Below are 230,686 nucleotides of genomic sequence, written 5' to 3' on the forward strand. Positions count from 1 at the left end.
GTCATGATCATTGCCGTGGTTATCTTTGTGATATGGATATTGTGGAACATTGTGGTTTCAATGATCCCGACCTTAGGCGGCAGTTTTGGCGCGGGTTTCCCCAGCGGTTCCGGTGGCCGGGCTATCCGGGATGTTGAAATCGATGTAGAACCACAGGTTGTCTATCGCATTGACGATCATCGTTTTTTCACACTAGAGCAATACCTGGACTGTAACAACGGCGGATTTGTTTATTACAACGACACGAATAAAAAAATTAAGGTTTTGGCTGGTTATGAGGGAGCAGATAAAAGGCCTCAAAACGAAGTTACTATAAATGAAGAGAATAACGTGATGGCTTTCAAGGGGAAGTTTATTTATGCAGCCAGCGATAACATCATTGCCTACCCTTATCGTGACGTTGATTATAAATATGGAAACCCTACTTACTTCGCAATTTACGATAATATCAAAGCACCATCAAAAAGGACCGGAAGTGGAAGTATACGTTCAGATGCAAAAATCATTATTACCGATGAAGCTATGTATATAAAGGATAGCACAATCGATAAATACAATAAAAAAATTGAAATACCAAAAATAAACTCAGATGGTTATGAATGGATTGAATCTTCAAAGGTTAACTTCAAAAGAGTGTCCAAGGATGACCATTTTCATTGTGACAACACGATTAAACCACGACGTGTGAAATATATTTCAAACTAACAGGGAGTTAGCGAAAATGATAATAGTCAACAGTAAAATGGAACTCGATTATGAGTGAAAAAAAGAAAAGTGAAGGCACTGAACTTGGGTTGAAAATTGTCATAACCATTGCCGTGGTTATCTTTGTGATATGGATATTGTGGAACATTGTGGTTTCAATGATCCCGACCGTAGGCGGCAGTTTTGGCGCTGGAATGCCAGGGCCTTCAAAAGGAAGTCATGATGACCGAATTGTAATCACAAATGCAAAACCGCAAATAATATATCGGCTAGACGAACACCGTTTTCTTACATTAGAAAATTATATCGCGTGTGATAAAAGCGGGCAAGTTTATTATAATGACACGTCACTAGGTATAAAAAGCAAACTGGATGTTTTTGCCGCTAAATTAGGGGAAGATTGGGGGGGGGAAGAGCAGATTCAACTGAAAGACTCTGAAAACATGATACTCTCCTATAAAGGATTTTTACTGAATAAATCCACAAATGGGAATTTAGCATTCCCTTATATAGATAACACCTGGTCATTTTGTAATAACAACTATGGCTGTTATAGAGGCGCTCTTGTATCAACAGATCAAGGAAAAACATTCGAAGCAATTGACTACGAGAGAAGATTCAGCGGGCCTACAGAGGAAAAAGTCGTCCTTGTAGGAAATGATTTTTATTATGTTGGTGATGTAAATGATTCTTCCCAGACTATAAAAAAAATATCATTGAACCACCACGAACCGGTCAGAGAAGATGTCAGTAGTGCGGTCATGAATTCCGCTGATTTTAAAAATGAAAAATTTGATGTGAAATTCACATGCAATCCAAAAATCAAGCCCAGCAGCGTGAAATTTACCCACAGAAAAAATACCTCGAAATAATAGGGATGTTAATGAATATGCCTGTATCCAATGAACCCACTCGCTTGGCACTTTGTGTCTTTGATGACAACGGAAAACCCCAATTCCGAAGCAGTATGTCGCCTCAAAATGTTAAAGTACGTGCTGAATGCAAACACCCACCTCACTACCCCGGCATTATTATCTTTGTGCATGGTGTGAATTCAACTGGCGAATGGTTCTCAACTGCCGAGGAATCTATTTGCAAGGGACTAAACACTCGACTAGGTTTGAATGACACCCCTTATGCTTTAATTCCTAATAAATATAATTGTGATGATACTTTTGATACTAGCAATTATAAAAAAGATCGCAAACTTGTTAATATCGGAAAATCTCCGATTGTCCGTTTTTATTGGGGATATCGCTCAACTGATGGTGATGAAGGTAAATACCTAATTCCATTGGTAAATCGTCAAAATGACGATTATCACAAACTAAAAGAGCAAGGGTTAACGTCTGAAGCCCTACGTTCGAAAGGCCCCTGGTTCTGGGGCGGCGGCCCGTTCCAAAACGGTACCAATAATTTAGTTTCTCTCTGGGGGGATGAAGGTTTTAACGAAAAAATCCGTCATGTTGGACTAAAAGTACAGACTTTTGCCCCTGATTTCGACCGTTTACTCACTACGGCTCCCCCGCGAAAATATTACGCACATACAGCAAAGCGGTTGGCAGATTTACTGGATACTCTTCGTGAAAAATACCCGCGTGATACAGTCAGTATTATTTCCCACAGCCAGGGCACCATGATCGCCCTTGCTGCAACAGCTCTTGCTCAAAAGGCACCGGACAGTCTGTTTATTCTCAACTCACCTTATGCGATGGAAGCAAAATTCTCAGATTATCTGTCGATGCCAGATAAAGAAATTTTAACGGATAAAGCACGGGGACAAACGTTAGAAGCCATTATTAATAAAATTGCAGATCGAGCAACTGTTCTGACACCTGATAAATACAATGATTTAATTGTTGGGAAATCTGAGGAAAATAGTCCCTGGACTCCGTTGATAAAACATAAATCTAATATCCCTCAGGTCACTATTACTGAAACGTCTGAGTATGATTATGTTTCTTCAGGAAGGACGTACCCGGCAGTTGAAAAACAGCAGCGAAAAGAAACTAAGACTTCAGACCGATGGATATCTGAGAGGGATAATCATGGGCGATTTTATATCTACTGCAACCCTCATGATCGTGTGATGGGGTCATCTCCCCTTTCAAGCCTCGGCTGGCAAGGATTGCCTAATTCAAGATTCGGTGATCATCCACACAAACTTATTACTGCGCATGAAGGACATCTGTTTCAGCGAATGATGGCGCGTGCGACCCCTGTTGGAAGTGAACCTAACGCAAAAACACCGTTTTCACACTTACCTGACGGTAAACCATTCTGGGATGACCGGGGTGATCTTTTGACCTACAACACACCTGAGTATCAAACTATCGATATTAATGCCGAAGAGGTCCCATATCCAATTCAGGCACTCAACATGTTAAGTTTTGATGAAAAACGTCCAAGTAATGATGACAAATTGGACATAAACCCTCAGTCTCGAACTGGAAATGGCTGGGGACAATATAAAACAAGCGGTGTCCCTAACGACGATACATTTGAAAACTATGTGTTGTTATACCCTAAAATCCAAGTGCCGACCGGCAGCTATCGTCAGACAGGTAGGGATTACCCTAAAGTCGAACCAGTTATGCGCATTGAAACCGACGAAGAACGCCGTATACGCGTTGGCGACTATATTTCTCAACCAACAGATCACAGTACCCTGCCAAATAGTCCTGAATTTATGGAAAGAGTCGTGGCCTACGACTTACCTATCGGCTTCTGTGACGCGACCTGGGACAAGGCATTTATGGCAGAACTGCGTGACAGAGCAGACTGGACGAAAGGCTATGACAACTATTTTAATAAAGGGGAATTATCTATCCCGCCAATCCCGTCCATTATTTCTACAGAAACCATACCGGAAGATAAAAGAAAGGCATTAGAAGCTGCTGAAAAACCGCATGCGCTAAAATATTAAGGATGATTAATATGGGTAAATTTATAACTAATTCTGTAGAACCATCCTTACTGGATACGAATTTCATAAGGATTTCATATGACAGGGTTGATCATTTTTGCATTGGGGATTTATGCCCTGATAATAGGAAGCGCCCTTACTCTGGCGCTTTGGCTTTGTATAAAAAAAATAAACTCAGGTGGAAATATTTCAATAGTTTTGCTTTTTACCATACTTGCAACCTTTGTAATTTTGTTCATTGCTCAGACTTGCGGCATCCCTGTAATCAGTTAAGGCAGCTCGATAAAAATAATCGGTTAAAGGAGCCAACATGAGCAAATTCGCAGTAGTACTCGGAGATCCCACTTCACACGGTGGCAAAGTCTCCTCGGCCTCATCCAGTTTTGAATTAGCAGGCAAGAAAGCCGCGTTACTGAACGACACGGTAACCTGTCCGGAGCATGGGACTAACCGCATCACTGAGTGCGATGCCTCTGCTTATGAAGAAAATGGACGTGGGATCGTCTTGCACGGTTTCAAAACAGAATGTGGTTCCGTGGTGATTGCCACCCTGCAGGATATGGAGATCGGCTGATGGGATGGTCAGTACCGAAAGCGCCAGTGCCTGAAAAAGCGGCCGCATGGTCACCGTGGATTTGCGTTTTTATCCTCGGTGCCGGGTTTCTGGCATCGCTGACATGGGTCGTGCTCAATTCCCCTGCTGAGGGCCTGCCAACGTTAGCGTCTGGCTACTATCTCCCGCTAACCGGTTATGCGCTGGCGGGAACGTTGTTTTTCCTGACACTCTATTTACTGGGGTGGGAAATTCAGGCGCTGTGCTGCTTTAACGCATTATGGTGGCAGCATAATACGTCTGCCGCCTGGCAACGGTGGGCGCAGGACTCTCTTTGCGTGGCAAAGGCGATAATGCTGACATCTGATCGTCAGCTTATTTCCCGCAAGGCGGGTATTGAAAAGGAGGGAGCATCAGATGATGCAGCCGATATGCCAAAGGTTCTCTTTCCTGAAGACCCCCTGATACCGGGAATAAATCGCTTTGAACGCTTATGTCATGCCCTGCTTGATGAAATCGCCCCAGCGCTGAATACCATGCTTAAAAATGCAGACGTGTCGGTTTATCTGCAAACGTCTGGCGAGGTTGATGAGGCCGAGCAACATAAGCTGTACTCAGTTTTGGCTGAACGCTTCCCCACCATAAAATTCACTGTAGACCTGCTGCCTGACTCTTCGCTTTTTCCCATCTGGAATGCGTCAGTCATTGTCTCCCGCCAGCCTGTTTTACTGCTCGCGATGCATTACCGAAAACCGGATGAATCGCTGTCGGAAATTGCCACAGCGCTGCTACTGGTCCCGCCATCACGGCTCAATGCCGTTGAGAGCAAAACGGCGACGCGTTTGTTCCGGGCAATGCCGGTCAAAACTGACCAGTTAGCTTCCGAACTGACAGAACAGCGGGATATGCAACAACAACCGGCAGGATCGATACGCCTTCTCTGGTTCAGCGGACTGACAGACAACGTGCGCCAAAAGCTCAGCACTCTGGTTTATGAACTCAAACTGCCACTGCGCGCCTCTGCACCCATGGGCGGTCTGCTGGACTTTGATAAAGACAATGACCAGTACGGCGCGCTTACGGGTGGATTATTGATGGGAGCAGCCGCACAGATGGTCGAACAGGGTCAGGGAGGTCAGTGGATTATCCACCATGACGGAAAAAATGCCTGGGCGATGGTCGTGGGTGCTCAGGAACCGGTCATCCGCCATCCAGCAGAGAATTTGCCTCAAACTCCCTATCCTGCGGGATCTGTTGCATTGAGTTTATTGTTTAATTTGGTGCTGTTTTGGTGTGTTGGGGATGCATGGCCGCAGTGGTTATTTTCCGGGTGGGGATTCGCCACCCTTGTTTTTTCATTGTTTATCACGTTGCCCGGCAGCGTCATTGTTCTGCGGACATTGGTCAGCAACATCCAGAAGCCTCAATTTATACAGGACGCCAATGCGTCACTCAGGGATTAGCAAATAATGTTCAAAGGGATTTTGCGCACCGTCGGCGTTGTGCTTCTGTTGCTGATATTCGGGGTGATCCTGTTCGTGATCATCGGGCAAGGTCATGCCCTGTCACCTAAAACAGAAACGCCGCTTTTTTTGATGATCGCATTTAGTCTTCTCGCGGTAACGGCAATACTACTTTCAGTAATATTCTTATTAGGTTCATCTGACGAATTCATTGCGCCGTTAAAACCAAACTCTGTTGAGCAGAATGAAGCGCCTCAGCAGCAGCCGGTCATTGACTTCCCGCAGCTCAGAGCAAGTCTGAGAAATCGCTACGGCCTGCGCTGGAAGCGCAAACTCCCCTGGTTACTGGTCATGGGCGAAGACGCCGATGTTGAAGCGGTCGCGCCGGGGCTGACTGAGTCTGGCTGGATGACAGTCGGCAATACCTTGCTGTTGTGGGGCGGTTCACTGGCTGCCGGCGGCAATACAGCAGACCTTCAGGCGCTACGCCGTCTGCGTCGCAATACGCCCGCCGATGCGCTGATCTGGGTCAGCCATGAAACCGGCTATACGCAGGTGACGCAGGCAGATTCCGTGCTTCGCGGTTATGAAATCGTCCGCCATCTTCTGCGCTGGGAACTGCCGGTGTATCTGCTGGACCGGCGCGAAGAGAAATGGCCGCAACCGGAACGTCCGGTGCAGCTGGTCGGCGTCTTCGAAGATAAAAGACTGACCTCAGGATCTTTATCGCCCGCCGTTGAATCCCTGCTTCCCGAGCTGCGCGCGCAGGGCATGGCACAAATCAGTGAGAATTTACGTCATACGTTTTTGCTGCAACTGGCCAGCGATTTAAAGGCCCGTCTGGCTGACTGGGCGGCGGCTTTCAAACCGCTGCTGAACAGCTATCGTCCGCTGCCGCTGTACGGCGTGGCGTTCTCCCCGGCGCTGGCGTTACGGGCGTATGACCCGCATGAGCGCGCCAGTTCACCCGTCTGGCAGGCACTGGCCGCGAACATCAACCGGCGCGCCGGACATCCCGTGGGCGTGAATACGCGGGCGATAGTGCAGTGGACCGCCGCCGCCGCGATGCTGGTTTTAGCCATGGGTACAATCGTGTCCGGCATCAGTAATTACCGGCTGGTGACGCGCAGTCATGAACAGGTTCAGCTGACGAAAACCTCGCCCTCGCCTGCCGCACTGTCCGCGTTGCAACACACGCTGCAAACCTTGCTGCGCCAGCAACTACAGGGTACGCCAATTTACCGACGCTTTGGTCTGGACGTGACGGATTCTCTGCTTCCTGCGCTCTGGCCGGAGTATTCCGCACTGAGCCAGCGGCTTATCGTGCAACCGGCACAGCAGCAACTTCTCGCGACGCTGACCGCCGGAAGACCGTCTTATGACGCCCTGAAAACCTACCTGATGCTGGCTCAGCCCGACAAAACCCCCGGTGCTGAAGCACAGCAGTACGTTGTGCAACAGCTGACGCCGTTACTGAAGGACATCGCGCCGCAGGATATTGCGTTCTTCACCGCACAGTTTGCCGCTCATCCTGACGGGAAAATCACGCCGGACAGCGCGGCGGTCGCTCAGGCGCGGGCGTCATTGCTGAACGCCATGAGCGGCGCGGATGCCGAACAAAAACTTTATGCTTCCCTGATTTACCGCACCTCGCGCAACTTCGGCAATCTGTCGCTGACGCAGTTGCTAAACGGTCAGGACGCTCAGGGCATGTTTACCCTCGACGCAGAAGTGCCGGGCAGTTTCACCCGTCAGGCGTATGAAGGCGCGATAGCGCCGGAGATTGCGGCGCTGATAAAACTGCGTCAGGAACAGGTTGGCTGGGTGCTGGCAGAGCCGGGGCAGCCGGTGGAAACGTCACTCTCGCCCGCCGCACTAGGCGAACGCTTAACGGCGCGCTATTTTGCTGAATACGGCACCGCGTGGCAGGAAACGCTGAACCAGCTGAAAGCCCGCGCGGCGGCCAATCCGGCGGAGCAACTGGCGCTGGCCTCTGATGTCAGCCGTTCGCCGCAGATAGCGCTGATAAAACAGTTGGCCTGGCAAGGGCTGGCGGGCAGCCCGAACGCACGGCGCATTGAGCTGAACCCCGCGCTGCAACCGGTGTTCGGCGGTATCGTCTCCATGGCGACCGGTGCCGGTAAAAATAACGGTATTACGCTGTCTGCCTGGCGGTCGCAAACCGCAGCCCTGCGCGACAAGATGCGCAATCTGTCGGCGGCCAGCGGCGGCACGGCGGCGTTGTCGCAATCGGTGTTTCGCGGGACGCAAATCGATAACACGGTCTCTGAATTGCCTGCCCGCCTGCGCGTTCAGCTGGGCAGCGGCTGGCAACCGATGGCGCAGGCGCTGTTTTTAGCGCCGCTTAGCCAGACCTGGAAAGGCGTGATGACCACCGGCGTGAAAGACATGGAGGCGCAGTGGCAGCAGGAGATTGTCGCGAACTGGCATGAAGAATTCGATAACACCTTCCCGTTCACCGGCAGCCCGAAAGACGCGTCGCTGGCGGCGCTCAATGATTTTATCAATCCGCAAACGGGCCAGATTGTCAGTTTTATCCGCAGGCACCTGAACGGCGTGCTGGAGTACAAAGACCACCGCTGGCAGAAGGCCGATAAACTGCCGCCGGGGCTGACGGTCAGCCCGGCCTTTCTCAGTAAGCTGAATCAGCTCGACCGTTTGGGTCATGCGCTGAACGATAACGGCTGGGGTTTTCGTTTCAAACTTCAGGCCGGTACGGCCAGAGACGTGGTGCAGACCGAGCTGAGCATCGACGGTCAGACGCTGGTGTATTTTAATCAGATGCCGTTCTGGGCTGACATTCAGTGGCCGGGCGATACCTATTATCCCAATGCCGAACTGGTGTGGACCAGCACACGCGCCGGTGCGCGGCTCTATTTTGATACGCCGGGCACCTGGGCATTTTACCGGTTACTGAAAAAAGCCAACATTACGCCGGTGGACGACACCCATTATCAAGTGGTCTGGACCGCCGAAGACGGTCTGCCGCTCAATTACCGCTTGGCATTTACCGTCGGAAACGACCCCGTCTGTGTGCTGAGCCTTGATGGCTTCCGGCTCCCTGAAACAATATTCCGCTAAAACGGGGGCGGTTGCCGATATAAAGCGCGAAAACCTAAGCGGACTGAACCTGCAAAGCCCTCGCCATCAGCGCATTTCCACCAGACTGCGCTATTCTGTTCAAACATTGAAAACGATCCTGCCTGCGGGCGGGATTTTCGTCTGAATAACAATCGGGTGAAAAATGAACGACATTTCTAACGAAGATAAAAAACCCAGCTGCGATTCAGTGATCAACAGCGTTGCCTACCGTGACGGCAAGCGGTTGCAGGATGTCACCGTCGAAGATATCAGCGAAGTGCTGAAAGAGCCGGACACATTCGTGTGGCTCGGTTTGTGGCAGCCGGAAGATGCGTATATGCGCAGCATTCAGGAAGAATTCGGGCTGCATGACCTGGCAATTGAAGATGCGCTCACCGCCCACCAGCGGCCGAAAATCGAGCAGTACGGCGAGTCGCTGTTCATCGTCACGCACACCGCGCAAAAGGTGAACGAAACCATCGAGTACGGTGAAACGCATCTGTTTCTCGGCAAGAACTTCCTGATCACCATCCGCCACGGCGCGTCGTCGAGCTACAAAGAAATCCGCAAACATGCTGAAGAACGCCCGGAGATGATGAACAAAGGACCGGCTTACGCACTGTATTGCGTGCTTGATTCCATCGTCGATAACTATCTGGAAATCCTGCACCGCTACACCGAAGAATTCGATGCCATCGAAAAGCTGATGTTCCAGAACACCTTTAACCAGCAAGCCGTGCAGCAGGTGTATAAACTGCGCCGCGATCTGCTTTCGCTGCGCAACGCCGCCGTGCCGATGGAAGATATCTGTAACCAGCTCAGCCACCATTATGAAGAGCTGATGCCGAAAAGCCTGCGCGCCTACATTCGTGATGTGCAGGATCACGCGAATCAGGTAGTCCGCACCACAGACGATATGCGTGAAATGCTCTCGAATGCCATGCATGTGAATCTGGCGCTGGTATCGGTGCATCAGAATGAAGTGGTGCAGCGCCTCGCGGGCTGGGGGGCGATTCTGGCGATCCCGACGGTGATATTCAGCCTGTACGGCATGAACTTTAAAAACATGCCGGAGCTGGACGACTGGTGGGGATATCCGGTCACGCTGGGTGTCACGGTCGCCGGTTGCGCATGGTTGTACTGGAAACTCAAAAAATCGGGCTGGCTCTGATATTATTACCTGAACCGGCACGTTAATTAACATGCGAATAACAGAAGTCACTGTTATTCGCCTTCTTTAATTATCCTGACAAATTTACCCCCAGCTTATTCTATTTCTCCTTCCCTCCTCGCGTTATTTCCTTATATACTTGTTCGCATCTTTCCTTCCGGAAATAATCTTCATATGTCAGTGCGTTCCGCGATTTCACAGTTTATGCATTCACTGCGCTTGCCCGGCAAGCGGATCAGTGCGTTGCTGTTCGCGTTGTGCTGGCTGCTGTTGAATTCTCAGCTGGCTCTCGCCAGCCATCAGTGCGACATGCGCCCGCCGGTGGAAAACACCACGATGTCGCACAATGAATACATGCAAATGCCTGATTCGCCAGAGCATATGCAAAGTCAGTCAGTGCTGTGTGAAAAGCACTGCGTGCCGGAAAGAACCCAGTCAGACAGTGGAAATGTGCCCATTGTGGCGCTTCCGGTTGTCCCGGCACTCGCTGTCATGACCCTTAATGCCAGCGTGGTGCTCACCACCGCCGACTGGGTGGCTCCACAAGTCACAGCCCCGCCTGCTGAAGTTCAGTTCTGCCGATACCGTGAATAGCCCCTGCTGTCTGCGGATGCATCTCATTGCATCTGAATAATCTTATTTATCTGCCGTAATAACGGCGTTTATCTGATATGACAGTATTGGAGTTATTCCCATGCGACCAATTTTAATTAGTTTTTTCTTTAGTCTTTTCTTTATTTCCGCTTATTCCTTTGCAGAAACGATGCAAATGGACGGCCACACCATGGCGATGGAAAACGTTCAGACCTATGAATCTGAAGGTGTGATCACGCAATGGCAATCCGACCGCGTGGGGATTTCTCATCACGCCATTCCTGCCCTTAAATGGCCTGCCATGACCATGAATTTCCGGTTGCCGCCGGACATCGCCGCGAACTCCCTGCCCGCCGGTACGCCGGTGGCGTTCAGCTTTGTCAAAACGGACACGGCTTATCAGTTGCAGACACTGACTCCGCTGAAACGCTAACCGGGAGAACACCATGTTGAATTTACCGCGTCACCGCCGGGTGACGTGGCACTGGCTGCTGGCTTTTATGCCGGTCAGCGCCTTTGCCACACCCGTTTCTCTTCCGCAGGCGCTGGTGGCCGCGCAGGAATATTCGGCGGAGCTTTCTGCCAGCCGCCATCAGATTAACGCTCTGGAAAACCGGGCGGATTCCGCCATGCAGTTGCCGGATCCGAAGCTCAAATTCGGGATTGAAAACCTGCCCGTCGGCGGGAGTAACGACCAGCGTTTAACCCGCGAAGGCATGACGATGGAGCGGATTGGCATCATGCAGGATTACGTGAGCAGCACTAAGCGCGAGCGTAAAGCCGACACATTGCGTGCCGAATCCCGTCAGGCGGCGGCGAACGGCCAGAGCATCCGTGCCCAGTTGCAGCGCGACGCGGCGCAGGCCTGGATGGAACTGGCTATCGGCAATGAAACCGTGAAGCAGCTGAAGGTGCTGGTGGATGAAAGTCAGCGGCAGATTGGCGTTCAGCGCGGCGGCGTCAGCAGTGGCAGCGCCCTGCCTGCGTCGGTGCTCGACGCACGTCTTACGCTCATCAGCATGCAGGACAAACTCACTGAAGCCGAACGCGACGTGCAACTGGCACGCACCCGGCTGAGCCAGCTGACCGGCATCGATCAGCCCGAAATTCTCGGTGCCATTCCGCCGGTCAGCGAACTGCCCGCCGAAGCGACGCAGGCCGACAGCATCAGCCAGCATCCTGAAGTTCTTCAGGCGCGGCGTGAGGCGGAAGTGGCGCAGGCAAAATCATCCGAATCAGCGATTGCCGCACTGCCGGATATCGGCGTCGAAGTCTACTACGGCCGTCGCGCCGACAATTATGACGACCTCGCGGGCGTGATGGTCACCGTGGATTTGCCGCTTTTTACCGCATCACGTCAGGATAAAGATCACGCCGCAGATCGGTCGATGGCGATGGAAAGCAATGACCGGCTGGCACAGCTCATCCGCACGCATCAGGCGCAACTGACCACGCTGCTGGCCCAATACCAGGCGGCCAGTATCCTGTGGCAGCGGCAGAAAAAAGATGTTGTTCCGCTGCAACAACAGCGCGTCAGCGTGACTCAGGCGCAATACCGCGCCGGAAAAAGCAGCCTGAATGACGTGCTGGAAGCCCGTCGCAGCCTGCTCGACAGCCAGATTGCTCAGCGAAATGCCGAACTTGACGTCGCCCGCTATTGGGTCGCCCTGCGCTACCTGGTTCCTCAGGAGAATCATTGATGACTACCGTTAAAACGTATGGCCTGCTGGCGCTTTCCGTCGCGGCCGCGCTGGCCGTCGGTTACCAGGCCGGACGCCATAATGCGCCTGCTGAATCAAAAACGGCTTCTGCGCCTGCCGGACGAAAAGTGTTGTACTGGTATGACCCGATGACGCCGGATCAGCGTTTTGATAAGCCGGGCAAATCGCCGTTTATGGATATGGATCTGATGCCACGTTACGCCGACGAAGTGGCCGATGACGGCGGCGTCACGGTCAGTGCCCGTCAGCAGCAAAATCTCGGCATGCGCAGCGCGAAAGCGGAGCGTCGCGTCATTTCCTCCCCGCTGAATGTATACGGCACGGTCACCGCCGACGAGCGCAGCCTGCGCACGGTGGCTGCCCGCGCAGGTGGTCTGGTGGAAAAACTCTACGTTGCCGCCAGCCAGCAACAGGTGAAAAAAGGTCAGAAACTGGCGACGTTGTGGATCCCCGACTGGACCGCCGCGCAGCAGGAATATCTGGCGGTACGTCAGCTCGGTGACCGCAGCCTGAGCGCCGCCGCCCGCCAGCGTCTGGCACTGCAATTTATGCCGGAGGATATTCTCAGACGTATCGATAAAACCGGCCAGCCGCAGACGCGCATTGATGTCGTGGCACCCGAAGACGGTTATCTCAGCCAGCTGAGTGTGCGGGAAGGCGCGCAGGTGGCGGCCACGCAGCCGTTGTTTGAGCTGACCAGCCTGAAACAGGTGTGGATTGTGATGGATTATCCGCCGTCCGCCGCCGGGCAGGTTCAGGTCGGCAGTAAAATCAGCGGCAACAGCGACAGCCAGCCGGGTGACGTATTTCGCGGCGTGGTCAGTGAATTACTGCCCGACGCCGACGCCGTCAACCGCACGCTGAAAGCCCGCGTGGTGATTGATAATCCGCAGCAAAAGCTGCGCCCCGGCATGTATCTCACCCTGACGCTGGACGCACCGGCACAAACGCCGGTGCTGGCAATCCCGCAGGAAGCGCTGATTCAGACCGGCACCCGCAATACCGTGCTGCTCGACGACGGTAACGGGCATTTCACGCCGCAGACAGTCACCGCAGGGGCAACGCGCGACGGCTGGACGCAAATCCTTTCCGGCCTCAGCGAAGGTCAGTCTGTCGTGACCTCCGGCCAGTTCCTGATTGATTCAGAAGCCAGCCTGCGCAGCGCGCTGCCCGCCGCTGTCAGTGCTGAAACCACGCCAGACGCCCATCAGCACGGGAGCCATTTATGATTGCAACCGTGATCCGCTGGTCGCTGCGCAACCGGCTTCTGGTGCTTCTCGCCGCCCTGATGATGGCGGGCTGGGGCATCTGGTCTTTGCAAAAAGCCCCGCTCGACGCCCTGCCGGACCTCTCCGACGTTCAGGTGATCGTGCGCGTCAGTTATCCGGGCAAAGCGCCGCAAATCATCGAAGATCAGGTCACGTATCCGCTGACCACCACGTTGCTGTCGGTGCCAGGTGCGAAAACCGTGCGCGGCTTTTCGATGTTCGGCGATGCCTACGTTTATGTGCTGTTTGATGACGGCACAGATCCGTACTGGGCACGTTCCCGCGTGCTGGAATATCTCAGCCAGGTGCAGTCCTCGCTGCCGCCGGGTGCAAAAGCGTCGCTGGGGCCGGATGCCACCGGCGTCGGCTGGATTTATGAATACGCACTGGTCGATAAAACCGGTCAGCACAGCCTCGAACAGCTGCGTGCATTGCAGGACTGGACGTTGCGCTATGATCTGAAAACGGTGCCCGACGTTTCTGAAGTTGCCAGCATCGGCGGGATGGTGCAGCAGTATCAGGTGGTCGCCGACCCGCAGCGGATGCGCGCACGCGGCGTGACGCATCAGCAGCTGGTCAGCGCCCTGCAAAGCGCTAATCAGGAAAGCAGCGGATCGCTTCTGGAAATGGGAGAAGCCGAATACATGGTGCGTACCTCCGGTTACCTGAAAAGTCTGGAGGATTTCAATAACGTTGTCGTGACGGCCAACAGCGGTATTCCGGTGCTGCTTTCTGACGTCGCGACCGTGCGCACCGGCCCGGAACTGCGGCGCGGCGTGGCGGAACTCAACGGTGAAGGCGAAGTGGCGGGCGGCGTTATCGTCATGCGATCGGGCAAAAATGCGCTGGACACCCTCAAAGCGGTAAAAGTACGCCTGAACGCCCTCGCCCGCACGCTGCCCGGCGGTGTGGAAATCGTGCCGGTGTATGACCGCCAGCCGCTGATCGAACAGGCCGTCGAAACGCTGTCGCACAAACTGGTGGAAGAATTCATCGTCGTGGCGGTTGTCTGCGCGCTGTTTCTGTTCCACTTCCGTTCGGCGCTGGTGGCGATCATTACGCTGCCCCTCGGCATTCTCGGCGCGTTTATCGTCATGCATTATCAGGGGGTCAGCGCCAATATTATGTCACTCGGCGGCATTGCGATTGCCATCGGGGCGATGGTGGACGCCGCGATCGTAATGATTGAAAACATGCACAAAGTGCTCGAACAATGGCGGCACGATCACCCTGGTCAGAAGCCGACGTCGGCAGATTACTGGCAGGTTTCCGAACGGGCGGCCATCGACGTCGGGCCTGCGCTGTTTTGCAGTTTGCTGATCATCACGCTGTCATTTATTCCGGTGTTTTCGCTCGACGCGCAGGAGGGCCGGATGTTCTCGCCGCTGGCGTTTACCAAAACCTATGCCATGGCCGTTTCCGCCGGACTGGGGATCACGCTGGTGCCGGTGCTGATGGGCTATTTTATTCGCGGCAAAATCCCGGATGAAAACGCCAGCCCGATCAACCGCTGGCTGATTTCCGCTTACCAGCCGGTGCTTTCAGCGGTGCTGAAACGCCCGAAAACCACGCTGGTGTGCAGCGGCATTTTTTTGCTGGTGTCGCTTTATCCGTTGTCAAAACTGGGTAGCGAATTTATGCCGCCGCTCGACGAAGGCGATTTGCTGTATATGCCGTCCACGCTGCCGGGGATTTCCGCCCGCGAAGCGTCCAGATTGTTACAGCAAACCGACCGTCTTATTAAAACCGTGCCGGAAGTCGCCAGCGTGTTTGGCAAGGCCGGACGCGCCGACAGCGCCACCGACCCCGCGCCCCTGACCATGATTGAAACCACGATCCGCTTCAAGCCACGCGACCAGTGGCGGCCCGGCATGACGCCGGACAAACTGATAACGGAGCTGGATAACGCGGTGAAATTACCGGGCATCGCCAACGTCTGGGTTCCGCCGATCCGCAACCGGCTGGACATGCTGGCGACCGGCATTAAAAGTCCGGTGGGGATTAAGGTGAACGGGAATAACATCGCGCAGATTGAGCAGGTGGCGCAGCAAATCGAGCATATCGTGAAGCTGGTTCCCGGCGTGACGTCGGCGCTGGCCGAGCGTCTCGAGGGCGGCCGCTACGTGGATATTGACATCAACCGGCGTGAAGCTGCACGTTACGGTGTCACGGTTGCCGAATTGCAGTCACTGGTTTCGACACTCGTCGGGGGTGAAAATATCGGTGAAACGCTGGAAGGCCGCGAACGCTATCCGATCAACCTGCGTTATCCGCGTGAACTGCGCGACAACGTGCAGGCGCTGCGTGATCTGCCTGTACTGACTGCATCCGGCGCACAGGTGCCGCTGTCGGCGCTGGCTTCGGTCAACGTCACCGACGGTCCGCCGATGCTGAAAAGTGAAAACGCGCGGTTGTCAGACTGGATTTATGTCGATTTGCGCGGACGTGATCTGAAATCTGCGGTGGAAGATATGCAGCAGACAGTGAATCAGCAGGTGAAATTGCCGGAAGGCGTCACCGTCAGCTGGTCGGGGCAATTTGAGTATCTGGAACGTGCGACGGCAAAGCTGAAAATCGTCCTGCCGGTCACGCTTATCATCATTTTTGTCCTGCTGTACGTCACTTTCAGCAGCGTTCGCGATGCGGCACTGATCATGGCGACCCTGCCTTTTGCGCTGACCGGCGGCATCTGGCTGCTGTATCTGCTTAATTACAATCTCTCCGTCGCCGCCGCCGTCGGCTTTATCGCGCTGGCCGGCGTCGCCGCCGAGTTCGGGGTGATTATGGTGCTGTATCTGAATCAGGCCGTTCAGCGCCAGCAAAAATCCGGCGAATCGCTGACCGAGGAGGAACTCTGTGACGCTATCCACCACGGCGCGGTGCTGCGCGTCCGGCCAAAAGCCATGACGGTCGCGACGATTATGGCGGGATTACTGCCCATTATGTGGGGCGGCGGCACCGGTTCAGAAGTGATGCAACGTATCGCTGCGCCGATGATTGGGGGAATGCTGAGTGCACCGTTGTTATCGATGCTGGTCATCCCGGCGGTGTATTTGCTGCTACACAGGCGCAGAAGTGGGAAAACTTCGGTTTTACACTTGCAGTGAAAGCCCTGATAGCGGACCGAGAAAGTTTCGGTTTTACACTTGCAGTGAAGCGCTGTTAGCAGATCGAGAAAGTTTCGGTTTTTCAATAATTGTGATCACTTGACGCACTGCGCCGAAACCGACCAAAGAGGCCCAGGACGGGGCCTCTTTGGAATCTCCGCGTCTTTTTTACTCCGCGCTGCCGCTGGGCCGATGGACATGTTCTGTAACTTTCGCGTGTGGCGCAAATCCAGGCACTTCGTGCTGCCTTCACTCGGTCTTCGAGCCATAGGTCTCGAAGCCGCTCAGTTCAGCTGGATTTTGAGCGCGCCATCTCACCATTGAAAATAATCGATTTTTGAGACTTCTTCGTTTTTCTAAATAATGAATGGCATGGCAAGGTTGCGAACTATCAGCCTCTGGCCGCTTTCAAAAATCGCGCCGCAGGAAGAGGTGGAAAACCGCGTATCTTTTCGCGCGGTTTGTAACCCGACTAAAGGGAACCGCGAAGCGGCGGGATTTTGCGGCACTCGCCGGAGTTGCTGAAACAGTGCCAGCGAGCGGTAGCGCGCAGTGAAAGAGCCTGGGGGGTCTTGGGGGATGGCGGCGATATGCCGCCCCCCAAGTCGGTGTGGGCCGACGCCCACGACCTTGAACTTGAACTTGAACTTGAAATTGAACTTAAACTTGAAAGCCAGTTTGGGCGGCGAGCCCAATAAACAGAGTTTACGACTCCTCTGTTTGGGCGTTCCTCCCACTCCCGGGTCTCTCAATGACCATTGTCTGCGTCTGACTCAGACTGATCCCCGCATCGCGTAACATCTTCAGGATCTCATACAACAAGTCACTCCGCGTCCCGCTCACAATGCGCGGGCTGTTCACGTAGCCGGTCACGCTCAGGATGATGCCGGTCGGGCCCAGTTCTTTAAAGCTGACGGAGGCCGCAGGCGTATCGAGGATTTGTTCGTGCGCGTTGTAGGCGTCGAGCAGCAAACTGCGTACCTGTTCCGGGTCAATGTCGAGCGGGAATGTTAGTGCGATGGTCGCCACGCCCTGCGCGTTACCCATGGTAGCGTTACGCACGTTCTGAGAAATCAGCTGGGAGTTCGGCACAATCACGGTGGATTTATCGCTGAGCTGGATTTCAGTCGCACGGACGTTGATCCGGCGGATATCCCCTTCAACGCCGCTGATGCTGATTAAGTCACCCACTTTCACCGGACGTTCGGTCAGCAGGATCAGGCCGGAGATAAAGTTCTTCACAATCTCCTGCAAGCCAAAACCGATACCGACCGACAAGGCACTCACTATCCACGCCAGTTTGTTCCATTCGATGCCCAGTGATGACAGCGTCAGCAGGATGATCAGCACATAACCGACGTTGGTAAACAGCGTCACCAGAGAAGCGCGCATCCCGCGATCCATCATGGTTTTTGGCAGGAAATCATTATCCAGCCAGCGACGGGCAGAACGCAGAATGTACCAGCCGACTACCAGGCACAGCACCGCATTGACCGCGTGCGCCGGTATAATGTTTACCCCTTCAAGACCTTTACCGCCCCAGATATCGACAATTTTCGCCAGCAATTCCAGCGGCGTCGTGGAGTTAAACGTCCCATTGAGCAGCGCAACCGCGGCAAACAGCAGCAACGCAGTTTTACCGATGGCCGAGAACAGTGTGGCCGCCAGCGACAAATGACGGTCATTGACGCTCAGGGTGCTTTTGATGATTTTGCCGCTGTGCGTTACCGGCGCGAACAGGCTTTCGAAGAAATCCACTACGAAGTGGATCAGCAGATACAGGCAGCTCAGTACCAGCCCGATCCACAGCAGTTCGAAGGTGACGAAACGCGCCAACGGGATATAACCAATCACCAGCGCCAGCATGATCACGACAGCGGTAATACTGATGACCAGATGGATCAGCCCGGCCAGCGTCGAGCGGGCCTCGGTCTGCTCACCATCGGCTTTCATTTTGCGGCGCATTCTGTTGACGCGAACCGGCGCAATCAGACAGTTCAGCGCAACCAGTAAAGCCGCCAGACCGTTACCGAATAACGTTGCGGAGACGCTGGCACCGACCAGGTTATTCAGTTGCTCGATAATGCCGAACAGGAAAATAAAGGTCGCCAGCAGTACCGGGAACGAGGCCAGCGTTTTGGCCAGCGGATCGGCAATGCCCGGCAAACGCCATGACGGATGGTTATTCGACAGCAGCGCAATACCCAGCCCGGCAATCAGGGCGGAGAAATACGTCAGTTCCCCGAGTTGTTGAGCAAATTCATTCACCCACGCGGACGTATCCGGCAGACGTGTAAAGATGTAGCCGAGCATCTGGACGCTGAAACCCAGCGTCAGCGTGGTGCTCAGCGTGGTGAAACAGGCGAGGAAACTGCGGCGGAATCGGCCCTGCGGCAACCAGCGCGGCAGGATCCAGTTCATCGGTTTATCCAGCACGCGGCGGCCAAAAATGCCCAGCACCAGTGCCAGCAGGAGATAAATGCCCGAGCCTGCGCGCCATTCCGGGCTCCACGCCTGCGTCCAGGCATCGCTCACCTGCGAACCAAAATCGCTGAAGCGTGCAGAATCATCATCGTTAGGATTAAACAACGGCGCCCAGAAATTCCTGCCCAGAATGCTGCCGGTGTTCAGGGCAATCTGGGTTTTCAGCGCATCACGGCGCAGCCCGGAAATCTGTGAAGACAGGTTCCGCGCACCCACGCCGATGGCTTTGGTCTGATCAATCTGCGTGGTGAGAAGGGTTTTGCTGTTGTTAAGTTTATTACGCTGACTGATCACCTGAGGCGTTTCGGTCAGCGTACCCGGCGCAGGCGCGGGGCCAAGAACGTCGAGCTGCGCCTGAACCTGCGTCAGATCGGGTGCCAACGCCGCCGCCAGTTTATCGGCATCTTCAGCCAGTGCCTGCGCGGCATCGGTCAGGCCGGTGAATTTTTTATCGGTTTTCGCCGAAGAGACTTGCTGTTTCAGCTGGTCCAGACGTTTTTGCAACGCGGGCAGCGCGGTGCTGGCGTTAACTTTGACCGGCTGTTCGGTGGCAGATTGACCGGTGCTGTCATCGGCCTGACTCAGCGCAGGCGTTAACAGCAGACATGACAACAATGCCAGCAACAAAAACGGCACTCTAAACATTTTTTGCATAGAAGGATGGTTCCGGGAGCTCGTTATTTTTTACGAAACAAAAGTGTTTTAGATGAACGGCGTAAGAATACCCTTTCCTGTTAAGAAGAATAGTAGGGATTGTCTGTTTATGTTGCCGTCAGGCTCCACCGGGCTGCACCTTCAGGCGCGCAGCCCGGCGGGAAGTTCAGGGTTTCGCGCCCAGCATCTGGCGCAAGATTGCCGCCGAGTCTGCCGGTTGTAGCGCAAGAATACCGGAATACAGGCTGATGGAAATCTCGCAGACTTTCTCACGATCGACGTCCGGCTTGGTCAGGTCGCTGAACATCTGCAACTGCTCGCCGTACATGTTGCCCAGCGCCTCACGCACCGGTGCCATCATGGCGATCACGCGTTCGGTGCTGACCGCCGCAGGTTGTTCAGCCTGCCCGCTGCCGGTCGCCAGAAGGAGGTCATTCATGGTGTTGAGATCTTTTTGGAACAACTCCGGCGGCAGAACCTGCGCGGTATTAATCCCGCCACTGACCTGCGGATAGAGGAACTTAAAGCAGCTGCCGTCCTTGCGCGCCTGCAAGGTTTGCATCTCTTCCAGATTCACCTGCATCGCCTCGTTCACGTTGGCATCCGGCGCGTGGCTGATACGCTGCGTGAGCAATACGGAGACCATCGGTTTCACCGTATTAATGGCGTCCTGCTGCGATTTGCCTTCTTTACGTAATTTCAGAATATTGCTGCGGATTTGCGCATAGAGCGCCGGTTCCTGCGCTTTTATCGTCGTGTAAAGCGGCAGTTCAGCCAGCGCCTGATCGACTTTTTGCTCTTCACTGTGACTGGCAAGATGCGGCTTTATCACCGTACTCCACAGCAGATTGCCACCGATAAACAACAACAGAAACAGGATCACCGCAGGCACACGGTTTAACATGCCCTTTTTGTACAGCAGCCCGATCAGTAAGCCCGTTACGACGGCACTGACGCCCCACACCACCCCTTCAGTCCAGTTCATTCCTGTTCCTTTTTATAAACGATTAAAGACCGATTTGTGCGACCGCATCACGGCTGGCGTCGGTGCGCTCCTGCCCGTGCAGTTCTTTCAGTTTGCCCTGACGCATTTCCAGCAAACGATCGGCGTGTTCAAAATAGTGATCATCGTGACTGATTGCCAGCACGGTTTTGCCCATATCGCGCAATTGCGGCAACAGCTCGCGGTAGAACGTACGGCGGAATTGCGGATCCTGATCCGCCGCCCATTCGTCAAGCAGCAGGAAGTCGCGCCCTTCAGCCGCCGCCAGCAGTAAGGCTACGCGTTTGCGCTGCCCGGCGGAAAGCTGAAGATTGGTCACTTCGTTGCCGGTGAACTGAAGTTTTTCTTTCATGTTCAGGCGTTGCAGCCAGTCTTCCACCAGCAGCGGATCCGGTTTTTTGCCCTGCGGGCCGATAAGCTGGCCGAACAGGTGAAAATCGGTAAAGACCGCCGAGAAAAGCTGGCGATACTGTTCGGCGTTTTCCGCCGTGACCGGCACACCATCCAGCAGGATTTGTCCGGAACGCGGCTGATACAGGCCGGTCAGCAGCATAGCCATCGTGGATTTTCCGCTGCCGTTACCGCCAATCAGGAAGACCAGTTCGCCGCGGGTAATGGTGAGGTTCAGCGGCCCGATACCAAAATCCGCCCCCTCTTCTTTTCCGGCATAGCTGAACGTCAGGTCGCGCAGCTCCAGCGTCTGCCAGTTTTTCGCCGCAACCGCAGGTGTGAATGCGTCATTGTGTTCGGCCAGTTTCAGCGCTTTCAGTTTGCCAAAAGCCACCTGCGCGCTGAGCAGCGTCGGCAACGCGCCCACGGCCTGCAACATCGGCGTACGCAGGAAAAGCAGCGTCAGCGAATAGGTCGCGGCGACGTCCGTATTTGACCAGCCCAGTGTGTTCGCCATGAAAAACACCAGACCAATCGCACCCAGCATCATAATATTCGACCAGTTCACGGCGCTGAGATGGAAGGTATCGGCGCGGATAATATGATGGCGGTATTCTTCGGCGTCCTTGCGGTACACGTCGTCAAACAGATGGCGCGCCCGTTCGCGGTTCAGCGCCAGCTCTTTGCGCCCTTCAATCACTTTCTGGTAATCCGTTTGCAACTTGTCTTCGGCATCACGCACTTTCGCCAGATGGCGGTAAACGTGTGAAACCAGTTTGAACCCACCAAAAATGGTGATCAGCAACCAGACAACGGTGACCAGCAGCATTTCCGGTGAAAGCCACGCCAGATAGCCCGCACACCCGATAGTCAGAATAATGCCCTGCACCAGCTCCGGTAAACGCACGAAGGCCAGCGTGATATTGCGGATGTCGCTGCCGAGGCTGGCGAGCAGTTGCGCGTTACCGATTTGCTCAATGCGCTCGATGTCCGTATCCAGAATACGTTTGATGAACTGCCCGCGCAGGCGGTAGATAAAGTGGTGGCCTAGCACGGTGAGCGCCAGCTGAGAGCCGAGCGTGACAGCCATCAGCAGCAGCAATAATCCAAGAAACTGTGGCAAAACCATCAGGGAACCCTGCGTGGTTTCAATCAGTTTAAGATTGATGAACGCGATCAGGCCGATGCCCAGTACGGCACTGAGCAGGCTCAGCGCCATGACGCCTAAAAACGGCCAGCGATATTGTTTAAATACAACGCGTAACAACTCCATGAATTGGTCTCATTCTGAATGCAGGGGAATAATGCTGCACGCAGTGTAATGACACACCTTGTCATATCAAGAACAATTCTCATTCCAGGCGAGTTTCCGGCTTCATTCCGAAAAAAAGCCGCAGACAAGAAAAAAGCTGACAGGCCGCCTGACGCTTTCTAAACTGATGTAATGGATAAAGAACAAGAACTTCGCAAAAGTAAACGTAACGCGCTCGGGCTGCTGCTGATTGCCGCAGCCCTGTTTGTCATCACCCTTTTTCTGCCGCCCAACTTTTGGGTTTCCGGCCTGAAAGCCATATCCGAAGCTGCGATGGTCGGCGCAATGGCGGACTGGTTCGCCGTGGTGGCGCTGTTTCGCCGCGTGCCGGTGCCGTTTGTGGCGTCCCACACGGCCATTATTCCCAGGAACAAAGACAAAATTGCCGACAATCTGGCTGTGTTTGTGCAGGAAAAATTCCTCGCGCCCGTCACGCTCATCAATCTTATCCGCCAGCACGATCCGGCGCGGATGCTCACTGACTGGCTGAACGCACCGGATAACGCGCAGCGTTTCGCGAAATACGCGGTGAAGATGATCCGTGGCTTTCTGGATGTCACGGACGATCAACGCATCGCGCAACTTATCCGCCGCGCGCTTTACCGCGTCATTGATAAAATTGACCTGTCCGCGTCGGTGGCCACACTGCTGGAAAGCCTGACCAAAGGCGGTCGTCATCAACAACTGCTGGATCAGGCGATGGATCAGCTGGAAATTCTGCTGGCCAAAGACAGCACGCGGCAGTTCATCTCGGCGCAAATTGTCGGCTGGATGAAACGCGAACACCCGCTGACCGCCAAACTTTTACCGACCGGCTGGCTGGGGCGCAATGGTGCCGATCTGGTGTCGAACGCCGTGAATTCGGTGCTCGATGATATGGGCAACGACAAAACCCATGCTTTCCGCAAAGGCTTCGACCGTTCGGTGCAGAACTTTATCTGGAAGCTGCAAAACGATCCCGAAACCGCGCAAAAAGCGGAAGAGATTAAGCAGTATCTGAAAGATGACGAGAAGCTGAATGTCTACGTGTTACAGCTGTGGGGCGACATGCGCAACTGGCTGAAAGAAGATCTGGAAAGTGAAGATTCGCGGGTGTTTGCCAAAGTCACGGAATCCGGCCAGTGGCTGGGAAATGCGCTGGCGCAGGACGAGAATCTGCGCAGTTCGCTGAATCTTCAAATGGAAACCATCGCCGGAAAAATGGCACCGGACTTCGCGCAATTCCTGACGCGTCACATCAGCGATACAGTAAAAGGCTGGGATCCGCGGGATATGTCACGGCAAATCGAGCTGAATATCGGGAAGGATTTACAGTTTATCCGCATCAACGGCACGCTGGTCGGTGCGTTTATCGGACTGGTGTTGTATCTGCTGTCGCAACTGCCGGTAGCGATCCCGTGGGTGATGGCGCGGGTTTAGCGGACCAGACAACTCGGGTAACGGCCTGAGGAGTGAAACCGTACAATAAAATAGCGAAGGTATGCCTCGATAAAGTGCGAATGCTTAAAACCCCCTCCCAACCTCCCCCTTCGCAGGGGGAGGAGCAAAGGCCAGATCAAATTATGTTGTGGTTTACTCCCTCCCCTGCGAAGAAGAGGAGTGAAAACAAAACCCTAAACAACTCGGACGGCTCCCTCCCCTGCGAAGGGGAGGGTTGTGGTGGGGTATTAAATAAAAATCAAGAAGTTGAAGCTCACTTAGCCAAGTGTTAGCGATTAAATCCCCGCCATCTTCACAGGTAACCTTACTTCACGGTTTGACTGAACGCGTCCACAGCCAGAATCGCGTTCGCGACATCTTCGGCGGACAGGTTGTGGTTCAGGTTGCCGAGCGTATCGCCCTCACCGCCTGCCAGCGCACCGATTTTGACCAGACTGGCGAAAGATTCGTTTTCAAGATGCATCTCTTTAAGCGTGGTCGGCATTTTGATGGATCGGTAGAAACGCACATAACGCGCGATTTCTTCGTCCGGACGCTGCTCAAGCACCATCTGCGTCAACGTGCCGTACGCCACCTTTTCACCGTGCGTCAGGTGGTGAATGTCACCGGAAATCGCCGTGAAGCCGTTATGGATGGCATGCGCTCCCGCCAGACCGGCATTTTCAAAACCGAGACCGGAAAGCAGCGTGTTGGCTTCGACGACAGCTTCCACCGCCGGTGTCACCAGTTTCTGCTCAACCGCCGTGTACGCGCTGTAGCCGTACGTCAGCAGCGTTTTCTCACAGGCCTCGGCAATCGCCATACCGGCAATTGTCGGGTCGCCGCCGACCATGGATTGCGAATGAGAACGCAGCACCGCCTGCGCTTCCACAAAGGTCGCCAGACCGTCGGCAATGCCGGATGCAAACAGACGAACCGGTGCCTGCGCGCAAACGTGGGTATCGACCAGCACCAGATCCGGGTTTTTGTGGTAGAAACGGTAGGATTCAAAAACACCGTTGTCAGAATAAATCACCGACAGTGCGCTGCACGGCGCATCCGTGGACGCCACGGTCGGCACAATCACTACATTCTGTTTCAGTTCATCGGCAATGGCTTTGACGGTATCAAGCGTTTTACCGCCGCCCAGACCGACCACGACGTGTGTTCCGGCCTCACGGGCAATTGCGGCCAGACGGGTAATTTCGCTGGCAGAGGCTTCACCGTAAAAACGTTCGAAATGGAATTCAACCTGGGCTTTTTTCAGCGACGCTTTCACGCGATCGCCGATAATTCCCCAAACGACATCATCAGCTATCAGAAATGATTTCCCGCCTAACGCAGGCAGGTAATCACCCAACTCATCCAGAACACCGCTGCCCTGAACGTATTTTCCTGGCGAAGAGAAGATAAATTTACTCATGATAAAAACCTCTTTTCGTTGATAATGATCCGTGGATAACTTCCCTGAGGGTACCCCAGCAGGTTGTAAAGCCCAACCCTTTTAATTCACATTAACAGCATGACTCGCAAAGAAATTTTATCTTTCATGAAGTTGAATTTTTCGCCACACCAGATAGCCACCTGATGAATTAATCACCAAAAATGACTATTCAGATTTGCAATCAAAAACCCCTTCTAAGTTAGGTTTTAACTATTGAATGCATAAACAACACCAACTTTCACTTATCAATCTTTTCCGTAGAATGCATTGCATTGGCAGCACGTCGTAAGCAGTGGTTATAAGCCAGCTCGCTGTTCGCCATCCCGTTAATATTTTTCGATTAATAAGGAACTGACAGCATGTATAACTTCCAACGTTACAACGCCAAAGAACTGGCCCTGGCCTACATGAGCGGCAAATCACACGATTTCTCGCCACAAGAATTCTTACAACAGTTGAAAGAGATCGAGAGATCCTTCGACGCAGCGCTGAGAAATCCTCAGCAACAACCGCAGAACGGAATGCTGGTGAAGGCGTTTTGATTGCCATCTTGGCCTTCAGCAGTTGAGTACCGTGCGTTACCCTTGCTTTACCCTTTGAAGTATTTTTGCAAGAACCTGTGTCTGGTTCACCTGCAAATGACAGATAAACAGAAAAGTAAGAAAGCAAAAGCCCCGACGAATCGGGGCTTTTTGTTTTTCTGATCTTTCGATCCTCGAATCATTCAGATGGCAGTCAGGCAGGCCTGCGACCTGAATGATGAAGAGGATTATTTGGTCATCTGACGGTCATCGATGTATTTGCGTTTATCTGGCGCTGGCGGGAAATACTGATACAGCCAGGTTTCCGACAACGCTTTCTGGCCGGAGCGCAGGAACATACGCAGTTCGACCGGCGCGACGGAATCGCTGTCCGGGTACCAGTCGAACAGGATCCGGTAACCGTCGAACGGTTGCACATACAGAATTTCGATGTTCTTAATTTTACCCGCAGAGACGTTAATCACCGGCTCGATGCCTTTATCGGCAAAGGCTTTCAGCTCGCCGCCGGTGAAATCAATGGCGAAACGACGCGCCCAGACTTGCGGATAATTCTCGCCCGGTGCCCAGCCTTCCGGGAAACCGCCCATACCGGTGCGGGTCGCCAGTACGTTAGCCATCGGGCTGCGGTGCGGTGGCTCGCCACTCCAGTAAAGTTTGTAGCTGAAATTGAATTCAGAACCGGCCTTCACCGGGGTTTCCGGCTGCCAGAAGCACACGACGTTATCGAGCGTCTCGCCAGTGGTAGGGATTTCCATCAGATTGACGGCCCCTTTCCCCCAGTCTCCGACCGGTTCCACCCACAGGCTCGGGCGTTTGTTATACCAGCCAATCACGTCCTGATAATTATTGAACTCGTGATCGAGCTGCAACAGGCCAAACCCTTTCGGATTGTTATCGCTGTAGGCGTTAAATTGCAGACGCTGCGGGTTGTTCAGCGGACGGCAAATCCATTCACCGGTGCCGGTCCACATTTGCAGGCGGTCAGAGTCGTGGATCTGCGGATGAATCGTGTCGCAGCGGCCGCGTTCGTTGGTGCCGCAGCTGAACATACTGGTCATCGGAGAAATGCCCAGCTGTTTGATGTCTTCGCGGGCGTGAAGATGATTTTCAATCTCCATCACAACGCGGGTCGGTTCGCAGTGGATCAGGAATTTATAGGCACCGGTAATGCTCGGGCCATCAAGCAACGCGTAAACCGTAAAGGTGGTATCGCCCGGTTTTGGTGTATCAAACCAGAAAGCGGTGAAATCCGGAAACTCTTCAGGCTGGTCGGTGAAGGTATCCACCGCCACGCCACGCGCGGAAAGGCCGTACTGATACGTGTCGTCCACCGCACGGAAATAGCTGGCACCGAGGAATGACACCACGTCGCGGCGCGTCAGTTCCGGGGCTTTATTGACTTTGAAACCGGCGAAACCGAGATTCGAGAAGCCTTCCAGCTGTTTGGTATCAACACCGGCATCATGATAATTGAACAACTCCGGGCGGAAATGAATTTCGCGCGCGAGATGTTTCACCGGATCGACGGAGTACATGCGCACGCGGCGGCGGAAACCCATGCCGACGTGGAATAATTCGACGTCAAGCTGGCGGTCCGGCAGGCCATTCCACAGGGAATGCGCGTGATCGTACTGAATGGCGTTGTAAGCCTGCGGCGTTAATTCTGCCAGCGTCTTAGGCAAAGGAAGGGGCGCGCCGCCGTATGGCTTATCCGCTAACTCTTTCGCCATCTTTTGCAGTGCGTTGAAATCAAATGGCAATTCGCCGCCGTCTGCCACATTCGCCTCTGCCGCCTCAGCGGAACGGGTGAACAGTGTGGACATTGCCGGCACACCACACCAGGCGGCGAATGCCATTGATGCTTTAATAAATGCTCTTCGTTCCATGCCAGAATCGTTTCCTGTACTGGGCAAAAATCTGGAAGCACCGCCTCACGACGAGGCCCCCGCGTATTCAAAAAATTTCGACCCTAAGGCTAACGTAAAATTCACAAGCCGAGTACAAGAAATTGAATGCATTCAGCTAATATTTTACTTGAAAAAGTAAGCACATCTGACAGCAACATTCCCCGCCAGACAAGGGCTGCGCGTGATTTGGGCAACCGGTGTTCAAAGGGCGAGCACTGCCCCGTTTTAGGGCAGAAATTGTGCCTGATTTTAGGAGCATTCTGTTACAGAAAGGTTATTTACCGGACAATCCCTTTCTTACCAAAGTGACAACGTCACTCAACGAGCAGGATAAGCGAGGTGAAAATATGTCAATTTGCCGCAGCCGGGTAATCGGGTAAGTTAAAGAATGGTATTAATCATCTGAACCTTAATGGAATTCTATGCACCCACTGCTTCAGCACGATCTGGACACCCTGCCTGAAATCCTGCGGCAGGCCTGCGACACGGCGGTTTCTTTCCTCGAAACACTTCCGGAGCGTTCCACCTGCCCGCCCGCCAGCGCGCAAAATCTTCAAGACGGAGACGACCGGTTGCCAGAAAGCGGCATCGGCGCGCAGGCCGCGCTTGCGCATTTCTGGAACCGGTACGCCAGCGGAATGTCCGCCAGCGCCGGTCCGCGCTATTTCGGTTTCGTGACCGGCGGCGGCACCCCCGCGTCCCTGGCCGCCGACTGGCTAGTCAGCACCGTGGATCAGAACACTCAGCTGAATTTTGATTCGGTTTCCGCCGCCATCGAGCTGGCCACTATTGATCAGCTCAAACAGTTATTCGGCCTGCCAGATGCGCTGTGCGGCACGTTTGTCAGCGGCGCGACCATGGCGAATTTTGTCAGTATGGCCATTGCCCGCCAGTGGCTGGGGCAGCAGTGCGGCGTGGATATCGCGCAGCAAGGGCTGGCGGCGCTGGGCCCTATCCGCGTGCTTTCCGCCGCCGCGCATTCGAGCAGCGTAAAAGCACTGAGCATGCTAGGCATCGGGCGCGACGCGCTGGTGACGGTGGCAACGCTACCCGGCAGCGAAGCGATTGATCCGGCGGCGCTGGAAGACATTCTGGCCGCCGACCCTGATCGCCCGACAATGGTGCTCGCCAGCGCCGGAACGGTGAATACGGTCGCGTTTGATGATTTGCCCGCCCTGCTCCGGCTGCGCGAGAAATATGGTTTCTGGCTGCACGTTGACGCCGCGTTTGGCGGAGTGGCGGCGGCCTCGGCGCGTTATGCCCCGCTTCTGGCCGGTTGGGAAGACGCGGATTCAATTACGGTCGATGCCCATAAATGGCTGAACGTGCCGTATGACAGCGCGATTCAGTTTACTCAGGAACGTCATCTGGCCTTGCAGGTTCAGGTTTTTCAGAACCATTCGGCCTACCTCGTTCTGCCCAGCGTGCGTCCGGACAATTACCTGCATCTGACGCCGGAAAACTCACGGCGTTTTCGTGCGTTGCCGGTGTGGATGGCGCTGAAAGCCTACGGCCGCGACGGGCTGGCGGAAGTGGTGGAGCGCAACGTCGGGCTGGCGCATTTGCTGGGCGAGAAACTTGCCGCGACGCCGGGCTTTACGCTGCTCGCACCGGTTAATCTCAACGTGGTGTGTTTTGCGCTGGAAGGTGCCGACGGCACGCCGGAAGCGCTGGCGAAGCGCAACCGATTCCAGCAACGGCTGGATAACGCGGGTGTGGTGCGCTGTACGTCAACCTCGCTGAACGGCAAGCCGGGCATACGCGCCGCGCTGGTAAACTGGATGACTGAAGAAGCGGATGTTGAGCTGGCCGTGAATTCCATGAAAGCCTGCTACGCGGAGATCTGATCCGCAGTACTTTTCAGGTTATCCCGGTCAGGTCAGTAACGAAAACGCCGCCTTGCGATATTGCAGCGGCGTTTTTCCTATCATCTTTTTAAACCGCGTAATGAAATACGGCGCGTCGGAAAACCCGCATTGCAGGCCAATGGCCTCGATGGAACGGTCAGTTGAACGCAGCAGTTCGCAGGCGCGTTTCACCCGCCGCGTCGCCAGATAATCCTGAATGGATCCCCCGGTTTCCTCGCCAAACACACGCGAAATATAACTTTCCGATAAACCAATCGCCGCAGACAGTTCCGCCAGCGAGAATTTCTGCACGTAGTTTTCCTCAATCCACTGCATCACTTTTGACGCCGTGGTGCGGCTGACCGTTTTCGGTAACGCATCTTCCGCAGGCATAAACGCCATCAGCTGCAAAACCAGCATGGCGATCTCTTCCCACTGATGCTGTCGGCTTTCCGGCAGACAATGGAACTGCTCGAGGATCACTTCAATATGGCTGGCGTGTTCGGTGAGATCGTAAATGTGCGCGGCGCGGTCGGCGTCCCACAAACTGGCAAACCGTGCCCGCCGTTGCGGAAAAGATTGCAGGCAGCCGTCAAGCAGAACGTGGTCGAGATGCATGGTGGTGCGCAGATAGGCATTTTTCGTATCCGCTTCGACAAACACTTTATGCAGTTTAAAAGGCGGGAAAACAAATAACCGCCCCGGTCGCAACGTGTATTGCTGGTTATCGACAATGACGATGCCGTAACCCTGGCTGACAAAGAGTAATTCCAGACACTGGTGCCAGTGAAAATAATTGGCGCTGCCGCGGTTCATCCGGTTAAAAGAAACCTGACGATCGGTAAGGGCAATACGTTCAAGATAATCGGATGCCGCCATTGCGGGGTTCCTTGCGTTATTTAACACCGGATTTATGCCGGGACAACAAAACACAATTTTTCGTCTGCTTTTTATAATTTAAGCCGTTTTACCGTCAATTTAATAATCACAATTTCAAAAATCACCGCATTCTGTGAAGCACGTAACAATCAGAGATCGCGAGTTCTCTATATTTCACTCGCGACACAGAGAACTGAAATAATATTTCAAATTAATAAACCCTTATTTTCTGGTATCCATCATGTCACCGGGAGTCCGTTTATGACGCTTAGAAAAATAAATACCGGCAATCCGCTGCGTACCCGCGACGATGTACAACATCTGCTAAACGATCTGCTGGCCGCCGTTTCGCCCTACACCGAAGAAGGCAAAAGTGGAATCGACCTCGGCAATACCACCACACATTACGGTAAAGAGATTGCCAAAATGGAAGCGCTGTCACGCATGCTGTGGGGGATTTTTCCGCTGCTGGCCGGTGGCGGTGAATGCCCGGATTTGCCGTTTTACATTAATGCGATCCGGTTCGGTACTGACCCGCAGCATCCACAATACTGGGGAAACATTCGCGATTTCGATCAGCGTTGCGTAGAAATGGCAGCGTTTGGCGTCGGGCTGGCCCTGCTGGATAAACGCTTGCTGAACCATTTTTCAACGCAGGAGCAGCAAAATCTGGCCGACTGGCTGAATCTGGGACGCGACGCCGTAATCCCCAATAACAACTGGAATTTCTTCCCGGTTATGGTGCAGATGGGCTTCAAACAAGCCGGAATCCCGTGGGACAAATCCGCAGTTGCCGCACGCTTTGCGCTGATGGAAACCTATTACCTCGGCGACGGCTGGTATTCCGACGGACCGGGGCGCCCGCGCGATTACTATATTTCGATGGCGTTTCATTATTACGGCCTGATTTACGCACAGAATATGGCCGACGTGGACGCCCCGCGCGCCGCCGTGCTCAGGGAACGCGCACAGCAGTTTGCGCAGGATTTCATCACGATGTTCTCCGCCAGCGGTGCCGCCGTGCCGTTTGGCCGCAGCCTGACGTACCGGTTTGCCGAAGCCGCGTTCTGGAGCGCCGCCGCCTACAGCAAGCTGGCCGTATTCACACCGGGCATCATCAAAGGGCTGATTTTGCGTCATTTGCGGCACTGGTTGAAAGAGCCGATTTTCGACCGCGACGGCGTGCTCAGTATTGGCTATCACGCACCCAATCTGGCGATGGCGGAAGACTACAACGCGCCGGGTTCGCCGTACTGGGCGTGCAAGCTGTTTCTGGTGCTGGCGCTGCCGCAGGACGACGCATTCTGGCAGGCGCAGGAAGCACCACTGCCTGAAATCCCCGCCACACACGCTATTCCTCACGCCAGCCAGATCCTGACGCGCGACACAAAGGGCCAGCATGTGGTGATGCTGACTTCCGGGCAAATCGAACTGAACAACTTCGTCAATACCGAAGCCAAATACACCAAATTCGCCTACTCAAGCCAGTTCGGTTTTACGATCGACCGTGGCCGCTACGGGCTCAATCACGCCGGTTGCGATTCCCTGCTGATGTTTTCGGAAGATGACGGGTATTTCCGTGGCCGCCGCGAATGCGCCGAAGCACGCATCACGGAATCGATGATTTATTCCCGCTGGCTGCCGTGGCACGACGTGACAGTGCAAACCTGGCTTATCCCGTGCGGCGACTGGCATCTGCGCGTTCACCATGTCGAAAACCTGCGACCTCTGACATCAGCGGAAGGCGGTTTTGCGGTGATTCAGGAACCGGAGACGGGCACGGAGATTACCGCGGACAAACGCGCCGTCACCGTCACCGCCCGCAACGGCATCAGCCGGATTGTCTGTCTCGACGACGGCATATCACGTTCCGCCGCCGCCGTCATTACCCCGCCAAACAGCAGCATTATGTTTGCCGAAACCGCCTCAATTCCGCTGCTTACCGGCGCGCTTACCGCCGGTTCACACTGGCTGATCACCGCCGTTTGTGCCTCTGCCACGCAGGATATCTGCGCGCAAGGTGTGCCGGAAGTGATACGCGAAGGACAAGAATTGCGCTGGCACTCTCCGGGCCACAGCGGGGAAATCACGCTGCGTTAAGACCTGCGATCGGTACCGTCAGAACTGTCTTCAGGAGTCATTATGAAAGCGATAAAAACCGCCAGTAAGTCGGCGTATTACAAAATGAGTGGCTTTATATTTCTCTACTTTTTCACCTGGTCTTCCAGCTTCGGGCTTTACGCCTTATGGCTCGGCCAGAAAGCCGGGCTGGACAGCGTCGCCATCGGCACGGTCTTCGCGGTCAACGGCGTATTCGCGGTGATCATGAAACCGGTCTACGGCTACATCATGGATAAGATCGGCATGAGCAAATCCCTGCTCTATTTTGTTGTGTTGGTGTCGGCTCTGATGGCGCCCTTCTTTATCTTCGTATATCAGCCGCTGCTCGAAAGCCACCTGATGGCCGGGATTATTGTCGGCGCGCTGTATCTGAGCCTCGGCTGGTATGCCGGTGTGGCAGCATCGGAATCCTACGCCGACCGCTTCAGCCGACTGTATCACATGGAGTTCGGCCAGGTGCGGATGTGGGGATCACTCGGCTGGGCGCTCGCCGCCTCATTTTCCGGCGTGCTGTTTAACCTGTCTCCGGCCTGGAATTTTGGCCTGAGCAGCGCGACGTCGCTGGTGATGCTGGTGGTGCTGTTATCGCTGAAAATTGGTGATGAAGAACTTAAAGACAACGATGTGATTTCCCAGCAAAAAATCATGTTCAGTGATGTGATTTTATTGCTGAAAAATCGTAAGTTCTGGATGTTTTCGCTGTATGTCGCTGGGGTTGCGTGGATGATGTTTGTTGCCGAACAACAGTTCTCGCGCTACTTCGTCACCTTCTTCGATACCAAAGAGCAAGGCAACGCGTGGTACGGCTATCTGAGCACCGTGCAATCCGGGCTTGAGTTTCTGATGATGATGGTGATCCCGTTCCTGGTGAACTATTTCGGTGCCAAAAAGAGCCTGCTGCTGGTTGGCGTGCTGGTCGGGCTGCGCCTGATCGCCTCCGGACTGACCAGCGATCCGCTGCTGATTTCCATTATCAAACCCTTTTACGGGCTGGAAATCGCGCTGCTGCTGGTGTCGGTTTTCAAATACATCGCCGAGCATTTCAGCAAGCGCGTGAACGCCACCATGTACCTGCTCGGCTATCAGGCGATGATTTACGTCGGTTCCATCGTCGTCGCCCCGCCTGCCGGCTATTTCTATGACCGCATCGGATTCGAACACACCTATCTGTTTATGGGCGGCATCGCACTGTGCTTTACGCTGATCTCCGCCTTTACGTTATCCGCCTGCCAGAGCCTGCGTAACGGCTCAACGGCCCCTGTTGAAACACTTGAAAACAGTCCTGAACTGGCACCGTTAAAACGCTGAACACGTTAAAAAGGAAGCACTGATGACACTGAACATCGCTAATGAAAAGTTACGCCCTGTAGAACTTAACCAGCTGGACCGGATTGCCTTCGCGCAAAAAATGCAGCGCGCACGCGAGTTGGTGCTCAGCAAAATCTCGCGCAATCTGGAAAAATTTGGCGACAAGTTCCCGGCGGAAAACTGCGAGAAAGGCCATTATCCGCTGACCGACAATGTGGAATGGACCACCAGTTTCTGGACCGGACAACTGTGGCTGGCGTGGGAAATGACCGGCGATGACCGTTATCGTGCGGCGGCCGAAAAACAGGTGACGTCTTTCGGCAACCGTATCGCCAACCGGATTGATACCGCAACGCACGATCTCGGATTTCTTTACAGCCTTTCGTGTGTGAGCGCTTTTAAGCTGACCGGTAACCGTCAGGCGCGCGGTTTTGCGCTGCTGGCTGCTGAAGCGCTGATGGAGCGTTTCAACACACGAGCCAAAATTATTCAGGCCTGGGGAGATCTGAACGATCCGGAACAGGCCGGGCGCATGATTATTGACTGCAATATGAATCTGCCGCTGCTGTACTGGGCCAGTGAACAAACCGGTCAACCGCGCTTTGCCGACGCGGCGCGGGTGCATGCGGAACAGGCGGCGAAGTATATCGTTCGCCCGGATGCCTCAACCTATCACACGTTTTATATGGACACGACGACCGGCGAGCCGCGTTTCGGCAATACACATCAGGGTTATTCCGACGATTCCTGCTGGTCACGCGGGCAAGCGTGGGGGATTTACGGATTCCTGCTCAGTTACCGCTACACCGGCGATGCGGAGCAGGTCGAGCTGTCACGACGTCTGGCGCATTATTTCCTCAATCGTCTCCCGGAAGACGATGTGTGTCACTGGGATCTGGCGCTGCTGGGCACCGATGCCGTACGCGACAGTTCAGCGGCGGCAATTGCGGTTTGCGGATTGCTTGAACTGGCGGTCACCCTGCCCGCTACCGACGATAAGCGCGCCTGCTATGAGGAGATGGCGCTGCGCATTATGGATTCCCTGACGGAGCGTTATCTGGCGGGTGTTCAGGAAGATTGTGACGGGTTGCTTAAGCATTCTGTCTATCACATGGGCAGCGGAAAAGGCGTGGATGAATGTTGCAGCTGGGGGGATTATTTTTACGTTGAAGCACTGACGCGCCTGACGCAGTGCTGGCAATCTTACTGGTAAGGGTTCAGGCGCAGTGTTTACACGCTGCGTCTGGTTTTATTGCCATTTTTCATTCGTGAATTATTTTAAAGGGTAATGCAGATCATCATTTTCATGCGAACAGTTCAATGCTGTTACAGTAACACCACCGATAAACAGGCATTCCTTGTATGTCATTACATCCATTAGGAATAGTCTTAATTAGCCAGATTCATTTGATCAGTATCAAAGTTAAATGTGACATAAACCAAATTAATCTAAGCACCTGCGCCCGTTAGTCCTCAGAAAATAAGGCTTCCACACTGACGTTTTTCATGCAAAAAGTAGATTCAGCACGCTGTATTTAAAGTTTGTGCTTACACTACCGCATCCAATCATTATGCAGAACAAGGACGTCCTATGAGGACTCACCATGCAAACGATAATCTTGGATCCCTGCAGGTATACACGTCTTGGCCTGCAACAATTTCTCACCAGCGAACGACAGATCACTGACGTCGATAACTTTGATCAACTTCAGGCAGAATGTGCAAAACTCAATCCCTCAGTGGTATTCATTAATGAGGATTGCATGTCTTCGCACCCGGACAGTAAAGAACGTCTGGGCGCACTGATTACCGGGTATCCGGACACGCTGTTTTTTATTTTTATGTCCCGCACGCGTATTCATTTTGAAGAATATATTTTTGTTCGTAAAAACGTCATTATCACCTCGAAATCCATTAAGGCAGAAACCCTCAAACAGCTGTTAAATCATCCTTCACTCCCGCAGGCGCAAAACCCGGCCAGCTGCGCTGTACTGGATATCCGGCCTGTTATTCTCAGCCGCTCTGAATCTGCCATGCTAAGAATGTGGATGTCAGGCAACGGGACGATGGAAATATCCGATAAATTACAAATCAAAACCAAAACGGTGTCTTCATATAAAGGAAATATTAAACGGAAGATTAAATCACCGAACAAACATATTATTTATCACGTTGTCCGTTTGTGCGACCAGCTCAATAAAGGACTCTACGCGAATTAACATTTCCCACCTCTGGTTCTGGCTACAGGCTGAGCGTGCGCTTCGCCTGTAGTAGCCTGTAAAACTCCGAAATGAGATCCAGCTCTCATATATAAATTGAATCCTTGCCACGAAATGCCGATGTCCTTTACATGGCGTTTTCATTTCGTCACGGCCGGACTTGCCCCGCGGCAATGCCTTTATCGCTGTTAATCACCGCCGGGAACAGGCGGTATGCAGGATCAATTGAGCGGAACAAAATAAAATGGATACTCCTACATTCTCTACAACGCGCACCTCCTTTATCAGCAACATTCGACTTATCACCCTAATCAGCCTGATCCTCACCGGGATCCTCTTTCTGTTTGCCCTGTCCATCGGTTCATCCAGTTTTTTCTTAAAGCAGAGTAATGCGGCGCTGGCGAATGCCACGCAGGAATTACAGATCCGCCTGGCGCTGTCGAACAGCTCCAACCATTTGCGCACCGCACGACTGTTACTGATTCAGGCCGCGGCCGCAGCCCGTATCGGCGATCAGGACGTCTTCAAACAGAATCTGACGGATGCGGCCAGCCGGATTAAGCAATCGCAGTCGAGTTTTGACAGCTATATCAACCGCCCAAATAAAACAGACAAAGATATGGCGCTGGATGAACCGCTGAAAAAAGCCTACAACGCCTATCTGACACAGGGCATGACACCCATGCTGGAATCCGCCCGGCAGGCACATTTTGAAGAAGTGATTTCGCAGGAAGCGGAAACCGTGCGCGGGCTGGATCTGGCCAACAATGTTCCGCTACTGGCGGCGATTGCGTACCGCACGGAAACGGCTAATGCGATTAACGATAAGGCACAGCGCAATGCTGTGCTCGGTTATATGCTGATGGGCGGCGGGTTTATTATTGCGCTGGTGCTGACGTTCATCACGTATCTGGTGATGCGCAAAGTCATCATCAATCCGCTGAACCGTCTGGTTTTGCGCATTCAGAAAATTTCTGAAGGTGACCTGACCCAGCCAGCAGACAGCCACGGTCGCAATGAAATCGGCGTGCTGAGCAGTAATGTCGAACAGATGCAAAGTTCCCTGTCCTCAACGGTCAGGACGGTGCGCGAAGGGGCGGTGTCAATTTATCAGGGCTCCACAGAAATTGCATCGGGCAACACGGATCTTTCTTCACGCACCGAACAGCAGGCCGCTGCGCTGGAAGAAACAGCAGCCAGCATGGAACAACTGACCGCAACGGTGAAACAGAACTCTGAAAACGCCCACCATGCCAGCAAACTGGCGGCAGATGCCTCGAATAAAGCGCAGAAAGGCGGCAATATCGTGGCGGACGTCGTAACGACCATGGATAAAATTTCGCGCAGCTCGTCTAAAATCGCCGAAATCACCACGGTGATTAACAGTATTGCGTTCCAGACTAATATTCTGGCGCTTAACGCTGCCGTCGAAGCTGCGCGCGCAGGCGAACAAGGTCGCGGTTTTGCCGTAGTCGCCAGCGAAGTGCGTAACCTCGCACAGCGCAGCGCACAGGCAGCAAAAGAAATCGAAGTACTGATTGAAGAGTCGGTGGATTACGTCGGCGAAGGCTGCATTCTGGTCGGTGATGCCGGGGATACAATGTCCGAAATCGTGACCGCCGTCAGCCATGTGACCGACATTATGGGCGAAATCGCATCGGCGTCTGATGAGCAAAGCCGCGGGATTAGTCAGGTGAGCCAGGCAGTTTCAGAAATGGACGGCGTGACCCAGCAGAACGCCTCGCTCGTGCAGGAAGCGTCGGCTGCGGCCGCCTCACTGGAAGAACAGGCCGCGCGCCTGACGCAGGCCGTGGCCGTGTTCCGCCTCGATGGGCATACGCAGAGTTCATCTGCAAAGCGCCAGCCACCAACGCGCGCGCTCACATCCCCTTCTGCCGGCGCGTCGAAAAACGTGAACAAAGAGCCTAACTGGAAAACATTCTGATGCGTCATCACGCCGGTTAGCACGGTTTTAAGACAAAAAAAAACCGGTACATTTGCTACCGGTATTTTTTTGTTCAGAATTCGTGCAGATACGCGATTTACTCCGTGCCTTCGCGCGGTTCGACGAACGTGCCGTCTTTTGTATCGCCTTCATTGAAGAACCATATTCCTGCCGGATAATCTTCCAGCGACACCAGATACATGACGCCTTCGTAAAATTCCTCTACGGCTAGCACTTTACCTTCGCGACGCGGGCCGCCGTCGGTTTTCACTGTCACAAGATCATTAACTTTCATCAGGTTATCCCATGGTTTTCAATTATCTTTATTGTAGTACAGACCGCCTCACAAAGGCACAGCGCATGCAGAAAGTCGGGCTGAAAATGTGAAAATGACTCTGCGTTACTAATTTGCATTTCCTTAACATTTTGATGCCAGAATCCTGACTTTCATTTCTTCTATACTGCCAGCGTGCTCACCCCCGAGGGAGTACATAATGAATGTCATAAGAAATATTTTTTGCCCGCCTCTGTGCGGGCATTTTTTTGCCTGCAATTCGGGAATTCTTATCGAAGATGGAGAGGATGCGGGAAGGTTTGGCGGGTTTCTGATGTGTTTTTCACAAGCAGCAGGCATTCATAAACAGGGATTTTCATAATCAACAGACGTAAAAAAACCCGCGCATGCGGGTTTTTGTCATCTTTGCAATTATCGCTGAAACAGCGAGAAAGCAAGATTAGATAGCGGTAACGTTAGCCGCAGACGGACCTTTAGCACCGTTCTCGATAGTGAACTGTACGTTCTGGCCTTCAGCCAGGGTCTTGAAACCTTGATCCTGGATAGCGGAGAAGTGTACGAACACATCTTTGCTGCCGTCAGCAGGAGTGATGAAGCCAAAGCCTTTAGACTCGTTAAACCACTTAACCTGACCTTTCATCATTGACATAGGAATTACCTTTTAAAAATAAATTTCGCCACCATGGGCATGTTATAGCCGGATTTCAGTCGTTACTTATGGAGGCACTAAGAAGGAAATTCGTCAGAGCAGGGTTATCATGGATAACGCTTTAAATTGGAACAACTTTACTCAGGATGTCGTGCATAAATAGGTCTGTACCACAGGCCGGTACGTATTTACTCATGACTGCCCTTTAATAGCAACTCTTTTTAATGCAATGCGTGGGGAAAGTCCAAAATCAGCCAATTTATGTACCATGCAGTACAATTCGCATACAATTAACGGGCTATTTTTCAATAGGTTGAGAAATTTCTGATGACAGAACCGCGCCGCAATGCGCACAAAATTTTGCATCAATTTCATGGCCTGAATGCAGACAAGTCTGACAAGAACGGGCGGCACGCCCTTTTTCCAACTCTTGTGACATATAAGCCGTTAAAATCCCGGTCGGTACGGCAATGATGGAATACCCCAGCAGGATAAGTACCGACGCCAGCATTCTGCCTATTGCCGTATGCGGCGTAATATCGCCATACCCCACCGTGGTCAGCGTCACTACCGCCCAGTAAACGGAGGCACCGAGCGAGGTAAATCCGTCCTTCCCGCCTTCAGCGGCAAACATCAGGCCGCCAAACAAACACAAGATAATCGCCACAAAGCCAAAAAAGATACCCAATTTGCGTTTTGCCCGCATCAGGCTGCGCCACAAAATCCCGGCATCGCTCATATACCGCAGCAGTTTCAGCACGCGCAGGACGCGTAAAATCCTCAGCAACCGTATCAGCACAATCAAATCCGTTGCGGTACCAAAGGACGGGATCAGCCAGATGATGTACATCGGCAATATAGTCAGCAGATCGATAATGCCGAAAAAGCTCAGCGGATAACGCATTTTTCGCGGCGATGAAAACACCCGCAGAACGTATTCCACGGTGAACAGCGCGGTAAAGGCCGCTTCGGCCAAACCGAACCGCCAGAGAATGTTGGGCGTATTGGGGAATAAATCGGTGGCGCTGGATTCGAAGAACAGAATAAAAACGCTGAGCAGCGACGCCACAATCCAGAACGTTTCCATCCGGCGGCCGCTGCGGGTACGGTGCTCAAATAAAAGCGCGTAACATCTGCGCCGTGGGGAAGCCAGAAAACGAAAGTCCTGTGACATAGTCAGCACCAGCAATGAAGATATCCTGAAGAATAAACGCTTTTTGCCGTGCCGCCTATCGCAGCCCGTGCCAAAAAAAACGCCGGTCACACAATGTCTTGTAAGACGTGGTGTGACCGGCGTTTATTGAAACGTAATGCGCTGCTCCGGAATATTAATCCATCAGCTCAGAGACGGCATTGCGGACGTAAGCCGTAATCTGCGCGACGTCTTCTGCGTCGGCGCTGCCGCCACCAATGGATCGCACTGTGCTTTCCAGATGGCCGATATCCTGCTCAACTTTCTTCGCAATCTGCACTTTAACAATGGTGTCGACCGAAGAGATAAAGGCCCGCATCACGGCTTTCAGGGCGAAAATCTCACCGAAAGAATCGTACGCAGGTTTGTCAGCAGCTGTTGGTTGAGCTGCCCGTGGTGGCAAGTTTTTCAGCCTGTCCACATGTTCAATCATCAGATCCATGTCTCTGATGAGTTCATCAAAACTCTTAGCCACTGGTTTTCCTTCGCCCGGCGAAAGGCAGCAGGATACCACCGCGATCTCAAGCCGAGAAGCCACAGAAATGCGTAAAGAGTAAATTTCGTCACAATGCGCCCGCCCCGCTGTTCGCAATGTACATAAAGACAGGCGCATCAGGTCGCTATTTAATCAGATGGCTGATTATCCGGCGTTTTTCAGTGAAGCCATGTCAACAACAAAGCGGTATTTCACGTCGCTTTTCAGCATACGTTCGTAAGCGCCATTGATGTCCTGCATGTCGATCATTTCAACATCACAGGAAATGTCGTGTTCAGCACAGAAATCCAGCATTTCCTGAGTTTCTGCGATGCCGCCGATCAACGAACCCGCAACGGTTTTGCGCCCCATGACCAGTTTACCGCTGTGCAGCGCAGGTTCGATTGGCTCAATCAAGCCAACCAGAATATGTGTACCGTCGCGTTTCAGGGTATCCAGATACGGGTTCAGATCATGTGGATTCGGCACGGTATCAAGAATGAAGTCAAAGTGACTTTTCACCGCAGCCATTTGTTCTTCATCGGTAGACAGCACAACGTGGTCTGCGCCCAGACGGTACGCTTCCTGCTCTTTGCCTTTAGAACGCGTGAAGAGGGTGACGTCTGCGCCCAGCGCTTTGGCAAATTTCAGGCCCATGTGGCCCAGACCGCCCAGTCCCACGACGGCCACTTTATGGCCTTTACCGACTTTCCAGTGCATCAGCGGAGAGTACGTCGTGATACCGGCGCACAGCAGCGGTGCGGCAGATTTGATGTCCAGTTTTTCAGAAACGCGCAGAACAAATTTTTCTGAAACCACGATTTGCTCGGAATAACCGCCGTAAGTCATCATGTTGTCATGACGATCATGGCTGTTATAGGTCATGGTAGCGCCTTCTTCACAGTACTGTTCCAGGCTTTCCGCGCAGGATTCACAGTGCTGACAAGAATCGACCATACAACCGACACCGACGGTATCACCGACTTTGAAGCCGGTTACTTTCGCGCCTACCTGCTTCACGCGGCCGATAATCTCGTGCCCCGGAACCATCGGATAAATGCTTTGATGCCATTCATTGCGGGCCTGATGGATATCTGAATGGCAGACGCCGCAATACAGAATGTCGACAACAACGTCGGTATCACGCGGGTCACGGCGAACAAAATTATGAGGCGCAAGAGGCGCATCCGCTGAAAGTGCAGCGAAACCACGAACGTTAAGAGTCATTTTTTTCTCCTGAAAGGCTAACGGAATACGGCATGCCAGCAGAAACTGGCACCGCGAAAGTATGCTCCCTTAAGATGAAAGACAGGTATAACGATTCTCGCCATTACTTGCCTGAATCTGTTTTTTTCAGGATTTTTGGCGGATGTGCGGAGATGTTGTGCAGAGAGGAAGAAAAAGGAAAAACAGCGACGCCCCGTGATAGTGGCGTCACATTAAAGCAAGATCAGATCAGGCCTGCGTCTTTCAGTTCGCTTTTCAGATAGGCGTAATAGATAGGAGCCGCGACCACGCCGGGGATGCCAAATGCGGCTTCGAACACCAGCATTGCCAGCAACACTTCCCAGGATTTCGCCTTGATACGGCCGCCGACAATCCGCGCATTCAGGAAGTACTCCACTTTATGGATGATGATGAGATACGCCAGCACCAGCGCCCCGACCCACAGGGACAGCGAAAGCCCGACGATAAAAATCAACGTATTCGAAATCAGGTTCCCCACCACCGGCAGCAAACCGCAGACAAAGGTCACGACGACCAGCGTTTTCGCCAGCGGCAGATGAATGCCGAACAGCGGCAAAATCCCGAACAGGAAAACGGCAGAAAGCACGGTATTAATCATGGAAATCTGGAATTGCGCAAACACCACATTTCGGAATGCGTCACTCAGTAAACGTACGCGCTGAAGCAGTTCTTTTTTCAGCGGCGCATGGTGTTCGCCCTGCGTGTGGTGCTTAAGTGAAATGATCGCGCCGAGGATCATCCCGATCAGCATAGTGACGAAAACGTGCGCGGCGTTTTTACCGAAGGTCTGAATCATCACGATATGTTCACGCAGCCATTGCAGGAAACTGCGCTGCAACTCTTCGATATTAGCCGGAAGGTAATGCAGTAGCACCGGCGATAAGCGGCTTTGCGCATCCGTCAGCAGCCGCGACACCATCGCGTTAAACGCCACCGGATTCTTCATATCTTCCATCAGAAAATCGGCCAGTCCCGCGACAGCAATGGTCAGGAAACTCACCACCACCGTGCTGATAAACGCCACCACCACCCAGCGCGCCCGTTCGCCGCTGATGATTTTCTGAAAATAAGGCGTCAGTCCGTTAACCAGTTCATACACCAAAAAACCGGCGATAAAACATGCCAGTAAATGAAGAGGAAGAACCAATAAAAGCCCGCCCATCACAATGAATACACTGAGCCAGCGAATCTGATTCGATCTCACTATTTGCATTGCCTGCATCCTTAATCCTTTGAGTACCGGTCATAACCCTGATGAATCACATCATAGCACCGAACTGGAAAGCACAATCCGCCACAAACTTAAACAGTTAACTAATTTTTGACAGTCCGGCAGGATCTTCTATTATCCCCGATGAACATTACATAAAGAAAATCTTAGAATCTGGTGAACAGTATGTCTGAATTACTCCGTGAAAAACTCGAACTTCCGAAAGGGCACGATAAATTATTGCTGCACTCCTGCTGTGCGCCGTGCTCGGGAGAAGTGATGGAAGCCATTCAGGCGTCGGGGATCGACTACACGATTTTCTTCTACAATCCGAATATTCACCCGCAAAAAGAATATCTGCTGCGCAAGGAAGAAAATATGCGGTTTGCAGAGCAGCACGGGATCCCGTTTATCGATGCCGATTACGACACGGATAATTGGTTTGCGCGCGCGAAAGGCATGGAAAATGAACCTGAGCGCGGCGTGCGCTGCACAATGTGTTTCGATATGCGTTTCGAACGCACGGCGCTGTACGCCTGGGAACATGGTTTTAGCGCAATGACCAGTTGTCTCGGTATTTCACGCTGGAAAGATATGAAACAAATTACCGGCAGCGGTGAGCGCGCCGTCGCGCCTTATCCGGGCATGGTTTACTGGGATTACAACTGGCGTAAAAAAGGCGGTTCCTCGCGCATGATTGAAATCAGCAAACGTGAACGCTTTTATCAGCAGGAATATTGCGGATGTGTTTACTCCTTGCGCGACAGCAACTTACACCGAAAATCCCTGGGCCGCGGGCTGATCAAACTCGGCGTCAAATATTACGGTGACGAAGACGACGAATAAACCCCGTTTATTCCCCCTTCTCGCTTACCCGTTTTCTGTCGTTTGTTTTCATTATACCCGGCTAAATCGCCGGGTTAATTATTCTGATATTTTCCGCCACGCCCCATCAGATTCTCCGGAAATAAATCGCCAGCCAGTGGTTTATTTTGTCCGGTAACAAAGCCTCTGAGTAATAGAATAATTTCCTATGACACCCTTTTGGTTTGCATCTTGCGTTCACTGTTAACGCTTGTTACTTTCCGCCTCACGCATTTTTATGCTAATTAGCACTAACTTATTACACGCAGTCATTACCTGCGTATTTTTAACGCCGATATTCACCAAAAAAATAAAGCAAACACAACATTATTGAGGGACAAATCATGTGGGTTTTAATTGGCATTCCGATCGTCGTGCTGGGTTTTGCGCTGCGGTTCAATCCATTATTAGTGGTCACCGTGGCGGGTATTTCCACCGGGCTGGCGGGCGGTATGCAAACCGTCGAGATTATCAGTGCTTTCGGAAAAGCGTTCACCGATAACCGTTATATGGGCCTGATCTGGCTGACATTGCCGGTCATCGCCCTGCTTGAACGCAGCGGGCTGAAAGAACAGGCCAGACACCTGATTTCCAAAGTGCATGCGGCGACCACCGGCCGCGTGCTGATGCTGTACTTTTTCCTGCGTCAGATGACTGCCGCACTGGGGCTGAACTCTCTGGGCGGACACGCGCAGATGGTGCGTCCGCTGATTGCGCCGATGGCCGAAGCCGCCGCCACAACCAAATACGGCGATTTGCCTAACGATGTACGTCAGAAGATCCGCGCACACGCTGCCGCTGCCGATAACGTCGCGGTGTTTTTTGGTGAGGATATCTTTATCGCCGTGCAGTCCATCCTGCTGATTAAAGGTTTTCTGGAGCAGTACGGCATTAACGTCGAACCACTGCACCTTTCCGTGTGGGCGATCCCAACCGCCATTGCGGCGCTGATTATCCACTTTATCCGGCTCTGGCTGCTCGACCGCTCGCTGGCAAAACGCTTTAATACACAACACGGGAGTGCCGCGAAATGATCACTTTGCAAACCGTGTACATCCTTGCCGGGCTGATGTTCTGCGCTTATGCCTTCTTTAACCTGCGAGATAAAAGCAATGCACGCCGCTATGTCAACGCGCTGTTCTGGGGCGTTTACGGCATCACGTTCCTGTTTGGCGGCGAGTTACCGCATTTCGTAACCGGCTGTATGGCTATTCTGCTGGCTGTGATCGCCGGAACCGGCAAGCTGGGCAAAGGTAAAACTGACAGCGAACAGCCGGAGCAGGTGGAAAAACGCGAAGCCGGTGCAAAGCGTTTCGGTAATAAGCTGTTTATACCTGCCCTGCTCATTCCGATTGTGACGCTGATTGGCACGCTGACGCTGAAATACACGCCGCTGGTGGAAGCCAAAAACGTCACGCTGATTTCACTGGTGATCGGCACACTGGTGGCGTTTATCGTCGCGCTGGTGATGCTGCGCGATTCGCCGGTTAAAGCCATTAAAGCGGGCGGTCAGACGATGGATACCGTCGGCTGGGCAGCCATTCTGCCGCAGATGCTGGCCGCACTCGGCGCGCTGTTTGCGCTGGCAGGCGTCGGTGGCGTGGTGTCGGAGCTGGTCAAAAATATTATTCCGCTCGGCTCACCGCTGGCAATTGTGGTGGCGTATACCTTCGGCATGGCGTTGTTCACCATGATTATGGGCAACGGCTTTGCGGCATTCCCGGTGATGACTGCCGGTATCGGCCTGCCGCTTATCGTCAATCAGCTCGGCGGCAATCCGGCCATTATGGGCGCCATCGGCATGTTGTCCGGCTTCTGCGGTACGCTGATGACACCGATGGCGGCCAACTTCAATATCGTGCCTGCGGCGTTGCTCGAATTGCAGGATAAAAACGGCGTGATCAAGGCGCAGTGGAAAACCGGCGTTTTACTGCTGCTGGTTAACACCGCGTTCATGTACTTGTTTGTGTTCCGCTTCTGATAAGGAAATGAGATGACGATGACAACTTCACTGACGCCGGAAATGGCGTCGCGCTTTGCCTCGCTGGCGCTGAATCATTTGACGCGTGAGTTTCCGAATAAACTGATGCACGCCATGAGCAGCGCCGCCGATGCGCAGACACCGCGCCAGCTGCACCCGATTTTCTATGGCAGCTACGACTGGCATTCCTGCGTTCACGGTTACTGGCTGCTGCTGCGTTTGTTGGATCGCTTCCCGGATTTACCGGAAGCAGGCGCGATTACCGCCGTGATCAGCGCGCATTTCACCGACGAAAATGTGGCTGGTGAAATGGCCTATCTGCGCCAGGCGCAGCACGCCGGATTTGAACGGCCTTACGGCTGGGCATGGTTCCTGGCGCTGACGCAGCAGTTGCACGAAATGGCGTTGCCGCAGGCGGCGCAATGGGCAAAAACGCTGGCACCGATGAGCCGGTTCTTTGAGAAAAGTTTTGCGGATTTCCTGCCGAAAGCCACCTATCCGCTGCGCGTCGGCAGTCACTTCAATACCGCCTTTGCGCTGGCACTGACGCTTAGTTATGCCCGCAGCGTGAAGCATCACAAACTGGCGGAACTGATAGAGGAAACGGCGCTGCGCTGGCATCTGGAAGATGTCCATTGCCAGGCGTGGGAACCGGGCGGCGATGAGTTTCTTTCTCCGTCGCTAATGGAAGCAGAACTGATGCGCCGCGTGTTACCGGGCGATGCGTTTGTGACATGGTTCGGGCGGTTCCTGCCGGACTTAGCACACAGCCAGCCTGCAACGCTGTTCATTCCGGCTACGGTTACCGACCGCAGCGACGGGAAAATCGGCCATCTGGACGGGCTGAACCTCAGCCGCGCCTGGTGCCAGCGTTCCCTTGCGTCGGCATTACCGACGTGCGATCCGCGTGCGGCGCTGCTGCGTCAGACCGCAGAAGCCCATCTACACAGCGCGCTGAATCATCTCGACAGTACTTATATGGGCGAACACTGGCTGGCGACTTTTGCGCTTTTAGCACTCGAAGCCTGACGGTTCACCCGTTCAGCGGATAATGCCGCGCGCTGAACGGGTGAAAAACTCATTAAAGCTGCACAGCAAAGGAAATTCAGCGCTCAGACGTTGAATTTCCACTTTCACTTCTTCTGCCGCCGCCTGCTGGTGATACAGCAAATCGTACAAATGCCTGATCACCTTCTGCTGCATCACATCGCCGCCGATAAATGCTGCCGCCTGTTCATTAATGCCCTGCGGCACAGCGCGGTTGCCAGCGGCAAGCACGTAAGGCGGCACATCCTGCACCACGCAGGTACTTTGCAAAAGCCGTGCGACCGCACCCACAATACAGAACTGATGCACGGCGCACATGGCGTCGATCCGCGCTTCGTCGCCCAAGGTGACATGCCCTGCCAGCCCGCTGTTTTCGCCGATAAACGTGTCGTTACCCACCTGACAGTCATGCCCGATATGCACGCCGCCGTCGAAAATATTCCGGTTGCCAATCCGCGTGAAACCGCCGCCCTGCGCGGTGCCGCGGTGAATCGTTGCGTGACGACCAATCCGGTTGTCGTCGCCGATTTCAAGACCGGTGGCCTCACCGGCATACTTCAGATCCTGACTGACTTCTCCGATCGAAGATTCCATTCCTATCATGTTGTTACGCCCGATGCGGGTGTCACCGTTAATCACGACGTGGGAGGCAATTTGCGTCCCTTCACCGATGTGAACACCGGCGGAAATAAAACAAAAAGGCCCGATAACCACCTGCGGGCCGATAACGACACCGGGTTCAATGATACTGCTGGCCGCAATGGAGGCCGAAGATGAAATCAACGCATACATCCTTCTGATAGCCGGGGCTACCAGTGGTGAATTAAACCTGTCGGGATTAATCAGAGGGGAAGGTCAAAATGAGCGGAGAAATGCACTCAGAAAGGTTTAAACGGAACGGTTTTTTTTTAGTCACACGCTTCGCCATGCCGCACAGCATAAGGGTTTCAGGCCGCTAACCCTGCCAACTATATTTTATTTATTTTCTGAACCTTTTCTATAAATGTAAACGGCAAGGAAAGGATCAGTATTTTGTTACAGCAGCATTAAGGCTTTCTTAAGCTTGCAGTTATATGATTCGCGCAAAATCATTTCCGCACGTTATGTTTCAATCACATTAACGCCCGCGACCTCAGCAAGTTGGGAGTTTTCATTGCGCTATTTATTGCCTAAGATCAGCTATTTTAAGCTGACCTTGCTTTTAACCCTGTATTTTACGTTTGTCGTTAACCTACCGATTTTATTGCACTTTTACCGAATCCTTCATGCGTTGCCTGCCTACAATCTTTTGTTCGCGCTAACCATTCCGGTGGTGCTTTTTGCCGCGCTGAACTTTGTGTTCACGCCGTTCAGTTTCCGCCCGCTGCTTAAGCCTTTCTTTATCATTGTGCTGCCGGTCAGTGCGCTGGCCAGTTTCGCGATGATGACCTATCAGGTGGTGTTTGACCGCGGCATGATCGAAAACATTCTGGATACCCAGTCTGCCGAAGCGACTTCTTACCTGAATTTGAAAGTGGTGCTGTGGTTTGTCTTCACCGGCATCCTCCCCGCACTCCTGCTTTTTTTAACGCCGGTCACCTATGAAAAAACCGTGTTGCGCCGTCTGGGCGTACGTCTGGTATCCATGGTGATTTCCCTGCTGGTGGTCGCGTCCATTGCCGGTGTGTTCTACAAAGATTACGCCTCGGTAGGCCGTAACAACCGCACGCTGAATCTGGAAATCGTGCCGACCAATTACCTGTACAGCGCCTTCCAGTACATGAATCACCGTTATTTCACGCCAAAAGTGCCGTTCCAGACGCTGGGCAACGACGCAAAACTGGTGCTGCAGCCGGGACAGAAACCCAATCTGGTGTTCCTGATTGTGGGCGAAACCGCCCGCGCGCAAAATCAGTCGTCAAACGGTTATGTCAAACCGACCAATCAGTACACGCAGGCCATCCCGGATGTGGTGTATTTCAACAAAATGACGTCCTGCGGGACGGCAACGGCGATTTCCGTTCCGTGCATGTTCTCTAACATGAAACGCACCAACTACGACGCTAACCGCGCGCGTAACAGCGAAGGGTTGCTGGATATTCTTCATAAATCGGGCGTTTCCGTTTTCTGGAAAGACAACGACGAAGGCTGTAAAGGCGTGTGTGACCGCGTGCCGAACGTCATTATCGACACCAAAAAAGACGGCAAATATTGCGATGGCGATACCTGTTACGACATGGCGCTGATGCAGAATATTGACGACGACATCCGCCCGGACGGTAAAAATACGCTGATTGCGCTGCACCTGATTGGCAGCCATGGCCCGACGTATTACAGACGCTATCCGCCGGAATTCCGCAAGTTCATGCCCGATTGCGAGCGCAGCGATATCGAAAACTGTTCGCAGGAACAGCTGGTGAATACCTACGATAACACCCTGCTCTACACCGATTATCTGGTATCTCAGGTGATTGAAAAGGCGAAGCAGTATCAGGATAAGTACAACGTGGCGGTGATTTATCTTTCCGATCACGGCGAATCGCTGGGTGAAAACGGTTTGTATCTGCACGGCACGCCATACAGCGTGGCACCTGCCGAGCAGACGCACGTTCCGATGCTGTTCTGGCTGTCAGAGGGTTATACCAAAGCGCAGGGCATCGATCTGCAATGCCTGAAAGCCAGTGCAGCGAAAGATGATGTGTCGCAGGATAATCTGTTCCACACCGTGCTCAGCGTCATGAACGTGCAAACCATTGAACGTGACCCGCAGCTGGATATTCTTGCAGCCTGTAAAGCCCCGCACGCCTGAATTTCGTTCTAACCTGAGGGTTTGCTGCCTGCTTCAGGGCAGCAAACCACATTCCGCCACAATGCTTTTAGCCAGCGCGCTGACGGTCTGATCAAACCGCTCCGACTCATTATCCAGTACCATATACAACGCCGTTTGCCGCACCGTTCTGGCCGATAACGCCAGACGACTCAGTTGCCCGCTATCCAGCGCACTTTGCACACTCTCCAGCGGCAGCCAGCCATATCCGACGCCCACCGCAATCGCCTCCATCGCCGCGCCAACGGTGGTAAATGTCCAGTTCGCAATCGTCCCGGAAGAGTGATTATCGGTGCGAGGCATATGCCGGTCCGCGACGCTGATCAGCGGAAAGCGTGCCAGATCCTGCGCCGTCAGGGGAACGGGAAGTTGCAGCAACGCATGATCGCTTTTCGCTACCGGCACAAAATCGACATCCAGCAAAAAGCGCCCGTGGATTGCATTCTCCGGCGCCAGCGTGGTGATGTACAAATCTGCCGACCGCTCATTAAGCTGCGCAATACTTTCTCCGCGCAGGATCTCTGTCAGATGCACGCGGGTGTCCGGGAACTGCTGCTGAAACGCTTTCAGGGCGCGAAAAAGCCGGTTTTTAGGAAATACGCTGTCCACCACCAGACTGAGTTCCGTTCGCACGCCGTCTTTCAAACCGGCGGCGCGATGCTCCAGTTGCAAAAACGCCGTAATCAGCGGGCTGGCCTGAACCAGCAGCGCGCGCCCCTGTTCGGTCAGCACCGCCTTACGTCCGTGGATTTCCAGCAGCGACAGCCCGAGGCGTTCCTGCAAACCGCTCAGTGCGTAACTGACCGATGACTGGCTGCGGTTGAGCACCAGCGCCGCCTGAGCATAACTTCCCTGCTCGATAACCGTCTGTAAAACCACCCATTGCTCGAGGGTTGTCCGTGGAAGTGTCATGAAAATTTCCTTTCTGATGGAGTTTTCCAGTGTAAAACCGTTCTGATTATTAGATTGTTTATATCGAAAATCAGCGTTTTTATATCTGATTTATGAAGTGTAATCTTCTTCTCAACGAAACGAAACGTTTCATTCCAACACTGAGTTAAGGAGAATTACGATGAGCAGCTTTGATAAACATGACCTGAGCGGTTTCGTGGGCAAACACGTTGTTTACACTTACGATAACGGCTGGAACTACGAAATTTATGTGAAAAACGCCGAAACGCTGGATTACCGCATCCACAGCGGCCTGGTTGGCAATCGCTGGGTTAAAGACCAGCGCGCATATATCGTCCGCGTGGCGTCTGATGTGTACAAAATTTCCTGGACTGAACCAACCGGCACCGACGTCAGCCTGATTGTGAATCTGGCCGACAACGTGTTCCACGGCACTATCTTCTTCCCGCGCTGGATCATGAACAATCCGGAAAAAACCGTCTGCTTCCAGAACGACCATATTCCGCTGATGAATTCTTACCGCGACGCTGGTCCGGCGTACCCGACCGAAGTGATCGACGAATTCGCCACCATCACTTTTGTACGTGACTGCGGCGCGGATAACGATACCGTCATCGATTGTGCCGCCAGTGAATTACCGGCTAACTTCCCGGACAACCTGCGTTAATTCATATCATTACCACAATAAAAAAGCCGCAGCGCGTAATGCACTGCGGCTTTTCTTTCAGATAACTTTATCCGAATCAGCGTGCCAGCGTTTTCAGCAACGCAGTGTTGAATTTCTCCGGTTCTTCCATTTGCGGCGCGTGGCCTAAACCGGCAAATTCAATCAGCTTCGCATGTGGGATCAGCTTCGCGGCTTGTTTGCCCAGCACTTTGTAATTACCGATTTTCGCTTTCAACGCAGGCGGCGCGATATCGCTGCCAATCGCCGTGGAATCGGACGTCCCGATCATTAAAGTTGTCGGAACGCGGATATTTTTGAATTCGTAAAACACCGGCTGCGTAAAAATCATGTCGTAAATCAGCGCTGAGTTCCACGCCACCAGTTTATGCCCCGGCCCGTTATTCAGCCCGGCCAGCATATCGACCCACCGGTCATATTCCGGTTTCCACTTATTCACATAATAGGTTTTCAGCTCATACTGTTTAATGCTGTCCGCCGAAGTTTTCAGCTCGCGGTCATACCACTGATCGACCGTGCGGTAAGGCACGCCTTTGGCTTTCCAGTCTTCCAGACCGATCGGATTTACCAGCACCAGTTTCGACACTTCCGGCGCAAACATCAGGCTGTATCGGGTTGCCAGCATGCCGCCAGTGGAATGCCCGACAATCGCCGCTTTCTTGATATTGAGGCTTTTCAGCAGGTCATGCGTATTGGTCGCCAGTTGCTGGAAACTGTACTGATAATGCCCCGGTTTGGTAGAAGAACAGAACCCAATCTGATCGGGCGCAATCACGCGATAACCTTTCAGCGCCAGTGCCCGGATGGTATCGCCCCAGGTCGCGGCGCAGAAATTCTTGCCGTGCATCAGGACCACCGTCTGGCCATTTTTATGGCCGGTCGGCGCGACGTCGAGATAGCCCATTTGCAGCGGCGCACCCTGCGAGGTAAAGGAGTATTGTTTGATTGGATAAGGGTAATCAAAACCCTGTAATTGCGGACCGTAGGAAGGCGCATCGGCCGCAAAAACGGGCGCGGTGACGGAGAAGGATAAAGCAGCAGCGCAAAAGAGCAATTTCAAACGGGGAAACATCGTACAGTCCTATTGTCGTTTGTCGGACAGGCGGCTTAAAGTCTTATGCTACAAACTTTAAGCCGCCAGTAAAACCCGATAAAACCGAAACAGCACGAACTGATTTTAGTCTTTAGAGGCCAGAACACAGCGGTAAATCAGGCCGCCAGTCACGCCGCCGACCATTGGCATCAACCAGAACATCCACAGATGATCTAACGCCCAGGTTCCCTGGAATACACTCAGGGAATTTGAATAATACAAAAAATAGTTGAACTGTGAAGTATTCATGATTTGCATCAAACATTTGTTAATCCTCAGCGCGAGGAATATCCTAAAATTCCGCTGTAACAGTGTGTTGTGGCTTTATAGGTTATATTTACTGAACGAAACTTCTTTCTGTGGCTTTCACTGACGGGTGTCCCTTTGGTCTCAAATTGGTTAAACCGACCTCATCTCCGGATTTGCCTGTCCGTACTGGCATTTTTGATGGTTGCCGCCCTGGGGACGCTGGCTATCTCCTGGCAAACCTCGCAGGGATTGCGCCGGGATACCACCGCCAGCCTGGCGCAATCTGTTCGCCTCGTCGATATGACCCTCAACAACGCCTCGACGGCCGCTGATTCGGTGCAATATCTCATTGACCAGGAATGCGATCAAAATGCCATTCAGGCATTACGCTGGGAAGTCGCGCGGGTGCCTAACGTACGTACTGTGAATCTGTACCGCGGCGACACCATTTATTGCACCTCGCTGTTTGGTAAAAAAATCGATTTCGTTTCAACCAATAAATACAACGGCGGGCAGTTGCTTCTGATGAGTGGCAATCCGGTTACGCCGGGTCATCCGCTGATTGCGTACCGGCGCGATATCAACGGCAATGGCGTACTGATTGGCGTGGATGGCTATTTCCTGCATAACATTCTGGATTTGCTCAGCACTCACACTTATCTGGCATTACAGGTGGGCGACCAATGGATGGACAGCAAAGGCAAAATTCATCAGGGTGAAAACTGGCCGAACGGCGAACGGTTGATCCAGCATTCCGACCACTACCCGTATCAGATGCAACTGGTGATCCGTAACGGCGATCACTGGCGCTACATCTTTGATTACGCCACCGCCAGCCTGGTGCTTTTCCCGCTGCTCGGCGTGTTCGTTGCCCTGATGACGTACATGCTGTTGGGCCGGTTTGGTGGCCCGGTTTCCGCGCTCAAAGATGCGCTGGCGAAAAAACAGTTTATTCCTTACCTGCAACCGGTCGTGGGCGGCACAAACCATCATCTCACCGGCTGCGAAGTACTGATGCGCTGGCAGCACCCGCAATCGGGCCTGATTCCGCCGTATCAGTTCATCCCTCTGGCCGAAGAAAGCGGGCTGATTGTGCCGATGACCCGCCTGATGATGGCGCAGGTTCGCGATCAGTTCGGCCCGGTTGCCGCGCAACTGCCGGATGATTTCCATTTCGGTTTCAACATCTGCGCCGGGCATTTCAAAGACCTGACGCTGGTTGAAGACTGCAAAGCGTTCCTGCACGCGTTCAAAGATAAACCGATCCGTCTGGTGCTTGAGCTGACTGAACGCGAGCTGATTGAATCGAGTGAAATCACCCACAGTCTGTTCAGTGCGCTGCGCAGAATGGGCGTGCTGATTGCGATGGACGATTTTGGTACCGGCCATTCCAGCCTGACGTATCTGCAAAAATTCCACATCGATATCCTTAAAATTGACCAGAGCTTTATTGGCCGCATCGGCACAGACGCGCTGGCCGGCCATATCGTGAATAACGTGATTGATCTGGCAAAGCGTTTGCAGATGATCATTGTGGCAGAAGGGATTGAAACGCAGGTGCAGGTGGATTACCTGACGCCCTATCATCTGGATTATTTTCAGGGTTATTTTTTCGGAAAACCGGTGCCAGCAACAGAATTTATGGAAAAATGGCTGTAACCATAACAGGCTTATATTCTGCGACTAGAATAATAACGTGAGCTACGTCTTATAAGATGCGCGCGCTTTTTGCTAAAAATCCGATGATGTGTAACATCCACACAGACTCAGCCTGGCAGGAAGCTAACTCGTTGAAGTTACATGTATTGACGTACTCTTTCTGTGAAACCTGCTGAAAATTCGAATGATCACTTTGCGAGCAAGATGATGATTAAGTGGCCGTGGAAAGCGAATGACCTGAAAATTGAGAAATCAGATGCCTGGAATGACGCTCTGAATATCCCGCTATTATCTTCCCTAAACGAGGAGGAGAAACAGCGGCTGGTTCAGGTCGCCAGTCAGTTACTGACGCAAAAGCGGCTGGTTCCGTTGCAGGGCATCGAACTGACAGAACAAATGCAGGCGCGCATAGCCTTACTGTTTGCGTTACCGGTGATGGAACTGGGTGCATCCTGGCTCGATGGTTTTCATGAGATTTTGCTTTACCCTTCCCCTTTCGTCGTCGATTCCCCGTGGCAGGATGAAAACGGGCTGGTTCACGCCGGTGCGCAAATCCACGCCGGGCAAAGCTGGGATCAGGGCCCGATTGTACTCAACTGGCAGGACATCGAAGATTCGTTCGACAACTCCGGTTTTAATCTGGTGATCCACGAAGCGGCGCATAAGCTCGATATGCGCAACGGCGGCGAAGTCAGCGGCATTCCGCCAATCCCGCTGCGGGAAGTGGTCGCGTGGGAACACGATTTGCAGGCCGCCATGCAAAATCTGCAAGATGAAATCGACACCGTCGGCGAAGAAGCCGCCAGCATGGACGCTTACGCCGCGACCGATCCGGCAGAATGCTTTGCGGTGTTATCAGAATACTTTTTTAGTGCGCCTGAACTGCTTTCAGAACGTTTTCCGCTGGTATACGGTCATTTTACCCGTTTTTACCTGCAGGACCCTCTGGCAAGGCAACTTCGCGGCCAGCGCTGCGATTGTTAACCCGCGTGATCCACGGCGATTTTTCAGTGGAAAAGACCTGTTTTATCGCCGCATTGATTAGTTGCTGAGCAGTCGGAGGTTTTTGGTGATTTTAGCGTTGACACTCCGCGCCCCACTGGATAACATGCGCTCCGTTCACACGATTCCTCTGTAGTTCAGTCGGTAGAACGGCGGACTGTTAATCCGTATGTCACTGGTTCGAGTCCAGTCAGAGGAGCCAAATTTAGAGAAGCCCGCTTAAGGAAACTTAAGCGGGCTTTTTGGTTTTTGTGGGATGAGGTTGCTGTAATGGCTGGCGGCAAACGGCAGAAGATCAGCACGCAAAACTGGTGCCGGTTGAGCATCCAAGCGCTTTGTAAATCTCAGATATCACCTGCCTCGTTGCGACTTCAATCGTTCCTTCATTACGGCATAAAACCCAGCCCTGAACGGCAATTTCTCGCTCGAACGCCTGGGTACACGCGACATGTTCTTCCAGCCTATGAATCACCGTACTACCCAGCCCACGCGTTCGGCCCGCGGCCCTCGCCCATGAAATATCCGGCGCAGTAACAACCCCGACATGCAGGTCTGGCGTTCTCACGTTTCGTTCATTATTAAGCTGTAAAATCTCTGCAAATGGAACGTTCCTGCGAAACGCAGCATCCGAAGGGTACCAGCGATCCATCAAGATAATGCTGTCCGGTGGCTGTTTAGTCAGCACTTCCCGGGAAATCCAGGCACGACTATCCGCAAAGCGCTCACAAACTTCACGTTCTAAATCCAGGGAGGGATTTCGGGCTAGCCTGTTTACAAGAGCCATTGTTTCCCCCCTGAAGGGGTCGCTTTTTTTCTCGCAAAGTCGGATCACCTTCTTGTTGTCTGCCCTGAGTACTTTCGTCATGGCTTCCAGCAGTGTGGTTTTACCGGCTCCCTTGGGGCCGTCCAGAGAGACAAACAGTTGTCGATTCATGCTTCTGAAGACGATTGATATGCGGTTTTTGTAAAACCAGAATCTGGCAAAAACATCATAGTTCCTTCGTATGAATAGCGGTCCGCCCTGTTCGTTCATCAGCGATGAAACAGATAAATGGCTGATGAACACTTTGGCAATGATTCTAACTCATTCGTTTAAAAACGAGGATTAAAGCCGACTCTGGTCATTGCAGATATGTTGCGACCTGCGCGGTGTTGACTAAGGTAACCGCTTAAGAAGCTGAAAACATCCCACGTTAAGCCTGTTTTATAAGCGGGTGAAGTTGACGGGCAGCGTTGAGGGGGGAGCGGAAGTTCGAAATTGCTCCCTCTGTTGATAGAGAAATTAATCGCATTGTGCTGTTTTAATCAATGGGAAGCAGGTCACCAAATTTCCCCACTCCCCTTTCATTCCCGCTACAATAACTCCATCCCCAGCCGTCATCGTAAGTTCCGTATGCAGCTGATCGTATTGGAAAAAGGTAATAGCCGTGCTGAAAGAAAACTTTAATGAACTGCAGATGTTTCTTGTCGTAGCGCGCGAGAGAAGTTTTACCAAGGCGGCGAGTAAGCTCGATGTTTCGCAGTCGGCGATCAGTCACGCGATAAAAGCGCTGGAAGAGCGTCTGAATATCCGTCTTCTGACGCGCACCACCCGCAGCGTGACGCCGACGGAAGCGGGTGAACGCATTATTGCCTGCCTCGAGCCGCGTCTGGCAGATCTTGAGCAGGAACTGCAAACGCTGCTTCATCTGAACGGCAAGACCTCGGGGAATATCCGTCTTTCGGCGGGAGAGCACTCGGCACGCAAACTGGTGTGGCCGAAGCTGAAGCCGTTTCTGAAACAGTATCCTGAAATCAGTATCGAGCTGGTCGTCGATAACGGGTTTGTGAATATCGTTGAGGGGCGTTATGACGCGGGTGTTCGTCTGGGCGAAAGCGTCGATAAGGATATGATTGCGGTAAAAATCGGCCCGGACATCCGTATGGCGGTGGTCGGCTCCCCGGCCTATTTCGCGGAGCACCCCATTCCGCAGACGCCGCATGATTTGCAGAATCATTTGTGCATCAATATGCGATTACCGACCGCCGGTGGCGTGTATCACTGGGAGTTTGAGAAGGACAGAAAACCGCTGCGCGTGCGGGTTGAAGGGCAACTGACGTTCAACCTGCTGTCGGAAAGAATCGATGCCGTGCAGTCCGGTTTTGGTATTGCCTGCGTGCCGGAAGATATGATTACCGATCTCGTGAAATCAGGCGAACTGGTGCAGATTCTGGAAGAATGGTGCCCGTATTTCCCCGGTTATTATCTTTATTACCCGAGCCGGAAACAGCATCCGCCCGCTTTCGCGCTGCTGATTGATACGCTGCGTTATTCAGAATAGAAAAAAATGCGACACCTTGTGAGTGTCGCGGATTTTTTATAAACGAGGGATATCAGACATCCAGTTTACGCGCCGTCAGCCATTCGACCATCGCCGGGTCGCGGTGCGAGAAGAAGGCGCTGGTCGCCGTGTCCATCGCACTGATTTTAATCATCTCGTCCTGACTCAGTTCAAAATCCAGCACGTTGATGTTCTCTTCCATACGCTCTTTCCGCACTGATTTTGCCAGCGAAACAATGCCGCGCTGGAAGACCCAACGCAGAACCACCTGCCCCACGCTTTTGCCATATTTTGCGCCAATCGCCGCCAATACCGGATTCTGGAACAGGCCGTTTTTGCCTTCTGCAAACGGCGCCCAGGCTTCCGGCTGGATCCCGCGGCTCTGCATCCACGGCACAGCGTGCAGCTGCTGGCTGAACGGGTTCACTTCAATCTGATTGACTGCAGGAACGACGTTATTAAAAGCCATCAAATCGGCCAGACGATCCGGCTGGAAGTTACTCACGCCAATCGCACGGATTTTCCCTGCCTGATGCAACTCTTCCATCGCACGCCACGCGCCGTGAACATCACCATAAGGCTGGTGAATCAGATATAAATCGACGTAATCCAGTTGCAGCCGGTTCAGCGACCGCTCGAACTGCGCTTTTGCGCCTTCATAACTTGCGCCCTGTAACCACAGTTTGGTGGTGACGAAAAGCTCGTCGCGCGCAATGCCGCACTGCTTCAGTGCGTTGCCCACCTGCGTTTCATTTTGGTAAGACGCGGCGGTATCAATCAGGCGGTAGCCGGTTTCAATTGCATCGATAACGGCACGCTCACATTCTGCGGCGTCCGTCATCTGGAAGACACCAAAGCCCAGCAGGGGCATTTCAATACCGTTGTTCAGTTTTACTGTTTGCATGACGTTATCCTTGAGTGTTGTGCTTGAGATAAGCATAACGCAGAGTGATTAATCGTATTAGAGGCCCCAATCCGATAGGGTTCATTAGCAGAATTCATTAATACCCGCCCGCGCCCGACTTTTACAGTCGCGCTATTGCAGGTCTTTTTCTTTTAGGAATTTAGCCACCTGTTCGGCAATTTCAATGTTGTTCAGATCAGAGAACGGAAAGTGTGTGTTGCCTTTAATCCCGATCTCCGGCAGGTGAATAACCTGAACATCGCCACCGTGTTTATTCACCGTATCGCGCCAGAGGCGGGCCATTGCCAGACGCACACGCCAGCTGTCCTGCGCCGGCATGGTGGTCGGTTTGTCCGGAATATTGTCGCCGTAGAAGATTAAAATCGGGATTCGTGTGAGTGCCATAAACTGATCCCGCGGCACCGGTTCCCCTTTCAGCGTATCGAACGCGCTGGGCATTGGCGCAGGCAGTTCATTTTCAGGAAACACAAAACTGCTGCCCGGCTCGAAGGCCACAATAGCTTTCACCTTGTTGTTTTTCATGGCGGTATACCAGCCTGGGCCGCCGCCCTGCGAATGCGTAAACAAAACCGCCGGTCCGGTTTTATCAACCACCGCCGACAACGCATCGGAAATCACGCTGACGTCATAAGGCCCGGTGTTGGGCGTCATCTGGCGGAAATACTGATTCAGCGCCTCTTTGTCATGAGAAAACTGTACGTCTTTAAAATAATCCGGCCAGACGCCGACGCGGAACTGATTGAACCACAACTGTTCATCCGGTTTCGGCATGACGGTTCCTTCAGCCATTGTGCGGCCTGCATTGCCACGACGCGGCTGATCAACCAGATACGTTGAGAAACCACGGCGCAGGAAGATGTTCTGGAACCCTTCACGGCCATCCGGCGTGCTTTCCCAGGTTCGTGAAGACTGTCCTGCGCCATGCAACATGATCAGCGGATATTTATGCGGATTTTCAGGGATCTGATAAAACACAGAAGCATGGTCGCCATGGTACGTTTGCCCGGCAGGTTCCAGCGGTTTTTTAGCATCAAATTGGCCCGGTGCAGTCACCACATCGCCACCGGCTGAAAAACTTCCCTGCGTCTGGATCACCAGCGGTTGGGCATACACGGCCTGTGCGGCAAGTCCTGCCGCCGCCATACCCAACACCAGCGTTTTTAAAAGTGCCTTCACGGTTAACGCCTCCATACCTGTAAGATCAGCTGCGCACGGTTTCCAGCCAGCTGGTGACGGTTTCTGTAGTTCTTCTTTCCTGGCTGCCTTCAATCACCAGCGGTTTTTCGCGTTTTGCCCCCGCTGCCAGCCGTGCGAGCACGTCTTCACTGTCGCCCTTTCCGTAGCCGCCGTGGGTAATAAACGGGATGAGTAACTTACCGGCGAGAACGTGAGTGCTCAGGAAAGTCTGCACAACCGGCGGCACGCTGGTGCCCCAGACGGGAAAGCCCAGATACACCGTCTGATAACCCGCCATGTCGGGAACGGTATTTTTTAATGCGGGCAGCGTTCCCCGATCGTGTTCGCTTTTGGCCTGCGCGACGGTCTGGAAGTAATCTTCCGGATAGGGTTTCGCGGGTTCGATTTCAAACAGATCGGTTTTCAGGCTGCGGTGGATAACGCCCGCAATGACACGCGTGTTGCCGCTTCTTGAGAAATACACCACCAGCGTGCGGTTGTTACTCAGTACGTTGGCGTTATCGCTGGCCGTCGCGACCAGCGGGATATTGGCGAGCGTTAACCCCGCCAGCGCGGTGAGCAAGATTCTGCGCGCCGGATCATGTTCTTCTGACATCGCCCCTCTCCTTTATTTTGCAGTGGCCAGTTGCAGGGCATGTTCAGCGCGGGACGCCGCTTCATTTTCGCCATTTTCACGCAGCGTTTGCGCCAGCTGTTGCAGCTGCCCCGCCGTCAGCCCGACGCGCAAACTTGCCCGCGTATGGGATAACAGCTGCGCTTCAACGCCGGGCGTAGCGGCTAACGCCCCGACCGTTGCCAGCTCGCGGCTCTGCCAGTCCAGATTGTCGCGGGCAAAAATGTCGCCGAATAAATGCGTTTGCAGGAACTGATTAATCACCGGCGCAAAATCAAACAACGGGCCCTGCACCGGCGCGCCGGAGATTTTGGTCTGATTGTCAGTTCCCGTGCGGCGGAGTTCTTCCCCGACCGGGATCGGGCTTACCGGTTCCTGGCCTTCAGCGTCGTGAATGCCGCGCTGTTTGCGGGCTTCGACCACTTTCATGAGTTCGGTTAATGCGTTAAGGCTGCGCGGAAAACCGGTGTACGCGTAGAGCTGCACAAGGATTTCTTTGGTTTCGTTAATCGTCAGGCCGGCATCCAGCCCCTGATTCAGCGCGGCGCTGAGTTTATGCATCTGGCTGCCTGCCATAAACGCGGCGATTAAAGGAATGGCCTGCTGACGTGCAGACAATGTTTCGGAAACGCTGGATTGCAGGTTCATTGCTGAGGCTCCTGTTGTGACGGGCGGCGCGGCAAATGACATCCGGCCGGAACCGAAAATCAGTAATGCCGCCGCCGTGAGGGTTTTAATGCGCGTGATATTGTTCATCGGTCACCTTCTCCATCCATTCAACACTCTTCCCCTGCACCATTCCGGTCACTGCCAGATGCGTCATTGCGCTGTCCGGCGCGGCACCATGCCAGTGTTTAACGCCGGGCGGGCACGAAACGACATCACCGGCGCGGATGATCTGCACCGGCTGGCCTTCCTGCTGAGTCAGGCCCACGCCGGAAGTGACAATCAACCGCTGACCGGCCGGATGTGTATGCCAGGCCGAGCGGGCTCCCGGTTCGAAAGTGACATAGGCACCGGAAGCGCTGATGTCTTTATCCGCACGGAATAAAGGTTCCACCCGTACACGTCCGGTGAAATTCTCTGCCGGACCGGTGACCGGTTTTTGCGTCCCTGCGGCGGCGATGTGCACCGAATCAGGCTGAACCTGAGCGGTGACAGAAAAAGTGATGAGAGGCAGAATCAGCCCGAAATAACGTATTTTCCCGATCATGCGATGCGTCCTTTTAGCCAGTAATGTGGATGCTGTGTCGCGATGATTTTAACGGGAGTGACATGTCGTCAGGCTGACGGCCTCCTGACAATCTTTTCAGCCGACATCGCCAGCGTGAGTCCGAAGGTATTGACGCCGCCTTCGCTGCGGGCAAACACATCGCCCTGATGCATAATCGCCACCGCGCGGACGATGGATAATCCCAGGCCATGATGCGTATCGCTTTTGGTGCGTGAGGAATCCACCCGGTAAAAACGCTCGAACAGGCGGTGCAGATGCCCCTCCGCAATAGGCTCGCCGGGGTTGGACACGGCAACCAACGCCTGATTATTCTGCTCACTCAACCGGACGGTCACGGTGCTTTGCGGCGGTGAATGTCGGGCGCTGTTTTCCAGCAGATTCGCCAGCGAACGGTGGAACAGACGCCGGTCAATCAGGGCGGTGACATCCCCTTCCACTTCCAGAGAAAGCTGCTTTTCGGCGAAAGAAGGCTCGACGTATTCCGCTGTTTTCAGCGTTTCTTCACGCAGGGAAATACGCGTTAGCTGGGACGCATGTTCACCGGCGTGTGCGTGTGAAAGAAACAGCATGTCATTGACGATGGACGTCATCCGCCCGAGTTCTTCGAGGTTCGAGCCGAGCAATTCTTCCAGTTCTTCATACGACCGGCGACGCGAAAGACCGAGTTGTGTCTGGCCAATCAGGTTGGTCAGCGGCGTGCGCAGTTCATGGGCGACATCCGCGTTAAAACTTTCCAGCTGACGCCAGGCGATTTCCTGCCGCTCAAGCACGCCGTTAAACGAAGCGGCCAGCGGTTGCAGTTCGTGAGGTAAAAACGTGGTGTCCAGCCGCTGCCCGTGATCTCCCGGCGCAAGCTGCTGCGCCTGATCACTCAGCGCCCCGACCGGACGCAGCCCGATGCGCGAAACCGCGTATCCCAGCAAGGCGACAATCAGCGCGCCCAGCGCCGTAATAACAATCAGCGTCTGCGTAAACGCATCCAACGTGCCCATATATGGCGTGGAATCGATGGCCACGATATAGCGCAGCGCGGGTCTGTCGCCGTTGGCGGGCAGGGTTTTCACCAGCAGAAACAGCGAACAGGAACCTTCAGAGGAACCGGGCAGTTTATTGAATCCCTCCTGCAGGGATGACCACGTAACGCCCACCGGCGGCGTGCCGCCCACGCTGAAACGCGGATCGTCGCTGACAATCCAGTAGCGCACCCGCTCACCTTCCGAACTCGCCAGAAGCGTGAATTTACCGGCCAGTGTTGACCAGCCTTCCGTCGATGTGCGCGCGGTGATCCACGGGCTCATCAGCGATTCACGAAACAGCAGTTCGTTATGCATCTGTTTTTGTAATGAATCATGCAGTGAGCTTCGCAGCAAAATCCCAATCGCCGAGACAATCAGCAAGGCGGCGAGCGCAAACATCAGCGCCATGTGGAGCGAAATCGAACGTCTGAACATGCGTTTCTCCTCCGCTTACTCGGGCCTGACTTCAAGGACGTAGCCCATACCGCGAACGGTATGCAGCAACTTGCCCTCAAACGGCATATCAATCTTGGCGCGCAGGCGTTTAATCGCGACTTCAACCACGTTCGCGTCGCTGTCGAAATTCATATCCCACACCTGTTCGGCAATCATCATTTTGGAGAGTATCTCGCCCTGATGGCGCGCCAGCAGGCTCAGCAATGCAAACTCCTTCGCCGTCAGTTCCAGCCGCGCACCGGCACGAAAAACGCGGCGGGCCAGCAGATCCAGATGCAGATCGTGAATTTGCAGCTGTGTGATATCGGTACCATCCGTTGTCCGGCGACGTACCAGCGCCTGAATTCGTGCAACCAGTTCAATCAGGGAAAACGGTTTTGGCAGATAATCATCCGCGCCCAGTCGCAGGCCTTTAACGCGCTCGTCTACCGAACCGCGCGCAGAAAGCATCAGCACCGGCGTTTGTTTACTGGCGCGCAGCCCTTCCAGCACGCGGTAACCGTCCATGCCTGGCAGCATCACATCCAGAATGATCGCGTCGTAATCGAATTCCAGCGCGTAATGCAGGCCCTCGGCACCGTCCGCCGAGACATCCACCGTAAAACCGGATTCGCCCAGCGCGCGGCTCAGATACGCCGATGTTTTTTCTTCGTCTTCAACCAGTAACAGTCGCATCCTGATTACCTCTCAAGCTTTCCTGTGCCCGCGTGCAGGAGCGATAGTAGCGTTCCATCCCCTACAGTTGGCTGACATTTTCCTGACAATTCTGTCAGTTACGCGTTTTTCTGACTGACAGAATTGTTATTTTCCCGTCACGGTGCTGACAGCCCCGCCGCCCTACCCTGAACCGGCTCATTCACAGTCGAACGTCCGTTTCGTTATCACAACGACAGCGGGCACCACACATTCGGGAGATACCATGAAATCCACTTTCCTCAGCGCCATGCTGCTGACAGCCATTGCCGGAATGACGTCAGCCCATGCGGCCGATTACCGCAAAAATCCGTTCACGCTGGTGTATGACGGCGCAATCACCGAAAACGTCCAGGGCAAGGTCAATATTCATCCGGTGAAATACGATCTTCACGGCATTCAGATTGCTGCAAATGTCTACACGCCCGCCAACTACGACCCGGCAAAAAAATACCCGACGGTAGTCGTCGCGCACCCTAACGGCGGCGTAAAAGAACAGGTCGCCGGGCTGTACGCGCAACGCCTCGCCGAACACGGCTACATCACCATTGCGGCCGATGCGGCGTATCAGGGAGCCAGCGGCGGTATGCCGCGCAGCGTCGATAAACCGGCAAACCGCATTGAAGATATTCACGGCATGGCCGACTACATCAGCCAGTATCCGGGCGTAGACACCGCTCGCATCGGCCTGCTGGGCATTTGCGGCGGCGGCGGTTATTCCCTGAAAGCCGCCCAGACCGACAAACGCTTCAAAGCACTGGCGACGCTGAGTATGTTTAACTCCGGCCTGGTGCGCCGCAACGGCTATCAAGACTCGCAGATTTCCACCATTCAGGAACGCCTGAAAGAGGCGACCGACGCACGCATCAAAGAAGTCACCACGGGCGAAATCAGTTATACGGGCGACGCAAAGCTCACCGACGAACAGGTCGCGAAACTCCCGTTTGATCTGTACCGTCAGGGCTTCGAGTACTACGGAAAAACCCACGCGCACCCGAACTCCACGTTCCGCTACACCACCAGCAGCCTGCTGGATCTGATGAGTTTTGATGCATCGACCAATATGGATCTCATCAATCAGCCTTTACTGATGATGGCCGGCACCAAAGCCGACTCGCTTTATATGACTGAAAGTGCGTTTAAAAAGGCCACCGGCACACAGAATAAAGAGCTGTATCTGATCGACGGCGCGACGCACATCGAGACGTACTGGGTACCGCGTTATGTCGATCAGGCAATGACTAAACTCGATACCTTCTTCGATAAAAACATTTAACCCGCCGTTTTAGCCCCTCGCGTAGTCAGTGCCATCACGGCGCTGGCTACGGTAAATACCGCGATAATCCAGCCCATCGTCCACGGTGTTCCGTCACTCAGCAGCGCCAGCAACAACGAAGAGATAATCCCGCTGCCGTACTGCAACGCCCCCATCAGTGCAGAGGCAGAACCGGCAACGTTCGGCACGGCGTCCAGTGCGGCAGCGGTTGACGTCGCGGCAATCACTCCGTTCATCGCGAAAAAGACAAATACCGCCGCCACAATCAGGCCGATCCCGCCGATCCCTACGCCGGTGGCCAGCGCCAGCACCAGTGCGGACAACATCGCGATACACACGGCGTACCTGAGCAACGTCTCCAGCGGATAACGATGCACCAGACGCCGGTTGACCATGCTGACCGCCATCAGCCCGACGATATTGACGGCAAATAGCCAGCCGTAATGCTGCGGCTCGACGCCAAAATAGGTGATGTAAACGAAAGGTGAGCCGGTGATAAACGCATACGCCGCGACGTAATAGAACGTCAGGCACAACGTAAAACGCATGTACTGCGTGTTGCTCAGCAGCGTGATGTAGTTGCGAAAGGCACTGCCCAGCGACGCTCTCACGCGCTTTTCTTCCGGTAAGGTTTCCGGCAGCCAGAAGAGGGAAATCAGCATGAGTGTGCCGATCACCGCCAGCAGCCAAAAAATAGAATGCCAGGAGGTCACTTTGATCATCTGCCCGCCCAGCAGCGGCCCGGCAATCGGAGCGATCGCCATGATAATTATCAGTGTCGAAAGCATTTGCGCCGCGCGGGTACGGCTGAACAGGTCACGGATCATCGCCCGCGCCAGCATCGGGCCGGTGCATGCGCCCAGCGCCTGAAAGACACGCCAGAAAACAATCTGCCCGATATCCGTGGATAACGCACAACCGGCGGAACCGATGACGAACAACACCATGCCGATAAACAGCGGCAGACGACGCCCAAAATGATCGCTGACCGGCCCCCAGATCAGCTGTGCAATACAAAAGCCGATTAAAAACCCGGTGATGGTCAGTTCCGCGTCGCCCTGTAAATCCTTCGCCATCAGCGGCATGGCGGGTAAATAAATGTCGGTCGATAAAGACGTGAAAGCCATTAATGCGCTGAGAATAAGTACAAACGTGAGGCCGGTCGTTTTTCCGGTAGCGATCTGCGATCGTGCCTGAGAATCAGTCATGGTGTTCCATCGGGAAATAAGGAGAGGACTTTATACTAGCGGGTTCACGGCGGGAGATAATGGCGGGGAATCGGATAGAGATTATGAGCTGTATTCATGAATGCGGGCTGTTGCCACCCCACCAGACGCAAAAATGCCCGCTCAGGAAAACCCGGCGGGCGTATTTTTTTTACAGCTTAAAGTCAACGGCTTAACTGTTGATTTCAGGCAATTCAGTCGCGCCAGCCCATCGCCGGTGCCACGTGTTTCAGGATCGATTCAATAACGTGAACGTTGTAATCCACGCCCAGCTGATTCGGCACGGTCAGCAATAACGTGTCCGCTTCAGCAATCGCTTCATCCTGCTTCAGCTGTTCAATCAGCCTGTCCGGCGTCGCCGCATAGCTGCGCCCGAAGATGGCGCGGGTTTTCTCATCGAGATAACCGACTTTGTCACCGTCGTTGCCGCCACCGCCAAAATACATGCGATCGCGGTCATCCATCAGCGCAAAAATACTGCGGCTGACAGAAACGCGTGGCGCGCGCGTATGCCCCGCTTCGGCCCACGCCGCGCGGTACGCCCGGATTTGCGCCGCCTGCTGAATATGGAACGGCTCGCCGGTTTCATCATCTTTCAACGTCGAGCTTTGCAGATTCATACCCAGCTTCGCCGCCCAGACCGCGGTCGCATTCGAACCCGCGCCCCACCAGATGCGGTCACGTAAACCTTCAGAATAAGGCTCTGGGCGCAGCAAGCCCGGCGGGTTCGGGAACATAGGCTGAGGATTCGGTTTCGCAAAACCTTCACCGCGCAGCACGTCCAGAAACTTTTCCGTCGTGCGACGCGCCATATCCGCCTCGGTTTCACCTTCTTCAGGCTGATAACCAAAGTAGCGCCAGCCATCAATAACCTGCTCAGGTGAACCCCGGCTGATCCCCAGCTGTAAACGCCCGCCGGAAATCAGATCCGCCGCGCTGGCGTCTTCGGCCATATACAGCGGATTTTCATAACGCATGTCGATTACGCCGGTGCCGATTTCAATCTTGCTGGTCTTCGCGCCAATCGCGGCCAGCAGCGGGAACGGCGAACTCAGCTGACGCGCAAAGTGATGCACGCGAAAATACGCTCCATCCGCGCCCAGTTCTTCAGCGGCGACCGCCAGATCGATAGATTGCAGCAAAGCATCAGCCGCCGAACGAGTGCCGGACTGTGGTGATGGCGTCCAGTGACCAAATGATAAAAATCCAATATTTTTCATCGAGTATTCATCCTCATATTCAGGGAGATAATCCGCAAAGAGGCCCTTTTCGCAGGCCGCAATAATAGATTCACTCTACGCGATTAAGGATGAGAATAAATATCATTTGTTTAACATAAGGATTCAATAAATTTGAAGGAGACCAGACTTTTTTGCTTGTTTTTTAATAACCTGAACAAATAGTCGCCATATAATCGCAGATGTAAAAAATCCTTTGCCAACGGCGTCATCACCCGTTATTATGCGCCCCGTTCACACGATTCCTCTGTAGTTCAGTCGGTAGAACGGCGGACTGTTAATCCGTATGTCACTGGTTCGAGTCCAGTCAGAGGAGCCAAATTTAGAGAAGCCTGCTTAGGAAACTAAGCGGGCTTTTTGTTTTGGTTTTTTGGAGGACGGCTTTGAGCCAAAGAACAAATTGATGAGGCTATGTCGCACTTACCCTGGAGTGACGGGCGGCGAAAGCGCGCCTCTTTAACCTGAAATCACTATAAAATCTCCCGCAGTAAAAATTAACTTATTTTTAAATTTTAAAAATTCATTTTTTGCGAAATTATCTACTATTCTTAGTCATGGAATAAATTTCCATTGTGATTTTTAGTTTTACTTTTTTTAAGTTTTACAGCCTTCCTTTTTATAACTTGCATCACCCGGCTCCTGAAGAGTCTTAATGTTGAAGACGAAAATGTTTCCTGTTTATCCAATCAGTTCCCGGTTACGAACGCAAAGATTAATTAAGGACAACATCAATGACTCACATTCCCGAACACTCAACAGCTACGTATTCCGATACGCGTCTGCCCACCGCGAGCAGCAGCGCCGTATCATGGGGTGCCATATTTGCTGGCGCGGCAGCTGCGGCATCCCTCGCTTTGATTTTGCTTATGTTGGGCGCTGGTTTAGGTCTTACGTCCGTTTCACCATGGGAAAATCATGGGCTTGACGCTGGTACGGTGGGTATCGCTGCCATAGCCTGGTTGACGTTCACTCAAATTGTCGCGTCAGGTATGGGAGGCTATTTATCCGGACGACTGCGCACGAAATGGGTCGATACCCACACCGATGAAGTCTATTTCCGCGATACTGCACATGGGTTTTTAGCCTGGGCTGTCGCGGCGCTTATATCTGCTGTGCTGTTAACGAGCACATTGGGGACCCTCGTTGGCGGGGGAGCTAAAATTGTGGGTAACGTTGCCAGCGGTGCGGCGAGTTTAGCTAATAAGTCATCTGCAATACCCGGTTCGTCAATGGACTATTTCGTTAACACGATGTTCAGGGCGAACAATCCTGCCATACCTGCAAACGGTGCAGCCGACCCCGCTTCGTCAACAGTCGCGCCTGCTCCTGCAACGCCATCTGCCTCTCACGAGTCCGTTTCTCCTGCACAGTTAGCCGAAGTGACCGGTATATTTGCCAATAGCATAACGTCCGGCGCCTTACCCCAGGATGATCGTCAGTATGTCGCGCGGTTGATTGCTCAAAACACAGGTATCAGTCAGCAAGAGGCTGAACAGAAGGTACAAAGCACCTATGACAAAGCCCAGGCTAAATTAAAAGAAGCGAAGGAAAAAGCGCAGCAAGCTGCTGATGCCGCACGCAAAACCACCAGCTATCTGATGCTCTGGACATTCATTTCTTTGCTGGCGGGCGCCTTCGTAGCCAGCCTGTGTGCGACCTTCGGTGGCCGTCAACGTGATTTATAATCCTTAATATGAGAGAGGTTTACCATGCGCTCACTGTTACTGTTATTTTTAGGCGTACCCATTCCAATCATTATCTTGATTGCGCTCTTTGCCCATTAATGCTTGTCTGGCACGTGGCATTGTGATCAGTCATATCAGAATAGTTGATGGGGAAACCGGGTAGCACCCGCCTTTGGTAACCAGCCTCTACAGCGGGTCATTCAGAGGCATTTGACAAAAAGTGAACCCGATTTCAGCCAACTTATCATTCAGTTACTGGCAATGACGATCCCCACCAGAAAAGCCCGCTCAGGAAACTAAGCGGGCTTTTTGTTTTCCAGAGGAGGCGCTAACCGGTAGACCGGGATCTGCCGTGTGGTCCCAGTCAGATTATCGGAGGCTTCGGCCTCAGCAGTGGAAATACGCATGCCGGACTTTCTCAGTGTTGAGATGTCAGCGGCGATACGCTGCATGCCAAACCAGAACAAACCATCGAGAGCGCTGACAGATAAACCGGCTTCCAGCGCCAGGCGCAGACGCTCTCGTGGCGCTTTAACCTGTTTTGCAATTTCCTGATACGAGGCAGTTGTCACACCATCCGCTGTCACGCGGCGGATCCGGTGAGTAAAACGGTAGCGAAAAGCATCGGGGACATTGTTCAGATCGGCCCTGATGCTGTAGACACAGCCGTACCGGTTTTCGCTGATGTTGACAGGCTTGCGGCCTAACGGCAGCGTTTTACGCAGTTGATCTATCAACTGCGGGGCGCGGATCAACTGGAGGCGAAAAGGTATTTCAAAACTGGTGACGTAATCCACATTCAGCAGCGCAAGATGCAGGCGCTCTTCACTTCCGGCTTTGATCTGCCGGCACTCTTCTGTCACCTCCGCCCACTGCTGTGTTAGCCGGGGAGATTCGTCGATTGCCGCAAAATGGTATTTTTCGATTTGATAGTCGATACGTTCACTCATCATGACTCCCCGCGCCTGTCTGTTATCAAACGGTATAAAACTAAACCACATACCGTTGTTTACGCGACAAAAAATATCACTTTTCTACTTTAACGGTAAACGGATTACCTGTTTTTCTGCGCCTCGTGCACGCTATAACCGCGCTATTTCAACGTCCGCTTAAGCACGCACCTGCCCTCCCAAAATACCTCCTGAATTTTTTCTAACGTTTCTCCTCAAAATGCCGATAACACTCCATGAGTCCCTTTTTCGCAGCACTGAACAGGAGAACAAAAATGGATGTATCGCAAATTGCTTCACTGGCGACCGGTCTTGATAACCTGGATCTCAGCAACAAGGTGAACACCCTGATGCTGAAAAAAACGCTGGATAATCAGCAGTCAACGGCAGCGAGCCTCATCGAGTCAATCCCACAGTTGCCTGCTAACCCGGCGATTGGACGCAATATTAATATCGCTGTTTGAGTCGTGATTTGAGAGGCACGGGGCGTACCTGCGCAGAAAAAGAACTTAATTCAACCCCTTAACCCAAAAAAGCCCACCCAGTCACCCGGGCAGGCTTTCAACTTAATACGTCAACTCACAACATCTCAAATATCGAAACGGTCCAGATTCATCACTTTGGTCCAGGCGGCAACGAAGTCTTTCACGAATTTCTCTTTCGCATCACTGCTGGCGTAAACCTCGGCGCTGGCGCGTAAAACCGCGTTTGAGCCAAACACCAGATCGGCGCGGGTGGCGGTGAATTTAGACTCTCCGCTTACGCGGTCACGGCCTTCGAAACGTTCACCAGTCGAATCAGTGGCTTTCCATTCAGTGCGCATATCCAGAAGATTGGTGAAGAAGTCCGTATTCAGCTCGCCGGTTTTATCGGTGAATACGCCGTGCTGGCTGCCGTCGAAGTTGTTTCCCAGCGCACGCAATCCGCCAATCAGCACCGTTAATTCCGGTACGGTCAGCGTCAGTTGCTGGGCTTTGTCGATCAGGAGATTTTCAGTCGAAGTTTTGCCGGTATCACCGCGATAGTTACGGAAACCATCGGCTTTCGGTTTAAGCAAATCAAACGACTCAATATCGGTCTGATCCTGACGCGCATCCACACGTCCCGGCGTGAACGGTACATCGATGTCGACGTTAGCCGCTTTCGCCGCCTTTTCAACACCAACGACGCCTGCCAGCACAATCACATCCGCCAGTGACGCTTTCGGGTGCGACTGCTGAATAGATTCCAGCGTTGGCAACACGCGCGCAGCGGCAGCGTTAACGTCCCATTGTCTTTGCGGCAGTAATGCCAGACGCGCACCGTTTGCTCCGCCGCGCTTATCACCGCCACGGAACGTCGAGGCGGATGCCCACGCCACAGACGTCAGTTCGCCCGCCGTCAGGCCGGACGCCGCAATTTTCTCTTTCAGCACGGCGATATCGGCAACCGTCGGATGATAAACCGGCACCGGCAATGGATCCTGCCAGATTAAGTCTTCTTTCGGCACTTCCGGTCCGATATAGCGCGCTTTTGGCCCCATATCGCGGTGTGTCAGTTTGTACCAGGCTCTGGCAAACGCTTCGTTAAAGGCCTGCGGATCGCTGTGGAATCGGCGCGAAATCTTCTCAAATTCCGGATCGAAACGCAGCGTCAGGTCAGTCACCAACATGGTTGGTTTGCGTTTTTTCGCGGTATCAAACGGATCCGGAATGATATCCGGTGCATCGGTGGCTTCAAACTGAATAGCGCCCGCCGGGCTGCGGGTCTGCACCCAGTCATATTTGAACAGGTTTTCGAAGAAGTAGTTGCTCCACTGCGTTGGCGTCTGCGACCAGATGACTTCCAGACCGGACGTAATGGCATCCGCACCGGCACCGCTGCCGTAGCTGTTTGCCCAGCCTAAACCCTGCGCTTCGATCGGTGCGGTTTCCGGGTCAACATCTACATGACTGGCTTCTGCCGCGCCATGGGTTTTGCCCAGCGTGTGACCACCGGCGATTAACGCGACAATCTCTTCGTCGTTCATGCCCATATTGCCGAACGTGGCGCGGATGGCCGGTGCAGCAGAGGCCGGATCGCCGCTGTGGTTCGGGCCTTCAGGGTTGACGTAAATCAGCCCCATTTCGGTTGCGCCCAGCGGGGATTTGGCGAGTTCTTCAGGATGACGATGTTCCAGCCACGTAGTTTCGTCGCCCCAGTTTACATCCAAGTCCGGTTCCCAGACGTCTTCACGTCCGGCACCAAATCCAAAGGTGCGGAAACCAGAATTTTCCAGCGCGACGTTACCCGCCAGAATATAGAGATCGGCCCAGGAAATTTTTTGCCCGTATTTTTGTTTCACCGGCCAGAGCAGGCGGCGCGCTTTATCGAGGCTGACGTTATCCGGCCAGGAGTTCAGCGGGGCGAAACGTTGCTGACCGCGACCAGAGCCGCCGCGACCGTCAACGGAACGATAGGTCCCGGCGCTGTGCCACGCTAAACGAATGAAAAGACCAATGTAACTGCCCCAGTCGGCAGGCCACCAGGGTTGCGACTCGGTGAGGACGCCTTTGATATCGGCTTTGAGCGCGGAATAATCTAATTTGGCAAATTCTTTACGGTAATCAAACGCCTCACCCAACGGGTTTGAGCGGGCGGAGTGCTGGTTCAGCAAATCGGTTCTGAGCTGGTTAGGCCACCATTCGCGATTACTTGTCCCGCCGCCGGACGCTTCATTGGTTTTTCCTGCATGAAAAGGACACTTACCGGCGGAGGCCTCGCGGTCGGCTTCTACAATTGGCTTTGCGTCGTTTGCTTCTTCATCAATAGAACTGCTCATGCTCACACTCCTTTTTTATAGTCTCATTGCTACTCTATACGCGGATTTAACCCAGTCACATCTGGAACACCCTATGTATTTGATAGACCTTCCCTTCTGATCCCAGTATTTGTTCTGTGAGTTTCCACAACTTCTGAATCCTGACTCTGATTATAGATTAGCCAGTTAAAGTGAAAGGCTTCTCTTTTGGGCGTCGCAAAATGAAAAAAGCCCGCTCAGATTTTCTGAAGCGGGCTCTTCACAGAGAAACTCAATGTTATGCGTGAACCACGTTCCGTTTATCCAGCGCTTTACGGATCGCCGCTTCGAGTTCGTTGATTTCGAATTTCGCCACATAGCCATCGGCGCCGACTTTGCGGACGTGATCTTCGTTGGCGCTGCCTGACAGCGAGGAGTGGATAATCACCGGAATATTCTTCAGGAATTCGTCGCGTTTGATATTGAGCGTCAGCGTGAAACCGTCCATTTCCGGCATTTCCAGATCTGTCAGCACAAAGGAAATTTTGTCTGAGATGGGCACGCCCGCCGCTTTGCACTCTTCGGCCATTTTGCGGATTTTATTCCAGGCTTCCAGACCGGTTACGTGCATCTGTGCCGGGATTTCCATCATGTTCAGGCCTTTTTCCAGCATCTGACGCGCGACTTTGGAATCTTCCGCAACAATCGCCACGGTGCCCGGTTTCATCTTGAACGAGCTGGTTTTCTTCTTATCCATGTCGATATTGTTGTTCGGGATAATGTCGTGCAGGATTTGCTCGACGTCCAGCACCAGCGCCAGACGGTTGCTGGATTTATCGTTATCCAGGCGCGCAATACTGGTGATGTTACGGCTCTTCACGCCGGATTCTGCGGCCAGTACCTGGCTCCATTCCAGACGAACAATATCGTCCACTGACTCCACCGCAAACGCCTGCGTGCTGCGGGCATACTCGGTGACCAGCAAAATATTCAGCCCGGTTTTCGGCACGCAGCCGACAACCGCAGGCAGGTCAATCACCGGGATAATTTCACCGCGAATATTGGTCATCCCCATCATCGGCGATGACATTCCCGCCGCTTTGGTCAGCGTCGGCATAGGGACAATTTCACGTAGTTTGAAAACGTTGATGCCAAATAATTCTGACTGATCTTCATCTGGCGATGAGCCCAGACGGAACAACAGTAATTCAAACCGGTTTGATGAAGTGAGATTTGTTCTTTCATCAATTTCTTTCTGAAAATTATCCATACTTTCCCCATGCCTTCGTTATTAGTTTTCGTGTGCGTTTGCCGTGCGCGTCATTCGGAAAAACAGGAAATTAATTTTCTTTTTTTCTCAGAGGGACTGCTCATTTATCGGCTCGGACGGGGAAATTCTTTAGTGCAGGGAGGAAATTGAGCAGGAGAAAGTGATCCGGCACCCGTGAGATGCCGGAAAAAGCGGTTAACCGGCGATTTTCACCAGTGTTCTGCCCTGAATTTTATTCTCAAGGAAATCTGCCGCCACGGCCGGAGCCTGTTCCAGCGTGATTTCGGTCGCCGCCTGCTCGTAGAAACTCTGCGGCAGGGTTTTCAGCAGACGTTCCCAGACGGCAGAACGGCGGTTAGCGGGCACAGAGACGGAATCAACACCCTGCAAACGCACGTTGCGCAAAATAAACGGCATTACGGTGGTCGGCAGACCAAAACCGCCTGCCAGCCCGCAGGCCGCCACGCAGCCGCCATAGTTAGTTTGTGCCAGCACTTTGGCCAGCACTTTGTCACCGACGGTATCCACCGCGCCTGCCCAGGTTTGTTTTTCCAGCGGACGGGTTTCGGCGAAATCATCGCGGGAGAGAATTTCGCTGGCACCCAGTTTACGCAGGTAATCGTGCGTGGACTCGCGGCCAGTTACCGCCGCAACGGTATAACCGAGCGTATGCAGCAATGCGACAGCCGTGCTGCCCACGCCGCCGCTGGCACCGGTCACGACGACGGTTCCGCTTTCCGGTTTAACGCCTGCGTCTTCCAGTGCCATCACGCACAACATGGCGGTGAAACCTGCCGTGCCAATGATCATCGCATTACGCGCCGCCAGCCCTTCCGGCAAAGGCACCAGCCAGTCGCCTTTCACGCAGGCCTGCTCTGCCAGACCGCCCCAGTGTGTTTCGCCCACACCCCAGCCGGTAAGAATGACCGGCTGACCGGCAGTAAAACGGGCGTCATTGCTGCGGCTGACGCGGCCGGAAAAATCGATCCCCGGCACCATTGGAAACTGGCGGATGATCTTGCCTTTGCCGGTGATCGCCAGCGCGTCTTTGTAATTCAGACCGGACCAGCTGATATCCACCAGCACATCGCCTTCCGCCATTTCCGGCAGTGCGATTTCTTTGACTTCGGCCAGTGTGGCTTTATCTTGCTGTTCCAGAACCAGTGCTTTCATTTTTTTCCCTTAATTATTCAGACATTCGAGAGTTGTCGTTAGAAATGCGATGACTAACGTAATGATTGCAGGTGCTATTCTTGAATTTCTTATTGAAGGCTTTTCTGAAAATATGCCCAAAACTGATTCAGGGGTTCGGCTGAACGGAACAGTTTGGCGCGCATCACTGCTCCTTCCCAGCCCGACCAGAAAACTTCTGCCAGCTGCGCCGGTGGCATGTCTGAGTTTAAGTCGCCCGACCGCTGCGCTTCTTGCAGACAACGTGCCACACGGCTTTCCCACTCCTGCAAAATCGCTTTCAGCTTTTCCGGGAAATCATCGGGAAGCAGCGGTGATTCCTGTAATAAATTGCCGACCAGGCAGCCGCGTTTAAATTCAAATCTCGCCATGCCCTGTCCTGCGTGATCGACAAATGCGCCGATGCGTTGCAGCGGCGGCAATGCGTCGTTGAGTAAAAATTTGTCGAGCTTATGGGCGAAGAACGAGCCATAGGACGTCAGCACCGTCATGCCGAAATCCTGTTTGCTGCCGAAATAGTGGTAGAACGATCCTTTGGGCACGGAGATGTTTTTAATCACCGCATCGATGCCCGCAGACAGATAGCCCATTTCCGTGATGACTTCCAGCCCGGAGCGGATCAGCGCTTCACGCGTATCCGCAAACTCGCGTTCGGTTTTCGGCGGACGGCCACGGCGGGGCTTTTTAGCCGCCTCTGGCGGGTCTTCCGGCGGGATTGTCAGTGCATCACTCATGATTTAGACCGATCGTTTTTTAATTGCCAAAAGCCTACGCCCAATTCCCTTCACAGGCAACCTTGTCATCCCCTGAACAGCAAAAAGCCCGCTGCGGCTTAACCGGGCGGGCTTTTTTTAACGATTAGTATGTTGTAACTATTTTTCGCTCACTGCCTCACGGACAGTTTCCTGCACGCTGTAACGGTTCGTTTTGAACGGAATATCCAGACGCTCGCGCAGCGTATGCGCCTCGGAAGGATGCCAGTAACCACGCGCCGCCAGCACCGGCAGCACCAGACGGGTGATGTCGTCGAGCGCTTCGGTCAGCACCGGTCCGCTGATGATAAACCCGCTCGCACCGCCCTCTTCCACCCAGCGAATCAGACGGTCGGCGACCTGTTCAGGCGTACCGAAAAACTCACCGCGTGGCAACGTGGTCTGATACGCCACTTCGCGCAGCGTCAGGTTTTCCTCTTTCGCCAGCTTCTTGATGCTGTCGGTAGTGGAACGGAACGTGTTCTGGCCTAAATCGCCCAGCTCCGGGAACGGGCCATCCGGCGGATATTGGCTGAAATCGTGATGGTCAAAGAAGCGTCCGAGATATGCCAGTGCGTCGTCGAGCGACAACAGCGAAAGCAGATACTGATATTTGGCTTCGGCTTCCGCTTCGGTTTTGCCGACAACCGGGCTGATGCCGGGGAAAATCCCCACCGGATGACGGCCATTTTTTGCCACCTGCGCCCGGAGTTTGGCGGAGTATTCCTGCGCCTCTTCCAGCGTGCGGGCATTGGTGAAGACCGCATCGGCAGATTTACCCGCCAGCGCGATACCGGCATCGGAAGCGCCCGCCTGGAAAATCACCGGCTGACCCTGCGGGGAGCGCTGGATATTCAGCGGGCCTTCGACCGAGAAGAATTGCCCCTGATGATTGAGTTTATGCAGTTTGGCCGCATCGAAAAACACGCCGCTTTCACGGTCACGCACAAACGCACCGTCTTCCCACGAATCCCATAAACCCTGCACCACGCTGATGTACTCTTCCGCAATCTGGTAACGCAGCGCGTGTTCCGGATGATCTTTACCAAAGTTTTTCGCCGAGCCGGCCAGCGGTGACGTCACCACGTTCCAGCCCGCACGCCCCTGACTGATGTTGTCGATCGATGCCAGCTGGCGCGCCACGGTAAACGGATCGCTGTACGACGTCGAAATCGTCCCTGCCAGCCCGATGCTGTGGGTGGCGGACGCCAGCGCCGACAGCAGCGCAATCGGTTCGAAACGGTTGAGGAAATGCGGCAGCGATTTTTCGTTGATGTGCAGACCATCGGCCACGAACAGGAAATCAAAACCGGCGGCTTCGGCGCGCAACGCTAAATCGCGGAAATAGGGAAAATTCACGCTGGCATCAGCGGGCGCTTTTTCGTGACGCCACGAATTCATATGCCCGCCTGCACCGTGCAACATCAGACCGAGCTTGATACTTTTTGAATGGCTCATGAGATCTCCTTACAGCTGGCCAGCCAGCAATTCGATGGACTTCAGACGCACGGCGGCATCTGTCAGTGGGGTATGAATGACAAATTCGTTAACGCACAGACGACGCTGAATGTCGCGCAGCTGTTCATGAATGTCGGCGGGTGTCCCGTGCAACACGCTGATCTGCTGCTGTTCGATGCGGTACTGCGTCGCCCCGGCCTGCCGGACGAACGCTTCGGCCTGTTCGCGGGTGCCGACGGTCACATGTTTATCGCCGACGGTGACGCGGAAATTATGTTGTTCCGCCACCAGCGCGGCGGCTTCTTCCCGCGTTTCGGCGGCCAGCACCGCAAGACTGACCAGCGCCTGCCCTTGTCCGGCGGAATACTCGTGGTACGCCAGCACCGATTCAGTCATCACTTCCGCGGACGTGTTGATAAAACCGGCGAAGACAAAATTCCAGCCCAGCGACGCCGCCAGACGGGCGCTTTCTTTGCTCGCACCCAGCAGGAAACGCTGTGGCGCAACCGGCGGCTGCGGCAATGCGCGGGCTTCGACACCGGCCAGATTGTCGTCGAGATGCGTCAGATAATGCGTCAGTTGCTGTAACTGCGCAGGGAAACCGGGCGCGGAATCTGCAGGAGCATGGCCCCGCAGCGCTTTGGTTGAGAGCGGTAAACCGCCGGGCGCTTTGCCGATGCCGATATCCACGCGGTCAGGCGCCAGCGCCGAGAGCAGATGGAAATTCTCAGCCACTTTATACGGGCTGTAATGTTGCAACATGACGCCACCGGAGCCGATCCGCAGTGTCGATGTCTGCGCCAGCAGCCAGGCAATCAGCACTTCCGGCGAGCTGCCTGCCAGCTTTTCTGTGTCGTGATGTTCAGAAACCCACAGGCGGTGATAACCGAGTTTTTCCGCCGTTTTCGCAAACGTCAGCGTCGCCTCCAGTGCCTGCTCCGCACGCTGTCCTTCATTTATCGGGCTTTGGTCTAATAAGCTCAGTCGGTAATTCACTCGGGGCATTCCTTTTATCCACTGGTTTCAATTCATGAAAAAAGTCAGTTCATGTTAAAAAGAGTTCCACGAAGTAAGGGCAAAGCTAAATAATTAAATTGCGCATCGATAGCCATTATTTTGCTATGAGCTATGAGAACAAAACTGCTTATAAAATATAGCCAGTGAGTCTTTCGCTAAAAAGAGTTTCCTGTCTACGATGAAATGACTGCGAACCTATCTTATAAAAGGCTACGAATAATGAGCATTTCACTTGCCAATGACGAGCGCACCCATACGGTGTCAGGCTCATCAGAATTAGAAAAAAAACTCATCGCCCACCGTCGTGAATTACACCTGAACCCTGAGTTATCCAATCAGGAATTTGCGACCACACAAAGAATTACTGACTGGCTAAATGCGGCCGGCGTACGGATTTTGGATCTCGGGCTGAAAACCGGCGTCGTGGCTGAAATCGGCCCGCAGCATGGCCCGCTGGTAGCGTTGCGCGGTGATATCGATGCGCTGCCGATTGAAGAAGCGTCCGGCGTGCCTTTCAGTTCGCAACATCCCGGCGTGATGCACGCCTGCGGCCACGATTTTCACACGTCCGTTATTCTCGGTGCCGCGTATTTACTGAAAGCGCGTGAAGATCAGCTTCCCGGGCGCGTGCGTCTGTTTTTCCAGCCTGCGGAAGAACGTTTTGGCGGCGCATCGCAACTGATTAAAGCCGGTGCGCTGGAAAATGTGGATGCGATATTTGGCCTGCACAATGCGCCGGAACTGCCGGTCGGCACCTTCTCCACCAAAGGCGGCGCGTTCTATGCCAACGTAGACCGGTTCAGTATCACGATCACCGGCAAAGGCGCACACGCCGCGCATCCCGAGGAAGGCGTCGACAGTATTGTCACCGCCAGCCACATCATTTCGGCGCTACAAACCGTGGTCAGCCGCAACGTCAGCGCGCAGGAAGCGGCGGTAGTCAGCGTGACGCGTATCGAAGGTGGCAATACCTGGAACGTGCTGCCGCAAACCGTCGAACTTGAAGGCACCGTGCGCACGCATAACGACGCTGTCCGCGAACAAATTCCGGAACGTATCCGTCAGGTGATTTCAGGCGTGGCCACCGCACTGGGCGCGACAGCCGAACTGCACTGGTTTGGCGGGCCACCGGCGGTGGTGAATACGCCACGCTGGGCGGATTTCAGCCTGGAAGCAGCGGCTGAATTTGGCTATAAAACGGAAGTCGCGACGGCGCAGATGGGCGGCGAAGACTTTGCTTTTTATCTGCATCACGTCCCCGGCGCGTTCGTCAGCATCGGTTCCGCCAGTGAATTTGGTTTGCATCATCCGCAATTTAATCCTGATGAATCCGCTATTTATCCGGCAGCCGCTTATTTCCAGCAACTGGCTGAAAAAGCACTGCGGGAATTAACCGTAAAATAACCTTTATTAATTTCATTCAACCTGAAATGCCCGGTAATCCGGGCGTTTTGCGTGGTTATTCCAGACAGCGCTTTATTTCCAATTTATCTATTTCATTATTTAATTTTGTTGTTTTACATCCCTGTAACACTCGGGAATAGTGAAATTGTCGTCTCACTGTCATCACCACATACAATAAGCAATAAGAATGCAGGGTATAAAAATAATGATGAAACACAGCGTTAAATTGACCACCATCGCAGCGTTATTCAGTCTTTCCGCACTGGCACAGGCCGCACCGGGTATCGATCTGATTGCAAATGAAAAACCGATTAATACCCCCAAAAGCCCGGAAGCTGTGGCAAAAATCCCGGCTAACTTTAAGTTTGTTGAACCCGGCACGCTGACCGTGGCGCTCGCCGTGCTGGGCAGCGCCCCGCCGTTCGGCCTGTATGCCCGCGATAATAAAACCGTGATCGGCAGCGAAGCGGATATCGCCCGCCTGGTCGCCGACGGTTTGGGCCTGAAGCTGAAAGTGGTTCCGGCTTCCTGGGAAGACTGGCCGCTGGGCGTGACCTCCGGGAAATACGACGCCGCCATTTACAACATTACCGTCACTAAAGACCGCAAAACCAAATTCGATTTCGCCACGTATCGCGAAGATACGCTCGGCTTCTACGTGAAATCCGACAGCAAAATTACCTCGATTCAATCCGCGCCGGACATCGCCGGGAAACGCATTATTGTCGGCTCCGGCACCAATCAGGAAGCCGTGTTGCTGGCGTGGGATAAAGAGAATCAGGCCAAAGGCTTACCGGAGCTGAAACCGCAATACGTCACTGACGACGCCGCCGCGACGCTGGCGATTCAGTCTGGCCGCGCCGATGCGACCTTCGGGCCGAACGTCACCGGTGCCTACAAAGCGCTGTTAACCGGCAAAACCAAACTGGTCGGCACCGTACCGGGCGGCTGGCCGAAAACCGCGAACATTGCCGTGACGCTGAAAAAAGGCAACGGCCTGGTGGACGCGGTTCAGGCATCGCTGAACAGCGCCATCGCCAACGGCACCTATTTGCAGGTGCTTAACCGCTGGGGTGAAAGCGTTGAGAAAATCGACCACTCCGAAATTAACCCGCCAGGACTGGGCGACTGAGTAAAGAGGATTGCATCATGAGCGATGACGTTTTTATCCAGACCGTGCCGGAAGACCCGCTGATTGCGCCGTTCATTCAGGGGTTGTTCGGTGAATATCGCGAGCGCTACGGCGAGTATTTTTCCAGTCAGCCGCCGGAAGATGACAGCGTATTTTCCAAACCGGACGGCACGTTTATCGTACTGCTGAGAAACGGAGCGCCCATTGCGATGGGCGCGTACAAACGCTACGACGAGAAAACCGCAGAGTTGAAACGCATCTGGACGCACCGCTCGCTACGCCGTCAGGGACTGGCACAGAAGGTTTTACTCGAGCTGGAGCGCCGTGCTGCCGCTTACGGGTATCAGCAGGTTTTCCTCACCACCGGTTTCCGCCAGCCGGAAGCAGTAGGGCTCTATTTGTCCCACGGTTATCAGCCTTTGTTTGACACGCGCCTCGACCCGGATGTCTATTCCCGCCCGCCGTACGACGGTCGTCTGCCGTTTACCAAGGCGCTGACCGCTGACGTCCCTGTCACCTGAAATTGCCAGAAGAAAGAGAACACCATGAGCCAAAACGCCCCGACTTCCGTCAATCATCCGCCGCTGAAAGTGGTCCCGGCACGCTATCCGTGGCGGGTGGCCGGCGCGATTTTTTCAGTTTTTATCCTGCTGGGCATCGTTGAATCGATCGCCACCAACGACCGCTGGGAATGGGGCATTTTTCGCCAGTGGTTCTTTGACCCGGTCATTCTATCCGGGCTGGGGAAAACGCTGCTGCTGACCTTACTGGGCACGCTTTTTGGCATTATTTTAGGGACTGCCCTGGCCCTCGCCCGCCTGTCAAAATCCTATTTAATGAATGCGCTGGCCTGGGGATATATCTGGCTGTTCCGGTCGTTGCCGCTGTTGCTGGTGTTGATCATCCTCTACAACTTTTCGTATCTCTACGACAACCTGTCAGTGGGCATTCCGTTTACCTCTATTTCCTTTTTCAGCACGCCCACCGTGAATTTGCTGGATCAGTTTTCAGTCGCGGTTCTGGGGCTTTCGCTGGTGCAGTCGGCGTATACCGCAGAGATTATCCGTGGCGGGATTTTAGGCGTCGAACACGGCCAGCACGAAGCCGCCGCCGCACTCGGTTTACCGGCCTACCGCCGGACGTTCCGCATCATTTTGCCTCAGGCGCTGCGCTCGATTCTGCCGACCGGTTTTAACGAAGTGATCAGTCTGGCGAAAGGCACATCGATTGTTTATGTGCTTTCCATGCCGGAGCTGTTCTACACCGTGCAGGTGATTTACAACCGCACGCAGCAGGTAATCCCGCTGCTGATGGTGGCGACGGTGTGGTATCTGCTGATCACCACCGTGCTGTCGGTGCTGCAATATTACGTCGAGCGTTATTTCTCGCGCGGCACCGTGCGCCAGGTTGCGCCCACGCCGTTGCAGCGTCTGCGCCAGTGGCGTGTCGCCCGTTCATAATTCTGGAGAAATCTATGTCTGAAGCCTTTGATTTATTTGTAAAACCGCCTCATGACGCGTCCGTTGAACGGTTGTTTCCGCGCCAGACGCAGGCCGCCACCGTCGGGCGCATCGAGATCAATAATCTGAGCAAATACTACGGCGCGCATAAAGCGCTGGATAACGTCAGTCTGAGCATCGAACCCGGCACGGTAACGGTAATCCTTGGCCCGTCCGGCTCGGGGAAATCCACGCTGCTGCGCACTATCAATCATCTGGAACGCGTCGATGAAGGGTTTATCCAGATTGACGGCGATTACATCGGTTACCGCCGCAAAGGCGACACGCTGTACGAGCTCAAAGAACGCGCCATCCTCAAACAACGTACTCACGTTGGCTACGTTTTCCAGAATTTCAATTTATTCCCGCATATGACGGTGCTGGACAACATCATCGAAGCGCCCGTGGTTCACGGTTTGCTGAACCGCAAAGAGGCCATCGCCCGCGCTTATGAGCTGCTGGATACCGTCGGTTTACGCGAAAAAGCCCATGCCTGGCCGCGACATCTTTCCGGCGGCCAGCAACAGCGCATCGCCATCGCCCGCGCCCTGGCGCTCAATCCGAAAGTGATGCTGTTCGACGAACCCACCTCCGCACTCGACCCGGAGCTGGTCGGCGAAGTATTAGACGTCATCAAAAAACTGGCGCAGTCCGGCGTCACGCTGGTGGTGGTGACGCATGAAATCGGCTTTGCGCGACAGGTCGCCGATCAGGTGGTGTTTATGGTAGACGGCGCGGTTGTCGAGAGCGGGAGTGCCACGCAGGTGCTGGACAGGCCGGTGCATAAGCGGACAAAAGCCTTCCTGGAGAAGGTGCTTTAAGATTGGCAAATTTATTCACTTGCAGTGAGGGGCAAGACCTTGGGTTGCCACCCAAACTGACCTCAGGGGTGGCTTATCGCCGCCACCCCAAGAACCCCGGGCTCTTTTACTGCGCGCTACCGCTGGCTGGCACTGTTTCAGCAGCGAGCGATAGCGCGCGGTAAAAAAGACGTGGAGATTCAAAAGAGGTCTCGTCATAGCCCTCTTTTGTCGGTTTCGGCGCAGGGAGTTATGTGATCGCAGTTATCGAAAAAACCGAAACTTTCCCGGTCATACGTTAAAAGCCCCGGTAGCCTACCGGTAATTCACAATCACCTGATTACCGATCACCCGTAACGGCGTATTCATCGATCCGCCACCTGCGACGAAATAGACAAACCGCAGTGGGGAGCTGGCTGTCTGGCCATAAAACGATCGCGTCGAACCGCTGTCGGCATCCAGCCCCACACAGTGATTGACGGTATTGCAAAGCTTCACCTGTAACCCCGCTGGTCTTGCGCCGAGCACTTCATATTTCCAGCTGACTGTGGTGATCGTCGCTGAATTCTTCTGCCTGACCGGTGCGGAATCAGCGGCGACCAGCGGCGGTGAAGACATCATCACGCCCCGGTTTTGCAGCGTCACGCCGCGCTGGGTATCCGACCAGGAGCCTGATGCGGCAACCGCAGGCAGGCTTATCAGGCTGAAGACGAGCAACGCAGCGCGAACCATATTATTCACCACCAATGGTAGCGGTCATGCGGATCTGGCGGCTGTCGGTCATCTCGAGATTCGACATCACCACAATCTGCGGCAGTGAGCGGCGCAGGAAGCGCGACAGCAGCGGACGTAGCGCGTGATTTACCAGCAGGACCGGTGGCGCACTGAGCATATCCTGACGCTGTAACGCGGCTTCTGACTGCGTTAACAGACGATCGGCCAGCCCCGGTTCTAATCCACCGCCGCTTTGCAGCGCCTGTAACAGCAGGCGTTCAAGCGCCGTATCCAGCCCGATAACCTGTACTTCGCCGTTACCCGGGAACCATTGCTGAGTAATCGCCCTGCCCAGCGCGACGCGCACCACAGCCGTCAGTTCATTCGGATCAGGCTGGTTTGGCGCGTATTCCGCCAGCGTTTCGACAATCGTGCGCATGTCGCGAATCGACACACGCTCGGACAACAGATTTTGCAGCACCTTGTGCATGTTGGTCAGGGAAATGACGCCCGGAATGAAATCTTCCGTCAGCTTCGGCATTTCCTTGGTGACGCGTTCCATCAGTTCCTGCGTTTCCTGACGGCCAAACAGTTCTTTGGCGTGCAGGCTGATCAGATGGTTCAGGTGCGTCGCCACTACGGTACTGGCTTCCACTACGGTGAAGCCCTGAATTTGCGCCTGTTCACGCATCGCCGGTTCAATCCACACTGCCGCCAGCCCGAACGCCGGATCGACCGTCGGTTCACCCGGCAGTTCGCCAATGGCGTTACCCGGATTGATCGCCATCCAGCGCCCAGGATGTGCGGTTCCTGTACCAATTTCGACGCCTTTCATCAGAATGCGGTAACCGGCAGGCGGCAGTTCGAGGTTGTCGCGGATGTGGATCACCGGCGGCAGATACCCCATTTCCTGCGCGAATTTCTTACGGATACTGCGGATACGCCCCAGCAGTTCGCCGTTTTGCGCAAAATCCACCATCGGAATCAGGCGGTAGCCCACTTCCATGCCCAGCGGATCTTCAAGCTGTACGTCTGACCAACTCGCTTCCACCAGCTGTTTGCCGCTGTCGGCTGCCGACGGTGCCGCTTCTTTTACCGCAGGGGTTTTCTGCTCCTGACCGCGTGTCCACCACGCCAGCGCCAGCAAAGCGCCGGTGAACAGCAGGAAAACCAGGTTTGGCATGCCCGGCACCATGCCAAGCAGCCCGAGAACACCAGCACTCAGCATCATGACGCGCGGATTGCGGAACAGCTGGGTGACCATCTGCTCGCCGACGTCCTGATTGGTGCCGACGCGGGTGACGATAACACCGGCAGCAGTCGAGATAACCAGCGCCGGGATCTGCGCGACCAGACCGTCACCGATAGTCAGCAAGGTATAACTTTCTGCGGCGTGGCCGAGATCCATACCGTGTTGCAACACGCCCACCAGCAGGCCGCCGACCACGTTGATGATCATGATCATCAGACCGGCGACGGCATCACCGCGCACGAACTTACTCGCACCGTCCATCGAACCGTAGAAGTCTGCTTCCTGCGTGACGTCGCTGCGGCGCTTTTTCGCTTCATCTTCGCCGATTAAACCGGCGTTGAGGTCGGCGTCGATCGCCATCTGTTTACCCGGCATCCCGTCAAGGACGAAACGCGCGCCAACTTCAGCGATACGCCCGGCACCTTTGGTGATAACCATAAAGTTAATCAGCACGAGGATGATAAACACCACGATACCGATGGCGAAGTTACCGCCGACCAGGAAGTGGCCGAACGCTTCGATCACCCGCCCCGCCGCCGCACCGCCGGTGTGACCTTCGAGTAAGATCACACGCGTGGAAGCGACGTTGAGCGACAGACGTAATAAGGTTGAGAACAGCAGGATGGTCGGGAAAGCCGCAAAATCGAGCGTCCGCTGGGTGAACATCGCCACCAGCAACACCATGATAGACAGCGCAATGTTGAACGTGAACAACAAGTCGAGGAGGAACGGCGGCAAAGGCAGCACCATCATCGACAGGATCATCAGGATGAGGATTGGGCCTGCCAGAACCTGCCATTGTCCGGACTTAAAGTTGGCGGGTAAACGCAGCATTGCGGCCAGATTAGCCATGGGTATCACTTTCTCCTGCAAAATCCAGACCGTCAGGCACTGGCAAATGTTGAGGTTTTTTCGGGATCAGTCCGCCTTCGCGCTTCCAGCGTTTAAGCTGATAAACCCAGGCCAGAACTTCGGCAACCGCGGCGTACAGCGCGGTCGGGATTTGATGACCAATTTCACTGTGCCGGTAAAGCGCACGCGCCAGCGGCGGCGCTTCCAGCATCGGAATTTTGTTTTCGGCACCCAGCTCTTTAATGCGCAGCGCCACGTCACCCGCGCCTTTCGCCAGCACTCTCGGCGCGCTCATTTTGTTTTCGCTGTACTGCAACGCGACGGCGTAGTGCGTCGGGTTAGTCACAATGACGTCGGCTTTCGGCACATCGGCCATCATGCGGCGGCGTGCCATGGCGCGCTGTTGCTGGCGGATACGGCCTTTAACATGCGGGTCGCCTTCCTGACTTTTATGTTCGTCGCGGATATCCTGCTTACTCATGCGCAGTTTTTTCAGGTTGCTCCAGATTTGCCAGAACACGTCGAATGCCACCATCGGCGTTAACCCGAGAACCACCATCAGCCCGCAAAATGCCACCATGTTCAGCGCTTCGCCGAGTGCGGGGATCGTCGGCTGCGCCATCAGCCGCATCATGTCCGGCCATTTGTGCCACACATAAAAACCGGCGACAGAGCCGACCAGCAGCGCTTTCAGGATGGCCTTGAGCAGTTCGGCCAGCACCTGACCGGAGAACAAACGCTTAAATCCGGCAATCGGATCCATGCGGCTGAATTTCGGTGCAAATGATTTCCCGCTGAACATCAGCCCGCCGAGCAACAGCGGCGCGGCCAGCGCGATCAGGATCAGGCCGCCGATCACCGGCAATAATGCCCAGACAGCGCGACCCAGCAGTGTCGCCATTTGCTGCAATACCTGGCGGTCATCGCTGACCATGCCGTGATCAAACTTCAGCCCCTGCGAAATCATCACACCCAGCTGACGCGCCATCGATTCACCGGAAACCCACAGCAACGTCAAACCGCCCCCGAGCATCAACATCGAGGTCAGTTCGCGCGAACGCGGGATTTGCCCTTCTTCACGGGCTTTTTCCAGCCTGTGGGATGTGGGGGCTTCTGTTTTTTCGAGATCGCTGTCTTCAGCCACCGGTGTTTCCTGTCAGCATTTACCCGGCACAAAGAGCGACGGGCACAATTTCATGCATAGCATGACAAAATCGGGCTGACACCATAGGTGGAAAAGAGGCAGGTTTTGAGGTCTGTTTACTAAATCAAATGAACAAATTTCTCGAAGATCCTTAAGCTGGCGGGCGCCGCTTTAGGAATTCACTGACTTTCCGTGGGTTTATTCTTATGGAATGATCAAAAAATAGCATATGTGTCCTTCCTTTTTGAGAAGTTTAGACGTTAGAATCCCTCCGCCAAACTGATTAGTTTTTATTTTGTGGATAGCACTGCTGTGTAAAATTCATTACCCAAAATCACCGTTAATCGTCCTGAAAAAATGAGTTTTCTTTCACGTTGATTTCAGACGACATTATTACATTACCGTTTTTTCTGATATTTCCCTGATCATGCATAACTGACAATTGTGGAACTGTCTGCGAAAAATCTCGCCGGTAAAAAAATAACATCCCTTACCCTGTCTTTGTTCCGTGACTAAACAGTCCCATAAGAACATAAATCATCTGCAATTAATCAAGGAAAGAAAAAATATGAGTGGGAGAAAGTACTTAACTCAGGTTGAGATGGAGAAACTCGTCGGTACGGTTTCGGCAGGAATTAACAAAACTCGCGATAAATGCATGTTGTTGATGTGTTTTATTCACGGCCTTCGTGTCAGCGAGTTGGCTAATTTACGGGTTAAGGACATTGAGCTTTCGACCAAGATAATTTATATCACCCGCCTCAAAAACGGTTTCTCTGTTCAGCATCCCATTCAGGACAGGGAGATGACTTTTATTAAAGAGTGGCTTGAAATACGGTCACAATATCTGGATGCAGACTCAGAATGGTTATTTCTTTCCCGTCATGGCGGTCAGCTATCACGACAACAACTCTATCGTTTGTTCCGTAAATACGGCGAGGACGCGGGAATTAACGTGGCGGTTCATCCGCATATGCTCAGACACGCCTGCGGTTATGCGCTGGCAGATACCGGCTGCGACACCCGGCTGATTCAGGATTATCTCGGGCACAGGAATATTCAGAACACGGTAATTTATACCGCCAGTAACGCCGGGCGTTTCCGTTCAATCACCATATAACGGGCGTTACCTTTTTACGTTTCTGCCCGTCAGGTGCCGCATACGCGGCTCGCCGGGCTTACGGGAGTCGCGGGGATTGCGAAATCCCCAACAAATCACATCCCGTTTTTGAGCAGCAAAAACAATTCTGCATCTGTCGTGATGTGCATTTTACGCATGACATTGCACTTGTGAGCACTGACGGTTTTGATACTGAGTTTTTTCAATTCCGCAATCTGGCTGAGGCTCATGCCGTTGAGCAGATATTTGATGATCTCATTTTCACTCTGCGTCAGCCGGAACCCGGTGCGCTGACTGGTCGCATCCTGCTCGGCTAACGTGCAGCAAATCAGCGGACTTAACACTTTCTTTTTCGCCAGCGCATGGCGGAATAAATCGTCGGTAACCACCGGCGACTCTCCACGCGCAATCAGGCTGATATTGCTGAATTTGAGCAATTTTTTCAGTTTATCGGCGTCGTGACACAGCGTATACACCACGATGATCAGCTGCGGAAATTGCAGGCTCAGGCGCTGGAGAATTTCCTGCCCTTCCTGAACACTTTCCTGATAGCCATGAAGATCGGTGATCAGAATGTCCACCGACTGGTACATCAGGCCTTCTGCAATGCGGCCCAGACTGGTCTCTTCCATCCGGATATCGCAGGTCTCGTCGATGGAGTTAACCAGATAGGACAGCCCGGAAAGCGTCAGCGGATGGCTGTCCATCAGGGCGATCGTCCGGGGTTTGATGTGGGCGTGAATCATGGTGTAGCTCCCTGACTTACCGGGAATAAATGCCCGGTAAGTGGCTCAGTCATCTGAAATTACATGATCGCGGACGGGCCGATTTTGGCCATCCACGTCCCCTGGGCAAAGAGCTCGCTGTCATTGTGAAACCCCAGTTTCATCATTGCATTGCGCTTATGCGTGCTGACTGTGCGGATATCCCTGTGGAGTGTTTGCGCGACACGCGAGACGCTCAGACCAGAGAACAGATACGCGAGAACGTCCAGCTCACGCGCAGTGAGTGGCGTCGTCTGTCGGGTACCGGAGAGAATTTGCCGCGCACGCGGGCTTAACCACTGTGTTGCACCGGCCAGCACTTCGGTGACGCATTGCTCCAGTGCCAGTACCGGCTCATTTTTGAGCAGCAGGCCGTGAGCCCCGGACGATGCCAAAAGTTCGAGGATCCGGTGGTCACTGTAGTCCGTACAAATCACAATTTTCATGGCAGGACTGGACGCCACGATCTGGGAAAGCAGGCGTAACCCGTCGAGCACTGATTCCTTTTCACCGCAAATATCCATAATCAGCAACGCAGGCGGTGCGTCGGCGATTTTCTCCGGGATGGCGGCAAGCGACTGAACATAGGTAAAAGGTCCGGTGATCCCGGCGGACTCGACCAGCATTTTTTTCACGCCCAGCGCGGTGACCGGGCAGGCATCCATGATGAACGCCCCCTGCGGATAGGCGGCCGCGGCCCCAGAAATGAAGGCATGCTGATGAAATCTGACGCTGTTTAAACTGTTCATAATGTCTTCCTTGTATTTTCAGTGATCCTTTCCGTGCCTGATTGCACGAAACGAATTCCCTTCTGGTGAACAACATCCATTGTTCACCGCTTAATGAATTCCCTTTCCCGCCAGCCCCTCCGGTGACAGACGGGAAAGATGGCGATATTACTGATAGGTAAAGTTAATTTGTGTCAGGCTCACCAGTGAGCCTGCCGTGACCTCGCCGCTCGTGGTGTAAGGCCGCGCGGCCAGCTCGTACACCGCACTTCTCTGGGCATCGACATCGGCGCTTAACTGACTGCCGGGCGCCAGTACCACCGTTTTATCGGCATCGGTGACCAGTTGCACGCCAACATGGGTGGCTGTTCCGCTGTTGCTGTAAAGCGTCGCGTCATCCTGCGCCGGGGTGCCGGTGAAATTAGCGATGACGCTGGAAACCGTTGCAGGGCAATTGTTCAGCCTGACTTCAAAGGATTTCCAGTCCCCGCCTGCACCTGCCGTCGCCAGATCCTTTTTGATGATGAGCTGGCCAAAATCCACATCGCGGCTGACTGACGCGGTATCCACAATGCACGGGCTGCTGACGACTTTCCCGTTGATATTCAGATCTGCGGCGTTAGCAGTAGCCGCGCTGACCGCCACTACCAGCAGCAGAACGCCCTGAATACTTTTTATTGGCTTCATTGAATGTCTCCCATGACGGCCCGTGCCCGCCCTCCGTCACTGGTAGGTAAAGGTGGCTTGTACAGAACCGATGATCGTTCCTGGCATGACAGAACCGGCGGTCGTGAACGCGCGGGCCTGCAACGGGTAGACCACTTCATGGGTGCTGGCATCAACATCTACCGCGTACGTCGCGCCGTTACCCAGTTGCTTACCTGCCGTGTTTTGCAGTTCCACTTCTACGTTGGTCGCGGTGCCGGTATTGGCGTACAGGTTGGCGTTCGCCGAGGCAGGCGTACCCGCAAAAGTCGCGGTGCTGACGGTAGTGGTTGCCGGGCAGTTAATCAGTTTCAGATCAAACGTTTTCCATCCACCTGATTCGCCCGCGGTCGCCAGCGCCGTGGCTTCCAGCGTATCGAGCGTCACCTGCACCGGAGCACCGGCATTATCGACGGTACAGGCAGAGGCCACGACCGTGCCGTTAATATTGATTTGTGTCGGATCCGCAAAGCTGCTCTGGCTCAGGCCAGCAAAAATGACCAGCGCCAGCGATGAAGTTTTCATAAGTCCTTTCATGTTATTTCCTGTTTTCACGTTGATAAAAGTCATGTTGAAAATTGTGTTTAGTGAACGTGCGACGTTACTCGTAGATAAACGTCGCCAGCAGCACACCGTTTATCGTTCCCGGCGTCACATTGCCGTTAACGGTATACGCGCGAGCCTGCAGGTCGAATTCAGCGCCACGGCTGGCCGAATCAATATTTTTTGTATACTGAACGGCGTTACCCAGACGCGTTCCCTCGCTGTTTTGCACTTCGATTTGCGCGTTTTCCGCCGTACCGGTGTTGGCATACATCGTGCTGTCATCGTTATCGGGCGTGCCGCTCATCGTCAGGGTGACCGTCGCGGTTGACGTCGGGCAGGCGGTCAGCGCGATGGAAAATGATTTCCAGTCCGACGCTGCGCCCGGTGCGACCAGACTGGCGGCCTGGATGTTTTGCCCCAGATCGACATTCAGCCCGCCGGCCGGCACGTTGATCGTGCACGGCGACGCCTTGATGTTGCCGGTAATATTCATGATGGTGTCGGCTTTCGCGACCTGTGAGACCAGGACAAAAGCCGTACCCAGCACCAGCGCCGTCACAATTTTCTGTTTATTCCGTTGAGAGTTCATCGTACTCATCTCCTTATCTTTCCCTGTCAGTCACGCTGCGCTTCGGGCCCAGGCATTACTGAATTTCAGCGCGGATCGTGGCCGTTGCCGTGAAGTTCCCGGTATCTGGCATATTCCCCGTGGTGTTAAAGGGATATAAGTTGATTTCCGATGTTCCCACCTGAGACGTGTAATCCATGTTCAGCGGCAGGAAACCGCTTACTGGCGCAACGGTTGCCCCCGCAGCATTGAGGATCCGCACCGCCACATCGCCGTTGGTGGTCGCCAGCGCGGTCGGATCATTACCATCCGGCGTCCCCTGGAAGGAGAGACTGACCTGAACACCTTCGGAGATGTTGGTACAGGCGACGTTGAAAGCGACATTCTTCGGCGTGAAGTTTTTCGCCATCTCGCCTTTGGTAGAAATATCACCGGACATGATGTCGCCGAAAGGCACGGTGATCACACCGCCGCCGTTGATCACGCAGGACTGCGGCACGGTGACCGTTCCGCTCATCCAGACGGTTGATACCGGCGTCGGGGACTGCGTCGTGGCATCGGTCGCGATATACACATCAACAATTTTCGTCAGAGGGATGGTCTGGACACCAACAAAAGGACGGCGGAAGTACAATGACACCGAGCCTCTGGACCCTGTCGCATACGGGTATCTGTCGCAACTGGTCGCCGTATTGAGGTTGCTGCGCCCGTCAAACGGCGTCGCGATAAAGTCATTCACCTTCCCGGCGATGTACACCTTACTGGCCACCGCGAGGTAATCGTTGATCGCGTAATAATTCAGCGTACCGTCGCTGTAGACCATGCCGGTGTCCGGTACTTTGGCGGTCGCATATGCGCCGGTGTAGCTACCGGTACAGGAACAGGTGACGTTATAGTTTCCGGTAAGATTCCAGGTAAACGCATCCGGCTTCACCATCCCGGCGGTGTTTTGCGCCGGGTCACTCAGCAGATAATCCATGCCGAAGTTATAGGTTTTGGTGCCGTCCGTTGGCTGACAGCTCGCCGCCTGCGCAGTGCTGCTCATCGCCCAGACGGTCAGACTAAAACAGACCAGCGCGCAGGTTTTTCCCCAGAAAGAGGTGCGGGGATGTATGATTTCAGACGCCATTTGTATGTTTTCCCTTTCCAGTGACTGCTCAGGATGTTGATTATTCATTTCCGTATTTCCCCTCACCGGCAGGCTCCGTTAACCATCTGAATCCCCGAACCGGCAGGCTGCTCAGACAGGGTGTAATTCACCTGACACGCTTGTGACGCGCCGCTGCCCCATTTCACATCCAGTTTGCCCGCATCCGCCAGACCGGACAGATACACTTGTCCGCTGTCGCCCACGATGCTGCTGTTGCCGTTTTTGCCGGAGCTGTTTGTCGCCATTGCACCAAACGGAACCGGCTGCCCATCGGCACGGGTCAGGGTCATCAGGACACGCTGGCCGACGTTAGGATCGAAGTCCGCACGCACCACCGCGCCGCGGGTCGGGATCACCGCCGTACTGGTCAGCGTCATGTCGACGTCATCCGGTAACGTTGCGGTATCGAGTGAAATCTGGTTGCGACGGTACGCCGTGGCATACGGCACCACCGCATAACCGCGCCAGTCGGTTTTTACACCGGTGTTGCTGGCAATGCTGACGCCATCCGCGCCCGGCGCTTTCACCAGAACAATGGTTTCGCTCAGCGGTTGCGACAACGTCACACCGTTTTCATGCACCAGAATGCCGCCCTGCAGGCCGTAATCCATGCGACGCTGGCTGTTGTCGTAACCGTAACCGGCGTTAACTTCGCCATAACCGCCTTTATAGTCCGCACTCGCGTACCCGTTGGAGCCCTGCCCCTGGCTGCCATAACCCTGATTGATGCTGTAGTTCAGGTTGTTATCCGCCAGCGTGGTTCCGCTCAGACCGACGTTTTGCGTGGTGTTGCCGTTTTTGCTGGTGTTGAGGTTGTACGTGGCATAACTGCCCGCCAGCCACTGACCCAGCGGCACGCTAATATTGACCGCGACAATCTGATCGGTGTAATACGTGCGGTTGCCGTTACTGTCAGTGCCGTTGCGGTTGTAGGTGTAATTGAGGCCATAGGAAACGCCTTTCCAGGTGTTGTTGTAACCCACGCTGGCAGACTCGGTAGAACGGTTGTTATTCCAGTATTCCTCTTTGACCAGGCTCAGGGACATCGCACCGGCTTTTTCCCATAAGTTCTGGCTCAGCGTCAGTTCTGCGCGGCTCTTCTTATGATCGGAGTAATAGCCGTTACCGCCGGAGTAACTCTCCAGCGCCTCTTTCAGCGTATAGAAGCCCTGCGTGGAATAGCGGTAACTGGCCAGACTGAAGTTCGTGCCCGATTCCACGAAGCTTTTACCGTAACGCACACGGTATGACTGACCGCTGTCTTTCGGGTTATCTTCCTGCTTGGTCCAGGCCTGCGTCACATCAGCCGACAATGCACCGATGGCCCCGAGGTTTTGCCCGAGCCCCATCGCCAGCGACTGATATTTACTCGCTGCCTGCAAACCGCCGTACACCGTTGCGCCGTGGGATAAACCATAAATGGCCGTGCCCTGCGTGAACGGCGTCTTCTCAACATCGCTGCTGTAAGAACGGTACTGACCGCTGGTGAAGCTGTATTTCAGATGGCCTTCACGCTGAAGCACCGGCACCGAAGCGAACGGTACAACCAGATTCTGCTCACTGCCGTCGGCTTCTTTGATGGTCACGTTCAGGTCACCACTGCCCGCTGTCGGATACAGGTCGGAAATCGCAAACGCACCCGCGGGCACGTAACTCTGGTAAATGACGTAACCGTTCTGGCGGATCGTGACCTGTGCATTACTGCGCGCAATCCCGCGCACAACCGGCGAATAGCCTTTCATGCTGTCGGGCAACATGTCGTCATCCGTTGCCAGCTGAACCCCGCGGAATGGCACGGTGTCGAAAACTTCCGTCGGTGAGTTGCTGTCACCGAGCGTCAGCTGGCTTTTGAGCACCTGAATATCGCGCTGCAAATACGTATTAATGGAATCCCAGTGATCGGTTCCTTTGCTGTCGCGGTTCCAGGTCGAATAGTTACGCAAACGCCAGGCACCCAGATTCGCGCCAGAACGCAGATTCAGGTAATAGGTATTGGAATTACGGGTGTCGCTACTACGCGCTTCGGTATTCGCACCGCTGAAGCTGTAGTTCATCAGGAATGCCGGAATGCCCGAATCCCATTTATCAGGAGACACGTAGCCGCGCGCCTGAGAATTGAGTGAGGCCTGAGGAATGCTCAGATCGAGACGTTGCTGGTCAAAACGCAGCGCTGCGGCAGACTGAGGGATTTCGCCTGCAAAGTTGGCGCATTCATCCGTAGCTGCAATGCCCGGATACATCCCCGTTTTGACGCCCATGTCTTTGAGCATTTCGGTGCTCAGGCAAGGCTGAAGGCTCTTTTTGCCCGAACTGTCAGTGACAAGAGAGAATTTAATGTCTTTGGTATCGACCATCGAACCATTGAGATAAATATCAACGCGGTATGTGCCCGGTGGCTGCAAGTCCCCTTCTTCAAAAACAGAAAGATCGGCTTTCCCCTGTGCAGGGTTATCAATTTCCAGTAATGCCGGGTTGAAATATTCCGCCGCACTGGCCATCCCTGCACCGCCCATTAACATCGCGAACTGACAGGAAACCAGCCATGCAATCCGGGAGCGTTTAAAGCCGGTCGAAGTCTTATTCTTCGGTTTTTTGTTCATTCGTATAATTCCATTTTTCAACGCAACCAGAATGACTGGTGCACCCTCCATCCCTTGTCCTGCCCGCGCAGCAAACCTATCCGGCGATGGCGCAGATCAGAGTGTTGCCACTAACGGCTTGCTGGTACCGCCGTAGTCGTTAATGAACTGCCAGCTCAGTGCGCCGCCATTCAATGCAGGAACGGCAAAGGTGGCGCTTGATTGCGGCGCAACCATGGTGGCTTCCTTCACGGCTGTGCCGTTAATCTTCACGTTGAAGAAAGTGATGTAATGCGCAGAAGGGTTGGTCACCTGCAGGCCGTTACCGACGCGCTTCCAGGTCAGGGTTTTAGCTGCGTCTTCCAGCGAGTCCTTCACGGCCGCCGGGCGGTAAATCAGTTTGATGCGGGTTTTCACCGCGATTTGCAGGGTATTTTCTTTTTTCTCAGCGGAAGGAATCGATTTAATGTTCAGCCAGTAGAGCGATTCTTTGTTGTCCGGCAAATTGCCACCCGCGCGAACGACTCGCAGAATATTTTGCTGGTTTCCATCAAGACGGAATAAAGGTGGCGTGACGATAAAAGGTGCCTTTTCACCCTGCGCACCCGTTTCGGTCAGGGCGCCATCGACCCAGGACTGAATGAGATACGGCGTGTGATCCGGATTACTGATATTGATCGACGCTTCTTTTTTTCCGCCGTCATAAATCAGACGTGTTCCGCCCACGACGATGCCTGCCTGCGCCGCAGACGCGAAAGTCATTAATAGTGCTGCCACCGCTGTGACGCGCCATTTATTCATGGTGATTCAACCTGTCTTTGGGATTCTTGTAGACCAAGGGTTCAAACAGACCAGAGGCTCAGAAGCCCCTGGTCTGACTTATCTGATCGCCAGGCGATCAGTAAGACTTATTGATAAACAACGGTGAACTGAGTCACGCCGTTTGCATCACCGACGGTCACAGCGTCAGTCAGGGAGATGTAACGTGCAGAGAAGTCCAGGTTGTTAGCACCGGTGCTGACCAGCGGGTATACAGAGGAGTCTTCGTACAGTGGAACAACTTTGTTCTGGTTGTCAGAAATCTGGATACCTACGCCAGTAGCAGTCGTGTCGCCAGCGGTCAGTGCCAGAATGCTGTTATCACCAGAAACCTGGTTGCCGTCGAAACGTACGGTTGCACCAGTTACAGTGTCCGGGCAGTCAGTCAGAACCAGAGTGAACTTCTTAGGTGCAGCCAGGGTGCCTGCAACCGGGAAAGCTGTACGTGCGATATTGCCCAGGAAGACGTTCTGGTCTTTAGAAGCTGTATCAACAGTACAAGCTGCATCAGTGATGGTGCCGGTGAAGTTTACTGCGCCATCAGCTGCAAAAGCTGAAGAAGCAAAAGCGGAAGCAGCCATCAGGGCAACAACAAGAAGATTCTTTTTCACGATATTTTTCCTATTAACATATTGCTGTCGATACACCTTCAGGGTGTAATCGAATTGTTTTTGACAAAACCATCTGCCATTCCTTTATTTAGTTCATGGAGTTCCACTCCATTTAATAAAGCGTTTGGTCAGATTAGCGTTCTAAACCAAACGATTCATTTTGAACTAAAGTGACTCCTTTGGTTTAAACCACCAAAAAGATCATAATAAATAGTCATTAAAACCATATAACTTAATCATTATGGAATTTTAATCTGTAAAAAGTGAGAGATGTCGCAGACGAGAAATAGACACAGTAACGGGATATAAGAAAAAACCGAGAGATAAAAATGGCGAGGAAATAGTTTTTACGACAGTAACTTATTGAAAAAACGTTAATTAATGTGAATTTTGGCGGGCAGGGATTCACAGTATTGACAGAGATTTACGCTCTCACTAGGATAGGCTCCAATTTAGTTCAAAATGACTCCATTGTAATAATTAATTACATGTTATTTACCACACTTCTTTAAACCGCTGAGCATTGCTGGCGGTATATAAAACAGTGTTCTGAATATTTCGGTGACCTAAATAATCCTGGATTAACCGGGTATCTATTCCGCGGTCGGCAAGCGCAAATCCGCAGCCATGTCTTAACATATGAGGATGGGCATTAATAGTGAGATTAGCGGCCTCACTATAATTACGTATTAACCAGTAAATTCTCTGCCGGGATAATTTCGCACCTCGGTTTGATAAAAACAACCAGTCTGAATCCGCGCCCCGATATTGTTTCCTTTTATTGAGCCAAAGCCGGAGAGATTTCCTTTCTCTCATATAAAGAGGATGAACCGTAGAAAAACCATTTTTTAAACGGTGGATATAAATATTGTTGCCCTCCATATCAATGTCGGACAGCCGCCAGTTGCTGATCTCACTGACCCGGCAGCCGTGGATAAAGCACATCCAGATCAGGCAATAATCACGCTCCGCGTGCCTGCCATGCAGCGTGGCCTCGAGCAGTTTCTCCACTTCGGACGGGGTCAAATATTTACGATTTTTCATAGTGCCTGTTCCTCTGTATGTTATCTGAGATAAGGTTATTGTTCACCCAACCCAACAAATAAAGTCTGTTAACATTTATTTGTTTTCAGGCTAATCCTTGCAAATGAAAGGTTAACTTCTGCTGCTTGTTTAAATACTCAATGTCACTAATAAGACGCTCGCACCTCCTGCAAAAAAATTAATAATGTTCAAAAAAACATCTAAACCCGTTGCGCTATATATATACGATTCGTTCACCTCACGAAATGAAAACCGATAATAAAAAGCCCCCTGAAACAGAGTATAGGTGAGGTTAGTTATATCATCATAAGGAAAATAACACAGGCAGAGTAAGTAAATAATAAACCGCACGGAAATATAAGGAATTTACCGGTCTTACCGATAGCCTTGAATGATTAATCGCTAAAAAACATCCTAAAAGCTGACATATTTGTCTGTTTTTTATCAGGTTTTGTTGGCGAAAAAACCCTGTAAGCGGCAAGGAATTTTCTTAGCCTTATACGATGATTTTTTCATCGTCTGAACATTTACTTTTCATTGTGCAAACAAACAGGCAAACAAATGGCGGTAACTGATCACGCAATGACCAGAATGTGGCAAAGCAGAGGAAAAATCTGACAGATAGTGACAAGACGAGGACGGGGAAATCAAACAAAATCAGGACGCATAGCGCCCTGATTACACAGCGGAAAAAGGCGGGGAAAACTCAGGCGGAAAGACCGCCGTCCAGAACCAGTGTCTGGCCGGTCATATAGGCACTGTCATCGCTGACCAGCCAGGATACCGCGCCAGCCACTTCTTCCGGCTGACCAAAACGTTTGAGCGGAATCGTTTTACGGATCCCCGACAACACGTCTTTCGGCACGGCATCGAGAATTTCCGTGCGGATATACCCCGGCAAAAGGCAGTTAACCCGCACGCCAAAACGCCCCAGTTCGATGGAAAGCGTCCGGCTGACGCCGATCACCGCGGCTTTAGTGGCGGCATACGCCGTCTGGCCGCTGTTGCCTTTAATGCCGGTGACGGATGACATCATCACGACCGAGCCGCCGCCCTGCAACATCATCGGTTCCAGTAATTGCTGGTTCCAGTAGAAGATAGCATTCAGGTTGGTATCCATCACTTTGTGCCAGTTTTCACTGGTCTGATGAATATGCAACGCATCAAGCGTAATCCCGGCATTGTGAACCACCGCATGCGGTGCACCCAGACGTGCCAGCAGCTCAGCGGACAACGCCGCCACCGCCTGTTCATCGCGGCCATCGCACTGATGTCCCTCTACCGAACCCGGCAATCCGGCACACGCCTGCTCGAGCTCATCGCTTTCCTTTTGGCTGTTCTGCCAGGTGAAAACGACATTCCAGTCTTTTGCCAGCCGCATCACCGTGGCACGACCAATGCCACGGCTTCCGCCGGTCACGAGGATCCATTTATCCTGCATGGCTTATTTACTGTTATCGCTGAGGTACTGGCACAATTCGCGCAGCGAAATTTGCGGATTGTTGACGAACAATTCGGCTTCCACCGACACGCCAAATTCCTTTTTCGCCAGCACCATTAGCTCAACATAATCCAGGCTGTCCAGCTTGAGCTGGTGAAGCGGCGAGTCAGGCGTTAAGGCATCAGGTTCCAGATCTTTCGCATCGCACAGCATCTCACTGACTTTTTCATAAACTTCATCGTATTGAGCCATTTTTTAGTCCTTTAATATCATTATGTTGGTGTGTGTTTTTTAAAAATTGAATCTTGAATCAATGCTTTTATTCAGGCCATCAGCGGTCCGGTTTTGAGCGTGACAGTCATCGTCATGAGCGGTTCATCGCCGCGCCATGCCTGGAGGCTGGCGAGCAAGATCAGTCCCGAATGTTTATCGCCGGTCACCAGCGTCGGCAGCACGGCGTAATCAAAGCCTTCGCAGCACGCCGTTTCTGTGCCCGCCGCCAGCAACGAACGTGAAAAACGGGTCTCATGATGCGTTTGTACTACCTGAACCTGGCTAAAAACCTCGTTCAGGCAGGTCGCCCTGACTTCCGGCAAAATACTGCGCACGGTGTCGAGCGTGCCGGACGACTGAACCAGCTGGCGAAACAGCACCGCGTCCATAAAATTCCAGGCCGCCACCGGTTTCCCTCCGTGCGGGAATTCCTGATATAACGACCTCAGGGTTTGCGCAGAAAGTGAAAGCGTCCACGTCACCGGCGCTAAATTTACGCTACCGGTGCCGGTCAGTTTGCTGCGGATACTGGCCTGCGCGGAGGCATCTTTGCCCAGCAGATTGCCGCTTATCTGCATGTGTGCGCGGCGCTCCGTTTCACTCAGCGCCAGCTGGTAAGGCTCATCGCAAAGCACCGGTTCGCGCAGGCGGCTGACGAAACTGAAACCGTCAGCGCCGGACGCGTCTTTTTCCATCCGGGCACTCAGCGCCGTTTTAATATCGAGCATCGCGCGCATGCCGTGAACGCATAAACCGTCCAGCCCGAGCCGTTTCGCTTCGGCGTGATCAAAGTGAATCGGGTTGTAATCACCGGAAAACTTCGCCCACACTTCGGCATCGCGCAGGCTGTAAATAAACGACATTATTGCCCCCGGCTGATCACCAGCGCCGCGTTCGCCCCGCCAAAACCAAAGCTCAGGTTCAGGGTGGTATTGATCTGCGCCGGACGGTGCTGGTTCGGGATGTAATCCAGATCGCACGCCGGATCCGGGTTATTCAGATTGCAGGTCGCCGGCATAATCTGGTGCGCCAGCGCCTGGAGACAGACGATGGTTTCAAAACTGCCCGCCGCACCAATCAGATGACCGGTATAGGATTTGGTGCTCGAACACGGCGTGGCGTATGCCACGTCATCGCCCAGCGCCATTTTGATCGCTTCAGTTTCGTTGAGATCGTTAAGCGGCGTGGACGTGCCGTGAGCGTTGATGTAATCGAGCTGGCTGGCCGCGATGCCCGCCTGATCCAGCGCATGCCGGATGGTCTGCACCCGCGCAATTTTGTCGGCTGCCGGTGCGGTAAAGTCAAAGGCGTCGGAGAAATTCCCGTATCCGCAAATTTCGCCGAGGATAGTCGCGCCCCGCGCCAGCGCAGTTTCGCGATCTTCCAGACACAGCACCGCCGCGCCTTCGCTGAGCACAAACCCGTTGCGGTCGAGGCTGAACGGGCAGCAGGCGCGGGTGATTTCTTCCTGTTCGCTGGCCAGCGCGCCAAGCACGTCGATGTTCCAGACCGCCGAATCCGATCGCAGCGATTCCCCCGCCCCGGCGAGCATCATTTTCGCCCGCCCGTTGCGGATCAGCTCAAAGGCATCACCGACCGCCATAGTGCCGGTGGCACAGGCCGCGATTGTCGTATTCTGATAGCCACGCAGCCCCCACAGCAGGCTGACCGCCGCCGTGGCAGAACTGGGCATCGAGAAGAAACAGCCAAACGGCGAACCCATACCGGTACGCAGAAAATCGTCGTAATGCACCTGCGTTTCGTCCTGCCCCGCCCAGCCGGTGCCCATAATTGCGCCGCAGTCCAGCAGGTCATAATACTGTTCCGGATGTTCATCACCGAAGGCCATTTTCATGGCTTCCTGCGCCGACGCGAGTGTCAGACGGGCATAACGCGGCAGGCGGCGGCGGATGGCCGCCGGCACTTTTTTCAATACCGGTTCGTTTTCAATCAACCCGTAGAAGCGCGATTTAATCCCAACCGCCGATTTGTCGCAGTACTGATAACCCGGTTTGTACGCCATGATCGCCGCCCAGCTTTCTGCGGCATTCATGCCCAGCGGCGTGACGGCGCCGTAACCGGTCACCACGACCCGACGCGGGGCGTTAGCGCGTTCAGACAGTTCCTTTTCCATCACTTATCCTTTCTGATTCATTGTGTTGTCTTCCCCGCCGCCCAGCGCCAGCCAGAGTTTCATGGTGGAGTAGAGATAATTATATTGGGTGGTGATCAGCGTATTTTCGCTGTCCAGCAGCGAATCCTGCGCATCCAGTAATGTCTGGAAGGTCACCGATCCGTTGCGGTACTGGCTGTCCACCAGCGTCAGCCGCTGGCGGCTCAGTGCCAGATTCTGCAACTGACTCTGTTTTTGCTGCTGATACGTCTGGCGTTGCGACTGCGCGTTATCCACATCCTGCAACGCGCTGTAAACGGCGCTGCGGAACTGGATTGCGGCGGTCTGCACATCCAGCCCGGACTGTTCTACCGTCATCTGCACTTTGTTCCACTGGATAAACGGCAAATCGAGCGCCGTGCCCAGCGTGCGTGTCGGATTGCTGAACCATTGCTGGAACACCGCGGCGCCTGCATTAAGCGAACCGTTCAGGGAAAGCGACGGATAAAAACTCAGCCGAGAAACATCAGAACCCGCCAGCGCGGCGCGTAAACTCATTTCGGATGACTGCACATCCGGCCTTCTGGCGATCACCTCAACCGGCATGCGGCTGGCGACCGGTACGGTCTGATAGAAATCCAGCGAACGGCGTTCAGCGGCAAACTGTCCGGCGGGCCGGTTAAGTAAAATCGCCAGCGCATTGCGCGATTCTTCGCGTTGCTGGATCAGATCCCGCAGGCTGTTTTCCCGCGTCAGCACCGTTTGCTGCGCCTGCAAATAATCAAGCTGACCGAGATCGCCCGCATTGAAACGGGAGGTGACCATCTTCAGCGTCTCCTGCGCGATCGTCAGGCTCTGCTGCAATGTCGTGATCTGCTGATTCAGGCTGGCAATCTGCCAGTAAAGCTGCGCCGTGTTGCCAATCAGCGTGAGCGCGGTCGCCTGCAAATCTTCGGCAGACGCTTTCGCCAGCCAGTCAGACTGCTCACGGGTGCGCGCCAGTTTTCCCCACAGATCCAGCTCATACGACGCCGACAGCCCGTTGGCATAACTTTCCACCGGCGTGGTGGACTTGCGCATATTTTTGGTGTTGCTGGCCGACGCGTTCGCCGTGAAATCTGGCGTCAGATTGGTATCCGACAATCCGGCAGTCAGCCGCGCCTGTTTAAGTTTGATCCCGGCAAGCGCCAGATCGTTATTACTTTGCAGCGCGGCATTGATCACCCGCGACAGCTGCGGGTCGTCAAAGTTATCCCACCAGTGCGGCGTGAATTTCGCGTAGGCAGAACCCGTTTCCTGAAAGCGCCAGGCGTCAGGCACAGAGAGCATGGGCCTCTGGTAATCACTTTTAAGCAGTTGCCCGCAGCCGCTCAACATCAGCGTGACAGCGATAAGTGTCAGTTTATTCATTCGCGAGCCAGCGCCTCCGTCGGGTGCAGACGGGCGGCATTCCGCGCCGGGAAAAAGCCGAACCCCAGCCCGATAAGCGCGGAGAATCCGCAAGCCAGCAAAATAGGCGGCCAGGTGAAAATCATGGTGAATTCCTGCGTAACCTGAGAAAAAATCAGACCGGCGAGGCCGGAACCTGCAATACCAATCAGCCCGCCGAGCGTACAAATCACCATCGCCTCAATCAGGAATTGCCGCATGATGTCTGCCGGGCGCGCGCCCACGGAGAGGCGGATACCAATTTCATGCGTACGCTCTGTGACCGACACCAGCATGATATTCATCACCCCGACGCCGCCGACCAGCAAGGAAATCCCGGCAATGGCGGTGATCAGCAGGGTCATGGATTCCGACGTTTTGCGGATCGTTTTGGTCATCTGATCGTTGGTCATCGTGAAAAAATCGCGTTTCCCGTGCGCCGAATCCAGTAACCGCTCGACGTCTTTCTGCGCGTCCTCAATCGGGAAATTGTCGGCAATGCGCAGCGTGATAGATTGCAGCGGCGTATCCCCGGACATGCGTTCCATCAGCGACGTATAAGGGATCCACGAACTCAGTTGCTCGCCGATGTATTTCGGCCCTTTTCTGTCCGCCACGCCAATTACGCGGTAAGGCACGCCGGAAAGCTGAACGATCTCACCCATCGGATCTTCGCCGCCGGGAAACAGCGTGCTGCGCACACTCTGATCGATGATGACGACCGGCTCGCGGTCATCGAGATCACGGCGAGTAAAATGATTTCCCGACGCAAAATTCAGCCCCTGCACGCGGAAAAATCCGTTGCTGACGCCGGACAGCGAAACCAGCACCTGCCGACCGCCGCGTATCGCGATGACCGTTTTACTGACCACCGGCGACAGACTGTCGATAAAAGGCTGACGGCCGAGCAGCTCAACGTCGTCCAGCGTCAGCGAACGTTCAAAATCCGGACGCGGTTTATCCCAGCCCAGACCGGGCTGAATTTCGATGGTGCTGGTACCGAGCTGGCTGATCTGACTCAGAATGCTCTGCCGGGCACCCTCGCCGACCGCCATGGAAGAGACCACCGACGAGATGCCGATGATGATGCCCAGCATGGACAAGAACGCACGGACCCGGTGTCCGAGCAACGATCGCCACGCCATGCGAACGGCTTCTTTGATGCCCTGCCAGGCCGGAGAACGGCCCGTTGCGGTGGTCGCCGGCAAGCCCTGCGGCTGTCCCTGTTCAGCCACCGGATTATCGCTGTCGGCAATAATCGCTCCGTCGTGGATCTCCACAATGCGCTGGCACTGGCTGGCGATATTGCGGTCATGCGTCACGATGATGATGGTATGTCCGGCCTGATGCAGACCGTGCAAAATCGCCATCAGCTCCTGCCCGCTGCTGCTGTCCAGTGCGCCCGTCGGCTCATCCGCGAGAATAATCTGCGCGCCGTTCATCAGTGCACGGGCAATACTCACGCGCTGCTGCTGGCCGCCGGAAAGTTGCGCCGGACGGTAATCCAGACGGCTGCCCAGCCCGAGGCGCGTCAGCAAATGCGTCGCGCGGCTCTGACGTTCGGCCGCAGGCATATCGGTGTAAAGCGCCGGTATGGCGACGTTTTCCGTTGCCGTCAGATACGGCATCAGGTGATAACGCTGGAAAATAAAACCGATGTACTGACTGCGCAGCTGCGCCAGCTGTTCGTTGCTGGCCACACCCGTCGGCACATCCATAATGCGCATGCTGCCTTCTGACGGCTTATCCAGGCAGCCAAGAATGTTCATCAGCGTGGATTTACCGGAACCCGACGCGCCGATGATGGCCAGCATTTCCCCGGCATGCACGCGCAGGGAAATGTCTTTGAGCACGGTAACGGCCGCATTTCCTGAGCCAAAGTGCCGGTAAATGTGCTCAAGTTCGATTAACGGAGAATCAGCCATTGACGGCTCCTGAACTGCCCTGCAACGACACGACGCGCTCGCCTTCCTTCAGCCCTTCTTTAACTTCCGCAAACTGGCGGTCATTAATCCCGACGCGGATCAGGCGTTGTTCAACGTTTTTCCCGTTCACGACCTGCACCTGATACTGGTCTTTCCCCCGCGGTTCACCGAGCGCGACAACCGGCAGACGCAGCACGTTTCTGGCCTGTTCAGTGACAATAAACACCTGCGCGGTCATCGATGTCCGTAGCACATGGTCATGATTGGGCACGCTGAAAACGCCGTTGTAATAGACGGCAGACGGCTGCTGCGATGACGTCGTGCTGGCGGTATCGTCCTGCAAAGCGTCATTCGGCGCATCCTGCAAGGTACCCATCACACTTTCATAGCGGTGTTTCGGATCCGCCACCACGTAGAACCACAGCGGTTGCCCGGCGTGAACTTTCAGAATGTCCGTTTCTGAAATACGGGTCTGCACGGTCATGGTATCGACATTCGCCAGCACCAGAATAGTTGGTGCGGTTTGTGAGGACACCACGGTTTGTCCTTCTTTGGTGACAATACCCAGAACCTGGCCGTCAACCGGCGCGAGGATCCGCGTATAGCCCAGATTGGCTTTCGCCGTTTCCAGCGACATCTGCGCCTGCACAATCTGCGCTTCATTCACTTTGACCTGCGCCACCTGCGTATCGACTTTCGCCTGCGCCTGCTCCAGCGTGCTGCGGATCCCGGAACCTTCGCTGTCCATCTTCCGCTGACGTTTCAGTTCCAGCTGGTATTGTTTTAGGGTAAAAAGTGACGCCTGTTTCTGCGCCACGGCGCTCTCCAGTTCGGCTTCGGATTTACGCAATTCGCTTTGCTGTAAAGTCGGATCGATTTCGGCCAGCAGCTGGCCTTTCGTCACTTTGTCACCGGCACGGACGTACAGTTTTTTAAGCTGACCGTTAACCTGCGCGCCCACGTTAACCTGCACGGACGGTTTGAGAATGCCGGTCGCCAGCACCGTTTTTTCGATGTCTCCGCGGCTGACTTCTTCCGTAACCAGCGGAACGTCGGTGCGGTTCAGCGTCTGCCAGAGCATGAAACCGGCGACGACCAGAACAATCATCAGCGCGCCAGACAGCGCAAAAATCGCCCTGCGCTTTCTGACCGGCAGCGTATTTATTTTTGTTAATCCGGACATCACGCCTCTTCTCCCTGAGCGATTCGGTGGCTGCCAGCCGCGGCACCGTAAGCTTCCACGCGACGCTGGTCCATCCGGCAAATGCGGTCAAACAGCGTCAGGGTGGTTTCGCTGTGCGTGACGGTGATCAGCGTTTTCTGATACTGGCGGCAATGTTCAATCAGGGTGTGCATGACCTGCAACGCGGTGACTTCATCCAGGTTCGCCGTCGGTTCGTCCAGCACCAGCACCGGGCAATTGCTGTACATCGCTCGCGCCAGCATTAGCCGCTGCCGCTGGCCGAGGGATAACGCCGGATGACTTTCGCGGATCAGCGCATTTTGTTTTCCCGGCAGACGGTCAATGACGTCCGTCAGGTTCAGCCCCTGCAAAGCCTGATCAACGCGCAGCTGTTTTTGTGCATCAAAATGGGGATCAAACAGCGTGATGTTTTGAACCACCGAGGCATTGAACAAGATGTCCTCCTGGCTTTGCAGGAAGAACAGTTTCTGCGCCTGACGGCTGCTCACCCGCTGACCGTCTGCCAGAATTTCGCCTGACTGCGGTTCAATCAGCCCGGTGATCACTTTTAGCAACGTGCTTTTGCCCGCGCCGCTTTGCCCGACGATCGCCAGTGCTTCGCCGCGACGCAGCATCATCGACAGATTTTCCAGCACCGGTTTGCCGGGTTCATAGGCAAAACAGATATCGCGGTAAGTCAGTTGCTGACTGAAATGCGCCACCGGTGGCAGCGTCTCGCTGTGCCCTTCTTCGCTGACCGGCGCGGACGGGAACAGATCCTTCGCGCGGGTATCGATGACGTGCAGCTGATTTTTCTGCAAAACGGAGAAGAAAATCTGCGTGATGTACGCGGTAAAAATCTGGCGCACAAAGCTGTAAGCGAAAAACTCACCGAGAGAAATCAGGTTATCTTTCAGCAGCGGCAGCGCCAGCAGCATGAAAAACACCATTTCAAGGCTGCCGATCAGCTGATACAAACTGCTTTTGACCTGCTCGTAAACGTTCTGCTTCTGGCGGCAGTCAAACAGCGACAGCGCGTATCCGGCAAAAACGCCCTGACGCTGGCTGCTCAGCCCTGCCGATTTTATCGTGGCAAAACCCTGGATGGTTTCGAGCAGGAAATCACTCTGCTCCGCGCTTTTTACCTGAATTTGCTGGGTGTAAAAACGGTCGCGGAAAATGGCCCAGACGCTGACCAGCCCCATCAGGGTGACGCCCACCGCAGAAATGGCGGCCAGCATCGGGCTGATGTAACACATCACGCCGAGCGCAATTGCGCCGACAATCCAGTTCACGCGCAGGCCGTTGTCCAGCTCGATTTTTCGGGCGGCGGCCAGTTGCCAGTTAGAGAAACGGCTGTAGATTTCGCCGGGGCTGCGTTTCTCAAAATAGGCCAGAGAATTCGTCATCAGCCGCGCAAAACCGCTGACACTTTGCATCACCACGAAGCGCTTGATGAACCGCTCGGTCACACTGCGCACGGCAAAAGCCAGCAGCGTTGAAATCACGAAGGCCAGCAGATAGTAGAAGTAGGGGAAATCGGTTTTCCCGCCGGACGAGAACACATTATTGATGGCGCTACTGACCATCACCGGCATGATAAACAACGTCAGGGATACCAGGAAAGCCAGCATCATCAGGCTGTAAATGCCCGGAATACCCGCGGTTTCTTTCAGGCTCATGCATTCTAGCGCACGGAAACGGCGGGTTTTCTGCACCTTTTCGGCGACGGGTTTTGCCGTTGCGGCGTCTTTATCGAGCACCAGCGCATAGCCGCTGATTTCAGATTTCAACGCCGCCACCGGCAAAAGCTGTTCGCCAATCGCCGGGTTCATTACGCAAACGTAACTGCCCTGCCGGTAAGCCAGCAAAACATAGTGACTCGCGCCATAGTGCAAAATCGCCGGCAGCGGCAGTTCGGACAACTCTTCCAGATCGAACGCAACAGGATACGCAGGGATCGACAGTTCATTTAAAATGTCGCAAAGCGTGGACAGCGCGGTGCCGTGGGCCGAAGCGGGGAAACGTTCACGCAGCGCATCAAGCGGCGCGTCAATGCCCTGCGTTTCGGCCAGCATGGAAATACAGGCCAGTGCACATTCATTGGTTTCAGCCTGATAAACCAGTCTGGGAATAATATTATCCATAAACAAACGACCTCAACATCCTATTCTTATCAGTAATATTCCTGCACGCACTTTGGTTTATTCATTAATAAAAAAGAGTGAGTGTGAATGCCACAGCATCCAGTCAGTGGAATGTTCGCTTATACTTCGTTCAATAATTCCCGGCATTTCAGTTTTCAGCTTTTTGGCCGGCACCGGTTCATGCACCGCTATTTTCAATCCTTTATCATAATAGAGATGATAAAAGACGACCTGTGCCGACATCATTCTTGCCAGACGAATAATTCCGCTGTGCAGATGGGCCGGACGACCAAATATCCGGCACGGAAACTTTTCACTTTTATCCTTGCTCGCAAAATTGGTGAAATCAGGTGTAATGTCAGGAAAGAGAATAATATTTCGCTTATTTTCAGCCGCTTCCATTACCGACGTCATCATGTTGCCCGCCAGGGTTTTGTTATTGTCATGAATTGAACAGTAGGTCAGATCGACGCCGCCCAGCTGCCGTTCAGCTTCATCATGCGCATTGGCGCTTCTTGATGTGATGACCGTTGCTTTTCCCGGATAGGCCGCCGCGCCCACCATGGTAGAAAGCACGTCTGACACCATATGCAGCGGCGCCAGAATGACCGGCTGCCCGGCGCGCTGCAATGGCTCAACCACCGCGTTCAGCGCCGCCGAACAGGCCGCCAGTTCGCGCAACGCACGGCGGCTTTGCCCGTACGTCACCGCCTGAATCAGCAGCTCGCGACGCCGGGTTTGCCAGATATAATTAAACGTCTTTTTATCATCAAGCAGGCACTTCCTGTTCGAATGGGCGACCGCAGCACGCAGTTTTACCGTGCGCGGCGTCAGCCCCAGAAAGCGCCCGAACCGCGACAAACTAAAAATAATACGGTAATCAATGTGACGAAATAACAAACAATGCGCCCTGTAACCGATAAGCCGGAGTTTATAGAAAAACCACATCAGCCTGACCGACAGGTTTTTCCAAAACAGAGCGCACCACAGGGCGAAGAATTTCATTATTTCTCCAGCGCCTTGTCATGCTCTAATAGTGACAGCAAATTATCAGAGAACGCCGGGAACTCGCGATCCTGAATAGCAACCCATTTTTTATTCACAATAAAGATCGGCGTGGCATTAATATCGTAGTACTGAGTGACTTTCGTCATGTAATCCAGCAGTTCTTTCACTTCAGGTGTCTGGCTGACTTTATTATATTCATCAACGCTGATCTTGTTTTCCTGAAGCCACGCAGTGCGTTTCTCTGCATCACCTAAATCAATTTTGTTTTTGAGCACGGCTTCATAAGCACTCTCACGGTGTGCCTCTTCAATGCCCATAACCTGAAGTGTCGCAAATACCGGCGCAAAACGTGCCAGCCCGCCCTGATTGTCGAGGCTGAAATGCAGGCGCACCAGCTTTTTACCTTCCGGCATACGCTTTTCCAGCGCTTCTACGTTCTTTTCATTCAGCGCGCAGAAATGACAGCCGTAAGAGAAAATTTCGATAATATCCTGCCCGTCTTTGATCGGACTTTTTGATAATTTGTCGGCGCTCAGGGAAGTCAGAACCTGCTGTTCTTCCGGGCTGCCGCTATTCTGGTTCAAGACGAAATAATGGAACCAGGCGGTAGTAATAAGCGCTGAAATAACCGCTACAAAAACGGTATAAGCCAGAATGGGGAGAATTCTTTTTTTCATGGGAGGCTTTCATCCTGAAAATTAACGCGATGCTTTGATGGCTCCCTGTTAATAAATACGTTCAATTGTGATTATTTCACAGGAGCCAGGTGGGCGTTGCATTACTGCAATACAACGCCCGGTCAGAATAAATATGACTACCTGGATTTATTCCAACTTACAGAGAGAGAATTTACTCTCAGCCTACGCTACCGCAGTTGATGATTGCAGCAGCAGTAAAGGTTTTAGTCACAACGCCGTTTTTGTCAGTACAAGTTTTAACAGCGTTACAAACTGTGGCATTACCCACCAGGTTCAGTTCGAAGCTGTTAACGCAAGTAGTGGTGCCGCCAACGATTGTGCTTGCTTCAGTCATGTTGATCTTTTTCATGTGATATCCTTATTTAAGTACCTGTTAAGAGTTAATTGAGCGTGACTTACTTTATAAACATAATATTTATAAAAAACAGTTTTTGCCCGGCACAGGAAAATACAGTTGTATATTTCCATAATTCACAACCGTCTGATGGAATTATTATTTCCCGTCAGCCCAGTTGCGAATGCGGCGTATTGTAGCGACGGTTTTTTAATTGGGCAATACACCCCAAAGGCGACTTTCCACCCAATATTTACCGGCGACCCACAGCAGATGCAGGACATTTCTTATTAAATATTAGGAGCAAAAGATAACGGATAATTTCCTCCTCCCCCTGAGACAGATCTGGATTAATTTGTTTCCAGGATTTTTCTCAGATAAGAATAGGAGTACAGGATCCTGTGACGTAAATTTTTTTTAAAATAAATCTGACAAAATCACTTAATTGACTTCGTTGGCTGAAAAATGGCGGGAACAGGAGAGAAATGCAGCTCGGAGAGACGTTTTCCCATCCGCCTTCTGAATTTTGAAAGCGGACGGGCAAACATTCTGAACATCAGAAACCTAACGAATCCAGCAGGTCGTCGACCTGTTCTTGCGAAGCGACAACACCGACGCCGTTGGCGTCGAGTTGCGGGCCGTTAAGCAGACTATCGTTTTCACGTTTGGCTTTAACTTGTTGCTCAGGAATGTTTTCCATCAGCACCATCAGCAGCTGATTTTCAATTTCCTGAACCACGATCATCATGCGCTTGATCACCTGACCGGTCAGATCCTGGAAGTCCTGCGCCATCATGATTTCCATCAGCTGAGCATTGGTAAAGCTGGTGTGCTCAGGGACTTCTTTGAGATAGCTGCGGGTATCCGTGACCAGTTCGCGCGCATCCGATAATTCAATCGGGTTCTCGAACCATTCATCCCAGCGCTTATCCAGCTTTTTCGCGCCAGACTCCAGTTTGTTCTGGCGTGGCTGTGCGGCTTCAACGCTGTTCAGGGCGCGTTCTGCGGCCTGAGCGGTCATTGTGACGACGTAATCGAGACGGTCGCGCGCGTCAGGAATGGCTTCAGCCGCCTGAGCAATGGCCTGATCCAGGCCAAGTTCACGCATGCTGTCACGCAACATACGGGTCAGTTGCCCAATGCGGGCGATAATCTCGCCCGCGGTTGCCGCATCATTTGCAGGCATTGGTATCTCTGCCATAAATCAGCTCCTACATGCCCAGTTTTTCGAAGATTTTGCCCAGTTTTTCTTCCAGGGTGGCCGCAGTGAAAGGTTTCACAACATAACCACTGGCACCGGCCTGTGCGGCTGCCACAATGTTTTCTTTCTTCGCTTCTGCCGTTACCATCAGCACCGGCAGTTTGGCTAATGCGCCATCAGCGCGGATGGTTTTCAGCAGGTCCAGACCGTCCATGTTGGGCATGTTCCAGTCGGAAACCACGAAGTCAAAACCACCGGCACGCAGTTTGTTCAGTGCATCTACACCGTCTTCCGCCTCTTCAACGTTGTTGAAGCCCAGCTCTTTCAGCAGGTTGCGCACGATGCGACGCATGGTAGAGAAATCGTCAACTACCAGAAATCTCAGATTTGGATCGGCCATGTTTTATCTACTCCTAAGGTTTGGTGCTAAGCCGCGAGGCTGAAAAATTAAATACGTAATGCCTGACCGGCTGATATTTGTGCCAGCATCCGCTGACTGATTTGACTGAGATCCACCACTTCGTTTACGCCACCGGTCGCGATAGCCTCACGAGGCATACCGAATACCACACAGCTGGCTTCGTTTTGTGCAAGGGTATACGCCCCTGCGCGGTGCATCTCCAGCATGCCGGCGGCCCCGTCATTGCCCATTCCCGTCAGGATCACCCCAACGGCATTGCGTCCGGCATACTGCGCCACCGAACGGAATAACACGTCGACCGACGGACGATGGCGGTTCACCGCCGGACCGTCGTTCAACTTAACCTGATAGTTGGCGCCACTGCGCGCCAGTTCCATATGTCTGTCGCCTGGGGCGATATACGCATGGCCCGGCAGAACGCGCTCGCCGTCTTCGGCCTCTTTCACAGTGATCTGACACAGTTTGTTAAGACGGTCGGCAAAAGAGCGGGTAAAACCCGGTGGCATATGTTGCGTAATCATCAGCGCCGGACAGGTCGGCGGCAGCGGCTGCAACACATGACGAATCGCTTCGGTGCCGCCGGTAGACGACCCGATAGCAATGAGTTTTTCACTGCTCAGAAGCGGCGTATGGCTGAGAATGCGCGGCTGCTCGATGTTGACGTTTTTGTTCAGACGCGCTTTTGATGCGGTACGAATTTTATCGGCAATCATTTCGCTGTACGCCAACATCCCTTCGCGGATACCCAGCTGCGGTTTAGTGACGAAATCAATCGCCCCCAGCTCCAGTGCGCGCAGCGTGATTTCCGAACCTTTGCCGGTTAGCGACGACACCATCACCACCGGCATCGGGCGCAGACGCATCAGTTTTTCCAGAAAATCCAGGCCGTCCATGCGCGGCATTTCGACATCCAGCGTCAGAACATCCGGATTGAATTTCTTGATGAGATCGCGTGCGACCAGCGGGTCCGGCGCAGTCGCCACCATTTCCATATCCGGATGGCTGTTGATAATTTCTGTCATCAGTTGACGCATTAACGCCGAGTCATCGACGCTCAACACTCTGATTTTATTCATTACCTCTCCTTGGCGAGGCCGTAGACAGTCTGGCCGCGCAAATAAAATTCCCGGCTGATTTGGCTGAAGTTTTCGGAGTGTCCGGCAAACATCAGGCCACCCGGTTTAAGTAACGGAACAAATCGGCGTAAAATTTTCTCCTGTGTTTCTTTATCGAAATAAATCATCACATTGCGGCAGAAAATTGCATCAAACGGCCCGTTCAACTGCCATTGGCTCGCCAGCAAATTCAGCTGCTGGAAAGCCACCATCTGCGCCAGCTCGGGACGCACACGCACCAGGCCACTGTGCGGGCCGGTGCCTTTGAGGAAGAATTTCTGCAACTGCTGCGGGCTGAGCGTACGCAGTTCTTCCAGCCGGTAGACGCCCGCCGTCGCTTTTTCAAGCACCTGCGTGTCGATATCACTGGCCTGAATACGGCAGTTTGCCATCTTCGCCCCCAGCGCTTCGCTGAGTGTCATGGCGATGGAATACGGCTCTTCACCGGTCGATGCCGCCGTACTCCAGACGCTGTAATTGTTCGGACGTGAACGGGCATGCTCCGCCAGAATCGGGAAGTGATGCGCCTCACGGAAAAACGCCGTCAGATTGGTGGTCAGCGCATTGATAAACGCCTGCCACTCGGGGCTGTTACTGTCGCTTTCCAGCAAGGCCATGTAACTGCCGAAATCATTGAGCCCGAGGATCCGCAATCGCCGGACCAGGCGGTTGTAGACCATTTCGCGTTTATGGTCTGCCAGCACGATCCCCGCACGCTGATAAATCAGCTCACTGATCCGGCGGAAATGCGTATCTGACAGCGGTAACCGCTGGATCATCTGTGCCATGATCGAAGAGTTATCAGTACTCATTGGCGAGCCTGGTTGATTCATGGTGCAGCTCCATTAAAGGACAGGTGGTAATACGGAAACCCAATTGACGCTTCATTCAGATTGACCTGTCAGAAGGTTTCCCAGTTATCCGCCGTCCCCGCTTGTGCGGTTGCCGGAAGTAACGCGGGCTGGGCCACCTGGCGTGGTGTAAAGGCCTGCGTCTGGCCAGTGAATCGTTGCGATACGCCCCCAGTCGACGCAAGGCGGAACACCGATACTGCACGGGTCAGGTTTTCAGATTCAATTTCCAGCGCGTGTGTTGAGGCTGCGGCCTGCTGCACCAGCGCGGCGTTTTGCTGAGTCACCTGATCCATCTGGGTCACGGCAATTGACACCTGTTCGATACCGCGACTTTGTTCGTCTGACGCCGAGGCGATTTCGCCCATGATGTCGGTGACGCGGGTCACAGCACGCACGATATCGTCCATCGTGTTACCAGCGGATTCCACCAGAACGGAACCCTGACTGACGCGGCTGACAGATTCATCAATCAGCGCCTTAATTTCTTTGGCCGCCTGCGCACTTCGCTGCGCCAGGCTGCGAACTTCACCGGCTACCACCGCAAATCCGCGCCCCTGCTCACCGGCACGTGCCGCTTCTACTGCGGCGTTCAGCGCCAGAATGTTGGTCTGGAAGGCAATGCCGTCAATGACGCTGGTGATTGCGCTGATTTTCTTCGAGCTTCCGGCAATATCATTCATGGTTTTCACCACGTTGCCGGTCAGTTCGCCGCCCTTCTCCGCGGTATTTGACGCATCACGTGCCAGCTGCGTCGCCTGACGGGCGTTCTCGGCGTTCTGTTTCACGGTTGCGGTCAGCTCTTCCATGCTGGCGGCGGTTTCTTCCAGCGCCGAAGCCTGTTGCTCGGTGCGGGAAGACAAATCGGTGTTCCCTGAAGAGATACCTTTCAGGCCGGAGAACATGGTGTCAGCGCCGTGACGCACGGTGCGGACAGTTTCGGCCAGCGACTGCTGCATCTGTTGCAGGCTTTCGAGCATCACTTTAATTTCGTAGCGCCCTTCTACCGTGATGTGCGCGGAGATATCACCGGCACCGATACGGTCAAAATGGCCTCGCATGATGGTCAGCGGAGTGAACAGAATGCGACGGGTCACGACCAGCGCCAACGCCGTCAGAAGCAGCAACAGCACAGTGACGATGGTGGTGTTGATCATCACGCTCTGATAAGAATCCGCAGTCTGCGTTTGCGCCTGCTGGAAACGCCCGCCCACATAAGCGGTGTAATTACCGACTTCTTTCTGGAACAAATCCTGATATTTCTGCGTCGGGCTGGCGAGGAATCCGTCCATGTCGCCGCGCAATAACGAATCAATCAGAACCTGCAACATACCGTGCAGGGCTTCGTAGCTGGCTTTATTCACGGTCGTCAGTTCCGCGGCTTTTTCAGTTCTGCGCGGCAGAGCCAGGAAAGCGGCGTAGGAATCTTCAGCACTTTTCAGGCTGTTTTTTGCATCACCCATCAGCTGCGTCACAGTGTCCTGCGGCTGTTTCAGCGCCAGACGCGTTGCCGCGCGGTTCAGGGTATTACGGGTTTGCAGCAAATATGACCAGGTCTGGCTGAGCGCATCACGCTGTGCGGCGGTGTTGGATATCTGCTCAAAATTCAATTTATCCGTGTGGGCAGCTTGCAGCGATAAACCGCTGCTGACCAGTTGCATAACGAAAAACACTAACAACAACAAAAACATGCAGGTGGACACACGGATGTGCTTAAACATGGATAACCTCGTTGGGTGACAGCCCTGACCGTCACCCTCTTTCTTATATCCCTTCATATTGAGGTCTGCAGAGGCGTTGCCGCCTGCCTGCAAACCTCGCTATTTCGGGTAGCGATGAATATTACGTACTCAGAAGGTTTCCCAGTTTTCGGTTAAATCTGTGCTCTGCGCTCCACCTGAACCGGCTTTAGAACCTGAAAGGTTCGGAGTCAACAGAGGCAGCCTTGCCGAAGTGCCCGGGTTCTGGCGCACGCTGTTATTTGCGGTCTGACTCAGCGTAAACACCGCCACAGATTGCGTCAGCAGGCTGGCCTGCTCTTCCAGCGCCGCCGAAGCGGACGCGGATTCTTCAACCAGTGAGGCGTTCTGCTGCGTCACCCGATCCATTTCAGTAATGGCCTGTGCGACCTGTTCGATCCCGCGGCTCTGTTCATCAGAAGCCGAAGTGATTTCGCCCATAATGTCGGTCACACGTGTGACGGCGTTCACCATGTCGTGCATGGTTTCACCGGCACTTTCGGCCAGTACTGAACCGGTATTAATGCGGCTGACAGAATCATCAATCAGCCCTTTAATTTCTTTTGCTGCCTGCGCGCTGCGCTGCGCCAGCGTACGAACTTCACCGGCGACTACCGCAAATCCGCGGCCCTGTTCCCCTGCGCGGGCGGCTTCAACGGCGGCGTTCAGCGCCAGAATGTTGGTCTGGAACGCAATCCCGTCGATCACACCGGTAATGTCGGTGATTTTCTTCGAGCTGCTGGCGATGTCATTCATGGTATCGACAACGTTTGCCACCACTTTCCCGCCCTTCTGTGCAGTTTCAGACGCGCTAAGCGCCAGCTGGCTGGCTTGACGAGCGTTTTCGGCGTTCTGTTTCACCGTCGCGGTCAGCTGTTCCATGCTCGCTGCCGTTTCTTCCAGCGCGGACGCCTGCTGCTCAGTACGCGAAGACAAATCGCTGTTACCGGCGGAAATTTCGCTCGCCCCGCTGTAAATAGCGTCTGCGCCGTGACGCACGCCGGATACGGTACGGATCAGTTCGTCCTGCATGTACTTGAGACTATCGGCAAGCTGGCCGATTTCATTACGGCTTTTCACGACTATTTCGTGCGTCAGGTCACCAGTTGCAATTTTACGGATGGTAATGACGATATTTTTCAGCGGATGGACCAGAATTCTCTGCACACCCAACCACGCCAGAACCATGAAAATAACCAGTACGGCCAGCACGGTTCCCAGCATCCACATCGCGTGAGTGAAGGAGTTTTCGCTGATTTTTACGGCGTCGTTGTACAGGCGATCGTTCTGATCGATATACGTGACGAAAGCTTTTTCGAAGTTGTCCTGATACTGCTGCGTCGGTTGTTCGAAGAAATCATTGATACGGCCCAGACCGATCAGTTCGATCAGCTCAGAAAGCGCGTCGTGCAGAACCTGATATTGTTTTTTAGCGTCTGCCGCGTATTCGGGATTCTGGCTGGCATCAGCGGGAATTTTTTGATAGTTGGCGAAATGCTGATCAGCGATTTGCAGATCTTTCGTCGCGGTATCAATCAGTTCTTTTACCGTCGCACCGCTACCCATCTGGTTAGCGTCAAGCATGAAACGAATACCCGCACGGTTAAGCGTGTTGCGGGTTTGCAGCAGGTAAATCCAGCTGGCGTTGAATTCCGCCTGTTGCAAACGGATCTGCTGCGAAGTGGTGAAATTGTCTTTGTCTGTCTTTAAGGATTTAAAGAACAGGCCGCCGGATACCAACTGTAAAGCACCGAAGACCACCAGTAAGATCACGATACCCGTGACCACTTTCATACGGTTGAACATGTTGTTCCTTTTTAAATGGGAAATATCTGGAATGGTTATCGGCAGAAAAGGAGGGAACTTTATGTGATCGGGTTCAAAAGATTTTGGGGGAGAATGGGATCAGGCGACGGTGGCAACAAAACTCTTTAAAAGCGCGATGCGCTGCGCATCAGGCTCGACCAGGAGATCGTTGTGGATCATCAGCACCACGCCTTTCAGTAATTCGGTGGTGTTGTCGATTTGGGAGAGGCCTTTGAGTTTTTCAATATCATTACCAATTTCACGCCCCTTCAGCGAAAGACGTTTATTGGCCAGACCGGTCGCCAGTTCTGAGGTCAGCAAAGTCACCAGACGCACTGCGGCCTCAGGGTTTGAGGCCAGCTGATGAATATAATATTTCAGCAGCAAAGGCACAAAGTCAGGCGTGGCACCTAACTCCGCACTCGCCAGATTTAACAGGTCGATCATGTGCGCAGGCACACGGCTTTCCACAGCTTTGCGTTGTACCTGAAGCTGCTTTTTAATGGCGGGCACGGACTGAAAAGGGATCACCGCAACGTTGCCGCAGGTTTTACACACGCCCGCGATGATATTTTTGACGATCCCGCTGCCGTCATCAAACGGCACATCGCGCAGCTGATAGCTCACCGTCCGTAAAGCCTCACAAACGCCGCACACGGCCTTTTTCTCATCCCCTACTTTATAAATAATCATAATTTCCCTTAATGATGAACGCTGATAAAAACGCTGGTTGGGTCTGTGAAATACCATTTGATGTACCAGTGAACTCCGGCACTCATGACGGTGATAATGTGGACATCAATGCTGCTGTCGAAATGATAGGGACGAACCTGATGGTTATCCCCGGATGCCCTGCCGATTAACGCAGCCACCTCAAAGGGCGAGATATCACCCGTACTTAATAAATTCTTGAGATGAATTTCACGCCTTGCCTCAAATTCAATATTTCCATTCTTTAAACACTCGATCACCTTCCATTTGATCTCTCTGAAACTCATGTGGCCTCAATGTACGCCAGTTGTCGTACTTAATCAAACTCTCATTTTGCACCACGCTGATATCCGTGAGGCCCCGTATTACGGGCGGATAACACCCTATCTGACAAAAAAAAGCATCGGCTAAATGATTGTTTTTCAATCAAATGGAAGGCGTTACGCAAAAATGCGATGCACGTTCAGCAGCGCTGATCTTTAAAGTCAGTACGGCTCGCAAGATTCGGCTTTACGCCTACCCCGGACGTTAAACAGCAAATAACTCGCCAGCGCCAGTACCCAGACACCGATCGCGCCGTAAAGTAATACGCCGGAAAAACCTTCCGCCAATGCCTGCGCAGCGATGTCGTGGGCAAGCGCAACATTGCTGCCACCGGCGATGCGTTCGGCGATTGCCGATAAATTCTCTTCGGCGGGCAATAATGCTTTCAGGCTGGTGGCGATACCCATGACCAGCAGGCTTCCCATCAGCGCGATGTTGATTGCCAGCGTGATAAGCCGCGCACTGATATCAATGCCCGACGCCATTCCTGCGCGGTCGCCGGGGACGGAACCGGTTGTCGTATTCGTCACCGGCGTATTGGTCAGGCCGAGCGCGGCACCGGCAATCAGTGCGCCCGGCAGCAGGCTGGTGTGTGTTACGACGGCGATATTCATCAGCACAAAACCCGCGCCGATGGTGAACAGCCCCAGCGGGATCAGGCGCGCAGCACCGAATATGGCGGTCAGTTTTTCACCCAGCGGAGGCATCAGCAGCGTCGGTAAGGTGTATGCAAGCAGCGCCAACCCGGTCGCCACGCTGCTGTAGCCCAGCCCGCTCTGGTAATAAACCGGCAGATAAATCATCAGCGGCCAGAAGCTGAAGTTCATACCCACTGAACCCATCAGCGCGCCGGAAAATGGCCGGATGCGGAACACCGAAAAATCAAACATCGGGTGCGGATGACGTTTCTCCGTCCAGACAAACAGCGCCGCACTCAGCGCCGTTACGGCAATAATGCTGCGCGCCAGCGTGCTTTCCCAGCCCAGACTACTCCCCTGCGTAATCAGATACGTCGCGCCCATCACTGTCACCGAAAGCGTCAGCAATCCCCCGAGATCGAGTTTTCTGACCTGCCCGTCGCGGGATTCCACCACGTTGTTCAATGCCAGAATCAGCGTGATCACCGCGATAAAAAAGTGCACCAGAAACACCCACTGCCAGCTCAGCCACGCCACCAGAAGCGCGCCGATAATCGGCCCGAAACCCAGCCCGAAACCGAAGGTAATTCCCCAGGCGGCGAAAGCCTGACTGCGCGCCTTGCCCTGCGGAAATTGTGTGGAGAGAATGGCGATGAGACACGTCAGCATCGCGCCGCCACTCAGCCCTTGCAGGAAACGTCCGGTAATCAGCCACGCGGCGCTGCCAGATAATCCGCACATCAGCGACGTCAGCCCGAAGGCGGCGATACTGATGATGAAAACGCGTTTACGTCCAAAACGGTCGGCGAGCGTGCCGGTTGCCATCAGCACGGTTGTACAGGCCAGCGTGTACGCGTTCATGATCCACTGAAGTTCGCGGAAACTGGCGTGTAACTGCGCTTCAAGAACCGGCGAGATGACCGGTACGCTGGAGATTTCCAGCCCTGACATCAGGGCCGCGAGGCACACCGCCATCAGTGCCAATGTGTTTTTCATGCGTAAATCCTGCAAACGTTGAGAGGCTTTCAGCATGGAAGATGGGCGACGCGGTGGAAATCAGCGGATATGCCATGTATCGTCAAGATCATGCCAAACTGACGGTAACCTGTTATGCAAAAAATCGAAGCCCCACGCGTTTCTGCGCCGCAAAACCGGCGCCTGGTTTTGCTCGCTTATGAATGTTTGTGCACGTTTGAATTTGGGACTGCGGTCGAGGCGTTTGGCCGCGCCGATGAACTGACCGGCCAACCGTTGTACGAACTCTCCGTCGCGTCGGTTGAGGAAGGCACATTTGGCGCACAGGGCGGCGTCCGTTTAGTGGTGGATGGCGGGCTGGAACTGCTCGAAGGCGCGGGCACAATTGTCATTCCCGGCTGGCGCAGCGTCCACGAACCGGCACCGGCGCGGCTTATTGAAGCCTTGCAAAAAGCACACAACAGCGGCACGCGGATTGTGTCGATTTGCGCGGGCAGTTTTGTGCTCGGCGCTGCCGGTTTGCTCGACGGAAAACGTGCCACCGCGCACTGGAACAGCACCGATATTCTCGCGCAGCAATTTCCTAAAGTGAAAGTCGAACACGGCATGATTTACGTCGATGAAGGCAGCATTATCACTTCTGCGGGCGGCGCGGCCGGTGTCGATTTATGTCTGCATCTGATTCGTCGCGATTACGGGATAGAGGTCGCCAACCGCACTGCCCGGCGGATGGTGACGCCACCGATGCGCGAAGGCAGTCAGGCGCAGCTGATCCAGCAACCAGTACCCTTGCGACAGGCCAAAACGCTTGCGCCGCTGCTGGATGATTTGCGCAGCCATCTCAATACCCCGATGGTCATTGAGCAACTTGCCGTTCAGGTCGGTATGAGTCGCCGGACATTTTTACGCCGTTTTCACGATGCGACCGGCACCACGCCGGGAGAATGGATGCTGACCGTGCGGCTGGAAAAAGCCTGCGCGTTGCTGGAAAGCGGAAGAATGAGCGTTGAGCGCGTCGCCGAACAAGCCGGTTTCGGTTCACCCGAAACGCTGCGCCACCACTTCCGGCAACGGCTTAACACCACACCGACACGCTGGCGGAAAGAATTTAGCAGGAGGGATTTGGTGGGTTGAAGTGATGCCTGTACGACAGTGAACTGTTGGATATTAAAGGTATTTCCTGAGGGATCAGGATTTAGCGCCTGATTCTGTTTAAAACCCTTTTCTCAGCCACTAATAAGACACAACGTAAAATCAATTAGTTAGCGGAACCCAAAAATAAAGGGGTCAAGACCCCTTCAGGATAATCAGCTGCTTATGCCACAAATTTCACAAATACTTTGTTTCGCTATACCGGCTCGGCCAGATGATTTCTGCGCGTACACCAATCGTTTCAGCGATCAACTTCTCGCCTTTCGGCCATTTTCGCGTTAACGCATTCGACAGCGTTGAAGAACTCAACCCCGCGTCCCGCGATACCGCTGCCATTGTTGTACCTTTCTTTTTAATCGCGGCAATGATGTCTGCTGAATGCCAGTCTTTGTTCATGCTGCAAGCTCCTCAGAGTAGGCATAGAGCGAACAGCGGAGCATCTCGAAACGTTCACACAGCACAAACGCTAAAATCTCTTTTATTCTCTTATCATGCAGCGTCAGCAGTGCAAAGTTGAGGGCAGAACATTGATCACAAAGTTCCTCCGGCTCCGCGTCGGTGTAATCAAATACACCGTCGTCGAATGGGATCCCCATATTCTTGCGAGGTTCGGGAATGGGTTCGCGTAACGCCATTTCAAGGTTGATCAGCTGGGTTTGCAGCATCAGGCAAAGCCTATCCTGTGCGCCATTATTTTGTGGATTCACCAGCGCATTCGCCAGTAATCGGCAACTGTCTGTGAGCGTCCATGAATCGGGGGTAGTTATGCTCATTTGTGTAGCTCCTCAAAAATAAATAAAGTCGCTACCACCAGAGTTCCTAAGCTCGGGGTGGTAACTCAGACGGGATTAGGAATCGGATTTTTGAGGAGTACCGACCAGCCCGAAGGCTGCCCCGCCTGAGTCACCAACGATATAATGCAGTAATCAATCCGCTTTATAAAGCCGAGACAAAGAGATAACGCATGCCGTGACAAGTGTCATCCTCAAAAAAACGGGTTCCTAAGCCCAGCTGCGGATTTTGCCGCAGCGAGCAAACTTTAGCTGGATAACCGTACAGAGAAAATGGGCAAAGTTCGGGAATGAGATACTGCTTCCAGAGAGTTTTTATGGTTTTCAGGGAATTGCAGAGATGGCATTAATACCCCCTCCCGGCCTCCCCCTTCGCAGGGGGAGGAGCAAAGAAAAACCACTAACCCAATGATTTTACATAAGAATTACAGCGAGGATTTTTTCGAGACTGACACTTTTTCGAGACGGGTATTTTTTCGATACTGGCGCGCTCAAAATCTTGCTGAACGGAGCGGCCTGAAGACCTGAGGCTTCAGGACCGAGAGAAGGAACCGCGCAGCGGCAAGATTTGCGCCACCCGCTGTTGTGGCAGAATATGTCCGTCGTTCCAGCGGCAGCGTGCAGTGGGAAAAACGCAGGATTGTTAAGGGGCGCGTTTACGCCCCTTAACCCGGTGTGGGCCGGTGCCCACGACCTTGACGTTCAAAGACTTAGATCTTCGTCACCGAATCAACCAACGCCATTTCTTCACTGCTCAGCAGCTTCTCAATATCCACCAGAATCAGCATACGATCGCCCAGCGAACCCAACCCGGTCAGGTATTCGGTCGACATGGTGACGGCAAACTCCGGCGCAGGACGGATCTGATCCTGGCTCAGTGACAGCACGTCAGAAACGCCATCAACCACAATCCCGACCACGCGGTTTTCAAAGTTGAGGACAATCACCACGGTGTTTTCGTTGTAAATCACATCTTCCTGAGCGAATTTCACGCGCAGGTCGAGGATAGGCACGATCACGCCGCGCAGGTTGGTGACGCCTTTAATAAATGCCGGGGTGTTGGCAATGCGGGTTACCTGGTCGTAACCGCGGATTTCCTGCACTTTCAGGATATCGATGCCGTATTCTTCATCGCCTAAAGTAAAGATCAGGAATTCCTGACCTACCGTTTCGCCCGCAATTTTAGACACGGTTGCAAGTCCTGCCATGTTGTTCACCTTCGCTTTTTATCTTTAAATCGGCCTGAGTTCTTCACACCCGGCGACGGTTCAGATCGCCGGAAGCTTTGCTTGTTATGCGGCGGTGGCGCCCGTTGCTAATTTGTCGCGGTTCAGTGACTGCAAGGCAGACACGTCCACGATCAGCGCCACGCTGCCGTCGCCCAAAATGGTGGCAGCAGAAATGCCCGGCACTTTGCGATAGTTGCTTTCCAGGTTTTTCACCACCACCTGGTGCTGACCAATCAGCTGGTCAACCAGCAACGCGTAGCGACGTCCTGCGCTTTGTAGAATCACCACGATGCCCTGCGTTGCTTCAGTTTTCGCTTCTTTAACATCAAAGACGTTATAAAGCTCAACCAGCGGCAGATATTCGCCGCGCACTTGCAGAACCCGCTCGCCACCGGCCAGCGGGTGCAAATCTTCCGCCAGCGGTTGCAGCGATTCCATGACGGCATTCAGTGGCAGAATGAAGACTTCCTCACCCACTTTCACGGACATGCCGTCGAGGATCGCCAGCGTCAGCGGCAGCAGAATGCGGATCGTGGTGCCTTTACCTTGCTGGGAATGGATTTCAACATGACCGCCCATTTCCTGAATGTTTCTTTTCACCACGTCCATGCCTACGCCACGGCCTGAAACGTCGGTGACTTTCTCTGCCGTCGAGAATCCGGCGGCAAAGATCAACATGCCAACTTCTTCGTCGCTCATGTTGTCATTAACGTTCATGCCCTGCGACGCGGCTTTCGCCAGAATACGTTCGCGGTTAAGACCGGCACCATCATCAATCACTTCGATGCAGATGTTGCCGCCCTGATGTTCTGCGGAGAGCGTCAGGTTGCCTGTCGCTTCTTTACCGTTGGCGATGCGCACTTCCGGCGTTTCCACACCGTGGTCAAGGCTGTTGCGCACCAGGTGCGTTAACGGGTCGATAATGCGTTCGATGAGGCTCTTATCGAGTTCGGTCGAACTGCCCAGCAACGTGAGTTCGATTTGCTTATTCAGCTTACTCGCCAGATCGCGCACCAGACGCGGGAAGCGGCTGAACACGAATTCCATCGGCATCATACGAATCGACATCACCGATTCCTGCAAATCACGGGCGTTACGTTCAAGCTGGCCCATGCTGTTGAGCAGGTCGCTGTGAACCACCGGATCCAACAAGTCAGAGCGCTGTGCCAGCATCGACTGGGTAATCACCAGTTCGCCGACCAGGTTGATGAGCTGATCCACTTTTTCTACCGCAACGCGGATGCTGGTGGATTCCGGCGCTTTTGGTGCCCGTGCTTTTGCCACTTCATTATTCGGCACAGCGGTCAGAACCGGTGCAGAGCGCGGTGCGGCCGGAACTGGAGCGGCTTCCGCGACAACAGGCACCGCGGCAGGCGCGTCGACAACCGCAGGCGACGCGGCGGCGGCATGGGTGAAACTGATTTGTTCCGGTTCCAGCACAAAGCACAGCACCGCAATAATGTCGTCTTCGGTCACGGTGGTGACCAGCGTCGCTTCCACGCTGTCTGCGGTCTGAACCGGATCTTTGATTTCGCCAAGATTACCCAGCTCTTCCAGCATGACCGGAACTTCCTGGGTTTTCAGACCGGAGAGGCGCACGCGCAGGCCGCCCGATGCCGGTGCTGCCTGAGCAGCGGGGCTTGCAACGGTGTCAGGCGCGGTTTCGACAACGTGAAGATCCGGAGCAGGCTCCCGCTCATGTTGCGCGTCGAGGGCCAGTTGTCTCAGGGCCGCACAGATGTATTCAAAGCTGTCTGCATCGGGATCCCGGGATGATTTATAGGCGTCGAGTTGCTCCTGCATAATGTCTTTTGTTTCCAGAAACAGGTTGATGATGTCGGTGCTCAGGCTCATTTCAGCACGACGAGCACCGTCGAGCAGGTTTTCCAGTAAGTGAGTCGTTTCCTGCAAAACCGTAAATCCAAAGGTCGCTGCGCCACCCTTGATTGAGTGCGCGGCGCGGAAAATCGCGTTGAGCTGCTCAATATCGGGCGCTTGCGGATCAAGCAACAACAGATGTTGTTCCATGTCCGCCAGCAACTCGTCTGCTTCATCAAAAAATGTCTGATAAAAATCAGTAATATCCATGCTCACGTGATCACCTCTGCTGTGAATCGCGGCTTGTTGATGTGGTCGCAGGTGCCGTGACCATGACAGCGACAGGAGCCGCTGTGGCAGGTTGGGCGCCCGCCGATGGTGTCACTGGCGTCTGCGTATTAATCCCGGGTATTGATGGTGCTGCTACTGGTGGTGCTGATGATTCTGGTGTCGCGGGCACGGTGGCTGGCGCAGCCGAAGCCGCTGCCGGGCTCATTTTCGGTGCCAGTGCGGGTGCGCTCTGACGTCCCGGTACCTGTTTTTGCAGTTCACCGGCGTCACTGATGGTCATGGCTTCACCCTCACTGTTTTCCCGCTCAATCGCTTCTTCCGCGTGCTTATTCAGCACTAAAATACTGATACGGCGGTTGATCGCGTCTCCGGCAGGATGGTTTTTAAGTTGCATGGTGGAACCCATACCCATCACACGAAGCACTTTTCCTTCGCTCAGGCCGCCGATAATCATTTCGCGGCGCGAGGCGTTGGCACGGTCTGTCGATAATTCCCAGTTGCTGTAACCGCGTTCACCCTGCGCATATGGCATGTCATCGGTGTGACCCGCCAGGCTGATTTTGTTCGGGAAATCGTCCAGAACCGGCCCGATAGCCCGCAGAATATCGCGCATATAAGGCTCAACAATTGCACTGCCAAGCTGGAACATCGGGCGGTTTTTGCTATCGATAATCTGAATGCGCAAGCCCTGCTCGGTGAGGTTAATCATCAGATGCGGACGTAAATCTTTCAGCCGCGGATCTGACGCCAGCATGTCTTCCAGCTTTTGCTGCAATTTTTGTAAATCGCCGGCTTCACGCTTACTTTCGCCCTGCGACTGATCCATTTTGTGGACTTCACCGTCCTGCACCGTCGGGTCAGCGCCGCCGCCCGGGATCGGGCTGGTGGCATCGCTACTGCGTGGCCCGCCGGTAATGGCAACCGCCAGTGGCGTACGGAAGTATTCGGCAATTTGCACAAGTTCTTTAGGGCTGGAGATCGAAATCAGCCACATCACCAGAAAGAAAGCCATCATCGCTGTCATAAAGTCAGCGTAAGCAATCTTCCACGAACCGCCGTGATGCCCTCCGCCGTGCTTGTTCTTTTTCTTGCGTACAACAACGATTGGATGACTCTGATGCTTCATACTTTTTCTTCTTCAGTTTGTTTCTGGCCCGGTGACTTGACCTGACGAACGTGTTCCTCCAGCTCGATGAAGGAAGGCCGTTCGGAGGTGTAAAGCGTTTTACGGCCAAATTCGACGGCAATTTGTGGCGCGTAGCCGTTGATACTCGACAGCAAAGTCACCTTGATGCACTGCATCATTTTGGCGTTTTCAGCACTTTTCTGGCGCAGTACGCTGGCCAGCGGGGAAATAAATCCGTAGGCCAAAAGAATACCGAGGAAGGTCCCCACCATCGCATGGGCAATCAGTGCCCCGAGCTCTGCGGCCGGACGATCCGCCGCCGCCAGGGTGTGTACGATCCCCATGACCGCCGCCACGATACCGAAAGCAGGCAGTGAATCGCCGACCAGCGCCAGGCTGTTTGCCGGAACTTCACTTTCGTGCTCGTAGGTTTCGATTTCCTCGTCCATCAGTGCTTCGATTTCAAAGGCGTTCATGTTGCCGCTGACCATCAAACGCAGATAGTCCGTCAGATATTCGACTAAATGCTTATCGGCAAGGATGCGGGGATAATTAGCAAAAATGTCGCTTTCCGCCGGATTGTCGATGTCATTTTCCAGCGACAGCATCCCCTGCTGGCGCGATTTGGCGAGCAGGCGGTACAGCAGTGCCATCAAATCCATGTACAACGCTTTGTTGTATTTCGACGCACGAAACAGCTGCGGCAAGGCGCGCATGGTGGATTTAATCGCTTTGCCGTTGTTACCGACGAAGAAGGCGCCAATGCCGGCACCACCGATGATGAGTAATTCTGCGGGTTGGTATAATGCGCCCAGTTCACCGCCGACGAGCATGAAACCGCCGAACACTGAGCCCAAGACCACGAGGTAACCTATTATTACTAGCACGATAAATCCTTAATTCTATGTGGTTTTAGGGCGAGGAAAAGCGCGAGGCTGTCCCACCTTGCCCGATGTTATGCAGCTCAAACGTGCATAAAAGGGGCCAGATTAGGGCGGAGACGTTAGGGGGAAATGATGAGCGGTGTTACCACCGCTCCGGACGACATACTGCAACCTAACAATCTCAGACAGCGCGCTTGACCTGTTCGTCCAGCTCTTGAGATGTTATATCGGCAACCTGCGGGGAAAGTTTACGTTTTTTTACTGCCCGGGATGGGGGTTGGCAAAGACTGCAGACAAACCCGTGGCGCGGTTGGTGTGCATGGGTAATGAATGAACCTTCACAGCAGTTGCAGGCAGAGAGCTGCAGCATTCCGCTGTCGACAAAACGGACCAGCGTCCATGCGCGGGTCAGCGCGAGGATCGGCGCCTCGCCCGGTTGTTCCGGACATTGCTCCAGATAGAGACGGTAAGCCTTAATCACCGCTTCCACGCCATTACAATGCCCGCTCTTTAAAAGAAACGAGTACGCGTTGTAAAACATGGAAGAGTGGATGTTCTGTTCCCAGGTCATAAACCAGTCCGTCGAGAACGGTAACATCCCTTTTGGCGGCGGGCTGCCGCGCAATTCTTTGTACAGTTTAATCAGTCGGCCACGACTCAATTGCGTTTCGCTTTCCAGCATCTGCAATCTGGCACCCAGCGTAATCAATTCCATGGCAAGCTGAATGTCCCGAGCTTCCTGGACGATACTTTTTTCTGCCGGTTTGGTTGACGCATCTTTCCCAGACATAGCTACGCCCTTTTCTTCATCGCGCCGCTGTCTTTCGCAGCCAGGCCTTTAAGCAGGTGGCTGGACAACAGGATGCCAGTATGGATTTGTTGTAAGTCATCCACGCGCGATTCCTGAGTCAGTCGTTCAATTGTCTTACTGTCGTCAAAGCGGAACTGACATAAAAGCTGGTTCGTTTCAGCCAGCTTCACCATCTGTGGCAGCGTCAGTTGCCCCAAGGTTTCTGCCATTACGTCATCAATCCCCAGGCGAAACATCGCTGAGGCCTTTTCGTCGTTAATCAAGCGCTGTGCCAACAATAGATATGACAGGTTGATATCATATATGTGCTTTAGCAATTCGGACATTCTGTTCTACCCCATTACCGATGCCACTTTTTTAAGGTGGCGGATTGATAGACATATTCCATGCAGCAAGAGTTTCACCCGGCGTGACAGGAGTATTTTTTACTATCAAAACAATTGGATCATTGGCTGATTAATAAATCTCACGTTGGAAATAGATTTATCCTGCGGTATTTACTTCACCGCCAATACAAAGTTGTTCCTGATGTAAACTAAATTAATTGTGACAATTTCACTGCTAAGTAATCGTGAAACACTTCAGTTTTGGTGTACTGGCAGGGTCCGTTGCTGTGATGGCATCTCATTCAGTGAAACGCTTTTACATACATTATTAGGAATAATCTTACTACGACGCAACTCTAACCCCGTTCCCTTTATACATACAATCTGGGCGTTGCCGAATTTTGAATAAAGTGTGACGCACATCACATTTTTAAAACTTATTTTGTCTCCAAAAGTGCAATTTATCGTAAAAATTTGCGCAGTTTTAAACCAAAAGTAAAAAAGCGTCTAAAAAAGGGGGCTGTGGCTGTCTTTTTTCGTCATTTTGAGATCATTTTGTACAAAGACCAATTAAAGACAAATGATTAGCACACATGCCAATCAATCATAGTTCACCCAGGTTTTTATGCTGTAAATTTCCAATAGCTTGATCATTGTGCTAATTCTGCGCAACCCAGTCACCACAAGGCTTACAGGGTGTCGAGTCCGAAAAGTTTTGGTTAAATTTAGTTCAAAAAGTAGGGGAAACGTGAGCAACCACGCTATTTCAAAAGCAAAAAGACAATGATTGTAAGTGTTTATTACAAGACAAGCGCAGACATCCAGTCATGAGACTAGATTGATAAGAAGAAATGATGAGACGGCGGACTCAGGCCGTACAAACGTATCGGCATCTCTTCAGGAAAACTTTAATGATTGTGCTTAAAAAAGTGGTTTATGCCGCTCAATGGCAAATCGAAAGCTCAAGAATAGGAATTTTATTACTCAACCAGCATCCCGCGCCACTTCCGACGTGTAAAAAGCGAATAAAGCACATCGCTAACTGCATTTATTAAGAGGATTTTTGAATAGTTACGGAGATTAACCTGTTATTAAGCAGGCTAATTAGCGGGGAAATAAAAATTTAATAATACACGGCACAGAATCTGACCAAACAAGGGTGCGGCTTTGCTGCTGAACAATCAAAGACCAAATAAAAAAGCCTGCCTAAATTTCAGGCAGGCCATAACGTAATATCATCGAATAAGGTTTTGTAAGTTAAAAAGGCATGTTTCGTGGGTCAGGATGCTGATATTCGAACCCCAGTTCTTTGCATATCCGGTCGCCATCCACGATTTTACCCTTCCCTGCTGAAGGTTCTTCAGCAAACGTCGGTGGCACCAGCCCCATTTGGCGTGCGAGTGCCGGATAGAACTCCGCTTTTACAGGATGCGAAGGCGCACAGAGATTATAGGTGTGACCGCCTTTTGGCAGGCTGAGCAGCAAGATAATGGCAGCGACCACGTCATCCTGATGCACCAGGTTGACGCCGTGCTGACCGCCTTTTACCTGCGTTTTTCCGGCCATGAATCGTCCCGGATGGCGATCGCCACCGACCAGCCCGGCGAGGCGCAGGACATCGACCGAGGTATTCGGTAAACCATGGAACCAGTTTTCCAGCTCTTTCAGCACAATGCCGCTGCGTGAAACAGGCAACAACGGCGCGTCTTCTTTCATCACACCTTCATGGTCGCCGTAAACGGATGTCGAGCTGGTAAAGAGGATGCGCCGGACGTTATGCGCCAGCGCGCTGTCGGTCAGTTGCTGTACCGCCTGAAAATAGAGTTCGCTACCTTCGACGGTTCTGCGCGCAGGCAGCGTGATGATTAAGGCATCGACGTTGAGCAACTGTTCGAGATCCTCCGCTTCGCATTCCATCTCCGGCGTGAAGACCAGCGGAAAACATTCAATGCCAATCATTCTGGCGGCATCGACACCGTCAGGCGTGGTTTTGCTCCCGACCACGTTGTACCCTTTTGAGGCCAGCGCCATCGCCAGCGGCATGCCCAGCCAGCCCAGTCCGATAATCGAAATCTTTTTCATACATGCTCCGTTTGTTCTCTGGCATGATTTCGCCAGTTGCAGATAACTCTCTTTATACTAGCAAAATACGCCTTTTCCCTTCTGCGGTGCGTAAGGATTTCTCAGCGTCTGTTAGCAGATCATTCATTTATTTGATGAAACACCCGCTGCGGATAAGAAAAACTCATCATCAGAAAAAAAGGTTGCGCTGTTGCCGCCCGATAGTTTAGTTTTATTGGCAACGAATTTGATACGCGTTGCGAATGATTCAGTTTTGAATAACGCGGCGCTGAATGCACAAAACGAGACACTGACATGACAAACGTTCTGATTAACCACCATCATCACCATCACCCTGACTAGTCTTTCAGGCGATTGGTGCTGGGAGACTGTTTAGATCTTCCAGTGGCGCAGAACGCAGAGAAAGCCCCCGGAAGATTTCTTCCGGGGGCTTTTTTTATGGCCGAAGGAATTGAAGTAAAAGAATCTGACGAACTGAATTTACGATAAATAATTGAGAAACTGAGGTCATCATGCTGGATAAAACACGTTTACGGATAGCAATGCAGAAGTCAGGTCGCCTGAGCGATGAGTCGCGCGAACTGCTGGCCCGCTGCGGGATTAAAATCAACCTGCAGGAACAGCGTCTGATCGCTTTCGCTGAAAACATGCCGATCGACATCTTGCGCGTTCGTGATGACGATATTCCGGGGCTGGTGATGGACGGCGTGGTTGACCTGGGCATTATCGGTGAGAACGTGCTGGAAGAAGAGCTGCTGAGCCGCCGCGCTCAGGGCGAAGACCCGCGTTACTTCACGCTGCGTCGCCTGGACTTTGGCGGTTGCCGTCTGTCTCTGGCCACGCCGCTGGACACCGAATACACCGGTCCGCAAAGCCTGCAAAATGCCCGCATCGCCACTTCCTACCCTCACCTGCTCAAGCAATATCTCGATAAAAAAGGCGTTGATTTCAAATCCTGCCTGCTGAACGGCTCCGTTGAAGTGGCACCGCGCGCGGGTCTGTCCGACGCAATCTGTGATCTGGTCTCTACCGGTGCGACGCTCGAAGCTAACGGCCTGCGTGAAGTTGAAGTGATTTACCGCTCCAAAGCCTGCCTTATTCAGCGCGACGGCGAAATGCCACAGGCGAAACAGCTGCTGATCGACAAAATGATGACCCGTATTCAGGGCGTGATTCAGGCCCGCGAATCCAAATACATTATGTTGCACGCGCCAAGCGAGCGTCTGGACGAAATCGTCGCGCTGCTGCCGGGCGCTGAACGTCCGACCATTTTACCGCTGGCAGGCGATCAGCAACGCGTTGCCATGCACATGGTCAGCAGCGAAACGCTGTTCTGGGAAACCATGGAGAAATTGAAAGCGCTGGGCGCCAGCTCAATTCTGGTTCTTCCAATCGAAAAAATGATGGAGTAATGCCATGAAGCCTGACGCGTTCTCTACTCCTATTGACTGGCAACAATGCGACGCCCAGCAGCGTCGCGACCTGCTGACCCGCCCGGCAATTTCTGCCTCCGACCGTATTACTGAATCGGTGAGCGAAATTCTGCGTCGTGTCCGCAGTGAAGGTGACAGCGCGCTGCGCGAGTTTTGCGCCCGCTTTGATAAAACTGAAGTGCAGGATCTTCGTGTCACCGCAGAGCAAATTTCAGCAGCCGCGGCGCGTCTGGGCGATGACGTTAAACAGGCGATGGCGCACGCGGTGCGTAACATCGACACTTTCCATCAGGCACAGAAACTGGCCGTGGTGGATATCGAAACGCAGCCGGGTGTTCGTTGTCAGCAACTGACCCGCCCGATTCAGTCCGTCGGGCTGTACATTCCGGGCGGTTCCGCGCCACTGGTTTCCACCGTATTAATGTTAGCGACGCCAGCGCGTATCGCCGGTTGCCAGAAAGTGGTGCTCTGCTCACCACCGCCGATTGCCGACGAAATTCTGTATGCCGCGCAGTTGTGTGGCGTGGAAGAGGTGTATCAGCTTGGCGGCGCGCAGGCGATTGCGGCGCTGGCGTTCGGCACGGAAAGTGTGCCCCGCGTGGCGAAAATCTTCGGGCCGGGCAATGCGTATGTGACCGAAGCCAAACGCCAGGTCAGCCAGAGTCTGGACGGCGCGGCGATCGATATGCCCGCCGGGCCTTCTGAAGTGCTGGTGATCGCTGACAGCGGCGCAACGCCGGATTTCGTGGCGTCTGATTTGCTTTCGCAGGCGGAACACGGCCCGGATTCACAGGTTATCTTGCTGACGCCGGATGTGAAAATGGCGCAGGCCGTAGGCGAAGCGGTTGAACGCCAGCTGGCGACGTTATCGCGCAGCGATATTGCGCGTCAGGCGCTGGCCAGCAGCCGTCTGATTGTCGCGAAAGATCTCGCGCAGTGTATCGAAATCAGCAACGCCTACGGGCCGGAACACCTGATTCTGCAAACCCGCGAGCCGGAGCAACTGGTCGACAGCATCACCAGCGCCGGTTCGGTTTTCCTCGGCGACTGGTCACCGGAATCCGCAGGCGATTATGCGTCGGGCACTAACCACGTTTTACCGACTTACGGCTACACAGCGACCTGTTCGAGCCTGGGCCTGGCCGATTTCCAGAAACGGATGACCGTTCAACAGTTAACGCCGGAAGGGTTGCTGGGGCTGTCGCAAACGATTGAAACACTGGCGCAGGCGGAACAACTGACTGCGCACAAAAATGCAGTAACCCTGCGTGTAAACGCCCTGAAGGAGCCGCGTTGATGAGTAATGAAAAGAATCTCAGCGTTCAGGCGCTGGCCCGAAAAAACGTGCAGGAACTGACGCCTTATCAGTCCGCCCGTCGTCTGGGTGGCAACGGTGATGTGTGGCTCAACGCCAATGAATACGCCATCGCGCCAAATTTTGAGCTGACGCAGCAGACGTTTAACCGTTATCCGGAATGTCAGCCCGCGCTGGTGATTAACCGCTATGCCGCTTACGCCGGTGTCGATCGTGAGCAGGTTCTTGTCAGTCGTGGCGCGGATGAAGGCATCGAACTGCTGATCCGCGCATTCTGCGAACCGGGCAAAGACGCCATCCTTTATTGCCCGCCGACTTACGGCATGTACAGCGTGAGCGCAGAAACCATCGGCGTTGAAGGCCGTACGGTGCCGGCAAAAGCCGACTGGTCGCTGGATCTTCCGGCAATCGAAGCCGCGCTGGACGGCGTGAAGCTGGTTTACGTGTGCAGCCCAAACAACCCGACCGGCAACATCATCGACCCGGGTGAAATCCGTGCCGTGCTGGAAATGACCCGTGGCCGCGCGATTGTGGCGGTGGACGAGGCGTATATCGAATTCTGCCCGCAGGCTAGCGTTTCCGGCTGGTTGCAGGAATTTCCGCACCTCACCATTTTGCGAACGCTGTCTAAAGCATTTGCGCTTGCCGGTTTACGCTGCGGCTTCACGCTGGCGAACAGTGAAGTCATCGGCTTATTAATGAAAGTGATTGCGCCTTATCCAATATCTACACCGGTAGCAGATATCGCCGCACAGGCGCTGAGCCCGGCAGGACTGGCGCTGATGCGTCAGCGCGTAACCGAAGTGACTGAAAACCGCATCTGGTTGCAGAAAGAGCTGGAGAAATGTGCCTGCGTTGAGGCAGTTTTTGCCAGCGATACCAACTATGTGCTGGCGCGTTTCACCGCATCAAGCGCAGCATTTAAAAACCTCTGGGATCAAGGCATTATCTTGCGTGACCAGAATAAGCAACCGGGGCTTTCCGGCTGCTTACGTATTACTATCGGCACCCGGGAAGAACTCCAGCGCGTGATTACTGTATTGCAGGCGTTACCCGGCGCCGCTGACGCCTCTATTAATGAAAAACAAAGTAGCCCCCGCAAGGAGCACATGTGAGCCAGAGTCCACAATTTCAAAAAACGCTCTTTATTGACCGTGACGGCACCCTGATTTCTGAGCCGCCGGAAGATTTCCAGGTCGATCGTCTGGACAAACTGGCGCTGGAGCCCGGCGTTATTCCGGCCCTGCTGTCCCTGCAAAACGCGGGTTTTAAGCTGGTGATGATCACCAATCAGGACGGGCTGGGCACATCAAGTTTCCCGCAGGAAACGTTCGATCCACCGCATAACCTGATGATGCAAATCCTGACATCGCAGGGCGTGGTTTTCGATGACGTACTGATTTGTCCGCACCTGCCTGCCGATCACTGCGATTGTCGTAAGCCCAAAACCAAACTGGTGCAAGCTTATCTGGAAAGCGGCGTTCTCGATACCGCCAACAGTTATGTGATTGGTGACCGTGATACTGACATCCAACTCGCTGCCAATATGGGCATCGCCGGGCTGCGTTATCAGCGCGATACGCTGAACTGGGCCAATATTGCGGAACAACTGACGAAACGCGACCGTCATGCCAAAGTAAACCGCGTGACCCGCGAAACTGCGATAGACGTGGATGTCTGGCTGGATCGCGAAGGCGAAAGCAAGATCCGCACCGGCGTCGGCTTCTTCGACCACATGCTGGATCAAATTGCCACGCACGGCGGTTTCCGCATGAATATCGAAGTGAAAGGTGATTTGTATATCGACGATCACCATACCGTTGAAGACACGGCGCTGGCGCTGGGTGAAGCCATTAATAAGGCGCTGGGCGATAAACGCGGCATTGGACGTTTCGGGTTTGTGTTGCCGATGGATGAATGTCTGGCGCGCTGCGCGCTGGATATCTCCGGCCGGCCGCACCTGGAATATAAGGCAGAGTTTAACTATCAGCGCGTCGGCGATCTGAGCACGGAAATGGTCGAACACTTCTTCCGTTCCCTGTCCTACGCGATGGCCTGTACCCTGCACTTGCGCACCAAAGGTAAGAACGATCACCACCGCGTCGAAAGCCTGTTCAAGGCATTCGGGCGCACACTGCGTCAGGCGATTCGTGTCGATGGCAATACATTGCCGAGCTCGAAAGGAGTGCTGTGATGAACGTCGTTATCCTTGATACGGGCTGTGCCAACCTTTCTTCCGTGAAATATGCGGTTCAGCGTCTGGGTTTTGAACCGACGGTGAGCCGTGATCCGGAAATTGTTTTGCAGGCCGATAAGCTCTTTTTACCGGGTGTCGGCACCGCACAGGCGGCAATGGAACAACTCGAACAGCGCGAACTGATTACGCTGATTAAAGCCTGTACTCAGCCGGTGCTGGGGATTTGTCTCGGTATGCAACTGCTGGCGTCTTCCAGTGAAGAAAACGGCGGGATTGATACGCTGGGGATTATTGAAACGCCGGTGCGCCGTATGCCCGATCTCGGTTTGCCTTTGCCGCACATGGGCTGGAATCAGGTGACAGCGAACGCTGACAGCCATTTATTCCGTGGCATAGATGAAAATGCGTACTTCTATTTCGTCCACGGATTCGCCATGCCGGTTTGCGAAAACACGATCGCGCAGACACTTTACGGTGAACCTTTCAGCGCTGCCGTGCAAAAAGACAACTTCTTCGGCGTGCAGTTTCACCCCGAACGCTCCGGCGCGGCGGGCGCACAGTTGCTGAAAAACTTTCTGGAGATGTAAACAGGATGATTATCCCGGCTTTAGATTTGATCGAAGGCAGCGTGGTGCGTTTGCATCAGGGCGATTACGGCCAGCAGCGTGATTATGGCAACGACCCGCTTCCGCGTTTGCAAGAATATCAGCAGCAAGGTGCAGAAGTTTTGCATTTAGTTGACTTAACCGGCGCGAAAGATCCGGCGGCACGTCAGATCCCGTTGCTGAAAAAATTGCTGGCGGGCGTATCTGTACCGGTTCAGGTTGGTGGCGGTATCCGCACCGAACAGGACGTTGAAGCCCTGCTGAATGCCGGTGCAACCCGCGTCGTCGTGGGTTCGACGGCGGTGAAAGATCCGCAGAAAGTTCAGGGCTGGTTCCAGCGTTTCGGCGCAGACGCACTGGTTTTGGCGCTCGACGTCCGTATCGCTGCCGATGGCACTAAAAACGTTGCCGTCAGCGGCTGGCAGGAAAATTCCAGTTCCACGCTGGAAGAGATCGTGGAACTGTTTCTGCCTTTCGGTTTGAAACACGTTCTGTGTACGGATATTTCCCGCGACGGCACGCTGGCAGGCTCGAACGTTGAGTTGTACCGCGAAGTGACTGCGCGTTTTCCGCAGGTTGCTTTTCAGGCTTCCGGCGGTATCGGTTCATTGCAGGACATCGCCAATCTGCGTGACAGCGGCGTGAAAGGGGTGATTGTCGGACGGGCATTGCTCGACGGTAAATTCAATGTGACGGAGGCAATTTCATGCTGGCAAAACGGATAATTCCCTGCCTCGACGTTAAAGACGGCCAGGTCGTAAAAGGTGTGCAGTTCCGCAATCACGAAATCATTGGCGACATCGTCCCGCTGGCACAGCGCTATGCACAAGAAGGCGCCGACGAACTGGTTTTTTACGATATCACCGCTTCCAGCGATGGCCGCGTAGTCGATAAAAGCTGGGTGTCGCGCGTGGCAGAAGTCATCGATATCCCGTTTTGTGTCGCAGGCGGGATCAAAAGTTTGGAAGACGCTGGGCAGATTTTGCAATTTGGTGCCGATAAAATCTCCATCAACTCCCCTGCTCTTGCCGACCCGACGCTGATCAGCCGCCTCGCCGACCGTTATGGTGTACAGTGCATTGTTGTGGGCATCGATACCTGGCACGACGCGGCAACCGGCACTTATCAGGTCCATCAGTTTACCGGCGACGAAGCACGCACCAAAGTGACCACCTGGCAGACAATTGACTGGGTGAAAGAAGTGCAGAAACGCGGCGCGGGCGAAATCGTGCTGAACATGATGAATCAGGACGGCGTGCGTAATGGCTACGATCTGGAACAGCTGAAAATGATCCGCGAGGTTTGCCATGTTCCGCTCATCGCTTCCGGCGGTGCGGGCACAATGCTGCACTTCCTCGATGCTTTCCGCGAAGCACGCGTTGATGGCGCACTGGCCGCATCGGTGTTCCACAAACAAATTATCAATATTGGCGAGCTGAAAAGCTATTTATCTGAAAATGGCGTGGAGATCCGCTTGTGAGTAATCAGGAAGTAAAAACCGGTCTGCTGACCGGCGAACAAATCAGCCAGCTCGACTGGGAAAAAGTGGATAACCTGATGCCGGCAATCATCCAGCACTCAGTGTCTGGCGAAGTACTGATGCTCGGTTACATGAATCAGGAAGCCCTGAGCGTTACGCAGTCTTCAGGCAAAGTGACGTTCTATTCACGCACCAAAGAACGTTTGTGGACCAAAGGCGAGACCTCAGAAAACTATCTGAACGTCGTGAGCATTACGCCTGATTGCGACAACGATACGTTACTGGTGCTGGTCAATCCGGTTGGCCCGACGTGCCATAAAGGCAACAACAGCTGCTTCCACCCTGCCGAAACCGACTGGGCATTTTTGTATCAGCTGGAAGAATTGCTGGCTTCGCGTAAAACCGCCGATCCGGAAAGCTCCTACACCGCCAAACTGTATGCCAGCGGCACCAAACGCATCGCACAAAAAGTCGGTGAAGAAGGCGTGGAAACTGCACTGGCAGCAACCGTCAACGACCGTTTTGAACTGAAAAACGAAGCGTCGGATTTGGTCTATCACTTGCTGGTGTTATTGCAGGATCAGGATTTGAACCTGAGCGCGGTGATCGATAACCTGCGTCAGCGTCATAAGAAATAACGTCAATTTTAAGACGTAAAAAAGCCGCCTTTGCAGATGCATTGGCGGCTTTTTATTGACGTCAGCAACGGCGCGCTTTTTCAGCACGCCGTTAGACGGATTAATCCAACCATTCGGTATGGAATACGCCGTCTTTGTCAGTGCGTTTGTAAGTATGCGCACCGAAGTAGTCACGCTGCGCCTGAATCAGGTTAGCTGGCAGAACCGCTGAACGGTAGCTGTCGTAGTAGTTGATCGCAGCAGAGAATGTTGGTGTCGGGATACCGTTCTGAACGGCATAAGACACAACATCACGCAGCGCTTGCTGATATTCGTCAGCGATGTTTTTGAAGTACGGAGCCAGAAGCAGGTTAGCGATGGACGCGTTTTCAGCGTAAGCATCGGTAATTTTCTGCAGGAACTGAGCACGGATAATACAGCCAGCACGGAAGATCTTCGCGATTTCGCCGTAGTTCAGATCCCAGTTATTCTCGTCAGAAGCGGCTTTAAGCTGTGAGAAGCCCTGCGCGTAAGAAACGAGTTTACCCAGGTACAGAGCACGACGAACTTTCTCGATGAATTCAGCTTTGTCACCAGCGAAAGGTTTAACAGCCGGGCCGGACAACACTTTAGAAGCCGCAACGCGCTGATCTTTCAAAGAAGACAGGTAACGTGCAAACACAGACTCAGTGATCAGAGTCAGTGGCTCGCCCAAATCCAGAGAGCTCTGGCTGGTCCATTTACCGGTGCCTTTGTTCGCTGCTTCATCCAGAATCACGTCGACCAGGTATTTACCTTCTTCGTCTTTCTTGGTGAAGATGTCTTTGGTGATGTCAATCAGGTAGCTGCTAAGCTCGCCTTTATTCCATTCAGCGAAGGTAGTTGCCAGCTCTTCGTTGCTCAGGTTCAGGGACTGTTTCAACAGGGAATAGGCTTCTGCAATCAGCTGCATGTCGCCGTATTCGATACCGTTGTGAACCATCTTGACGTAGTGACCTGCGCCATCAGCGCCGATGTAAGCAACACAAGCGTCGCCATCTTCAGCACGTGCTGCAATTTTTTCAAGAATTGGTGCCACCAGTGCGTACGCTTCTTTCTGACCGCCAGGCATGATTGACGGGCCTTTCAGTGCGCCCTCTTCACCGCCGGAAACGCCGGTACCGATGAAGTTGAAGCCCTGCTCAGACAGTTCGCGGTTACGGCGAATAGTGTCTTTATAATAGGTGTTGCCGCCATCGATCAGGATGTCGCCTTTATCCAGGTGCGGAGTCAGGGATGCGATGGTTTTGTCAGTTGCTTCACCGGCTTTCACCATCAGCAAGATACGACGTGGTTTTTCCAGCGAGTCAACAAACTCTTCGACGGTGTAGTGCGGAACCAGATTTTTACCCGGATTTTCAGCGATGACTTCGTCAGTCTTATCGCCAGAACGGTTAAAAATGGAAACGGAATAACCACGGCTTTCGATGTTAAGCGCGAGGTTACGGCCCATGACCGCCATACCGACAACGCCGATCTGTTGTTTGGACATTAGCAACTCCTGTCTGAAAGATACTCCTACAGCCATCACAACGGCTGCAGGCTTTGGGATGTGGCAAACATGTTAACTCAAGAACTGCGACAACGTGAAGTGATTGGTGCGATAGATCACACTCGATAATTCAAACAATCAAAACAGCTTAATTTACAAGCAGTTTAATTTGAACATCTTAAGATATTTTATAAAGAATAAATTACTTCTTCATGAAACGTTTTTCAAAAAAGTGCCATGACAGTGATGCCATTAGCAATGTTAAAACCAAGACTAAACTAAGTGATTGAGAATGCGATAACCAATCAATATTTTTAATCGACAACAGTATAGGCAAATGCCACAAATAAATGCCATATGAAATGGTTCCACAATAGTAAAGGGGATATAATCCACGTTTGACTATAGGCGATATTTTAAGCGTGCATAAGAAGAGGATAAAAACTCCGAATGTTGTTGCTAAAAGAGTTCGGAAACAAACCACCATCCATGGGTACCCCCAAAATGAAGCATATTTCAAGTAAATTGATATTGTCAATATTGCTAATATCACACTTCCGATCAACAATAATATTGATGAATAATTTCGCTTCACGATGATATTAATTCCAAACTCTGAAGTAAAAAGTCTGGCCAAAAGAATACCAATCGCAAATTCGTCTAGCATTCCGGGAAGTTGTGTAGCACTTACAAATAGTTTGAACACTCCCAAAGGTTGCTCTATATCTATAAGAGAAAAAGCGGTAAACCTCCAGGCATATGAAATAGTTATCGCCAGCAGCAATAATAACCACCAAGGGATACGCTTAAGCCAACCAGCAAATAGAGCGATTAAAATATAAAACTGCATCTCCACGCCCAAAGACCAATTACTTCCATTGATTGCTCCGTGAAGATCATAATTCAGATTATGAATAAACAATAAATGCGCAGCAATATTTATTGCAAAATGATTGAAAAGTAATGTTGGTGTAATGAAAATTACAAATACTAGGAGCGTCAAATAATGAAGAGGAATGATTCTTAGCAAGCGTCTCTTCATAAATGAAAAAATGAACCCATCACTACCACTAACGTCCAATTGTTTGAATGCTGATAAAGCAATTACAAAACCAGATATTACAAAAAACATATCTACACCCATCCAACCAAATCTGAACCATAAAAGAGGTCCGGAGGTCGGAAAGGTAATCCAATTGAAATGTTCGATTACATGGTAGACCACTACTGAAATTGCAGCGAACCCCCTCAGAATATCAATGCCGTCGAAGTGGTATTTTTGGTTTACTTTTCCACATTAGCCACAATAACTCTCATTATTTTATTATTAGGTTGTTGTTTAACAAAAATCAAGATCTTACTAATATAAATTCGCTTTCATTTATCATGAATTTTGTTGACTTTATTATTTCCACTTTTAGGTAGTGTTTTCAAACAACGATTATTTAACTCGGTTTTTTTTCGGTCGAAAATCCAACCCCATTTATTAAAATATTTTATTGCAGATGTGATGTGGTAAAATAAAAATTGCTTATCTATATATGAGCGCCGTTGAGCCTCATGTACAACAAGAGCATCGGGGCAATAACTGACATTATATTTTTGGCTAATCCGTCGCGATAAATCTACATCCTCCAAGTAAAGAAAAAATCGAGTATCAAAAAAACCCACGTCATGGATAACTTTAGAACCGACTAACATGAAACAACCAGTTAAAGATGGTGCAAAAAAAGGCCTGCTGTAGTCAGCCCCTCGAAGCTCATAGTTATAATTGAGTTTTCTTTTAAAAAATGGAATGAAACGACGCATAAATAACTGGTAGGGTGACGGAAGCATTTTACACCCAAACTGTAGACTACCATCAGGATAGATAATTTTGGGTATAGCTAAGTCAATCGCTCCCAAATTGCAAAAATCATATAACTTTTCAACCTCTCCCTTGCGGAAACTGATATCCGGATTGCAAATTAGGAAAAAATCTGTTTTCATGAAAAAACGTTCAAAAACATAATTATGGCCAGCGCCAAAACCAGAGTTTTCCTTTACCTGTATCACTTCCACTTTAGATTCTTTTAACTCAAGTAGCCAATCGCAATGGCTTCCATTATCTACAATAACAACTTTAGAAATAACATCCTCGGATAAGAGAGATATTAATGTATTTTTTACAGAATCATAACCATGTCGATATAATACCAAAGATGCTATTATTTTCACTTAGACACCAAATGAGGTAGACGATAGTTCAGGAATACATATTATATGCATCTACAACTACCATTTGGGAATGAAGGTAATGATCCATTTCATTCGCGAGAAATTTATAATTAACACAAAGTAATAAACCCTGTATCAATCACAATACAGGGTTTTATTTAAAGTCGAAATCTATTAATTCAGGAATCGACGTTTAACACCTTTAATACCCTCATTTTTGAGAACTTCCCATCCTTTCTTGCCTATAGTAAGACCAGTACGAGGATTAGAAAGCGAACGTTTAATCAGTGAAACAAAACGATCTGTATTAAATTCAGCATTGCCCCCTCGAAAACCAGGAGTAAGTACAGTACTAAATTGTCTGAGCGAATCATCTTTTGTCTGCGGATCGAACAGCTCAGGATATTCTTTCTTACCTTGCGTAACCCACCATTGATTGTAGGTAGTTACATCAAAAGGACTTGGGAAAGATTTTTGAAGGTCAACACGCTCACGATAAACAAGACGCTGTGCTTTAGAAATAGCGGACCCATCTGAGTGCTGCCCGTATGCCCATAAAACTTTTGCCAGCGGATCCTGACCTAAGTTTTTAGTTTGATCTTCATACCAATCAATCAACTTATGTACATCTGAATTTTCACCCGCATTTTTAGATGCCATTATGCGATGAGCACCGCTATCAAACCCAGTGAAATGATAGAAACCTAATGGTTCGCCATCAACAAAATAATTTCCCTGGGTGTCAATGGTAAACTCTCGTGTTGTCAAATTCCACGTAGCGACATTATGTCGACTAGACCGCATAATGGCGACATCAGTAAAGAATGCGGGTACAAGATCAATCCAACGTTGATCAGTAAATAACCCGTTCGGAATATCTGCACGACAAAAATGGTAAATGCGTTCACCCCACCATTTTGCAAATGATAAGCCAACATCTGTAGCTGCAACAGCACAAAAACCAAGATTGTAGACACCATGCTTTAGGCTACAAATTTCATTATCCATAACTGCGGACAGTGATGTTTCCGGCTTAGTTTGATGTGGTGTCAGGAGTACGTTGGCATTGTCAAGAGATTCCAAAATATCGTCAAGACGAGAGAAAATTACAGTGTCAGGATCCAGATAAATAACTTTTTTACAACCAGGCAGTTGCAGCAAACGCGCTAACATGAAAGGTTTTATTGCTGTAGCCAACTCAACAATTGTATGGCAATAGGCCCAGCCATTCCAATCAGGTATATCCAATTCTGAAACAGAAACTACTTCATCAAACGGCTCATTGCTCAAATCAATTTCTGGTCTTTTTTCATCAGCTAAAGCCAGATGAATGGTCCATTCCGGGTGATACTTACGAATGGATTGGAAAAGCATTCTAACTTTAGGAATATAGTTAAATGCTGCACTAGTAAAAACATGAACTTCAGACATATCAGCCTCATTTGATTGAATATATTTTCCGATGAAATTCTAATAACTCTTGCAAAACAATTTCAGCGGACATAGAAGATAAAACCAAGCCATCACGGTAAGTCCTAAGACGCTCTGCCGGTGCACCCAGATCGAAACTTGCAACAGGATACCCAAGTTCCATCATCTCCTGGACAACATAAGAAAAAGTTTCTGGCCATATTGAAGGGAATAAGACGATATTTACACCGTGCTCTTCTAACAAGTCAGATAATTCATTATGTTTATAAGGGCCAGTTTGCTTTACAACATTTGGTGGACAAGACATTTCTATTCCACCCACAATGATTATTTCAATGGGCAGATTTTTTATTTTTATTTCTTCCGCTAACTGTTTAACAAACAAGGCCCCTTTATGATACCCAATTTGCCCAACAACTCCAATTCTTAAGTGCTGCTTCTGTTTAATCTCAACTTTTTTAGGCAGATAGGTTACTGAGTGAGGGCTGACAAGTGTATTCTCAGATTGAATTTCTGGGTAGACCCGCTTATAAAGGTTCAATGTGTTCTCTGAGAAAGTGACAATTTTATCAGAAGCAATCATCAATCCTCCCCACTGGTCACGCCATTTTTCGATATCTTTTGATTCAAATAATGTCGTGAAACCAAATGTATTATTACGCAAACACGATGAGCAAACTACTGGATCAGGAAGATCACAATATTGTCCTTCTGAATTAATCAAAAAATGCGATGGGCACAGTGGGAATAAGTCATGAGCCAAAGTGATCAAAGTAGCACTGGTTTTTATTTTAAGACTAATCAAAAAACTAGGAATTTCCTCAGGACGAACAAATGAAACACCAGTGTTATAAATTATTTCAATTATCTTAATGAAATTTAATAATTCATATATGAATTGATATCCTGATATTTTAAAGTTGAACTCTCCCCTAACCCCGCGAATGATTAATTTATATGAAAGTGAACTTATATCAAAAGAGAGTACGATAACAGACTTGCCAGATTTTAATTTTTCATCTATTAATTGATTACGGTAATGATTGGCACCTCCTCCCAGATCATGATCTATGAAAAAAACAACTTTTTCTCTTTCAGAGGATTCAAGAATGGATACTATGTCTTTTGCCGAATTGAGACTTTCTCGTGGGATTTTATTCTTGTATCTTTTAATTTTATCGAATAATAATGAAAAATTCCCAGATTTAGCAATCATAAATGCACGTTTTAATAGCACAACAAATTGCTTCAACATCAGTTTTTTGGAGTTTAATTTACCATTTTCCTCCTCAGAATGTATAAAGCCATCTGGGATACTAACAAGCTCCGCAACTCCATCAGTATAAATACACTGCAGTTGGAGATTTTTAAGCTCAACTCCAGGGCCAAAGGATCCGTAAATAACATAACCGGATTGTTTAGCATATTCTTGACCCGAAAAATACGAACTGATGTCCTCTCGACTTTTTCCATAATCTATATTAAGAATGCTTCCAGATTGACCAGTAGGCAAATATAAAGAAAGTTTTTCTATTTTCTTTTCTTCATTAAATGCCCAACCATAGCTGAAAATAGTCCCATTCTTTTGAATAAAATAGTCTATTGCCCAATGCAATTTACTCATTTCAATCCCTATTCCCTCGGATAAACTTGGAAAGTTTACCTAAGATACCTGAATTTATTGATTGCAACTGATCTTCTAACTTTTTAATTTCTTCTAATTGAATCTTCATACATTTTTCCGCATTTTCCTTCGCCTGATATAAAGCTGATACTTCATCTAACCTTCCGAAGGCTAACTTTTCTGCATCATCCTTGGCTTTATGTAAGTTAGCGATTTCTTCCATTCTTGATAATGCTAATTGTTCGGCATGTTCTTTTGCTTGTTCCAACGCTCTAATATGTAAATTAGATTCATTCACATGTAATTGCACTTTATGAGTATCGGAATTTGTATTACTCGAACCAAGTAACCCTGGTAAAGTGTGTTCTGGATACCAACTGCGATTAATATGAACGTCAGAGCCTGTTGAAAAAGAATACAAAGCTGATTCCAACACCATATATTCAGCAAATTGACTTTCATCTGCAGTGAAAGACAACATGCTGTACAATTCTTTAATAAATTCCCCGCGAGTCATATAAGGGTTTGACTCAGGTATTGCAAAGCAGGAAGTTTTTCCTAACAGCGACAAAACAGATCTGAATAGTAATTGACCAACAGTTAATCCATCTTTTGCCAACCACTCACGTTCGAAATATCGTGGTTGTCCCTCATCATCAATTAGAAAATTTGAAGGTATTGCATCAAGATAATCAGGGGGTAACGAGCTATGTTGTGTGAACTCGTCGAAGATAATACCTTCTCCACGGAGTGCAATTTCTAAGCATTCCAAGTAGTAACGGAAATAGCCTGCTACATATTCCATGGACCATCCTGGCGTAGTGACTATCTTAATAAATTCTGTTGATAATGAAGTCCCTTTTATATAGGTTTCATAGCCATCTAGTTTAAAATCAATGCTTAAACTATAAGGCACCTGACCGACTTCAGCGTCACTCAGCAACTTTCTTTTCACTGTAACTTGTTCGTCATCTGTGTAGTTAAAAGTTGTAACTTTTCTGAATGGTTTAAGCCTTTGCCCACCATAATGAACCGCAAGCAAATTTTTATCAAACACCTCCTCTGGAGAACAACTTGCAACAAGCAAAAATGAGTTGCTCAAATCAACAGCTAATTTGTTATTAAAAACGACTTGCCATGCTAGCTCAGGAATAAAATATAGTGACTCTGGTAATTGCAAATCAGCTCTAACCGACTGCGAGGCAAACACTGATGCATCGAACTTGGTGCTATTCGCGCCGGCTTCCGTTACTATTGAAATAGGTAATTTATAATCAGGGAATGGCAATAGCGTTTGCACTGCATGTAAATCTACTGCACGAAGTTTCTCTAAAAGAATGTGGTGCCCGAAGGTCTCAGCTTGCTCTTTGGTATAACGCCCTTCAACACCATACATCACCTGTCCAATATGGTCTTCTCGTGAACCAGCAAAGTACTTCAACCCTAACTGATTTTCAATAGCGATCAACAGTTTACCATTCGGTTTAAGCTTTTCTTTTATTTTATTGAGCATGCAGACTGCACTGTCAGCTCCTTGACTAAACAGGTTAGAATATTCAAGAACACCAATCAATGTAATAACGTCAAATTTCTCTTCACAAACAAAATCATCAAACCTTTCGCTCACAACAGTGACATTTGCAAGATCTGACGTCCTTTTGCGAGCTATTTTTGCTCGTCTTAAACTACCTTCAAGAGCAACAATTTCTGCGCCCATCTCTCCAATAAATCGTGTAATTGCGCCACAACCGGCCCCAATTTCTAATACTTTTTCCCCTGGCAAAAAAAGTGATTCAATTGGCCTTAGCAAATTTGAACGTAAGCTTGAGAAATGGTACGTGGTTACCCAATCAACACACTGCGCCTGAAGCTCTGATGAGTTTACACTGAGATCTGTACAGCTCTTAACGATTTCATAGAGTAAATTCTCTTGTGAATCACCATCGCTATAGAGAATGCCTTCATAATCTTTACGAGCCCAAATACCTGACTCTTCTCTTATGTGGTAAATTTTATCATCTATTAACATTATTTATTTTCCTTGTTTCCTGCTGAAGAGCTAACTTTTAGGTTTAATTCTAAGTTCGTCATTCCTGAAAAAGATTCTACGGAAGGGACAAGAAAATGAATCACGTCATATCTTCTATCATGTGGTACGACATCATTATTTTTCATCGAAGCAATTCCTAATGAAATAAAATAATCGCCAGCACCCAATTTATTTTCAAATTCGAACTCAACAATTGAATTAGTATTCAAATAGCCATTTTGACTTGTGTCCTCATTCAATAAATGAGAATTTGTATTATATACAGTTACTCCTTCCTTAGTTTTGATAGCAAACCCAAAAATAGGGTTGTGAATGTTTTTTTCAAAACGAACTGAGCATCTTATTTTTATAATTTCATCAGCATATATTGTAGTTGGGTTAATTCTATCTCCTGCAACTAACTCATAATCGAGCCATCTTGCGGCGCAATCTCCCCAGCGGTATTCATTTTTATTATAGTTAGTTTTATTATTGAAGCAGTCCGTATCTAGACTCAATGTTTCTGAAATTAATATTTTACTTTCTGATAGATCTTGACTATTGGTTGAAGTAGCGGACGTCTTAATATCTGAAGTTTCTGGGGATATTAAATTCGAATCTTGAGATTTACCAAATAATATATCCATATATTTATTTACTGCAACTTTAGGAGCGCCTTCATATATTTTCCCGCCATTGTTTAGCAGTACAGCCCTATCACAATGAGTTACAATCTGTTCTCCTGAATGCGTAACTAAGAGAATACTTGTCCCATTATTTTTTAACTGACGCAGTCGTTCGAAGCATTTAGCTTGAAATTTTGCATCCCCAACTGCGAGCGCTTCATCAACTACTAGTATATCTGGATCTACCTGTGCCTGAACTGCAAACGCCAACCTGACAACCATGCCACTTGAATATGTTTTTACTGGCTGCTCAATAAACTCTCCTATATCTGCAAAAGCTGCTATAGAATCAAATTTATCGTCGATCTCTTTTTTACTGAGCCCCAAAATCGCAGCATTAAGATATATATTCTCCCTTCCGGTAAACTCTGGATTAAATCCTGATCCCAGTTCGAGCAAAGCTGCTATGCGTCCAATTGACTCAACCCTTCCACTCGTTGGATTAAGTGTGCCGCAAATAATTTGTAACAGGGTGGATTTCCCGCTGCCATTTTTACCAATAAGTCCAACCGTTTCTCCTTTTTTTATATCAAAGGATACACCATTTAATGCCCAAAATTCTTTGTAATAATTTTCGTGACTTTCAGTAAATACACGTTTCAATTTAGGTAGTACAAACTGTTTCAGTCTATCATGTGGGTTATTATAGACATAGAAGCACTTCTGTATATTGTCAACACTAATTGCTATATTCTTGTCAGAGGACATCTGCAAATCCCTTTCTTGTTTTTTGGAAAACATAATATCCGAACCAGGAGAAAACAATGCAACCTAACAAATATGTAATATAATTTAATATAGAAGGAACAATGCCAAAATACATTATATCGCGGAATTGTGATATTGCAGGGGCTAATGGATTCAAATTTAGCAATGGTCGATATTTTTCAGGAATAGCAGTTATCGGATAAAATATTGGTGACAAGAACATAAGAGCAGTAACGATAATTGTGATCATCTGACCTACGTCACGTAGATAAACTCCTAATGAAGAAAGTAACCAACCAATGCCTGTAACAAAAATAAATACAGGTAAAATAACTAAAGGAAGTAAGAGGACTGTAATATGCGGTATGCCCGCCTCACTCATATAAAAAAGCAACCAAACAAGAATACTTATCGCTGCATGGAACAAAGCCGAGCAAGCACTTATCACTGGTAATATTTCCAACGGAAATATTACCTTCTTGACATAATTAACGTTTGATAATATTAAACCAGGAGATTTTATTGCACATTCACTGAAAAAATTAAATATAATCAATCCAGCAAAAAGAACTAACGCAAACTCAGCTCTGGATGTACTCTCTGTGCTCCAGCGGGCGTTAAATATAAAACTAAAGACAAAAGTATAAACAATTAGCATGAAGATTGGATTAAAAAATGACCACAAAATACCAAACATAGATCCTTTGTACCTGCTTGAAATTTCTCGCTTGGTCAAATTTAAAATAAGCTTCCTATGATTCCAAAAGCTTAATACTAAGCTCTTAGGTGATGAACTATTATTATTTTTCATCGAAATCGTCCAATTTGTTGTATCTCAAAACCTTACACTTAATAGATTTTTGTTAGTTAAGAAGTCTAACTAAAAATTTGTTACGTGCACAATATAGATAATTAATAGTTATAAAAACTAATATGGTTGACTTAAGACGAGCAACTGAAGAAATTATAGCCAACTGCAGCAAGCGTTGAATAGGTAATCAAATCTCTATTCTGTAACTCGTAATCGAAGCGAAATTTAAGAATCTATTGAGAATTACATTATGTATTGACAAAAAATTGCACGCTACCGCCCTTGGTAAGTAACAACCAATTAATTGTTTATAATTTCTAATTTTGCCGTACTGATTTTTAGAGTTTTGAATAACTACTCTTACACTCATATTAAGAGTGAGAGTAAGAGTCAGCTCCAATTAATTAGCATACATGCTAACTCTTTACCAATTCGAAGACCTTACTCTATCCCTCTTTCCAACCACTTCTTAATATTGATTTGATAAATTGTATAATTCCATAAAAATCAATCCTAAACTATCTGTACAGCTGACTTCATGAGCATTGCATAAAGCAAAAACTCTGTTTTATGCAGGATCCTTCATTTTAAGCATTACAGTATTCACTTTTTCTTGCCAGTCGGAAGATTTGATACCAATGGCATTGATTTTACCGCAATTCAGAAGTGAATATTTAGGTCGCTTTGCAACCGTTGGGTACTCTTCCGTTGTTATAGGCTTCACTTGAGGTGCATGAACTAAGATGCCTCTTACTAACGCAGTTGAAAAAATAAATTCTGCAAATCCACTCCAAGAAATATCTTGATGCCCACAATAGTGATAAATGCCCCCCTCCGCATCTTTCTGCAACAATTCAATGATTGCTACTGCAATATCTCCAGCGTATGTAGGACAACCATGCTGATCTGAGACGACACCTAAAACGTCTCTGTCTTTTGCCAAACGAAGCATAGTTTTTAGGAAATTATTTCCATATTCACTGAAAACCCAAGCAGTACGTACAATAAGAGAGCACGGTCGGATTTCCATAACAGCCGTTTCACCATCAAGTTTGGTTTTCCCATAAACACTCAATGGATTGGTCATATCATTTTCATGGTATGGGATAGCACAGTTTCCATCGAAAACATAATCTGTAGAGACATGAACAAGGCGGCAATTAATGTTTCTGGCGGCAAGAGCAAGGTTTAAAGGCCCTTGGATGTTAACTGATTTGGCTGTTTCTGTATCATTTTCAGCTAAATCAACAGCTGTATAGGCTGCTGCATTGACAATCACATCGGGCCTAAAGGCAGTCACAACGGCCATAACACTTTTGGAATCAGTAATGTCCAAATTCTTACTTTCAGTCGCAAGTATCTCCCATCCTTCAGGCAATTGGTCAATGAAACACCTTCCAAGTTGCCCATTTGCACCAGTCAGTAAAACCCTCATTATCCAAGCTCCCCTAGCAATTTACCGACTTTATCTTTTTCTGATAGCAGCGGTTGCTTAACTGGCCAATCAATCCCAACCGTTGGATCATTCCATAGGAGGCAACCTTCATGATGCGGATTATAATAATTCGTACATTTATATTCAAAATCAGCAATTTCTGACAGTACAACAAACCCATGTGCCAATCCGGGTGGAACCCAAAATTGAGTTTTGTTTTCTTCTGAAAGCACTACGCCTTCCCATTTCCCGAAGGTTGGCGAATCAGGTCTAATATCAACCGCGACATCAAATACTTCACCCCGAACTACACGAACCAGTTTACCTTGTGGACCAATCTTCTGAAAATGAAGTCCGCGCAAAACTCCACGTGAAGAACGCGAATGATTATCTTGAACAAAATCAAGGTCGATCTCTAGAAGTTCCTGATAACGTTTTTTTTCAAATGTTTCAAGAAAAAAGCCCCTAGCATCTCCAAAAACCTTCGGTTGAATGATCTTCACACCGTCAATTTTGGTTTTTGTGACTTGCATATTTTACTTCTCCAAGCTTATCTGTAACAAATATTGTCCATAAAGGGTTTTGCTAAGTAGCATAGCTTCGGCCTTAACTTGCTCACGAGTTAACCAACCTTTACGGAACGCAATTTCTTCAAGACATGCAACTTTGAAGCCTTGACGGTTCTCAATAGTATGAACAAACTGGGATGCTTCAATCAGGCTTTCGTGTGTACCTGTATCCAACCAAGCAAAACCACGGCCTAATAACTCAACATCAAGTTTTCCTTTTTCAAGGTACATCTGATTTAAAGTTGTTATCTCGAGCTCACCACGGGATGATGGTTTGACAAGTTTCGCCATATCAACAACATCTTCATCGTAGAAATATAGTCCTGTAACTGCCCAATTCGATTTCGGTTTTTCAGGCTTTTCAATCAGCGATAAAGCATGGAAATCCTTGTCAAATTCAACCACTCCAAAACGTTCAGGATCTTTTACCTGATATCCAAAAATAGTTGCACCCTGATTTCGCGCTACAACACTGCTTAGTTTAGTGCCAAAACTCTGACCAAAGAAAATGTTATCTCCAAGTACCAGAGCGCAAGATTCACCGTCAATGAATTCTTCACCAATTAAGAAAGCCTGAGCCAATCCATCAGGGGTAGGTTGTATGGCATATTTAAGTGAAATGCCAAAACGGCTACCATCACCGAGAAGCCGTTTGAAAGAGGGCATATCTTCTGGTGTTGAGATAATCAAAATGTCTCGTATACCCGCCAGCATAAGAACTGAAATTGGGTAGTAGATCATTGGCTTATCGTATATTGGTAGCAGTTGCTTCGAGACACCACGAGTTATTGGATAAAGGCGGGTACCTGAACCACCCGCGAGAACAATACCTTTCATTTCAATTCCTTAAAGATTCAGCTGGTTAAACCCAACCGTTCCCCAGTATATGAACCATCTTTTACCCTGCCACACCAGACAGGATTTGCGAGATACCACTCAACTGTTTTTCTGATACCACTCTCGAAAGTTTCTTGTGGTTTCCAGCCAAGCTCACGCTCAATTTTCGATGCATCAATGGCATAGCGCATATCATGACCAGGTCGGTCAGTAACATAAGTGATCAACTCATCAAAATGAGTAATCCCAGCTGGTTTAGCATCCAACAGCTGATCTAAAATCTCACAGATAGTTTTTACAACATCAATGTTCTTTCTCTCATTATGACCACCAATGTTGTAAGTTTCCCCAACAACACCCTTAGTCACTACCTGATATAAAGCACGAGCATGATCTTCGACAAATAACCAATCCCGAACTTGCGCGCCATTGCCATAGACAGGTAACGCCTTCCCGCTAATAGCGTTCAAAATAACCAGTGGAATCAGCTTCTCAGGAAAGTGATATGGGCCATAGTTATTGGAACAATTCGTCACCAACGTTGGGAAGCCATAAGTTCGATTCCAAGCTCGAACAAGGTGATCACTCGCAGCTTTGGTTGCAGAATAAGGGCTACTAGGGGCGTATGACGTCGTCTCAGTGAACAGATCATCAGTGCCATGCAGGTCGCCATAGACTTCATCAGTGGAAATATGATGGAATCTAAAACTGTTTTTAAACGACTCGTCAAGACCAGACCAATACTGACGAGCAGCTTCCAAAAGTGTATATGTACCAACGATATTTGTTTCGATAAATGCAGCAGGGCCGTCGATTGAGCGATCAACATGACTTTCGGCAGCCAAATGCATTACTGCATCCGGTTTGAACTCAGAGAACAATGCGTTGAGTGAGGGTCTGTCGCAGATATCTACTTTTGCAAAGTGATACCGGGAGTCATTCTCAACAGATTTCAATGATTCAAGATTGCCAGCATAGGTTAAGCAATCAACCACAAGCACATTATCAGTAGTTTCCGAAATAATGTGACGGACGACTGCAGAACCGATGAAACCTGCCCCACCTGTTATCAATATATTCATTTATAAACGTTCTCAAGTGATTAACTATTCTCATGTGCCTGTACTGACAGGCCAAAAACTGCAGCATATGTGTTCAAATAGAAGCAAAATACTGGGAAAAATCTAATTAAGCTATCTTTTTCAAGCACATACCTTCAATTCAGGATGAGTATAAACAACATTCGATAAGCATATAATATCATATACATGCTTTGATAAACCGCTGCTTTGCGACTGTGATTTAAACCCAAAACTAAATAGTCATTTTTTAACCTGATCTTTACTACCTGTTCAAAATAGCACGCTGATTGGCGGCTAAGCTTCAACAGCTATATTACAACATTAACCTAACTCTATGTTATTAATATAGTTAGGTTAATGTTGGCTACATAGCAGATTAGTCTTACTTACATTTTTTAGATAATCGATCCAACTAACCAAGATTTTAAAAAAAAAACACCGACGCATCGGTGTTTTTTAAACAAAAATCAATTTACTCGATCGCAAATTCCTTCAACCACGCCTTGAACGCTTCGCCCTGCGCTTTATGGCGGATGCCGTACTCGACGAATGCTTTCATATAGCCCAGTTTGTCACCACAGTCGTGTGAACGGCCGGTCATGGAGAAAGCTTCTACGGTTTGTTTTTTCATCAACATCGCAATGGCGTCTGTTAACTGAATTTCATTACCTGCACCGTATGGAGTCACTGCCAGCAAAGGCCAGATCGCTTCAGAAAGCACATAGCGGCCAACCACAGCGAGGTTGGATGGTGCATCTTTCAGTTCTGGTTTTTCAACGATGGCAGTCATTGGCGCGCTTTCGCCCGGCTCAACTTCCACGCCATTACAGTTCACGATACCGTATTTGGACACGTCTTTTTCAGGCACTTCCTCAACCATAACCTGGCTGTTGCCGGTTTCTTTGAAACGGCGAAGCATTGCTGCAAGGTTGTCTTTACGCAGATCGCTGGTTGAATCATCCATCAGAACGTCTGGAAGAATAACTGCAAAAGGAGAATTACCAATCAATGGTTTAGCACACAGAACGGCATGTCCAAGGCCTTTAGACTGCCCCTGACGCACGTTCATGATAGTCACGCCTTTCGGGCAGATTGACTGCACTTCTTCCAACAACTGACGCTTAACGCGAGTTTCCAGCATGCTTTCCAGTTCGAATGAGGTATCGAAGTGGTTTTCGATGGCATTTTTGGAAGAATGCGTGACGAGAATGATCTCTTTGATGCCCGCCGCCGCACATTCGTTAACGATGTACTGGATTAAAGGCTTGTCGACGATAGGCAACATTTCTTTAGGAATGGCTTTCGTCGCTGGCAACATACGTGTGCCCAGACCGGCAACAGGGATAACAGCTTTTAACATTGTAGAAGATACTCCTTGAAACCTATTGGTGTGTAAATTCAGTCAGTTGGGAGCCAAACATGTCAGGGCGTTCACTGAACTGAAATTGTATAAACAAATTTATTTCCCAGCACGACATTTTCTTCCCTGAGTATAGTCCCTGTGATTTGGTTTAGGGAGACTATACTGCTGACTTTAGGACTCCAGCACCATTCTGTGTATGCCATTACGATACCAGCAAGCAGCACATAACGGTAAGCTAAAGACTTAAAATTAGGAATGTTGAACCTGTTCGCTGATTTTCTGCACACAATTTGCTGCTTTCCGAAACAACCGTTTAAACTTTTCTCACCACGGACTGTTCCCGTTTCTATTCCCGCCCGATATGCGGTAGTACCCTGATTTAGATTTGAAATTTCGCCCTCTGACGCCCATTATTCAACGTGCGACAACCGTCGTGTAACTAAAGGTGAAACAAGCAATATGGAATGGATCGCCGATCCGTCAATCTGGGCCGGGCTGGCTACCCTGGTAATCCTTGAAATTGTCTTAGGGATAGACAACCTGATTTTCATCGCCATTTTGGCAGAAAAGCTTCCCCGCCGTCAGCGCGACAAAGCCCGCGTCACGGGTTTAATGCTGGCATTAGTGATGCGCCTGTTGTTACTGGCGTCAATTTCCTGGCTGTCGACCCTCACCCGCCCTCTCGTCACTTTGCTTGGACATCCGTTCAGCGCACGCGACATGATTATGCTGACCGGCGGCGTGTTCCTGCTGTTTAAAGCCACCATGGAACTCAATGAGCGCCTGGAAGGCAAAGATGAAGAGCAGAGCCAGCAGCAAAGCGGTGCCAGATTCTGGCCTGTCGTGGCGCAGATCGTGGTTCTCGATGCGGTATTTTCCCTCGACTCGGTGATTACCGCCGTTGGTATGGTGGATCATCTGGCCGTTATGATGGCGGCAGTCTGTATCGCCATCGGTTTGATGCTTCTGGCCAGCAAGCCGCTGACTAAGTTTGTGAACGCGCATCCCACCATCGTTATTTTATGTCTGAGTTTCCTGCTGATGATCGGCTTCAGTCTGGTCGCAGAAGGCTTTGGCTACGCGATACCTAAGGGCTATTTGTACGCGGCTATCGGTTTCTCGGTGATCATCGAAGCGCTCAATCAGCTAGCACAATTTAATCGCAAACGCTTCCTGTCATCGCGTCGTTCTTTGCGTGAACGCACGGCGGAGACGGTTCTGCGCGTTTTACGCGGCAAGCATGAAGAGGCTGAACTGGATGCCCATTCGTCCAGCATGATCGCGGACAGCACTGAAGAGGATGCCATTTTCAACCAGCAGGAGCGCAGCATGATTGAACGCGTTCTGGGGCTGGGGCAGCGGACGGTCAGCAGCGTGATGACCTCGCGTCATGACGTCGACAATCTCGAACTGAATGACCCGATTGATGTCCTGAGGAATCAGATTGCCGAGAATCAGCACACGCGCATTCTGGTGACGGAAGACAGCTCGACCGACGAACCGCTGGGCGTTGTTCATGTCGTTGACTTGCTTAAACAGCAGCTGCTGCAAAATGAGTTAGATCTTAAGGCGTTGATCCGCCAGCCCCTGATCTTCCCGGAGCAGCTTTCCCTGCTGATGGCGCTTGAACAGTTCCGTCAGGCGAAAACACACTTTGCTTTTGTCGTGGATGAGTTTGGTTCTGTCGAAGGCATCGTGACGCTGACTGACGTGATGGAAACCATTGCCGGGAACCTGCCGGAATCCGATGAGCTGCCGGATGCGCGCCACGACATTCAGCAGCAGGAAGACGGAAGCTGGATTGCGAATGGCTATATGCCGCTCGAAGATCTGGCAATGTACATCCCCCTGCCGCTCGATGATAAGCGCGAATACCACACGCTGGCCGGTTTGCTAATGGAATACACCCAGAGCATTCCGCAGGTCGGCGCGCAGATAAAAATTAACGATTATCTGTACGAACCGCTGGAAATCAGCAGTCACCGGATTCTAAAAGTGAAAATCACCCCGCTCAATCCGCCGGTCTCCGACGATTACGAAGTCTGAGTTCTTCGCGGTAAGCGTGAACAAAAAAAACGGGATGCCATTAAGCATCCCGTTTTTTATTCCCGCCAAATCCGGTGTTACTTCTTCAATAACTTATGCACTTCATCACCGGCTTTACTGTCTTTGCGTTTATCAATCCAGTTCTGGATAGCGTTACGGGCACTTTGCTCTAGCGACTGGCGCAATATCTGGTCAACCTGCAACTGATAATGCATCTGCGACCACGGCCCGTAAACACGCAGTGGAATATCGGTCGTCTTCAGCGTATTGATCAGATTGCTGTCGCCCTTCCAGCCGCCGGTTACGCGGATCAGCAGATTCAAATCCACCTGCTGCGCTGCCATATTAATGGTGCCGTCACCTTTGCCGGACACCATCGGCGACACCCCTTCCATATTACTCAGCGTCAGCGTGCCATCGGCAAGATGGCCTCTCGCATTCAGCGTATCTATCTGGCTGTAGTGCTCATAACGATCGAGACCCTGAACTTTATCGCTGTTTCTTGCAATAGCCTGCTGAATAAGCTGCTGAATATTCATGCCATTCAGACGTGCATTATCCATTGAAAGCTGGCCGTCGCCCTGCCAGTGCCGCGCGAAATCAGCGGCTGAAAGGCCTTCACCGCTCACATCCCCCTTCAGCGAGAAGTTGCCGGTCAGCGCCTTAGGCAACTCATACGCCGCCAGCAAATCGCCCAGCTCAATCTTGTTGACGTCAGGCACCATGTGAACCTGAATTTTCTTACCCGTCACATCCATTTTGCCCGGCAGTGAGAAATTGCCAGTACCCATATTGCCGCTGAACGTCAACAGAGAAACCTGCCCCTGCTGATTATCAGCATCGAGCGCCAGGTTCTGAATTTTCATTCCACGGTAGGTAAGATCAGCCACTTTCAGAGCCAGGTGCGCATTGAATGTCTGAAGTTCACTCAGCCCGTTAGGTTGTTCATCCATGTCGCGCGCAATAACCGGCGCCGACATGATGGTCTGAGAAGTCGTGGCTGTCTCTTCCGTTGTTTTCGGCTGCCAGCCTGAAAGCGCGTCCAGATCGAGTTTTTCCGCGTTCAGGTTCAGCTGATAATTCGGTTCATCGCCCAGCGTAGCCGAAGCCGTACCGGAGATCTGGTTATCATTGGCGGTCAGCGCCATCTGGCTGAGCGTCACGGCATTAGTGTCCCGCAGATAACTCGCCTGCATCGAACCGTTGCCCTGAATGCCTTTAACCGGAACATCCGCGCCGCTCAGCTGATAGGTAAATTTGCTGATGTTGGCGGCAAAAGCCTGCGGATAATGTTGCATATCCAGTTCCGCATTCATCGTGAAGGCTAAATCACGCTGATTGCGATTGATGCGGCTGGAAAGCTGGACAGAGGCTTGACGGTTGTCCTCTTTATCAATTTCGAGATTAATATCGCGCACATTGATTTGTTCATCATCGCCGCGCTGCCAGATAAGCAAACTGTCGGCGATGCTGATTTTATCAATGTCGAACTTCCAGCCAGCCTCCAGCTCAGACGAACCGGGCGCTACAGGAACCGGAGAAGACGGAGCTACCGGCGCATCAGGCTGATTCTCTTCGGTATCCGGCGTTAACCGGATAACCGCATTTTTGAACAGAACCTGCTTAACGGCGAGCTGATGAGAAATGAGAGGCCAGAGTTTGACATCCAGTCGCATATTTTCAGCGCTGACCACCGGTTCTTTCGCTCCTGGCGCGGTGAGCGACGTCTGCCCGGCAATAATGCTCAACTGTGGCCAGACATGCCAGCGCAGCGAGCCATTAATGGCCAGCTTGTAACCGCTTTTCACCTCAACCCTTTCCACCATATACTGACGGAAATCGTTCGGGTTGATCAGAAATACCAGCGAAGTCATGCCGGCAATGATAACCACCAGTAAAATCACCAGTGTTGTCAGTAGTCTTCTCATGCCTTCCTCACGTTTTCATCCGCTCACGCCGATAAAAAACAGAATCAGTCTTTATCAATACGACTGGCAATTGCACTTTGCTGGTCGCGGTATTTCGCATCCTGACGGCTGTTATAAGGGCGTGCAGCAGAACCGGACAACGGTTCAAAGCTTAACGCGCCAATCAGCATACCCGGGCGAAGCGCCAGAGGCAGTTTACCGGAATTGTAGAACTCAAGGACAATGCGACCTTTCCAGCCCGGATCAATGCGGTGTGCGGTGACGTGTACCATCAGGCCGAGACGCGCCAGTGAAGAACGGCCGTCGAGCCAGCCCACCAGATCATCCGGAATAGTGACAGACTCAAAAGTGACCGCCAGCGCCAGTTCGCCAGGATGCAGAAAGAAAGCTTCCCCTTCCGGCAGAACGATTTCATCGCTCATCACTTTGTCCAGCGCCGCGCTCACTTCATCTTTCGGGCCACTCAGATCGATAAAACCGGCGTTATGGCCGAGAAAAACGCGAAAACCGTTGCCAAGACGCACATCTACCGTGGCACCATTAATCCGCTCAACCGGCGGACGGGGTGAAATACCTAATTTGCCGCTGTCCAGCCAGGCTTCTATATCTCGATCGCAAAGTCTCATCGTATCTCCGGTGTGGTTTTCTACGGATTGTTCCGCGATTAGTTGAAGAACTGGCTGATTTTCGCCTTAAGAATATCAATCGCAATCCGGTTTTTACCGCCACGCGGCACAATGATGTCTGCGTATTGTTTTGAAGGTTCGATAAACTGCAGGAACATTGGGCGGACAGTTTTCTGGTATTGCGCCATCACAGAATCCATAGAGCGGCCACGCTCGTTGACATCGCGCTTCATGCGGCGCATCAGGCAGATATCCAGCGGCGTATCCACAAAGATAGAGAAATTCATTTCCTGACGCAGACGCACGTCGGTCAGTAACAGGATCCCTTCCAGAATAATGACTTTCTTAGGTTTGAGCGTTACGGTCTCAGCCAGACGGGTATGTTCGATAAAGCTGTAACTCGGTAATTCGATAGCCTGACCTGACTTCATTGCCTGCAAATGCTGGAACAGCAAATTGTGGTCCATAGCACTTGGATGGTCATAGTTGGTTTTGACCCGTTCTTCCATGGTCATATGGCTTTGGTCTTTATAGTAGCAATCTTCCGGGATCACCCCGATATGCTCATCACCTACCTGATCACGAAGTTCACGGTAAATTGTACTGGCGATGAGGCTTTTTCCCGAAGCAGATGCGCCAGCGATACCCACGATGACACACTGATGGAATTTGTCAGACATAAAATTAAAGACCTGATTTGGAAGTTGGAAGGCAAGCACAGCGTGTGCTTTGAACGCGCCAATTATAAGTACAACACACTACCCGATGCCAGCGTTAAGGCGGTGTAATCGCTGACATCGGGCAATAATTCGCAGAGTTGGGAGATTAAACCGCCCGGAAAGCGATTTCTGTCGGAATAGCGTCGCCTTTCCAGTACAGCTGCGACGCCACTTTTGACGCAAGCTCGCGATAAATCGTCGTGAACTCGCTTTCAGGATTAGAGACAACGGTCGGTTCACCGCGATCCAAATCTTCACGCAGCGAAATATGCAGCGGTAACTGAGCCAGCAATTCGCAACGGTATTTTTCGGCCAGACGTTGTGCGCCACCGGTGCCGAAAATCGGTTCATGATGTCCGCAGTTGCTGCACACATGCATGCTCATATTTTCGATAATACCTAACACCGGTACATGCACTTTCTCAAACATCACAATGCCTTTCATGGCGTCGAGCAGCGCGATGTCCTGTGGCGTCGTCACCACCAGCGCACCCGTCACCGGAATATTTTGCGACAGCGTCAGCTGGATATCGCCGGTGCCCGGCGGCAGGTCAATCACCAGATAATCGAGATCCGGCCACAGTGTATCCTGCAACATCTGCATCAGCGCTTTGCTGGCCATCGGGCCGCGCCACACCATCGCATTTTCGTCGGTGACCAGATAACCAATGGAGTTAGTCGCCAGCCCGTGCGCCATAATCGGCGACATATGTACGCCATCCGGTGATGTCGGTCGCTCTTCTTCCGTGCCCAGCATGTTCGGCACCGACGGGCCATAGATATCCGCGTCCAGAATGCCCACTTTTCCGCCTTCCGCGGCCAGCGCCAGCGCCAGATTCACAGCCGTCGTCGATTTCCCCACGCCGCCTTTGCCTGAGCTGACCGCCAGAATATTGCGCACGCCTTTAATGCCAGGCTGATCGTTGGCACGTTTCATCGTGGCGATGTCATGACGCAGTTTCCACTCGATGGCCGAAGCGCCGGTTACCCGCAGCAATTCGCCGCTGGTTTCTTCTTTTAAAACGTCAAAACCGCTGCTCCAGGCGAAGGGCAGCGTCAGGTCGATATGCAAAACCTCGTCCATCAGCACGCAATGATGCACCGCTTTTATCGCAGCTAAATCTTTTTGAAGTGTTGAATGACGGAAGGTGGCCAGTACGCCGGTCACTAGTGCGCGCAGCCCTGCGGGTGTGGACTGCTGTGGGGATTGAGATGTCATCCCGGCTCCTTGAAACTGGTTATCAGACTATTTATCTGTTTAATAGCATAACAGAACACCCGTAAGGAGATCCCCCCGTTTGTTTACGCGGGGCGGCGCTTTCGGTTAACATCAATACCCCTGATTTCAACTACAGAAAGCAAGCTCTTACTATGGCTCAAGTCGCAAAAAAAATTTTGGTAACCTGTGCACTTCCGTACGCCAACGGATCCATCCACCTCGGTCACATGCTCGAGCACATCCAGGCTGACGTCTGGGTCCGTTTCCAGCGAATGCGTGGCAATGAAGTGCACTTCATCTGTGCGGACGATGCGCACGGCACACCGATCATGCTGAAAGCGCAGCAACTCGGTATCAAGCCGGAAGAGATGATTGCCGAAATGAGCCAGGAGCATCAGAAAGATTTCGCCGGCTTCGGCATCAGCTACGACAACTATCACTCCACGCACAGTGACGAAAACCGTGAGCTGTCGGAGCTGATTTATGGCCGTCTGAAAGAAAACGGTTTCATCAAAAACCGCACCATTTCGCAGTTGTACGATCCGGAGAAAGGCATGTTCCTGCCTGACCGTTTCGTCAAAGGCACCTGCCCGAAATGTAAATCGCCAGACCAGTACGGCGATAACTGCGAAGTATGTGGCGCAACCTACAGCCCGACCGAACTGATCGAGCCGAAATCTGTGGTCTCCGGTGCAACGCCTGTGCTGCGTGATTCCGAGCACTACTTCTTCGACCTGCCGGAATTCAGCGCGATGTTACAGGCGTGGACCCGTTCCGGTGCGCTGCAGGAGCAGGTCGCGAACAAAATGCAGGAATGGTTTGAATCCGGTCTGCAACAATGGGATATCTCCCGCGACGCGCCGTATTTCGGTTTCGAAATTCCTGATGCGCCCGGTAAATATTTCTACGTCTGGCTGGATGCGCCAATCGGCTACATGGGCTCATTCAAAAACCTGTGTGACCGCCGCAGCGATCTGAACTTCGACGAGTTCTGGAAAAAAGACTCCACCACTGAGCTGTATCACTTCATCGGTAAAGACATCGTCTATTTCCACAGTTTGTTCTGGCCGGCGATGCTCGAAGGCAGCAACTTCCGCAAACCCACCAACCTGTTTGTTCACGGTTATGTGACGGTGAACGGCGCGAAGATGTCTAAATCACGCGGTACCTTCATCAAGGCCAGCACCTATCTGAACCATCTGGATGCGGACTGCCTGCGTTATTACTACACCGCGAAACTGTCTTCCCGTATCGACGATATCGACCTGAATCTGGAAGATTTCGTGCAGCGCGTGAACGCAGACATCGTGAACAAGGTGGTTAACCTGGCTTCACGTAATGCCGGTTTCATCGCCAAGCGTTTTGACGGAAAACTGGCCGATAAACTGGCCGACGAAGCGCTGTACAAAACCTTCACCGATGCGGCGGAAAGCATTGCGCAGGCGTACGACAGCCGCGAATCAGGCCGCGCAATCCGTGAAATCATGGCGCTGGCTGACCTGGCTAACCGTTATGTTGACGAACAGGCGCCATGGGTTGTGGCAAAACAGGAAGGCCGCGACGCTGACCTGCAAGCGATTTGCTCAATGGGCATCAACCTGTTCCGCGTTCTGATGACGTACCTGAAGCCGGTTCTGCCTTCACTGTCTGAACGTACTGAAGCTTTCCTGAACACCACGCTTGAGTGGGATGCGATTGCACAACCGCTGCTCTCTCATCAGGTGAATCCGTTCAAGGCGCTGTTTAATCGTATCGAACTGGATAAAGTGACGGCGATGGTTGATGCATCGAAAGAAGACATTGCAGCGGCGAAAGCCCCTGCAACCGGCCCGCTGGCGGATGATCCGATTCAGGAAACCATCACCTTTGATGATTTCGCGAAAGTTGACATGCGTATCGCGCTGATCAAAAGCGCAGATTTCGTGGAAGGTTCCGACAAACTGCTGCGTCTGCAACTGGATCTCGGCGGCGAAACCCGTCAGATTTTCTCCGGTATCCGCTCTGCCTATCCGGATCCGAAAGCGCTGGAAGGCCGTCTGACCATCATGGTGGCGAACCTTGCGCCGCGTAAAATGCGCTTTGGCATTTCTGAAGGCATGGTGATGGCCGCAGGCCCTGGCGGAAAAGACATCTTCCTGCTCAGCCCGGATTCCGGCGCACAACCTGGCATGCAGGTGAAATAAGCCACTGCGTTTCTCAGTAAGCCCCTCCCCTCATCCCTGAGGGGAGGTTCAAGGAGTTCCTGCTATGTTTAACTTCGATTACTACAATCCCACCCGCGTTCTTTTTGGTACACAGCGTATTGCTGATATCGGCCAGTACATTCCCACCAACGCCCGTGTCCTGATTACCTACGGCGGCGGCAGCGCGAAAAAATTCGGTACGATTGATGAAGCGCGCAAAGCTCTCGGTGACCGCGAAATTTTCGAATTTGGTGGCATTGAGGTTAACCCGCATTTCGAAACCCTGATGGTTGCCGTTGAGCTGGTTAAAGAGAAAAAAATCGACTTCCTGCTGGCCGTTGGCGGCGGTTCTGTCGTGGATGCCACCAAATTTATCGCCGCCGCCGTGCTGTACGAGGGCGACGTCTGGAATATGTGGTCGAAACGCCTGCCGCTGGAAAAAGCCATGCCGCTCGGTTGCATCATGACGTTACCGGCGACCGGTTCAGAAATGAACCCGACCGCCGTGGTCACTCACGTCGCACTGGGCGCAAAAATGGGTTTCAGCGACGCGCATCTTTACCCGCAGTTTGCCGTGCTGGATCCGCGGAAAACCTACACGCTGCCGGTCAAACAAGTGTCCAACGGTGTGGTTGACGCCTTTGTGCATGTGATTGAGCAATACCTGACGTATCCGGTCTACGGCAAAGTGCAGGATCGTTTTGCCGAGGGCCTGCTGCTGACGCTTATCGAAGAAGGCCCGAAAGCGCTGAACGAACCGGAGAATTACGATGTGCGCTCAACCGTCACCTGGTCGGCAACGCTGGCACTGAATGGTCTGATTGGCGTCGGCGTGCCGCAGGACTGGGCAACGCACCGCATCGGCCACCAGCTGACCGCACTGTATCATCTGGATCACGCTGAAACGCTGGCCGTTCTGCTGCCTTCGCTGCTTCAGGTACAACGCGGAACCAAACGCCTCAAACTGCTGCAATACGCAGAGCGCGTCTGGGGGCTGACCGAAGGTGATGAAGAAACCCGTATCACCGCGGCCATCGATAAAACCCGCGATTTCTTTGATGATATGGGGGTGAAAACGCGCATCAGCGCGTACGGCGTGCCGGAAAAAGTCATTGAAGAAGTGCTGGAGAATCTTACCCGCTTCAACCTGTTGCCGATGGGCGAACACAAAGATATTGATCTGGTGGCTGCCCGCCGTATTCTCAGCCTGAGCTACTAAAAGTCACTGCTGAAGAAATCGAAGGGGAAACGCGACACCGTTTCCCCTTTTTTATAACGTCTCATTTATTTCGGCCAGTTCGGCCAGACGCTGCGTGGATATTCTTTATCGATATCCGATCTTGCCAGCCCGATATCTTTCAGTTGCTCCGTGCTCAGCGCATGCAGAAGTTTGCGACTGACGCGGCGCTCATTCCAGGCATGTAAAACACTGAACACCTGTTTTACCCATCCGCCCTGCTTAACCGGCATCTGTACCGGTGCAACAATATCGGCACAACGCACTGACTCACACGCGGCAAACTGCCGTTCTTCAATGGTATTTTTCATTTTCTGCTCCTGTTAACGACCTGTGATCAGGATCTAACATCCGGCAAAAACATTACAGATTCAGTTTTTTTATATTTCAACCATACAGATCTGGATCCGATGACAGATTCAGCGTTAGATTAAACGCATCTGTACTGCTCTTATTGCGCAGACGTTGAGGGAATGAAAATGAACCGTTACGAAAATCTGGCGAATGTACTGAGTGAACGCATTGAACAGGGGCTGTACCCGGCAGGGATCCGCCTGCCTTCAGTGCGCATCTTAAGCAGCGAGCACGGCGTCAGCGTCAGCACCGTTCAGCAGGCCTATCGCGTACTGGAAGAAAAACAGCTGGTGGAAGCACGGCCAAAATCCGGTTACTTCGTTAAAGAAGCCCGCCTGCAGGCAGCGCTGCCGAGCGGGTGCCGCCCGACGCAGCGTCCGGTGGAAATTTCCCAGTGGGATCAGGTTCTGGAACTGATCACCTCGCCGCACCTTCCCGGTTTTATTCAGCTGGGGCGTGGCTCACCGGATGTCACGGCCGCCACGCTCAAACCGCTCAGCCGCCTGATGGGCCGCGCCGGGCAGCATCAGAACCTCAACGCATTTCATTACGACAGCATTTACGGTTCTGAAGATCTGCGCGAACAGATTGCACGCCTGATGATAGACAGCGGCAGCCATATGGATGCCAGCAATATATTGATTACCACCGGTTGTCACGAAGCCCTGTCTATCGCCATCCGTTCCGTTTGCGAACACGGCGATATTGTGGCGGTAGATTCCCCGAGTTTTCACGGCGCGATGCAAACCCTGAAAGGTTTTGGCATGAAGGCACTGGAAATTCCGACTGACCCGGTCACCGGCATCAGCCTGGAAGCACTGGAAATGGCGCTGGAACAGTGGCCCATCAAAGCCATCCAGCTCACACCTAACTGCAACAATCCGCTCGGCTACAACATGCCGGATGACCGCAAGAAATCGCTGCTGCGTCTGGCACAGCGTTACGATATCGCCATTATCGAGGACGATGTATACGGCGAACTGGCGTATCAGTATCCGCGTCCGGCGACCATTACCTCATTCGACGACGACGGCCGCGTATTGCTTTGCAGTTCTTTTTCTAAAACGCTGGCACCCGGTTTACGCGTTGGCTGGATTGCACCGGGCCGTTATCACGACCGCGCACTGCACATGAAATACATCACCACCGGCGCATCGGCGACGTTGCCGCAAATCGCCATCGCGGATTTCATCAAACAAGGTCATTACCTTCAGCACATGCGCAGAATGCGTAATCAGTACCAGCGCAATTTGTGCACCATGACCGACTGGGTGATGAAATATTTCCCGTGCGGCACGCGGGTCAGCCGTCCTCAGGGCGGATTTCTGCTGTGGATTGAACTGGACGAACGCGTGGATACGCAGCGCCTGAACCGGCTGCTGGAAGAACATTTTGTGCAAATTGCGATCGGGTCGATATTTTCCGCCTCAGGGAAGTACCGCAACTGCCTGCGCATTAACTATGCTCAGCCTCTGGCGGCCAAAACTGAACGCGCCGTTCAGCAGGTCGGGCAGATGGTTTCACACATGCTGGAAAGCTGCTAAACGCATCCCGGAGAACTCCTCACTGTGCAGATAGAACCGTTACCGCCGCTCAACACCCTGGTGGCCTTCGAATGTGTGGCGCGTTATTGCAGTTTTTCCCGTGCGGCCGACGAGCTTAACCTCACGCAAAGCGCCATCAGTCGCCAGATTATTCAGCTTGAGGAAATGCTCGGCTGCAAACTTTTCCAGCGGGCGCAGCGTAAAACCACGCTCACACCGCGCGGTGAAACTTACGCGCATCAGGTAAGAAAACTGCTCGGTGACATCTCGCTTTCGACGGCCGAAGTCATGGGCTGGAACGGTTTGCCGCAGGTGACGCTGGCCTGTACCAGCGCCATGAGCGGCCTGTGGCTGTCATCACGCCTGTCTTCTTTGCGCCAGCTGATGCCTGATCTGCAAATCCAGATGAAAATTTCCGACAGCTTTTCAGAGCTCAAGTCATCAGAATTTGATCTGGCTATTTTCTATCTTCGCGAGCCACCGCCCGGCTATCACGTGCAGGCGCTGTTTGATGAAGTCTGTTATCCGATGTGCTCGCCGGAATTTTTCAGCCGTTTGCCCGCCCGTGCCAGTGCGGCGGATTTGCTGGAACAAACCCTGCTGATTCAGGATGATCCGCAGCGGGAATGGACCGGCTGGCGCGACTGGTTCGCCTCACAGGATGTCACTTTCGTCACCCCGCGCCGGACATGGCGCGCCAACAACTACCCGTTTCTGGTGCAGTCGGCGGTGCTGGGCGATGGCATTCTTCTGGGCTGGGAAGGTCTGGTGCAGGATTACATCAACAGCGGAGAGCTGGTCGCCGCGCACCCGGGTAAACTGGCCGCAGCCGGAAAATGCTACATGCTGACGCCGCAGGACAGATACCTGAAGCCCATCGTACACAAAGTCATTAACTGGCTGAAACAGCCCTAGAAAAGAGTATTGCCAGATTTCAGATATCCGGTCTGGCAATCAATATTTAGCAGAAGTGACGAGAGTGCCGTCACACTATTTATAAAAAATAATAATAATCTGACGTCATAATAAAATATTATGAATTGACATCTGCCGGTGGGATTTTATTTTTCTCCAGAATTCTGCGTTTTCTCGCCGAATTCATACCCAGTAATGTAAACAGCAGCCAGCATGACTGCGAAATACAAGATGCAAGGTTAAAATCATGGCTTAAAGAATACAGGCCAAATACACCGCCGATTATATTAAGATAGGCGTAACTGTTAGCATCAACCGCTAGCCTGCGCATCTGAACCAGCGCATAAGCCAGAAGGTAGCAAAACACGCCAATTAAGCCGACAACCGTATGCAGTTCCACCGGTCACTTCCCTTTCCAGACATTGATAGCTCAGAAAAATAAAGCTTTTCAGGGTGTTCTGCCGCGCATTTTTCGCATACCCTCATGATAAATTCTCATGCAAGTTCCGCAGGGGGTTTTGATATAAATCATCAGGGCAATTCATTTCGCCCCTTTGAAACACCCGGAGTATTTCGCCTGCACCTATAAAATTCCAGCACGTACTATGGAGAAAATTAATGAAAGATAATAATTCCCCTTTGACGAAATTAATGCAGGATGCACAACTTAGCCGTCGCGGCTTTATTACCAGCGCTTCCGCTGTGGGTATTACCAGTGCCATGGGCTTCTCACCTTTCTCTGTTTCCGCTGCTGAACCGAAAAAGGGCGGAATATTAAAACTGGGTATGTCAGGCGGAAATACCAGTGATACGCTCGACCCGACGTTATTCAGCGACTGGGTGCCGCTCAACCAGGCATATATGCTGATGAACGGCCTGATTGAAATTGATGAAAATAACAAAGCCACGCCTGAACTGTTCTCCGCGTGGGAAGCCAAACCGGGCGCAGCCGAATGGGTGTTTACCGTCCGTGATGGCGTCACCTTCCACAACGGCAAAAAGCTGGACGCCGACGATATTCTTTACTCCATCAACCTGCACCGCGGCGACAAATCCAAAAGCGCCATCAAAACGCAGCTGGCACCGATTACCGGCCTGACCAAACAGGGCGAAAACCAGATTCTGATTACGCTCGACAGCGGCAACGCAGACCTGCCGTACCTGCTGGCGGATTACCATCTGGTGGTCGTGCCCGCGGGCTTCACCGACTGGTCGCACCCGATTGGTACCGGCGGTTTTATCTTCGATCAGTACGAACCGGGCGTGCGCTCGCTGTTCAAACGTAACCCGAATTACTGGAAACCGGATCGCGCCTTTGTTGACGCTGTGGAAGTGCTGGTGATCAACGATCCGACCGCGCGCACCAACGCCCTGATTTCCGGTCAGGTTCACGCGATTAACCGCGTCGATTTCAAAACCGTCGATTTCCTCAAACGCAGCCCGGCCCTGAACATCATCCGTTCTTCCGGCGGCCAGCACTTTACGTTCCTGATGGATTGCAGCGTCGCGCCGTATAACAACAACGACGTGCGCATGGCGATTAAACACGGCATCGACCGCCAGAAAATTCTCGATACCGTGCTGCGCGGCTACGGCTCGCTGGGCAACGATCACCCGATCCCGAAAACCGACCGTTTCTTCAACCACAGCCTCGAGCAGCGTGTTTACGATCCCGACAAATCAAAGTTCTACCTGAAAAAAGCCGGATTAACCGACCTGAAAATCGAGCTGTCCTCGTCTGATGCCGCCTTTGCCGGGGCGCTCGACGCCGCCGCATTGTTCCAGAGTCAGGCGCAGAAAGGCGGCATTCAGGTCAACATCAAGCGCCAGCCCGCCGACAGTTACTGGGACGACGTATGGATGAAAGCGCCGTTCAGCATGGGTTACTGGGGCGGACGCCCGACGGCTGACCAGATGTTTTCTACCGCGTACCAGTCCACCGCCAAGTGGAACGACACGCACTGGAAAGATGAAAAGTTCGACGCCCTGCTGCTTCAGGCGCGTTCGCTGCTCGATGAAAGCAAGCGCGCGGAAATCTACGGCGAGCTTCAAAGCATCGTGCGCGACAACGGCGGCGCGATGATCCCGTTGTTTGGTGATTATCTTGATGCCGCCAGTAAAAAAGTCGGCGGGATTAAACCGCATCCGATGTTCAACTTCATGGGTGGTCGTCTGGCCGAGCGCGTCTGGCTGGAGGCATGATGAAAAAACGGATTTTACAGCGGGTCCTGTTGGGCATTATCACGCTGTGGCTGGTCTCTGTGCTGATATTTATCGGCACAGAAATGCTGCCCGGCGACGTCGCTACCGCGATTTTAGGACAAAGCGCGACGCCGGAAACTGTGGCGGCACTGCGTCTGCAACTGGGGCTGGATGAACCCTCGGTGCTGCGTTATCTGCACTGGCTGGCAGGCATTATGCACGGGGATCTCGGGCATTCGCTGGCCAATGGCCGCGCAATCAGCGACGAGCTGTTGCCACGTCTGGCAAATACGCTGTTTCTGGCCGGATACGCCGCCGTGATCGCTATTCCGCTGGCGGTCGGTTTAGGGATTGCGTCCGCCATCTGGCGTGGTTCCGTGTTCGACCGGCTGGCAAATACCCTCACGCTCATCAGCATTTCCGTGCCGGAGTTTTTCGTCGGCTACATTCTGGTGATCGCCTTTGCTATCCGCCTGACGTGGTTCCCGAGTCTCGCGATGGTGGACAGTTCGTCCTCGTTCTTTGACCGGCTCTACGTCTGCACCCTGCCGATGCTCACCCTGACGCTGGTCGTGCTGGCACATATGTTGCGCATGACGCGTGCGTCGGTGACGGCGGTGATGTCCAGCCCGTACATCGAAAGCGCAGTACTCAAAGGCATTCCGCGCTGGCGTATTGTGGTCTCGCACGCGCTGCCAAACGCCCTTGCGCCGATCATCAACGTCGTGGCATTCAATCTGGCGTATCTGGTGGTCGGCGTCATTCTGGTGGAAGTGGTGTTTGTTTATCCGGGTATTGGCCAGTACATGGTGGACGCCGTCACCAAGCGCGACCTTCCGGTGGTTCAGGCCTGCGGTCTGCTGTTTGGCGGCACCTACATTTTTCTTAATACCACCGCCGATTTACTGGCGATCTGGTGTAATCCACGCCTGCGCCATGCGCGCTAAAAGAGGGACAGCATGAACCGGTATTTCATTAACATCCCGCTGTCGGCCTGGATTGGCATTGTGATTATTGCGGTGAATCTCTTCGCCGCCATTTTCGCGCCGTGGCTTGCGCCGCACAGCGAAACCGAACAGGTCGGCGATATCTGGCTGCTGCCGTCTGCCGCCACGCCGTTTGGCACCGACAGCCTCGGGCGCGACATGCTTTCGCGCATTTTATTTGGCGCGCGCACGACAATTGCCATCGCCCTGACCATCACCTTCAGCTCGTTTATTATCGGGATCGTCACCGGTTTTACCGCCGCGATTTACGGCAAATGGGTGGATACCGTGCTTTCGCGCATCGTCGATACCGTGATGTCGATTCCGGTACTGATTTTCGCGCTGATCGTATTGTCCGTAATGGGCACCTCGATTCCGGTTCTGGTGCTGACAATCGCCCTGCTCGACGCCACCCGGGTGTTCCGTCTGGCGCGGCTGGTGGCGCAGGCGATTGTCTGCCAGGAATATGTCGAAGCAGCGCGTCTGCGCGGCGAAGGCCTGCGCTGGGTGCTTTTCAGGGAAATTCTGCCAAACGCCCTGCCGCCGTTGCTTGCCGAATTCGGTATGCGTTTCTGCTTCACGTTCCTGTTTATCGCGGGCCTGAGTTTCTTAGGCTTGGGCATTCAGCCGCCGTACGCCGACTGGGGAAGCATGGTGCGTGATAACGCGCAGGCGATTAACTTCGGCCAGTTTGCGCCCCTTTACCCGGCGGCGGCGATTGCGCTGCTGACCATTGGCGTCAATCTGGTGGTTGACTGGCTGCTGGCACGTAACAGCCTGCCGCATGGAGATGAAGCATGACACGGACTATTTTAGAAATGCGCAGCCTGCGCATCGAAACTCTCGACGGTTCTCCGCTGGTTCAGGATATTTCCCTGACGCTGGCGGCGGGCGAAGTGCTCGGGCTGATTGGCGAATCCGGTGCGGGGAAATCCACCCTCGGGCTGGCGGCGCTGGGCTATGCGCGTCAGGGCTGCCGGATTGCGGGCGGCGAAGTGATCCTTGACGGCACCGATATCGTTTCTCAGCCTTCGCGCGTTAAGCGCGAATGGCGTGGCAAGCGCGTGGCCTATGTCGCACAAAGCGCCGCCGCCTCGTTTAACCCGGCGCTGACCATCGAAAAACAGGTTTGCGAAGGCCCGATCCGCCACGGTCTGATGAACAAAGAAGAAAGCCGCCAGTGGGCGATTTCGCTGTTCCGCTCACTGGATTTGCCGGATCCGGAAAACATCGGCAGGCGTTATCCGCATCAGCTTTCCGGCGGACAGCTTCAGCGCGCAATGGCCGCGATGGCGATGTCCTGTAAACCGGATTTGCTGATCATGGACGAACCGACCACGGCGCTGGACGTCACCACGCAAATTGAAGTGCTGGTGATGCTGCGCAAACTGGTGCGTGAGTTCAACACCGCCGCGCTGTACATCACGCACGATCTCGCCGTTGTCGCGCAGCTCGCCGACCGAATTATGGTGCTGCGTCACGGCAAAGAAGTGGAAACCGGCAGCACGCAAACCATTCTGGAAAATCCGCAGCAGGATTACACCCGCAGGCTGGTCGCGGAGCGTGAACACGCGCTGGCGCCGCTGACCGGTGGCCATGAATCTTCCGGCCAGCCGCTGCTGACCATGAAGAAACTCAGCACCGGTTATAACGGCAAACGCGTGGTGCATGATGTCAGTCTGCAACTCCCGCGCGGCAAAACGCTGGCGATTATCGGTGAATCCGGCAGCGGAAAAAGTACGCTGGCGCGGGCACTGGTCGGCCTGTTACCGGACACCGAGGGCTCGGTGGACTTCGACAGCATGGCGCTTTCGCACAATTACCAGAAGCGCAACAAAGAAACCCTGCGCCGGATGCAGATGATTTATCAGCTTCCCGACGTGGCGCTCAATCCGCGCCAGACGCTGCTGGATATCATTGGCCGCCCGCTGAGCTTCTATTTCAGGATGAACAAAAAGCAGGTTCGCGAACGCGTGGAAGAGTTACTGCGCCTGACCGAGCTGCCGGTGAAACTGATTGACCGTCGTCCCGGCGAACTCTCCGGCGGGCAGAAACAGCGCGTCTGTATCGCCCGTGCGCTGGCTGCGCAGCCGGAACTGATTATCTGTGACGAAGCTACCTCCGCGCTCGATCCGCTGGTGGCAGAAGAAGTACTGAATTTACTGCGCCGTTTACAGGAACAGCTCGGGCTGTCATACCTGTTCATCACACACGATCTGGGCACCGTAAAACGCATCGCCCATCAGGTCGCGGTCATGTATCAGGGCCAGGTTGTCGCCAGCGGCGATACCGACGTGGTATTCAGCGCGCCAATGCATAGCTACACCGAAAAACTGCTGACGTCGGTACCGGAAATGCGCACCAACTGGCTGGACGACGTTCTCGCCCTGCGCGGCACCGCGCTTCCTGCGGCAGCCCTTTCTTCGACAGGAGTCTTATGAGCACCAAACGCATCGTGACCGAATTCCCTCACGCCGTCACCGTGACTGAACATTTGTGGATCCCGCTGAGCGATGGCGCGCGCCTCGCCGCCCGCCTCTGGCTGCCGGACGACGCTGCAGGCCAGCCGGTTCCGGCCATTCTCGAATACATCCCGTACCGCAAACGCGACGGAACCCGCACGCGTGACGAGCCGATGCACGGCTTCTTTGCCGGTCACGGTTACGCCGTGGTGCGCGTGGACATGCGCGGCAGTGGCGAATCCGACGGATTGCTGGCCGACGAATACCTGTTACAGGAACAGGACGACGCGCTGGAAGTCATCGAGTGGATCACGCAGCAAAACTGGTGCAGCGGTAACGTCGGCATGATGGGCAAATCCTGGGGCGGATTTAATGGATTGCAGGTCGCCGCACGCCGTCCAGCAGCCCTGAAAGCCATTATTACCGTCTGTTCTACCGACGACCGCTACCGCGACGACATCCATTACAAAGGCGGCTGCCTGCTTAACGATAACCTTTGGTGGGGCGGCATTATGCTGGCGTACCAGAGCCGCCCGGCCGACCCGGCGCTGGTCGGCGAAAGCTGGTATGGCGACTGGCTTAACCGTCTGGAAAACATGCCGTTCTTCCCGGCGTTGTGGATGGAACATCCGCTGCGCGACGAATACTGGCAGCACGGTTCAGTGTGCGAAGACTGGTCAGCCATTGAATGCCCGGTGCTGGCGATTGGCGGCTGGGCGGATGCTTACAGCAATGCCGTTTTCCGCCTGATGGACAATTTACAGGTTCCGCGCCGCGCTATCCTCGGCCCGTGGGCGCATATTTATCCGCAGGACGGTACGCCGGAACCGGCGATCGGTTTCCTGCAGGAAGCGGTTCGCTGGTGGGATCACTGGCTGAAGGGCGAACAGAACGGCGCGATGGAAGGCCCGATGATTCAGACCTGGTTGCAGAACAGCCAGCCGCCTTCGGCGATGCGTCCGGTCAGCAAAGGCGAATGGGTTGGTTTTGATCGCGGCACCGCCAGCAATATTAATTATATGCCCCGCTGGCTTTCGCGCGGCCAGCTGAATACTCAGCCGGACGCCGGTGCAGGCGTCATCAATATTTGTACGCCTCAGAATCACGGGCTGATGGCCGGGGAATGGATGGGCGCAGGCGTGCCCGGTGAAATGCCGCCGGATCAGCGCGTTGACGACGGCATGGCGGAAATCTTTGACGGCGAACCGCTGGCGGAGCCGCTGTCCATCTTCGGTTTCCCGGAATTCACAGTGGAGCTGAGCAGTGATAAACCGGCGGCGATGCTTTACGTGCGCCTTTCCGACGTTTCACCGGAAGGCGCGGTAAACCGCGTCACGCACGGCTGGCTGAATCTGGCGCACCTGCACGGCCACGATAAATCTGTACCGCTCGTACCGGGGCAAAAAGTTAAAGTACCGGTACAGCTGGATGGCATCGCTCACCGTTTTGCCGCCGGACATCGCCTGCGGCTCTCGCTGGCAACCACCTTCTGGCCGATGATCTGGCCGATGGCAGAAGCCGCGACGCTGACGGTAGATCTGCACAGCGCACAGCTGAGTTTGCCAGTTTGCGAACAGCCGGTATCCATTGATGGCCCGATCGCCGAACCGCAAAGCGCCCCGCTCACTCCACAGACCGTGCTGTCGCCAGGACGCGTCGACCGCAACATCACTTATGATTTCCTGACTGACAGCTGGACCAGCGTAACCCACGGCGTCGGCGGCGTATTCGGTGAAGGAGTTTACCGTTTCGATGATATCGATACGACGGTCGATCACGGTTTACGCCGCGAGCTGACGGTCAGTAACAGCGACCCGCTTTCTGCGCGCTATCTGCTGACACAAACCATGAAAATGGGGCGTGAAGGCTGGTGGATGGAGGCGGAAATTACGCTCGAACTGCGCAGCGACCTGACACACTTTATTGTCAGCGGCGACATGGTGGTGAGTCTGAACGGGGAGGAGGAGTTTACGAAGTACTGGCATGAGAGGATTGCGCGGTAGCGGTTGGGGTTGGCAATTCCAGGTCAAACCGTGGGTTGCCACCCACACCGGCCTTAAGGAGCGCCTTTCGCCGCGCGCCAGTGGGATTTTTTGGCCATTTTTGAATTCGCCAGTTGGCTTTCTCAAAAAATTAATCAGTGTGGGATTTGGGGAAGTATCACTGTAATTTCGTTATCTTCCAGGATCCGCCCGTCCTGTGCGCGCAGTTCGATCTTGCGCAGGGGCTGGCGGTTTTTGGTGTCGACCATCAGGGTGCAGGCTTCGCCTTCTTCGAACAGGTATTCACTTCCCCACTGCCCTAATGCGATCAGCACAGGGCGCAGCGCGTGGCCTTTTTCTGTCAGGACATATTCCTGATACGCCGAACCATCGGCGGCGGGTTCCACTTTCATGATGCCTTCGGCTACCAGTGCCTTGAGCCGGGTGCTGAGAATGTTTTTCGCCGCGCCCAGGCTGCGCTGGAATTCGCTGAACCGCGAAACACCGTGCATCGCATCACGGACAATCAGCAGCGTCCACCAGTCACCTATCAAATCCAGCGCTCGGCCTGCCGGGCATGGCGTGTTTTCCAGTCGGGTTCGTTTCATGGCACTTCCTGCTCAGGGCGATTTACAAAATCTGGTTGCATTATAAAACCGCCGGTGCTAAAAATCATCTGGTTTCATAATTAAACCACATTCATATTCCTGAGAGGTTCTGCCATGTTTGATTCAAAAGTTTCACACTCCGTCGCTTTAATCACCGGCGCATCCAGCGGTATCGGCGCGACTTATGCTGACCGTCTGGCAAAACGTGGTTATGACCTGATTCTGGTGGCGCGCGACGTTGCACGACTGGATGCCCTGGCAGAGCGTCTGCAACAGGAGTACCGCACAAACGTGACCGTTTTGCCCGCTGACCTGACCCGTTCTGAGGATCTGGTTCGCGTCGAAGATTTCATCCGCGCAAACCCGCAAATTACACTGCTGATCAACAACGCCGGGGCTTCGCTGAAAGGCGGCTTCGAGAACAGCGATGCCGATGCCATTGAAAACCTGATTACCCTGAACGTCACGTCTGTGGCACGCCTTTCCCGCGTGGCGCTGGAAGGCCTGCTGAAACACAAAGACGGCGCGATTATCAATATCGCCTCGGTGATGGCGCTGATGCCGGAAGCCCGCGCGGCGGTCTATTCCGCAACAAAAGCTTTCGTGCTGACCTTCAGCCAGACATTGCAATTCGAACTGGAAGAACGCGGTTTGTACGTACAAGCCGTGTTGCCCGCCGCAACGCGCACTGAAATCTGGGAACGCTCCGGCAAGAATATCGACGAGATTTCAGGCGTGATGGAAGTCGGTGAACTGGTTGATGCCGCACTGCTGGGCTTTGACCGCAAAGAAAAAATCACCATTCCTCCGTTGCAGGATGAACAGCAATGGATTGATTTCGAAGCGCGCCGCAGCGTAATGGTGCCGGTGTTCAGCCAGTCACATCCGGCACCGCGTTACAAATCCTGACCGTCCGACATTGATCAGTAACAACAATTTGCTGGTCAACAGGTGTTCGCTTTGCAAATATGAAAATACGTTAACTTTGTGAAGTGAATACGATGACCGAATTTGTAATTGCCGTACCCAAAACGCCTTCTCTGGCCGTTGAAGGCCAGAGTGCGCGTTTTCCTTTACGCCGCGTGTATTGCGTTGGTCGTAACTATTCTGAGCACGCCCGCGAAATGGGTCATGACCCTGATCGCGAGCCGCCATTCTTCTTCGCGAAACCGGCAGACGCGGTGATCCCGGCCAGCGGAAATGTACCCTATCCGACGCTGACCGAAGATTTGCATTATGAAGTGGAGCTGGTGGTGGCGCTGGCAAAAGGCGGGAAAAATATTGCAGCCGAAGACGCGCTTTCTCACGTCTGGGGCTATTCCGTAGGCGTGGATTTAACCCGTCGTGATATTCAGGCGCAGGCGAAAAAACTGGGCCGTCCGTGGGATTTCGCCAAAGGTTTTGATGATTCCGCACCGGCGAACCCGTTGCTGCCGGTCAGCCAGACCGGACATCCTGCCACCGGTAAAATCTGGCTGGATGTGAACGGCGAAAAACGTCAGCGCGGCGATTTGAGTGATCAGATCTGGCAGGTCGCGGATGTGATCAGTTATCTGTCACAGGCCGTTGAGCTTAAGCCCGGTGACCTGATTTACACCGGTACGCCTGCGGGCGTCGGTCCGGTCGTGCGCGGTGATGTGATCACCGGCGGGATCGAAGGGCTGAGCGAATTCAGCTTTACTATCGTTTAAGCGTTAATCCTGCTGCGACGCCTGATTTCAGGCGTCCTTTTCCCCCACCTTTCTTTCTGCCTCTTCCGTAACGATCGGGATCAGTTTCTCAAATGCACAGGCGCTGGAAGGGTCAAACAGTGACAACGTTTCTATCTGGCTGAGCAAAATCACCTTCCTGAAATTCAGCGCATTCACCGGCTGGGAAACGGGCGTCACGCCCTGTTCCTGATAATACCGGGCGTAGTTATGCTCAACGCGCAGCTCCAGTGTGTCTTTGTCGCGGTAACCGCTGACCATCGGGATCACCACGACGTTATCTGACGATGAGGTTTCACAGCGCGCCGTGTGTACCATTCCGATATAGACCCGCCGTGACTGGAGCGTGATAAACACCATATCGCCCTGCTCCATACACTGGTACAAAAGGCCTTCAACGCCATTGGCGCGGGTAAGCTGTTTGTACAACTGCTTACGCCCGGCGGTATTGAGGCGCAATCCCGGTGACCAGGTGGTACGCACCAGACAAAGCATTACCGAAATGCCGAGCATGATGACAACCGGGGCCTGAATCCCTAAGAAACTCCAGTTGATAAAATCGCGGTGATAATGAACGTTCTGATGCGCATAAACCGTGGCCGGAATGGCGTTCACGATTTCTGAAATACCCCACAGCGCCATGTAACCCAGCGCAATTATCAGCACGCCTTGCAGGACGAAAATGCAGCCGTAGAGCGCAACCAGAAAATAAACATCCCAGCCGAATGTCCGTTTGAGTTTGAAACGTGATGAGATGTCGCGGGTGGTGTACCAGTAACCGCAGACCATTAACACCATGAAGACCGCCGTCGCCATTACAGCACGCTCATGCGTTTGACGTGCCGGGCGAAATCTTCCTGCATCTCCTGATTCGCCGGATTGACCGAGGCAGTACCATTTTCATCAATCAGAATACGCTCGCCCTCCTCCAGCGTATTTTCAATATCCTTGGCACTGAACAGCCCGAGAAATTGTTCGGGGCTGGAAAAAATTTGAAGCAGATTCTTCAACATAGGTTTCTCTCACAGCAAAAGAATAAGCCTAGTCAACGAAGGGCAATGCGGTCGAAAATCAGGGAAGTTTAGGAATGTTTACTTTCTGAAAAGCAAAAAAAAGGCCGCCCCGCAGGACGACCTTCTTTCTTTCACGGCAAACGTTCTGCCCGGTTTACTTCGATTCCACGCTTTCGTGATGCGCTTCTTCATGAGCAGCCTGCTCGGCATGCACTTCTGCCGCGCGCTTACGCAAACCAATCCAGCCCAGTACCAGCAGAATGATCAGCACCGGAATAGTGGAAACCGTGAAGGTTCCGTTCGGGTAATCAAACGCCATAAGAATCAGTACGCCCGCCAGGAATGCCAGCGTCAGCCATGAAGTAAACGGTGCCCACGGCATTTTGAAAGAGACGTCTTTCGCACGGCCTTCTTTAATGGCGGTACGCAGTTTCATCTGGCACACAATGATGAATGCCCATGAACTGAGGATGCCCAGTGACGCGATGTTCAGAACGATCTCAAAGACCTGCGAAGGCACGTAATAGTTGAGGATGACGCCTATTACGTAAATACCGACGGTCACCAGAATACCCGCGTAAGGCACCTGCTGCGCGCTCATCTTCGACATAAATTTCGGCGCAGAACCGCCCATCGATAGCGAACGCAGAATACGACCCGTGGAATACAGGCCGGAGTTCAGGCTCGACAGCGCGGCGGTCAGCACTACGATATTCATGATGGTTCCGATGTACGGCACGCCGAGCTTGCTGAAGAAGGTCACAAACGGGCTCTGGCCCGCCTGATACGCATTCCACGGCAGCAGCAGAACCAGCAGCACCACAGAGCCAACGTAGAATAAAGCAATACGCCAGATCACGCTGTTGATGGCTTTAGGCAGCACTTTTTCAGGATCTTTCGTTTCGCCCGCTGCGGTACCGACCAGTTCGATAGCCGCAAAGGCGAAGACCACGCCCTGCACTAAGACCAGCGCCGGTAACAGACCGTGCGGAAAGATACCGCCGTTGTCGGTAATCAGATGCAGACCGGTTGTGTTGCCGTCGAGCTGTTTGCCGGTGCCGAGGAACACCACGCCGACTACCAGGAAGATCGCGATAGCCGCGACTTTGATCAGCGCAAACCAGAATTCCATTTCAGCGAACCACTTCACGCCGATCATGTTCATGGTCGCCACAATCGCCAGCGCACCGAGGGCAAACATCCATTGCGGGACATCACCGAAGGTTCCCCAGTAGTGCATGTACAGAGCCACTGCGGTGATATCGACAATGCCGGTCATCGCCCAGTTCAGGAAGTACATCCAGCCCGCCACGTAGGAGGCCTTTTCACCCAGGAATTCACGGGCATAGGACACGAAGCTGCCGCTGGTCGGACGGTGTAAAACCAGTTCGCCCAATGCGCGCAGAATAAAGAATGAGAAAATACCACATACCGCATACACGATAGCCAGCGCCGGGCCTGCCATCTGTAAACGCGCACCCGCACCGAGGAATAAACCGGTACCGATAGAGCCACCAATAGCAATCATCTGAACCTGACGATTGCCCATGCTCTTGTGATAACCGCTTTCGTGCGAATCCAGCCAGCGCCGTTTTGCGGCGTGTTTTGCCTCTGCCGATTTCTTATGAGACTTCATTATGACTTGTTCTCCAAAATAACCTTCACCTGACGCCGGTGCTGCAAGCAAACGATTGCAAGCCACGACGTTTACGTGGTTAACCCACTGTAGTTTTTTTAGCCGGAACTGTTTTTGATGCAATAACGGCGAAGGATGCTACCTGTTCTCATTAACCGAGGCAAAAAAAACCGTACTTAAAAATTGTGATAAGACATAATTCGCGGCGTGAATTGCGCATGCAACGACCGCTCTATGCATGATCTTGCGGTTTGCTCTCTTTGCGCACCCGCTCAATATTGATCGACAGGTACATGATCTCTTCCGTCGTCAGCCCGCGCTGGTACTGCGCCGTCAGGTATTCCCCGATTTTTTCTGCACACTGCCACGCCTGTGGGTAATTCTCTTTTACCGCCACATGCAGCGTCATATCGTCATCGGCGACCACGGTCCGGTTCAGCATCCGCTGAGCGAAAAATTTCAGGTGGGTGACGAACCGCTGATAACTCAGCGACTCTTCGTCATATTCCAGACGCAGCTGGTATTTCACCAGATTGAGGATTTCCTGCATCACGCGGGTAATGCGCGCCACTTCCGGCATTTCGCCGTTCAGCTGCGCATTGACCAGATGCAGGGCAATAAAACCGGCTTCATCCACCGGCAGCCGCACACCTAAACGCGTATCGATAATGTCCAGCGCTTCCACGCCCAGCGCATACTCCTTCGGATACAGACGGCGTGTTTCCCACAACAGCGCATTGCTGATGGGCACATCTTTTTTCTGCCGTTCAATGGCAAAGTTGCAGTGATCGGTCAGCGCGATATACAGATTTTCCTGCAACGTTCCCAGCCGGGTTCTTGCCAGCGAAATGATCTGGTCGCAGGTCGTCATCACTTCCATCGGAATATGCGAGAGCAGTTCCGTCAGATGCGCGACCAGTTCGTCGTTTTGTAAGGCGAAGATTTTCTCGATTTTGCTGTCATCGATTTCATCTCCCGTTTTTTTCATAAACGCCAGACCGCGGCCCATGACGACCTGTTCCCGCAGCTGATCGTTAACGACAACCACCACGTTATTATTTAAAATTTTGGCGATTTTCATTGTGATTCCCTGAAAAGAAAAACCCGATCGTCGGCGAAGAAGATCAGGTTTTATCTGCCGCAACATTACGTATCTGCCTGATAATTCTAGCAGGTTAGCGTAGCCACTCAATGCACATTACTGAAAAAGCGTGATTGCGATCCCGGCGATCAGGCGCGTGCGTAACTCAGAAAGTGACAATGGCTTTCAGCCCCGTCACCCAGGCGTCCTGCGTTTCTTTCACACCACCCGGACGATACCAGTATTGCAAATCAGGTTGCAGAATAAGCCATGAACGCACTTTGATCTGATAGTACAAATCGGCGTTAACCGAATGCCCGGACAGCGGCGTGTACAGCGGATTGCCGTAATCATCCACCTGATAAATGGCGTTCAGGTTTTCCTGATTCTGCCGGTAGTGATCGCTCATTTTAATGTAGGTCATGCCAAAACCGAGCCAGTCGTCAGGGCGCGCATCGAACAACCCGCGATAACGCATAGACGCCGCCTGTGTGTAGTGAATCGCGTTACTTCGCTGATCGGCCAGCCCCAGACTGTACGATACGCTCATGCCCCGGTTAGGGTCATCGCCGCGCTGTGTCACCTGCTGGTTAAAACCGGTGTACATAAACCACGTGCTGCTGTGAGAACGGTAACCTTCCGGGTCGCTGGCCCCCACACTTTGCGTTTTCCCTTCGGAGAGATCCTGCTGCGGCGAGTTAGTGTACAGCAACCCGAAATTATAAATCCCCGGCAAACCGTTGACCTTGGTTTTCAGCTCCGCTTCCATCGGCAGCAAAATCCCGCGCGCGCCTTTGAGCGAACCGCTCCAGGCGTATTTCCGGTCAGACGCGTCCGGATTTTGTTCCATGATGCCGGTTTTCAGTGTCAGGCCGTCCGTTAATTTGTACTGGAACGTGGTGCCCCAGTAATGTTTGTTCCAGTTGTACCAGGTCATCGAGTTGGCCGATTTACCGCCGCACTGACTGAGTAACTGGAAATCACACGGGATAATCTGATCGAAATCCTGATTCTTGTTCATCATACCGATACGCCAGTGCAGCTTACGATCGTCAAAACTGCGGCCAAAGGTCAGCCAGCCCAGACGCGTAATCGACTGCCCTCCCCAGCTTTCCTGTGCGATATCGTTGAAACCGACGCGCGGATCCTGAGTACGTTCGGACGTCAGGTTGTCATTATGATTACGGTTAACGATGTTCCCTTCAATCGCCGCATCCGGAATACCTGTGTACATTTCCAGATCCTGCGTAAACGTCAGCGAGAACTGGTCGATGTACGCCAGTTTTTTGTCGTGGTTATAGCCGCCACCGGCGTTGTATGAAGATTCGCTGAGATAACCGAGCTGATAATGGAAACCGTGGTCTTCAAGAATGGGTCGGATCCCCAGCATGTCGCCGAGCATCCCTTCGCCGGGTGCCTCAAAACCGAGCACGGTTCCGTTCCAGTCGCTGGCAGCCAGTGCCGGTTGAATCCCTGCACCCGCGAGACAAACGGCCAGCACAAGATATTTATGATATAAACGCACTGCGGGTCTTATTTTATACTGCGTATAATTATGTGCAGGTAATACAGAAGTCTGAGAAAGTTTCATCATTACATTCCCTTCGAATTATTAATTATGTTTTTATTGCTATTCGAATTCCTTCCTGCAGACACAGATTACCCTGCGGGTGGAATTTCGCATTATATAATTACTTAAGATTTTGAATGGCCTGATAATAATCAGGCCACCGGATCATCGTTTATTTATTCCTTTAACGATGCGCCGTTAGATTTAATAACATCGGCATACCAGAAGAAGCTTTTCTTGCGACGACGTTCCAGTGTGCCATTCCCCTGATCGTCGCGGTCGACATAAATATAACCGTAGCGTTTGGAGAATTCGGCTTTCGATGCGCTGACCAGATCGATAGGCCCCCAGCTGGTGTAGCCCATGACTTGCACACCGTCTTCAATGGCTTCACGAACCTGCACCAGATGGTCGTTAATATACTGAATGCGATAATCGTCATTAATGCTGCCATCCGCTTCGACTTTATCGCGGGCACCCAATCCATTCTCAACAATAAATAACGGTTTCTGATAGCGGTCATATAATTCATTCATTAAGAACCGCAAACCTTTCGGGTCAATCTGCCAGCCCCATTCGGAACTTTGCAGATGCGGGTTCGGCACCATATTTAATATATTTGCGCGCGCTTTAATATTCTGTTCTTCATCTGTCGTTACACAACCGGTCATGTAATAACTGAACGAAATAAAATCGACCGTTTCTTTCAGCGCGGCTTTATCTTCGGCGGTAATAGTAATTTCCATACCGCGATCTTTAAAGAAGCGTTTCATATACGCCGGATACGCACCGCGTACCTGAACGTCGCCGAAGAATAACCAGTCGCGGTTTTGTTGCAGCGTTTCCATCATATCGGCCGGTTTGCAGGTCAGCGGATAAAGCATTCCGCCCAGCAGCATGTTACCGATTTTGCCGTCAGGAATGATTTCATGACAGGCTTTCACCGCTTTGGCACTCGCCACCAGCTGGTGATGAATGGCCTGATAAATCGCCTGTTTGCTGCTGTCTTCCGGCAATCCAACGCCGGTAAACGGCGCGTGCAGCGACATGTTGATTTCATTGAACGTCAGCCAGTGTTTGACTTTATCTTTGTAACGCGTAAATACCGTGCGGGCATAATTTTCGAAGAAACCGATGGTATCCCTGCTGCCCCAGCCGCCGTGTTTTTTCACGATGCCGTAAGGCATTTCGTAATGGGAAAGCGTCACCAGTGGCGTGATGCCATATTTTGCCATTTCATCAAACAGGCGGTCATAGAATGCCAGACCGGCCTCGTTCGGGTGAAGCTCGTCGCCTTCCGGGAAAATACGCGTCCAGGCAATAGAAGTACGCAGTACGGTGAAGCCCATTTCGGCGAACAGTTTCATGTCTTCCGGATAACGATGGTAAAAATCAATCGCCACATCTTTGATGCCGAAATCGCCTTCCACGCGCTCCTGCACCGGGCCGAAAACGCCCTGTGGTTGCAGGTCAGAGGTGGACAATCCTTTACCGTCGGTCAGATACGCGCCTTCAACCTGATTGGCGGCGACTGCGCCACCCCATAAGAATTCCTTCGGGAATTGCTTGCTCATGTGAACCTCCTGGTTCTGACTGTTATCGTAAAAGGGTAAGTAACAAAGCTTGTTCGCCGACGTCCTGACCGGTGCTGGCCGGAATGACGTCGAGATATTCGTCGCTGTTGGTGATAAGCACCGGCGTTGTCAGGTCGTAACCCGCTTCCGTAATGCTCCGGGTGTCGAACTCAAGCAGCAAATCGCCCTGCTTCACGACGGTATCTACTGCCACGTGCGGCGTGAAGAATTTGCCGTCGAGCTTCACGGTATCGATACCAACGTGGATCAGGATTTCCGCGCCGTCTTCTGATTCAATTCCGATGGCGTGATGCGTTTTGAACAGGGAAACCACGGTGCCGTTAACCGGCGAAACAACACGGCCCGCTGACGGAATAATCGCCACACCTTTACCCAGTAAACCGCTGGCAAATGTCGGATCTTTCACGTCCTCAAGTGCCACGCAGGTACCGGCAATCGGGCTGGTCACCAGAGTTTTGCCACGCGGTGCCTGAACGGAAGCCGTCGCGACGGTATCGGCCGTTTCACCCGCTTTCACTTCTTCATTCATACCGAAGAAGAACGTCGCCAGAGCGGCAAAAGCGAGGGCAAAGACAGTGCCGGCAATCGCGGCGGTAACCGTCTGGTCGAAACCCGTCGGTGGAATGATTTGCGTGAAAGTGAAGATGTTAGCGAAGCCGAACGAGTAAGCTGTGGTCTGGAAATAACCGAGGATTGCCGCGCCCAGCGCGCCGCCGACGCAGCCGAAAATAAACGGACGGCGGCGTGGCAGGTTAATGCCGTAAACCGCCGGTTCTGTGATCCCGAAAATCCCGGCGCTGACAGCAGAACCCGCCAGTGCTTTGGTGCGCGCGTCTTTGGCACGCAACATCACGCCGATAACAGCGCCGACCTGCCCCATGACCGCCGGCAACAGCAACGGCAGCATGGTGTCATGGCCAAGAATACTGAAGTTGTTGATCATCAGCGGCACCAGCCCCCAGTGCAGGCCGAAGATCACACAAACCTGCCACAGGCCGCCCATAAAGGCACCCGCGATGGCCGGGCTGATGTGATAGATAAACTGATAGCCGTTAGCAAGTTGCTGGCTGGCCCAGGTCGCGACAGGCCCGATAACCAGGAAGGTCAGCGGCACAATCACCATCAGACAGATCAGAGGTGTAATGAAGTTACGCAGGGAACCCGGCAGCAGTTTCATCAGACGTTTTTCCAGCCAGCTGGAAGCCCACGCGGCGATGATCACCGGAATAACCGATGAGGCGTAGTTGATGAAAACCAGCGGTATGCCAAAGAAATGTTCAGACGGTACACCCGGCTGCTGAGCGTTGAATGCCGCCGTCATCAGCGGATGCACCATCGCACCGCCAATCATCATCGTCACAAAGGGATTACCGCCGAATTTTTTACCGGCGGTATAGCCGATCACCAGCGGGAAGAAATAAAACATAGCGTCGCTGGCGGCGAACCAGACTTTATACGTGCCGCTTTCCGGATTCAGCCAGCCGCAGGCCAGCGCCAGTGACAAAAACCCTTTCAGGATCCCCGACGCCGCCATGATGCCGATGAACGGCGTGAAAATACCGGAAATGATGTCAATGGCACGGGCGAACAGATTGCCTTTATCCTGCCCCTCTTCGTCATCGCCACTTTCCGAAAGCGCGCTGCCGCGCACTAACGCATCATAAACCGCGCCGACGTGGTTGCCGATCACGACCTGAAACTGGCCGCCGCTTTCCACCACCATAATGACGCCGGGGTTCTTTTTCAGTCCTTCAGCATCGGCTTTACTGATGTTTTTAAGCTTGAATCGTAAACGGGTGGCACAATGCACCACGCTGTTCACGTTTTCCTTTCCGCCCACTCCGCGGAGAATTTCGTCGGCTAATGTTTTGTATTCCATGGTGTTATCTCATCAGAGTAATGGCGTCGTGCACGACATTGCCGTTGTATTTCAAAGGGGCGGCCGGCCCCTGAATTCAGGCCAAAAAAAAACCTAAACGTCCGGTCTCTTCGCGGAATGCGAAGAAACGAGAAGTTTAGGTTTTGCCTGTCAGACAGTAACAATCCTGCTTTCTGATCCGGATTCTCTGGCGAATCGTTGACAGAAACAAGTCGTAATATCAGCCGTGTGACGAAACTGTGATCGGCTTCAGACTTTGTGCTGAAGGAGGCTCTTCCCTGAGCATCTCCGGCAAACTAGCGCAGCCCGGCAATGGTGAATCCGCCGTCCACCAGCAGATTTTGCCCGGTCACAAACCGCGCTTCGTCGCTGCACAGCCACGCAACAACGTCGCCCACGTCGTCGGATTCGCCCACGCGCCCTGCCGGCGTCAGGTGAACAAACGGCCTGAGCATCTCTTCATTCGCGCCCATCCGTCGTGCCATCGGCGTATCGATAATGCCCGGATTCACATTGTTAATGCGGATTTTATGCGCGCCGGTTTCCAGCGCAATGGCGCGGATCATGGCATCCAGACCGCCCTTGCTGGCGGAATAAGCCGCAGACCCGAAACTGGCACCGTGCGCCAGCCACGAAGACGTATTCACAATCGCGCCGCCGCGACCTGCCGCCACCATCGCCTCCAGTTCATATTTCACTGACAACCAGACGCCTTTCAGATTGATGGCGATCACGCGGTCAAATTCGGCTTCCGTCATTTCGCTGACCGGCGCAAAACCTTCCACACCGGCATTGTTAAACGCCGCGTCCAGTCGCCCGAAATGCGCCAGCGTTTCCGCAATCAGATGCTGAACCTGCGCGCTGTCTGAAACATCTGCCGGCACCGCCAGCGCGTCGCCGCCCTGTTCATGGATCAACGCCACGGTTTGCAGAAGTTCCGCTTCACGACGCCCGGCGACCACCACTTTTGCGCCGTCGCGTGAGAAAGCCAGCGCCGCGGCACGGCCAATCCCGCTGCCTCCGCCAGTGACCAGCGCCACGCGGTTATGCAGGCGAAGGGGCTGATTTTGAAGATGTGGTCCCTGAAGATACGATTGTTGTGACATAGAAACCTCTGAGAAATGTGTTGACCAGAACCTGACTATAAGAGGATTAATTGTTGTGGATAAGCCGTCTTATATCGCATGATTTACTGGTTCATATTCATCAATAGGAAACGAAATGCGGACTAACGAACTGGGTGAGCTGACCGCCTTTGTCGCCGTGGCAGAAGAAAAAAGCTTCCGTAAGGCGGCGGCACGGCTGAATTTAACCGCATCCACCTTGAGCCACTCTTTGCGCGCGCTGGAAGAACGGCTGGGCGTCAGGCTGCTAAACCGCACCACGCGCACCGTTTCGCCGACTGAAGCGGGGATCGCGCTGCTGGCCGAAATTGCGCCCGCGTTTGCGGCAATTGCCGGTGCGATTGAGAAAGTGAATACCTTCAGGGAAACCCCGCAGGGCACGGTGCGCATCAATACGCCGCACATTGCGGCAGAACTCGTTTTTATGCCGCAGCTGAAGCAATTTAGTTTGGATTTCCCGGACATCCGGCTGGAACTGGCCTCCAACGACGGTTTCGTGGATATCGTCAGCGAAGGTTTTGACGCCGGAGTGCGTATCCGTGGCGACGTTCAGCAGGATATGAGTGCGGTTCGCCTGACGCCCGATTTTCATTCGGCGGTTTACGGCTCGCCTGAATATTTCGAGCGGCATCCGAAACCGCTCTCACCAGCCGATTTGCAACATCACGCCTGCATCGGGCGACGGGAAATTACCGGCGGTGCGTTGTATCGATGGGAATTTGAAAAAGAAGGTAAGCAGATTGCGGTGCCGGTCAGCGGCCCGCTGATAGTTGACAGCGTAATGATGATGACCCGCGTCGCTCTCGACGGGATCGGGCTGGTTTACACCGCCCGCAGCCCGGAACATGACGCGCTGGTCGCGCAGGGTTTGCTTATCCGCGTGCTCGAAGACTGGTCGGTCACGTTTCCCGGTTTCTTTCTCTATTATCCCGGCCACCGCCAGCTTTCTGCGGCGTTAAAAGCCGTGATCAACAGCTTTCGCTTACCGCTGCGGGATCACTAATTCGCTCATTTAACGTCAAGATTTTAAAGGCACTCCTAATGCGGTGTTGGTACACGTAAGCCGTTACGTTATAATTGATTTGTTACGGCAAAATCCGTAACCAGGATTCTCAACCTGAATGTTTACTGGCGACATGGAGTGCATAAGTGCATTTCACGTTTGAGTCTGCGCATGCCTATTGCCTGTACAAACAACAAGCAATATCTCAATGGTGGCTCAGGCGGGGCTGACTTCGGTCAGGCCGGTATCCAGTAGAACCGGTGTTGAGAACCCCGTCAGGGCTACCACCAGTGAGATTCTCAACTCCGGTGGTCGCTGTAACATCAAACTACTGGACAATGAACCATGAACGACAAGCCAAGGCAGGCATTACTTCCTCCCCCACTGTTGGTTTATGCTCCCGTTTCTAACGGAGAGAGCATATGAAGAACACCCGTGAAGACTGGCATCCCGCCGATATTATCGCTGCAATTCGCAAAAAAGGCTCAACGCTGACGGCACTCTCGCGTGATTCAGGACTGGGCGCATCTACCTTGTCCAATACGCTGTCGCGACGCTGGCCCAAAGGTGAGTTGATTATTGCGGCAATGATCGGCGTTCCGGCGTGGGAAATCTGGCCAAGCCGTTATTACAATGCCAACGGGGAGTTGGTTGTTCCTAAATTGCGGAACCCTAAAACGGAGAGTTAATCCGTGACAGCGGTGGGAGCCTGGCTTTCACCGCATTTTGAATAGTCTCAGAAAGGCGGAGTCTCTTTTTATCTTTACGCCGTTACCGCTTCCTGCGGGCCGGCGATACCGACTGATGCCAGCATTACTTTCTCTCAGCATGATCCCGTTCACAAATAAAAAAACAAAATCAAAAAACGTAAATTACATATTCCTTTCCTCAATTGTTTACCTGCGCCCCATTCACAATACTTCTGCCCATACCTCACCTTTTTCATACGTTGTTCCTGGATTTACTCAAGGAGAAATACGATGACTCATCTGTATCAGGACGCTTCGCAGCCCGTCGCAACCCGCGTTGCCGATCTGCTGGCACGCATGACGCCGGAAGAAAAATTTGCCCAAATGCACGCGTTCTGGCTCATCCTCGACAGCGGTGGAAATCATAAAGAACGCTCAGACCTGAGTGATGATTTCGCTGGCCATAAAGAGACAATCGCACTGGAAAAGCAATTGGCGTCCGGTGCGGGGCAAATCACCCGCCCGCTGGGTACACACGTTGTTAGCCCGGAAGAAGGCGTCCGGGCACTGAACCGCCTGCAAAAAACGCTGGTGGAGGAAACGCGGCTGGGCATTCCGGCGATGTTCCATGAAGAATGTCTGGTGGGTTTATTGTGTAAAGACGCCACGTTGTTCCCTTCTTCGCTTAGCTACGCGTCAACGTGGGATCCTGAACTGATGGAAAAGGTCGCCGCGGCTATCCGTGATGAAGCGCAAAGCATCGGCTGTCATCAGGGTTTAGCGCCGGTTCTGGATGTTTCTCGCGATGTGCGCTGGGGACGCACCGAAGAAACTTTCGGCGAAGATCCATATCTGGTGGGCATCATGGCGACGGCCTTCGTGCGCGGCTTACAGGGTGAAAACCGTGATTTGCTCGCCACGCTGAAACATTACGTCGGCCACTCTTTCAGCGAAGGCGCACGCAACCACGCCCCGGTACATCTCGGTTTCCGCGAACTCAACGATACCTTTCTGCTGCCGTTCGAAATGGCGGTAAAACTGGCCAACGCCGGTTCCGTTATGCCGGCTTATCATGATATTGACGGGCAACCGTGCCACAGCGATCACTTCCTGCTGACGGAAATTTTGCGCGAACAGTGGGGCTTTGACGGCCTGATTGTGGCGGATTACGGCGGCGTCAGTCTGCTGCACCAGCATCACGGCGTCAGCCACGATGATGCCGAATCGGCGGCGCTGGCATTCAACGCCGGTCTGGATATTGAGTTGCCGAAAGGCGATTGCGCCCAGCATCTGGCCGATGCGGTATCACGCGGGCTGATTGATATGGCTAAAATCGATGAAATCGTCGCCCGCGTTCTGACGGAAAAATTCCGTCTGGGGCTTTTCGAGCAGCCGTATGCGCCTGAATCGCAGCCAAAAATGCAGCAATTTGCCGTTCGTGAACTGGCGTGGGAAGTGGCCGTTCGCTCCATTACACTGCTGGAAAACAACGGTATTCTGCCGCTGAAACCTGCCTCTAATCAGAAAATCGCCGTGATCGGCCCGACGGCAGACGACCCGCTGGCATTACTGAGCGGTTACAGTTTCCCGGTACATCTGATTATCAGCGAGATGGAAGCGCAGACCGGGCAGGTGACAACGCCGCTTCAGGCACTGCGTTCGGCCTACGGTGAACAGAATATTCGTTACGCGAAAGGCTGCCCTATTCTCGAAAAACGAACAGCGGGTGCGCCGGTATTCCCCGGTGATGCCGGTAAGCCAATGCAAAGTTCATCGGTTTCTCAGGACACCACGCAGATCGCCGCTGCAGTCAAAGCGGCGCAGAAAAGTGATGTGGCGCTGGTGTTTGTCGGCGATCTGGCCGGATTGTTCCAGAGCGGTACGGTCGGTGAAGGTTCTGACACCGACAGCCTTCAGCTGCCCGGCGTTCAGCAAACGCTGCTTGAGCAGGTTGTCGCAACCGGCAAGCCGACCATTGTTGTCATGACCGGCGGCCGTCCTTATTCACTGGGCGGTCTGGAGGAAAGAGTAGCCGGATTCCTGATGGCGTTTGCGCCCGGTCAGGAAGGCGGACGGGCGATTGCCGATGTGCTGAGCGGTAAAGAAGCGCCCTCCGGGCGGCTGGTGGTTTCCGTGCCGAAAAGCGCGGGCGCGATGCCGTATTATTACAATCACAAACTGAAAAGTGGCGGAACGCCGATTGCGTTCCACTTCGGCGCAAAATACCCGTTCGGTTACGGGCTGAGCGGCACCACGTTTCGGTACCACGATTTGCAGTTAAATCAGCAGCCGGTTGCCATCGAAAACGGTGAGATCTCCGTTCAAATTCAGGTAACCAATACCGGTTCGCGGACAGGTAGCGAAGTGGTTCAGGTTTATGTGCGCGACTGCGTGGCTTCGCTGGTGAGGCCGGTACACGAACTGAAAGCGTTTCAGCGCGTTGAACTGAACGCCGGAGAAACCGCCACGCTGAATTTCAGTATTCCAACCGACATGCTAAATTTCACCAACACCGCGCACAAACGTATCGTTGAGCCGGGCTTTATTGACGTTCAGGTCGGCGCTTCCAGCGCTGATATTCGCGCTAACGGCAAGGTGACACTGGCCGGAAAAGTACGGGAATTGCCTCGTCACTGGCGGATGGTCAGCCGCTGCGAAGTGAGTCAGTAAAAGCTGCTTGCAGATCACAAAATCAGAAAGCAAAACGGACGCATCAGCGTCCGTTTTTACAGTATTCAGAAAGGCTGTTATTCAGATTCCCGCGTAATGCCGAAATGCTTATACGCATGGTTAGTCGCCATACGTCCGCGCGGCGTGCGCTGAATAAAGCCCTGCTGGATCAGGAACGGCTCGATCACGTCTTCAATCGTTTCACGCTCTTCGCCAATTGCTGCGGCTAAGTTATCCAGCCCCACCGGCCCGCCGGTGAATTTATCGATAATCGCCAGCAGCAGTTTGCGGTCCATATAATCAAAACCTTCAGCATCAACGTCCAGCATGTCCAGCGCACCGTTTGCTACATCACCGTTGATCGTACCGTCGCCTTTCACTTCGGCAAAGTCACGCACGCGGCGCAGCAGGCGGTTGGCAATACGCGGCGTGCCACGCGAGCGGCGAGCAATCTGATGCGCCCCTTCTTCCGACAGTTCCAGCCCGAGGCAGGACGCACTGCGCCAGACGATATGCTGCAAATCGGCGACCTGATAGAACTCCAGACGCTGCACAATACCGAAACGGTCACGCAACGGAGACGTCAGGGAACCGGCGCGCGTCGTGGCACCAATCAGGGTGAACGGTGGCAAATCAAGCTTGATGGATCGCGCCGCCGGGCCTTCGCCAATCATGATATCCAGTTGATAATCTTCCATCGCCGGATACAAAATTTCTTCGACAACCGGCGAGAGACGGTGGATTTCATCGATGAACAGCACGTCGTGAGGTTCGAGATTGGTCAGCATCGCGGCCAGATCACCGGCTTTTTCCAGCACCGGCCCGGAAGTCGTGCGCAGATTCACGCCCATTTCGTTGGCAACGATGTTCGCCAGTGTGGTTTTACCCAACCCCGGCGGCCCGAAAATCAGCAGGTGATCGAGTGCGTCTTTGCGTTGCTTTGCCGCCTGAATAAAGATTTCCATCTGCGAGCGCACGTGGGGCTGCCCGACGTATTCGTTAAGCAGCTTGGGGCGGATCGCACGGTCAATGACCTCTTCTTCACTAAACACTTCAGAAGAAATCAGGCGGTCAGCTTCAATCATCGTTACCTCACAGCGCCGCGCGCAGCGCTTCTCTAATCAACGTTTCGGATTCTGCACCCGGCTTCGCCACTTTGCTGATCATGCGGCTGGCTTCTGGTGGTTTGTATCCGAGGGATATCAGGGCGGCTACTGCTTCACCTTCGGCATCAGACTCTTTCGCTTTCGACGCCGATGCAGGTAGCGTGATATCAGTATGATTGTTAAATAGATCACCGTTTAATCCTTTAAACCGGTCTTTCATTTCGACGACCAGACGCTCTGCGGTTTTCTTACCGACGCCAGGTAACTTAATTAAGGCAGTGATTTCTTCCTTTTCCACTGCGCTGACAAACTGCTGTGCCGACATGCCTGACAGGATTGCCAGCGCCAGTTTTGGCCCGACGCCGTTCACTTTGATCAGTTCACGGAACAACGCGCGCTCTTGTTTATCATTGAACCCGTAAAGCAGTTGGGCATCTTCGCGAACGATAAATTGCGTGAAGAGGATGGCTTCCTGACCCAGTTCGGGCAATTCGTAAAAACAGGTCATCGGCATATGGACTTCATAGCCCACGCCGTTGGTTTCCAGCAGCACCAGAGGTGGCTGTTTTTCCAGAATAATGCCTCGAAGTCTGCCTATCACGTTCATTTTCCTTATCAGGTCAAAAGCAGCAGTGTTTATATCATAAAAAAGGCTGGATGGATATCCAGCCAAATGGACTTGCGGCGTCTATCGCATACGTCCGCGCGCCATCTGCAATTTATCAGAACTAAGCCGGATCGCATTCTGACTCATGTGGCAATGCGTAATCGCAATCGCAAGCGCATCGGCGGCGTCGGCCTGCGGATTGGCGGGCAGTTTCAGGATAGAACGCACCATGTGCTGCACCTGCGACTTTTCGGCAGCACCTGTGCCCACAACTGTTTGTTTCACCTGCCGCGCGGCGTATTCGAACACCGGTAAATCCTGATTCACTGCGGCTACAATCGCCGCGCCGCGCGCCTGCCCGAGCTTTAACGCGGAGTCCGCATTCTTCGCCATGAATACGGATTCGATGGCAAAAAAGTCAGGCTGGAACTGCGTAATAATTTCCGAAACGCCAGCGTAAATTAATTTCAAACGCCCCGGCATGTCGTCAACGACGGTACGGATGCAGCCGCTGCCCAGATAACTCAGCTGACGCCCTGTCTGGCGGATAATTCCATAGCCGGTGATGCGTGAACCGGGGTCGATCCCCAGAATAATAGCCATAGCCGCTCAACGCCTTGTGTTGTCGTTTTTTTGAGAAAGTTGGGGACAGTATAAACTGCTGAGGGATTTCAGAATAGCCAGCCGGTGGAGACCACCGGCTGCGGTAAGATTACAGAGTTTCTGCAATCTCGTCGGAGATTTCACCGTTGTGGTAAACCTCTTGTACGTCGTCACAATCTTCCAGCATGTCGATCAGGCGCAACAATTTTGGTGCAGTTTCTGCATCCATGTCGGCTTTGGTCGATGGGATCATAGTGACTTCTGCGGAATCCGCTTTGAAACCGGCGGCTTCCAGTGCATCTTTCACTTCACCCAAATTTTCCCAGGCAGTGAACACGTCGATGGCACCATCGTCGTAGGACAGGATATCTTCTGCGCCCGCTTCCAGCGCGGCTTCCATCAGAACATCTTCATCCAGGCCAGGTGCGAAAGAGATCACGCCTTTCTTGGAGAACAGGTAGGCAACGGAGCCGTCAGTGCCCAGATTACCGCCGGTTTTGGTGAAAGCATGACGCACTTCAGCCACGGTACGGTTACGGTTGTCACTCAGGCATTCAACCATGATCGCAGAACCACCCGGACCGTAACCTTCATAAATGATGGTTTCCATGTTGGTGTCATCGTCACCACCAACGCCACGCGCAATAGCACGGTTCAGTGTATCGCGGGTCATGTTGTTGGACAGTGCTTTATCAATTGCAGCACGCAGACGTGGGTTTGAACCCGCATCGCCGCCGCCCAGACGTGCAGCGGTAACCAGCTCACGAATGATTTTGGTGAAGATTTTGCCACGTTTAGAATCTTGCGCCGCTTTGCGGTGCTTGGTGTTGGCCCACTTACTGTGACCTGCCATAAATATCTCCAAAAAGTCTAAAGTCTTAACAGACCGAATAGTTTACAAATTCTTCAATCGCCTGCTGGTTGCTCGGGGAGACGGTCAGCGCTGCCGCTTCCGCTTTTCCCAGCCACCGGTACGCATGATGTTCGGTAAGAACCACATCACGCTCGTCGGGTAACGCCAGACAGAACCAGTGTTCTTTATTACGGGTTACGCCGGGAGCATAGCGATGGCGCAAATGCGCAAATATTTCAAAGTCCTCGCAGCGGTCGCAATCCTGAAGAGGCAGGTTTTCACCTGCGATATCGATTCCGACCTCTTCCATCACTTCACGCTGCGCGGTTTGATTCGGGGATTCCCCGCCTTCCAGGCTGCCGGTTACCGACTGCCAAAAATTCGGGTCATCCTTTCGCTGGAGCATCAGCACCCTGCCGGTGTTTCTGGCGTAGATGACGCACAGTATCGACTCAGGACGCTTATAGCTCATTAGTTATTCTCTGTATTTGTGTCTGGTGTCACTTCTTTTTTCGCGACAACCGCAATACCGAGTTCCAGCAAAGAGGCCGGATTCGCAAAGCTTGGTGCTTCGGTCATCAGACAGGCTGCTGCCGTGGTTTTCGGGAAGGCGATAACGTCACGGATGTTATCCGTACCGGTCAGGAGCATGACCAGACGATCCAGACCAAATGCCAGACCGGCATGTGGCGGTGTGCCGTATTTCAGGGCGTCGAGCAGGAAGCCGAATTTCTCGCGCTGTTCGTGTTCGTTAATTCCCAGAATACTGAACACGGTCTGCTGCATTTCGCTGCGGTGAATACGTACGGAACCGCCGCCCACTTCGTAGCCGTTGATGACCATGTCGTACGCGTTCGCGATTGCGGAAACCGGGTTCGCCGCCAGCTCCTGCGCCGTCATTTCTTTCGGTGCGGTAAACGGGTGGTGCATAGCGCTCAGGCCACCTTCGTCGGTGTCTTCGAACATCGGGAAGTCGATAACCCACAGCGGAGCCCACATGTCTTCGTTGGTGATTTTCAGATCGCGACCTACTTTCAGACGCAGTGCGCCGATTGCGTCGGTCACAATCTTCGCGCTGGCTGCGCCGAAGAAAATCATGTCGCCGTCTTGCGCGCCGGTACGTTCAATCAGGGCAGACAACAAATCCGCATTGAGGAACTTCGCGACCGGGCTCTGAATGCCTTCCAGACCTTTAGCCACTTCATTGACTTTGATGTATGCCAGGCCTTTCGCGCCATAGATTTCGATGAATTTCGCGTACTCGTCGATTTGCTTACGGCTCAGCTGTGCGCCGCCAGGTACGCGCAATGCCGCCACGCGACCTTTTGGATCGTTAGCCGGATCGGCGAACACTTTGAACTCGATGTTCTTCATCAGGTCAGCAACATCAACCATTTCCATCGGGTTACGCAGGTCAGGCTTGTCTGAACCGAAACGACGCATGGCTTCTGCAAAGGTCATGATCGGGAAATCGCCCAGATCCACGCCTTTGATTTCCTGCCACAGTTCACGTGCCAGTTTCTCCATTACTTCGCGCACTTGCTCGGCGCTCATGAAAGAGGTTTCCACGTCGATCTGGGTGAATTCTGGCTGACGGTCAGCACGCAGATCTTCGTCGCGGAAACATTTAACAATCTGATAGTAACGGTCGAAACCGGACATCATCAGCAACTGTTTGAACAGCTGCGGGGACTGCGGCAATGCGTAGAACTTGCCTTTGTGCACACGGCTTGGCACCAGATAGTCACGCGCGCCTTCCGGCGTGGCTTTGGTCAGCATCGGGGTTTCGATGTCGAGGAAGTCATGGCTGTCCATGAAACGACGCACGAAGCTGGTGATTTTTGCACGCGCTTTCAGGCGGTTAGCCATCTCCGGGCGACGCAGATCCAGATAGCGGTATTTCAGACGCGCTTCTTCAGTGTTGACGTGATTGGAGTCCAGCGGCAGCGCTTCTGAACGGTTGATGATGTTCAGCTGGTTAGCGAAGACTTCCACTTCACCGGTCGCCATGTCTTTGTTGAACTGGCTTTCAGGACGCGCACGGACGGTACCGGTTAACTGGATACAAAACTCGTTACGCAGTTCAGAAGCCAGTTTGTAGGCTTCGGCCTGATCCGGGTCGAAGAAGACCTGAACGATACCTTCGCGGTCACGCATATCGATGAAAATCAAACCACCCAAATCGCGGCGACGGTTAACCCAGCCACACAATGTCACTTCCTGGCCCACATTGGACGCATTCAGCTTTCCACAATATACAGTACGCATAACGGTATCCTTTTGATCCCACTACCCGGCCTCATGGCACACAGGTACAGAAACGGTTATTCACTCTGATCGCCCGCCGCTAAACTGTGCAGCGCGCGGAATGGGTTTTATTCGGGTCGAAAAAAGGCGGCTATTATAAAGGAATTTCCGCTGCAGGATAAGTGCGAACGCATCAAGGCTGGCGCGGAAATTTACTCATGTTGCTTGCTACACATAATTTAACAAAATTATCCCCATTTCGACCCACGCGTTAGCATAGACTCCGGCCATCCCCTTTGTACACGCAGTTCATTATTCCTGCCTCTATTTACCCCTTTTGATAACCGGGAGCTAAACACCATGAAACTCGACCCTAAAACGACCGCATTAGTGCTGATCGATTTACAGAAAGGCATTCTGCCGTTTGCCGGCGGCCCGCACACCGCTCAGAAAGTTCTGGATAACGCCACAGAACTGGCAAACCGTTTCCGTAAACTCGGCTCTCCGGTTGTGATGGTACGCGTGGGCTGGTCTGACTCTTTTGACGAAGCGCTGAAACAGCCGGTCGATGTCCCTGCGGCCGCGCCGGAAGGCGGCCTGCCAGCAAGCTGGTGGGAATTCCCGGAGCAACTGGGCGTCACCGACAAAGACTTGTTGGTGGTGAAACGCCAGTGGGGTGCGTTTTACGGTACGGACCTGGATTTACAGCTGCGCCGTCGAGGCATTAAAAGCATCGTGCTGGCCGGTATTTCCACCAACATCGGCGTGGAGTCCACAGCCCGTAACGCCTGGGAGCACGGCTATGAGCTGGTGATCGCCGAAGATGCGTGCAGCGCGCACAACAACGACCATCATCAGTCCAGCGTTCAGTTTATCTTCCCGCGCATCAGCCGCGTGCGTTTAACCGCCGAAGTGCTTGCCGCACTGCCGCGGTAACGTTACCCTGCCGGATATCCCTGACGCCACCTGCCGGGCGGCGTTTTTTTATGGAAAAATCAGAGGAAGCGCGGCATGTATATTGGTTTACCGCAATGGCACCACAACGCGTGGGCCCGCATCGGGCTTCGCGATCTGGCTGATTACGCCCGGTATTTCAATTGTGTCGAAGGTAACACCACGTTTTATGCGCTGCCAAAACAGGATGTCGTGATGCGCTGGCGCGATATGACGCCCGAAACCTTCCGTTTCTGTTTCAAATTCCCGTCGGCAATCAGCCATAAAGCTGCACTGGCAAATTGTCAGGAAGATATCGACACGTTTTACCGCACACTGGCACCGCTCGGCGAACGGATCGGCCAGCTATGGTTACAGCTTCCTCCTGCTTTTGCACCCGCGCATCTCGACCGTTTGTGGCAATTTCTGGATGCTCTGCCCGCCGGTTTTGATTACGGCGTTGAAGTCCGTCATTCTGATTTTTTCGCAAAAGGCGATGCGGAGCGCGCGCTGAATCAGGGGTTATATCAGCGCGGGATTAACCGTACCATTCTCGACAGCCGTCCGGTTCACAGCTCGAAATCTCAGACCGAAGCGGTTCTCGACGCGAAACGTAAAAAACCCATTCTGCCGCTCCACGCCGTTGTAACCGCGACGCGCCCTATCGTCCGTTTTATCGGCGGCGATATCTTGCAAGATAACCGGCCATTATTCGCACAGTGGGCAGACAAACTTGCTGCCTGGGAAACTCAGGGGCTTTCGCCTTATTTGTTTATCCACACCCCCGATTGCACCGACGCGCCGCAGCAAGCACGCAGTCTCTGGCCTCTACTGCGAGCGAAAATGCCTTCAGTTCAACCTGAACCAGACTGGCCAGAACAGGACGCACTGTTCTAAATTTTTCGTGATTGTCTGACGACAGTTTTACGTCTTGCCGCTATCATAGTGACGCAGTGAAGCGGGTCATTGCCCCTCCGGAACAAAGGGAATAACCAAGGAAGTCATCATGATTAGCGCGTTATATGTCGTGCTTGCCGCCATACTTTTGATCAAACTCTCTTTCGATGTGGTACGCCTGAGAATGCAATACCGCATAGCCACCGGCGACGGCGGCTCCTACGAACTACAAACCGCCATCCGCGTTCACGGCAACGCCGTCGAATATCTGCCAATCGGCTGTTTATTGCTGCTGTTTATGGAAATGAACGGTGCCGGCGTCTGGATGATTCACGCCTGCGGATTGCTGCTGATTATCGGCCGGCTCTTCCATTATTACGGCCTAAAGCACCGTGAATTCGCCTGGCGCCGCAGCGGCATGGCTGCCACGTATATCTCGCTGGTGTTGATGGTTATCGCAAATATTATCTACCTGCCGTGGTCCCAGTTTCTGGCATTCGACTAGGTTTTCCGCCGTTTTTTACGGGCAGCGCCGCTCACAGGTATCTGCCCGCCTCAGTATCTGCTAAAATTCGCCCTCAAAATTCTGGCCTTCAATTTTTTGGTTCGACTCACCCTTATGGCAAAGCACGATACGCTGTTTTCTGCACCGATAGATAAGCTGGGCGACTGGACGTTCGATGAACGCGTCGCTGAAGTTTTCCCCGATATGATCCAACGTTCTGTACCGGGTTATTCCAACATTATTTCGATGATTGGCATGCTCGCCGAGCGCTTTGTTAAGCCCGGCACGAATGTCTATGATCTGGGGTGCTCGCTCGGTGCGGCCACGCTGTCGATGCGCCGCAATATCAAGGTTTCTGGATGCGAAATCATTGCGGTCGATAATTCCCCTGCCATGGTGGAACGCTGTCGCCGCCACATTGACGCCTTCCGCGCGGATACGCCGGTTAACGTTATAGAAGCCGACATTCTGGATATCGAACTCAAAAATGCCTCGATGGTTGTGCTTAATTTCACCCTGCAATTCCTCGAACCCGACGATCGTCAGCGTTTGCTGAATCAGGTTTATCAGGGGATGCGTCCGGGCGCGGCGCTGGTGCTGTCAGAAAAATTCAGTTTCGCGGACAAAGACGTCGGCGAACTGCTCTTCAATATGCATCATGATTTCAAACGTGCGAACGGCTACAGCGAACTGGAAATCAGCCAGAAACGCAGCATGCTGGAAAACGTGATGCTGACCGATTCTGTTGAAACCCACAAAGCGCGCCTGCATCAGGCCGGTTTCCAGCACACAGAACTCTGGTTCCAGTGCTTTAACTTCGGCTCGCTGATTGCCGTCAAAGCTGGAGAAGCAGAATGATTGATTTTGGTGATTTTTACCGCGTGATTGCCAAAGGCCCGCTGAGCCCGTGGCTCAACACGCTGCCTTCACAACTGACAGCATGGCAGAAAGAGTCGCTGCACGGTAAGTTCAAACTGTGGTTTAACTCGGTTGACCGCCTGCCACTGTTACAGCCTGAACGTCTGGATTTGCTGCACAGCGTTTCCGCCAATATGGAAACCCCGCTGCCCGTCGGTCAGCGCGAAGGCATCGAGAACCTGCTGCGCAATATGATGCCATGGCGTAAAGGGCCTTTCTCGCTGTACGACGTTGAAATCAATACTGAATGGCGTTCAGACTGGAAATGGGATCGCGTACTTCCGCACATCTCTTCTCTGGCGGGCCGTACCATTTTAGACGTCGGCTGCGGCAGCGGCTATCACATGTGGCGCATGGTTGGCGCGGGCGCGCATCTGGCCGTTGGTATCGATCCGATGCAGCTTTTCCTGTGCCAGTTTGAAGCCGTGCGTAAATTGCTGGGCGGCGATCAGCGTGCACATTTACTGCCGCTGGGTATCGAGCAGCTGCCTGAGCTGAACGCGTTCGACACCGTTTTCTCGATGGGCGTGCTTTACCACCGCCGTTCACCGCTGGATCATCTTTATCAGCTGAAAAACCAGATGGTCAGTGGCGGTGAACTGGTGCTGGAAACGCTGGTTGTCGAAGGCGACAGTCAGCAGGTGCTGGTACCGGGTGATCGTTACGCGCAGATGGGGAATATCTATTTCATTCCATCCGCCGAAGCGCTGAAAGACTGGCTGGTTAAATGTGGATTTGCCGATGTGCGTATCGCGGATGTCAGCGTCACTACGGTTGAGGAACAGCGCCGTACCGACTGGATGACCAGCGAATCACTGGCCGAATTCCTCGACCCGAACGATCCGACCAGAACTATTGAAGGTTATCCGGCACCGCGCCGCGCGTTGCTTATCGCCCGCAAACCTTAAACCCTGGTTTCTCCGCCAGACTCACTGTCTGGCGGAAACCTTCCCCGCATTTATCTCCGGCTTTCTGCCCCGTCACGCTGTACATCCGGGATTAAAAAGGTCTAACCTTTCGGAATGGCTATCTGTTTGTTCTGACAGAGATCGTGGTTAACGTTTTGGGAGGATGTATGAAATTCCCTAAAGGCAGTATCGTTCAACACAGATCCGGCGATATCAAAGGCACCGTGATGAATACGTTTGAATCTGATAAAGGCATCGTCTCGTATTACGTTTCCTGGGAAGATGGCAGCAGCAGTTTGCATCAGGAAAACGAATTGCACTGGGCCAATATTGATGTCGCAATCAAAATTAAAAACTTCTACGAAAAGTAGCCAGCACACTTCTGACTGATATAAATCTTCCGAATCTATTCACCTTTTCCGGCCTTAAGATCAGGGCTGACGGCAACTGCACGCCAGGCCTTTGTAAAGCTTCCTGTTTTCATACTTTATCGTTGGATTGATTCATAGTGTTTCGTGTATAAATTCGGCCAAAGTTATTCATCAGAACGCGAACCTGTCGCGGAGAAAAGTATGCGCCGGAGAATCCGATTCCTTTTTGATCGTGGAGTGATAGTTTTGGGCCTCTTTGTGATGTGTCTGGTGGTTAAAGCCGGCATGTTTGGCGTGGCTTACCTTACCTGGGGCTGACACTTCTCAGATTAAATGAAAACATTTGTCCAATTTTCGATCTGACACACTTTCCAAATGTAATGAAAATGCTAGTCTCTTATAACCATAACAACCACAAGGTTATAAAGTGTCCGACACACACGAAAACCCGGATGTTCTCCTGCGCACAACTCAGGCACTGGAGGCAGCAATTGCATTCAGCATCGCTTCAATTTCGGTAAATCTTCCCGATGTAAAAACGGAAGTTGTTGAGTCTTTACGCCGTAATACAGCGAACAGCGATAAACAGGATCCGACAAAAGACGCCATCGAACATCTGGTGACGCTGATTGAAACCGCAGCAGGCCCTTCCGAAAAACACCGCGTCTAGCACAGCGGTTAAGCATAAAAAAAGCCCCGCCAAAATGACGGGGCCTGGTACTTGCGCAGGGCGACGCAATAAGGGTCGTTTGACCCGGTTAAATCTTGAGATTATTACGCCGTGCGGGATATTTGATCGTCAAACTGCAATGTACTTTTCATTGCGGCAACAATATCACCGTCCACGCAATAACGACTGAATTCATCAAAATCGGTGTCGGAACTCATGGTGACACCGGCTTTGCGGTAGCGCATAGAGGAAGGAACCTGACGCCCTGCCGAGCTGTGCAATTCGGTCAGCCCGATATCCACAAACTTTTGCAGATTCGTCAGGCGCACACCTGCGCCAGCCATAATAATAGGACCACGCGTGAGCTGATTCAGTTCCCGAAGCATCGGCAAACCGACTTCCGCATTTTGCTGCTGTCCGGAAGTCAGAATGCGCGCCACACCTAGCTGAGTCAACTGCTCAAGCGCAATCTTCGGGTTCAGGCACATGTCGAAAGCGCGGTGAAATGTCACGGCCATATCGCCGCATAACGCTATCACTTCCCACATTCTTGGCATATCAATATGCCCTTCATCGTCGAGCATGCCGACCACCAGACCGGGAAAACCGAGATCGCGGATCATCGCGATGTCACTTTTCAAAACATCAAATTCGCTTTGGCTATAGCAAAAGTCACCACCCCTCGGACGTACAATCGGATGTACAGGGATCGTCACTTTTTCCCTCGCCAGTTTGAGGGTGCCGTAACTCGGCGTAATCCCACCATCAGCCTGACTCGCGCACAATTCGACGCGATCCGCTCCGGCTTGTTCTGCTGTTAACGCACAATCCACGCTGTAACAACACACTTCTAATTTCGTCATGTGACCTCTCCTGATTACGGCATTATGCTACAACACTTGTGTGTAACCGGCCATGTCGCGTAGGCTTTGACATGAGCATTCCCGCCCAACTGCCTGCTTAGGAAAGCTAACTATGGCACTCAATTTTGATTTGTGGGTAGACCGCAGTCACAGTGATAGCGTTAAGTGGAATAAATATCATCATCAGGATGTGATTCCGCTTTGGGTCGCCGATACCGACTTCACGTCCCCGCCTCAGGTAATTAAAGAACTGCAACAACGCGTGGCCGAAGGTGTCTTTGGTTACGGTATTACTCCGCCGGAACTGATTAATATTGTGGTTAAGCGGCTTGCAGACCTTTATGACTGGGCGATTCAGCCGGAATGGATTGTCTGGCTTCCGGGTCTGGTCTGCGGGCTGAACGTGGCCGTGCGCGCCAACGTTGCGCCGCACGAAAGCAGCCTGATGCCGATGCCCATTTATCCGCCTTTCATGCAGGCCGCACAATCTGAAGGCCGGGCATTTAAATCCATTCCGGTCACCCAACTTCAACAACGCTGGGTGGCAGATTTTTCCGCCGCCGAAAGCCAGCTTGATGGCAGTGAAAAACTGCTGATGCTCTGCAACCCTTATAATCCGGGCGGCACGGTTTATCGCCGCGATGAATTGCGTCAACAACAGGAATTCGCCAGACGCCACAATCTGGTGGTGTGTTCCGATGAAATCCACTGCGACCTGATTCTGGAACCAGATCTGAAGCACGTTCCGTTTGCCTCACTCAATGCGGATGCAGAACAACGTTCGATTACGCTGATGGCGCCGTCGAAAACCTTCAATCTGGCCGGACTGGGTGCCTCAATGGCAATCATCCCAAACCCCGAATTACGCCGGAAATTTTTAGACACCAGCAAAGGTATCGTGCCGCACGTCAATATTCTGGCGTATGTTGCAGCGACTGCGGCCTACCGCGATGGCGAAGCATGGCTTAACGCACAGCTCGATTATTTGCGTGAAAACCGGGATATTGTGGCGACGCGTATTAACGCCATGCCAGGTTTACGTATGCTGGCACCCGAAGGCACCTATCTTGGCTGGATTGATGCCAGCGCATTGCCGGTTGAAGACCCGTACCGTTTCTTTGTGGAAGCGGGCGTCGGTTTCTCCGGCGGAGCCGAATTTGGCGCGCCGAAGTGCGTACGCATCAATTTCGGCTGTCAGCGCGCCCTCCTCGGGAAAGCGCTCGACCGGATGGAAGCCGCACTCGATAAGCTCTGGCGTTAACCCGCGTCCCTTTCGCTGGCGACAATTTCACGCAGACTGTGTGGGTGGAATTTAATCGTCACTGAACCGTCAGTGACAGCCAGCGTAGGGTTTGGCAAACGCTCATTTTCCCCTTTGGGCGCACTCTGCTTCAGTTTTATACCGGGCGTCATCAGCGCTTCATCTGCAATCATTGCCAGCGCCCGCGTATACAACTCTTCTTCAGCACCCGGCAGGACAATCTCGATATGTTCCCAACCTTCGTGCGGATAACGCTTATCACCCGGATAGGGTAACTCCACCAGATCAATGCTCAGAGGCCCAACCGTCAACGGCTCATCGAGCGTAAACAAGCAGATTGGCCGCCCGTTAATCAGGGTTTCATTGAGCAGGCTGCCGCATTTTTCCAGCCCGGATTTCCAGCGGTCGGCCGTCGTATTCTGATGACAGCGCACGGAAATATGATCGGCATGAAATTCACCCAGATTGATCTGCAATTTTGCAGCGAATGTCAGTAATACATCAGAGAAACGCGACATATCTTCGACTAAATCCTGTAACTCAGGCACTTGTTTCATGGCGGGCATCCTATCTCTTTTTAGTTTGCAGATCTTCAGGGGCGGGTAATTTACACAGCCTTTCATCCGGTTGCCAGAGACACGCCGCAGAATCGCGCTTTCATGCCTTCAGGACGTGCGGCAATACTGACGCCGCAAGGCTAATATGATATAAACACGCATCATTTTCGGTTAATCCGTTAAAAACGTATAACCAGTAAACAACTACATTCTTCCCCTAAATCATTCGGGTTGCATCAAGCCAGCAAGTGAGTGAATACCCCGGTCAGAGACATCAGTATGTGACCGGGGTTCGCGAAGACAGCTAACGCAGAGGCAGCGCGAAGGATGACGGGGATAAATTATAAGGTAATCCGGTGAATATTCAGTCACTCCTTTCAGATAAAGTCAGCCAGGCGCTGGTCGCAGCAGGCGCATCCGCCGACAGCGAAGCGCAGGTCCGTCAGTCCGCCAAAGCTCAGTTTGGCGACTATCAGGCTAATGGCGTAATGTCCGTGGCAAAAAAACTCGGTATGCCGCCACGACAACTGGCAGAGAAAGTGGTTGAACTGTTGGATCTGAACGGCATCGCAAACAAAGTCGAAATTGCCGGTCCCGGTTTCATCAATATCTTCCTGGATCCGGCATTCGTCGGTGCCCACGTTGACAGCGCGCTAAATGACGAAAAACTGGGTATCGCGCCCGTTGAGCCGCAAACCATCGTCATTGACTATTCTGCGCCAAATGTGGCGAAAGAAATGCACGTTGGCCACATCCGTTCCACCATTATCGGCGACGCCGCAGTACGGACCAACGAACTGCTGGGCCACAAAGTGATCCGCGCCAACCACGTCGGCGACTGGGGCACGCAGTTCGGGATGCTGATTGCCTACCTCGAAAAAATTCAAAACGAGAATGCCGGTGACATGAATCTGGCCGATCTTGAAGAATTCTACCGTGCTGCGAAAAAGAACTACGACGAAGATGAAGCCTTTGCCGAACGTGCGCGTGGCTACGTGGTGAAACTGCAGGGCGGCGATGAGTACTGTTTGCAGATGTGGCGCAAACTGGTCGATGTGACCATGAAGCAAAACCAGCTGACTTATAACCGCCTGAACGTCACCCTGACTGAAGACGACGTTATGGGTGAAAGCCTGTATAACAGCATGCTGCCGGGTATCGTGTCTGACCTGCAGTCGAAAGGTCTGGCCGTCGACAGCGAAGGTGCCGTCGTGGTTTATCTGGACGAGTACAAGAATAAAGAAGGCGACCCGATGGGCGTCATCATCCGTAAAAAAGATGGCGGCTACCTCTACACCACCACCGACATCGCTTGTGCGAAATACCGTTACGAAACGCTGGGTGCCGATCGTGTGCTGTATTACATCGATTCCCGCCAGCACCAGCACCTGATGCAGGCGTGGACTATCGCACGTAAAGCCGGTTATGTTCCTGATTCCGTTGCGCTTGAACACCACATGTTCGGCATGATGCTGGGTAAAGACGGTAAGCCATTTAAAACCCGTTCAGGCGGCACGGTGAAATTGTCTGATTTGCTGGACGAAGCGATTGAGCGTGCCCGCAAGCTGATCACAGAAAAGAACCCAGAACTGAAAGACGCGGAAGAACTTGAAAAGCTGGTCAACGCCGTCGGTATTGGTGCTATCAAATACGCTGATCTGTCGAAAAGTCGTACCACCGACTACATCTTCGACTGGGACAACATGCTGGCCTTTGAAGGTAACACCGCGCCATACATGCAATATGCATACACCCGCGTGGCATCAATCTTCAAACGTGCCGAGATCGACGTTAACAGCCTGACCCAGCCGGTCGTGCTGAGCGAAGAACGCGAAGCCGCGCTGGCAACACGTCTGCTGCAATTTGAAGAAGTGCTGACCGTTGTTGCCCGCGAAGGCACGCCACACACCATGTGCGCTTATCTCTACGACGTTGCAGGTTTGTTCTCCAGTTTCTACGAACATTGCCCGATACTGAACGCTGAAGACGACACAAGCCGTAACAGCCGCCTGAAACTGGCCCTGTTAACCCAGCGCACGCTGAAAACCGGTCTGGATACGCTGGGTATCGAGACCGTAGAACGTATGTAGTTCCTATCTGGCAGGCATTAAAAAGGGCGCTAGCGCCCTTTTCTGTTTCTGCATTTTCTCACATGAAAACCGGATTAATGCCGGGCAAACTCTTTCACGCGGAACCCTAGCAGGCCAAGCACGGCGAAGTACGCCACCACACCCACCGCGACAACCGCCACCAGACGTGCCAGACGATAGGCCATTCCGCCGACATCCCAGGCGGGCATCAGCCACATCATGCCAAGTAACGCCGCAGACATCGCAATCACTGCAACAAAGAGTTTGATCAGGAAGACTTTCCAGCCTGGTTGAGGCTGGAAGATATCCTGTTTACGCAGCTGCCAGTAAAGCAGCGACGCATTCAGGCATGCAGCCAGACCAATCGACAGTGAAAGACCGGCGTGTTTAAGCGGCCCGATAAATGCAAGGTTCATCACCTGTGTCATCAGCAATGTGACGATGGCGATTTTGACCGGTGTTTTAATGTCCTGACGGGAATAGAAGCCCGGTGCCAACACCTTCACTACAATCAACCCCATCAAGCCGACTGAATATGCCACCAGCGCGCGCTGCGTCATTGACGCATCAAAGGCGCTGAATTTTCCGTACTGGAACAGCGCAACGGTCAGCGGTTTCGCCAGAATACCCAGCGCGACAGAACTTGGCAGTGCCAGCAGGAAACACAGGCGCAAGCCCCAGTCCATCAGGCGGTTGTATTCGGCATGATTGCCGCTCGAAAAACTCCGCGCCAGCGACGGCAGCAGAATTGTCCCCAGGGCCACGCCCAGCACGCCGGACGGAAACTCCATCAGACGGTCAGCGTAATACATCCATGACACGGAACCTGAGACCAGGAATGACGCAAAAATGGTGTTGATAATCAGGGAGATCTGGCTCACCGACACACCCAAGATTGCCGGCCCCATCTGACGCATAACGCGCCAGACCCCGGCATCCTTCAGGTTCAGACGCGGCAGAACCAGCATACCGATTTTCTTCAAATGCGGGAGCTGGTAGCCCAGTTGCAGCAATCCGCCTGCAACCACCGCCCAGGCCAGAGCAAGCACCGGTGGGTGGAAATAAGGCGCCGCAAACAGCGCAAAGCCAATCATGCTGACGTTCAGGAACGTCGGCGCAAAAGCCGGTATCGAGAAACGGTTCCAGGTATTGAGTATCGCACCGACCAGAGAGGCCAGTGATATCAGCAGGATATACGGGAACGTGATGCGCAGCAGCGAACTGGTCAGTGCAAATTTATCGGGCGAATCTACAAAACCCGGAGCCGTAATGTAAATCACCCACGGCGCGGCAAGCATACCGAGCACGGTGACAATCGCCAAAACCAGCGTCAGCAGGCCCGAAACGTAAGCAATAAACGTCCGCGTGGCTTCCTCGCCCTGCTGGGTTTTATACTCGGCCAGAATGGGCACGAAAGCCTGAGAGAATGCGCCCTCAGCGAAAATACGACGTAATAAATTGGGCAGTTTGAACGCCACAAAAAAGGCGTCGGTCACCATTCCGGCACCAAAAACGCGGGCCACAATGGCGTCGCGGGCAAACCCTAATACACGTGAAAACATCGTCATTGAACTGACGGCTGCCAGAGATTTAAGTAGATTCATGTCACTTTTCTTGTTTGCCGGTGGCCTGTCTGTAATGCAGTATTGATCAACAGGTTAAACAACTACGCCTGCATCAGCAGGCGTGAAAGATGAACCGGCATGGCTCAAAGATGCGCTTAGTCTACGCATCCGCCATGCAATAGCCAACGGCAGTTGTTATAGATTGTTACCCGCACCGTCCTGTGCGGCTTTCACTCAGTTTTGCAGAATTTTTTCGATCATGGCCTGCGCGTAAATCGCCTGTTCGCCGCTGGTTTCCGGTGCGGTCTGGTTCGAGACGCAATCAACAAAATGCTCAATTGCGCCGACAAAACCACGCTGCGCCAGCGTACTTTGCCAGCCTGCAACAGGTTGCTGCGTCAGAATATCGTCACGTTCATCGCGCCAGACCCGCATATCATCGAGCTGATAAACAGCACCTTCAGTAACCGCCTGCACGCTTTCGCGGAATGTCCCGGCACGGCGATGCATTGAAGTCGTCACCAGCGTTTCTCCGCACAGGAAATGATGCTCGCCATAAAGCATCTGGTCAGCCTCGTTAATCTGAATGAGCCCGCTTTCCAGAGTGGCATTGCCGCCCGCCAGCCACAGCGCCGTATCCACGATATGCAGATAATCATCCAGCAACGTAAAACGCAGATCGTGTGGCCCGACGCTGTTCGTACGGTGTTTATCCATACGCAAAGACGCCGGTTGTTCCATCTGCTCTTTCAGTTGACGATAGAGCGGCGCAAAGCGGCGGTTAAACCCGACCATCAGTGCTTTGCCTGCCCGGTTAGCCTGCTCTACCAATTGTTCGGCCTGATCCAGCTCAGGTGCCAGCGGTTTATCAACATACACATGGACGCCCTGCGCCAGCAATTGCCCGACGACGTCGAAATGGCTGGCCGTACTGCTGTGGACGAATACCGCGTCGCACTGGCTGGCAAGTTCGTCCATCCGGGAAAAACAGGCCAGCCGGTAGCTGTCGCAAACGGCCTGTGCTTTTTGCTGATTCGGGGAAAAACCGCCGACCAGCGTCCACTTTTCAGCATGACTGAGAACTGGCAGATACGCTTTTTGCGCGATCCCGCCAAGCCCGATAACGCCTATCCGAAGTTTACTCACGACATTTTCCTTTTAGTCACCCAAATGTTGCAGCAGGCTTTCCAGACGTTGTTTCAGTTCGGCCACTTCGGCCTCAAGCGTTTCCACGCGCGCGGCCAGCCCGGAGTCCGGTGCGGCGGTGCTGGAAAATGGCTCTTCTGCGGCGCTGGCCGCCTGGCTGACTTCACCGCTGAACAGGTGCATAAAACGGCTTTCGCGCTTGCCCGGTTCACGCGCCAGACGCACGCAGAACGGGCCATCTTCGCGGTTAGTCAGATCTGTCAGAGTTTGCTCGACTTCAGCAACGTCAGAAAAATCGTGCAAACGGTTGGTGCGCGTGCGTAATTCACCCGGCGTTTGCGCGCCGCGCAGCAACAGCGTGGTGACAACCGCCACCTCCTGCGGGGAAAATTTGAGATTGCCGAATTCGGAATTACAAAAACGATGCTCGTACTTCATGGTGCGGGAACCGCTAAGGGTGCGGATGATGTGTTTGCGCAGCAGCATATCCAGCGTTTGCTGAACGTCGCTTTCGCTGAGTTCCATCACCGGTTCACGGTTGGTTTTCTGATTGCAGGCGGTGGTTAATCCGTTGAGCGTCATCGGATACTGTTCCGGCGTGGTGAGCTGTTTTTCCAGCAAACAACCGACCACCCGGGCTTCCCGGTCGCTGAGTTCATGTTTCATGTTGCTCTCCTTATCGGGACGGGGGCGTCCATTCTTGCCAGGTTAACGCCGTCAGGACGTGATCCTGCCATTTGCCATCAATCAGTAAATAATCTTTCGCATAGCCTTCACGCTCGAAGCCCAGACGCTCGAGAAGTTGCCCGCTGCGTTTATTGTGCGGCATATAATTGGCCATAATACGGTGCATTTTTTGCTGACGCTGCATATAGCGGATTAACGATTGCAACGCTTCCTGCATCAGCCCTTTCCCCTGCCATTCCTGACCGAGGGAATAACCGAGAAAGCAGGCATGGAATGAGCCGCGCAGGACGTTACTGAAATTCGCCACGCCCATCACGCGGGTTTCATCGGGGTCCAGCAGAATAAAATAATACGCGCTGCCCTGTTTCTGCATTTCGGAAATTAACCCCAGACGCGCCTGCCATCCGGAAGGATAACAATGGCTTTCATCCCTGACCGGTTCCCAGGGTTTCAGAAACACCCGGTTCTCCGCATAGTATTCAGCCAGCCGGTGCGCATCACGGTCATGAACCAGGCGCAGAACCATCCGGTCCGTGGTAAGCCGCACTTTCGGCACGGCAGATTTATAGCCAAACATCCCTTCCTCCACATCCCGCACGGGTCGATGAATAGAATTTATAGGAAACACCTGATCATCGCCAATTCTGCCAGTCAGAACGCGGCTTGACGATAAAAAAATATTATCAATAGCGCCCTATCTAAACGCCTGATTCGGGTTCAGACTGGAACGGTCTTTTCTTCCTTTCTGTATCTGCCGGACAGGGTACAAATAATCGCTCATGGTGAAGCATGTCTCTGGTATCACAAGCTCGGAGCTTGGGTAAGTACTTTCTGTTATTAGACAACGCGCTGGTTATTTTAGGCTTTTTCGTGGTTTTTCCGTTGATCTCGATCCGATTTGTCGATCAGCTCGGCTGGGCCGCGATGGCTGTGGGTCTGGCGCTGGGTGTCCGCCAGCTCACGCAACAGGGATTAGGCATTTTCGGCGGCGCAATCGCTGATCGTTTTGGTGCCAAACCGATGATTATCACCGGCATGCTTTTACGCGCTGCCGGATTCGCCACCATGGCAATGGCAGACGAACCGTGGATTTTAGTCTGTTCTTGCATTCTCTCCGGCCTCGGGGGCACCTTGTTCGACCCGCCGCGCACCGCGCTGGTGATCAAGCTGACCCGTCCGCACGAGCGCAGCCGTTTCTTCTCCCTGATGATGATGCAAGACAGCGCCGGTGCGGTTATCGGTGCGCTCATCGGCAGCTGGTTGCTGCAATATGATTTCCATTACGTGTGCTGGGCCGGTGCGGGCATATTTGTGCTGGCCGCCGCCTGCAACGCCTGGCTGCTGCCTGCTTACCGGATTTCCACCCTGCGCACACCGATGCGTGAAGGCATGATGCGTGTGCTGCGCGATCGCCGTTTTCTGGCGTATGTACTGACGCTGACCGGTTATTACATGCTGACCGTGCAGGTCATGCTGATGTTGCCGATTGCGGTCAATGATGTCGCGGGCAGCCCGGCGGCGGTGAAATGGATGTATGCGATTGAAGCAGTGCTTTCCCTGACGCTGCTGTATCCGATTGCGCGCTGGAGCGAAAAACACTTCCGCCTTGAGCAGCGTCTGATGTTCGGCCTGCTGATCATGACCCTCAGTCTTCTGCCTGTCGGGCTGGTGACATCGATTAACCCGCTGTTGCTGCTGATCGGATTCTTCTACATCGGCTCCATCATTGCCGAGCCTGCGCGTGAAACGCTGAGCGCCTCGCTGGCCGATGCCCGTGCACGGGGCAGCTATATGGGCTTTAGCCGTCTGGGGTTGGCACTGGGCGGCGTGATTGGTTACACCGGCGGCGGCTGGATGTATGACACCGGCCGCGCGCTTGAACTCCCTGAATTACCGTGGTTTTTACTGGGCATCGTGGGCTTCATCACCCTCACCGGTTTGTACTGGCAATTCAATCTTCGCCGCATCGAACCGGCCATGCTGAGCGGCAATTAATACCTTGATGCAAACCGCGTTCTCAGGGACGCGGTTTGATCTCCACTCCTCATTTACCCATACTGGTTTCAGCGTATCGATTAAATCCGAACCTATATCCGGCAGTTTTCACGCACCCTACAGGTCAACGCCGGCGACAACAGGAGCTATGAACCATGAGACTTTACGTTTACGAACATTGCCCTTTTTGCGTTAAAGCACGCATGATTTTCGGTCTGAAAAACATTCCGGTAGAAATCAAAGTTCTGCTCAATGATGACGAGAAAACCCCGATTTCCATGGTGGGCAAAAAGATGGTGCCGATCCTGCAAAAACAAGATGGCGGCTTTATGCCGGAAAGTATGGACATCGTACATTACGTGGATAAAAGTGACGCAAAACCGCTGCTGACCGGCCCGCTGAATGCCTCCATTGCGACCTGGCTGCGTCATGTTTCTGAATATATGGGGCGATTGCTGCTGCCTCGTTTTGCGGCCGCGCCTTTGGAGGAGTTCTCCACGCCGGAAGCGCGTAAGTACTTCTCCGACAAAAAGCAGGCTGCCAGCGGCGATTTTCAGGAGCATCTGAAACATTCAGAAGGTCTGGTGAAAAAAATCAGCCAGGACTTACGTGCGCTCGATAAGCTGATCGTCGAACCGAACGCCGTCAACGGCGAGCTTTCAGAAGATGACATCAATCTCTGGCCGGTACTGCGTTCGCTGACTATCGTTCAGGGAATTGAGTGGCCGTCCCGCGTTCAGGCTTATCGCGACAATATGGCAAAACAGACTCAGGTTAATCTGTTTACACGCCTCGCCAGTTAAATCTTGTGCCGGAAGCCTGCTTCCGGCGATTTTCCCTTTTCTTCCCCTTCCCCAGCACTTAGGCTAATCAGCGTTGTCTGATTGGAGCGAAACCGTTTAGCGGTCATGCTGACAAAATAGTTTTTACGTAACGAGGGAAGAATGACAAAGCGACTTTTAGGTGCAGCAGTTCTGATGTGCGCCAGCCTGTTGACCGGGTGTAACCAGCTGACGCAGTACACCATCAGCGAGCAACAGGTTAATGACTATCTGCACAAGAACAATAATTTCGAGAAACAACTCGGCGTGCCAGGGCTGGTGGATGCGAAACTAGTGCTGACCAATCTCAGCAGTCAGATTGGCCGCGCAGAACCGGGCATCGTGACGCTGACCGGCGACGCGCATGTCGATATCTCGTCATTATTTGGTCCGCAGAAAGCCGATATGCACCTGACGCTTAAAGCCAATCCGTCTTACGACAAGGATAAAGGCGCGATTTTCCTGAAAGATATGCAGGTGGTGGATTACACTATTCAGCCGGAAAAAATGGACAGTGTGATGAAAGGCCTGATGCCTTACCTGAACAATTCGCTGAAAACTTACTTCGATCAGCGTCCGGCGTACGTACTGAATGGCGACCGCAGCAAAGGCGAAGCGATGGCCAAAAAACTGGCGAAAGGTATAGAAGTGAAACCGGGTGAACTCGTGATCCCGTTTACTGACTAATATAAAAAGCTGACTAATTTAAAAAGCCCGGCACATCTTCATGGCCGGGCTTTTTTATTTCTGACGCATCAGGGGTTTACTGATCGTCTTCTTCGTCGTCATCCAGATCCGGCGGCAGCTGTTCTTCCAGCTCCTCGCGCATCACCTGCAATGCTTCCCGGCTGATTTCAGCCAGCGTGCGGTAGAAACCGCTGGTGGCGTGCGCTTCAACTTTACCGAGGAATTTCCCGCACCACGGGAACAGGTAATCATCGAACAACGTGATTTGCGCGCCCACTTCATCTTCCTGCGACTGATCTTCCAGCCATGAGGCTGCAAGCAGCATCGCGCCGAAGTGATCGGCAGGCGCTTCACCTAACGGCATTCCACGCTGTTGCAGGAAGGTGCGGATATCCATTTCATTTGCGCCATCAACGTAAGCGCTGCGGAAAGGCGACACCGCGCATTCTGAGCCGACGAACAAACGGTTAAACTCAGCGGCCAGCGCCTGGGGATCGGCGCTTTCCTGCAAACGGATCAGCAACGCATCCTGCTCCAGCGGCCAGTGTTCACGCAATTTCCCGTCCTGAATCAGGCCAAAAAGCGGAACCAGTAACGGATCCTGCGGCTGGCGATAGAACAACGTGCCCAGAATACGGCAGACAATTGAAAATTCATTCATAACAATAACCTGATCAGTCGTTGAAAAGGGGCAATCCCCCGTAAATTGGCCGCGACAATGTCACAGTTCGCTCAATTCTGCAATTGGTGCGCGCCCGCGCTTCTCCAGAAAATTCAGGAACCGGCGCGGGCTGACATTCAGAATACGGTCTTCCGGGAAATCCACTTCCCGCAAAATTCGCTCGCAGTGCTCAAACCCACCGAGTGAATACGCAATGTGCGAATCCGACCCCAGCGCCAGCCAGCCACCGGCTTCTTTCACGGCCAGCGCAACCGCACGGCAATTGGGTTCGCTCCCTATACGCGAGTGGATGAAGGAGGAGTTGTTCAGCTCCAGCGCGACATTATATTTCGCCGCAGCCGCCGCAACGGCAGGAATATCAATCGGGTATTTCGGGTTGCCCGGATGGGAAATAATATGCACTTCGCCGCCGGCCATCGCCGCAATCATCGCCGCGGTGTGCGTTTCTTTATCCACCGGTTGCATCACCGGCTCATGGAAACCGGCGATGATCACGTCGATTTCATCGAGCATCGGGCCGGTGCAATCAATGTCGCCCTGAATGTTTTTGATGTTCGATTCGATACCGCGCAGGATACCGATTCCGTTCACCAGACGCGGCCAGACCCGCATATTCATGAAATGCCAGTAGTGCGGGGCATCGGCCATATCAGGGCCGTGGTCGGTGATGGCAAACAGCTTAATGCCTTTCTCCGCGGCTTCATCAATATAATCATGTAATGTGCTGTAAGCATGCGTGCTGGCAACAGTATGCATATGCAAATCAACGGGATACGGCATGTGCTCTCCTTAAGTGATCCCGTGGCGACTGCATGGCCGCCACGTGAGTAATTTTAGCAGATGAACGTTAATAACCCCGGTCGAGGCAGACACGCCCTGCCGGTTCCCGCCCTGCTTCGATAGCGAGAATATTTGCTGCAATACTGTCCATCGCTTCTTCCGGCAGGGTATCTGCGCCCACGTGCGGGGTAATGCTGACACGCGGGTGTGACCAGAACGGATGCATCCCGGGCAGCGGTTCTTCGGCAAATACGTCGAGCGTAGCGGCAGCAATCTGACCGCTGTCCAGTGCGCGCAGCAAATCACCCTCCACCAGATGTCCGCCGCGTCCGAGGTTAATCAGATAAGCATTATGCTGCAGATTTGTGAACAGTTTATGATTGAGAATACCGGCGGTGTGCGGCGTATTCGGCAGCAGGTTGATCAGCACCTTACAGCCGGACGCAAATGCCGCCAGCTGTTCGTCTCCGTAAAAGCTTTGCACGCCGTCCTGAGATTTCTCGCTACGGCTCCAGGTGCGTACGGTGAATTGCAGATCTACCAGCGCTTTCGCCACGCTGCTGCCCAGCACGCCAGCGCCAAGAATGCCGACAGTAAATTCACCGCGAGAATGCGGTGCCAGCGGCCGCCACTGTTTTTGTTGCTGGAACAGCTGGTATTCATCCATGCGGCGGAAATACCGTAACACGCTGGCCAGCGCGTATTCCTGCATCTGCAACGACATTCCGGTGTCTTCGAGACGAATCAGCGGCACACCGGCGGGCAATGTGCCGGGCTGACGTTGTTCCTGCGTGAGAATGGCATCCACGCCTGCACCGAGGGCAAAAATGCCCTTCAGCATTGTGCGCGGGGCCAGCATGGCGTGCGGTGGTCGCCAGACCAGCGCGTAATCGGCGGGCTCGTGGTCCGCGGCGTTCCATACGCGCATTCTGGCCTGCGGTATGCGTTTTGTTATTCCGTCAATCCAGGGCTTTGCATCAAATGTAGGGTGGTAAAAAATAATGTTCATCGGGGACGCCTCCTGTGAGCTGATAGATTTCCCTGAATATCATCAGGATGCAACCCTGAGGCCGAAAAAAGAAAAAGCCCCGAAAATCGGGGCTTGAAGATTCACTGATAGCGTTGTCGTTCAGGTCAGGCAATGGCAGGCTCGCGGCGGATCATCCGGCGTAAGAGCGGGATAAGAACCAGCAGAACCACACCGGTAACAACAGAACCCCAGCCAAGCATGTTGAAGACTTCGCTGTAGCCCGGGTTAGTGAGCACCGGCGTACTGCCTTTGTTTTGCGGCATCAGGCCGGAGATGTAGCTGGCGAGCACCGAAGCCACGCCGGTCACCATCATCCAACAGCCCATCATCACGCCCTGATAGCGCGCCGGGGCCAGTTTACCAATCATCGCGTAGCCAATAGGAGAAATCAGCAACTCACCAATGCTTTGCAGCAGATAGCTGATGGCAATCCATTTAAACGCCACCAGCCCGTCGCCGCCCGCCAGATGGATCCCCAGCGGAAGAACCAGCATTCCCAGCCCCATGCAGAATAAAGAAGCCGAGAACTGTGCCGGAACATCAATTTTCCAGCCGCGCTGACGCAATTTATTGAACCACAGCGCCATCAGTGGTCCGCCAATAACAATTACAATGGTGTTAATATTCTGGATCCACTGCGGTGCCACGCGGATGCCGTAAACGTTCAGATTAATGTTGTTTTCGGAGAACAGCATCAGTCCCATCGGGGCCAGCTGATAAAGCGTCCAGAACACCAGCGAACCCAGCGCCAGCAGAAGATACGCTTTCATGCGGCGGCGTTCATCATCCTGGCGGTGACGGAAAGTGACCAACGTCATCAGCGCAAAAATGATAATACCCAGTGCAACCACAAAGTAACTGCTGAACTCGGCGTGGGTCAGCAACAGTCGAATAACCGGCACCAGGACGATTAAAATGGCGATACCGACAGCCATACGGCGCAGCAACTGGCCGCGGCTGGCTTCTTTAAGAGGCGTGCTGATGTCGGCCAGAATCGACCAGCGAGACAGCGTCACAACCACAGCAGCCACGTTGCCCAGCGTGGCAAACAGGAACAGCGCGCGATAGTTTTCGCTCAGTTGGAAATAACCGGCAACGGCGAAACCAATAAAGAAGCCCAGATTCATCCCGGCATAATTCCACAGGAACGCGGATTCACGGCGGTCATCATCCGGTGCAAAACGCTGCGTCAGCATCATATTCAGGCAAGTCACGTTCAGCCCGCTGCCGGTCAGGAACATCGCCAGCCCCCAGTAAAGGCCGGTCACGCCTTCCAGCGCAATCAGCGCACAGCCGAAGACCTGCAACACCATGCCCAGCACAAACAGGTTACGGTTACTCAGATAACGCCCGCCGAGATAACCGCCAAACATATGCAGTCCATAGTTGAACGCGCCAAACACGCCCATAATAGCGTTCGCGTTATCTTCGCTGAAACCGAGTTTTTTTGTGGCGTACAGCACCAGAGTGGAATAAAGCACCGCGAAGCCGAGCGTCGCGAAAGTCTGAACGAAGAATAATGTGCCCGCACCGGCGGGTATCGCCGTGCGGTGCTGCGACGCCGTCGCGTTATTTGACTGACTCAAGTAAGAACCCCTGTCCCGTAGTGTGGATTTATTCTGCTTCTGGTTTTAACTCACCCAGTTTTTATACGAAGCCTTTTTTTGGAATCCATTGTTATACCTTCGAGACTGGCGATTTTCACAACATATTTTGCTATTTAACCGTAGCGGAAAGTGTTTGCTGCTTAATCGCACTTTTATGCAGTTATTCTAATTATCTATTCACGAGTATAAGCAGAATTAATGACGCTGCGTGACTTACGGCAAACTGGTTATCCTTAATACAGTTTTTGGTCTGTAAATCAGCAAACTGCTCTAAGTTTGTCTAAACAGCACAGAACCTGCAAAAAGAAGGTTGACGCTGAACGCGCTTTTCCCTACATTAGCGCCGGTCAGCAGCACTGCGGTGTAGCCGACGACTGGAGAGGTGTCTGAGTGGCTGAAGGAGCACGCCTGGAAAGTGTGTATATGAGCAATCGTATCGAGGGTTCGAACCCCTCTCTCTCCACCACACAATACGAGAAGGCCCGAATGAAAATTCGGGCCTTTTTGTTTTTGCGTTTCTGCAAATGGGTGCCTGAGGCCAACTTGCTTTGTCAACATCCGAAAAGGTGGGGCGAACCCCACCTCACGGTTAGCCGTTAATTTCGTAGCTTAAGACTGCCGCAACTTCCTTATTTCCCTGCTTAATATGCAACTCGCACAGCGAATCACGCACCATCCAGGTCCAGGCCAATAACGTGAAACTAATCACCATGAACCCGTACAAAATCAGCTTTCGCGCCATCTTAACCTCCGTTGCATTTCTGCATCTATGAGGCTATCCTGACGTTGTCTAGGCGTCGTTGGTAGCCTCGGGATGATTGAATAATTAACTCGGGGCTTTCTTCTTATTACACCTTGAACAACACTGCTCAAGACCAATAAGCCTCAAGCACCCGCGTGCATTCTAGCAAGTAAACCTCCCCGCCATCTGATTACTAAATATTCACTTTGTCCTAATTTTCGCCTGCCCGCTCTCCCTGCCGTGAGATGAATATATGTTTATCATCATTGTGCATTAGACATCCAAACGTCCATAACTTAGGATCGAACCACCTGGGATAACGATTTGATGTCGCAAATGAAAATTAAAAACTTACCACTCGATCAGAATATTAACGGCTGGGCGGCGCTGCGTGGCGATACGCCGCGTCATCCGGCATTGCACGGCAACGTAACGGCAGACTGGCTGGTGATCGGTGCAGGGTTCGCCGGGCTGGCTTTTGCCAGAAGAATTGCAGAACTCCGCCCGCATGAACACGTCGTGGTACTCGAAGCGCTGGACGTTGCCGATAACGCTTCGGCGCGCAACTCCGGCTTTGTCATTGATTTACCCCACACCGTCGGCAGCACGTCGGCTGAACTGGAACATGCCAACACTTACCGACGTCTGTTGCAGTACGGGCTTCATCATCTGAAAGACACCGTTGACCGGCACGAAATTGAGTGCGACTGGTTGAATTCGGGGAAATACCATTGCGCCGTGAGCGAACAATTTGACGGCGAAATTGCGCATTATCAGAAAGAGCTGACCACGCTCGGTGAAAGTTTCGAATATCTGGATAACGCGGCCCTGAAACAGCGTCTGGGCACTGATTTTTACCGCAGCGCGGTGTATACGCCAAACTGTATTCTGGTCAATCCGGCGGCGCTGATCAACGGTTTGGTGGCGACACTGCCAGAGAACGTTACGGTTTATGCCAACTCCCCTGCTTTGCAAATCGATACACAGGGTACGATCCGCGCAGAAACACCGCACGGCGAAGTTCGCGCCCGGAAGCTGATGCTGGCGATTAACGGAGCCGCACGCGGGCTGCCGCTGTTCAAAGGTAACGTATTTGCCATGTCAACATTTGCGACCCTGACAGAGCCGCTGACGCCGGAGCAGCGTCGTCTTATTGGCGATATTTCGCCGTGGGGTTCGACGCCGGTGAATGCGCTCGCAGGCGCAACGCTGCGTTATACCCCCGATCATCGTTTCCTGATCCGCGAGCACGTGAATTTTGCGCCGGGTCTGGTGACAAACGCGGTGGAAACCGGCCGCCACGCTCGCCGCCATCAGCAGCTGTTTGCGCGGATTTACCCGCAATTGCAGGATGTAAATATGGCGTACACCTGGTCGGGGCTGATCAGCATTACGCGTAATGGTGCGCCGGTATGGGGGAATTTATCGGAAAACGTGTACTCGTCGGCAGGCTGTAACGGCTCAGGCAGCTCGAAACAGAGCGCGTTTGGCAGGTTACTCGCAGAACATGCGCTGGGTGAAGATAATCCGTTGCTGGCGGATATGGAAGCGGTCGGACGCGCCAATTATCTGCCGCCGCGCCCGTTCCTGGATGTAGGGGTGAAAAGCTTTATGGCACGTGAACGCTGGCGTTCTCGCAGCGAGATGTAGAACCAGATTTAAGCCGGTCGCCGATGACGACCGGCTTTTTTAATGACGTTTATCCACGCGCGCCACGATGCGATCGCCCAGCCACTGAATGCCGCAGACGATAACAATCAGCACCACAATCACTTCCACCATCACCACCGTTTCAAAACGCTGATAGCCGTACCGGATAGCCAGATCACCCAATCCGCCCGCACCGATTGCGCCCGCCATCGCCGAGGCACCGATCAGCGCTACCAGCGTCACGATAAACCCGGACAGAATACCCGGCAGCGCTTCCGGGATTAACACATCCCAGACGATGCGCAGCTTACTTGCGCCCATCGCCCGCACCGCATCAATCAGCCCGCGATCCACATCTCGCAGCGACACTTCAGCCACTCGGGCAAAATACGGTGTGGCGGTAATGGAAAGCGGAACAATCGCCGCCCACGTGCCCAGCGAAGTCCCTACCAGAAAACGCGTCACCGGGATCAACGCCACCAGCAAAATGATAAACGGCAGTGAACGGAAGCCGTTGATCACCAGGCCGAGTGAACGGTTGACCCAGTGGTTTTCAGCAATCCCTCCCGGGCTGCTCATGACCAGAATCAGTCCGAGCGGCAAACCGGCAACCAGTGAAAATAAGCCCGAAACCGCCGTCATCAGCAGCGTTTCCTGAACGGCATTAAATAAAAGATCAAGCATTACCGGAGACATAGCCCGTCAGCTCCACAGTTGCCTGGCGCTGTTGCAGCCAGTGTAAAACGGCCTGCTCGGCGGCAGCGTCAACCACCGGTACCGAGTAGAAAAATCGCACGATAGCGTAATGCTGAATATGATCCACGCCGCCCTGAATAAGCCGGAACTTTCCCGGTAATTCCGCCGCCATCTGGGTGATAATCTCCCCCTGACTGCCCTGCCCGGCATACTGCACGCTGTAAATCGCCTGCCCCTGACGCTCCGTCGTCAGTTCATCGGCCAGCGCTTCCGGGAGTTGCGGCAGCAGGCCCTGTAACAATGTACGGGTGAGCTGCGACTGCGGATGGGCAAACACCTGCCATACCGGCCCTTCTTCAATGATTTCTCCGGCGTTTATGACCGCCACGCGATGGGCGATTTTCTTGATCACTTCCATCTCATGGGTGATCAGCAAAATCGTGATCCCCAGTTTCTGATTCAGTGACTGGAGAAGCGCGAGAATTGAGCGGGTCGTTTCAGGATCCAGCGCCGACGTGGCTTCATCACACAGCAACAGCGCCGGGCTGGCAGCCAGCGCACGGGCAATCCCGACACGCTGCTTTTGCCCGCCCGACAACGCTGCCGGATAACTTTTGGCTTTATCTTCCAGCCCGACCAGCGCCAGTAATTCGGCCACACGCGCCTGACGACGCGCCTTGTCGAAACCGGCAATTTTCAGCGGCAGTGCAACGTTCTGTTCGACGGTTTTGGCCGACAGCAAATTAAAATGCTGAAACACCATCCCCACGCGGCTGCGCACCAACTGCCACTGTTTTTCACTCAGCCCGGTAATGGCGTGACCTTCGATTTCGATCACGCCTTCATCCGGTTGTTCCAGCCCGTTGAGACAGCGGATCAGGGTCGATTTCCCTGCCCCGCTGCGACCAATAATCCCGAGAATTTCGCCCCGTTTTACCGTTAATGACACGCCGTTCAGGGCCTGCGTTTCCCCGAACCGGCGGCTGACCTGATGCAACCGCACCACATTTTGAGCAGCATCCTTGTCAGCAATCCGGTCTGTCTGTGCCGGAGTGCCCGCCAGAGGGCGGCGGACGCTATCCTTTTCCGGGGACGTAGCGGTAAACTGTGCCCCGGTCTCAGTGATTATTGTCATGCTTTTACTTCCTTACCAGGCCGTTACGCCAGTACCTTTATAAACCTTATCAAACACTTGCTTGACGGCGTCATTCTGATAAGAACCCACCAGCGTTTTCACCCACGGTGCGTTTACATCCGCAGTTTTAACAGCGATAAAGTTGTTGTACGGGTTACCTTTTACCGGTTCCTGTGCGATACGGTCTGCCGGCGTCAGGCCACTTTTCAGCGCCCAGTCGGTGTTAACAATTGCGGCATCCAGATCAGGTACGGAACGGCCGATAATGCCGGAATCCAGTTCTTTAATTTTTACGTGGCGTGGGTTTTCAGTGATGTCTGCGGTTGTGGCAGAAATCCCTGCGCCCGGTTTCAGTTTGATCACGCCGGATTGCTCCAGCAGAACCAGCCCGCGCGCTTCGTTTGCCGGGTCGTTAGGCACACCGATCACCGCACCGTCTTTCAGTTCAGCGGCGGTTTTCACTTTTTTGGAATACAAACCGATTGGCCAGACGGCGGTATAACCGACGCGGACGATATCGTAGTGGTTCACTTTGATCTGATTATCGAGGAAAGGCTGATGCTGGAACGCATTGGCGTCTACTTCGCCGTTTTGCAGCGCTTCATTTGGCTGGTTGTAGTCATTGAAAACGACCGGTTTAACGGTCAGCCCTTTTGCCGCCGCCTGTTTAACGACTTCGCGCCAGACATCTTCGTCTTCGCCGCTCATGATGCCGACTTTGATGGTGGTTTTATCGGCTGCATGCGCTGCCGCAAGCGGTGCCAGAACGCTGCCGGAAATCACAACCGCAGAGGTAGCAGCCAGTAAAATGGTACGTTTAAGGCGGGTCTTAGTTTTATTGAACATTGCTTGCATGGAGTATCCCCAAAGTTTACATGAGAAGCCTGCCCAGAGCCGAGTTTGCGTGCAGGAATTTGGCGAGTATACCCATAGGCTTATTTCTTTATAATATTGTTTCAGAGATTCATATACCTTAAATGAATATGAGAAATGGGATAGTAAATCAATAAAAAAGCTAACCTTACTGGAGTAAGGAAATTCGCGATCTGCGGCCATTAAAAAACCCGCCGAAGCGGGTTTTCCTTATTCCTGACATCAATACTTTTATGACTGCGGGTCAACCGGCTGAACCTCCAGCGACACCATGCCGATGCCCAGTTTACGCGGCTGGAAACCACCGCTGGTACCTTCGGTCGGCTCGGTCGGTGACGGTGGCGTAATCACAATACTTTGTGCCGCGTCAGGGTTAGTGAACTGCACCTTCACAATGCCATCCTGATCCCCAAAGGTCACAAACTGTTCCTGATCGCCGACGCGCACGGAAACAGGTTTGTCGATGTTGTTGCCGTAGGCTCTGGCACGGATTACCACATCAAACATCTCGGGCAGAGGTTTGACATAATCGATTTTCACCGACGGCGCCAGATTGGCATCCGACCAGCGTCCCCAGTTTTCCACTGAAGAAACGCCCGTAATTGCTTTCACCTGCTCAGGCAGGCCCGGCACCATAAACGCGATGGACGGAGACTGATAGGTGGTCGCGGCGTCGTCAATGTTCAGCGAAACCAGCGTTTTCTGGTAAATCGCATTGCTGCCCGACGTGTCTTTTGCGAAGTCCACTTTACCTTTGAACGTATCTCCGCTCACCTGCACGATAGACGGCTTCGCACCCAAGTTGCCCGACGCGACGCACAAGCCGGTATTGAGCGACAGCTCTGGTGCCCAGACGCGGCCCATTTCATAGCATTTATCGACCCAGACAAAGTTATCGCTGGTCGCCAGACCGGCAAGCTGCTTCTTGAGCGGCGTCGACAGATACACATCAAACATCGGCTCGATTTTTTCGCCAGTCACTTTCAGGATGAACGGTGTCTTGATAGTCATACCGGAGAACGTGAAGCTGCTGTCTTTGTTGTTGACCGTGTAATTTTTAATGCTGTTCGGGAAGCCCCACTGTTTGATAACTGCCGGTTTCCAGGCATTTACTTTGTCATCAATATTGAGGAACTGTGCGGTCATGGATGTCGCGGAAAAACCGCTGCGTCCCAGGCCGATGTAGTTATCGCCGCCCATGATATCAAGCACCGTGGCACCGTTATCAAGCGTACTGCGTTTCGCGGCATTCAGATCGCCAACCGGTTTACGGCCATCGAGCACGAAGAACAAGTCCTTGCGGTTTTGCTTGGTCAGAATGTTATACGCGGTGTTGTTCATCGCCAGATGGTCGGAAGACACCACAATGATGGTGTTATCGAAATAACCTGACGCTTTAATCTTGTCGATAAAGGCCGAAATCAGCTCCTGACTGCACGATACCGCGCTCAGGGACTGGTTGGATTTACCGTTCACTTTATAGTCTTTGCGGGTACAACCCCGGGAAATAAAGCCGTCCGGGTGATGCGTATCGACCGTCAGCGTGAACAGCGAGAAAGGCTTGCCCTCTTTACTCAGCGTGATGAATTTCTTGTAAACCTCGTCAAGCAACGTGTCGTCATACCAGCCCCAGTCATTTTTATACGCCGGGTCAGCCACGGTCGGACGCAGTTCGTTGTAGCCGTAAAGATGATCAAAACCGTGAGATTTCAGAAACGTGCCTTTACCGGCAAACGCCAGTTCCGCACCCTGATAGAAATAGTTGGTGTAACCTGCACCTTTCAGAACATCACCCAGACAGACATTTTCCGGATAGAACGTGGCTAATGCGCTGGACGCATTGCCATCAAACGGAGCAAACAGCGGGATACCGCACTGTGAAGCCACCATGCCGGCGATGGTATATCCGGTGCCGGGAACCTGTTTGGTATTGGTAAAATCAATACTTTGCGCTTTATGGCGGCTTAATTCGGTGGTCAGCCCCGGGAACACTTTTTCATCAAAGTAAGTGCGTTCCAGACTTTCGCCATAGATGTAAACGAGATTCGGTTTTTTTGCGCCTTTCACCATTTTCTCCGGCACTTTGTAATACGTGTCGAAGTCTGCGCCATTGCCGCTGATCTGCGTTTTCACCAGGCGGGAAATATTCTGGAAAGCCTGTGTGGAACCGACAGAAAACACCGCCAGCACGACGGCCAGCATGCTGTAGACCGCGCTGCTGTTCTTAGCACGACGCTGTTTCAGCCCCCACGCCAGCAGGGTAAAAACGGCAATCAGACCGGCAAGTAACCCCAGGAACGGCAGAATATATTTATTCAGCCCGGCACCTTTCAGGCTGCTGGTGACTGTGTAAAGCACAGCGTCGGTAATGCCTTCGCCAGTAAAATAATTACTGCCGATCAGAATGACATTGAGGATGACGTAGAGCCCGAGGAAAAACAGCACCAGCGAAAACCAGATTCGGCTGGCCGACGCGCGGGTGACGTAGAAAAAGATAGAGGAAAGAAATAAAACAAAAGAAATTATCTCAGAAGCCATTTCAGCACCCTGTCTGATTAAACAATAAACGCTACGACCCTTTCTGCTGTTTTAATCAGCAGCGCCGACGGTTCAACGCATCGAGTGAATGACCCGTTCGCCATTCACTTCATCCTTGATCCTTGAGACAGGAAAATTCATGCCAAAAACGGACAGCGTTATATAGCCCGTTGTTCCCTGAGGGTCAACGCTTTAACACTGCGTCAGGTCATTGATTCGTCCTAAAAAACTCATCTTTAACAAATTTTTGATGGTTAACTCTGCATGATAACTCAGAAATTTAACTTTTTGGTCACCAATCTGTAAGAATTACATGATAACGGAATACTGTGAGTGAAATGTGGAGGGGGGATGGAAATTGAAAAAATAGTTAGCGGGAAGCCCGCAATACGCGGTATTACGGGCCTTTGAAAGCGATAAATCAGATTCCTCCCAGATAGGCTTTACGCACCTCCTGATTTCCTAAGAGTTCTTCCCCACTTCCGCTCAGACGTATCTGCCCGTTGACCATCACATAGCCCCGGTCGGAAAGCTTAAGCGCGTGATGCGCATTTTGCTCAACCAGAAAAATCGTCATGCCGTTACGCGCCAGTTCCCGCAGCGTCTGAAAAATCTGTTTAACGATAATCGGCGCCAGCCCGAGGCTGGGTTCATCGAGCAATAACAGTTTCGGACGGCTCATCAGCGCACGCGCTATCGCCAGCATTTGCTGCTCGCCGCCGGACATGGTCATCGCGCGCTGTTTCCTCCGCTCTTTCAGGCGGGGAAACAAATCGAACATGGTTTGCAAATCTTCCGCCGCATATTTATTTCCCACCGGAATGGTGCCCATAAGCAGATTCTCTTCAACGGTCATATCGGGGAAAACGCGCCGCCCTTCCGGCGATTGCGCAATCCCTGCCGACGCCACAAAGTGGGTGGATTTACGGCTGATATCTTCCCCGCGAAACAGAATCTGCCCGCTCTGCACGCGCGGCTGCCCGAAAATTGACATCAGTAGCGTCGATTTCCCTGCACCGTTCGCCCCGATCAGGGCCACCGTCTCGCCCTGATTAACGTGCAAAGAGACGTGCTGCAGCGCCTGAATGGCACCGTAAAAGACATTCACATCGCGAAATTCCAGCATCGTATCGCTCATAAGCTGACCTCATCGTCTTCATCAGCACCCAGATAAGCGGCGATCACTTTTTCATCGTTCTGAATCGCCTGCGGAACGCCTTCGGCAATTACGTCGCCGTGGTCGAGCACAATGATATGGTCGGAAATTTCCATCACCATGCCCATATCGTGTTCAATCAGCAGCACGGTAATGTCGTGATGATCGCGCAGAAAACGGATGATTTTGCTCAGCGTGCGCGTTTCAACCGGGTTCAAACCCGCCGCGGGTTCATCCAGGCAAATCATCTCCGGCGCAGTACACATCGCCCGGGCAATTTCCAGACGCCGCTGTTGCCCGTACGACATTTCCCCCGCCAGCCGGTTGGCGCAGTCCACCAGTTCCACCACTTCCAGCCAGTAAAATGCGCGATCCAGCGCCCGATTTTCCGCCCGGCGGTAGCCCGGCGTATTCAGCACACCAGCAATCAGATTGCGATTAGTCTGCATATGCTGCGCCACCAGCAGGTTTTCGACGACGGACATTTCACGGAACAGACGGATATTCTGGAACGTGCGCGCCAACCCCGCGCGGTTCACCAGATGCGTTCCCCCGAACATTTTGTAGAAAATCCGCTGCCCGAGCTGCGCCGGTTTCACCCAGTCACTGGCCTGAAATTTCTGCCCGAGCACCTGAATCACGTTGGTCGTACGCCGCTGCGTATTGAGTAAAATATTGCCGCCGGTCGCCTTGTAAAACCCCGTCAGGCAGTTAAACACCGTGGTTTTACCCGCACCGTTCGGGCCGATTAATGCCGTGATTGAGCCACGTTCCACATCCAGATTGACGTCATTGAGCGCCCGGATCCCGCCAAAATGCATCATCAGATGTTGTACGCTGAGAATGTTATCGCGACGTATAGCCTCACTCATGGCGCGACTCCTTTACGCACGGTAAACCCGCTGCGGCTGATGCGGATTAAACCGCGCGGACGCCAGATCATCATCAAGACCATTAGCACGCCAAACAGCAACACGCGATATTCCGCAAAACTGCGCAACAGTTCCGGTGCAACGGTGAGGACGAACGCTGCCAGCACCACGCCAAGGGTCGAGCCCATCCCGCCCAGCACCACAATGGCAAGGATCAGCGCGGATTCAAAAAAGGTGAAAGACGTCGGGTTAACGAATCCCTGATAGGTGGCAAAAAAGACCCCGGCAATACCGGCCGTTGATGCACCGAGCGTAAACGCCGAAAGTTTCACCAGCACATGGTTCAGCCCCATGGCGCGGCAGGCGATTTCGTCTTCACGCAACGCCTCCCACGCACGTCCGATCGGCATGCGGGTGAGGCGATGTTTGATAAACAGCACCAGTAACACCACCAGAACCAGCACCGCGTAGATGAAAATAAACTTCATGTTCGGGTTATAGGTCAGATGGAAAAACTCATGAAATGGCACACCGCCCTCTTTCGCCCGCCTGCCGAATTCCAGTCCGAAAAACGTGGGTGGTGGCGCGGAAACGCCGTTCGGCCCGCCGGTAAACGACAGCCAGTTGGTCAGCACCAGACGAATAATTTCCCCGAAACCGAGCGTCACAATGGCCAGGTAATCGCCGTGCATCCGCAACACGGGGAAACCCAGTAGTGCGCCCGCCAGTGCAGCCATCACCGCCGCCAGCGGCAACATTGACCAGAATCCGAGGCCGAGATACTGATAGCCGAGCGCCAGGCCATATGCGCCAATCGCGTAAAAAGCCACGTACCCGAGATCTAACAATCCGGCCAGCCCGACCACGATATTCAGCCCGAGGCCCAGAAGGACGTAAATCAGCCCTAAAATCGCAACGGTCAGAATATATTTCGTGGCCACGAACGGGAAGAAAATCGCCAGTACCAGAATCAGCGGGGTCACCCAGCGCAGGTTACTTTTGTAGTCCGGCGGACGCACATAAACCCCGGCGCTGTCCGCCTCGAACCGAGCACGTATTTTCTGGCCTGACGCAGTTTCCAAAAAAGCGCTGAGCATAAAGCGCCCGAGCATCACCGCAGCGATAATCCACACCAGCCGCTGGCTGTGGAACGTAAAACTGTAACCGTCGAGCACCACACCCACCACCGGGCCGAAAATAATCAGCGCAACCAGCCCTGCAAAAATGGCATCGAGCAGACAACGTTTGAGCGAAAAACCGCTCCTCACCTCAGTTTGTGACGTCATTTTTTCCCCTCACACTTTCGTCACGACCGGACGACCCAGCAGGCCCTGAGGGCGGAAAATGAGGATCACCACCAGCAATCCAAACGAAAAGACATCTTTGTAATCCGAGTTCACCATGCCCGAGAACTGCGCTTCGGCGATCCCCAGAATCAGCCCACCCAGCATCGCGCCCGGCAATGAACCAATGCCGCCCAATACCGCCGCCGTGAACGCTTTGATGCCGATGATAAATCCGGCGTAAAAATCAAACGTGCCGTAATTCATGGTGACCAGCACGCCCGCCAGCCCTGCCATTGCCGCGCCAATCATAAAAACCAGCGAAATAATGCGGTCGGTATTGATGCCGAGAATCGACGCCATTTTGCGGTCCTGCTGGACGGCGCGACACATGCGCCCGAGTTTCGTATTACTGATAATCCACGACAGCACCAGCATTCCGACCAGCGAGGCCACCAGAATGAACAGTTTGGTGTACGTCATCTGCACGAAACTTTCGCCAATGTGGAAACGCACCGCGCCATCCAGCATGGTCGGGATCCCCTGCTGGCGTGGTCCCTGGCTGATTTGTGCGTAGTTTTGCAGGATAAGCGACATACCGATGGCGGAAATCAGCGGCGCAAGGCGGGTGGAATTTCGCAACGGCTTGTAGGCAATGCGCTCGATCGTCCAACCATAAACGCCGGTCACCACAATGGTGAACACCAGCGTGCCGAGGATCAGCAGCGGAAAGGAGTGCAGTCCGAAGAAGGAAAGCAGCGCCAGCGCGATGGCGCACAGGTATGCAGAAATCATATAAACCTCGCCGTGAGCGAAGTTAATCATGCCGATAATGCCGTAAACCATGGTATAGCCGATGGCGATCAAACCGTAGACAGCGCCGAGCGTGATGCCATTAAACAATTGTTGCAGAAAGAATGAATCCATAAATACGCAGTCTCTTTTTGCGACCGCGATGATGAAAAGCGCGATCAAAATTAATAAAGCGTAATCGTTGCAGCCAGTTTGAACCCAGCCAGCACGCAAGAGCCGGAGCGTACATAAAGTACGTGAGGACTCTGAGTACTGCCCGGGCTCAAACTGGCAAATAAGATAGCTTTATTCCTTCACTTCCTGGTATTTACCTTTGTCATTCCATTTATAGACTACATAGTCAGAGACTTTCAGATCGCCTTTGCTGTCCCAGGCTTTCTTGCCCATGACGGTATCGACGCTATTGGCTTTCAGCCAGGCGCTGGCTTTAGCGGAATCCGTACCGCCGGTGGCTTTGAATGCGGCAGCAATGGCCTGAACGGACGCGTAGGAGTAGAGCGTGTAACCTTCCGGCTCAAATTTATTCGCGCGGAATTTATCGATAACGGCTTTACCGTCCGGGATCAAACGCGGGTCTTTGCCGAAGGTCA

The 230,686-nt window shown here is 52.7% G+C and carries 207 protein-coding genes, 3 tRNA genes and 1 other annotated feature (1 of these 211 cut by a window edge); of the genes, 80 read left to right on the forward strand and 130 right to left on the reverse strand.

The genetic code is table 11. From position 1 onward, the window contains the following. From ACLBVC_RS14255 to ACLBVC_RS14315, 13 genes are all read left to right on the forward strand, one after another. Nucleotides 1-705 (forward strand): T6SS immunity protein Tli3 family protein (locus tag ACLBVC_RS14255; protein WP_458351915.1); only part of this gene is annotated, 705 nt, incomplete at its 5' end. Nucleotides 706-755: 50 nt separating this feature from the next. After that, entirely contained in the window at nt 756-1,577 is an 822-nt protein-coding gene (locus ACLBVC_RS14260) for a T6SS immunity protein Tli3 family protein (RefSeq protein WP_410150172.1), read from the forward strand. Beyond that, nucleotides 1,514-3,631 carry a T6SS effector phospholipase Tle3 domain-containing protein gene (locus ACLBVC_RS14265; protein WP_410150173.1) on the forward strand — a complete coding sequence of 706 codons (2,118 nt, stop codon included), beginning with the start codon at nt 1,514-1,516 and terminating at the stop codon, nt 3,629-3,631. The genes ACLBVC_RS14260 and ACLBVC_RS14265 overlap by 64 nt, the downstream gene beginning before the upstream one ends. 78 nt (nt 3,632-3,709) lie before the next feature. Then, the gene (locus tag ACLBVC_RS14270; protein ID WP_410150174.1) at nt 3,710-3,904 is read left to right on the forward strand and encodes a hypothetical protein; all 195 of its coding nucleotides are present in this window, start codon (nt 3,710-3,712) and stop codon (nt 3,902-3,904) included. A 37-nt stretch (nt 3,905-3,941) separates the two neighbouring features. Beyond that, complete coding sequence (locus ACLBVC_RS14275; RefSeq protein ID WP_104924718.1) at nt 3,942-4,205, forward strand: PAAR domain-containing protein; 264 nt, start codon at nt 3,942-3,944, stop codon at nt 4,203-4,205. Beyond that, nucleotides 4,205-5,647: a hypothetical protein gene (locus ACLBVC_RS14280; RefSeq protein ID WP_410150175.1), complete on the forward strand. Its 1,443-nt coding sequence runs from the start codon at nt 4,205-4,207 to the stop codon at nt 5,645-5,647. The genes ACLBVC_RS14275 and ACLBVC_RS14280 overlap by 1 nt, the downstream gene beginning before the upstream one ends. Before the next feature lie 6 nt (nt 5,648-5,653). Next, on the forward strand, nt 5,654-8,749 hold the full coding sequence (locus ACLBVC_RS14285) for an ImcF-related family protein (protein WP_410150176.1): 3,096 nt from the start codon (nt 5,654-5,656) through the stop codon (nt 8,747-8,749). A gap of 163 nt (nt 8,750-8,912) precedes the next feature. Next, complete coding sequence (corA, locus tag ACLBVC_RS14290; RefSeq protein WP_410150177.1) at nt 8,913-9,920, forward strand: magnesium/cobalt transporter CorA; 1,008 nt, start codon at nt 8,913-8,915, stop codon at nt 9,918-9,920. 174 nt (nt 9,921-10,094) lie between these two features. After that, the gene (locus ACLBVC_RS14295) at nt 10,095-10,514 is read left to right on the forward strand and encodes a hypothetical protein (protein ID WP_410150178.1); all 420 of its coding nucleotides are present in this window, start codon (nt 10,095-10,097) and stop codon (nt 10,512-10,514) included. A 100-nt stretch (nt 10,515-10,614) separates the two neighbouring features. Beyond that, nucleotides 10,615-10,947, forward strand: coding sequence for a copper-binding protein (locus ACLBVC_RS14300; protein ID WP_410150179.1), 333 nt, complete (start codon nt 10,615-10,617; stop codon nt 10,945-10,947). 13 nt (nt 10,948-10,960) lie between these two features. Next, entirely contained in the window at nt 10,961-12,214 is a 1,254-nt protein-coding gene (locus ACLBVC_RS14305) for a TolC family protein (protein ID WP_410150180.1), read from the forward strand. Beyond that, nucleotides 12,214-13,464: an efflux RND transporter periplasmic adaptor subunit gene (locus tag ACLBVC_RS14310; RefSeq protein ID WP_410150181.1), complete on the forward strand. Its 1,251-nt coding sequence runs from the start codon at nt 12,214-12,216 to the stop codon at nt 13,462-13,464. The genes ACLBVC_RS14305 and ACLBVC_RS14310 overlap by 1 nt, the downstream gene beginning before the upstream one ends. Beyond that, nucleotides 13,461-16,610 carry an efflux RND transporter permease subunit gene (locus ACLBVC_RS14315; RefSeq protein WP_410150182.1) on the forward strand — a complete coding sequence of 1,050 codons (3,150 nt, stop codon included), beginning with the start codon at nt 13,461-13,463 and terminating at the stop codon, nt 16,608-16,610. Before ACLBVC_RS14310 ends, ACLBVC_RS14315 begins: the two co-directional genes overlap by 4 nt. A 705-nt stretch (nt 16,611-17,315) precedes the next feature. Here ACLBVC_RS14315 and ACLBVC_RS14320 read toward each other — a convergent pair. The 3 genes from ACLBVC_RS14320 to ACLBVC_RS14330 form a co-directional block, all read right to left on the reverse strand. After that, nucleotides 17,316-19,748, reverse strand: a complete 2,433-nt coding sequence (locus ACLBVC_RS14320) for a DUF3772 domain-containing protein (RefSeq protein ID WP_410150183.1) — start codon at nt 19,746-19,748, stop codon at nt 17,316-17,318. Between the two features lie 166 nt (nt 19,749-19,914). Continuing rightward, the gene (locus ACLBVC_RS14325; RefSeq protein WP_410150184.1) at nt 19,915-20,733 is read right to left on the reverse strand and encodes a hypothetical protein; all 819 of its coding nucleotides are present in this window, start codon (nt 20,731-20,733) and stop codon (nt 19,915-19,917) included. A 22-nt stretch (nt 20,734-20,755) separates the two neighbouring features. Beyond that, nucleotides 20,756-22,414 carry a multidrug ABC transporter permease/ATP-binding protein gene (locus tag ACLBVC_RS14330; RefSeq protein WP_410150185.1) on the reverse strand — a complete coding sequence of 553 codons (1,659 nt, stop codon included), beginning with the start codon at nt 22,412-22,414 and terminating at the stop codon, nt 20,756-20,758. Nucleotides 22,415-22,585: 171 nt separating this feature from the next. Here ACLBVC_RS14330 and ACLBVC_RS14335 point away from each other — a divergent pair, with 171 nt between their 5' ends. Next, nucleotides 22,586-23,872: a DUF445 domain-containing protein gene (locus tag ACLBVC_RS14335; RefSeq protein ID WP_410150186.1), complete on the forward strand. Its 1,287-nt coding sequence runs from the start codon at nt 22,586-22,588 to the stop codon at nt 23,870-23,872. A 325-nt stretch (nt 23,873-24,197) separates the two neighbouring features. Here the strand turns inward: ACLBVC_RS14335 and ACLBVC_RS14340 are convergent, their stop codons facing one another. After that, on the reverse strand, nt 24,198-25,295 hold the full coding sequence (locus tag ACLBVC_RS14340; protein ID WP_410150187.1) for a glycerol dehydrogenase: 1,098 nt from the start codon (nt 25,293-25,295) through the stop codon (nt 24,198-24,200). A 380-nt stretch (nt 25,296-25,675) separates the two neighbouring features. Between ACLBVC_RS14340 and ACLBVC_RS14345 the strand changes: the two genes are divergently transcribed. Further along, a complete protein-coding gene (locus ACLBVC_RS14345; protein WP_101078550.1) occupies nt 25,676-25,858 on the forward strand; it encodes a hypothetical protein in 183 nt (60 codons plus the stop codon). Between the two features lie 227 nt (nt 25,859-26,085). Here the strand turns inward: ACLBVC_RS14345 and ACLBVC_RS14350 are convergent, their stop codons facing one another. Next, nucleotides 26,086-27,744, reverse strand: a complete 1,659-nt coding sequence (locus tag ACLBVC_RS14350) for a glucan biosynthesis protein D (RefSeq protein WP_410150188.1) — start codon at nt 27,742-27,744, stop codon at nt 26,086-26,088. Nucleotides 27,745-28,187: 443 nt separating this feature from the next. Here ACLBVC_RS14350 and ACLBVC_RS14355 point away from each other — a divergent pair, with 443 nt between their 5' ends. Continuing rightward, on the forward strand, nt 28,188-29,612 hold the full coding sequence (locus tag ACLBVC_RS14355) for a pyridoxal phosphate-dependent decarboxylase family protein (RefSeq protein WP_410150189.1): 1,425 nt from the start codon (nt 28,188-28,190) through the stop codon (nt 29,610-29,612). 27 nt (nt 29,613-29,639) lie between these two features. On the opposite strand, the gene ACLBVC_RS14360 is transcribed toward ACLBVC_RS14355, so the two are convergent. Then, nucleotides 29,640-30,491, reverse strand: coding sequence for an AraC family transcriptional regulator (locus ACLBVC_RS14360; protein ID WP_410150190.1), 852 nt, complete (start codon nt 30,489-30,491; stop codon nt 29,640-29,642). 261 nt (nt 30,492-30,752) lie between these two features. On the opposite strand from ACLBVC_RS14360, the gene ACLBVC_RS14365 reads away from it, so the two are divergent. From ACLBVC_RS14365 to ACLBVC_RS14385, 5 genes are all read left to right on the forward strand, one after another. Continuing rightward, nucleotides 30,753-32,591 carry a DUF2264 domain-containing protein gene (locus tag ACLBVC_RS14365; RefSeq protein ID WP_410150191.1) on the forward strand — a complete coding sequence of 613 codons (1,839 nt, stop codon included), beginning with the start codon at nt 30,753-30,755 and terminating at the stop codon, nt 32,589-32,591. A 42-nt stretch (nt 32,592-32,633) separates the two neighbouring features. Further along, entirely contained in the window at nt 32,634-33,920 is a 1,287-nt protein-coding gene (locus tag ACLBVC_RS14370; protein ID WP_410150192.1) for an oligosaccharide MFS transporter, read from the forward strand. 22 nt (nt 33,921-33,942) lie between these two features. After that, the gene (locus ACLBVC_RS14375; RefSeq protein ID WP_410150193.1) at nt 33,943-35,133 is read left to right on the forward strand and encodes a glycoside hydrolase family 88 protein; all 1,191 of its coding nucleotides are present in this window, start codon (nt 33,943-33,945) and stop codon (nt 35,131-35,133) included. 391 nt (nt 35,134-35,524) lie between these two features. After that, nucleotides 35,525-36,139 (forward strand): transcriptional regulator RcsA, encoded by a 615-nt coding sequence (rcsA, locus tag ACLBVC_RS14380; RefSeq protein WP_410150194.1) that lies wholly within the window; start codon nt 35,525-35,527, stop codon nt 36,137-36,139. 244 nt (nt 36,140-36,383) lie between these two features. Further along, nucleotides 36,384-38,084 (forward strand): methyl-accepting chemotaxis protein, encoded by a 1,701-nt coding sequence (locus tag ACLBVC_RS14385; protein WP_410150195.1) that lies wholly within the window; start codon nt 36,384-36,386, stop codon nt 38,082-38,084. A gap of 97 nt (nt 38,085-38,181) precedes the next feature. Here the strand turns inward: ACLBVC_RS14385 and dsrB are convergent, their stop codons facing one another. From dsrB to ACLBVC_RS14415, 6 genes are all read right to left on the reverse strand, one after another. Next, the gene (gene dsrB, locus ACLBVC_RS14390) at nt 38,182-38,379 is read right to left on the reverse strand and encodes a protein DsrB (RefSeq protein ID WP_104921723.1); all 198 of its coding nucleotides are present in this window, start codon (nt 38,377-38,379) and stop codon (nt 38,182-38,184) included. Between the two features lie 439 nt (nt 38,380-38,818). After that, nucleotides 38,819-39,028, reverse strand: a complete 210-nt coding sequence (cspE, locus tag ACLBVC_RS14395) for a transcription antiterminator/RNA stability regulator CspE (protein WP_013575246.1) — start codon at nt 39,026-39,028, stop codon at nt 38,819-38,821. 298 nt (nt 39,029-39,326) lie between these two features. Beyond that, nucleotides 39,327-40,202 (reverse strand): ion transporter, encoded by an 876-nt coding sequence (locus tag ACLBVC_RS14400; protein WP_410150196.1) that lies wholly within the window; start codon nt 40,200-40,202, stop codon nt 39,327-39,329. Nucleotides 40,203-40,356: 154 nt separating this feature from the next. Continuing rightward, nucleotides 40,357-40,695: a hypothetical protein gene (locus ACLBVC_RS14405; RefSeq protein ID WP_152326032.1), complete on the reverse strand. Its 339-nt coding sequence runs from the start codon at nt 40,693-40,695 to the stop codon at nt 40,357-40,359. Nucleotides 40,696-40,860: 165 nt separating this feature from the next. Next, a complete protein-coding gene (locus ACLBVC_RS14410; protein ID WP_152326031.1) occupies nt 40,861-41,922 on the reverse strand; it encodes an NAD(P)-dependent alcohol dehydrogenase in 1,062 nt (353 codons plus the stop codon). Nucleotides 41,923-42,145: 223 nt separating this feature from the next. Further along, nucleotides 42,146-43,156 (reverse strand): AI-2E family transporter, encoded by a 1,011-nt coding sequence (locus ACLBVC_RS14415; RefSeq protein WP_410150197.1) that lies wholly within the window; start codon nt 43,154-43,156, stop codon nt 42,146-42,148. 183 nt (nt 43,157-43,339) lie between these two features. On the opposite strand from ACLBVC_RS14415, the gene ACLBVC_RS14420 reads away from it, so the two are divergent. From ACLBVC_RS14420 to ACLBVC_RS14435, 4 genes are all read left to right on the forward strand, one after another. Then, nucleotides 43,340-43,999: an epoxyqueuosine reductase QueH gene (locus ACLBVC_RS14420; RefSeq protein ID WP_410150198.1), complete on the forward strand. Its 660-nt coding sequence runs from the start codon at nt 43,340-43,342 to the stop codon at nt 43,997-43,999. A 362-nt stretch (nt 44,000-44,361) separates the two neighbouring features. Next, nucleotides 44,362-45,051, forward strand: coding sequence for a DUF969 domain-containing protein (locus ACLBVC_RS14425; RefSeq protein ID WP_410150199.1), 690 nt, complete (start codon nt 44,362-44,364; stop codon nt 45,049-45,051). Next, a complete protein-coding gene (locus ACLBVC_RS14430) occupies nt 45,048-45,998 on the forward strand; it encodes a DUF979 domain-containing protein (protein ID WP_410150200.1) in 951 nt (316 codons plus the stop codon). The genes ACLBVC_RS14425 and ACLBVC_RS14430 overlap by 4 nt, the downstream gene beginning before the upstream one ends. A 12-nt stretch (nt 45,999-46,010) precedes the next feature. Next, nucleotides 46,011-47,027, forward strand: coding sequence for a DUF2891 domain-containing protein (locus ACLBVC_RS14435; protein WP_410150201.1), 1,017 nt, complete (start codon nt 46,011-46,013; stop codon nt 47,025-47,027). Nucleotides 47,028-47,039: 12 nt separating this feature from the next. Here ACLBVC_RS14435 and lpxA read toward each other — a convergent pair whose 3' ends face one another. Continuing rightward, the gene (lpxA, locus tag ACLBVC_RS14440) at nt 47,040-47,828 is read right to left on the reverse strand and encodes an acyl-ACP--UDP-N-acetylglucosamine O-acyltransferase (protein WP_410150202.1); all 789 of its coding nucleotides are present in this window, start codon (nt 47,826-47,828) and stop codon (nt 47,040-47,042) included. A gap of 370 nt (nt 47,829-48,198) precedes the next feature. Between lpxA and ACLBVC_RS14445 the strand changes: the two genes are divergently transcribed. Next, nucleotides 48,199-49,833, forward strand: coding sequence for a phosphoethanolamine transferase (locus ACLBVC_RS14445; protein WP_410150203.1), 1,635 nt, complete (start codon nt 48,199-48,201; stop codon nt 49,831-49,833). Between the two features lie 33 nt (nt 49,834-49,866). Here ACLBVC_RS14445 and ACLBVC_RS14450 read toward each other — a convergent pair whose 3' ends face one another. Next, entirely contained in the window at nt 49,867-50,763 is an 897-nt protein-coding gene (locus tag ACLBVC_RS14450; protein ID WP_410150204.1) for a LysR family transcriptional regulator, read from the reverse strand. 160 nt (nt 50,764-50,923) lie between these two features. On the opposite strand from ACLBVC_RS14450, the gene ACLBVC_RS14455 reads away from it, so the two are divergent. Continuing rightward, complete coding sequence (locus ACLBVC_RS14455; protein ID WP_152326023.1) at nt 50,924-51,430, forward strand: phenolic acid decarboxylase; 507 nt, start codon at nt 50,924-50,926, stop codon at nt 51,428-51,430. Nucleotides 51,431-51,506: 76 nt separating this feature from the next. Here ACLBVC_RS14455 and ACLBVC_RS14460 read toward each other — a convergent pair whose 3' ends face one another. Further along, the gene (locus ACLBVC_RS14460) at nt 51,507-52,520 is read right to left on the reverse strand and encodes an alpha/beta fold hydrolase (RefSeq protein WP_410150205.1); all 1,014 of its coding nucleotides are present in this window, start codon (nt 52,518-52,520) and stop codon (nt 51,507-51,509) included. 105 nt (nt 52,521-52,625) lie between these two features. Then, nucleotides 52,626-52,790 (reverse strand): hypothetical protein, encoded by a 165-nt coding sequence (locus ACLBVC_RS14465; RefSeq protein ID WP_410150206.1) that lies wholly within the window; start codon nt 52,788-52,790, stop codon nt 52,626-52,628. A gap of 198 nt (nt 52,791-52,988) precedes the next feature. On the opposite strand from ACLBVC_RS14465, the gene ACLBVC_RS14470 reads away from it, so the two are divergent. From ACLBVC_RS14470 to ACLBVC_RS14480, 3 genes are all read left to right on the forward strand, one after another. Next, entirely contained in the window at nt 52,989-54,449 is a 1,461-nt protein-coding gene (locus ACLBVC_RS14470) for an EAL domain-containing protein (RefSeq protein ID WP_410150207.1), read from the forward strand. Nucleotides 54,450-54,656: 207 nt separating this feature from the next. Continuing rightward, nucleotides 54,657-55,433, forward strand: coding sequence for a DgsA anti-repressor MtfA (gene mtfA / locus ACLBVC_RS14475; RefSeq protein ID WP_410150364.1), 777 nt, complete (start codon nt 54,657-54,659; stop codon nt 55,431-55,433). A gap of 144 nt (nt 55,434-55,577) precedes the next feature. Continuing rightward, nucleotides 55,578-55,653: transfer RNA gene (locus ACLBVC_RS14480), tRNA-Asn, on the forward strand. A gap of 93 nt (nt 55,654-55,746) precedes the next feature. On the opposite strand, the gene ACLBVC_RS14485 is transcribed toward ACLBVC_RS14480, so the two are convergent. After that, on the reverse strand, nt 55,747-56,385 hold the full coding sequence (locus ACLBVC_RS14485; protein WP_410150365.1) for a dTMP kinase: 639 nt from the start codon (nt 56,383-56,385) through the stop codon (nt 55,747-55,749). 493 nt (nt 56,386-56,878) lie between these two features. On the opposite strand from ACLBVC_RS14485, the gene ACLBVC_RS14490 reads away from it, so the two are divergent. Next, entirely contained in the window at nt 56,879-57,772 is an 894-nt protein-coding gene (locus ACLBVC_RS14490) for a LysR family transcriptional regulator (protein WP_410150208.1), read from the forward strand. A 52-nt stretch (nt 57,773-57,824) separates the two neighbouring features. Here the strand turns inward: ACLBVC_RS14490 and ACLBVC_RS14495 are convergent, their stop codons facing one another. From ACLBVC_RS14495 to ACLBVC_RS14525, 7 genes are all read right to left on the reverse strand, one after another. Further along, nucleotides 57,825-58,676, reverse strand: coding sequence for an aldo/keto reductase (locus ACLBVC_RS14495; protein WP_410150209.1), 852 nt, complete (start codon nt 58,674-58,676; stop codon nt 57,825-57,827). Between the two features lie 132 nt (nt 58,677-58,808). Continuing rightward, nucleotides 58,809-59,873 carry an alpha/beta hydrolase gene (locus tag ACLBVC_RS14500; RefSeq protein ID WP_410150210.1) on the reverse strand — a complete coding sequence of 355 codons (1,065 nt, stop codon included), beginning with the start codon at nt 59,871-59,873 and terminating at the stop codon, nt 58,809-58,811. 25 nt (nt 59,874-59,898) lie between these two features. Continuing rightward, on the reverse strand, nt 59,899-60,489 hold the full coding sequence (locus ACLBVC_RS14505; protein ID WP_410150211.1) for a flavodoxin: 591 nt from the start codon (nt 60,487-60,489) through the stop codon (nt 59,899-59,901). A gap of 12 nt (nt 60,490-60,501) precedes the next feature. Beyond that, nucleotides 60,502-61,263 carry a carboxymuconolactone decarboxylase family protein gene (locus ACLBVC_RS14510; protein ID WP_410150212.1) on the reverse strand — a complete coding sequence of 254 codons (762 nt, stop codon included), beginning with the start codon at nt 61,261-61,263 and terminating at the stop codon, nt 60,502-60,504. Beyond that, nucleotides 61,241-61,720, reverse strand: a complete 480-nt coding sequence (locus tag ACLBVC_RS14515; protein WP_410150213.1) for a (R)-mandelonitrile lyase — start codon at nt 61,718-61,720, stop codon at nt 61,241-61,243. The genes ACLBVC_RS14510 and ACLBVC_RS14515 overlap by 23 nt, the downstream gene beginning before the upstream one ends. Before the next feature lie 68 nt (nt 61,721-61,788). Next, nucleotides 61,789-63,192 carry a heavy metal sensor histidine kinase gene (locus ACLBVC_RS14520; protein ID WP_410150214.1) on the reverse strand — a complete coding sequence of 468 codons (1,404 nt, stop codon included), beginning with the start codon at nt 63,190-63,192 and terminating at the stop codon, nt 61,789-61,791. A 15-nt stretch (nt 63,193-63,207) separates the two neighbouring features. Next, nucleotides 63,208-63,888, reverse strand: a complete 681-nt coding sequence (locus tag ACLBVC_RS14525; RefSeq protein WP_410150215.1) for a heavy metal response regulator transcription factor — start codon at nt 63,886-63,888, stop codon at nt 63,208-63,210. 244 nt (nt 63,889-64,132) lie between these two features. Between ACLBVC_RS14525 and ACLBVC_RS14530 the strand changes: the two genes are divergently transcribed. Further along, nucleotides 64,133-65,182: an alpha/beta hydrolase gene (locus ACLBVC_RS14530; RefSeq protein WP_410150216.1), complete on the forward strand. Its 1,050-nt coding sequence runs from the start codon at nt 64,133-64,135 to the stop codon at nt 65,180-65,182. On the opposite strand, the gene ACLBVC_RS14535 is transcribed toward ACLBVC_RS14530, so the two are convergent. Together ACLBVC_RS14535 and ACLBVC_RS14540 are read right to left on the reverse strand one after the other, a co-directional pair. Continuing rightward, nucleotides 65,179-66,390: a multidrug effflux MFS transporter gene (locus tag ACLBVC_RS14535; protein WP_410150217.1), complete on the reverse strand. Its 1,212-nt coding sequence runs from the start codon at nt 66,388-66,390 to the stop codon at nt 65,179-65,181. The genes ACLBVC_RS14530 and ACLBVC_RS14535 overlap by 4 nt on opposite strands. A gap of 212 nt (nt 66,391-66,602) precedes the next feature. Then, nucleotides 66,603-67,628 carry an LLM class flavin-dependent oxidoreductase gene (locus ACLBVC_RS14540; RefSeq protein ID WP_218521133.1) on the reverse strand — a complete coding sequence of 342 codons (1,026 nt, stop codon included), beginning with the start codon at nt 67,626-67,628 and terminating at the stop codon, nt 66,603-66,605. A 261-nt stretch (nt 67,629-67,889) separates the two neighbouring features. Between ACLBVC_RS14540 and ACLBVC_RS14545 the strand changes: the two genes are divergently transcribed. Continuing rightward, nucleotides 67,890-67,965: transfer RNA gene (locus tag ACLBVC_RS14545), tRNA-Asn, on the forward strand. Between the two features lie 412 nt (nt 67,966-68,377). Continuing rightward, nucleotides 68,378-69,331, forward strand: a complete 954-nt coding sequence (locus ACLBVC_RS14550) for a hypothetical protein (protein WP_410150218.1) — start codon at nt 68,378-68,380, stop codon at nt 69,329-69,331. Nucleotides 69,332-69,627: 296 nt separating this feature from the next. Here the strand turns inward: ACLBVC_RS14550 and ACLBVC_RS14555 are convergent, their stop codons facing one another. Continuing rightward, nucleotides 69,628-70,281, reverse strand: coding sequence for an ECs1377 family protein (locus tag ACLBVC_RS14555; protein ID WP_410150366.1), 654 nt, complete (start codon nt 70,279-70,281; stop codon nt 69,628-69,630). Between the two features lie 275 nt (nt 70,282-70,556). On the opposite strand from ACLBVC_RS14555, the gene ACLBVC_RS14560 reads away from it, so the two are divergent. Continuing rightward, nucleotides 70,557-70,745 carry a YjfB family protein gene (locus tag ACLBVC_RS14560; protein ID WP_410150219.1) on the forward strand — a complete coding sequence of 63 codons (189 nt, stop codon included), beginning with the start codon at nt 70,557-70,559 and terminating at the stop codon, nt 70,743-70,745. A 125-nt stretch (nt 70,746-70,870) separates the two neighbouring features. On the opposite strand, the gene katG is transcribed toward ACLBVC_RS14560, so the two are convergent. The 6 genes from katG to ACLBVC_RS14590 all read right to left on the reverse strand — a co-directional run bounded on the left by katG (nt 70,871) and on the right by ACLBVC_RS14590 (nt 78,706). Further along, nucleotides 70,871-73,081: a catalase/peroxidase HPI gene (katG, locus tag ACLBVC_RS14565; RefSeq protein ID WP_410150220.1), complete on the reverse strand. Its 2,211-nt coding sequence runs from the start codon at nt 73,079-73,081 to the stop codon at nt 70,871-70,873. Nucleotides 73,082-73,337: 256 nt separating this feature from the next. After that, the gene (locus tag ACLBVC_RS14570) at nt 73,338-74,309 is read right to left on the reverse strand and encodes a chemotaxis protein (RefSeq protein WP_104921679.1); all 972 of its coding nucleotides are present in this window, start codon (nt 74,307-74,309) and stop codon (nt 73,338-73,340) included. Between the two features lie 195 nt (nt 74,310-74,504). Continuing rightward, nucleotides 74,505-75,482: an acrylyl-CoA reductase (NADPH) gene (gene acuI, locus ACLBVC_RS14575; RefSeq protein ID WP_410150221.1), complete on the reverse strand. Its 978-nt coding sequence runs from the start codon at nt 75,480-75,482 to the stop codon at nt 74,505-74,507. 89 nt (nt 75,483-75,571) lie between these two features. Next, nucleotides 75,572-76,234 carry an acrylate utilization transcriptional regulator AcuR gene (gene acuR, locus ACLBVC_RS14580; RefSeq protein WP_410150222.1) on the reverse strand — a complete coding sequence of 221 codons (663 nt, stop codon included), beginning with the start codon at nt 76,232-76,234 and terminating at the stop codon, nt 75,572-75,574. A gap of 138 nt (nt 76,235-76,372) precedes the next feature. Further along, nucleotides 76,373-77,710, reverse strand: a complete 1,338-nt coding sequence (locus ACLBVC_RS14585; RefSeq protein ID WP_410150223.1) for an LLM class flavin-dependent oxidoreductase — start codon at nt 77,708-77,710, stop codon at nt 76,373-76,375. Nucleotides 77,711-77,719: 9 nt separating this feature from the next. Next, nucleotides 77,720-78,706: an MsnO8 family LLM class oxidoreductase gene (locus ACLBVC_RS14590; protein WP_410150224.1), complete on the reverse strand. Its 987-nt coding sequence runs from the start codon at nt 78,704-78,706 to the stop codon at nt 77,720-77,722. A gap of 240 nt (nt 78,707-78,946) precedes the next feature. On the opposite strand from ACLBVC_RS14590, the gene ACLBVC_RS14595 reads away from it, so the two are divergent. The 5 genes from ACLBVC_RS14595 to ACLBVC_RS14615 all read left to right on the forward strand — a co-directional run bounded on the left by ACLBVC_RS14595 (nt 78,947) and on the right by ACLBVC_RS14615 (nt 83,583). Then, nucleotides 78,947-80,131, forward strand: a complete 1,185-nt coding sequence (locus tag ACLBVC_RS14595; protein WP_410150225.1) for a M20 peptidase aminoacylase family protein — start codon at nt 78,947-78,949, stop codon at nt 80,129-80,131. Nucleotides 80,132-80,339: 208 nt separating this feature from the next. Continuing rightward, a complete protein-coding gene (locus ACLBVC_RS14600; RefSeq protein WP_410150367.1) occupies nt 80,340-81,263 on the forward strand; it encodes an ABC transporter substrate-binding protein in 924 nt (307 codons plus the stop codon). 17 nt (nt 81,264-81,280) lie between these two features. Beyond that, nucleotides 81,281-81,784 carry a GNAT family N-acetyltransferase gene (locus ACLBVC_RS14605; protein WP_410150226.1) on the forward strand — a complete coding sequence of 168 codons (504 nt, stop codon included), beginning with the start codon at nt 81,281-81,283 and terminating at the stop codon, nt 81,782-81,784. Between the two features lie 24 nt (nt 81,785-81,808). After that, on the forward strand, nt 81,809-82,723 hold the full coding sequence (locus ACLBVC_RS14610) for an amino acid ABC transporter permease (RefSeq protein ID WP_410150227.1): 915 nt from the start codon (nt 81,809-81,811) through the stop codon (nt 82,721-82,723). Between the two features lie 14 nt (nt 82,724-82,737). Continuing rightward, complete coding sequence (locus ACLBVC_RS14615) at nt 82,738-83,583, forward strand: amino acid ABC transporter ATP-binding protein (RefSeq protein WP_410150228.1); 846 nt, start codon at nt 82,738-82,740, stop codon at nt 83,581-83,583. A 294-nt stretch (nt 83,584-83,877) separates the two neighbouring features. On the opposite strand, the gene ACLBVC_RS14620 is transcribed toward ACLBVC_RS14615, so the two are convergent. The 3 genes from ACLBVC_RS14620 to flhB are packed head-to-tail and all read right to left on the reverse strand — an operon-like array spanning nt 83,878 to nt 87,524. Next, nucleotides 83,878-84,294 carry a flagellar protein FlhE gene (locus ACLBVC_RS14620; RefSeq protein WP_410150229.1) on the reverse strand — a complete coding sequence of 139 codons (417 nt, stop codon included), beginning with the start codon at nt 84,292-84,294 and terminating at the stop codon, nt 83,878-83,880. Between the two features lies 1 nt (nt 84,295). Then, complete coding sequence (gene flhA / locus ACLBVC_RS14625) at nt 84,296-86,380, reverse strand: flagellar biosynthesis protein FlhA (RefSeq protein ID WP_410150230.1); 2,085 nt, start codon at nt 86,378-86,380, stop codon at nt 84,296-84,298. Next, a complete protein-coding gene (gene flhB / locus ACLBVC_RS14630) occupies nt 86,373-87,524 on the reverse strand; it encodes a flagellar biosynthesis protein FlhB (RefSeq protein ID WP_410150231.1) in 1,152 nt (383 codons plus the stop codon). Before flhB ends, flhA begins: the two co-directional genes overlap by 8 nt. 550 nt (nt 87,525-88,074) lie before the next feature. On the opposite strand from flhB, the gene ACLBVC_RS14635 reads away from it, so the two are divergent. Then, on the forward strand, nt 88,075-88,644 hold the full coding sequence (locus ACLBVC_RS14635; RefSeq protein ID WP_410150368.1) for a tyrosine-type DNA invertase: 570 nt from the start codon (nt 88,075-88,077) through the stop codon (nt 88,642-88,644). 95 nt (nt 88,645-88,739) lie between these two features. Here ACLBVC_RS14635 and ACLBVC_RS14640 read toward each other — a convergent pair whose 3' ends face one another. From ACLBVC_RS14640 to ACLBVC_RS14785, 30 genes are all read right to left on the reverse strand, one after another. Further along, nucleotides 88,740-89,390, reverse strand: coding sequence for a response regulator transcription factor (locus ACLBVC_RS14640; protein WP_410150232.1), 651 nt, complete (start codon nt 89,388-89,390; stop codon nt 88,740-88,742). A 59-nt stretch (nt 89,391-89,449) separates the two neighbouring features. After that, nucleotides 89,450-90,157: a LuxR C-terminal-related transcriptional regulator gene (locus ACLBVC_RS14645; RefSeq protein ID WP_410150233.1), complete on the reverse strand. Its 708-nt coding sequence runs from the start codon at nt 90,155-90,157 to the stop codon at nt 89,450-89,452. A gap of 147 nt (nt 90,158-90,304) precedes the next feature. Beyond that, a complete protein-coding gene (locus ACLBVC_RS14650; RefSeq protein WP_410150234.1) occupies nt 90,305-90,823 on the reverse strand; it encodes a fimbrial protein in 519 nt (172 codons plus the stop codon). 36 nt (nt 90,824-90,859) lie between these two features. After that, complete coding sequence (locus ACLBVC_RS14655) at nt 90,860-91,378, reverse strand: fimbrial protein (protein ID WP_410150235.1); 519 nt, start codon at nt 91,376-91,378, stop codon at nt 90,860-90,862. A 64-nt stretch (nt 91,379-91,442) separates the two neighbouring features. Next, complete coding sequence (locus ACLBVC_RS14660; RefSeq protein ID WP_410150236.1) at nt 91,443-91,976, reverse strand: fimbrial protein; 534 nt, start codon at nt 91,974-91,976, stop codon at nt 91,443-91,445. Between the two features lie 55 nt (nt 91,977-92,031). Further along, the gene (locus tag ACLBVC_RS14665; protein WP_410150237.1) at nt 92,032-93,132 is read right to left on the reverse strand and encodes a fimbrial protein; all 1,101 of its coding nucleotides are present in this window, start codon (nt 93,130-93,132) and stop codon (nt 92,032-92,034) included. Nucleotides 93,133-93,146: 14 nt separating this feature from the next. Then, entirely contained in the window at nt 93,147-95,705 is a 2,559-nt protein-coding gene (locus ACLBVC_RS14670) for a fimbria/pilus outer membrane usher protein (RefSeq protein ID WP_410150238.1), read from the reverse strand. Between the two features lie 96 nt (nt 95,706-95,801). Next, nucleotides 95,802-96,485 (reverse strand): fimbrial biogenesis chaperone, encoded by a 684-nt coding sequence (locus ACLBVC_RS14675; RefSeq protein WP_410150239.1) that lies wholly within the window; start codon nt 96,483-96,485, stop codon nt 95,802-95,804. Nucleotides 96,486-96,592: 107 nt separating this feature from the next. Then, a complete protein-coding gene (locus tag ACLBVC_RS14680) occupies nt 96,593-97,114 on the reverse strand; it encodes a fimbrial protein (RefSeq protein WP_152325878.1) in 522 nt (173 codons plus the stop codon). Between the two features lie 495 nt (nt 97,115-97,609). Continuing rightward, nucleotides 97,610-98,158: a tyrosine-type DNA invertase gene (locus tag ACLBVC_RS14685; protein WP_152325877.1), complete on the reverse strand. Its 549-nt coding sequence runs from the start codon at nt 98,156-98,158 to the stop codon at nt 97,610-97,612. 706 nt (nt 98,159-98,864) lie between these two features. Next, nucleotides 98,865-99,599 carry an SDR family NAD(P)-dependent oxidoreductase gene (locus tag ACLBVC_RS14690; protein ID WP_410150240.1) on the reverse strand — a complete coding sequence of 245 codons (735 nt, stop codon included), beginning with the start codon at nt 99,597-99,599 and terminating at the stop codon, nt 98,865-98,867. 3 nt (nt 99,600-99,602) lie between these two features. Next, complete coding sequence (locus ACLBVC_RS14695; RefSeq protein WP_195814593.1) at nt 99,603-99,851, reverse strand: acyl carrier protein; 249 nt, start codon at nt 99,849-99,851, stop codon at nt 99,603-99,605. Nucleotides 99,852-99,922: 71 nt separating this feature from the next. Next, nucleotides 99,923-100,735, reverse strand: coding sequence for a MaoC/PaaZ C-terminal domain-containing protein (locus ACLBVC_RS14700; RefSeq protein WP_410150241.1), 813 nt, complete (start codon nt 100,733-100,735; stop codon nt 99,923-99,925). Further along, the gene (locus tag ACLBVC_RS14705) at nt 100,735-102,006 is read right to left on the reverse strand and encodes a beta-ketoacyl-[acyl-carrier-protein] synthase family protein (protein WP_410150242.1); all 1,272 of its coding nucleotides are present in this window, start codon (nt 102,004-102,006) and stop codon (nt 100,735-100,737) included. Before ACLBVC_RS14705 ends, ACLBVC_RS14700 begins: the two co-directional genes overlap by 1 nt. 3 nt (nt 102,007-102,009) lie before the next feature. After that, a complete protein-coding gene (locus tag ACLBVC_RS14710; RefSeq protein ID WP_410150243.1) occupies nt 102,010-103,395 on the reverse strand; it encodes an efflux transporter outer membrane subunit in 1,386 nt (461 codons plus the stop codon). After that, nucleotides 103,392-105,338, reverse strand: a complete 1,947-nt coding sequence (locus tag ACLBVC_RS14715; RefSeq protein ID WP_410150244.1) for a MacB family efflux pump subunit — start codon at nt 105,336-105,338, stop codon at nt 103,392-103,394. Before ACLBVC_RS14715 ends, ACLBVC_RS14710 begins: the two co-directional genes overlap by 4 nt. Further along, a complete protein-coding gene (locus ACLBVC_RS14720) occupies nt 105,331-106,446 on the reverse strand; it encodes an efflux RND transporter periplasmic adaptor subunit (RefSeq protein ID WP_410150369.1) in 1,116 nt (371 codons plus the stop codon). Before ACLBVC_RS14720 ends, ACLBVC_RS14715 begins: the two co-directional genes overlap by 8 nt. Before the next feature lie 74 nt (nt 106,447-106,520). Continuing rightward, nucleotides 106,521-108,668 (reverse strand): peptidase domain-containing ABC transporter, encoded by a 2,148-nt coding sequence (locus ACLBVC_RS14725; RefSeq protein ID WP_410150245.1) that lies wholly within the window; start codon nt 108,666-108,668, stop codon nt 106,521-106,523. 57 nt (nt 108,669-108,725) lie between these two features. Beyond that, nucleotides 108,726-109,673: an ABC transporter gene (locus tag ACLBVC_RS14730; protein ID WP_410150246.1), complete on the reverse strand. Its 948-nt coding sequence runs from the start codon at nt 109,671-109,673 to the stop codon at nt 108,726-108,728. After that, a complete protein-coding gene (locus tag ACLBVC_RS14735) occupies nt 109,673-110,353 on the reverse strand; it encodes a DsbA family protein (protein ID WP_410150247.1) in 681 nt (226 codons plus the stop codon). The genes ACLBVC_RS14730 and ACLBVC_RS14735 overlap by 1 nt, the downstream gene beginning before the upstream one ends. 178 nt (nt 110,354-110,531) lie before the next feature. Continuing rightward, nucleotides 110,532-110,723 carry a DUF4762 family protein gene (locus tag ACLBVC_RS14740; RefSeq protein WP_104922336.1) on the reverse strand — a complete coding sequence of 64 codons (192 nt, stop codon included), beginning with the start codon at nt 110,721-110,723 and terminating at the stop codon, nt 110,532-110,534. A gap of 541 nt (nt 110,724-111,264) precedes the next feature. Then, complete coding sequence (gene cheZ, locus ACLBVC_RS14745) at nt 111,265-111,909, reverse strand: protein phosphatase CheZ (protein ID WP_104922337.1); 645 nt, start codon at nt 111,907-111,909, stop codon at nt 111,265-111,267. A gap of 10 nt (nt 111,910-111,919) precedes the next feature. Further along, nucleotides 111,920-112,309 carry a chemotaxis response regulator CheY gene (cheY, locus tag ACLBVC_RS14750; protein WP_104922338.1) on the reverse strand — a complete coding sequence of 130 codons (390 nt, stop codon included), beginning with the start codon at nt 112,307-112,309 and terminating at the stop codon, nt 111,920-111,922. A 47-nt stretch (nt 112,310-112,356) separates the two neighbouring features. Next, complete coding sequence (locus ACLBVC_RS14755) at nt 112,357-113,406, reverse strand: protein-glutamate methylesterase/protein-glutamine glutaminase (protein ID WP_104922339.1); 1,050 nt, start codon at nt 113,404-113,406, stop codon at nt 112,357-112,359. Next, nucleotides 113,406-114,278 carry a protein-glutamate O-methyltransferase CheR gene (gene cheR / locus ACLBVC_RS14760; protein WP_410150248.1) on the reverse strand — a complete coding sequence of 291 codons (873 nt, stop codon included), beginning with the start codon at nt 114,276-114,278 and terminating at the stop codon, nt 113,406-113,408. The genes ACLBVC_RS14755 and cheR overlap by 1 nt, the downstream gene beginning before the upstream one ends. A gap of 68 nt (nt 114,279-114,346) precedes the next feature. Continuing rightward, nucleotides 114,347-116,017: a methyl-accepting chemotaxis protein gene (locus tag ACLBVC_RS14765; RefSeq protein ID WP_410150249.1), complete on the reverse strand. Its 1,671-nt coding sequence runs from the start codon at nt 116,015-116,017 to the stop codon at nt 114,347-114,349. 129 nt (nt 116,018-116,146) lie between these two features. Then, nucleotides 116,147-117,841 (reverse strand): methyl-accepting chemotaxis protein, encoded by a 1,695-nt coding sequence (locus ACLBVC_RS14770; RefSeq protein ID WP_410150250.1) that lies wholly within the window; start codon nt 117,839-117,841, stop codon nt 116,147-116,149. 99 nt (nt 117,842-117,940) lie between these two features. Further along, nucleotides 117,941-118,534, reverse strand: a complete 594-nt coding sequence (locus ACLBVC_RS14775; RefSeq protein WP_410150251.1) for a hypothetical protein — start codon at nt 118,532-118,534, stop codon at nt 117,941-117,943. 8 nt (nt 118,535-118,542) lie between these two features. Then, nucleotides 118,543-118,839, reverse strand: a complete 297-nt coding sequence (locus ACLBVC_RS14780) for a hypothetical protein (protein WP_410150252.1) — start codon at nt 118,837-118,839, stop codon at nt 118,543-118,545. A gap of 198 nt (nt 118,840-119,037) precedes the next feature. Continuing rightward, nucleotides 119,038-120,510, reverse strand: coding sequence for an MFS transporter (locus ACLBVC_RS14785; RefSeq protein ID WP_410150253.1), 1,473 nt, complete (start codon nt 120,508-120,510; stop codon nt 119,038-119,040). 114 nt (nt 120,511-120,624) lie between these two features. On the opposite strand from ACLBVC_RS14785, the gene ACLBVC_RS14790 reads away from it, so the two are divergent. Then, complete coding sequence (locus ACLBVC_RS14790; protein WP_410150254.1) at nt 120,625-121,623, forward strand: helix-turn-helix domain-containing protein; 999 nt, start codon at nt 120,625-120,627, stop codon at nt 121,621-121,623. A gap of 195 nt (nt 121,624-121,818) precedes the next feature. Here ACLBVC_RS14790 and ACLBVC_RS14795 read toward each other — a convergent pair whose 3' ends face one another. From ACLBVC_RS14795 to ACLBVC_RS14840, 10 genes are all read right to left on the reverse strand, one after another. After that, nucleotides 121,819-122,037 carry a helix-turn-helix domain-containing protein gene (locus tag ACLBVC_RS14795; protein ID WP_410150255.1) on the reverse strand — a complete coding sequence of 73 codons (219 nt, stop codon included), beginning with the start codon at nt 122,035-122,037 and terminating at the stop codon, nt 121,819-121,821. Further along, complete coding sequence (locus ACLBVC_RS14800) at nt 122,034-122,414, reverse strand: hypothetical protein (RefSeq protein ID WP_410150256.1); 381 nt, start codon at nt 122,412-122,414, stop codon at nt 122,034-122,036. The genes ACLBVC_RS14795 and ACLBVC_RS14800 overlap by 4 nt, the downstream gene beginning before the upstream one ends. 728 nt (nt 122,415-123,142) lie before the next feature. Beyond that, on the reverse strand, nt 123,143-123,640 hold the full coding sequence (cheW, locus tag ACLBVC_RS14805; protein ID WP_095922337.1) for a chemotaxis protein CheW: 498 nt from the start codon (nt 123,638-123,640) through the stop codon (nt 123,143-123,145). Between the two features lie 84 nt (nt 123,641-123,724). After that, on the reverse strand, nt 123,725-125,749 hold the full coding sequence (cheA, locus tag ACLBVC_RS14810) for a chemotaxis protein CheA (protein WP_410150370.1): 2,025 nt from the start codon (nt 125,747-125,749) through the stop codon (nt 123,725-123,727). 10 nt (nt 125,750-125,759) lie between these two features. Then, entirely contained in the window at nt 125,760-126,896 is a 1,137-nt protein-coding gene (gene motB, locus ACLBVC_RS14815) for a flagellar motor protein MotB (RefSeq protein ID WP_410150257.1), read from the reverse strand. After that, complete coding sequence (gene motA / locus ACLBVC_RS14820) at nt 126,893-127,783, reverse strand: flagellar motor stator protein MotA (RefSeq protein ID WP_410150258.1); 891 nt, start codon at nt 127,781-127,783, stop codon at nt 126,893-126,895. Before motA ends, motB begins: the two co-directional genes overlap by 4 nt. A gap of 178 nt (nt 127,784-127,961) precedes the next feature. Beyond that, the gene (gene flhC, locus ACLBVC_RS14825; protein ID WP_101078668.1) at nt 127,962-128,570 is read right to left on the reverse strand and encodes a flagellar transcriptional regulator FlhC; all 609 of its coding nucleotides are present in this window, start codon (nt 128,568-128,570) and stop codon (nt 127,962-127,964) included. Nucleotides 128,571-128,572: 2 nt separating this feature from the next. After that, nucleotides 128,573-128,917, reverse strand: coding sequence for a flagellar transcriptional regulator FlhD (gene flhD / locus ACLBVC_RS14830; protein WP_120508226.1), 345 nt, complete (start codon nt 128,915-128,917; stop codon nt 128,573-128,575). A 1,257-nt stretch (nt 128,918-130,174) separates the two neighbouring features. Next, nucleotides 130,175-130,999: an SDR family oxidoreductase gene (locus ACLBVC_RS14835; protein WP_410150259.1), complete on the reverse strand. Its 825-nt coding sequence runs from the start codon at nt 130,997-130,999 to the stop codon at nt 130,175-130,177. A gap of 123 nt (nt 131,000-131,122) precedes the next feature. Next, entirely contained in the window at nt 131,123-131,323 is a 201-nt protein-coding gene (locus ACLBVC_RS14840; RefSeq protein WP_410150260.1) for a hypothetical protein, read from the reverse strand. Continuing rightward, nucleotides 131,317-131,438 (forward strand) — a sequence feature (His leader region). (Overlaps the previous gene by 7 nt.) A gap of 73 nt (nt 131,439-131,511) precedes the next feature. Between ACLBVC_RS14840 and hisG the strand changes: the two genes are divergently transcribed. The 8 genes from hisG to hisIE are packed head-to-tail and all read left to right on the forward strand — an operon-like array spanning nt 131,512 to nt 138,667. Next, nucleotides 131,512-132,411, forward strand: a complete 900-nt coding sequence (gene hisG, locus ACLBVC_RS14845; RefSeq protein WP_101078671.1) for an ATP phosphoribosyltransferase — start codon at nt 131,512-131,514, stop codon at nt 132,409-132,411. A gap of 4 nt (nt 132,412-132,415) precedes the next feature. After that, nucleotides 132,416-133,729 (forward strand): histidinol dehydrogenase, encoded by a 1,314-nt coding sequence (gene hisD / locus ACLBVC_RS14850; RefSeq protein ID WP_410150261.1) that lies wholly within the window; start codon nt 132,416-132,418, stop codon nt 133,727-133,729. Next, nucleotides 133,729-134,862: a histidinol-phosphate transaminase gene (gene hisC, locus ACLBVC_RS14855; RefSeq protein WP_410150262.1), complete on the forward strand. Its 1,134-nt coding sequence runs from the start codon at nt 133,729-133,731 to the stop codon at nt 134,860-134,862. The genes hisD and hisC overlap by 1 nt, the downstream gene beginning before the upstream one ends. Further along, nucleotides 134,859-135,941 (forward strand): bifunctional histidinol-phosphatase/imidazoleglycerol-phosphate dehydratase HisB, encoded by a 1,083-nt coding sequence (gene hisB, locus ACLBVC_RS14860; RefSeq protein WP_410150263.1) that lies wholly within the window; start codon nt 134,859-134,861, stop codon nt 135,939-135,941. The genes hisC and hisB overlap by 4 nt, the downstream gene beginning before the upstream one ends. Next, nucleotides 135,941-136,531, forward strand: a complete 591-nt coding sequence (gene hisH / locus ACLBVC_RS14865; protein ID WP_195814572.1) for an imidazole glycerol phosphate synthase subunit HisH — start codon at nt 135,941-135,943, stop codon at nt 136,529-136,531. Before hisB ends, hisH begins: the two co-directional genes overlap by 1 nt. Nucleotides 136,532-136,536: 5 nt before the next feature. Further along, nucleotides 136,537-137,274 (forward strand): 1-(5-phosphoribosyl)-5-[(5-phosphoribosylamino)methylideneamino]imidazole-4-carboxamide isomerase, encoded by a 738-nt coding sequence (gene hisA / locus ACLBVC_RS14870; RefSeq protein ID WP_410150264.1) that lies wholly within the window; start codon nt 136,537-136,539, stop codon nt 137,272-137,274. Next, a complete protein-coding gene (gene hisF, locus ACLBVC_RS14875; RefSeq protein ID WP_410150265.1) occupies nt 137,256-138,029 on the forward strand; it encodes an imidazole glycerol phosphate synthase subunit HisF in 774 nt (257 codons plus the stop codon). Before hisA ends, hisF begins: the two co-directional genes overlap by 19 nt. A 23-nt stretch (nt 138,030-138,052) precedes the next feature. After that, nucleotides 138,053-138,667: a bifunctional phosphoribosyl-AMP cyclohydrolase/phosphoribosyl-ATP diphosphatase HisIE gene (hisIE, locus tag ACLBVC_RS14880; RefSeq protein WP_410150371.1), complete on the forward strand. Its 615-nt coding sequence runs from the start codon at nt 138,053-138,055 to the stop codon at nt 138,665-138,667. A gap of 100 nt (nt 138,668-138,767) precedes the next feature. On the opposite strand, the gene gndA is transcribed toward hisIE, so the two are convergent. From gndA to galU, 13 genes are all read right to left on the reverse strand, one after another. Then, nucleotides 138,768-140,177 (reverse strand): NADP-dependent phosphogluconate dehydrogenase, encoded by a 1,410-nt coding sequence (gndA, locus tag ACLBVC_RS14885; RefSeq protein ID WP_104922415.1) that lies wholly within the window; start codon nt 140,175-140,177, stop codon nt 138,768-138,770. A gap of 202 nt (nt 140,178-140,379) precedes the next feature. Then, nucleotides 140,380-141,438, reverse strand: coding sequence for an acyltransferase family protein (locus tag ACLBVC_RS14890; protein WP_410150372.1), 1,059 nt, complete (start codon nt 141,436-141,438; stop codon nt 140,380-140,382). A 116-nt stretch (nt 141,439-141,554) separates the two neighbouring features. Then, entirely contained in the window at nt 141,555-142,394 is an 840-nt protein-coding gene (locus ACLBVC_RS14895) for a glycosyltransferase (protein ID WP_410150266.1), read from the reverse strand. A 174-nt stretch (nt 142,395-142,568) separates the two neighbouring features. Further along, nucleotides 142,569-143,825, reverse strand: coding sequence for a glycosyltransferase (locus ACLBVC_RS14900; protein ID WP_410150267.1), 1,257 nt, complete (start codon nt 143,823-143,825; stop codon nt 142,569-142,571). Nucleotides 143,826-143,832: 7 nt separating this feature from the next. Further along, nucleotides 143,833-145,449, reverse strand: a complete 1,617-nt coding sequence (locus ACLBVC_RS14905; RefSeq protein WP_410150268.1) for a glycosyltransferase — start codon at nt 145,447-145,449, stop codon at nt 143,833-143,835. Nucleotide 145,450: 1 nt separating this feature from the next. Further along, entirely contained in the window at nt 145,451-147,478 is a 2,028-nt protein-coding gene (locus ACLBVC_RS14910) for a class I SAM-dependent methyltransferase (protein ID WP_410150269.1), read from the reverse strand. Further along, the gene (locus ACLBVC_RS14915; protein WP_410150270.1) at nt 147,478-148,872 is read right to left on the reverse strand and encodes an ABC transporter ATP-binding protein; all 1,395 of its coding nucleotides are present in this window, start codon (nt 148,870-148,872) and stop codon (nt 147,478-147,480) included. The genes ACLBVC_RS14910 and ACLBVC_RS14915 overlap by 1 nt, the downstream gene beginning before the upstream one ends. Further along, nucleotides 148,862-149,683, reverse strand: coding sequence for an ABC transporter permease (locus tag ACLBVC_RS14920; RefSeq protein ID WP_410150271.1), 822 nt, complete (start codon nt 149,681-149,683; stop codon nt 148,862-148,864). The genes ACLBVC_RS14915 and ACLBVC_RS14920 overlap by 11 nt, the downstream gene beginning before the upstream one ends. 568 nt (nt 149,684-150,251) lie before the next feature. Beyond that, nucleotides 150,252-151,118: a dTDP-4-dehydrorhamnose reductase gene (gene rfbD / locus ACLBVC_RS14925; protein WP_410150272.1), complete on the reverse strand. Its 867-nt coding sequence runs from the start codon at nt 151,116-151,118 to the stop codon at nt 150,252-150,254. Beyond that, entirely contained in the window at nt 151,118-151,651 is a 534-nt protein-coding gene (rfbC, locus tag ACLBVC_RS14930; RefSeq protein ID WP_410150273.1) for a dTDP-4-dehydrorhamnose 3,5-epimerase, read from the reverse strand. The genes rfbD and rfbC overlap by 1 nt, the downstream gene beginning before the upstream one ends. A gap of 3 nt (nt 151,652-151,654) precedes the next feature. Next, on the reverse strand, nt 151,655-152,524 hold the full coding sequence (rfbA, locus tag ACLBVC_RS14935; RefSeq protein ID WP_410150274.1) for a glucose-1-phosphate thymidylyltransferase RfbA: 870 nt from the start codon (nt 152,522-152,524) through the stop codon (nt 151,655-151,657). Between the two features lie 17 nt (nt 152,525-152,541). Then, nucleotides 152,542-153,606 (reverse strand): dTDP-glucose 4,6-dehydratase, encoded by a 1,065-nt coding sequence (gene rfbB / locus ACLBVC_RS14940; protein WP_410150275.1) that lies wholly within the window; start codon nt 153,604-153,606, stop codon nt 152,542-152,544. 472 nt (nt 153,607-154,078) lie between these two features. Continuing rightward, nucleotides 154,079-154,966, reverse strand: coding sequence for a UTP--glucose-1-phosphate uridylyltransferase GalU (gene galU / locus ACLBVC_RS14945; RefSeq protein ID WP_410150276.1), 888 nt, complete (start codon nt 154,964-154,966; stop codon nt 154,079-154,081). A 462-nt stretch (nt 154,967-155,428) separates the two neighbouring features. Here galU and ACLBVC_RS14950 point away from each other — a divergent pair, with 462 nt between their 5' ends. Continuing rightward, nucleotides 155,429-157,015 (forward strand): TerC family protein, encoded by a 1,587-nt coding sequence (locus tag ACLBVC_RS14950; protein WP_410150277.1) that lies wholly within the window; start codon nt 155,429-155,431, stop codon nt 157,013-157,015. Between the two features lie 77 nt (nt 157,016-157,092). On the opposite strand, the gene asmA is transcribed toward ACLBVC_RS14950, so the two are convergent. From asmA to apbC, 4 genes are all read right to left on the reverse strand, one after another. After that, the gene (asmA, locus tag ACLBVC_RS14955; protein WP_410150278.1) at nt 157,093-158,943 is read right to left on the reverse strand and encodes an outer membrane assembly protein AsmA; all 1,851 of its coding nucleotides are present in this window, start codon (nt 158,941-158,943) and stop codon (nt 157,093-157,095) included. 44 nt (nt 158,944-158,987) lie between these two features. Beyond that, nucleotides 158,988-159,569, reverse strand: a complete 582-nt coding sequence (dcd, locus tag ACLBVC_RS14960; protein WP_152325831.1) for a dCTP deaminase — start codon at nt 159,567-159,569, stop codon at nt 158,988-158,990. Between the two features lie 38 nt (nt 159,570-159,607). Next, on the reverse strand, nt 159,608-160,249 hold the full coding sequence (gene udk / locus ACLBVC_RS14965) for a uridine kinase (RefSeq protein ID WP_104922420.1): 642 nt from the start codon (nt 160,247-160,249) through the stop codon (nt 159,608-159,610). A gap of 145 nt (nt 160,250-160,394) precedes the next feature. Beyond that, on the reverse strand, nt 160,395-161,507 hold the full coding sequence (gene apbC / locus ACLBVC_RS14970) for an iron-sulfur cluster carrier protein ApbC (protein WP_410150279.1): 1,113 nt from the start codon (nt 161,505-161,507) through the stop codon (nt 160,395-160,397). Between the two features lie 110 nt (nt 161,508-161,617). Between apbC and metG the strand changes: the two genes are divergently transcribed. Together metG and ACLBVC_RS14980 are read left to right on the forward strand one after the other, a co-directional pair. Beyond that, nucleotides 161,618-163,690 carry a methionine--tRNA ligase gene (gene metG / locus ACLBVC_RS14975; RefSeq protein WP_255414163.1) on the forward strand — a complete coding sequence of 691 codons (2,073 nt, stop codon included), beginning with the start codon at nt 161,618-161,620 and terminating at the stop codon, nt 163,688-163,690. 64 nt (nt 163,691-163,754) lie between these two features. After that, nucleotides 163,755-164,909: an iron-containing alcohol dehydrogenase gene (locus ACLBVC_RS14980; protein ID WP_410150280.1), complete on the forward strand. Its 1,155-nt coding sequence runs from the start codon at nt 163,755-163,757 to the stop codon at nt 164,907-164,909. 65 nt (nt 164,910-164,974) lie between these two features. On the opposite strand, the gene ACLBVC_RS14985 is transcribed toward ACLBVC_RS14980, so the two are convergent. Then, nucleotides 164,975-165,238, reverse strand: coding sequence for a DUF1127 domain-containing protein (locus ACLBVC_RS14985; RefSeq protein WP_410150281.1), 264 nt, complete (start codon nt 165,236-165,238; stop codon nt 164,975-164,977). A 168-nt stretch (nt 165,239-165,406) separates the two neighbouring features. Here ACLBVC_RS14985 and ACLBVC_RS14990 point away from each other — a divergent pair, with 168 nt between their 5' ends. Both ACLBVC_RS14990 and ACLBVC_RS14995 read left to right on the forward strand, forming a co-directional pair. Beyond that, on the forward strand, nt 165,407-166,825 hold the full coding sequence (locus ACLBVC_RS14990) for an aminotransferase-like domain-containing protein (RefSeq protein WP_410150282.1): 1,419 nt from the start codon (nt 165,407-165,409) through the stop codon (nt 166,823-166,825). A 24-nt stretch (nt 166,826-166,849) separates the two neighbouring features. Beyond that, the gene (locus ACLBVC_RS14995) at nt 166,850-167,740 is read left to right on the forward strand and encodes a LysR substrate-binding domain-containing protein (RefSeq protein WP_410150283.1); all 891 of its coding nucleotides are present in this window, start codon (nt 166,850-166,852) and stop codon (nt 167,738-167,740) included. 118 nt (nt 167,741-167,858) lie between these two features. On the opposite strand, the gene ACLBVC_RS15000 is transcribed toward ACLBVC_RS14995, so the two are convergent. Beyond that, nucleotides 167,859-168,140, reverse strand: coding sequence for a CBU_0592 family membrane protein (locus tag ACLBVC_RS15000; RefSeq protein ID WP_195814541.1), 282 nt, complete (start codon nt 168,138-168,140; stop codon nt 167,859-167,861). Nucleotides 168,141-168,358: 218 nt separating this feature from the next. Between ACLBVC_RS15000 and ACLBVC_RS15005 the strand changes: the two genes are divergently transcribed. The 5 genes from ACLBVC_RS15005 to ACLBVC_RS15025 are packed head-to-tail and all read left to right on the forward strand — an operon-like array spanning nt 168,359 to nt 175,393. Beyond that, complete coding sequence (locus ACLBVC_RS15005; RefSeq protein WP_410150284.1) at nt 168,359-169,942, forward strand: ABC transporter substrate-binding protein; 1,584 nt, start codon at nt 168,359-168,361, stop codon at nt 169,940-169,942. After that, on the forward strand, nt 169,942-170,889 hold the full coding sequence (locus tag ACLBVC_RS15010; RefSeq protein ID WP_410150285.1) for an ABC transporter permease: 948 nt from the start codon (nt 169,942-169,944) through the stop codon (nt 170,887-170,889). Before ACLBVC_RS15005 ends, ACLBVC_RS15010 begins: the two co-directional genes overlap by 1 nt. A 12-nt stretch (nt 170,890-170,901) precedes the next feature. Continuing rightward, nucleotides 170,902-171,729, forward strand: coding sequence for an ABC transporter permease (locus tag ACLBVC_RS15015; protein WP_195823002.1), 828 nt, complete (start codon nt 170,902-170,904; stop codon nt 171,727-171,729). Continuing rightward, the gene (locus tag ACLBVC_RS15020) at nt 171,726-173,369 is read left to right on the forward strand and encodes an ABC transporter ATP-binding protein (RefSeq protein WP_410150286.1); all 1,644 of its coding nucleotides are present in this window, start codon (nt 171,726-171,728) and stop codon (nt 173,367-173,369) included. The genes ACLBVC_RS15015 and ACLBVC_RS15020 overlap by 4 nt, the downstream gene beginning before the upstream one ends. Continuing rightward, complete coding sequence (locus ACLBVC_RS15025; protein ID WP_410150287.1) at nt 173,366-175,393, forward strand: CocE/NonD family hydrolase; 2,028 nt, start codon at nt 173,366-173,368, stop codon at nt 175,391-175,393. Before ACLBVC_RS15020 ends, ACLBVC_RS15025 begins: the two co-directional genes overlap by 4 nt. Before the next feature lie 134 nt (nt 175,394-175,527). Here the strand turns inward: ACLBVC_RS15025 and ACLBVC_RS15030 are convergent, their stop codons facing one another. Then, on the reverse strand, nt 175,528-175,980 hold the full coding sequence (locus ACLBVC_RS15030) for a winged helix-turn-helix transcriptional regulator (protein WP_410150288.1): 453 nt from the start codon (nt 175,978-175,980) through the stop codon (nt 175,528-175,530). 114 nt (nt 175,981-176,094) lie between these two features. Here ACLBVC_RS15030 and ACLBVC_RS15035 point away from each other — a divergent pair, with 114 nt between their 5' ends. After that, on the forward strand, nt 176,095-176,889 hold the full coding sequence (locus ACLBVC_RS15035; RefSeq protein WP_410150289.1) for an SDR family NAD(P)-dependent oxidoreductase: 795 nt from the start codon (nt 176,095-176,097) through the stop codon (nt 176,887-176,889). 92 nt (nt 176,890-176,981) lie between these two features. Beyond that, nucleotides 176,982-177,671 (forward strand): fumarylacetoacetate hydrolase family protein, encoded by a 690-nt coding sequence (locus tag ACLBVC_RS15040; RefSeq protein ID WP_410150290.1) that lies wholly within the window; start codon nt 176,982-176,984, stop codon nt 177,669-177,671. A 27-nt stretch (nt 177,672-177,698) separates the two neighbouring features. Here ACLBVC_RS15040 and ACLBVC_RS15045 read toward each other — a convergent pair whose 3' ends face one another. The 8 genes from ACLBVC_RS15045 to ACLBVC_RS15080 all read right to left on the reverse strand — a co-directional run bounded on the left by ACLBVC_RS15045 (nt 177,699) and on the right by ACLBVC_RS15080 (nt 187,569). Next, complete coding sequence (locus ACLBVC_RS15045; RefSeq protein ID WP_410150291.1) at nt 177,699-178,505, reverse strand: hypothetical protein; 807 nt, start codon at nt 178,503-178,505, stop codon at nt 177,699-177,701. Continuing rightward, nucleotides 178,505-178,702: a hypothetical protein gene (locus tag ACLBVC_RS15050; RefSeq protein ID WP_195814531.1), complete on the reverse strand. Its 198-nt coding sequence runs from the start codon at nt 178,700-178,702 to the stop codon at nt 178,505-178,507. The genes ACLBVC_RS15045 and ACLBVC_RS15050 overlap by 1 nt, the downstream gene beginning before the upstream one ends. 154 nt (nt 178,703-178,856) lie before the next feature. Continuing rightward, nucleotides 178,857-180,338 (reverse strand): L-asparagine permease, encoded by a 1,482-nt coding sequence (ansP, locus tag ACLBVC_RS15055; RefSeq protein WP_195822996.1) that lies wholly within the window; start codon nt 180,336-180,338, stop codon nt 178,857-178,859. 232 nt (nt 180,339-180,570) lie between these two features. Further along, nucleotides 180,571-181,419, reverse strand: coding sequence for a transcriptional antiterminator BglG (gene bglG, locus ACLBVC_RS15060; protein WP_410150292.1), 849 nt, complete (start codon nt 181,417-181,419; stop codon nt 180,571-180,573). 166 nt (nt 181,420-181,585) lie between these two features. Next, the gene (locus tag ACLBVC_RS15065) at nt 181,586-182,821 is read right to left on the reverse strand and encodes a carbohydrate porin (RefSeq protein WP_410150373.1); all 1,236 of its coding nucleotides are present in this window, start codon (nt 182,819-182,821) and stop codon (nt 181,586-181,588) included. A gap of 344 nt (nt 182,822-183,165) precedes the next feature. Then, a complete protein-coding gene (locus ACLBVC_RS15070; RefSeq protein ID WP_410150293.1) occupies nt 183,166-184,563 on the reverse strand; it encodes a glycoside hydrolase family 1 protein in 1,398 nt (465 codons plus the stop codon). 22 nt (nt 184,564-184,585) lie between these two features. After that, a complete protein-coding gene (bglF, locus tag ACLBVC_RS15075; protein WP_410150294.1) occupies nt 184,586-186,463 on the reverse strand; it encodes a PTS beta-glucoside transporter subunit IIABC in 1,878 nt (625 codons plus the stop codon). Between the two features lie 296 nt (nt 186,464-186,759). Continuing rightward, nucleotides 186,760-187,569 carry an SDR family NAD(P)-dependent oxidoreductase gene (locus tag ACLBVC_RS15080; RefSeq protein WP_410150295.1) on the reverse strand — a complete coding sequence of 270 codons (810 nt, stop codon included), beginning with the start codon at nt 187,567-187,569 and terminating at the stop codon, nt 186,760-186,762. 115 nt (nt 187,570-187,684) lie between these two features. Here ACLBVC_RS15080 and ACLBVC_RS15085 point away from each other — a divergent pair, with 115 nt between their 5' ends. The 4 genes from ACLBVC_RS15085 (at nt 187,685) to ACLBVC_RS15100 (ending at nt 191,949) form a co-directional block, all read left to right on the forward strand. Next, entirely contained in the window at nt 187,685-188,590 is a 906-nt protein-coding gene (locus tag ACLBVC_RS15085; RefSeq protein WP_410150296.1) for a LysR family transcriptional regulator, read from the forward strand. 208 nt (nt 188,591-188,798) lie between these two features. Then, on the forward strand, nt 188,799-188,939 hold the full coding sequence (locus ACLBVC_RS15090; RefSeq protein ID WP_195814525.1) for an ash family protein: 141 nt from the start codon (nt 188,799-188,801) through the stop codon (nt 188,937-188,939). Nucleotides 188,940-189,012: 73 nt separating this feature from the next. Beyond that, nucleotides 189,013-189,279, forward strand: coding sequence for a helix-turn-helix domain-containing protein (locus ACLBVC_RS15095; RefSeq protein WP_410150297.1), 267 nt, complete (start codon nt 189,013-189,015; stop codon nt 189,277-189,279). Between the two features lie 291 nt (nt 189,280-189,570). Continuing rightward, nucleotides 189,571-191,949, forward strand: coding sequence for a glycoside hydrolase family 3 N-terminal domain-containing protein (locus tag ACLBVC_RS15100; protein ID WP_410150298.1), 2,379 nt, complete (start codon nt 189,571-189,573; stop codon nt 191,947-191,949). A gap of 77 nt (nt 191,950-192,026) precedes the next feature. On the opposite strand, the gene ruvB is transcribed toward ACLBVC_RS15100, so the two are convergent. The 6 genes from ruvB to aspS all read right to left on the reverse strand — a co-directional run bounded on the left by ruvB (nt 192,027) and on the right by aspS (nt 197,386). Then, a complete protein-coding gene (gene ruvB, locus ACLBVC_RS15105) occupies nt 192,027-193,034 on the reverse strand; it encodes a Holliday junction branch migration DNA helicase RuvB (RefSeq protein WP_410150299.1) in 1,008 nt (335 codons plus the stop codon). Nucleotides 193,035-193,041: 7 nt separating this feature from the next. Continuing rightward, nucleotides 193,042-193,656 (reverse strand): Holliday junction branch migration protein RuvA, encoded by a 615-nt coding sequence (gene ruvA, locus ACLBVC_RS15110; protein ID WP_152325805.1) that lies wholly within the window; start codon nt 193,654-193,656, stop codon nt 193,042-193,044. An 87-nt stretch (nt 193,657-193,743) separates the two neighbouring features. Further along, on the reverse strand, nt 193,744-194,265 hold the full coding sequence (gene ruvC, locus ACLBVC_RS15115) for a crossover junction endodeoxyribonuclease RuvC (protein ID WP_015696865.1): 522 nt from the start codon (nt 194,263-194,265) through the stop codon (nt 193,744-193,746). A 109-nt stretch (nt 194,266-194,374) separates the two neighbouring features. Continuing rightward, nucleotides 194,375-195,118, reverse strand: a complete 744-nt coding sequence (locus ACLBVC_RS15120) for a YebC/PmpR family DNA-binding transcriptional regulator (RefSeq protein ID WP_410150300.1) — start codon at nt 195,116-195,118, stop codon at nt 194,375-194,377. Between the two features lie 25 nt (nt 195,119-195,143). Beyond that, nucleotides 195,144-195,590: a dihydroneopterin triphosphate diphosphatase gene (nudB, locus tag ACLBVC_RS15125; RefSeq protein WP_410150301.1), complete on the reverse strand. Its 447-nt coding sequence runs from the start codon at nt 195,588-195,590 to the stop codon at nt 195,144-195,146. After that, nucleotides 195,590-197,386, reverse strand: a complete 1,797-nt coding sequence (gene aspS / locus ACLBVC_RS15130) for an aspartate--tRNA ligase (RefSeq protein ID WP_101078712.1) — start codon at nt 197,384-197,386, stop codon at nt 195,590-195,592. The genes nudB and aspS overlap by 1 nt, the downstream gene beginning before the upstream one ends. Before the next feature lie 339 nt (nt 197,387-197,725). Between aspS and ACLBVC_RS15135 the strand changes: the two genes are divergently transcribed. From ACLBVC_RS15135 to ACLBVC_RS15165, 7 genes are all read left to right on the forward strand, one after another. Beyond that, nucleotides 197,726-198,301: a hydrolase gene (locus ACLBVC_RS15135; protein WP_410150302.1), complete on the forward strand. Its 576-nt coding sequence runs from the start codon at nt 197,726-197,728 to the stop codon at nt 198,299-198,301. 75 nt (nt 198,302-198,376) lie between these two features. After that, nucleotides 198,377-199,195 carry a DUF72 domain-containing protein gene (locus ACLBVC_RS15140; protein WP_410150303.1) on the forward strand — a complete coding sequence of 273 codons (819 nt, stop codon included), beginning with the start codon at nt 198,377-198,379 and terminating at the stop codon, nt 199,193-199,195. A 109-nt stretch (nt 199,196-199,304) separates the two neighbouring features. After that, nucleotides 199,305-199,700: an MAPEG family protein gene (locus tag ACLBVC_RS15145; protein ID WP_410150304.1), complete on the forward strand. Its 396-nt coding sequence runs from the start codon at nt 199,305-199,307 to the stop codon at nt 199,698-199,700. A 114-nt stretch (nt 199,701-199,814) separates the two neighbouring features. Beyond that, entirely contained in the window at nt 199,815-200,558 is a 744-nt protein-coding gene (gene cmoA / locus ACLBVC_RS15150) for a carboxy-S-adenosyl-L-methionine synthase CmoA (protein WP_410150305.1), read from the forward strand. Next, a complete protein-coding gene (cmoB, locus tag ACLBVC_RS15155) occupies nt 200,555-201,526 on the forward strand; it encodes a tRNA 5-methoxyuridine(34)/uridine 5-oxyacetic acid(34) synthase CmoB (protein WP_410150306.1) in 972 nt (323 codons plus the stop codon). The genes cmoA and cmoB overlap by 4 nt, the downstream gene beginning before the upstream one ends. A gap of 167 nt (nt 201,527-201,693) precedes the next feature. After that, nucleotides 201,694-201,897 (forward strand): hypothetical protein, encoded by a 204-nt coding sequence (locus tag ACLBVC_RS15160; RefSeq protein ID WP_410150307.1) that lies wholly within the window; start codon nt 201,694-201,696, stop codon nt 201,895-201,897. A gap of 427 nt (nt 201,898-202,324) precedes the next feature. After that, complete coding sequence (locus ACLBVC_RS15165) at nt 202,325-202,567, forward strand: hypothetical protein (protein ID WP_410150308.1); 243 nt, start codon at nt 202,325-202,327, stop codon at nt 202,565-202,567. A 104-nt stretch (nt 202,568-202,671) separates the two neighbouring features. On the opposite strand, the gene cutC is transcribed toward ACLBVC_RS15165, so the two are convergent. Continuing rightward, nucleotides 202,672-203,430 carry a copper homeostasis protein CutC gene (gene cutC / locus ACLBVC_RS15170; protein WP_410150309.1) on the reverse strand — a complete coding sequence of 253 codons (759 nt, stop codon included), beginning with the start codon at nt 203,428-203,430 and terminating at the stop codon, nt 202,672-202,674. A gap of 112 nt (nt 203,431-203,542) precedes the next feature. Between cutC and ACLBVC_RS15175 the strand changes: the two genes are divergently transcribed. Further along, complete coding sequence (locus ACLBVC_RS15175; RefSeq protein WP_410150310.1) at nt 203,543-204,691, forward strand: MalY/PatB family protein; 1,149 nt, start codon at nt 203,543-203,545, stop codon at nt 204,689-204,691. Here the strand turns inward: ACLBVC_RS15175 and ACLBVC_RS15180 are convergent. Continuing rightward, the gene (locus ACLBVC_RS15180; protein WP_410150311.1) at nt 204,688-205,257 is read right to left on the reverse strand and encodes a VOC family protein; all 570 of its coding nucleotides are present in this window, start codon (nt 205,255-205,257) and stop codon (nt 204,688-204,690) included. The genes ACLBVC_RS15175 and ACLBVC_RS15180 overlap by 4 nt on opposite strands. A gap of 347 nt (nt 205,258-205,604) precedes the next feature. Between ACLBVC_RS15180 and argS the strand changes: the two genes are divergently transcribed. Beyond that, nucleotides 205,605-207,338 carry an arginine--tRNA ligase gene (argS, locus tag ACLBVC_RS15185; protein ID WP_410150312.1) on the forward strand — a complete coding sequence of 578 codons (1,734 nt, stop codon included), beginning with the start codon at nt 205,605-205,607 and terminating at the stop codon, nt 207,336-207,338. Between the two features lie 74 nt (nt 207,339-207,412). On the opposite strand, the gene murJ is transcribed toward argS, so the two are convergent. From murJ to rimJ, 4 genes are all read right to left on the reverse strand, one after another. Further along, nucleotides 207,413-208,942, reverse strand: coding sequence for a murein biosynthesis integral membrane protein MurJ (murJ, locus tag ACLBVC_RS15190; RefSeq protein ID WP_410150313.1), 1,530 nt, complete (start codon nt 208,940-208,942; stop codon nt 207,413-207,415). 195 nt (nt 208,943-209,137) lie between these two features. Then, complete coding sequence (locus ACLBVC_RS15195; RefSeq protein ID WP_410150314.1) at nt 209,138-210,049, reverse strand: Gfo/Idh/MocA family protein; 912 nt, start codon at nt 210,047-210,049, stop codon at nt 209,138-209,140. Between the two features lie 12 nt (nt 210,050-210,061). Continuing rightward, entirely contained in the window at nt 210,062-210,715 is a 654-nt protein-coding gene (locus ACLBVC_RS15200; RefSeq protein WP_410150315.1) for a YceH family protein, read from the reverse strand. Nucleotides 210,716-210,725: 10 nt separating this feature from the next. Next, nucleotides 210,726-211,313, reverse strand: a complete 588-nt coding sequence (gene rimJ, locus ACLBVC_RS15205; protein ID WP_410150316.1) for a ribosomal protein S5-alanine N-acetyltransferase — start codon at nt 211,311-211,313, stop codon at nt 210,726-210,728. Nucleotides 211,314-211,525: 212 nt separating this feature from the next. Here rimJ and mdtH point away from each other — a divergent pair, with 212 nt between their 5' ends. The 3 genes from mdtH (at nt 211,526) to ACLBVC_RS15220 (ending at nt 214,239) form a co-directional block, all read left to right on the forward strand. After that, complete coding sequence (mdtH, locus tag ACLBVC_RS15210) at nt 211,526-212,731, forward strand: multidrug efflux MFS transporter MdtH (protein ID WP_410150317.1); 1,206 nt, start codon at nt 211,526-211,528, stop codon at nt 212,729-212,731. A 155-nt stretch (nt 212,732-212,886) separates the two neighbouring features. After that, nucleotides 212,887-213,534: a glutaredoxin 2 gene (gene grxB, locus ACLBVC_RS15215; RefSeq protein ID WP_410150318.1), complete on the forward strand. Its 648-nt coding sequence runs from the start codon at nt 212,887-212,889 to the stop codon at nt 213,532-213,534. 141 nt (nt 213,535-213,675) lie between these two features. Then, the gene (locus tag ACLBVC_RS15220) at nt 213,676-214,239 is read left to right on the forward strand and encodes a lipoprotein (protein WP_410150319.1); all 564 of its coding nucleotides are present in this window, start codon (nt 213,676-213,678) and stop codon (nt 214,237-214,239) included. Nucleotides 214,240-214,315: 76 nt separating this feature from the next. Here ACLBVC_RS15220 and ACLBVC_RS15225 read toward each other — a convergent pair whose 3' ends face one another. From ACLBVC_RS15225 to ACLBVC_RS15240, 4 genes are all read right to left on the reverse strand, one after another. Then, nucleotides 214,316-214,900: a TorD/DmsD family molecular chaperone gene (locus ACLBVC_RS15225; protein ID WP_410150320.1), complete on the reverse strand. Its 585-nt coding sequence runs from the start codon at nt 214,898-214,900 to the stop codon at nt 214,316-214,318. A gap of 60 nt (nt 214,901-214,960) precedes the next feature. Next, nucleotides 214,961-215,701, reverse strand: coding sequence for a phosphatase (locus tag ACLBVC_RS15230; protein ID WP_410150321.1), 741 nt, complete (start codon nt 215,699-215,701; stop codon nt 214,961-214,963). 67 nt (nt 215,702-215,768) lie between these two features. Continuing rightward, nucleotides 215,769-216,710 carry a glyoxylate/hydroxypyruvate reductase GhrA gene (gene ghrA / locus ACLBVC_RS15235; RefSeq protein ID WP_410150322.1) on the reverse strand — a complete coding sequence of 314 codons (942 nt, stop codon included), beginning with the start codon at nt 216,708-216,710 and terminating at the stop codon, nt 215,769-215,771. 125 nt (nt 216,711-216,835) lie between these two features. Beyond that, nucleotides 216,836-218,317 (reverse strand): peptide MFS transporter, encoded by a 1,482-nt coding sequence (locus ACLBVC_RS15240; protein ID WP_410150323.1) that lies wholly within the window; start codon nt 218,315-218,317, stop codon nt 216,836-216,838. 397 nt (nt 218,318-218,714) lie between these two features. Here ACLBVC_RS15240 and ACLBVC_RS15245 point away from each other — a divergent pair. Beyond that, nucleotides 218,715-218,804 (forward strand) — tRNA-Ser (locus ACLBVC_RS15245). Nucleotides 218,805-218,927: 123 nt separating this feature from the next. Here ACLBVC_RS15245 and ACLBVC_RS15250 read toward each other — a convergent pair. Further along, complete coding sequence (locus tag ACLBVC_RS15250; protein ID WP_410150324.1) at nt 218,928-219,080, reverse strand: Hok/Gef family protein; 153 nt, start codon at nt 219,078-219,080, stop codon at nt 218,928-218,930. A 336-nt stretch (nt 219,081-219,416) separates the two neighbouring features. Here ACLBVC_RS15250 and ACLBVC_RS15255 point away from each other — a divergent pair, with 336 nt between their 5' ends. Continuing rightward, nucleotides 219,417-220,730 (forward strand): NAD(P)/FAD-dependent oxidoreductase, encoded by a 1,314-nt coding sequence (locus tag ACLBVC_RS15255; protein WP_410150374.1) that lies wholly within the window; start codon nt 219,417-219,419, stop codon nt 220,728-220,730. Nucleotides 220,731-220,769: 39 nt separating this feature from the next. Here ACLBVC_RS15255 and ACLBVC_RS15260 read toward each other — a convergent pair whose 3' ends face one another. The 9 genes from ACLBVC_RS15260 to ACLBVC_RS15300 all read right to left on the reverse strand — a co-directional run. Then, on the reverse strand, nt 220,770-221,426 hold the full coding sequence (locus ACLBVC_RS15260) for a methionine ABC transporter permease (RefSeq protein WP_410150325.1): 657 nt from the start codon (nt 221,424-221,426) through the stop codon (nt 220,770-220,772). Beyond that, on the reverse strand, nt 221,407-222,561 hold the full coding sequence (locus ACLBVC_RS15265; protein WP_410150326.1) for a methionine ABC transporter ATP-binding protein: 1,155 nt from the start codon (nt 222,559-222,561) through the stop codon (nt 221,407-221,409). The genes ACLBVC_RS15260 and ACLBVC_RS15265 overlap by 20 nt, the downstream gene beginning before the upstream one ends. Before the next feature lie 12 nt (nt 222,562-222,573). Further along, on the reverse strand, nt 222,574-223,416 hold the full coding sequence (locus tag ACLBVC_RS15270) for a MetQ/NlpA family ABC transporter substrate-binding protein (protein ID WP_410150327.1): 843 nt from the start codon (nt 223,414-223,416) through the stop codon (nt 222,574-222,576). Nucleotides 223,417-223,665: 249 nt separating this feature from the next. Further along, entirely contained in the window at nt 223,666-225,972 is a 2,307-nt protein-coding gene (gene opgB, locus ACLBVC_RS15275) for a phosphatidylglycerol--membrane-oligosaccharide glycerophosphotransferase (protein ID WP_410150328.1), read from the reverse strand. 421 nt (nt 225,973-226,393) lie between these two features. Then, nucleotides 226,394-227,110, reverse strand: coding sequence for an ABC transporter ATP-binding protein (locus ACLBVC_RS15280; protein ID WP_410150329.1), 717 nt, complete (start codon nt 227,108-227,110; stop codon nt 226,394-226,396). Next, on the reverse strand, nt 227,107-228,000 hold the full coding sequence (locus ACLBVC_RS15285; RefSeq protein WP_410150330.1) for an ABC transporter ATP-binding protein: 894 nt from the start codon (nt 227,998-228,000) through the stop codon (nt 227,107-227,109). Before ACLBVC_RS15285 ends, ACLBVC_RS15280 begins: the two co-directional genes overlap by 4 nt. Further along, nucleotides 227,997-229,286: a high-affinity branched-chain amino acid ABC transporter permease LivM gene (gene livM / locus ACLBVC_RS15290; RefSeq protein ID WP_410150331.1), complete on the reverse strand. Its 1,290-nt coding sequence runs from the start codon at nt 229,284-229,286 to the stop codon at nt 227,997-227,999. The genes ACLBVC_RS15285 and livM overlap by 4 nt, the downstream gene beginning before the upstream one ends. A 9-nt stretch (nt 229,287-229,295) precedes the next feature. Continuing rightward, nucleotides 229,296-230,210 carry an ABC transporter permease subunit gene (locus ACLBVC_RS15295; RefSeq protein ID WP_410150332.1) on the reverse strand — a complete coding sequence of 305 codons (915 nt, stop codon included), beginning with the start codon at nt 230,208-230,210 and terminating at the stop codon, nt 229,296-229,298. Nucleotides 230,211-230,381: 171 nt separating this feature from the next. Continuing rightward, nucleotides 230,382-230,686, reverse strand: the final stretch of a protein-coding gene (locus tag ACLBVC_RS15300; RefSeq protein WP_410150333.1) for a branched-chain amino acid ABC transporter substrate-binding protein. Its footprint extends 820 nt past the window's final position; 305 of the gene's 1,125 nt are visible here — the last part of the coding sequence; its start codon lies off the right edge, out of view — the gene reads right to left on this strand; it ends in the stop codon at nt 230,382-230,384.

The organism is Rahnella selenatireducens (genome assembly GCF_046449555.1).
Classification (GTDB): domain Bacteria; phylum Pseudomonadota; class Gammaproteobacteria; order Enterobacterales; family Enterobacteriaceae; genus Rahnella; species Rahnella selenatireducens.

Excerpts from the sequence above, each read along its gene's own strand:
- ACLBVC_RS14585 (WP_410150223.1), bottom strand. The coding sequence starts at position 77,710 with ATGAGCCATTCAAAAAGTATCAAGCTCGGTCTGATGTTGCACGGTGCA.
- dsrB (WP_104921723.1), bottom strand. The coding sequence starts at position 38,379 with ATGAAAGTTAATGATCTTGTGACAGTGAAAACCGACGGCGGCCCGCGT.
- ACLBVC_RS14665 (WP_410150237.1), bottom strand. The coding sequence starts at position 93,132 with ATGAATAATCAACATCCTGAGCAGTCACTGGAAAGGGAAAACATACAA.
- opgB (WP_410150328.1), bottom strand. The coding sequence starts at position 225,972 with ATGGCTTCTGAGATAATTTCTTTTGTTTTATTTCTTTCCTCTATCTTT.
- ACLBVC_RS14340 (WP_410150187.1), bottom strand. The coding sequence starts at position 25,295 with ATGAGTAAATTTATCTTCTCTTCGCCAGGAAAATACGTTCAGGGCAGC.
- ACLBVC_RS15230 (WP_410150321.1), bottom strand. The coding sequence starts at position 215,701 with ATGCCGTATCCCGTTGATTTGCATATGCATACTGTTGCCAGCACGCAT.
- grxB (WP_410150318.1), top strand. The coding sequence starts at position 212,887 with ATGAGACTTTACGTTTACGAACATTGCCCTTTTTGCGTTAAAGCACGC.
- ACLBVC_RS15250 (WP_410150324.1), bottom strand. The coding sequence starts at position 219,080 with ATGGCGCGAAAGCTGATTTTGTACGGGTTCATGGTGATTAGTTTCACG.
- ACLBVC_RS15030 (WP_410150288.1), bottom strand. The coding sequence starts at position 175,980 with ATGAAACGAACCCGACTGGAAAACACGCCATGCCCGGCAGGCCGAGCG.
- ACLBVC_RS14605 (WP_410150226.1), top strand. The coding sequence starts at position 81,281 with ATGAGCGATGACGTTTTTATCCAGACCGTGCCGGAAGACCCGCTGATT.
- bglF (WP_410150294.1), bottom strand. The coding sequence starts at position 186,463 with ATGGAATACAAAACATTAGCCGACGAAATTCTCCGCGGAGTGGGCGGA.
- ACLBVC_RS14350 (WP_410150188.1), bottom strand. The coding sequence starts at position 27,744 with ATGGAACGAAGAGCATTTATTAAAGCATCAATGGCATTCGCCGCCTGG.
- ACLBVC_RS15200 (WP_410150315.1), bottom strand. The coding sequence starts at position 210,715 with ATGAAACATGAACTCAGCGACCGGGAAGCCCGGGTGGTCGGTTGTTTG.
- ACLBVC_RS14655 (WP_410150235.1), bottom strand. The coding sequence starts at position 91,378 with ATGAAAGGACTTATGAAAACTTCATCGCTGGCGCTGGTCATTTTTGCT.
- asmA (WP_410150278.1), bottom strand. The coding sequence starts at position 158,943 with ATGAGAAGACTACTGACAACACTGGTGATTTTACTGGTGGTTATCATT.
- ACLBVC_RS14495 (WP_410150209.1), bottom strand. The coding sequence starts at position 58,676 with ATGCAAACAGTAAAACTGAACAACGGTATTGAAATGCCCCTGCTGGGC.
- ACLBVC_RS14980 (WP_410150280.1), top strand. The coding sequence starts at position 163,755 with ATGTTTAACTTCGATTACTACAATCCCACCCGCGTTCTTTTTGGTACA.
- ACLBVC_RS14700 (WP_410150241.1), bottom strand. The coding sequence starts at position 100,735 with ATGTCGTTTATTTACAGCCTGCGCGATGCCGAAGTGTGGGCGAAGTTT.
- ACLBVC_RS14520 (WP_410150214.1), bottom strand. The coding sequence starts at position 63,192 with ATGTTCAGACGTTCGATTTCGCTCCACATGGCGCTGATGTTTGCGCTC.
- ACLBVC_RS14705 (WP_410150242.1), bottom strand. The coding sequence starts at position 102,006 with ATGGAAAAGGAACTGTCTGAACGCGCTAACGCCCCGCGTCGGGTCGTG.
- ACLBVC_RS14715 (WP_410150244.1), bottom strand. The coding sequence starts at position 105,338 with ATGGCTGATTCTCCGTTAATCGAACTTGAGCACATTTACCGGCACTTT.
- cmoA (WP_410150305.1), top strand. The coding sequence starts at position 199,815 with ATGGCAAAGCACGATACGCTGTTTTCTGCACCGATAGATAAGCTGGGC.
- cheR (WP_410150248.1), bottom strand. The coding sequence starts at position 114,278 with ATGAATCAACCAGGCTCGCCAATGAGTACTGATAACTCTTCGATCATG.
- flhD (WP_120508226.1), bottom strand. The coding sequence starts at position 128,917 with ATGTCCGAATTGCTAAAGCACATATATGATATCAACCTGTCATATCTA.
- rimJ (WP_410150316.1), bottom strand. The coding sequence starts at position 211,313 with ATGTTTGGCTATAAATCTGCCGTGCCGAAAGTGCGGCTTACCACGGAC.
- ACLBVC_RS14570 (WP_104921679.1), bottom strand. The coding sequence starts at position 74,309 with ATGGATAATTTTCAGAAAGAAATTGATGAAAGAACAAATCTCACTTCA.
- ACLBVC_RS15255 (WP_410150374.1), top strand. The coding sequence starts at position 219,417 with ATGAAAATTAAAAACTTACCACTCGATCAGAATATTAACGGCTGGGCG.
- ACLBVC_RS14525 (WP_410150215.1), bottom strand. The coding sequence starts at position 63,888 with ATGCGACTGTTACTGGTTGAAGACGAAGAAAAAACATCGGCGTATCTG.
- ACLBVC_RS14795 (WP_410150255.1), bottom strand. The coding sequence starts at position 122,037 with ATGAACAAAGACTGGCATTCAGCAGACATCATTGCCGCGATTAAAAAG.
- mtfA (WP_410150364.1), top strand. The coding sequence starts at position 54,657 with ATGATTAAGTGGCCGTGGAAAGCGAATGACCTGAAAATTGAGAAATCA.
- motB (WP_410150257.1), bottom strand. The coding sequence starts at position 126,896 with ATGAAGCATCAGAGTCATCCAATCGTTGTTGTACGCAAGAAAAAGAAC.
- ACLBVC_RS14690 (WP_410150240.1), bottom strand. The coding sequence starts at position 99,599 with ATGCAGGATAAATGGATCCTCGTGACCGGCGGAAGCCGTGGCATTGGT.
- ACLBVC_RS14410 (WP_152326031.1), bottom strand. The coding sequence starts at position 41,922 with ATGACTCTTAACGTTCGTGGTTTCGCTGCACTTTCAGCGGATGCGCCT.
- ACLBVC_RS15085 (WP_410150296.1), top strand. The coding sequence starts at position 187,685 with ATGCGGACTAACGAACTGGGTGAGCTGACCGCCTTTGTCGCCGTGGCA.
- ACLBVC_RS14420 (WP_410150198.1), top strand. The coding sequence starts at position 43,340 with ATGTCTGAATTACTCCGTGAAAAACTCGAACTTCCGAAAGGGCACGAT.
- rfbD (WP_410150272.1), bottom strand. The coding sequence starts at position 151,118 with ATGAGGGTTTTACTGACTGGTGCAAATGGGCAACTTGGAAGGTGTTTC.
- ACLBVC_RS14725 (WP_410150245.1), bottom strand. The coding sequence starts at position 108,668 with ATGGATAATATTATTCCCAGACTGGTTTATCAGGCTGAAACCAATGAA.
- ACLBVC_RS15070 (WP_410150293.1), bottom strand. The coding sequence starts at position 184,563 with ATGAGCAAGCAATTCCCGAAGGAATTCTTATGGGGTGGCGCAGTCGCC.
- ACLBVC_RS15145 (WP_410150304.1), top strand. The coding sequence starts at position 199,305 with ATGATTAGCGCGTTATATGTCGTGCTTGCCGCCATACTTTTGATCAAA.
- ACLBVC_RS14620 (WP_410150229.1), bottom strand. The coding sequence starts at position 84,294 with ATGGTTCGCGCTGCGTTGCTCGTCTTCAGCCTGATAAGCCTGCCTGCG.
- ACLBVC_RS14790 (WP_410150254.1), top strand. The coding sequence starts at position 120,625 with ATGCAAAAAATCGAAGCCCCACGCGTTTCTGCGCCGCAAAACCGGCGC.
- ACLBVC_RS14365 (WP_410150191.1), top strand. The coding sequence starts at position 30,753 with ATGACGCTTAGAAAAATAAATACCGGCAATCCGCTGCGTACCCGCGAC.
- ACLBVC_RS15040 (WP_410150290.1), top strand. The coding sequence starts at position 176,982 with ATGACCGAATTTGTAATTGCCGTACCCAAAACGCCTTCTCTGGCCGTT.
- ACLBVC_RS14740 (WP_104922336.1), bottom strand. The coding sequence starts at position 110,723 with ATGAAAAAGATCAACATGACTGAAGCAAGCACAATCGTTGGCGGCACC.
- ACLBVC_RS14990 (WP_410150282.1), top strand. The coding sequence starts at position 165,407 with ATGAACCGTTACGAAAATCTGGCGAATGTACTGAGTGAACGCATTGAA.
- ACLBVC_RS15100 (WP_410150298.1), top strand. The coding sequence starts at position 189,571 with ATGACTCATCTGTATCAGGACGCTTCGCAGCCCGTCGCAACCCGCGTT.
- ACLBVC_RS14720 (WP_410150369.1), bottom strand. The coding sequence starts at position 106,446 with ATGATTGTTCTGGTCGTCGCCGGTTTCATGCTCTGGCAGACGCTGAAC.
- ACLBVC_RS14295 (WP_410150178.1), top strand. The coding sequence starts at position 10,095 with ATGTCAGTGCGTTCCGCGATTTCACAGTTTATGCATTCACTGCGCTTG.
- ACLBVC_RS14265 (WP_410150173.1), top strand. The coding sequence starts at position 1,514 with ATGCAATCCAAAAATCAAGCCCAGCAGCGTGAAATTTACCCACAGAAA.
- corA (WP_410150177.1), top strand. The coding sequence starts at position 8,913 with ATGAACGACATTTCTAACGAAGATAAAAAACCCAGCTGCGATTCAGTG.
- ACLBVC_RS14320 (WP_410150183.1), bottom strand. The coding sequence starts at position 19,748 with ATGCAAAAAATGTTTAGAGTGCCGTTTTTGTTGCTGGCATTGTTGTCA.
- ansP (WP_195822996.1), bottom strand. The coding sequence starts at position 180,338 with ATGAAGTCTCATAAGAAATCGGCAGAGGCAAAACACGCCGCAAAACGG.
- ACLBVC_RS14305 (WP_410150180.1), top strand. The coding sequence starts at position 10,961 with ATGTTGAATTTACCGCGTCACCGCCGGGTGACGTGGCACTGGCTGCTG.
- ACLBVC_RS15090 (WP_195814525.1), top strand. The coding sequence starts at position 188,799 with ATGGTGGCTCAGGCGGGGCTGACTTCGGTCAGGCCGGTATCCAGTAGA.
- hisG (WP_101078671.1), top strand. The coding sequence starts at position 131,512 with ATGCTGGATAAAACACGTTTACGGATAGCAATGCAGAAGTCAGGTCGC.
- ACLBVC_RS14465 (WP_410150206.1), bottom strand. The coding sequence starts at position 52,790 with ATGAATACTTCACAGTTCAACTATTTTTTGTATTATTCAAATTCCCTG.
- ACLBVC_RS14415 (WP_410150197.1), bottom strand. The coding sequence starts at position 43,156 with ATGCAAATAGTGAGATCGAATCAGATTCGCTGGCTCAGTGTATTCATT.
- flhA (WP_410150230.1), bottom strand. The coding sequence starts at position 86,380 with ATGGCTAATCTGGCCGCAATGCTGCGTTTACCCGCCAACTTTAAGTCC.
- ACLBVC_RS14560 (WP_410150219.1), top strand. The coding sequence starts at position 70,557 with ATGGATGTATCGCAAATTGCTTCACTGGCGACCGGTCTTGATAACCTG.
- ACLBVC_RS14335 (WP_410150186.1), top strand. The coding sequence starts at position 22,586 with ATGGATAAAGAACAAGAACTTCGCAAAAGTAAACGTAACGCGCTCGGG.
- livM (WP_410150331.1), bottom strand. The coding sequence starts at position 229,286 with ATGACGTCACAAACTGAGGTGAGGAGCGGTTTTTCGCTCAAACGTTGT.
- ACLBVC_RS14950 (WP_410150277.1), top strand. The coding sequence starts at position 155,429 with ATGGAATGGATCGCCGATCCGTCAATCTGGGCCGGGCTGGCTACCCTG.
- ACLBVC_RS15220 (WP_410150319.1), top strand. The coding sequence starts at position 213,676 with ATGACAAAGCGACTTTTAGGTGCAGCAGTTCTGATGTGCGCCAGCCTG.
- dcd (WP_152325831.1), bottom strand. The coding sequence starts at position 159,569 with ATGAGACTTTGCGATCGAGATATAGAAGCCTGGCTGGACAGCGGCAAA.
- ACLBVC_RS14355 (WP_410150189.1), top strand. The coding sequence starts at position 28,188 with ATGCACCCACTGCTTCAGCACGATCTGGACACCCTGCCTGAAATCCTG.
- ACLBVC_RS14685 (WP_152325877.1), bottom strand. The coding sequence starts at position 98,158 with ATGAAAAATCGTAAATATTTGACCCCGTCCGAAGTGGAGAAACTGCTC.
- ACLBVC_RS14595 (WP_410150225.1), top strand. The coding sequence starts at position 78,947 with ATGAGCATTTCACTTGCCAATGACGAGCGCACCCATACGGTGTCAGGC.
- ACLBVC_RS14775 (WP_410150251.1), bottom strand. The coding sequence starts at position 118,534 with ATGATTATTTATAAAGTAGGGGATGAGAAAAAGGCCGTGTGCGGCGTT.
- acuR (WP_410150222.1), bottom strand. The coding sequence starts at position 76,234 with ATGAGTGATGCACTGACAATCCCGCCGGAAGACCCGCCAGAGGCGGCT.
- ACLBVC_RS14695 (WP_195814593.1), bottom strand. The coding sequence starts at position 99,851 with ATGGCTCAATACGATGAAGTTTATGAAAAAGTCAGTGAGATGCTGTGC.
- ACLBVC_RS15280 (WP_410150329.1), bottom strand. The coding sequence starts at position 227,110 with ATGAGCGATACGATGCTGGAATTTCGCGATGTGAATGTCTTTTACGGT.
- mdtH (WP_410150317.1), top strand. The coding sequence starts at position 211,526 with ATGTCTCTGGTATCACAAGCTCGGAGCTTGGGTAAGTACTTTCTGTTA.
- ACLBVC_RS15065 (WP_410150373.1), bottom strand. The coding sequence starts at position 182,821 with ATGCTCGGCGACATGCTGGGGATCCGACCCATTCTTGAAGACCACGGT.
- ACLBVC_RS14645 (WP_410150233.1), bottom strand. The coding sequence starts at position 90,157 with ATGAACAGTTTAAACAGCGTCAGATTTCATCAGCATGCCTTCATTTCT.
- ACLBVC_RS14550 (WP_410150218.1), top strand. The coding sequence starts at position 68,378 with ATGACTCACATTCCCGAACACTCAACAGCTACGTATTCCGATACGCGT.
- ACLBVC_RS14275 (WP_104924718.1), top strand. The coding sequence starts at position 3,942 with ATGAGCAAATTCGCAGTAGTACTCGGAGATCCCACTTCACACGGTGGC.
- ACLBVC_RS15120 (WP_410150300.1), bottom strand. The coding sequence starts at position 195,118 with ATGGCAGGTCACAGTAAGTGGGCCAACACCAAGCACCGCAAAGCGGCG.
- cheA (WP_410150370.1), bottom strand. The coding sequence starts at position 125,749 with ATGGATATTACTGATTTTTATCAGACATTTTTTGATGAAGCAGACGAG.
- murJ (WP_410150313.1), bottom strand. The coding sequence starts at position 208,942 with ATGAATCTACTTAAATCTCTGGCAGCCGTCAGTTCAATGACGATGTTT.
- ACLBVC_RS15045 (WP_410150291.1), bottom strand. The coding sequence starts at position 178,505 with ATGGCGACGGCGGTCTTCATGGTGTTAATGGTCTGCGGTTACTGGTAC.
- ACLBVC_RS15265 (WP_410150326.1), bottom strand. The coding sequence starts at position 222,561 with ATGACAATAATCACTGAGACCGGGGCACAGTTTACCGCTACGTCCCCG.
- ACLBVC_RS14770 (WP_410150250.1), bottom strand. The coding sequence starts at position 117,841 with ATGTTCAACCGTATGAAAGTGGTCACGGGTATCGTGATCTTACTGGTG.
- ruvC (WP_015696865.1), bottom strand. The coding sequence starts at position 194,265 with ATGGCTATTATTCTGGGGATCGACCCCGGTTCACGCATCACCGGCTAT.
- cutC (WP_410150309.1), bottom strand. The coding sequence starts at position 203,430 with ATGACGAAATTAGAAGTGTGTTGTTACAGCGTGGATTGTGCGTTAACA.
- ACLBVC_RS14900 (WP_410150267.1), bottom strand. The coding sequence starts at position 143,825 with ATGTCTGAAGTTCATGTTTTTACTAGTGCAGCATTTAACTATATTCCT.
- ACLBVC_RS14325 (WP_410150184.1), bottom strand. The coding sequence starts at position 20,733 with ATGAACTGGACTGAAGGGGTGGTGTGGGGCGTCAGTGCCGTCGTAACG.
- ACLBVC_RS14280 (WP_410150175.1), top strand. The coding sequence starts at position 4,205 with ATGGGATGGTCAGTACCGAAAGCGCCAGTGCCTGAAAAAGCGGCCGCA.
- cheZ (WP_104922337.1), bottom strand. The coding sequence starts at position 111,909 with ATGGCAGAGATACCAATGCCTGCAAATGATGCGGCAACCGCGGGCGAG.
- ACLBVC_RS14455 (WP_152326023.1), top strand. The coding sequence starts at position 50,924 with ATGAGCAGCTTTGATAAACATGACCTGAGCGGTTTCGTGGGCAAACAC.
- ACLBVC_RS14310 (WP_410150181.1), top strand. The coding sequence starts at position 12,214 with ATGACTACCGTTAAAACGTATGGCCTGCTGGCGCTTTCCGTCGCGGCC.
- ACLBVC_RS15005 (WP_410150284.1), top strand. The coding sequence starts at position 168,359 with ATGAAAGATAATAATTCCCCTTTGACGAAATTAATGCAGGATGCACAA.
- ACLBVC_RS15020 (WP_410150286.1), top strand. The coding sequence starts at position 171,726 with ATGACACGGACTATTTTAGAAATGCGCAGCCTGCGCATCGAAACTCTC.
- ACLBVC_RS14430 (WP_410150200.1), top strand. The coding sequence starts at position 45,048 with ATGATCACTTTGCAAACCGTGTACATCCTTGCCGGGCTGATGTTCTGC.
- ACLBVC_RS14315 (WP_410150182.1), top strand. The coding sequence starts at position 13,461 with ATGATTGCAACCGTGATCCGCTGGTCGCTGCGCAACCGGCTTCTGGTG.
- cheY (WP_104922338.1), bottom strand. The coding sequence starts at position 112,309 with ATGGCCGATCCAAATCTGAGATTTCTGGTAGTTGACGATTTCTCTACC.
- ACLBVC_RS14675 (WP_410150239.1), bottom strand. The coding sequence starts at position 96,485 with ATGAATAAATGGCGCGTCACAGCGGTGGCAGCACTATTAATGACTTTC.
- ACLBVC_RS15285 (WP_410150330.1), bottom strand. The coding sequence starts at position 228,000 with ATGAGTGAGGCTATACGTCGCGATAACATTCTCAGCGTACAACATCTG.
- ACLBVC_RS15295 (WP_410150332.1), bottom strand. The coding sequence starts at position 230,210 with ATGGATTCATTCTTTCTGCAACAATTGTTTAATGGCATCACGCTCGGC.
- ACLBVC_RS14435 (WP_410150201.1), top strand. The coding sequence starts at position 46,011 with ATGACGATGACAACTTCACTGACGCCGGAAATGGCGTCGCGCTTTGCC.
- rfbB (WP_410150275.1), bottom strand. The coding sequence starts at position 153,606 with ATGAATATATTGATAACAGGTGGGGCAGGTTTCATCGGTTCTGCAGTC.
- rcsA (WP_410150194.1), top strand. The coding sequence starts at position 35,525 with ATGCAAACGATAATCTTGGATCCCTGCAGGTATACACGTCTTGGCCTG.
- ACLBVC_RS14600 (WP_410150367.1), top strand. The coding sequence starts at position 80,340 with ATGAAACACAGCGTTAAATTGACCACCATCGCAGCGTTATTCAGTCTT.
- ACLBVC_RS14840 (WP_410150260.1), bottom strand. The coding sequence starts at position 131,323 with ATGATGGTGGTTAATCAGAACGTTTGTCATGTCAGTGTCTCGTTTTGT.
- ACLBVC_RS14835 (WP_410150259.1), bottom strand. The coding sequence starts at position 130,999 with ATGAAAAAGATTTCGATTATCGGACTGGGCTGGCTGGGCATGCCGCTG.
- ACLBVC_RS14385 (WP_410150195.1), top strand. The coding sequence starts at position 36,384 with ATGGATACTCCTACATTCTCTACAACGCGCACCTCCTTTATCAGCAAC.
- apbC (WP_410150279.1), bottom strand. The coding sequence starts at position 161,507 with ATGACATCTCAATCCCCACAGCAGTCCACACCCGCAGGGCTGCGCGCA.
- ACLBVC_RS14530 (WP_410150216.1), top strand. The coding sequence starts at position 64,133 with ATGAAATCCACTTTCCTCAGCGCCATGCTGCTGACAGCCATTGCCGGA.
- ACLBVC_RS14670 (WP_410150238.1), bottom strand. The coding sequence starts at position 95,705 with ATGAACAAAAAACCGAAGAATAAGACTTCGACCGGCTTTAAACGCTCC.
- ACLBVC_RS14425 (WP_410150199.1), top strand. The coding sequence starts at position 44,362 with ATGTGGGTTTTAATTGGCATTCCGATCGTCGTGCTGGGTTTTGCGCTG.
- rfbA (WP_410150274.1), bottom strand. The coding sequence starts at position 152,524 with ATGAAAGGTATTGTTCTCGCGGGTGGTTCAGGTACCCGCCTTTATCCA.
- ACLBVC_RS14450 (WP_410150204.1), bottom strand. The coding sequence starts at position 50,763 with ATGACACTTCCACGGACAACCCTCGAGCAATGGGTGGTTTTACAGACG.
- nudB (WP_410150301.1), bottom strand. The coding sequence starts at position 195,590 with ATGAGCTATAAGCGTCCTGAGTCGATACTGTGCGTCATCTACGCCAGA.
- ACLBVC_RS14735 (WP_410150247.1), bottom strand. The coding sequence starts at position 110,353 with ATGAAAAAAAGAATTCTCCCCATTCTGGCTTATACCGTTTTTGTAGCG.
- ACLBVC_RS15135 (WP_410150302.1), top strand. The coding sequence starts at position 197,726 with ATGAAACTCGACCCTAAAACGACCGCATTAGTGCTGATCGATTTACAG.
- ACLBVC_RS14985 (WP_410150281.1), bottom strand. The coding sequence starts at position 165,238 with ATGAAAAATACCATTGAAGAACGGCAGTTTGCCGCGTGTGAGTCAGTG.
- hisF (WP_410150265.1), top strand. The coding sequence starts at position 137,256 with ATGCTGGCAAAACGGATAATTCCCTGCCTCGACGTTAAAGACGGCCAG.
- ACLBVC_RS14755 (WP_104922339.1), bottom strand. The coding sequence starts at position 113,406 with ATGAATAAAATCAGAGTGTTGAGCGTCGATGACTCGGCGTTAATGCGT.
- ACLBVC_RS15035 (WP_410150289.1), top strand. The coding sequence starts at position 176,095 with ATGTTTGATTCAAAAGTTTCACACTCCGTCGCTTTAATCACCGGCGCA.
- ACLBVC_RS14905 (WP_410150268.1), bottom strand. The coding sequence starts at position 145,449 with ATGAGTAAATTGCATTGGGCAATAGACTATTTTATTCAAAAGAATGGG.
- ACLBVC_RS14515 (WP_410150213.1), bottom strand. The coding sequence starts at position 61,720 with ATGATCGGGAAAATACGTTATTTCGGGCTGATTCTGCCTCTCATCACT.
- katG (WP_410150220.1), bottom strand. The coding sequence starts at position 73,081 with ATGAGCAGTTCTATTGATGAAGAAGCAAACGACGCAAAGCCAATTGTA.
- ACLBVC_RS14920 (WP_410150271.1), bottom strand. The coding sequence starts at position 149,683 with ATGAAAAATAATAATAGTTCATCACCTAAGAGCTTAGTATTAAGCTTT.
- ACLBVC_RS14260 (WP_410150172.1), top strand. The coding sequence starts at position 756 with ATGAGTGAAAAAAAGAAAAGTGAAGGCACTGAACTTGGGTTGAAAATT.
- ACLBVC_RS15160 (WP_410150307.1), top strand. The coding sequence starts at position 201,694 with ATGAAATTCCCTAAAGGCAGTATCGTTCAACACAGATCCGGCGATATC.
- ACLBVC_RS14710 (WP_410150243.1), bottom strand. The coding sequence starts at position 103,395 with ATGAATAAACTGACACTTATCGCTGTCACGCTGATGTTGAGCGGCTGC.
- hisC (WP_410150262.1), top strand. The coding sequence starts at position 133,729 with ATGAGTAATGAAAAGAATCTCAGCGTTCAGGCGCTGGCCCGAAAAAAC.
- ACLBVC_RS14615 (WP_410150228.1), top strand. The coding sequence starts at position 82,738 with ATGTCTGAAGCCTTTGATTTATTTGTAAAACCGCCTCATGACGCGTCC.
- ACLBVC_RS14540 (WP_218521133.1), bottom strand. The coding sequence starts at position 67,628 with ATGAAAAATATTGGATTTTTATCATTTGGTCACTGGACGCCATCACCA.
- ACLBVC_RS15050 (WP_195814531.1), bottom strand. The coding sequence starts at position 178,702 with ATGTTGAAGAATCTGCTTCAAATTTTTTCCAGCCCCGAACAATTTCTC.
- cmoB (WP_410150306.1), top strand. The coding sequence starts at position 200,555 with ATGATTGATTTTGGTGATTTTTACCGCGTGATTGCCAAAGGCCCGCTG.
- ACLBVC_RS15010 (WP_410150285.1), top strand. The coding sequence starts at position 169,942 with ATGAAAAAACGGATTTTACAGCGGGTCCTGTTGGGCATTATCACGCTG.
- ACLBVC_RS15140 (WP_410150303.1), top strand. The coding sequence starts at position 198,377 with ATGTATATTGGTTTACCGCAATGGCACCACAACGCGTGGGCCCGCATC.
- ACLBVC_RS14460 (WP_410150205.1), bottom strand. The coding sequence starts at position 52,520 with ATGTTTCCCCGTTTGAAATTGCTCTTTTGCGCTGCTGCTTTATCCTTC.
- ACLBVC_RS14370 (WP_410150192.1), top strand. The coding sequence starts at position 32,634 with ATGAAAGCGATAAAAACCGCCAGTAAGTCGGCGTATTACAAAATGAGT.
- ACLBVC_RS14730 (WP_410150246.1), bottom strand. The coding sequence starts at position 109,673 with ATGAAATTCTTCGCCCTGTGGTGCGCTCTGTTTTGGAAAAACCTGTCG.
- ACLBVC_RS15270 (WP_410150327.1), bottom strand. The coding sequence starts at position 223,416 with ATGCAAGCAATGTTCAATAAAACTAAGACCCGCCTTAAACGTACCATT.
- rfbC (WP_410150273.1), bottom strand. The coding sequence starts at position 151,651 with ATGCAAGTCACAAAAACCAAAATTGACGGTGTGAAGATCATTCAACCG.
- ACLBVC_RS15225 (WP_410150320.1), bottom strand. The coding sequence starts at position 214,900 with ATGAATGAATTTTCAATTGTCTGCCGTATTCTGGGCACGTTGTTCTAT.
- ACLBVC_RS14285 (WP_410150176.1), top strand. The coding sequence starts at position 5,654 with ATGTTCAAAGGGATTTTGCGCACCGTCGGCGTTGTGCTTCTGTTGCTG.
- hisA (WP_410150264.1), top strand. The coding sequence starts at position 136,537 with ATGATTATCCCGGCTTTAGATTTGATCGAAGGCAGCGTGGTGCGTTTG.
- ACLBVC_RS14360 (WP_410150190.1), bottom strand. The coding sequence starts at position 30,491 with ATGGCGGCATCCGATTATCTTGAACGTATTGCCCTTACCGATCGTCAG.
- ACLBVC_RS14375 (WP_410150193.1), top strand. The coding sequence starts at position 33,943 with ATGACACTGAACATCGCTAATGAAAAGTTACGCCCTGTAGAACTTAAC.
- ACLBVC_RS15260 (WP_410150325.1), bottom strand. The coding sequence starts at position 221,426 with ATGTCTCCGGTAATGCTTGATCTTTTATTTAATGCCGTTCAGGAAACG.
- ruvB (WP_410150299.1), bottom strand. The coding sequence starts at position 193,034 with ATGATTGAAGCTGACCGCCTGATTTCTTCTGAAGTGTTTAGTGAAGAA.
- ACLBVC_RS15015 (WP_195823002.1), top strand. The coding sequence starts at position 170,902 with ATGAACCGGTATTTCATTAACATCCCGCTGTCGGCCTGGATTGGCATT.
- ACLBVC_RS14470 (WP_410150207.1), top strand. The coding sequence starts at position 52,989 with ATGGTTGCCGCCCTGGGGACGCTGGCTATCTCCTGGCAAACCTCGCAG.
- ACLBVC_RS15095 (WP_410150297.1), top strand. The coding sequence starts at position 189,013 with ATGAAGAACACCCGTGAAGACTGGCATCCCGCCGATATTATCGCTGCA.
- hisD (WP_410150261.1), top strand. The coding sequence starts at position 132,416 with ATGAAGCCTGACGCGTTCTCTACTCCTATTGACTGGCAACAATGCGAC.
- bglG (WP_410150292.1), bottom strand. The coding sequence starts at position 181,419 with ATGAAAATCGCCAAAATTTTAAATAATAACGTGGTGGTTGTCGTTAAC.
- aspS (WP_101078712.1), bottom strand. The coding sequence starts at position 197,386 with ATGCGTACTGTATATTGTGGAAAGCTGAATGCGTCCAATGTGGGCCAG.
- acuI (WP_410150221.1), bottom strand. The coding sequence starts at position 75,482 with ATGAAAGCACTGGTTCTGGAACAGCAAGATAAAGCCACACTGGCCGAA.
- ACLBVC_RS14640 (WP_410150232.1), bottom strand. The coding sequence starts at position 89,390 with ATGATTCACGCCCACATCAAACCCCGGACGATCGCCCTGATGGACAGC.
- ACLBVC_RS14345 (WP_101078550.1), top strand. The coding sequence starts at position 25,676 with ATGTATAACTTCCAACGTTACAACGCCAAAGAACTGGCCCTGGCCTAC.
- ACLBVC_RS15025 (WP_410150287.1), top strand. The coding sequence starts at position 173,366 with ATGAGCACCAAACGCATCGTGACCGAATTCCCTCACGCCGTCACCGTG.
- ACLBVC_RS14330 (WP_410150185.1), bottom strand. The coding sequence starts at position 22,414 with ATGGAGTTGTTACGCGTTGTATTTAAACAATATCGCTGGCCGTTTTTA.
- ACLBVC_RS14505 (WP_410150211.1), bottom strand. The coding sequence starts at position 60,489 with ATGTCAGAAGAACATGATCCGGCGCGCAGAATCTTGCTCACCGCGCTG.
- ACLBVC_RS14510 (WP_410150212.1), bottom strand. The coding sequence starts at position 61,263 with ATGAACAATATCACGCGCATTAAAACCCTCACGGCGGCGGCATTACTG.
- ACLBVC_RS14660 (WP_410150236.1), bottom strand. The coding sequence starts at position 91,976 with ATGAACTCTCAACGGAATAAACAGAAAATTGTGACGGCGCTGGTGCTG.
- ACLBVC_RS14270 (WP_410150174.1), top strand. The coding sequence starts at position 3,710 with ATGACAGGGTTGATCATTTTTGCATTGGGGATTTATGCCCTGATAATA.
- ACLBVC_RS14910 (WP_410150269.1), bottom strand. The coding sequence starts at position 147,478 with ATGTTAATAGATGATAAAATTTACCACATAAGAGAAGAGTCAGGTATT.
- ACLBVC_RS14650 (WP_410150234.1), bottom strand. The coding sequence starts at position 90,823 with ATGAAGCCAATAAAAAGTATTCAGGGCGTTCTGCTGCTGGTAGTGGCG.
- galU (WP_410150276.1), bottom strand. The coding sequence starts at position 154,966 with ATGTTAAAAGCTGTTATCCCTGTTGCCGGTCTGGGCACACGTATGTTG.
- ghrA (WP_410150322.1), bottom strand. The coding sequence starts at position 216,710 with ATGAACATTATTTTTTACCACCCTACATTTGATGCAAAGCCCTGGATT.
- ACLBVC_RS14800 (WP_410150256.1), bottom strand. The coding sequence starts at position 122,414 with ATGAGCATAACTACCCCCGATTCATGGACGCTCACAGACAGTTGCCGA.
- ACLBVC_RS14555 (WP_410150366.1), bottom strand. The coding sequence starts at position 70,281 with ATGAGTGAACGTATCGACTATCAAATCGAAAAATACCATTTTGCGGCA.
- ACLBVC_RS14535 (WP_410150217.1), bottom strand. The coding sequence starts at position 66,390 with ATGACTGATTCTCAGGCACGATCGCAGATCGCTACCGGAAAAACGACC.
- ACLBVC_RS14400 (WP_410150196.1), bottom strand. The coding sequence starts at position 40,202 with ATGTCACAGGACTTTCGTTTTCTGGCTTCCCCACGGCGCAGATGTTAC.
- ACLBVC_RS14785 (WP_410150253.1), bottom strand. The coding sequence starts at position 120,510 with ATGAAAAACACATTGGCACTGATGGCGGTGTGCCTCGCGGCCCTGATG.
- ACLBVC_RS15175 (WP_410150310.1), top strand. The coding sequence starts at position 203,543 with ATGGCACTCAATTTTGATTTGTGGGTAGACCGCAGTCACAGTGATAGC.
- ACLBVC_RS14610 (WP_410150227.1), top strand. The coding sequence starts at position 81,809 with ATGAGCCAAAACGCCCCGACTTCCGTCAATCATCCGCCGCTGAAAGTG.
- ACLBVC_RS14915 (WP_410150270.1), bottom strand. The coding sequence starts at position 148,872 with ATGTCCTCTGACAAGAATATAGCAATTAGTGTTGACAATATACAGAAG.
- ACLBVC_RS14485 (WP_410150365.1), bottom strand. The coding sequence starts at position 56,385 with ATGAATCGACAACTGTTTGTCTCTCTGGACGGCCCCAAGGGAGCCGGT.
- ACLBVC_RS15080 (WP_410150295.1), bottom strand. The coding sequence starts at position 187,569 with ATGTCACAACAATCGTATCTTCAGGGACCACATCTTCAAAATCAGCCC.
- ACLBVC_RS14765 (WP_410150249.1), bottom strand. The coding sequence starts at position 116,017 with ATGTTTAAGCACATCCGTGTGTCCACCTGCATGTTTTTGTTGTTGTTA.
- cheW (WP_095922337.1), bottom strand. The coding sequence starts at position 123,640 with ATGGCAGGACTTGCAACCGTGTCTAAAATTGCGGGCGAAACGGTAGGT.
- ACLBVC_RS14780 (WP_410150252.1), bottom strand. The coding sequence starts at position 118,839 with ATGAGTTTCAGAGAGATCAAATGGAAGGTGATCGAGTGTTTAAAGAAT.
- ACLBVC_RS15180 (WP_410150311.1), bottom strand. The coding sequence starts at position 205,257 with ATGCCCGCCATGAAACAAGTGCCTGAGTTACAGGATTTAGTCGAAGAT.
- ACLBVC_RS14300 (WP_410150179.1), top strand. The coding sequence starts at position 10,615 with ATGCGACCAATTTTAATTAGTTTTTTCTTTAGTCTTTTCTTTATTTCC.
- flhC (WP_101078668.1), bottom strand. The coding sequence starts at position 128,570 with ATGTCTGGGAAAGATGCGTCAACCAAACCGGCAGAAAAAAGTATCGTC.
- cspE (WP_013575246.1), bottom strand. The coding sequence starts at position 39,028 with ATGTCAATGATGAAAGGTCAGGTTAAGTGGTTTAACGAGTCTAAAGGC.
- gndA (WP_104922415.1), bottom strand. The coding sequence starts at position 140,177 with ATGTCCAAACAACAGATCGGCGTTGTCGGTATGGCGGTCATGGGCCGT.
- udk (WP_104922420.1), bottom strand. The coding sequence starts at position 160,249 with ATGTCTGACAAATTCCATCAGTGTGTCATCGTGGGTATCGCTGGCGCA.
- hisH (WP_195814572.1), top strand. The coding sequence starts at position 135,941 with ATGAACGTCGTTATCCTTGATACGGGCTGTGCCAACCTTTCTTCCGTG.